We start from the raw sequence: 222,754 nt of genomic DNA, 5'->3' as shown, positions 1-222,754 counted from the left end.
GGCCCAGCAGCATGCGGCTGTGGCGGAGACATCGGTCGCCAAGCGGCTGGAGGAAATCGCCGAGGCCACGCGCAAGACCGAGACCGCACTGGCGACATTCCACACCAGCCGCCGCGCCAACCCGCTGCGCCCGGCCATTCCGGCAGAGGCGGCGGAGATGACGGCCGCCGATCAGGGCTCGCTGGCTCTTGGCACCCAGGCTGCGGACACTGCACCGCCCTTGGCTGCCGAGCAGTTCATCCGGGCGCTGAACTTCCCGGAAACTGCCGAGGATGCGGAAGGCTTTGCGGCGTTGCGTGCAGCGCTGCGCGACCGCAAGGCAGCGCAGGTGATCCAGGCGGCGCAGGACGTGCTAACGCTGCTGAGCCAGGACGGCATTTATATGGATGACCTGCGCCCCGACATGGCCCGGCCCGAGATCTGGCGCCAGTTCGCACAAGGCGCACGCGGGCGCGCGGTGGCAGCGCTTGGCGGCGTGCGCGACCGCACCTCCCTGGCGCTGACCGCGGCCCGGATGAAGCAGGATCCGATTTTCCGCGATGCAGCGCACCATTTCCTGCGCCGGTTCGACCAGATGTTTGCCGATTTCGAAGCCGAGGCGACCGACAGCGAGATTTCCGCGCTTGGAAATACCCGCACTGCCCGCGCCTTCATGCTGCTGGGCCGGGTGGCCGGGACCTTCGACTGATCCGGCAGCCCCTCGCGGGCCGCTGCCTGGCCGTTCGCCAGCGCGGCGCCGGGCCCAACGGAAGGCAAGCATCATTGATGCGCCGGGCCGCGGGCGGGAGCTCTGTGCCTACATCGAAAAACTGCCGAAGGGGATGAAGCGGACCGGATCGCCCGGTTTGATGACCGCCGCGTCGTCGCCGAGTTCCACCAGACCTTCGGCCCAGCTGAGGCCGCTGATACGGCCAGAGCCTTCGGACTTGAACACTTCCGCCTTGCCATCCCGCACCCGCGCCCGCAGGTATTCCCGGCGCCCCGGTTTCTTGCGCTTTTCAAAACCTGCCGGAACCTCAAAACCCTGCGGTGCCTGCCAGCCGGCACCTGCCATGAGACCCATTGCGGGACGGGCAAAAATCAGCGTGCAGACCAGCGCCGCCACCGGGTTCCCGGGCAGGCCGAAAACTGGCGTCCCCTGCCACATCCCAAGCGCCAGCGGGCGCCCCGGTTTCAGCGCGATGCGCCATTCCTGCATCGCGCCCGCCTCGCGCAGAAGCGCCGACATGTGGTCCTCATCCCCGGCAGAAGCGCCGCCGGAGGTCAGGATCAAATCCGTCTTCGCCGCTGCGTCGTCCAGATGCACGCGCAGAGCCTCCCGGTCATCCGTTGCCTTGCCCAGATCAACCGGCACAAAGCCCAGCTGGCGGATCAGCGCCAGCAGCATCGGGCGGTTGGCGTCGAAAATCTGCCCCTTGCCTGCAGTCTCCCCGGCTTCGACCAGCTCATCCCCGGTGGAGAGCACACCCACCCGCAGCGGCAGCCGCACGGTGAGTCCGGCCAAACCGGTAGCGGAAGCGAGAGCAAGATCAGCAGGGGTGATGACCTGGCCTGCGGGCAGGATGACCTCGCCCTCGCAGACATCCTCGCCTGCCTTGCGGGTGTTGGCGCCCTGTTTCAAAGGGCCGTTGAAGGCGATCCCGGTGCCGTCGGTGTTGACGTCTTCCTCCAGGATCACTGTATCCACGCCTTCGGGCAGCGCGGCACCGGTCAGAATCCGGATGGCGCGGCCTTCGGGGACGGTTCCGTCAAAGGGAACGCCGGCAGCGGCACGCCCCTGCACCAGCGGCAGCACATGCGGTCCCGTTTCCCGGCCGCCGGCAAACCCGTAGCCATCCACCGCTGTGTTCGGCAGCGGCGGGTTGGAGCGTTTTGCCACCGCCTCCGCTGCCAGAACCCGGCCAAGCGCATCAGCCAGCGGCACCGTTTCCGCGCCGGTGACCGGACCCAGCCGGTCCCTGAGCAACGCCAGCGCATCGTCTACCGGGGTCCAATCGACGCCCGCAGGCAGAGCAAAGCAGTCATTGCTGAGCGGCGGCGGCACCAGCCCGCCCGCCTCATCCGTGGCCAGCACGTTCAAGCGGTCCTCATTCCCTGTGCCCAATATCCAGGCCTCCTCTTGTGCTTCCTCAGGTGCTGCGGCCAGCATAGCGCCAAGCTCCTCTGCCGGCAGGCGGCTGAGCGCCTGCGACAACAGCCGCATTTGCACCCGGTCACGTATTTCGCCCTCACCCGCAACAGCCATTGCAGCCTTGACAGCCGGTTCGATCAACCCTGGCCAAATTTCCGCAAACACAATTTGCGCGCCCGCAATGTTTTCGAAAGGCCAGACTGCGGCCTGGTGCCGGAACCGCAACCGCTGCAGGACCGGCAGCCCCATCAGCACCTGGCTACCAACCGTCGGGTTGAAAAACAGCTGAAAACAGGAGGAGGCCGCCTTGGCCGCCAAGTCCGCGCTGCGCCGTTCTGCCACGTCCGTATAGGTGATCCCGGACTTGCGGTAGGGGATGTCCGGCCAGCTTGCCTCATCGGGCTTACCCCAGAACGGTCCGGCACCGGCAAACAGCCGGTTCATTTCAGAGGCGACGCCGAACCGGTTGTTGCTGCCGTCCTCCGCGTCTTCGATCCGTTCTTCCAGCCATGCCCATAATGCAAATGGGTCATCCGATCCGGTGATCCGGCGCGCAAATCCGCGCGGGTATCCGAAAGGGAAATCAAAGGCTGCCAGCACCCGCCGCCCGGCAGCTTGCTCCGCAGCAAGAAAGCGGCTGATCCAAGCCTCTGCCTCCTGCCGACTGCGGCAGTAAACCGGCTGCTCTGCGGTCCTGCCTCGCGCGACACCAAGCCAGATCGCGTCCTTGCTGGGCCGCTTGGGTTTGCGCTTGGCAGCGGACCAGTCAACAGTCAGAACGGCATCAAAGGGGGTCACAGCCCCAATTCCGACTGGATGAAATCCGCAATTGCTGCGGTGCCATTCAGATCGAACACCGGGCGGTCCAGTTCCAGCGGGGTGTCGCTGGCGACGGCCCGGATGCTGGTGTCCCCCGGCGCAATCAGCTCAGTGCTTGCATCTTGCCGGTAAGCCTCGATCTTGGGGTGCGGTTCGCGCTTGTAGCCCTCCACCAGCACCAGATCGACGGGGTTGAGGCGAGCCAGCAGCTCCGTCAGCGGCGGCTCTGCCGCACCGCGCAGTTCCTGCATGATTGCAATACGGCCAGCGGAGGCCAGCACCACCTCGGAGGCGCCGGCCTGCCGGTGGCGGTGGCTGTCGGTGCCGGGCTGGTCCACGTCCGTCGCATGATGGGCGTGCTTGATGGTAGAAACAGAAAACCCGCGGGCGCAGAACTCTGCCACCAACCGTTCCATCAGCCCGGTCTTGCCGTTGTTCTTCCAGCCGGTGACGCCGTAGATCTTCATTTCAGCAGCGCCTCGGCCTTGGCCAGATCCTCTGGCGTGTTGATGTTGAAGAAGGGGTCGAAGGGGCCTGCCTCAAACAGCGCCTCGCGGCCGTTGTGCTGGTCGGTCCAGAGGACCACCTTGCGCAAGCCGTCATGCAACGCGGCACGCAGGTCATCGCGCAGGGCCACGGGCCAGAGACCAAAGGCCGGGTGCCGGTTGACGCGCTTTCCGCCGCCGGATTTTAGTGCCTCGTCACCGGTGCGCGGGGTGGTGGCGAGAACCAGCGGTTGTTCCATGTCGTCGGACGCTGCGGTCAGCCGGGCGACCAGATCCTGCGGAAAGAAAGGCGTGTCGGCCGCGGCGGTCACGATGGTGTCCGCCCCCTGCTCTGCCGCCCAGTCAAGGCCAGCCAGAACGCCTGCCAGCGGCCCGGCAAAGCCTTCAATCGAGTCGGCAATAACCGGCAGGCCCAAGTCGGCAAACCGTTCCGGATCAGCATTGGCGTTGAGCGCCAGGCCTGCAACCTGTGGCGACAAGCGGTCGACAACGCGGGACAGCAGGCTTTGACCGCCAACTTGCAGCCGCCCCTTGTCGCCGCCGCCCATCCGGGTGGCGAGGCCGCCAGCGAGGATTACACCGAGGGGTTTGGTCATGTCGCACGCACTCCGTTCTCGATTGACTTACCTGGCCGAGAGGCCAGGCAGCGCCCGCCCCCCAACGGGGCGGGCGCTGCCTTCTATGCTCACAAGCAAGCTTCTCACCCCGCACTCTTCCGCCGGTGCTTCTTTTCTTCCACCGGCGCGTCCCTGGGGTCCATGTCCCGCAACAGCCGTTCCTCGCCGGACAGGCAAATGAACCGCTGGCCGCGCATACGGCCGATCAGGGTGAGGCCAACCTCGCGGGCGATCTCCACGCCCCAGGCGGTGAAGCCCGACCGGGACGCCAGCACCGGGATGCCCATCATCGCCGTTTTGATCACCATTTCGGAGGTCAGCCTGCCGGTGGTGTAGAGGATCTTATCCGCCGCTTCCGCCTGCTCTGACAGCATCCAGCCCGCAATCTTGTCCACCGCGTTGTGGCGGCCGACGTCCTCCATATAGACCAGCGGGCGGTCCTGCTGGCAGAGCACGGTGCCGTGTATGGCGCCGGCCTCCAAGTACAGCGAGGGCGTGCGGTTGATCTTGTGGGCCAGCGCATAGAGCCAGGAGGTGCGGACCTCGGCCTCGGGCAGGCGCACGTCCTCCAGTCCCTCCATCATGTCGCCAAAAACGGTGCCGACGGCGCAGCCGGAGGTGCGGGTCTTCTTCTTCAGCTTTTCCTCGTGGCTGGTTTCCACCGCGGTACGCACCACCACGGTTTCCAGGTCCTCGTCATAGTCGACGCGGGTGACCTCATCTTCGTCGCGCAGCATCCGCTGATTGCGCAGGAAGCCGAGCGCCAGGTATTCCGGGTAGTCGCCGATGGTCATCGCGGTGACAATTTCCTGCGAGTTCAGAAAGATGGTCAGCGGGCGCTCCTCCACCACAGCAATCTCGCTTTGCTCGCCATTCTGGTCGACGCCGGTGACCGCGCGTGTCAGCCGCTGGTCGGAGACACCGGGGGCGATCAGATATTCTGACGTGATATCCATACTCACCAATTGCATTCCTTCTGCGTCCGCCGTAGGGCGGTTCAACGCAATCTAGGACGCGCAGATGGCAATCACCACCACCAAATCGGCCTTCTGGAAGGGGTTTCGCGACAGCGCACCGTTTCTGTTCATGGCCTCGCCCTTTGGCTTTCTGTTCGGGGTGCTGGCGGCGGAGGCCGGGCTGGTCGTGCCGGAGGCCTTTGCCTTTTCGCTGACGGTCTTTGCCGGAGCGGCCCAGTTCACCGCGCTGCAGCTGATGCAGGAGAATGCGCCGCTGATCATCATCCTGATCTCTGCGCTGGCGGTGAACCTGAGGATGGCGATGTATTCGGCGTCGCTGACGCCCTACCTGGGTGATGCGCCGATGTGGCAGCGCGCGATTGCTGCCTATTTCATCGTCGATCAGTCCTACGCGCTGTCGGTTGTGCAATTCGAACAGGAGCCGGAGATGCCGCTGGCACAGCGGGTTGCCTATTTCTTTGGCACCAACGGGCTGATCACCCCGGCCTGGGTGATTGCCACCGCATTGGGGGCACTGGTCAGCACCCGGATCCCGGAGAGCTGGGGTGTGGATTTCGTGCTGCCCCTGGCGTTTCTGGCGATGATCGGCCCGATGCTGCGCACGCCGGCGCATGTGGCGGCCTGTTTTGTGGCGGTGGCGGCCTCGCTGCCTGCCTCTGCCCTGCCCTATAACCTCGGCCTGATCGTGGCAGGCATTGCCGGCATGGTTGCGGGCGCGCAGGCGGAATTGTGGCTGGACCGGCAGAAGGCAAAAGCGGAGGGCGCAAAATGAGCAGTATCCCCACACCCATCTTGTGGACCGTGATCATCGGGCTGGCGCTTGGCAGCTATGGGTTGCGGTTTGCCTTCATCGGTTTCATGGGCGGAAAGCCAATCCCCGAGTGGCTGATGCGGCATCTGCGCTATACCGCCGTGGCGATCATCCCGGCGCTGGTGGCGCCGCTGGTGGTGTGGCCTGCGCCCACGGGTGGCGCGCCCAGCCTGATGCATTTTTCCGCCGCTGCGGCGACCTTCGCCGCGGGCTATCTTACGCGCAACGTGCTGATCGGCCTTGGAACCGGCGGGCTATGCCTGCTGCTCTTGTATCTCGCCGCCTGAGCGCTCTGCGCCCCGGCGGAAGAATTACTCTGCCGCGTTCAGCGCGGCGTCGCTTTTGGTAATGCCTGCCTGCAGATCGGCGCTGTCGTTCTCATAGTAGCGTTCCGTCACCACACCGGGCAGCTGGCCGAACTGGGCGGACAGTTTCTCCGGATAGAAGGTGCGGTCGAGGCTTTCGAAGCCCGGGATCTGCTGCAGGATGCCGATGGTGGCCTGGGCGCAATAGGCGCCGGGCACGCGTCCGTTGGTGACTGCCAGCTGATAGGCCTTCTGGGCCTGCTCCGGCGTCACCTCAACCCGCTGCACCACCACATGGAAGGTGCTGCGCGCATGGGCGCCGCGGTAGGCCTTCTCGACTGCCGGAGTAATACCGTAAAGGACATCGTTCCGCTCTGGTACTACTGAGGCGTAGAACGAGCCTGCCGGATCGAAAATCACCCGTTCCGAAGCGTTGATCATCAGCGACGCATGGCCGCCCCGCCCGGTGCGGTTGTTGATCATCGTATAGAGGGTGAGCGTTGCAGGGCCAGGGTGGCGGTAGGCCACCTTGGCCAGGGTTTCGGCATCCGCGTTAGGCTGCTGCGGCGCCGCGCAACCCGCAAGCGCCAGCATCACCGCGCCGAGGCAGAGCAGATTGCGCATCAATATTGTCCCGGGATCAGGTGGCGAACATAGCCAGGAACAGCGCGAGGAACACCATCGCGATGCAGAAACGGGTCACGAAGGTCATGAAGCTCGAGAACATCTTCTCCTGAACGGTGATGTCCATGGTGCCGTGCTGGTGATCAGCCATGTGAGTTATCCCTCAAAATTCACGTGCGTTTTCCCGGTGATTACCGGATTTGCCGCCCCCTGTCACCACGTCATTCGGGCGCATCCCGGGGAAATGCCGCCCGGGAACCACAGAAAACCGCTGCGAATCCCGCGGCTGCGGCCCAGGCGGCGAATCGTGCGGCTCACTCTTGCTGCAGATCCGAGGCGAGGCGGAAACCGATACGGTTGGCGGGCTCTTCCTCGCGTGCCTTGGGCACTGCGCGCAGCATTACATTGAGCTGACTGACATGCTGCACCAGCTGGGTCCGGGAGCCGTCGGGCTCACTGCCGTAGTAGGTGATGATGTCCGGGTCGAAATAGCCCATGCCCTCGATCCTGAGCACACCGGCATTGCCGCCGGTGAAGCCCATTGCGACCTCGTGTTCAGCGTCCAGCTGCTGTTCGAAGTTCTGGATATAAAGGATCAGCCGCTCATAGGCCCAGCGGGCCGGGCTTTTGGCGGCATCCGGTTTCTGCAGCTTCTCCGGCACTTTGGTGAGGCCGGCGCAGGCCTCCGGATCTGCATGGACTTCATGCACGCAGGGCAGCACCGCCGCCTCTGCCGCCTCGGCGCTGGTGGAAATCTCGTCGCTCATGGTGCCTCCCCTTTCCGGGGTGCGGATCACCCCTTGCTTTGATAGAGCCAGGCACCGTCTTCGCGTTTCCAGCGCGCCACCTGGCCGGTGTGGTACAGGTGATTTACATGGGCTACCGCCTCGACCAGTGCAAGCCCGTACTCACCTTCGCCGATTGTGCGCTTGAACAGCGGCGCAAAGCAATCAGCAGCTGTCCGCGGCACGGAAAGGTGATCCATCAGCCGCTCCAGCGCGCCGTGGTGGTTGCCAATGAGCTGCTGCATCCGAAGCGGCAAACGTGAGAACGGCAGCTTGTGGCCGCCAAGCGCCAGGTGATCGGGACGCGCCAGTTTCGCCAGCCGCTCGCAGGCCTCCAGCCATTCGCCCAGCGGATCGGCCATCGGTTCGGTCGCATAAACACCGATGTTGGGGCTGATAGTCGACAGGATCTGATCGCCGGTAATCACCAGGTTGTCGTCGCGGCTCCAGAAGGTCGCGTGCTCCGGGGCGTGGCCGTTGCCGGTGTGCACATCCCAGTCGCGCCCGCCCATGCGGATTACATCTCCCTGCTTGATGCGGGTGAAGCCCAGCGGCATCGGATGCACGGTGTCGGCAAAGTTGAAGGGCCGGTCATTGACGCGCTTCTCATAGACCTCAGGCGCCATGCCGGCGCTGCGGTAATAGGCCAGCGTCTCTTCCGGCCACGTCTCTTGCACATCCAGCGTCAGCATCCGTGCGAACAGCCAGGCGGTGCGGGTGGTGACCAGTTCGGCGCCGTGGACGCTCTGGAACCAGCCCGCCAGCCCGATGTGATCCGGGTGGTGATGGGTGACGACGACGCGCGTCACCGGCTTGCCCTTCAAGGGGCCTGCCATCAGGCTTTCCCAGATGCCGCGGCTTTTGCGGGAGTTGAAACCGGTGTCGATCACCGTCCAGCCGTCGCCCTCATCCAGCGCGTAGATGTTGACGTGATCCAGCTTCATCGGCAGCGGCTGGCGCATCCAGAGGACGCCCTCGGCCACTTCGATCGCCTCGCCCGGGGCGGGCGGTTCTTCCCAGGGAGTGCGGGGGGAGACGTCAGGGAGATCGGTCACGGCTGTCAGCCCGCCAGTTCATCAAGGCTGAGGGCGAAGGTGCCTTCTGCCCCGGCCTGCGCATGGGCCAAGAGCGCGCTGTGCTCCGGCAGCATCCGGGTGATATAGAAACGGGCCAGCTTCTCGCGCGGGCCGCCCTGATCCGCCATCGCGGCCGCCAGGTGAAAATGGCCGCCCAGCACCCGGGCAAAGGCGCGCAGGTAAGGAACCGAGCCCGCAAATCGGTCCTGCATGTCCTGCTGGGACACCAGCCATTCGGTGGCCTCGCGCAGGGATTCACACGCCTGCCAGACGGATTCGGCCATGTTCGGATGGGTGGCGCGGGCGCGTTCAGCCTGTTCCTCGATCTCGTCGATCAGGGCAAAACCCATTTCGCCGCCGTCCATCATCTTGCGCGCCACCAAGTCCATCGACTGAATGCCATTGGTGCCTTCGTAGATCGCTGTAACCCGCACGTCGCGGTAATACTGCGCGGCGCCGCTTTCTTCGATGAAACCCATGCCGCCATAGACCTGCACCCCGGTTTCCGAAACGCGCATGCCGGTGTCAGTGCCGAAAGCCTTGGCAATCGGCGTTAAGAAGGCCGCGCGGGCCGCCCAGTCGCTGCCCCCAGTGGCGGTGTGCATATCGATGGCACGGGCGCAGGCCATCAGGATTGCGCGGGAGGCAAAAAGATCCGCCTTCATTTCCATCAGCATCCGGCGCACATCGGCGTGGTCGGCGATGAAGCCGCTGGCAGTCTTGCCCTGCTTGCGCTCCAGCGCATAGGCCAGTGCATGCTGATAAGCGCCCTCGCCCGCACCAACGCCCTGGCCGCCGACACCAAGGCGCGCGTTGTTCATCATCGTGAACATCGCCGCCATGCCGCCGTGCTCCGGCCCGACCAGCCAGCCGGTGGCACCGTCGAACTGCATCACACATGTGGGGGAGCCGTGCAGGCCCATCTTGTGCTCCAGGCTCACCACCTTCAAATCATTGGCCTTGCCCGGGTTGCCGTCCGCATCCGGCAGAAATTTCGGCACCAGAAACAGCGAGATCCCCTTGGTTCCCGGCACCCCGTCGGGCAGCCGCGCCAGCACCAGGTGGCAGACGTTGCCGCAGAAATCTGTGTCACCCCAGGAGATAAAGATCTTCTGCCCCGAGATGGCGTAGGTGCCGTCGCCGTTCGGTTCCGCCTTTGAACTGAGCGCACCGACATCGGACCCGGCCTGCGGCTCGGTCAGGTTCATGGTGCCGGACCACTCCCCGGAAATCAGCTTGGGCAGATACAGCTCCTTGATGGCGTCTGACGCATGGTGTTCGAGCGCTTCGATCTGGCCTTGGCTCAGCAGCGGTGCCAGCTGCAGCGACAGACAGGCGCCGGCCATCATTTCATAGACCGCGACAGCGACCGTCTGCGGCAGCCCCATGCCGCCGAATTCCTCCGCCGCACTTATGCCGACCCAGCCACCATCGCAAATGGCCTGATAGCCATCGGCGAACCCGGGCGAAGTCCGCAGCACACCGTTTTCCAGACGCGCAGGATGCAGGTCGCCATTGCGCTGCAGGGGCGCCATCACCTCGTCGCACAGCTTGCCTGCTTCTGTCAGGATCGCGCTTACGGTGTCGGTTGTTGCTTCGGCAAAACGGTCTGTGGCAGGGATGCTGTCATAGCCCACAACGTGGTTCAGCAAAAATTCATACTCGGAAACGGGGGCGCGGAATGTCATGGGCGTCCTCTGGCGGGGGTTTCTGGGGCCTGCGGCGCGGGCAGTCTTGGCTTCCCGGCGCTGGCCCATTATGGTCTGTGGCTTGTCCGATTACCTAACCGGGCGCTTATTTCAATCAACCAAAACGCCGCGTCACCCGGAATGCCCCAGCAGAGCACTGAAATCCTTGCCGCAACGGCAAGCGGCATCGCCCGCGCCGCCCGGCTTTTGCAGGCCGGGCAACTGGTCTCCTTCCCGACCGAAACGGTTTATGGCCTTGGCGCTGATGCCCGGCAGGGCAAAGCGGTTGCGGCCATTTACGAGGCCAAGGGGCGGCCGTCATTCAATCCGCTGATTGCCCATGTCCATTCGGCAGAGGCCGCGCGGCGGTATGTGCAATGGAATGACGTTGCGGAACAGCTGGCCGCGGCCTTCTGGCCAGGGCCGATGACTTTGGTGCTGCCGCTGCGTGCGGGGCACGGGATCTCGCTGCTGGTTACGGCGGGGCTGGAGACGCTTGGCGTGCGGGTGCCCGCTCATCCGGCGGCGCAGGCGCTGCTGCGGGAGCTGGACGGGCCGGTGGCCGCACCTTCCGCCAACCCTTCGGGCAAGATCAGCCCGACCACGGCTGCGCATGTGAAGGCCGGGCTGGACCGCCGCATTGCCGCAATCCTGGATGACGGCGCCTGCGGTGTGGGGCTGGAATCCACCATCATCGGCCTGGCCGGACCGGACCCGCTGCTGCTGCGCCCCGGCGGGCTGGCGGCGGAAGAAATCGAAGCCGTGCTGGGCCGCAAATTGGCAGAACGCGATGTGCACGACCCGCTGACTGCGCCCGGTCAGCTGCTGTCGCACTACGCCCCCGGCGCGCCGGTGCGGCTCAACGCGGAGGCACCGCGCAGCGGCGAGCTTTATCTTGGCTTTGGGCCCGGACCTTGCGATCTGAACCTGTCTGAAAGCGGTGACCTGGCAGAGGCCGCGGCCAATCTCTTTGGGCATCTCCACCAACTGGATGCCCTTGGCAAGCCGATCGCTGTTGCGCCGGTGCCGATGCGTGGGCTGGGCGAAGCCATCAATGACCGCCTGCGCCGCGCCGCTGCGCCGCGGGATTGAGAGCCGCAGCGGTGCCATCCCGGCCGCGCCCATCGCAGATGGGCACCCGGCCCAAGGGTTTTGGGATTATCTTTGAAAATCAGAAAATGCGCGGGAGCCTTCCGCTTGCGCCGCCCGGATTTTAGTTTTCAGGCGTGGCCCGCACTGGACGACAACGTGAGCGGATCAACTCCCAAGGTCTTCAGCGCGGCCCCCCATTTGCTGTCATCCGCAAGCCCGAATACCAGGTCCGGACTGGCCTCGGCTGTCAGCCAGCCGTTCATGGTGATCTCCGATTCCAACTGCCCCGGCCCCCAGCCCGCATAGCCCAGCAGCACCAGCAGCTGTTCCGGCCCCTGACCCTCGGCGATGTCCTCCAGAATATCCAGCGTCGCGGTCATCGAAAAGCCGCCCGGAACCTTCAGGGAACTCACATCCGATTCGTAATCCGGTGTGTGCAGCACAAAACCGCGCTGGGTCTCCACCGGACCGCCAAAGCGCACCGGCAGCGCCGCTGCCGCGTTGCTGTCGCCGCCCAGGTCCAGCTGCTCCAGCAGATCGCCCAGCGCCACGCCGTCGGCGGGCTTGTTGACGATCAGCCCCATAGCGCCCTCCTCGCCGTGAGAACACAGGAAGATCACCGAATGCTCGAACCTCGGGTCGCCAATTCCAGGCATTGCAATCAAGAGCTTGCCAGTCAGATCCATGAATTTCCGTCTTTCTGCTGCCTCCCCCCACCATGACGCGCACCCGCTTGCCGCGCAAGGGGCGCATCGGCGCAACTCCGCGCAGGCTCCGGCAAATTTGCCGCAAACACAGAGGGATGCGGGCGGCATGACCGGATCGTGACTTGGCAAACGGGGCTGGCGGGCGCATGTATTCGGGTATGAAACGGACAATGCTCAAAACCGCTGCTGCCGCGGCAGCTTTGCTGGCTGCTGCAAGCGGGTCGTCTGCATTTGCCGGCGCTGCGGACAGCGATATCGTGCAGGTCGAGGTGCTGGATGGCGGGATGACGTCCCGCGGCACCCATATGGGGGCGCTGCGGATCACCCTGCAGCCGGGATGGAAGACCTATTGGCGTGCGCCCGGCGATGCCGGCATCCCGCCCAGTTTTTCCTGGCGCGGGGCACGCAATGTCGGCCGTCTATCGATCACCTGGCCTTCGCCCGAAGTTTTCCTGACCTCCGGCTACCGAACCATTGGTTATCATGACCAGCTGGTGCTGCCGCTGGAGATCACGCCTGCGTCCCCAGGCAAGCCGGTGCGCCTCAAAGGGCGGATGCAGCTGGGGGTGTGCAAGGATGTCTGCGTGCCGGCCGAGCTGAAGTTCGACCAGGAGCTGGACGGCAGTGCAGGCCGCCACCCGGCAATTGCTGCAGCCATGGCGAGCCGCCCCTGGTCAGCCAAGGAAGCGGGCGTGCGCAAGGCCACCTGCAGCCTGCGCCCGTCGCAGTACGGCATGACGGTCACCGCCCGCATCTCGATGCCCTCTGCCGGCGGCGAGGAGGTTGCGGTTATCGAACCGGGCAACCCCAAGCTATATGCCGGTGAAACCACCACCCGCCGCGAAGGCGGGCAGCTGGTAGCGGAAACCGAGTTCCTGCCTGCAGACGGCAACGCCTATGCCATCGACCGCTCGCAGCTGCGGATTACGGTACTGGGGAAAAATCACGCGGTTGATATTCAGGGCTGCAGCGCCGGATGAGCGCAGCCAGCAGCCCTGCCCGCCCGGTTCTGGGTACCATTGCCGTGGTCTGCCGCCATTTCAGCGGGCAGGACCATGTCATTCTGGTGCAGCGCGGCAAGGAACCGAACGCAGGCTGGTGGGGCTTTCCCGGCGGCCATGTGGAGATGGGCGAGACCGCCCTGCAGGCCGCGGCGCGCGAGCTGATGGAAGAAACCGGCGTGACCGCCCGGCCGCTGGAGTATCTCACCAATGTGGATGTGATCTCGCACCATGCGTCCGGTGTAGCGCAGCGGCAGTATCTGCTGACCGTGGTGCTGTGCGAGCACCTGAGCGGCGAACCGGTGCCGGACGATGACGCAGAACAGGCCGAATGGATTCCGATTGCGGAAATCGAGACCCGCGGGCTGCAGCTTCTGGATCAGGTCGGCGGCGTGGCGCGGCTGGCTCAAGCCCGCTGGCGAGCGTTGAGCCGATAGGCAATTCCACCCGCGGCATAGGCCAGCAGTGCCAATGCGAAGGCCCCCAGAAGGAACGCCAGCAATCCGGCCCGCACCGGCTCCATTGCCGCCAGTGCCGGGATCATTCGCAGCACCGGATGCAGCGCTCCTGATGCCATGGCCCAGCCCAGCGTCAGCACCAGCCAGCCCAGTTGCGCCAGCGCGGTGCCCAGAACCAGCCAGCGCAGGCGCCCAGCCCCCTGCCCCAGCGCGCGGCGCAGGGATGTCAGCGGCCGCGACAGGTCGCGCTGCATGGCAACCAGCGCAGGCACCACCAGCAGGACAAGGAACATCCCGAACCCCAGGCCATAGACAAGCGTGATTACCGTGGGTTTTAGGAACTGCGCCTGCTGTGAGCGTTCGAACAGCAAGGGCGCCAGGCCCAGCACTGTGGTCATTGTGGTCAGCATCACCGGCCGCAGCCGGTCTGCTGCCGCGTCGATGATCGACGGGATCAGGCCGCGGTCCCGCGCATACTGGTCGATGGTTGTCACCAGAACGATGGAATCGTTGATGATGATCCCGGTCATCCCCAGAAGGCCAACCACGGTGAACATGGACAGCGGCACCTCCCACACGTAGTGGCCCCAGATCGTGCCGACGAGACCGAAGGGGATAATCGCCATCACCACCAGCGGCCGGGTCCAGCTGGCAAAGATCCAGGCCAGCACCAGGTAGATGCCGGTGAGGCAGAGGATCAGCCCGGTGCCTGCCTCCTGCAGGAAGGTCTGTTCCTGCTCCGCCAGCCCTGACAGGCGCCATTCCACCTGCCGTTCACTGGCAATCGTTGGCAGGATCTCGTTCTGCAGCGCTTGCGTCACCGCTTCGGCGCGGGCCGGTTCGTCCTCGGAGATGTCGCCAGTCACACTGATCACCCGGATGCCGTTTTCGCGGCGCACGGTGGAGAACCCGGTGCGCTGGGTGACCGAGACGATATCGGCAAGCGGCACGTAGATGCCGCTGGGGGCCCGCATTAGGGTGCGCTCCAGGAAATCAGCGGTCAGTTCGTTCTCTGGCAGCTCCACCCGGATGGTGGCGCTGCGCGGGCCGTCGGGATAGGTCGCGGCCTCAATCCCGTTGAGCCGCGCCCGAAGCGCCTGCCCCAGGCTGCCAATGGTGAAGTTCAGCGCCTGGCCCTGCGGGGTCAGATCGAGGATCACCTCCTCCTTGTCGTAGGCGAGATTGTCCTCAACCGCTGAAACCTCCGGAAAACGCAGCAACGCGGTTTTCAGGTCTTCGGAGGCATCTTTCAGCACCTGCACGCTGGGGCCGGAGAACTGCACGTCCAGCGCGTCGCCGCCAGGCCCCGACCGCCAGCTGCGGAAGGAAATCGTCTCGACCATCGGGTGGCGCACCACCCGTTCCTGCAGCTCTGCCACAAAGGCAAAGCTGGAATAGGGGCGCAAGTCCGCATCGATCAGTTCGATCGAGATACCGCCCAGCAGGTCGGTATCCTTGGCCTCCACCCCGCTGAGACCGCGGCCGGCATTGCCGCCGGTTTCGGCCATCACGAAATCCAGCGGGTTGCGGCCGTAACGCTCCGCATATTCGGCGCCCAGTGCTTCTGTCGCGCGCTGCATTTCCTGCATCATCGCCATTGTGTCGGTGCGGCTGGCGCCCTCCACCATGGCGAAATTACCTGTGACCGAGCCGCGCTCCGGCGCGTTGAAGAAGCGCCACTGCACGTCACCGTTGATGAACAGCGCCGCCTGGCTGGCCAGGATTGCCAGCGCACCTGCCAGCACAGCGTAACGGGCAGTCACGATGCAGCCCATCAACGGACGGAAGGCGTGGTCCCGCAGCCAGCGGAAGCCGCGGTTCACCATCCGGTTCGGCCAGTCGTACCAATGGCGCGCCTGGGCATGGGTCAGCGCATGTGCCAAGTGGTTGGGCAGGATCAGGAAGCATTCCACCAGCGACGCCGCTAGCACCGCGATCACAGTGAAGGGAATGTCGCGGATCAGTTCACCGAACCGCCCGCCCACCAAGGTCAGGCCAAAGAATGCGATGATGGTGGTGAGCGTTGCAGCAAAGACGGGCATCGCCATGCGGCGGGCCGCATTTTCAGCGGCTTGCATCGGGCTTTCACCCAGCCGCCGGACCCGGAAATCGGCGTGTTCACCCACCACGATGGCGTCGTCCACCACGATGCCCAAAGTGATGATCAGACCAAACAGGCTGACCATGTTGATGGTGATCCCCGCCGCATACATCAGCGCCACCGCAGCAAACATCGACGCCGGGATGCCCATTGCCACCCAAAAAGCGATGCGGGTGTTCAGGAACAGGAACAAGAGGCACAACACCAGGCCAAGCCCCATCAGGCCATTGTCGACCAGGATATCCAGGCGGTCAGTTATGGACTGGGCACGGGTCCGGATCAGTTCCGCCGTCACCCCCTGCGGCAGGCTGGCCTGCATCTCATCCACGACCTCCTGCACCTGTGCCTGCAGGCGGATGGCATTGCCCTGATCGGAGCGGTCCACCCGGATCGACATCGCTGGGTTGTCATTGACGAAGTAGGAGCGGTTGCGGTCGACGCCCTCAACCCGGATCTGCGCCACATCGGCGATGGTCAGCACGGAGCCATCGGCATTTGTGCGCAGCACGATGGCCGCCAACTCATCCGGCTTTCGCTTTTCGCTGCCGGTGCGGACGCGGGCGTTGGCGCCGCTGACATCGCCTGCAGGGTCGGCATCAACCTCTGCGGCAATCGCCTCCGCGATCTCGCGCATGGTGATGTTGTGGGTGATCAGTTTGGCAGTAGGCACCTCTACAATCGTTTCCGGCGCAGCCACGCCGCGGATCGTGGTGCGGGTGACACCGGCCTCAAAGAGGCGCACAACCAGCTCATCAGCGAACAAACCCAGCTGCCCTGCCCCGACCGGGCCGGTGATGACTACATCTGTCACCCGGTCCCGCCAGGCGCCGCGGCGCACCTCTGGCTCCTCCGCCTCCTCCGGCAGGGTGGTGATGCCGTCGACCGCGGTCTGCACATCGTCTGTGGCCTGCCCCATGTCGGAGCCGGGCTCGAACTCCAAGGTCAGGGTCGCCAGTCCTTCGCGCGAAATCGAGGACGTCTCCTCAACCCCGTCGACGGCAAGCAGCGCGGGCTCCAGCACCTGCACGATGGCGCTGTCCACGTCCTCGGGGCCGGCGCCCTCCCATTCGACGGTAACGGTGACGCGCTCGACGATCACATCCGGAAAGAACTGCGCCCGCATGTTGGGCATCGCCGCCGCGCCCAGCACCAGCATGATCACCAGCAAAAGGTTGGCCGCGGTGCGGTGGCGGGTGAAATAGCTGAACAGCCCGCGGGCCTGCCGGGGAAGCCTGCGCGCCATCGGGGTCAGCCTCCCATCCGGGATTCAATCCGGCTGATCAGCTGCGCGGGCACCTTGGCCTCTGCCAGCTGCTGAAGCATCTTTGCCTTCATTTCAGAGGGCATCCGGCTGTTACCCTCAACCAGAGCCACCAGCCGTGCGCGGCGTTCGTCCGTAAGTTCGATCAGCTCCGGCAGAACCTGCACTTCTGCGCCCTGCCGCAAGGGTCGCACCTTGATGCCAGCCCCCAGCAAGGGTGTGCGCCCGGTGACAACTTCGCGGCCTTCCAGCCCTGAGCCGCGGATCAGCACGTCATCGCCTTGGCGGCGCACCAGCTCAACCGGCAGCGCCTCCAGCCGGTCCTCTTCGCCCAACAGCAGGACGGTCCCGTCTGCGCCCAGTGCGGATGCAGGCACCCGCGCGACGGCACGAACCTCAGGCTCTGTCACATGGACGGTCACGAAGTCCTCCGGCTTGAAACCGGGAGCGGCGTCCAGGCTGGCATAGACCAGCCGCCCAGTCTGTCCGTCGCCCGCGGCACCGCTGGCGCGCGAAATCCGCCCGGTTGCACTGAGGCCGGCACCAGCTGCGTCCAGCGCCACCCGCACCGGCGCCTCCAGTAGACGCCCCTCGCCGTCCAGCAGCCGGGCGTATTGCGCGGTAGAGACGCGGAAGGCCACCTCCAGCAGGTCCGGGTCAACCAGATCCGCGAGTTTCTCGTTGGCAGACACAAGCCGGCCCTGCACCAGGCTGACCGACTGCAGCGTGCCATCAAAGCCTGCCTTGATGGTGGTGTCATCTAAATCCCGCCGCGCTTCATCCAGCGCAATCTGCGCCCGGGCCACCCGGGTGGCGGCCTGATCTGCGCGCGCCTCTGCCTGGCTTACGGCCTGACGGCGCGAGATCACGGTCTGGCGGGCCTGAACCGCGGCAAGCTCTGCGGTTTCCACCGTGGCCGCAGTGCCGACCCCGCGCTCCTGCAGATCCACCTGCCGCTGGAAGGCGCGTTCGCGCAGCTGCGCCTGATCCTGCGTCGCCTGAAGCTCGTCCTGCGCCAGGATCAGCGCGCGGCCGGCATCCCGCTCCTCGGCCCGGGCGTCCATCATGTCTGCCTCAGCCCGGTCCAGCGCCGCCTGTGCATCGGCCGGGTCGATCTGCACCAGAACCTCGCCAGCCCGGACTGCGCCACCTTCCTCAAAGTCCTCAGACAGCTGCACCACGCGGCCGCCGGCGGCCGTGCGCAATTCCAGTGTGCGGCGGCTTTCGACGCCGCCAAAAGCCGTGAGTTCAGGTGCCACCGTCTGCAGATCCGCGGTCACAACATTGACTGCAAAGACCCGCTCACGCACCGGCGGCGGCTTGCGTTCCGCGCTGAGCTGCGCCTCGATAGCACCGAAAATCAGCTGCCCGGCGTAAAGCAGCAGGGCCGCCGTCAGCGACGCCAGGAAAAGCCCCATCAAACTCTGACGCAAAAAGCGCATGTCTCTCCCTTCCGGTGGCGGCTGCTGCCGGGGCCGCGCATGGGCCGGTAAAGTGCAAAAGCCTTGTGCCCGCTTGGAAATATAGGATTTTCCGCGCAGGTTTGCGAGATTACACGCCGCGAAGGGTTACTTCCGGCGCAGATGTTCCTCCAATCTGGGCATGATTTCCACGAAATTGCAGGGCCGGTGCCGGTAATCGAGCTGCTTTGACAGGATTTCATCCCAGCCATCCTTGCAGGCGCCTGGGCTGCCCGGCAGCGCAAACAAGTATGTGCCGCCCGCAACACCGCCGGTGGCCCGCGACTGCACTGCGCTGGTGCCGATCTTCTGCATCGAGACCCAGGTAAAGACGGTGCCGAAGGCCTCGATCTCCTTCTCGTAGACGTCTCGGTGCGCCTCCACCGTCACGTCGCGGCCCGTCAGACCGGTGCCGCCGGTTGAGATCACCACGTCGACCTTTGGATCAGCGATCCAGGCGCGCAGCTGGGCGGCGATCTCTGCCCGCTCATCGGGGATGATCTTGCGGTCGGCTAGGGTGTGGCCAGCCTCGCGCAGCCGGTCGGCCAGCACCTGGCCAGAGCGGTCGTCCTCCATCTTGCGGCTGTCCGAGACCGTCAGCACCGCAATGCGGACCGGGATGAATTCCATGCTTTCGTCGATACGGGACATCTATGCCCTCTCCATAATCGCCAGCCGCACGGCCAGCCCTGTGAAAATTCCGGCCGAGATCCGGCCGAGCCAGCGCGCAAACAACGGTGAGCCGGTCAGCTGCCGCCCAGCCTGACCTGCAAAAATGCCTACGAGGCCGTTGATGACAAACCCGCCCACCGCGAGAATCAGGCCAAACACCAGGAACTGCGCCAACACCGGCCCGGCCTCGGGCCGCACGAACTGCGGCACAAAAGCCAGCACAAACAGAATGACCTTGGGATTGGTGAGATTGACGAGGAAGCCGGAGCGGAACGCCCGCCGGACAGGCACCGCCGGCGTATTTGCCCGGACAGGGCCTGTACGCAAAGCGCCCCAGGCAAGGTAGAGAAGATACGCCACACCGACCCAGCGGATCACATCAAACATCCCGGGCATGGCAGAGACCACGGCACCCAAGCCTAGCCCGACCAGCGTCACATGCACCATACTGCCAGCTGAAATACCCGCACTGGCCGCCACCGCTGCCGCACGTCCGGAGCGCAGTCCCTGACCGAGACAGAACATCATGTCCGCACCCGGCGTAAGGTTCAGCGCCAGCGCGGCCGGGACAAAGGCCAGCAGGGTCACGGCATCAATCACGGCTCGACCTCGAACCAGCTCACCCCGGGTCCGAGATTGGCCACCTGTGTCTTACCCAGATTGCCGCGGAAGCCCCAGCAATCATGCACATGGCCGCAAAGCAGCAGCTGCGGCTGGATCCGCTCAGCGGCAGCTCTTACTGCAGAGGAGCCTACGGACAGCCCGCCGGAGGTCACATCCCCGAACCCTTTGGGGGGTGAATGAGAGATCAGAACATCCGCATGATCGCAGGCGGCCAGCATAGCGCCCGCCTGTACCTCGCTCAGATCGCAGGACCAGCCGCCAAAGGGTGTCTCGGGCACACCATAGCCCAGACCGAACAGGCGCAGGCCTTCGATATCCGTGCCTTCGCCATGCAGGACCGTGGTGTTCGCAAATCCTGCCGCGCGCAACTCATCGGCGCTTTCGCCATTACCGGGCACGGCCACCATCGGAGCCTTCAGTCCCGACAGCATGGCAACGGCACTGTCCATCCCCATCCGCATGTTGCAGAAATCGCCAGCGCCGATGACCAGATCCGCACCCGCACTGGCAGCGACGATATCTGCGGCATGAGAGGCAGAAAGATGCAGATCGGAGAACGCCAGAATTTTCATGGAACTACCTCAGGTCAAGCTCCCAAGCCGTGCCTTCAATTCCAAAAGATCGGCCCAGGCCAGCCGTTTCTGCGCGGGCTGACGCAGCAGATAGGCAGGGTGGAACATCGGTATTACCGGCTTGCCCCAGGCCTGATCCCACTGCCCGCGCAGCCGGGTGATGCCGCGTTTACCCAATACTGCCTGACAGCTGATATTGCCCATCAGCACCAAGATCTCAGGCTCAGCCAATGCAACATGCCTTTCCAGAAAGGGTGTCAGCATGGAGATCTCTGCTGGCAGCGGGTCGCGGTTCTGCGGCGGCCGCCAGGGCAGGACATTGGTGATATAGACGTTCTCAGAACGGCTGAGGCCGATTGCCTCCAGCATCTTGTCCAGAAGCTGCCCGGCGCGTCCGACAAACGGCTTGCCCTGCAGATCCTCGTCACGGCCCGGGGCCTCGCCGATGATCATTACCCGCGCACCCGCTTGGCCATCGGAGAACACCAAATTGCGGGCGCCGCGTTTCAGGTCGCAGTGGCTGAACCCGCCCATCGCGTCACGCAAGGCAGGCAAGGAAGCAGCTCCCTTGGCGGCCTTCTGGGCCACTTCGACCGGATCAACTTCCTTGGGCTTGGGCGGCGGCGCGGGGGCAGCACCCGGTTTCGGCTTCGGCGCGGTCTGCTCCAGCGCATAGCGGTCGACCGGTTCGTCGCACAGCGCCTCGGTGGCGCCAAGCTCCGCCTGCCACTCCAACAGCGCACGCGCGCTCCAGTAATCCAATGCCGATTCCATGCGCCCAAGCTACTCCGCCCGCCGGACAAGCGGAACACCTCCCGGTCATCTTGCTGCAAATACTCAAATTCTCTGGCCGCACCCCGCACGCAGCCGTTGCCCGTTCCGCCCCCCCCGCCTATAAGAACCGGCAAATCACGCGGAGCTGCCACCTATGTCCTTCGAACACCGCCACTTGCTTGGCATCGAACCGCTGAAGCCGCATGAGATCACCGCGATCCTTGACCTGGCCGACGACTATGTGGCGCTGAACCGCCGCCCGGAAAAGCACTCTGACGTGCTGGCGGGGCTTACCCAGATCAACATGTTCTTTGAGAACTCCACCCGCACCCAGGCCTCTTTCGAGCTGGCGGGCAAGCGGCTGGGCGCCGATGTGATGAACATGGCGATGCAGGCCTCGTCGATCAAAAAGGGCGAGACCCTGATCGACACCGCGATGACGCTGAATGCAATGCACCCGGACCTGCTGGTTGTCCGCCACCCGCACTCCGGCGCGGTGGACCTGCTGGCCCAGAAGGTGAACTGTGCAGTGTTGAACGCGGGCGACGGAAAGCATGAGCACCCGACCCAGGCGCTGCTGGATGCGCTGACCATCCGCCGCTCCAAGGGCCGCCTGCACCGGCTGAACATCGCGATCTGCGGCGACATTGCCCACAGCCGCGTCGCGCGCTCCAACCTGATCCTGCTTGGTAAGATGGAAAACCGCATCCGTCTGATCGGCCCGCCAACGCTGGTGCCCGGCCAGTTCGCCGAGTTTGGCGCCGAGATTTACGACGACATGCGCGAGGGGCTGAAGGACGTGGACGTCGTCATGATGCTGCGCCTGCAGAAGGAACGCATGGACGGCGGTTTCATCCCGTCGGAGCGCGAGTATTACCACCGCTATGGCCTCGACGCCGAGAAACTGGCGCTGGCCAAGCCTGACGCCATTGTCATGCACCCCGGCCCGATGAACCGCGGAGTCGAGATCGACGGCACTCTGGCGGACGACATCAACCGGTCTGTTATTCAGGAGCAGGTCGAGATGGGCGTCGCGGTGCGCATGGCGGCGATGGACCTCTTGGCCCGCAACCTGCGCGCCGAGCGTCAAGCGTCCAATCAAAGCCGGGCGGGCTGAGCGGCTTGGAGGGCGTGATTTATATCCCGGCAGGTGAACGCGGTGTAATCCGGCTCTTTGCGCTCGGCATGCGACCGGAACAGGCGGCGTTCCTGAAAGAGCCCGGCGCACTGGCGCAAGTGCTGGGGATCGAAGCGCTGGACATGGAACAGGTGGAGATCTTTCCGGTCTCGGACCTGGAGGATATCGGCCTGACCGGTTACCTGACCGAGGGCTGCGGCGTGCCGCGGACGCAGATCGAAGAAGACCGGGAAATGCTGCAGGCCCTGGAAGGCCATGTGCTTCTGATCCGCTCCCGTGCTTTTGGCGGTGAAGAGACGCGGCTCACCCCGGCAGACCAGATCGTGCTGAAGGGCACCTATGGTGAACGGCGGACCAATTGGAATGCTGCTCCTGAGACCGCCGAGAGCGCCAAGCCCTATTCCGCACCCAAGCTGTCCCCCCGCGAGGCGCGCAGCCAGGCCCGCCGGATTGGCGCCACGCTGTTTGCCATTGTGATGGCGCTGATCGCCCTGGCGGTCTGGGCTTTGGTGTTCTGATGGCCGGAATAGAATTCAAACCCGACCGCAGCGCCTATGTCCGCGCACATGCCTGGATGGCGGCGATAGGCATGAGCGGAGCAATGGCCGTGTTGTGGTTCATGGACAGCCCCCACATCTGGACGGGTGCCGTAGGCGGGCTGGCAGCCATCGCCCTGCGCGGCTGGTACATGGCCAGCGAGGAGCTTGGTGTGGTCTGGACCTTGACCGGTGAGACCCTCTCTGGCCCTGCAGGGCGCTCAGTGCAGGTTTCCCAAATCGAGGCCGTCAAAACCATGGGCAGCTATGTGCAGGTCATCACCAAGGGCGGCGACAAGCACCTGATCAAATACCAGGCCGACCCGGCCGCGACCCTCAACGCAATTGAAAGAGCCAAGGCATGAGCACTCTCTTCATCAACGCCCGCCTGATCGACCCTGAGGCAGGCACCGACTCGCCGGGGGCAGTTCTGGTGCGGAACGGACGGATCGCGGCGGTTGAAAAGGATGCCGCCAACCCTGCGCAGATGCTGCAGGCGCTTGGCATCGCGCCGGAAGACGTGACAAAGGTGGACTGCGGTGGCAAATGCCTGGCGCCGGGGATCGTGGACATCGGCGTCAAAGTTTGCGAGCCGGGTGAGCGCCACAAGGAAAGCTATAAATCAGCAGGTTTAGCGGCTGCGGCGGGCGGCGTGACCACCATCGTCACCCGGCCGGATACCACCCCCGCGATTGACAGCCCGGAGAGTCTGGAATTCGTCACCCGCCGCGCCCAGTCTGATGCGCCGGTAAACGTGCTGCCGATGGCTGCGCTGACCAAGGGGCGTGACGGACGGGAGATGACCGAGATCGGTTTCCTGATGGACGCCGGCGCGGTGGCTTTTTCGGACTGCGACCATGTGGTCAGCAACACCAAGGTGTTCCAGCGGGCACTGACCTATGCACGGTCCTGCGGCGCGCTGGTCATCGCCCACCCGCAGGAACCGGTCCTGAGCAAGGGCGCGGCTGCAACCAGCGGCAAGTTTGCCGCGCTTTACGGCCTGCCCGCGGTGTCACCGATGGCGGAACGGATGGGGCTGGACCGCGATATTGCCCTCTTGGAAATGACCGGCGCGAAATACCACGCCGATCAGATTACGACAGCACGCGCCCTGCCCGCGCTGGAGCGCGCCAAGGCCAACGGCCTGGATATCACCGCGGGCACCTCCATCCACCACCTGACACTCAATGAGCTGGACGTGGCGGGCTACCGCAGCTTCTTCAAGGTAAAGCCGCCGCTGCGTTCCGAAGACGACCGGCTGGCAGTGGTTGAGGCGGTGCGGACCGGGCTGATTGACACCATCTCCTCCATGCACACCCCGCAGGATGAGGAAAGCAAGCGTCTGCCGTTCGAGGAAGCTGCGGCCGGCGCGGTTGCGCTGGAAACGTTGCTGCCCGCTGCGCTGAGGCTTTACCACGCCGAGCTCCTGGACCTGCCAACCCTTTTCCGCGCCATGTCGCTGAACCCGGCCAGGCGTCTAGGGCTGGAAAGCGGCCGACTGGCCGCGGGCACGCCCGCGGACTTGGTGCTGTTCGACGCAGATGTGCCGTTTGTGCTGGACCGTTTCAAACTGCGCTCAAAATCACAGAACACGCCCTATGACGGCCAGCGGATGCAGGGCCGGGTCGAGGCGACATATGTGGCGGGCGAGCCCGTCTACCGGAGGGACTGATGCCTGTACTCGAAAGCTCTGCCATTGTGCTGGTCCTTTGGGCGGCGATTGGCTACGGCCTCGGTTCCGTACCGTTCGGACTGGTGGTTACCAAGGCGTTTGGCCTCGGCAACCTGCGGGAAATCGGGTCAGGCAACATTGGCACCACAAACGTGCTGCGCACCGGCAGCAAACCCGCCGCGGCACTGACGCTGCTTCTGGACGGCGGCAAGGGCGCGGCGGCGGTGCTTCTGGCCCGCTTTCTGGCCGGCGAGGATGCGTCGCAGATGGCAGGGCTGATGGCCTTCCTCGGCCATTGCTTTCCGGTCTGGCTGGGCTTCAAGGGCGGCAAGGGGGTGGCAACCTTCCTCGGCCTGATGCTGGCACTGGCCTGGCCGGTGGGCATCGCCTGCTGCCTGACCTGGCTGGCGGCAGCGGCAATGACCCGGATTTCCTCGATGGGCGCGCTGGTTTCGGCCGCGTCGGGCGCGGTCTGGGCCTTGCTGCTGGGTTACCTTCCGGTTGCCCTGCTGGCCGCGCTGCTGGCGGCAGTGGTGTTCATCAGGCACTCGGCCAATATCGCCCGCCTGCGGGCGGGCACTGAGCCGCGGATAGGCCAGAAGTGACGCCGGAGGAGCTGCAGGCCTTTCTTGCAGCATTCGACGCCCTGCCGCTGGGCGCCTTCACCGGGACTGCGGAAGGGTGCAAGTACATGGTGTCCCGCGAAGACCTGGCCGGCGGCAAATCGCAGAAGCTGGTGGCGCGGGAACTGGGCGGCACGGATTACATCAGCCTCAACCTTTACCGGCTCACGTCCGGCGCCCGCCTCAAACCCTGTGAGATGCCTGCGGAGAAGGTGGTCCGCTTCGTGCTGGCACTGCAGGTTATGGAATGAGCCGCTCCAAAGCGCGGCCGTTGGACCAGGTGCCGTGCAGCTCACCGCTGGGCATCCGCACGTAGACCACCGGGTAGGTATCGCCCCAGTCGACCCAGACCACATCGCCGTTGCGGGTGCCGGTCCCGGCATAGGCCTGGGCACCGACCTGCCAGCTCATCTCGATCGCACCGCCATAGTCCTGGATTTGCACCGTGCCGGTATAGGTGGTGCCATCGGGGTTGCGGCCTTCGGCGCGGTAGCTGCCGCTGATGTCCTGGGCCGCGGCCGCCCCTGCAAAGGCTGCTGCTGCCAACAGGCCGACCAGCGCGGCGCGGCGGGTAGTGAATGAGCGTGTCATCCTGTCCTCCGTTCTTTGTGCCCAGTCTGCCTGCGTCCGGGCGGCCTGTCATCCGTTCTGCGCACCACTGCACAGGCGGCAGCCAACCTGCGCACAGTCAAATTGAGTTGTTTTGAATGTGATCGCCCGGCTCTCCACATCGGTTCCGTGACCCGCAGCATACCGCGGCACACATGGTGAAACGCCGGCCGGGCAAGCATTTGGGAACGCCACGGCCGGGATTTGAAAGGACGGGACCATGAACAAAGTAAAAGCACTGATCAGCGGTGTGGCTCTGTCGGTTGCAATGGCAACCTCGGCACTGGCGGCGGGCGTTGAGATCAACGCATCCTCCACTGGCCTGGCCATGCAGGGCTATGACCCGGTCGCATATTTCACGGACGGTGCCCCTACCAAGGGCAGCTACAAAATCACTTCCATTTACAATGACGCAACTTACCGTTTTGCCTCGGAAGAGCACAAAGCGGCCTTTGAGAAGAATCCCGAAGCCTATGTTCCGGCCTACGGCGGCTACTGCGCCTTTGGCACCGCGATGGGCTTCAAGTTCGACGGTGATCCGAACCACTGGAAAATCGTCGACAACACCCTGTACCTGAACCTGTCGCAGGACATTCAGGAACGCTGGGAGGGCGACATCCCGGGCTTCATCGAGAAGGCCAGCGTCAACTGGACCGATATTGCTGAAAAGACCCCGGAGGAGCTGCAGGCCCAGTAACGCCTGAAGCCACCACTCGCAAAAAACAGCCGGCGGCAGGATATCCTGCCGCCGGCTTCTTTCAATGAGAAAGGCCGCGCCCGAAGCGCGGCCTGTTCTATTCCTGTTATCAGTAAGCGAACTCGCCGTAGATCCGGCTGAGGTCGCCCTCCCAGGCGCCATTGTAGCGCTCCAGCAGCTCATCCGCGGGCACCTTGCCGGTCTCCAGGCTGTCCTTCAGCGCATTCAGGAAGTGGGTTTCATCTGGCACCAGACCGCCAGCGCCAGGGCGCGCACGCGCCTTGAGGCCGCTTTCGGAAATTGCCACCGCCTCGCGGGCCAGTTCGTGCATGCTGATGCCATTCACCTTGGCCTGCAGGCCCTGTTCAGAGGCGGCAACGCGCAGGGCGTCGCGTGTTTCCGCGTCCCAGCCCTTGACTAGGTCCCAAGCTGCATCCAGCGCACTTTGGTCATAGGTGAGGCCAACCCAGAAGGCCGGCAGCGCACACAGGCGGCGCCAGGGGCCGCCGTCAGCGCCGCGCATCTCGATGAATTTCTTGATGCGGGCCTCGGGGAAGATGGTCGTCAGGTGATCAGCCCAGTCGCTCAGCGTCGGGGTTTCGCCCGGCAGCGCCGGAAGTTCACCCTTGAGAAAGTCGCGGAAAGACATACCCAGCGCGTTGATGTACTCACCGTTGCGGTAGACAAAATACATCGGCACATCGAGCGCATACTGCACCCAGGCCTCGAAGCCGAAGCCCTCCTCGAACACAAACGGCAGCATGCCGGTGCGGTCGGCATCGAGCGAGCGCCAGACGCGGGCACGCCAGGATTTATGGCCGTTGGGTTGTCCGTCCAGGAACGGAGAATTGGCAAACAGCGCGGTTGCGACCGGCTGCAGTGCCAGTGCCACGCGCAGTTTCTGCACCATGTCGGCCTCGGACGAGAAGTCGAGGTTCACCTGCACGGTGCAAGTGCGGCGCATCATGGTGGTGCCCATGGTGCCGACTTCCTGCATGTAGCCGTCCATCAGCTTGTATCGGCCCTTGGGCATCAGCGGCATATCTTCATGGTGCCACACAGGGGCAGCGCCCAGACCAATGAAGCCGACGCCGATCTTGTCGGCGATGTCCTTGACGTCGCGCAGGTGCGCGTTCACCTCGTCGCAAGTTTCGTGGATGGTTTCCAGCGGCGCGCCTGACAATTCCAGCTGGCCACCCGGCTCCAGGCTGATGTTGGCACCGTCTTTGGTCAGGCCGATGAGGTTATCGCCTTCGATCAGCGGCGCCCAGCCGTGGCCGTCGCGCAGCCCCTCCAGCACCGCCAGAATGGAGCGTTCACCGGCATAGGGCAGCGGCTTCAGCGTATCCTTGCAGAAACCAAACTTCTCATGCTCGGTGCCGATGCGCCAGTCTTCCTTGGGCTTGCAGCCATCGGCAAGGTATTGGGCAAGCTGCTCATGGCGTTCGATCGGCCCGCCGCCGGACTGGGGAATGGACATGCCTGGCACTCCGTCCTGTTAGATCTGTCTTGAAGGGTCAGTCGTGGGCGGAATCGCCGCCAGTGTCAATGCAGGCGCTGATGTTCCGGACGGCTGTCAGCACGCTCCCAGATCACGACCTGGTGAGGGCCGCGGCGTTGCAGCTCTGCCAGCATCCGCTCAGTCTTGAGGCCCGGAAGGGCCGCAAAGACATCAAACAGCGCCTCATAGCCTTCGGCGTTGACAGGGATTGCCAGCGTCGGCTGGCCAGGCTGCTCCAGCAGCCAGTGCGGCGGTTTGGAAGTGTGATCCAGCGCCAGCCGCTCCAGTTCCGAGGTTGCAACAGCACCGCCGTTAAGCGGCCCGAAATAAGCAATCTGCCCCTCGTCGACCTGCACCACGCCAGGGCCGCCACTGCCGCGCCGAAATCGCATTCGCTGAACGCCGATGACGGCGGCGATCAGACCGGTTGCAACCAGCGCCCAGCCGGTGATTGCGGTAAAGCCGGCCGCGGAATACGCCCATTTCAGCCCCAGCAGGAACATCAGCGCTGCGGCCAGAACCTCGCGCCATTGCCACAGTGTTTCGCGGGCTTCAGGGCGGATGAAACTCATTTGTTTCGCCTCATTAAAACGTTTAGCAAACGGTGCAGCCTGCCTTGCCATCCTTATTTGTTCAGCCAGGACGGCGGATACAATGGCCGCGGACGCCGCAGCACAATTAAAGGTTAACCGGAAATGGTTTCCAGTCTGTGACCAACGTCACCCAGCTTTCCCTTGCCAGTCCCCCAGCGCCTGCTGCCACAGGGTCATCGCCGCCACCGCAGCGGTATCGGCGCGCAGGATGCGGGGGCCGAGGCTGACGACATGGGATTGCGGCAGCGTGTGCAGCCGCTTGCGTTCTGCCTCGGAAAATCCGCCTTCGGGGCCGATCAGAATGGCCCAAGGGGCGTCCTTCTGCGTCTCAGCGGCCAATTGCAGCGCATTGCCCACCTCCGCCTCGTCGCAGAACATCAGCTGCCGCTCAATTGGCCAATGGTCCAGCAGGCGGGAGAGCTTCTGCAGGTCTGCCACCTCCGGCACATAGGTGCCGCCGCATTGCTCTGCCGCCTCTACAGCATGGGCCTGCAGCCGGTCCTGGCGGATACGTTCGGAATTGGTGAACTCCGTCTGCACCGGAAGGATGCGCGCCGCGCCCATTTCCGCCGCTTTCTCGACGATGAAATCGGTGCGCGCCTTTTTGATCGGCGCAAACATCAGCCAAAGGTCCGGCGGCATCTGCAACGGTTTGGTCTGCTCCTGGCACACGAGCGTGCCGCCGCGCTTTCCAGTCTCCGCAACCTCAGCCAGCCACTCGCCATCCTTGCCGTTGAACAGCGCCACATGGGCACCCGCTGCCAGCCGCATCACCCCGAACAGGTAATGCGCCTGATCACGATCCAAGGGAAGTGATTGCCCTGCCCCCAAAGGGTGCTCTACATACAGTCTGATTTTCGCACTCATGGGGTCCTACATATGCAAGGCGAGACACCAGCACCAGAGGGTCAGGTCGCGGATGCGGTCAAGGGAAACTGGGTCGACACATATGCCCCTGAGTGGACACGCCCCTACTTGCGCCTCAGCCGCGCTGACCGGCCGATCGGCACATGGTTATTGCTGATCCCCTGCTGGTGGGGGCTTGCCCTGGCGATCCTCGCGGATCAAAGCCCGCGCTGGAGCGACCTTTGGATTGCCGTCGGCTGCGCCGCCGGCGCCTGGCTGATGCGCGGGGCCGGCTGCACCTGGAATGACATCACCGACCGCAACTTCGACGGCCAGGTTGAGCGTACCCGCTCGCGTCCCATCCCCTCAGGCCAGGTGACGGTCAAGGGCGCGCTGGCCTGGATGGGGCTGCAGTGCCTTTTGGGCCTGATGATCCTGCTGACCTTCAACCAGGCAGCCATTGCCATGGGCATCCTGTCGCTGTTGCCGGTGGCGGTCTACCCTTTTGCCAAACGCTTCACCTGGTGGCCCCAGGTGTTTCTGGGCCTTGCTTTTAACTGGGGGGCCATGCTGACCTGGGTTGCGCACACCGGCTCCATGAGCTGGCCGCCGGTACTGCTGTACCTGGCCGGCATCGCCTGGACGCTGTTCTATGACACCATTTATGCCCACCAGGACACCGAGGACGACGCGCTGATCGGCGTCAAATCCACCGCCCGGCTGTTCGGCACGCAAACCCCTATGTGGCTGCGCCGTTTCATCGTGGGTTTTGTCTGCCTGATGGCGATGGCGGTCATTGGCGCGATGCTGGAAAGCGCTTCGATTCTGGCGCTGGTGCTGGCACTCGCAGCCCCTTGGGCAATGGGCTGGCACATGACCTGGCAGCTGCGCGCCTTTGACGCGGACAACAATGCCCGGCTTCTGCAATTGTTCCGGCTGAACCGCGATACCGGCCTGATCCCGCTGATCTTCTTCGCCTTGGCAATGTTCGCATGATTGAACCCCAGCGCCGCGCGCGGTAAGAGCCACTAACTGACCAAGGGAAACTGCCGCCGTATGCGCTTGTCCTCTCTGCTGATCCCAGGCCTGGCCTTTACCGCCGCTGCAGGGCTGAGCCTTGTGGCCGCCGGATTTTCCGTTACCGCGGTGGAACGCAGCACCGAAACCGGGGTGCGGCAGGCGTTGGACCGCGCGGGCTTCACCTGGGCCGAGGTAACGGCAGACGGGCTTCAAGTGCTGCTGGAAGGCACAGCCCCTGACGAAGCAACCCGGTTTTCGGTGATTTCCCTGATCGGCGGCGTGGTAGATGCGGCGCGGATCATCGACGGGATGGAGGTTCCTCCGGCCAAGGGGCTGGCACCGCCGCGGTTTTCCGCCGAAATCCTGCGAAACGACAGCGGCATCTCCATCATCGGGCTGATACCAGCAGGCTCCGGCCGCGCGGCGATGGTCAAGCAGCTGAACGCGCTCGCTGGCGAAGGCAATGTGGCGGACCTCTTGGAAACCGCCAAATATGCCAAGCCCGATGGCTGGCAGCGCGCCCTGGATTTCGCCATCGAGGCGCTGAAGCTGCTGCCGCGTGCCAAGATTTCGGTTGAAGCGGGCGAGGTATCCATCACCGCGATTTCCGGCAGTGAAGAGGCCAAGCACCAGCTGGAGGAGCAGCTTGGCCGGCTGGCCCCGCCGGGGTTGCGGCTGGCAATGGATATTGCTGCGCCGCGTCCGGTGATCACGCCCTTCACCCTGCGGTTCCTGCTCAACAAGGATGGCGCCCAGTTTGATGCCTGCTCTGCCGAGAGCGAGGAAAGCCGCAAGCGCATTCTTGATGCCGCCCGCAAGGCGGGGTTGAAAGGCGAAGCCGATTGCGTGATCGGCATGGGAGTGCCCTCGCCTAATTGGGCCCGCGCGTCGGAGCTGAGCATCGCCAGCCTTGCCGAGCTGGGCGGCGGTTCCGTGACCATTGCCAATGCCGACATCACCCTGGTTGCGGCAGGAGGCACCGCAAGCGGCACCTTCGATCATGTCGTAGGTGAGCTGGAAAACGCCCTGCCCCGGGTTTTTGCCCTGCACGCCGTACTGCCAGTGCCTGAAGCCAGCGCCACCGCCGGTCCACCTGAATTTACCGCGACACTCAGCCCAGAGGGCCAAGTGCAACTGCGCGGTCGTCTCAGCGACGCGGCCCTGCGCACGGTGGCCGACAGCTATGCCAAGGCACGTTTTGGCTCTGAGAATGTGCACACAGCCACCCGGATTGTCGCCGACCTGCCCGCCGACTGGCCGGTGCGCGTGCTGGCCGGGCTGGAGGCGCTATCTTATCTGCAGCGCGGATCAGTTACAGTAACGCCGGAAAACCTGGAACTGCGCGGGATGAGCTATCGAGAGGATGCGCTCTCCGAGATCGCGCGTTTTCTTTCGGCCAAGCTTGGCGAAGCAGAGACCTACGGGCTCGACATCACATACGAGGATCCGCCGGTGCCCGAGGATCAGCCGATCCCGCCGGAACTCTGCGAGGCGCAGCTGGCCGACGCCCAGGCCGAGGCTAAAATAGCCTTTGAACCCGGATCTGCCACCATTGCAGCCGAAAGCGCTGGCACCATGGACCGGATCGCAGAGGTGCTGAGCCGCTGCGGACCCGTGCGGCTGGAAATCCAGGGCCATACCGACAGTCAGGGCCGCGAGGTGATGAACCAGAACCTGAGCCAGGCCCGGGCGCAATCGGTGCTGAACGAGCTGCGCGCGCGCCGGGTGGTGACCTCTACCTTCGCCGCCAAGGGCTATGGCGAAAGCGAACCTATTGCCGACAACGGCACCGAAGAGGGCCGCGAGGCCAACCGCCGCATCGAGTTCAAGCTGGTCCGCCCGGCGGAGCAGGCAGAAACAAATGACGGCGAGACCGCCGAAAGCGCAGACGGCGCACAGGAGACACCAGAGGAATGAACAGGACAGAGTTCATCATCACCACCGCGATCATCCTGTTTGCGGCCTTTGCCATGGGCTGGTTTGCCAATTGGCTGGTGCACCGTTTCACCCGGGTGCGTCAAAGCGATGTGGCGGATCTGGACCGGATGAGCCAGGAACTGCATGAGGCAGAGGAAACCCGCGATCAGGCCATCACCTATCTGCAGCAGCGCGAGGCGGAACTGACCAACCAGTTGACCCAGACCGAGGCGGAACTGCGGGCGGCGATGGAAGGCCTGCGCGAAGCCCGCCGCGAGGCTGAGGAACTGCGCAGCCAGATCCCGCACTGAGCAGCTTGGTGCAGCGGGACACTCCCGCGCCTGCAGAATGCGCTGGCTATGCCCGCGCGCCCGGCCCAATAGGCGGAAATCATATTTTTGATGATTGAACGCTTGGCGGGAGCCCCCTGCCTGCTTGATCTCGCCGGGCCTCACCAGCGCTTGAGCGCGTCCTCGTCGACGTCCTTGGCCGCAACCCAGTCCGCGCGTCCGCCCGCAAGGATTTCTTTCTTCCAGAACGGCGCGCGGGATTTCAGGTAATCCATCAGGTACTCAGCTGCCTCAAAGGCATCCTTGCGGTGGCGCGCAGCGGTGGCGACCATCATGATGCGCTCGCCAGGTGCCAGGCGGCCATGCCGGTGGATCACCAGCGCATCAGCCAGCGACCAGCGGCTCATGGCTTCCTCCGCAATCGCGGTCAGCGCCTTTTCGGTCATGCCCGGGTAATGCTCGATCTCCATCGCCTGAAGCCCTCCCTGGTCGGCGTCCCGCACCACACCGGTGAAGGTCACCACGGCGCCTGCGTTTTCAACCCCAGCTGCAAAGGCATCGCTCTCTGCCCCAAGTTTAAACGGCGCTTCCTGAACGGAAATCCGCATGACCTCAGCCCCCGGTCATCGGCGGGAAGAAGGCGACCTCGCGCACGCCGTCCAGAGGCGCGTCAAACTCTGACAGCTCCTGGTCCAGTGCCACCCGCAAGGCCGACAAATCGGCAAAGGCGGCAGCATAGCGGTCTTCACGCCCGCGCAGTTCTTCGACCAGATCCGCCACCGTGGCAGCAGTTGTTTCCACCCGCTCACGCGGCAGGCCGATACGCTCGCGCACCCAGGCGAAATACAGGATATCCATCAATGCGCCTCCTTCAGATGCGGCATCGCCTTGCGCAAATAGTCGATCCCGGTGATGGCAGTCAGCGCCGCCGCGACCCATAGGAGCCAAAGACCGGCACGGCCGGTCCAGACCATACCATCGAACTTCCAGCGCAGGCCCATTTCGTCGGAAACCTGCCCCGTCATGATCTGTTCGATCAGCGCCTGGTCCATGCCAAACGAGGACATCACCAGATAGTGCTCAAAGATGCCCTGCGAGAACAGCGTGGCAATAGCGATCATCTGGGCCGTGGTTTTCCATTTGGCCAGTTTGGTCACCTTCAGCGTTCCAGCGGTGTCTCCCAAGTATTCGCGCAGGCCCGATACAAACACCTCGCGGAACAGAATCACCGTAGCTGGAAGCACCAGCCAGGGGGTCCAGTGCTCAGCGGAATAACCCACTAAGATCATCAGCGCGATCACCACCATCGCCTTGTCGGCAATCGGGTCCAGCATCGCGCCCATCTTGGTTTCCTGCTTCCAGGCCCGCGCCAGATAGCCGTCGAACCAGTCAGTGACCGCCGCTGTCACAAACAGCAGCAAGGCAAACCAGTCCGCGTACGGCCGGGTGAAATACAGGAACATCACGGCTAGGCCGGGTGCTGCGACGAGCCGCAGCAAGGTGAGGATATTTGGCAGAGTCCACTTCATGCCGCGCACATTATCCGGCTGTTTCGAAAGTGGAAAGCGGCGTTGATCAAAATTCGGCAATGGCTGGCACCACGAAACAGCGGTGGCCGGCGGCAATCAGGCCCGTGTGCACGCGGGGCGTGTTGGCCTCATCCTACGGAAGTATCCAGCAGCGCCCCCTTCTTTTCGCCGTGATGGCTGGAGCGGTCGAATTTCCTGTGCATCTCGTTCAGACGGTTGCGGTCGTCGAAAATGTGAATGTTGATCACCCGCATCAGGTCTTCCTGGGCCATCTTCAGCGCAGCGGCCTCAGTATCCGCAAGCCCGGTGCCCTTGAGCTTGTTAAGCTCCTTGGCAATCTTCTCGCATTCCTTCTTGGCCTTACTCACATGCTCCGCCTCATGCACCAGACAGCAAGCATAGAAACGGTACCATTCGATCAGCGCCCGCGGCGACAGCCCGCTGACAGAGCGTTTGGGGCATTTGACCGTCGTATGCAGGATCAGTTTGAGCGCCGAGACTTTGGCCGTCACCTCAAACCAGCCGGTTTTTTTGTCGATCTTGGGTTTGCCGTCAGCAACATATTTGCCCTTGGCCGTCAGGCAATCCAGCTCCGTGGTGGTTAGAAAGGCCACCTTTTTGTTGTCGTTAGGGTCTTTCGGGCCGCTTTTCTTGATGCTCTTGGCGATGTCCGGCAGCGTTTTTCCGGAAACCGAATAGGTGTCATAGTCAACGTTTTTCACGGTCAGGGAGACGGGCATAATTCCTCCGGGCAGTTAAAGGCTGCCCTTCAGAAATAGCACGATTTGCCCCTAGTCCAAAATCAGCGGCCTAACCCTGCGCGTGGAAGTGGTCGTAGATCCGTTCGGCCAGCGCTTCGGATATTCCATCCACGGCCTTGAGGTCGGCCAGATTGGCGCGGCTCACAGCCTTGGCGCTGCCGAAATGCGCCAGCAATGCCCGTTTGCGCGAAGCGCCGACGCCTGGCACCTCGTCCAGCGGCGTCGCGCTGAAGGCTTTGGCGCGCTTAGCCCGGTGGGTGCCAATCGCAAACCTGTGTGCCTCGTCCCGCATACGCTGGATGAAATAGAGCACCGGGTCGTTGCGTTGCAGCGCAAAGACGCTTTCGCCCGGGCGGTAGAACTCCTCCTTGCCGTGGTCGCGGTCGACGCCCTTGGCGACACCGACCATGGGGATGTCCTGCACCCCGTGTGCCTCCATGATCTCCGCCACCGCAGAGACCTGCCCCGCGCCGCCGTCGATCAGCAAGAGGTCAGGCCACAGGCCCTTTTCCCGGTCCGGGTCCTCCTTCAGCAGGCGCGAAAAGCGGCGGTTCAGCACTTCCTTCATCATGCCGAAGTCATCACCTGGCACCAGGTCTTCGCCCCTGATGTTGAACTTGCGATAGGCGTTTTTCATGAAGCCCTCCGGCCCCATCACGATCATACCGCCAACCGCATTGGTGCCCTGAATGTGTGAGTTGTCGTAAACCTCGATCCGCTGCGGCGGGCCATCCAGTCCAAAGGCTTCCGCCAGCCCGCGCAGGAGCTTTGCCTGGGTGGCGCTTTCGGCCATGCGGCGGGCCAGGCTCTCGCGCGCGTTGCGCACGGCAAAGGCCACCAGCTCAGTCTTCTCACCGCGCTGAGGCACCATCAGTTCGACCTTTCGCTCAGCCTTCTCGCTGAGTGCAGCCTCCATCAGGTCGGCATTTTCGATGCCGTCGGACAGGATCAGCTGCCGCGGCGGCTCCTTATTGCCATAGAACTGGCCCAAGAAGGCCTCCATGACCTCTGCAGGGCTGTTGTCGGCATCCACCCGGGGATAGAAATCCTGGTTGCCCCAGTTCTGGTTGGCACGGATGAAGAAAACCTGCACGCAGGCCTGGCCGCCATCCATATGCAGACCGACCACATCCGCCTCTGCTACCCCGCGCGGGTTGATGCCTTGCGAGGTTTGCACCTGGGTCAGTGCCTTGATCCGGTCGCGCAAGGCGGCGGCGCGTTCAAACGCCATCGCCTCAGACGCGGCCATCATCTGCTCCGCCAGCTCCTCCTGGATCTTGGTGGAGCGGCCCGACAGGAAACGTTCTGCGTCTCGCACGCTGGCGGCATAATCCTCTTCGCTGATCAGACCGGTGCAGGGCGCGGTGCAGCGTTTGATCTGATGCTGCAGGCAGGGTCGCGTTCGCGTCTCGAACATCGAATCCGAGCAATTGCGCAGCAGGAATGCCTTTTGCAACTGGTTCAGGGTCCGGTTTACCGCACCAGCGCTGGCGAAAGGGCCGAAGTAGCTTCCCTTTTGCTTGCGGGCGCCCCGGTGTTTCTTGATCTGCGGAAAGGCGTGATCCTTGGCGACCAGGATATTCGGGAAACTTTTGTCGTCGCGCAGCAGAACGTTGTACTTGGGCTTCAGCTGCTTGATCAGGTTCTGCTCCAAGAGCAGCGCCTCTGTTTCCGTCCGGGTGGTCAGAAACATCATCGAGGCGGTGAGCGCAATCATCCGCTCGATCCGCGGGCTGTTGCCAGGCCGGGTATAGTTCGACACCCGCGCCTTGAGATTGCGCGCCTTGCCCACGTAGAGAACCCGGCTGTCCGCATCCAGCATCCGGTAGACGCCGGGCGATGCGTCCAGCGTTTTCACATAATCTTGGATTACCGCATAACCGGTGCGGACAGGCGAATCCGGCGCTGTTTCGGAAGGCTGGTCAGTCATGCGCCCAGACATATGATTCCCTGCGCGTGGCTGCAATGTTTGCCTGTCAGGATCAAGAGCGGGAAAATCCACGGAAGCTGTGGATAACTACGGAGATATCTTTGGGCTATCCCGCCTTTTCTCTTATTTCTGAGCGGTTTTGGACGGATGCTTAATTTTTAGGCACTCTAATAAGGCGCTGATTTAAAGCAAAACTTTTCATACCGGCTGTCAAGGTTTTGAAAAGAAAGGCACTTTTGTAACGCTTCCATGACGGCAAGTGAGACGGTGTAAAACTTGCAGCGAAAGGGTCGGTTTTTCCCTGTTTGCGTCACTCAAGACCATCGTTGTCAGGAGTCTGCCAGCCCAGGTGCTGACCGCCATCCACGCAGATCATCTGGCCCGTCACAGCCTTAGCCTGCAGCAAATAGCTGAGAGCCGCGGTGACATCCTCCGCATCCGCGCCGCGCTGCAAAATTGTAGCCTTCCGCTGGCGGGCGAATTGCTCCGCGCTCTGCCGCGGCCCCTGCAAGGTCGGGCCCGGGCCGATGGCATTCACGCGGATCCGCGGAGCCAGCGCCTGCGCCGCCGTCTGCGTAAACGTCCACAGCGCAGATTTGGCCAGTGTGTAGCTCATGAAGTCAGGTGTCAGCTTGCGCACCCGCTGGTCGATCATGTTGACCGCCAGCCCCCATGCCCGCGGCTCGCCACCTGTATCCAGCTCTACCGGGAGCTCCTGCGCGGCCATGGCCTGCAATAGGACGAACGGCGCCCGCAGATTGCTGTCCAAATGCCGGTCCCAGCTGCTCCGGGTGGCTGTGGATAGCGTATCATGCTCAAACACGGACGCATTGTTGACTAGGCAATTAATGGCGCCGCCCAGGCTTTCAGCTGCGCGCGGAAGCAGTGCTTGGGCCTGATCCTCCTGCAGAAGGTCTGCCTGCAGTGCTGCGGCCTGCCGGCCCATGCCGCGGATCTGCTCTGCTGTGGCCTCAGCCTCATCTGCCGAAGACGCATAGTGGACAGCGACGTCATACCCTTGCGCTGCAAGCTCCAAAGCCATGGAGCGCCCGAGCCGCCTGCCCGCCCCGGTCACCAATGCCCGCATCTGTGCCTCCCTGCTGCTACCCTGGAAACAGAGTTAAAACAGGACGAAGAGATAGGCCAGATAGAGCGCCGTCAGAATGACACCCCAGATGCGGGTGATGTCCTGCTTGAAGAAGACAAAGGGGATCAGCAGCAAAGAGGCGGCCAGCATCACCCACAGGTCGAACTGCAGGAACTCCGGATCCACGCTGATCGGGCCGATGAAGGTGGCAATACCGATGATCGCCAGTAAGTTGAACATGTTGGAGCCGATCACATTGCCCAGCGCCACATCCGCCTGACGCCGCAGCGCTGCCATCACAGTGGTGGCCAGTTCCGGCAGCGAAGTTCCAATTGCAACGAGCGTCAGACCGATAACAGGCTCGCTGACACCATAAAGGCGTGCAATGATGGTTGCATTGTCCACCAGCAGATCGGCACCCAGCGGCAGGCCGATCAGGCCCAGCAGCAGATAGATGCCTACGCGCCAGTACGGCATATCCGGGTCGGCTTCCTCAATGTCTTCCAGATCCGCATCAGCAGCACAGCCATTACCGTTGCGCCGGTGATTGCGGGCCTCACGGAAGGCTATGCCGAGCACCAAGGACAGCGCGGCCAGCAAAATCAATCCGGACCAGATTGTGAATGTGCCGCAGAAAGCCAGAGCGATGAACAGCACCGAGGCTCCCAGCATGAAGTTATAATTCTTGCGGGTGCTGCATTCACTGGTGTGCAAGGCCCGCATCAGAGCCGGTATGCCCAGCACCAGCAGGATATTGGCCGTGTTCGAACCCACAACGTTGCCCATTGCGATACCATCAGCGCCCTCATGCACGGCGCTGATCGCGATCAGCAGCTCCGGTGCCGAGGTGCCAAATGCGACGATGGTCAAGCTGACGATCAGCGCAGGCACCCCCAGCCGCAGGCTGAGATTCACAGCACCACGCACCAGCGCGTCCCCCGCCAGCAGCAAGATGACCAGACCAAGCGCCGAATACAGCCATGGCATCATTTGCCACGATCTCCTTTTATGCAGGCGCACGGCCCCTTGCCGATCTTGAAGCGGCCGCAGGACGTGCAGCGCCTGGAATTGATTTGCTTCTGGCCGGGAAGACGCAGCTTGCCGAACATCGCCAGCACAGCCATCACCGCCAGAAAGATTGCAACGATCTTGAACAGCACGTCAGAGACCGAAACGCGCATATTCGGCGCGCTCCTCGATCCCGGCCAACGCATCCTGCGCGACCTGCATGCCAAAGCGGCTCAGCAACGGTTTTTTCAATCCATAGCGGCGGAAGCGGACCTTCTCTCCGAAGCGTTCCTGCATCTTGGGCTTCAGATGGCCTATACCGTCGATCAGCCCCAGTTCCTCGGCCCTGCGCGCCAGCCAGACCTCACCGGTGAACAGGTTTTCGTCGCTGTGCAGCTTGGAGCCGCGGCGTTCGGTGACATGGTCAATGAAATTGGCATGGATGTCGTTCAGGATCACCTTGAGGCGCTTCACGTCCTCCGGGTTTTCCGGACGGAATGGGTCCAGCATGGATTTGCTCTCGCCCGCGGTATAAACTCGCCGCTCCACCCCCTGGCGGGCCAGCAGTACATGCGCGCCAAAGCCGGCGGAGATTACTCCGACCGAGCCCAGAACAGAACTGGCATCGGCCCAAATCTCATCGGCAGCCGCCGCCAGCCAGTAGCCGCCCGAAGCTGCCACATCCTCGACAAAGGCAAAAACCGGCACTTCCAGCTCTTCTGACAGCCGCCGGATGCGGGCGCCAATAAGCGAGCTTTGCACCGGTGAGCCGCCGGGCGAGTTGATCTCCAGCGCCACGGCGGCGGGTTTCCCTTTACGGAAAGCTCGCTCCAGCACTGGCGCCAGTGCGGCGTCGCTCAGGGAGCCGCGCCCGGGCATGCCGATGGCGCCATTGAGGCGCACTACCGCTACCAGCGGCTGTCTTTTCAGGAAAGGCAGGTGAAATCTCATGGCGCCGATGTAGAGGGCCACCCGGGGTGAAACAAGGTGCGTGGTCTTGGGAATTGGTATGAAATGCAAAAACCGCACAGCCGCGGGCATAATTGCAACGCCGGTTAGCACCCTCATTTACAGCCCCGGCCCGCCAGCCAAAAAAGGCAGCAGCTTGCGGCTGCCGCCTTGAAGGAGGGCTAGGCACGGGTCTCAGGCGCGGATGCGCCAGCCAGTTTTAAAGATCCACCAGATGACGCCCACACAAGCGAGTGTGAAACCGCCAATTGCGCAGAGGCTTAGCAGAACCGGCACATCAGCCTGTCCGAAGAAGGCCCAGCGGAAGCCCGACACCAGATAGACCACCGGGTTGAACAGAGTAATCGTCTGCCAGACCGGTGGCAGCATTGAGATCGAATAGAAAGACCCGCCCAGGAAGACTAGCGGCGTCACCACCAGCAACGGCACCAGTTGAAGCTGTTCAAAATTCCCGGCCCAGATGCCGATGATGAAGCCCATCAAGGAAAAGCTGAGGCAAGTCAGTACCAGAAACGCCACCATCGCCAGCGGGTGCTGAACGGACAGATCCACGAACAGCGAGGCGGTGCACAGGATAACCGTGCCGATGAAAAGCGATTTGGTTGCCGCCGCACCGACGAACCCGGCGACCACCTCCAGGAAATTGATCGGCGCTGACAGGATCTCGTAGATGTTGCCGATAAATTTCGGAAAGTAGATCCCGAAGGACGCATTGGAGATGCTCTGGGTGATCACGGACAGCATCACCAGCCCCGGCACGATGAAGGCGCCGTATTCGACCCCATCGACCTCCTGGATGCGGCTGCCGATGGCGCTGCCGAACACCACGAAATACAGCGAAGTGGACAGGACCGGCGAGATGAAGCTTTGCAGGAAAGTGCGCCAGAACCGCGCCATTTCCGCCTTGTAGATGGTGGCTACCGCTGTCCAGTTCATGCTGCATCCTCCGACGCCGCGCCAGCCGAAACCAGGCCGACAAAGATATCTTCCAGGCTGGATTCGCGGGTCTGCACATCCGCCAGCACCAGCCCGGCCTCTGCTACATCGTTCAAGAGCGTGGTGATGCCGGTGCGTTCCGCCCGGGTGTCATAGGTATAAAGCAAGGCATCGCCGCCGTTGACGATCTGCAGGTTGTGCTGCGCCAGCGATGCCGGGATTGCTTCGACCGGTGCAGTCAGCTGCACCTCCAGCTGCTTCTGCCCCATCCGGGCCATCAGCTGTTCCTTTTTCTCAACTAGCAGCAGCTCGCCGCCGGTGATGACCCCGACACGGTCAGCAATCGCTTCGGCTTCCTCAATGTAGTGGGTGGTCAGGATGATGGTGACGCCGTCCGCCTTCATCTCACGGACGATCTCCCACATGTCCTTGCGCAACTCGACATCCACGCCGGCCGTAGGTTCATCCAGGAACAGGATCCGCGGCTCATGCGCCAGCGCCTTGGCAATCAGCACCCGCCGCTTCATACCGCCCGACAGGTCCATGATCCGGCTGTCCCGCTTGTCCCACAGCGACAGCTTGCGCAAGATGTCCTCCACCAGCGCAGGCCTGGCAGGCTTGCCGAACAGGCCGCGCGAGAAGGTGACCGTGTCCAGAACCTTGGTGAAGGGCTCCAGCGTGATCTCCTGCGGCACCAGCCCGATCAGCGCCCGCGCCTGGCGGAATTGGCTGACGTTGTCGAACCCGCCAACGCTGACACTTCCGGAGGTTGCGGTGGTTATGCCGCAAATGGTTGAAATCAGGGTGGTCTTGCCCGCGCCATTGGGGCCGAGCAGGGCAAGAATTTCCCCCTCTTCAATGTCAAGCGAGACGCCCTTCAGCGCCTGAAAGCCGCCATCATATGTTTTGCGCAGATCGCGGATCGTCAGGATCGCCGCCATGGTGCCTCCGGGATGGTCTCAAATCCCGGCCACCCTAGCGGCGGTTCGCTGCATCTGCCAGCCCTGCTCCGCGGGCCGGTCCGCAGAAGGGCCTGTGCGCCAGTGCAGGGGTCAACCGCGGCCGGTGACCTTGCTGAACCAGCCCTTCTTTTCCTCACCCGTTTCAGGCGCCTCGCCATCCTGGCTTTCCTCCTCCGGCGCCAGATGCGCCTGCAGGTTAGCAAAGAACTGATCCGCCATCTTTTTAGCAAAGCCGTCAATGATCCGGCTGCCCAGCTGCGCCAGCTTGCCGCCGACCTTGGCCTCCACATCATAGGACAGCAGCGTGCCGGTCTCCGACGGCGCCAAAGTCACGACAGCACCGCCCTTGGCAAAACCAGCCGCACCGCCCTTGCCCTCACCGGAAATGGTCAGCTTTTCTTTTTCAATCAGATCCGACAGCGTGACCTGCCCTTTGAAGGTGGCTTTGACCGGCCCGACCTTCTGGGTAACCGTGGCCTCAAACCCGTCCTCCGGCGTGCCTGCCACCTCCTGCGCACCGGGCACACAGGCCTGCAGCACCTCCGGCGTCAGCAGCGCGGCATAGACAGTTGCCGGATCGGCGGCGATCTCTTTCTGGTCACTCATCTGCATGGGCTGGCCTCCCTGGCGCTCGCTTGCGGTTCCTTTCAGACCTAGCCGCCCCGCCTTGCTCTGCCAAGCCCGCGGAGACATTCCCGGCATCTTATGGCATTCGGTCGGGTATTTTACCTTGACGTCGAGATTTAAACGCATATATCTCGACCTCAAGATAAATAGGAGAACGTCATGAAGATCATTCTTTTCGGTGCCACTGGCGACGTTGGCAGCGCAGCATTGAAAGCGGCAGTATCCCGCGGCCACCACGTCACCGCGGTGGCGCGCCACCCGCAGGCGCTGGCAGCCATCAGCCCGAAGGTCACACCGCTTGCATTGGATCTGCTGAAAGACCCTGATGCCGTGGCAGCAGCAGCCAAGGGGCATGACCTGGTGATCAGCGCCCTGCGCCCGCCTGCCGGACATGAAGCGGATTTGGTACCGCTGACCCGCACCGCACTGGCTGCTGCACGGCAAGCAGGCATTCCCGTGCTGGTGACCGGCGGTGCTGCAACGCTGAAACTGGCAGACGGCAGCGGCCACACGGTGCTGACCGCACCCGGTTTCCTGCCAGACGGCGTCCGCCCGATTGCCGAGGCCTGCGCGGCACAGGACGCACTGCTGGACGCGGAGATTGAGTCACAATGGACCTGCCTGCGCCCGCCCGCGATGCTGTCAGAAGGGCCCCAAACCGGCAGCTACTGCTTTGGAACTGACACGCTGGTTACCGACGCAGAGGGCAACTCGCAGATTTCCTTTGCAGATTTCGGTGCAGCCCTGCTGGATCTCGCCGAAGCCCCGAACGGCAGCCACCGGAAACTGACCGTTGCCTGGGGCGTTCCCGCCCCTGCCATGGCAGCCGGCTGATACGGAGCCTCGGGCCACGTTGGGCGGCGTTGGGCCAGGCAGCGCGCCGCGCCCGGCCCAAGGCTTTTCAGGGCATCTCTGATGCACGGCAAAGGCGCGGGAGCCGCAGGTTTCCGGATGCCAAGTGCAGTCGGCAGATACCACAGTCAGTACGGCAGCCCCACGTAATTTTCAGCCAGTGAAACCTGGGCCGCCTCTGAGGAGAACAGGTAATCCAATTCTGCCCGCTGCAGCCGCAGGTCTGTTTCCGAGCCCTCCGGCGCCCGGTGCAGCAGGTTGGTCATCCACCAGCTGAACCGCTCCGCCTTCCAAACCCGCGCCAGCGCCTTTTCCGAATAGGCGTCCAGCCCGGCACTGTCGCCCTTCAGGTAGTGATCCATGAACCCATGGTAGAGGTAATGGATATCCGAAGCTGCCAGGTTCAGACCTTTGGCACCGGTGGGCGGCACGATATGGGCGGCGTCACCGGCTAGGAACATGTTGCCATAGCGCATCGGCTCCGCAACGAAACTGCGCAACGGGGCGATGGATTTCTCGATCGACGGGCCGGTCTGCAGGCCAGCCGAGACCTTTTCCGGCAGGCGGCGCTTCAGCTCTTGCCAGAACGCCGCATCACTCCAATCCTCCACGCGGTCGGTCAGCGGCACCTGGATGTAATACCGGCTCAGCACCCGGCTGCGCAGCGAGCACAGGGCAAAGCCGCGCTCATGCCGCGCATAGATCAGCTCCTCCGCCACCGGCGGCGTTTCCGACAAAACCCCAAGCCAGCCAAAGGGATAGACTTTCTCATATTCTTTCAGTACATCCGCCGGGATCGACTTGCGGCTGACCCCGTGAAAACCATCGGCACCGACGATAAAGTCGCACTCGGCCCGCTGCGCCTCTCCATTCTGCTCCCAGGTCACGAAGGGACGCGCGTCGGTCAGCGCATGCGGCTGCACATTCTGCGCCTCGTGGATCACCGCTCCGCCCATCGCATCGCGCGCTTCATACAGATCGCGGGTCACTTCGGTCTGGCCGTAAACCATCACCGTCTCGCCGCTGGTGTGCTTTGCCAAGTCGATCCGGTCCAGTTGCCCCTGATGCGCGATGTGGAAGCCCTCGTGGATCTCGCCCTCCCGGTCCATGCGCTCGCCGCAGCCCGCTTCGCGCATCAGATTGACGAAACCATGCTCCAGCACGCCGGCCCGGATCCGGCCCAGCACGTGCTCCCGCGTGTGTTTCTCCAGCACGATGGAGCTGATCCCCTTGCGGTGCAAAAGCTGCGACAACAGCAAGCCGGAAGGCCCGCCGCCAATGATGACAACCTGCGTCTGATGCGTGGACATGCGCGTTCCCCTGACCGCTCGAATTGTTCGTGCAAGAGGAATTTTGCGCCGGCGGCGCAAGTTTGCGAATGGACCAAGCGCGCAATTTCTTGTATTTTTTGCACATGAACTCCCCAACCCGCATCGATAGCTACAACTTGTTCGGCGAAACCGCCGAACTGGCTGATGTTCTGCATATTGAGACAATTCGCGCCCGATCTGAGCTGCATGATTGGGAATTGCGGCCGCACCGGCACGCAAGACTGCACCAGCTGCTGGTGCTGATCAACGGGGCGGGAGTGGCAGAACTTGACGAAAACAGACATAACCTCACCCCGCCCTGCCTGATCAATGTTCCGCGCGGCGCGGTGCATGGCTTTCGTTTTGGCAGCGGCACTGGCGGCTGGGTGATCACTCTGACATCCGACCTTTTGGACCAGAATCTGGCCCCGGGAGAAGGGATCAGTGCACCGCTGCACCAGCCTGCGGTTCTGCCCTTGCCGCAAGGGATGCAGGAGCTGGCCGAAAGACTGTTCAGCGAATACCAGGCCAAGGCGTTCGGCCGGGCACAGATGCTGCGCGGGCTGGCGCTCAGCCTTACAGCCCTGGCCGCGCGCGCGATTGCGGCAGAAGGGAACGATGCCACGCAGTCACAGGCAAGCCCTGTGTTTGCACGCTTTGAAGCGCTGGTGGAGCGGGATTTCCGCCTGCGCCGGCCGCTGGCGGATTACGCCGGCGAACTGGCGGTTTCCGCCACCCATCTCAATCGCATCACCCATCAAGCCACAGGGCAGCCTGCCTCTGCCCTGGTCAATGCCCGCGTTCTCCGCGAAGCGCGGCGGCTGCTGATCTATACCAACCTGACCGCCGCACAGATCGCCTATGAACTCGGCTTCAACGATCCCGCGCATTTCAGCCGGGTCTTTGCCAAGGGGACCGGAATGCCGCCACGGAAATTCCGCCAGCAGCTTGCCGGAACCGCCTGAGCCGCCGCAAACTGGTCCGGAGCAAACACGGCAACAAGGGGCGCCATATGCTGCAGGGGATCCGCATTCTGGAAGTCGAAGGCCTGGGCCCAGGCCCCTTTGCCGCGATGACGCTGGCGGACCTCGGGGCGGAGGTGATCTGCGTGCACCGGCCGTACACCCCCCGTACACCGGCCCGTGCACCGGGGATGCCGGAACACTCTTTGCTGGACCGCGGCAAACGGTCGGTCACACTGGACCTGAAGGAGCCTGGCGACGCCGAAACCTTCCTGAAACTTGCACAAACCGCACATGGGCTGATCGAAGGTTTCCGCCCCGGTGTGATGGAGCGGCTGGGCCTGGGGCCGGAGCAGTGCCATGCGATGAACCCAGGCCTGGTCTATGGCCGCATGACCGGCTGGGGCCAGGACAGCCCGCTGGCCCATGCGGCGGGCCATGACCTCAATTACATCTCGCTGTCGGGTGCGTTGTGGTACGCCTCCAGCCCCGGTGACGCACCGCTCACGCCGGCTACGCTGGTCGGCGACATCGGCGGCGGGGCGATGTATCTGGTGGCGGGGATGCTGGCGGGCATTCTGAAGGCCAAGGCCACCGGCGAGGGCTGCGTGGTGGATGCCGCGATCTATGACGGATCGGCCCATATGATGAACCTCCTGATGAGCATCCGGCAGGCCGGGAACTTTGGCGTCACACGTGGAGCAAACCTGCTCGACGGGCCGCATTGGAGCCGTACCTATGCCTGCGCCGGTGGCGGCTATGTCTCTGTCCAATGCCTGGAGCCGAAGTTTTATGCGCAGTTTCTGGAGAAACTTGGGCTGTCAGAGGATCCGGAGTTTCAGCGGCAGTTCGACAAGGCGCTTTGGCCTGCACTCACTGGCCGCCTTGCCGGGATCTTTGCCGGCCAGCCGCGCGATCATTGGGCGGCGCTGTTCGGGGGATCAGATGCCTGCGTGGCGCCGGTGCTGAACCCGGAGGAGGCAATGGCGCATCCAATGAATGCGCGCCGTGCCTGGATAGAGGCAGAAGGCGTCTTACAAGCCGCCCCTGCCCCGCGGTTTTCAGGGCAGCCGGAGTGGACGCCGCCGGAGATCCCCCGGCGCGGCCAGCACACGGAGGAAATCCTGGCAGAACTGAACCAGAAGTAGGATCAGTCCTCTTTCTTGGTTTTTTCCGCCGCGGCCTTCATCCGCTTGAGCAGTTCGGTCTTATCCGCCTGCTTGCCAAAAGGGTTCTTCTTGGTGCCCTTGGCATTATGTTCCGCGTGGCGGGGCTTGTTGCTGCCCATGCGGGCGCCGCCCATTCTGCTGTAGTCCATCGTAAGACCTCTGGATGTATCCGAAGATGCGGCTATTGCCGCATCTTTATGAATAACACAAGATCAGCCGCCCCGGACGGTGTCGATCATCAGCTGCACATTGTCCGGGTCTGCATCCGGAGTGATGCCGTGGCCAAGATTGAAAATATGCGGGCCGTTTTTGAACGCCTCGACAATGCGGCGGGTCTCGTCCACCAGTTCCTGCCCGCCGGTCACCATGTGGCGGGAGGCAAGGTTGCCCTGCACGCAGCCGTCAACCTGCACATTGGCCGCGGCCCAAGCCGGATCAACAGAGTTGTCCAGCGCCACGCAGTCAACGCCGGTTGCCTTGGCAAAACCCACGTATTTCTCACCCGCCTCGCGCGGGAAGCCGATGACGGGGATGCCCGGGTGGCGTTCCTTCAGCGCTGCGGTGATCTGGCGGCAGGGTTCCAGCGCGTATTTCTGGAACGCTTCGCCCTTCAGCGAGCCGGCCCAGCTGTCGAAGATCTTGACGACTTCGGCGCCAGCCTCGATCTGCTTGGAGAGATAGTCGATGGTTGCCTCGGTGATCCGCGCCAGCAGCGCCTCGAACAGGGCGGTGTTTTCTTCTCGCAGGGCATGGGCAGGCCCCTGATCCGGGGTGCCGCGGCCTGCAATCATATAGGTGGCCACCGTCCAGGGCGCGCCGGCGAAACCGATCAGCGTGGTCTCAGGCGGCAGCTCGCGCGACAGGATGCGGACGGTTTGGTAGATCGGGTTCAGCGTCTCGTGGATATCGGATGCCGGGCCCAGCTTGGCGAAGTCGGCCTCGGTGGTGATGGTCGACAGCCGCGGGCCTTCGCCGGTCACAAACCACAGGTCAGCGCCCAGCGCCTGCGGGATCAGCAGGATATCGGCAAACAGGATCGCAGCGTCAAAGCCATAGCGGCGGATCGGCTGCAGGGTGACCTCGGCGGCCAGCTCGGAGTTGTAGCAAAGGGACAGGAAATCCCCGGCCTCGGCCCGGGTGGCGCGGTATTCCGGCAGGTAGCGGCCCGCCTGGCGCATCATCCAGATCGGCGGCACATCCTGTTTTTCACCCGCCAATGCGCGCAGCAGCTTTTTTTGTCCGGCCATGGTCATCCTCTTTGTCAGCTGGCTCCTGAGGTCACGCCTGAAGGGCGGAATGTCAAGAGCAGGGGCGATGTGCCGCGCCCCGCGCGGTTGCGCCTTGTCCTATGTCAAAGCCCGCGCACGGTCCCCGTGGGAGATGCGCAAAAACCGGTTTCCACCGGGGCGCAAACTGATTTAAGGCTTCTTTCTATGACACTGACCCTGCCCTCCCCCGCTTCGCCCCTGAAAATCGGCACCCGCGGATCGCCGCTGGCGCTGGCCCAGGCGTATGAAACCCGCGCGCGTCTGGCCGCTGCTTTTGAACTGCCGCTGGAGGCGTTTGAGATCGTGGTGATCAAGACCACCGGCGACAATCAGGCGCTGATCGCCGCGGACAAACCGCTGAAGGAATTGGGCGGCAAGGGGCTGTTCACCAAGGAGATCGAGGAGGACTTGCTTTCGGGTACCATCGACATCGCGGTGCATTCGATGAAGGACATGCCGGTTCTGCAGCCGGAGGGGCTGGCGCTGGATACCTATCTGCCGCGCGAGGACGTGCGGGATGCGTTTATTTCACCGTCGCTGACATCGCTGCATGATCTGGCCGAGGGCGCAGTGGTCGGCACCTCGTCTCTGCGCCGCCGGGCGCAGCTGCTCAATCGCCGCCCGGATCTGAACGTGGTGGAGTTCCGCGGCAACGTTCAGACCCGCCTGCGCAAACTCTCCGAGGGCGTGGCGGAATGCACCTTCCTGGCAATGGCCGGCCTCAACCGTCTGGCAATGGACGATGTGCCCGCCACTGCAATTGAGACCAGCGACATGCTGCCTGCCGTTGCGCAGGGTGCCATCGGCATCGAACGGCGCGCGGATGACAGCCGCGCAGGCGACATGCTGGCGGCGATCCATGACCATGAGACCGGCAAGCGGCTGGCGGCGGAGCGCGCCTTTCTGGCCGCGCTCGACGGCTCCTGCGAGACGCCGATTGCGGGGCTTGCTGAACTGGACGGCACCACCCTGCGCCTGCGCGGTGAGGTGCTGCGCCCGGATGGCTCGGAAGCGATCAGCGATGACCAGACCTGCCCGGTCGAAGACGGCGCGCAGCTGGGCCGGGAGATGGCGGCCAAGCTGCTGGAGAAGGCCGGTAAAGGCTTTTTCGACTGGAGAGCCTGAGCGAGGCTCTCGCCTCGCGCTCCGGGATAATTAAGGCCAGATGAAATAAGGATCCATTCTTCATCTGGCCGAAAATATCCTGGGGGTGAGCGCCGATGGCGCGAGGGGCAATGCCCCCTGCTTGGCTTTAGATCTGCCCGGACCACCTCAGCCAGCTTTCCGGGCTGCCGCGGAAGGTGTTGAGGTCCACGTCGCCTGCAATTCCCGGCACCTCGCCGGTGCCGGAGTATTGCCAGAAACTCCAGGCCTTGCCCGGGTAGACCTTTTGCGGATGGCCCGCGACGGAGCGCAGCCAGAATTCGGTGCCGCCTAGGCGTCCGATGCCGGTGTCGCGGTAGAAATCCACCGTTGTGTAAACCACCGGGCGCTTGCCGTAGTGGCGTTCAAGGATGTTCAGGAACTTGCGTGCCTCGGCCCGCACCGTTGGGCCGTCCGGCCGAGTGCGGCAGGTGCGGGAGCGGTGGTTCCATTCCATGTCCAGCACCGGCGGCAGCGCGTTTGTGTCCCTTGGCACGTTGCGGATGAACCAGCGCGCCTGCTCTGCTGCGGGGCGGCAGAAGTAGTAGTAGTGATAGGCGCCGCGTTTCATGCCAGCCGCGCGGGCGCCACGCCAGTTGTCGCGGAACTTGGCATCAATGTGGTCGCCGCCTTCGGTCGCCTTGATATAGGCGAAGGACACGCCGGAGCGGCGCACCGTGCGCCAGTCGATGTCGCCCTGATAGCGCGAGACGTCGATGCCGTGCACCGGGTAGGACCAGGGTTTGCGCCCCTCCCAGTCATGCGGGTCGCGGTCGCCGAAGCGGGGATAGGTCGAAAGCCCGGCCAGCCGCGCATTGGCGGGTTCGGTGCGGGTGACCGCCGTCGCGCCGGCATCCCTTTCCGACGGCCCGCCGCATCCTGCTGCCAACGCCAGTGCCAATGCCCCAAGAACCAGTCTGCGCATGTGATGTGCTCCCTGCCTCGCTTCGTTACAACTGCTCTTTTCTTTGCCTGTTGAGTTTCATCTTAGCGCAGGGCAGCGCAAAGTCGCGCCCCAAAGGGCGCAGATCAGCGTAAATCCGCCGCAAGAAAAAACGCGCCGCTTTGGGGCGGCGCGCTGCTGTTTCAGAAAGGGCGGGTCAGACCCATTTGGCCAGGGGCGGCAGGCTCATCAGCACCGCATTTGCATCATGGCCGGTTTCTAGCCCGAACTTAGTGCCGCGGTCGTAGACCAGATTGTATTCCGCATAGAGGCCGCGGTGGATCAGTTGGGCGTCCTTGTCGGCCTCGGAGTAGTCCTGCACCCGGCGCTTTTCGACGAGCGGCACGAAGGCCGGCAGGAAAGCGCGGCCGATGTCCCGGGTCAGGGCAAAATCCGCGGCCCAATCGCCGGAGTTCTGGTCATCCATGAAGATGCCCCCTACTCCGCGGGCGCGCTTGCGGTGGGGGATGTAGAAATACTCATCCGCCCATTCCTTGAGCCGCGGATAATGCTCTGCCCCATGGGGATCCAGATGCAGTTTCTGCGTTTCATGAAAATGCGCGGTGTCTTCTGCGTATTCGATGCAGGGATTGAGATCCGAGCCGCCACCGAACCACCAAGCGTGCGGGGTCCAGAACATCCGGGTGTTCATGTGCACGGCGGGCACATGCGGGTTGCGCATATGGGCAACCAGCGAAATGCCGGAGGCCCAAAAGCGCGGATCATCCTTCATCCCGGGAATGCCCTTGCGCGCCGCCATCGCGGCCTGCGCGCGTTCGCCCAGGGTGCCGTAGACCTCTGAAATGTTGACGCCAACCTTCTCGAAAACCCGGCCGCCGCGCATCACGCTCATCAGCCCGCCGCCAGCGTCGGAACCGTCATCCGAAGTGCGTTTGGTTTCGGTCACGTCGAACCGCCCCGGGTCCATTTCCGCAAACGGACCCTCGGCATGGCTGTCCTCCAGCGCCTCAAAGGCAGCAACGATCTGGTCGCGCAATTCCCGGAACCAGGCAGCCGCCCGGGTTTTTTCTTCTTTCATTTCAGCAGTCAATGGTCAGTCCAATCAGTGCATCGGTGCGGAGACCGGATCCAGCAGGGTGCGGCCGCCATCCAGCGTGAGCACCTGCCCGGTCATGAACCCTGAGGCGTCAGAAGCCAAATACTGGGCCGTCTCTGTCAGTTCCGTCGGAGAGGCCACCCGGCCCAGCGGCGTATGCGCCTCGATGTCCTGGCGGAAGCTGCGGTTTTCCTTGAGGGTTTCCTGCATCGAAGCGCTCATCACCGATCCGAAGGCAATCGAATTGACCCGGATCCGGTGCGGCGCCAGCGCCACCGCCAAGGATCGCGTGACCTGGTCCAGCGCGGCAGAGGCCACCGAATAGGCCATTAGTTCCGGGTGGGTGCGGCGGGCCGCAATCGATGACAGGTTGATAATGGTGCCGAGCGGGCCGTCGCCGTCCTCACGCTCTTCGCCCCGCCTGATCATCCGCTTGGCAACCTGCTGGGACAAGCGCACCGACGGCAGCAGGCTTTGGTTCAGGAGCTGATCCAGTGTCTCGTCCTGAGGGTCCAATGCGTCGGTCGCCACCACCTGCCGCGCGCCGTTGACCAGAATGTCGATTTCGTCAAAGGCGTCGATGGTGGCCGACAGCAGGTTGGCAATGGTCAGCCGCTCGCGCAGGTCGCCGGCAAAATAGCGGATATTGCTTTCGTCGGCCTGCTCTCCCAGCTCATCAACCAGCTGGGCTTCGTGCATGTCGGCAAACATCACATTGGCGCCGGCATCGGCGAACTGCTTGCCGATCGCCAGTCCGATGCCGCTGGCGGCGCCGGTCACGATGGCAGTCTTTCCGGAAATGGAAAAGGACATGAAAGGGTGCTCCCCTATGGCATTTGGCCCGCACGTTAGACCGCGCCTGCCGGTTTGGAAACCGCCATTGCGCCGCGCGCGCGGTTACTTGCGCCCGCGCTTCGGCCTGGCCGCATGCAGGATCTTGAAGCGGTTGTCTCCGCCCTCCTCGCGCACCTGGGCGAACTTTTCCGCCAGCGCGGCCTCATACGGCAGGTGCCGGTTGGCGACCATCCACAGGCTGCCGCTGGCGGCAAGCATGGAGGCCGCCGAAGCGATGAAAGCCTGCCCGAGCGCGGGTTCGGCTGCGCGGCCGCTGTGGAACGGCGGATTCATCACCACCGTGTTCACTACCCCCGGCGCCTTCCATGTCCGGGCATCCGCCCAGTGGAAATGCGACCGCGGATCCGCTGCATTCAGGCGGGCGCAGGCCAGTGCGGCATGGTCGGCCTCAACCAGATGCAGGTCTTCGACGCCCTCATGTTTCAGCACCTGCGCCGAGAGATAGCCCCAGCCGGCGCCAAGGTCTGCCACACAGCGGCCCAGTTTTTGCGGCAGTGCCGCCGCCAGCATCCGGGAGGCCGGGTCGATGCCATCCGCCGAAAACACGCCCGGGGCAGTGATGAACCCCTCAACCTGTTGCGGGCCATCGGGCAGCCAATCGGACAGACCGGTGCTGCCCTCGATCCAGAACACCTTGCCGTGCGCCTTGGACACCGGTGCAGAGGGCGTGCAGCGCTTGCGCAGGTCCTTCAGCACCGAATCAATGCCTTCGGTCTTGGCCCCGTCGATCAGCACCTGCCCCGCGGTGACCGCAGCGGCCTGTGCCACCAGCATCCGGGCCAGCGCCTTGGCCCGCGGCAGGAAGACGACGGCGGCGGCATATTCTGCGCCGGCTTCCAGCGCGGGAGCGCAGGCGTAGCCTTGCCTTGCGAAATGATCATGGTCCGGGCGGAGCGGCTGGATGACCAGAACCTGCTCCTTGGGCAGCACCGACAGATCGTGTTCGCTGCGCGGGTGGAACACGGCAATGCGGCCCCCGGCAGGCACAGCAAAGCCGCCCGATTGGGCGGCCAGGGACAAGCGTACGGACATCTAAAGGCCTCTTTATTCTTCTTTTTCCATGGTGCACTGCAGCGGGTGCTGGTGGCGGCGGGCGAAATCCATCACCTGGCCCACCTTGGTTTCCGCCACCTCATGGCTGAATACCCCGACCACGGCAACGCCCTTCTTGTGCACAGTCAGCATGATCTCAAACGCCTGCGCGTGAGTCATGCCAAAGAAGCGTTCCAGCACCATTACCACGAATTCCATCGGGGTGTAGTCGTCATTCAGCAGCAGCACCTTGTAGCGCGGCGGGCGCTTGGTCTTGGGCCGCGTCTTGGTCAGAACGCCGGATTCCGTGTCGTCGTCAGAATGATCGGTCATCATTGTCGGCAGCAGCGGCATAGGCAATTTGATCCAGTGATACGTGGAATTAACTGTGACGCTTATATAGCGTCTATAGCGTAGAGGAAAAGAGACTGAGACCGGCAGATTGACACCTAATTTGACAACAATCGGTTTTGATGCCGATGATACCCTCTGGCACAACGAACGGTTCTTCCGCGTGACGCAGGAACGGTTTACTGAACTTTTGCAGGATCACACCCCCGCGGACGTCGGTCCGGAGCAGCTGGAACGGCAGCTGCTGGACGCCGAGAAGCGCAATCTGGGGCGCTATGGTTACGGGGTGAAAGGGTTCACCTTGTCGATGATTGAAACCGCGATCGAAGTGACCGGCGAGCGGGTGCCTGCAGTTGTCATCAAGGAACTGATCACCGCGGGACAGATGATGCTGTCCTACCCGATCGAACTGCTGCCCTATGCGCGGGAGGCGGTGGAGTCCGTTGCAGGCCGGTACAAGGTGGTGCTGATCACCAAGGGCGACCTGCTGGATCAGGAGCGCAAGCTGGCGCAGTCCGGTCTGGGGGAGTTGTTTGACGGGGTCGAGGTGGTCTCGGAAAAGACACCAAACGTCTATGTGGACATCTTCAACCGCCATGGCGATGGCCCGGACCGCGCGATGATGGTCGGCAATTCGATGCGGTCCGATGTGGTGCCGGTGATCGAGGCGGGTGGCTGGGGCACCTATGTGCCGCACGGGCTGGTGTGGGAGGTCGAGCACGCCGAGGCGCCGGAACACAGCCCGCGGTACACGGAGATCGCCGATCTGGGCGGGCTGGCGGATCTGGTGGACAGCCTGGGCTGAGCGGCGTTATCCCTTTGGCAAATGCCAAAGGAGCCCCGGATACATGCCGCATGCAGAATTGAAGTACTCCAGCGATCTGGATGTCGATGCAGAGGCCATTCTTGCCGAAATCGAAACGGTGATACTGGAGCACGACAGCGGCGCGGGCGCCTGCAAAGGCCGCGCCTATCCTGCCGGTCAGTTCCGCCACACGCATATCACTGTCAGCGTGGCCCTGCTGACCAAGCCGCATCGGGATGAGGCCTTTTCCAGGGCACTGCTGGCGGACCTCGAATCCCGGATCAAGGCGCGGCTGCATCAGCCCTGCGAATTCTCCCTCGGTCTCAGCTATTCAACCCCGCTCTATGTGACCAATTTTCACGGTGGATGACCGGAAAGACTGGCCAAAGGCCCTCCCGGCGGGCGCCTCCGGCCGCTGTTTCCGGCCGCAAAGGCAACTTTTTTTGATAACATTTCGTTAGGACTTGCCGCATCTAGCGGCTGGCAACCTTCCGCACACAAGATGTCGGCATTGCTTGGCCGAAGCGCCCAACCGCGCGCTTTCGCACCTGTTTATTCCTCGTAAACCCTGTGTTACGCTTTCAGCACAGGCAAAAACGTCAGCCGGAAAACCGGCGGCACGAGGCAAACATGGCAGTGATCACGCAGGTAAGTCCGGCGTCCAGCCGGTATTCCCGTACCCGGTTCCTATGGGCAGCCGCGGTCTTTCTTTTGGCAGTTTTTTCGGTGGCATTTCAGCCGCAGCGGGCCGCAGCTGCGCCCTATGCAGCGATGGTCATCGACGCCCGCACCGGCGAAGTATTGCATTCACGCAATGCCGACACCCGGCTGCACCCGGCGTCGCTAACCAAAATGATGACGCTCTACATCGCGTTCGAGGCGGTACGGAACGGCGAGATCACGCTGGACACCAAGGTCCGGATCAGCCGCAATGCCGCCGCCGAGCCGCCGTCGAAACTGGGACTGAAGTCCGGCCAGAAAATTGCCTTCCGCTATCTGATCCGCGCCGCGGCGGTGAAATCCGCAAATGACGCCGCCACCGCTATCGGCGAGACCCTGTCCGGTTCCGAGGCTGCCTTTGCCCGCCGGATGAACCGCACCGCCAAGGCGCTGGGGATGAGCCGCACGACCTTCAAGAACGCTCATGGCCTGACAGCCAGCGGGCATCTGTCGACCGCCAGCGACATGACCACGCTGGGGCGGCACCTGCTGTATGACTATCCGGAGTATTACAACCTGTTCTCCCGCCGCTCGACCCATGCCGGCATCCGCGAGGTTCCCAATACCAACCGCCGCCTGCTAGCCGCCTACCGCGGCGCCGACGGGATCAAGACCGGCTATACCCGCGCCGCCGGCTTCAACCTGGTGGCCTCGGCCAAGCGCGGCAGCGAACGGATCATCGCCACAGTGTTTGGCGGCAAGTCAACCGCCTCGCGTAATGCCAAGGTGGCGGAACTGCTGGACCTCGGCTTCCGCCGGGCGCCTTCGCGCGCGGCGCTGCGCAAGCCGCGGCGGCCGGCCTATCAGGGGGCGGGCAATGTGGTTGTTGCCGACGCAGATGACGGTCCCTCGCATGGGGTGGCAGGCAAGACCCTCCGTGTGAGCGGCCAGGTGAACACGAGCCTGCGCCCCAAATCGCGCCCGGGCGCCAGCGAATCGCCGGTACTGGTTGCCGCACTTGAGGAAGCGCTCCAGACACCGGTCAGCGAACCAGAAGAGGATACCGCTCCGGCTGCAACAGCTGCCTCCGGCGAGTCAGATGAGGGCACAGCTTTCGAAACGGCAGGAAGACCGGCGGAAGACAGCCAGCAGGAACAGATTGAGAATGTTCAGACCGTCAGTGCTGATAGCATAGTTCAGGGGGATGCAGTGCGGGAGAGCATTGCTGTGGCCCTCGCCGAAGCGGAAGCCGAACCGCAGCCTGCAGAAGAGACAGCGGAGCCGGTCATCATCGCTGCCGTGCAGAAGGTGCCCTTCACCGGCTTGCGCCCTGTGGCCCGCCCGGCAAGCCTGACCGGAGCAGCACCTGAGCCGGAGCCTGTCGTCGTGACCCGCCTGTCCACCTCCGGCGGGCGCTACTGGGGGGTCAATGTTGGTCTCTATACAAGCCGCTACCAAGCCGAAAAGGTGCTGCTGCGCACCGCGCTGGCCGAGCTGGAAACACTGGACGGCACCCTGCGCAAGGTGGCCAAGACCCGCCGCGGGTTCGAGGCCAATTTCCTGGGCATGAGCCAGGAGCAGGCGGAACTGGCCTGCCGCCGCCTGAACGCGCGCAACGTGACGTGCGAGCCGATCGGTCCATCCTGATCGCCGCAACACCCGAAAACAGCAAAGGCGCCTGCGGAGGCGCCTTTTTTGTGTCCAGCTGTTTCCTTCCGGCAGGCACCTGCGGACGCGGGAGCCTTTGGCTGCTGGCCGCCGGTCAGGGCTTGGGCTTGTCGTCCCACTCATCATTGAGAATGCGGCGCGAGTCGCCTTCGGGATCGTCATACTGGTTGCTGCGCACCGTATAGAAAAAGGCTGCAAGCCCAACCGTACCAAGGATCAGCGAAATCGGGATCAGATAGGCAAGGACGCTCATAATTCGGCACCAGTGTTGCGGGCTCAGCGCAGCCGCAGCGCGTTGAGGGAAACGGTTATGGAGGACGTAGACATTGCCAGCGCTGCAATCAAGGGCGTTGCCAGTCCGGCGATCGCCAGCGGCACTGCAATCACGTTGTAGAGTGTGGCAATGCGGAAGTTCTCGCGAATGCGGCGGGTGGCCTTCTGCGCCACGCCGCAGGCCTCGGCAATCGGCTCAAGATCCTGCCCCAGCAGCACGATGTCAGAGGCGACACGCGCCGCGTCCAGGGCAGAAGCCGGGGAGATGGAGACATGCGCCGCTGCCAGCGCTGCGGTGTCGTTGAGGCCATCGCCCACCATCAGCACTTTCTTACCCTGATCGGCCAGCAACTGCACCCGGGCGGATTTGTCCGCAGGCAGCGCCTCTGCCACCCATTTGGAAATGCCGAGCCGACCGGCCAGATCCTCAACCGCGCCGGTGGTGTCACCAGAGATCAGCAAGACATTCGTGCCTGCCGCTTTCAACGCTGCCACCGCCTCTGCTGCGCCGGGGCGCAGAGCATCGGTATAAAGAAATGGCTTGGCCTCCCCTGCTCCGCTATCCAGCCAGGCTGCCGTCTGGCTGCCCTGCGCGGCCCCGACCCAGGCCGCACGGCCCAGACGGACGCGGGCGCCGCGGAAAATGCCTTCAGCGCCATAACCCGGCACCTCGGTAATGGCCTGCACACTGGCGGGTTTGATACCGGCTTCGCGCGCCGCGCGGGACAGGGCCGCTGACAGCGGGTGCGAGGAGCCTTCGGCCAGTGCCAGGGCAATCTCGAGATCTGCGCGGGCATGGTCGCCCAGGTTGATGACTTCCGGGGTGCCGGCGGTCAGCGTGCCGGTCTTGTCAAAGACCACGGTATCCACTTCTGCCAGCCGCTCCAGCGCGGTGGCGTGCTTGATCAGCATGCCTTTCTTAAACAGCCGACCCGAGGCAGCAGTTGTCACTGCTGGCACTGCAAGACCCAGCGCGCAGGGGCAGGTGATGATCAGCACCGCGGCGGCAATGTTCAGCGCCGTGCGGATGTCGAAGGTGTAGAAATACCAGCCCGCAAAGGCGAGCGCCGACAGGATGTGCACACCGGGCGCATAGAGTTTTGCTGCACTGTCGGCCAGCGACGTGTAGCGGGATCGGCCGGATTCCGCGATGGCCACCAGATCAGTCATGCGGTGCAGCGAGGTGTCTTCACCCACTGCAGTTGCGCGGATGGTCAGCGGGCCGGTCAGGTTCACTTCACCTGCAGAGACTGCCAGCCCCGGTTCTGCAAAGACCGGCAGGGTTTCCCCCGTCAGCAGCGAGCGGTCGAGTTCAGACTGGCCGGAAACGATCTCGCCATCCACCGGCATCCGCCCGCCGGGGCGCACCAGGATCAGGTCGCCGATGGCCAGATCCGCAACCGGCACCTCGTATTCGTCACCGTCCAGCAGCCGGATGGCACGGGGCACTTCCAAAGCCGCCAGTTCCTCTGCCGCCGAGCGTGCCACCGCACGGGTGCGGTAATCCAGATATCGGCCCGCCAGCAGGAAAAAGGTCAGTGTCAGCGCCGCATCGAAATAGGCGTGCTCGCCTGACAGGAAGGTCTCCCATAGCGATGTGACCAGGGCCAGCACCAGCGCTAGGACAATCGGCACATCCATATTCAGCCGCCCGACCCGCAGCGCTGTCCAGGCATTGGCAAAGAAGGGCTGGGCCGAGAAGATGATGGCAGGGAATGTGATTGCAGCCGAAATCCAGTGGAACATGTCCCGCGTCGCGTCAGACGCCCCGGACCAGACCGAGATCGACAGAAGCATTACGTTCATCGAGGCGAAGAAGGCCACCGCCAGCCGCATCAGCAGATCCCGCCCGGCCTTGTCGTTCTGGGTGGCCGCCAGCGCAGCCAGATCCAGTTCATGCGCCTCGAAACCGGCCTGCTCCAGCACCGGGATCAGATCGGCGGCGCGCACGTCCGGATCCGCCTCGATCAGCGCCCTTTTCAGGGTCAGATTCACCCGTGCTGAATGGATGCCCGGATGGGCGTTGAGCTCCCTTTCCACCGTGGATATGCAGGCCTGACAGTGGATACCTGGCAGGGACAGCGCCAGCCGTGCCTCGGTAGGCGCCTGTTCTGCCCCGCCATGCGGAGCGGCAACACAAGCGGGACAAGCGGCCAGCGAGGGGCGGAGCTGCGCGGTCATCGCGTTCAGCCTTTCACATGCAGGATCACCCGCTGGGTGAATTCGGTGCCATCCTTGGCCCGGGCCACCATACGGATGTTCCAGTTGCCCGGGCCCAGATCAGCCGACGCCACATAGGCCTGGCCGTCAAAGGTGAACTCCGGCTTCTGGTCGTCCTGCACATGGGTTGCGCGGCCGAGCGTTGCTGTCAGTTTGGCGACCTTGACCGGGACACCCTCGGCGTCGGTGATCTCCAGCTTGACCTGATCGCCCTGAGAGGATGCATAGACCGACCAGCCCAGCGCCTCCTGTGCGGAGCGGCGCTGATCAAACTCCTGGCTGGCGACATAGGAATTCTTCACCTCCAGCCCAGGAAAGGTCTTCACTGCATTGACCGCCAGGATGATGTTCACCCCGATGATCACCGCAAAGGCGCCGCCAAACAGCATCAGGGCGTGTTTGCCGGTAAATTCGCGTTCGCGCTTGGCCATGGCTCAGTTCCCCTTGCCGTTAAAGCTGGTGTCCTTGTGGGCCCGTTCCCCGTTTATCAGATCCTCGACCCAGATGCGAACCGGAGTGCTGGAAGCCTGCGACGGTGCAGAGCCCTTGGCAGAGACAATATAGACCCGCTGCAGCAGCGCTGTATCCGTCGGCACGTTCACCGAATGATAAACGGTGCCTTCCAATTGCAAGCGCATCGCCGGGTCGCCCTTGATCGACAGTTTGAACACGCGGTCCTCGCCGTGCTTGTTGCGAAGGCGCACGTCATAGGTGTTGCGGATCGAGCCATCCGACAGTGTAACAAAGGTCGGATTGCGTTCCGGTGCGACGGTCAGTTCGATATCGGAGCGGATGAAGAGGGCAAACAGTAGCCCCACCCCCACCAGCGACCACAGGCTGGTATACATGATGGTGCGCGGGCGCAGGATGTGCTTCCAGATATTCTTGGGCGGCTTGCCATCGCGCTCCAGCGTTTCGTCCGACAGCGCCATATAGTCGATCAGGCCGCGCGGTTTGCCGATCTTGGCCATCACGTCGTCGCAGGCGTCGATACACAGCGCGCAAGTGATACATTCCATCTGCTGGCCGTCGCGGATATCGATCCCCACGGGGCAGACGTTTACACAGGCCATACAGTCGATGCAGTCGCCCTGCCCTTCGGCCACCTGGCCCTTCTTCAGCTTGCCGCGTGGCTCGCCCCGCCATTCACGGTAGCCGACGGTCAGCGTGTCTTCATCCATCATTGCCGCCTGGATACGCGGCCAGGGGCAAGCGTAGATGCAGATCTGCTCGCGCGCGAAGCCGCCAAACAGGAAGGTGGTCGCGGTCAGGATCAGCATCGTGGAATAGGCAATGGGATGCGCGTTCAGCGTCACCAGATCATAGGCCAGCGTCGGCGCATCAGCGAAATAGAAGACCCAGGCGCCGCCGGTGGCGAGTCCGATCAGGAACCAGGCGATCCATTTGGTCACACGCAGGCGTGCCTTGCGGAAATCCATCTTCTTCTGCCGGTGCAGGCGCAGGCGGGCGTTGCGGTCGCCCTCAATCCATCGCTCCACCAGGATGAACAGGTCGGTCCAGACCGTCTGCGGGCAGGCGTAACCGCACCAGACCCGGCCCAGCGCCGAGGTGAACAGGAACAGCCCAAGCCCGGCCATAATCAAAAGGCCCGCCACAAAGTAGAATTCATGCGGCCAGATTTCGATCCAGAAGAAATAAAACCGGCGGTTGGCCAGGTCCAGAAGCACCGCCTGGTCCGGCAGCGAGGGACCCCGGTCCCAGCGGATCCAGGGGGTCAGATAGTAGATCCCCAGCGTCACCGCCATGATGTACCATTTCAGGTTGCGGAACTTGCCTGACACGCGCCGCGGGAAGATCGGCTCTCTGGCGGCATAGAGGCTGGGGGCCGGGTTGGAATCGCTCACGGACTCTCTCCGTTTTGTGGCAGTGCTGCCGCCCTTGTCACAGAAGCAAAGTGCCAGAACTTTGACGTGGATCAAAAAGCGTATCACACAATCATGTTTTCCGGCCCGATTTTGCACCCGGGAGCGGCACTCCGCCACCTATGCCGGTGCCTGCTGCGCTGCCAGAGGCAAGTTGCCGCAGAGACCGCAGATACAACGGTGGAGCGGTTTCCTCCGCAGTTCATACCTGCGGTTTTTCTGGAAAATCCCGGGTTTCCGGGAACCTTTCCGGTTGGCGCGGGTTGGGAGGCTGTATTGCACGCGCTGAAGTGCGGAACACCCAGGAGATCAACTTATGAAATACCTTATGCTTTCGGCTTCACTGATCACCGCTGCTGCGGTTCCCGGTTTTGCCGGCACCGGCGGCGGCGTTTCCGGCAATGCAGGGGGTTGTGCCCAGGTTGAGACGCCGACAGCCGGCGCCACCGCCGGAGGCGGCGCAATGGGCGAAGCCAAGGCTGAGTTTGCGCCGCTGCAGACAGGTACTGAAGCCGCAATCAGCCCGCTCAGCGGCGACACTGCTTCGGAGGGCGGCCTTTCGGCGCTGATCCCTGACGCAGACGGGCCTGCGATGGAGCCATTGGGCATGAATGAGGTCACTGCGTCAGAGCTGACCGGAGCCCCGGCCTATGACGCCAAGGACAAGCATATTGGCGAGCTCTCGCAGGTTGTGGTGAACACCAACGGTGGCGTCGAAGCGGTGATCATCGATGTGGGCGGGTTTCTGGGTATCGGCGAAAAGCCGGTTGAACTTTCGATGGGGGATATCGAGATCGTGCAAACCGCAAGCGATGTGCGTGTCATTACCCATCTGACACGCGAGCAACTGGAATCCCTGCCGGACTACCAGCCGGGATAAGATCTGGGATTCGTGGCAGCCTGCTGGCCGCCATGATCACCGCCGTTTGTTTGTCTTCCCTGGTTCCGGTTTCCTGCCTCGTACCGGCGCCCCGGGGAATGTCATTGCCAAGCGGCCTGCAAGACCGGGTTCCCGATGGAGCCCGGTCTTTTGGCGTCTGGCTGCAGCGCATGGCAGTCAAATAAGTCCCGCCGCGAACGCAGCGGCTGCGGCAAAGAGCGCAGAAAGCGTGAGCAATGCAATCAGCCCGTCGCGGGTCAGCATGGCCACTGCCAGGAGGCTGACAATGCTGCCCAGCACCGACGACGAAAACGGGACAATTTCCAACAGGGGCATCAGGGCACCGCAGATCAGGCATACAGCCTGGATGACCGTAAGAAAGGGCTGGCGGGTCAGCAATACCAGCCGCTTGCCCGAATGACGGTCCAGCCAGCGCACGCTTCCGCGTAAGGCTGCCGCCCCTTTGCGCACGGCATCAGCCTTGATCCTGCGGCGGCCCAACCAGCCGGGGATCCACAGGTGCTGCCGCCCCATCAGCATTTGGGCCGAGATCAGGCAGATCAGCGCACCGCAGGCGGAGGAGAACAGCGGCACCCCGCTGAGCGGCGTAACCACAGCCATGGCCGGGACGGCTAGCACCGCCGGAAGCGAACTCTGCCCCAGTTCCTCAGCAAACCGGCTGACGGTGATACCGCCGCGGTTTCTGCGCGCAAGGTTGCTGGTTTCCTTCAGCACATGTTCAACAGGCTGTTTCGCTGATGTCATTTTGTCCCTTTCACTGGCGCTCCGGTTTACAGGGGCAACGCGGCTGCCCGTCTGGAGTTCCAAGCGCCTGATTTTCGCGGAAATCCGCCTATCCAAGGGTAGCCGGACCGCTTGCCGGAATTTTGCAGGAACCTTTCGTCTGCTCGGTGCGTTCTGTCGGTGCATCCCCAAGAGGGACACAACAGGAAAGGAACATCGACGATGAAACATCTGATCCGCACCACTGCTCTTGTTACCGCCATGGCCACCGCCGCCACCGCTGGTTCCATGGTTTCCGAAATCGACGTGACCGCTGACCTGAGCGCGGTTGAGAACTATCCGGCTGCAAAAGTCTGGACCAGCCTCGAAACCGACCTGGAAACCGCGCTGGCAGAGAAGCTGGTGGGCCAGATCGCGGAAGCCGGTGCTGAGGACACGGCAGAAATCCATGTGGAGATCGACTCGGTGGCCCTGGCCAGCAATTTCGAGCAGGCACTGGGTGTCGGCGAATGGGTGCTGAAGGGCGATGTGGACATCGATATGGCCGACGCCTCCAAGGATATGCGCTATGACCTGACCGTGTCCGCGGACCAGCTGAACGCCTACTATCCTGAAGGCACCGATCCCGCAGCCGTGACCGTTGACAGCGACTTGTTCTACAATGCCGTCATTGATGCATTTGCCGGCAATGTGGCCTCGAAACTGCAATAAGGAGGCCAACATGCGTATCCTGATAGCTATGCTTGCAATGGCGGGCCTGGCGGCCTGCGAGACTGCAGAAGGTTTCGGCAGGGATGTGTCGAACCTTGGCAACGAAATCACCGAGGAATCGCAGGAAGCTCTATAAGGCTTACGGAATTTCCTCCCGTCCTGAAGGCCCGGTGCATTGCTGCACCGGGCCTTTTTCATGCGCATGAACTCTTATTTGCAAAGCTCTTGGGCACCCGTGGCAGAAGACAGTGCCAGTCAGACAATGTCTTCCGTAGCACCCGGCAGGGGCTGCTGCAGTTCTGCCATCCTGTCCGGCTGGTGCGGGACCAGCAGCCCGCGCCTGGCCTCGGGGCGGCGCACCTGGTTGCGGCGGATTTCCTGCTGCCACCAGGCGGCAGCGCTGGCCGGATCCAATGCCTCCTCCGGCAAGTCCTCCTGCCACCAGTGCCGGGCCAGCACCTGCCAGAGCTGCCCGATCCGGTCCCTGCCAGTGATGCGCAAAGCTGCCTCGGTATCCCAGCGCATAGAGCGCCCGTTGAGATTGGCTGACCCCACCAGGGCAAAATCCCGGTCGGTGATGAGCGCCTTGCTGTGCACGTAAATCAGCGGAGAGCCTGCCAGGGTCGACGGCGCATCCCGCGCAGCCATCCGGCGCTGCACCGGGCTGGCGATACATGCGCGGGACCCGAAGGCTGAACTCACGGTCTCAAGCGCCTCCGCCTGCAGAGCCATGCCATAGCGGGCATCAAGTTCCTGATTGCCGTCGAAGGCAACATCTTCCGGCAGACCGGGAAGAATGAGGATCAGCGACAATTCGGGATTGCGGCGGGCAGCATCTGCCAGCCCGCGGGCAATGACACTGGAACGCAAAAACTGGGTTTCCAGATAGATCAGGCGGCGGGCAGCGGCAAAAGCGGCCAGGTGATCTTCCTCGATTTCGCGCAGAACCGTCTTTGGCGACAGCGTCCAGAAGCCTGCACGGCGCGGAACCGACAAGGTGCGGCGGATGTGCTTGCGTGCAGGCGGCAGTCTGCGACCGGCAATGTCCTCCAGAAAGCTGTCGAGATGTTCAGCGGCTTCCTCAGCCTCGGGGCCGCGCAACAGCAATTGCACATCCGCCCATGTTTTGAACGCAGGCTGGTCGTGGGCGGTGGTGTCCCAACGGCGGTGGTTCTGATCCAGCCCGCCAATGTAGAGAACCTGACGGTCGATCACCGCAACCTTCTGATGATGAGAGACAGGAAAGAGCTGCGGCAGACTGCGGCTCGCGGCGGAAGGCCTGAGACGCCGCGGAAGTTTGCGAAGCTTGCGGATCACGAAAGGCGAAAAAGCCAGCCGCGGCAGCAGGCCAGCCTGCGCCGGATGCAGAGCCGCGGTCACCGACAGGCGCGCGGCTGCCTCCGGCGCAAGTCCGCTGGCAATCTCCCTGGCCTGGGCAAGCGTGTTTTGCGCAGCCGCATGCAGCGGGGCCGCCATCACCGGGTCAAAGTCGCTGACCACCAGGCGGACGCGCACGCCGCGGCGCAGAGCGTCCGCGATCAGTTCTGCCCAGGTTTCGCCTGTCTTCCTGGCGTCCGGGCTTAGCAGCTTGGTAGTGAAATCGAACAGCCGGAAGCTCGCGCTGATTTCATTCTTGGCTTCCAGCACCGCCCCCTCAAAAGCCGGCCAGGCCTGTTCGGCCGTGACCAGAACTGAAAATTCCGGGCAGCTGGCGTCATCATGCTGCGGGTTCTTCTGCGTCATGATCCTGTTCTTTGTCTTTTGCGGCTGGCGGCTCGGCTCCGACGGCAACTGGAAAGCCCAGCCGGTAAGTATAGGCCGTCTCTGTCTCGCCGGTACTTGCAATGCCGTCAAGCTGTGCCGCAAAAGCCATCATCAGCCGCGCGCCAATGCCGGTGCCCTGAAGGACTTCATCCTCCGCGGCCAGCGGCTGCCCCTTGGTGTTGGTGATTTCAAGCTCTAGCCAATCCGGCGCTGTTTCTCGCAGACAGACATCAATCCGAGGGCGTCCGCCATCAGGCACGCCCAGATACTTGACTGCGTTGGTCATCGCCTCCGACACCAGCATTGAAAGCGTGACACCTTGATCCTGGCTCAGCGGGACGGGCGCGAGGTTGGTTTCAATCACAATCTCCTGCCCCGTTCCAGCGTTCATCGATCCGATTTCCGAGATCAGCTCCTGGATCAGGTCGCGGCTGTCAACGGTTGTGATATCCGGGTTGGTGTTCAGGCTGCGGTGTATGGTGGCCAGCCCCCGGACCCGGCGCTGCAACTGCGACAGCATCCGGCGGGCCTCTGGCGTCTGTGCGGTGCGGCCCTGCATGTTCATGATCGAGGCGACCAGCTGAAGGTTGTTCTTGACCCGGTGGTGCACCTCGCGCAGCAGGATCGTCTTTTCTTCCAGGTCCAGCTCGCGCCGCCGTTCTGCCTCGCTCAGGATGGCGACCATCCTGTTGAAGGATTGTTCCGCTTCCTCAAACTCCCGCGGCGGATTGTAGAGTTCCAGCCTGGGGTCTTCACGCTCCCCCAGAGCATAGCGGCGCATGGCGCGGCGCAGCGCGCTGAGATGGCGGATAACCATTTGCTGCAGGCCAAGGATGGCCACGGAAATGCCCGCAAGCCACATCAAGACCGGAAAAGCAATCGTCATCAGGGAGGCCGGGTTCCTGGCCGCGGTCATGGCGTTTTCCACCGGCCAGCTTCCGACCACCGAAACCTGGCCGGGAAGAATTTCACTGACAGCAAAGAACCTTTCGTTACCCGAACGGTCATCCTCAAAAAAGGTCTCCCCGGTGAACGTCAGCAGGTCCCGCCGCGGTACCGAAACGGGCAGCACTTGCGCCGCCTCCTGTTCCGGCACGCTGGATGAAAGAATTTCGCCCTGCCCGTCGACCGTCACATACTGGATACCCCGGTCGGACCAGTTATTGCCGGAACCGGCTGCGGAGACCTTGTGCGGGATGGCTATGGATACATAGCCCAGCAAAATGCCGTCGCGCTGCACCGGGCTGGTGGCCAGCAGAAACGAGCCGCCCTCTCCCAACAAGTCGCGGCCCAAAGCAAAGGACAATTGCGCTGTCTGGCGGGCTTTCAGATACATCCACCGTTCAGACACGTCCCGAGCCTTACCATCAGATGCGCAAATCATCCGGCCATCCGGCGTGATGAATGCCGCGAAGGTGAACGGGTTCGGGCCCTCCGTGAAAGCTTGCAGAAGACTGCTGCAGGCGCGGCGGTCGTCCAGAACCGGAAGTATAGCCGCCGCGACCCCTTCTGTAGCGCCGCCAGCACGCTGCAGCAGTTCGCGTTCCCTGGATGCCGCCCGTTCGGTCTGGTCGAGCAGCGACGCATGCGACAGCCGGGTGGCCTCATCAACAACAGCATTGGTCTGATAGAGAGCGATCAAACCCAGCGGCAGTAGCGCAAAAGTCATCAGCGCTGCGAGCCGGACCAGAAGCCCCCCTGCCTGCAACCGCGGCATTGAAATCATGCGGCGCTCTGCTGCGCGACAATTCCGGCTGTCACGGTGTCGGTCAGCTCAATCTGACCGTCTTCGTCCAGATCCATCAGCTCAGCCAGACGGGCACGGGCACGGTTCACCCGGCTTTTTATGGTGCCGGTTTTGACACCGCACATTTCGGCGGCCTCATCATAGGAAAACCCACCTGCGCCGACCAGCACCAGGGCCTCGCGCTGCTCATCGTTCAGTTGGGCGAATGCAGCCTGAAAATCGCGCATGTGAAGCCGGCCGTCGTGATCGGGTTTTTGCGCCAGACCGCCGGACAGTGCCCCGTCGGCATCCTCGACCTCACGCTTGCGCTTGCGGCGCAGCGAATAAAAGGTGTTGCGCAGGATCGTAAAGAGCCAGGCGCGCATATTGGAACCTGCTTCGAATTTCTCGATGTTGGTCCAGGCCTTGACCAGCGTGTCCTGCACCAGGTCATCGGCAGTGGCGCTGTTGCGGGTCAGGCTGATGGCAAAGGCGCGCAGGGCGCCCAGATGGTTGACCAGGTCGTCCCTGGGATCAGGCTGTGTCTCAGTCATTCGAGGTGCTCTCCTCTGACTGCTTCACCTTTTCCAGTGTCTCTTTTTCCTTCAGTTGTTTCAACAGGTCAGTGAAGCGGTCCGGCACCGGTTCACTGGCGACCTGTTCGAACGCCCGCTTGAGGTTTTCGTCGATTTCGCGGTCGGCCTGCTCATTCCGGGGCCGGGCACGTTGTGGCTGTGTCATGCGATCCATCAATTTTTTGCGCAGTTTCTGGAACCAAACGCGCGACGGTGCGTATAGTTCCATATATATTGTAAAAAAAGGAACGTCGCACAATGACCGCTCAATCGGGAGAACTGATCGCCAGCCAGATTGGCGCCAACCTGCCCTATCTGCGCCGCTATGCGCGTGCGCTGACCGGCAGCCAGAGCAGCGGCGATAAATATGCCATGGCGGCGCTGGAAGCGATCCTGGCAGGGGAAACCGAATATGACAGCAGCCTGTCACCCAAGGCAGCCTTATTCCGGGTCTTTCACGCAATCTGGTCTTCCACCGGGGCACCGGCAGGCGAAGATGAGACCGATACCGGGCTTGCCGCCAAAGCGCAAAGGCATCTGCGCCAGTTGACACCGAACACCCGTGAGGCGCTGCTGCTGCACACCATCGAGGAATTCAGTGCTGCCAGCACCGGTGTTATTATGGGGGTCAGTGAAGATGAGGCCTCTGATCTGATTTCAATCGCTTACGAGGAAATGTCGCGCGCCACTGCAGGCCGGGTGATGATCATCGAGGACGAGGCCGTTATTGCCATGGACCTGGAAGCGATTGTTACGGGTATGGGCCATAGTGTCACCGGCATCGCCCGTACCGAGGCTCAGGCAATGGAGCTGGCATCCGGCGCCCCCTCCGATCTTGTGCTTTCTGATATCCAGCTGGCCGACAATTCCAGCGGCATTGACGCCGTGAACGGCATTCTGGAAAAACACGGCGACCGCCCGGTTATTTTCATCACCGCCTACCCCGAGCGCCTGCTGACCGGGGAAGGCCCCGAACCGGCCTTCCTGATTTCCAAACCCTACACCGAAGAGCAAGTCCGTTCTGCCGTCAGCCAGGCGATGTTCTTTTCTTCCACAGAAACATTGAAAGTCTGAAGGCCGCTCACCAGTCGTCCAAGTCCTGGCCGGACCGCCCAGCGGTCCGGTTTTCTTCTGTTCTTTGCCAAAAGCCCCCGGCCGCGATTGCAGCCGGGGGCTTTGTTAAGCCGTGCACGCACAGCCGCAGAAGAATTCAAGACTATGACTTGGCGATTGCGCGCAGCATCCAGGCGGCCTGTTCATGAAAGGCAGAGCGTGCCGTTGCCAGATCCTCTGTCACGATGTCGCGGCGGCGGCCTGCCAGTTCTGCTAGGGCATGCATGCGCTGTGCAATCCGCTCATGGCTTGCGGCCAGATCCTGCGCCATTTCACCGGCGCTCAGCTCTCCGCTGGGATCCGCGATCTTGGAGCGGTTCAGCACTTCGTCCATGCGGGATGGCGCCAGATGCCCCAGGGCACGAATGCGTTCTGCCAAGTCATCGGCCGCGGAGAACATGTTTTCATATTGCTCTTCGGTCAGCTTGTGCATCGAGAAGAAGGCTGGGCCTTCCACATTCCAGTGGCAAGCGTGGGTCTTGAAAACCAGACGGTACGTATCTGCGAGCACGTCCGCCAGGCCGTCAGCAATCGGGCCGGTGTCCCTGACACCGGTTTCAACCTTGTCGGGGCTTGGTACGGCGGTCAGTGCGCCAGTCATGGGATACTCCTTTTCTATTGCAGGTCGCTTAAATTGGATGAACGCAGGCGAGGCGGGATTGTTCCGCCCGGCGGGAATGAGAATGCAGGAATTCTGCATTTGGCCGCGCACCGCCGTCAGCGGGAAGCGCCGCGAAACAGCCGGACGATCAACGCTGCCGCGAAGAGCAGCAGGAAGATGTAGAACAAGATCTGTGCGATCCCTGCGGAGGCCGTGGCAATGCCGCTGAATCCGAAGATGCCGGCGATGATTGCAACGGCCAGGAAGACAATTGCCCAGTAAAGCATGCCATCTCCTTTCTGTTGCTGGTATCACCTACCCAACCCGCGGCCACTGGAATTGTTCCAATCCACTGGGAGCACATTTTCCGAAAATCGTTGCGGCCTCCCTGCAAGACGTCGAGCTTTGCACTTGCTCCATTGCAAACACGAGAAGGCAGGCGGCTTGAAGCCCCGTCAGATAAGCGGCCGCACATCAGGGGCGGATTCCTCGATCAGCGCCATTTCGGCGAGCGCCGGGATATTTCTGATCTTCAGCATCCCGTTCTGCCATTCCGCCAGCTTGGTATCACGCAGGGCCTTCAGCATCTTGTTTGTGTGCACCAGGGACAGCCCCAGCGCATCCGCCAAGTCCTGCTGGCGGTAGGGCAGCGGCACTGCGTTCTTGACCTCCATCCCGACAGCCTTAAGCCGTTCATAGATCAGAACAAGCGCCCAGGCGATGCGCTGCCGGGCATCGCGCTGGCCGAGCGAGGCAATGGTCTCGCCAAGGAAATGCTCCTCTACCGCCGCAATCCACGTCAGGTCGTACGCGCGCTCCGGATGATGCTGAAACAGTTCAAACATTGCCGACCGGCGGAACACGCAGAGGGTCATGCTGGTCGTGGCTTCGACGGAATGCTTCATCTCGCCCATCAGCCCCGCCTGCAAACCGGCAAAATCGCCCGGGAACAGAAAATTGATTACCTGCCGACGGCCGTTTTCCAAGGTTTTGTAGCGCGTGCCCATGCCCTTGAGGACAGTAAAGAGCTGCGGGCTGTTTGATCCTTCCAGCAGGATAGTCGTGCCTGCATCCACCACCATTTCACCGGTTTTAAAGGATTGAGTGAAGGCGACCTCCTCGCGCGACATTGGCGTGAAAATGGCACGTTTGCGCAGCGGGCAGTTCTGGCAGGCGGTCGCAGACATCGTCTTTCCCCTTCGGCTCTATGTCACAGTTTAATGCGCGCGAGGCCAAAAAGTTCCAAAATCTCAGGCCTTAGGGGGAGCGAAGCTATGGAGCGGCAGAACCGCGAAGGCGCGCATGTCTACCTGATTGCGTCCGGAAACTATCTGGTCACCTGCGATATCTGCGACGCCATATTGGACTTTGATCCTGCTGCGGAGATCAGCGTGCACAGGGGCCAGGAAGCGGCGCTGCCGGTCCTGTCGCGCTACCGCAGGATCGCAGTGGCTTTCATGGAGTGCGGCTCCGAAATTGTAGCCCGCTTGAAGATTGACCAGACCGTTCGCAGCCGCGGTGGAAGGCTGGTACTGATGGGCAGTACAGCCGAGGGGGAAATGGAAAGGCAATCCCAGATGCTGCGGTGGCCGGTGCTCTCCAGGCCCGTATCGACGCGAATGATCATGGGGCATCTGATGCCCCCGGACGAGCGGTCTGGGAACAAAACCGGTGTCTGCGGGTTGATGTTCTAACCGCTGCTTCCGGCAGCCCCGTTGAAAAGGAGAAACGACATGCTTGGTTGGGCACTTACATTTCTGGTGATCGCATTGGTCGCAGCGCTGCTCGGGTTCGGCGGCATCGCGGGCGCCTCTGCCGGCATCGCAAAGATCCTGTTCGTCATTTTCCTGATCCTCTTCGTTGTCGCGATGGTTGCGCGCGCGATGAAGGGAAAACCGCCCGTTTAACATCATACTGACACTGCGTGCCGGGGTTTTTTTCAGCCTCGGAGAACGCGGGGCCGGATGACAGTTTTTCCGGGGGGTAAGCTGTCGTCCGGCCTGTTTAGCCTGAGGGGTGCCGCGTGTAACCCACTCGCGCGCTCGGACCACCGCTATTATTTCGGCCAGGACACACGATTTGCTCACGCGGCGTTACCAGTCAGGCACTTGCCTCCCGGGCCGAGGCCATTAAGGTTGTTCCGGCACGCACAAATCGGAGACAGCCCTATGCAAGATCTCACCCCCGCTCCGGACCTCAGTCCGGCCTCTGCGCAGCCGGACCTGCCAGAGAATCCGCCAGGGCTGCATGAGCGGGCATTGCATTTTCTGGCCCGGTTCCTGCCCCTGGCCTATTTCCGGCGCCCGCCCAAGATCATCATCATTGACGCCACCAACAGCTGCAACCTGCGCTGCCCTGTCTGCCCCGTGACGTTTGCGATGAAGCGCAAGCGCGGCATGATGAAACCGCATGTGTTCCGCAAGATCATCGACGATTTCAAGGATCAGCGCGAAAAGCCTGCTATTTATTTCAGTTTTTCGGGCGAGCCGACCCTGCACAAGGATCTGCCGGATTTTATCGCCTATGCCCATGAAAACGGCCATGATACTTACCTGTCGACCAACGCCACCCGCTTGACATCGGAGATGAGCGAGCGGCTGATCCGTTCCGGCCTCGCCCGGGTGAACCTCTGCATGGACGGGTTTTCCAAAGAAGCGCAGGAGACCTACCGGGTCAATTCCGACTTTGATGACGTCAAGGCCAGCATTGAGGAATTCCTGAACATTAAAAAACAGATCGGCTCCAAGTCTCCGGTGACCGTGCTGCAGACATTGCTGACCAGCTATTCCGAACCGCAGATGGACGAAATGGAGGCCTGGGCCAAGGAGGCCGGTTTTGACCGGGTCCGGTTCAAAACTTTCTCGATCGGCTCTTACACTTCTGCCGACCAGAAACGCGAGTTTGCCCATTTCCTGCCGCGTCAGAAGGAGTTGCGCCGCCACCCGCGCCACACCAGCCATGCCATGTGCACGGTGCCGCTGTTCCAGTCGGTGGTGTTCTGGAACGGCGATCTGGGACTGTGCTGCATCGATTACGATCAGGTGATTCAGCTGCCCAATGTGGAAAAGGATGGCTTTCTTGCCGCTTACCGCTCTGACGAGGCCGCGCGCGCACGCAAGCGAGGCTTCCTCAAGCAGTTCGGCATCTGCAAGACTTGTTCGTTTTCAAACGCCGAAAACATGGGCATCCGCCGCGACCTGAAGACATAACCCCGGCGGATTTTCATCTTTTTCAAATACTCTGGGGGGGGTGAAGGCCTTCAGGCCTGAAGCCCCCCTCCCCTTTACCGCTGCAGCAGGATCGGGAACCAGTCCTGGCGCAGGCGCTGACCGGGCTGCATATCGTGACCCGGAAACGGCGGCGAGGTGCGGCCCGGGCGCTCCACATAGCGGGCATCGTCGCCCACCAGCCGCAGCGAGAACGCGCGGCGGCGCGACGTGGAGGTATTGCCGCGGGCGCCGTGCAGGATCTTATAGTTGAAGGCCACCGCATCGCCGGGCTGCATCGGGTACTCCAGCACGGTCATGCCTTCGGCATCCGGATCCGGGACCGGCATGTACTGGCCCTCGTCCGGAAAGAAATCCTCCTCCGACACCCAGCGGGTCGGCAGCACTTCTTTCTCCCATTTGTGGGACCCGGCCACACAGCGCAGGGTCGCGTCCTTCACCTCGTCCAGCGGCGACCAGAAGCTTATGGTCTGTTTGCCCTCAACGAAGTAGTAAGGGCCATCCTGGTGCCAAGGGGTCGGCATGGAGGTGCCCGGCTCCTTGACCAGCACATGGTCATGGAACATCTGCACCGAAGTGGATTTCATCAGGTCGGCAGCGACTTCGGCCACGGGCGACTGCTCGATGGCTTCCTGGAACTCAGGAATGCGGGTCCAGTTGCAGTAGTCGTCAAAGAACCGTCCGGTCTGACCCGCCTTTTCGTTGTTCGAGGCATAAGGCCCGGGGTTTTCCATGTTTGCGGCGACACCTGCACGCAGTAGGTCAACCTGGTTTGCGAACAGTCCGCGGATCAGCACAACGCCATCACGCTGAAATTGTTCGATATGCTCCGGGGTGATGAGGGGATGGACCATTGCTGCCTCCGCTGCTGAATGATGCAATTCTGATGCGCCATTCCTGCCGCGGCACGGGCATAGTTTCAAATCATATCTTACTAATATACCCTTCGACCCATGTTATATCTTACCTTGCGCCACTACGAATACATCTGCGCCGTGGCCCAGCACGGCAGCTTGTCGGCGGCGGCGGATGCCGTGCATGTCAGTCAGCCTGCGCTTTCCGCAGCGCTGAGCCGGATCGAGGACCACCTGGGCCTTTCCCTGTTCCTGCGCCGCCGCGGGGCGGCGCTGGCGATGACGCCGCAGGGCAGACTGTTTGCCGAGAAAGCCCAGGCGCTGCTGGAACAGGCTGCCCTTCTGGAGGATCCCAAAGCTGCGGGCGCCGGGCAAAAGAAGCTGATGCTGCTCTGTTTTTCCGACCTTGCCCCTTTCCTGCTGGCGCCCGCCCTGAAGGCCCTGCGTCTTGCCATGCCAGAGGTGGAGATCAGCCACTGGGCATGCGGTTTTGAGCCGCTGATAAATGCCCTGTCCAATGGAGAAGCGGATCTGGCGATCACCTATGACTTGGGGCTGGACGCAGGCTTCAGCCGGGCAGAGCTGGACCGGTTGTCACCGCATGCACTGGTGCCGCCGGACCATCCGCTGGCCGGCTGCGGCGGCATTTCTCTAGCAGAGCTAGCGGAGCACCCGCTGGTGCTGTCGCAGGAGGGTCTGTCAGTGCACCATATGCTGGGGCTTTTCAAAACGCACGGACTGGTGCCGCGGATTGCGCACCGGGCGGATTCGCTGGAGCTGCTGCGCAGTCTCGCGGCAAATGGCGAAGGAGTGGGCATCAGCTACAGCTTGCCGCCTGGCAGGATGAGCTATGACGGCAAAACCCTATGCGAAATACGGGTCACCGATGCAAGAGCTGAAGAGCCGGTGATTCTGGCTGCACATGCTGACCTGCCAGAGACCTCCGCCGCATATCAGGCGCATGGCGTTCTGAAAGAGGCGCTGAGCGCGCCCCGCTCAGACCTTGCGCAGGCGGATCACCACATCGACTGAGGCGATCTCCATCCCTTCCGGTGCTTCCGGCAGCTTGTGGATCACCAGTTCCTGCGCGGGGGCATCGCTGACGCGGCCCTCATCCTCCCAGAAGAAATGGGGGTGGTCGTGGGTATTGGTGTCGAAATAGCTTTTGGAGCCGTCCAGCGGGATTTCCTGTAGCACGCCGGCATCGCAGAAGGCGCGCAGCGTGTTGTAGACGGTGGCCAAAGACACCGCGGCACCGTTTTTCTTGGCCGACTCGAACAGGCTTTCCGCAGTGATATGGCGGTGCTTTCCGTCGCCTACCAGCAATTCGGCAAGCGCGACCCGCTGCCGGGTCGGTCTCAGCCCGGCATCTGTCAGCCAGCGTGTGGCCACTTCTTCGGTGTTTGGCGTCATGAGCAGGTCCTGCGTCGCGTTGCTGACCGTATATATAGGAGCAACACCCGGGGTTTTTCAAATGAAATTCATTCGCAGCTGGCAAGCCTTTTCCGGGGCTTCTGTGGCACAATCACTGCAGGAAGTGACGCGTGGTACCCTTGCAGGACCCTTTCGCCGGGTGTTACAGGGATCCAGATATATATACACGAACCTCAGGCAGGAGATGCGCCCGAATGGCCGATTACCCCAGCAGCTTTGACAAGGACGATTTGCTGAAATGCGCGCGGGGCGAGTTGTTCGGACCCGGCAACGCCCAGCTGCCGGCACCGCCGATGCTGATGATGGACCGCATCACCGAGATTTCCGGCGATGGCGGCGAGCACGGAAAGGGCCATGTGATTGCCGAATTCGACATCACCCCGGACCTTTGGTTCTTTGACTGCCACTTCCCCGGCAACCCGATCATGCCCGGCTGTCTAGGCCTGGACGGCCTTTGGCAGCTGACCGGCTTCAATCTGGGCTGGCGCGGCTGGCAGGGCCGCGGATACGCGCTGGGTGTGGGTGAAGTGAAGCTCACCGGCATGGTGCGTCCGGACCGCAAGATGCTGACCTACAGAGTGAACTTCACGAAGGCCGTGCAAACCCGCCGCCTGACCATGGGCGTCGCCGACGGCATCGTCGAAGCGGACGGCGAGGTGATCTACCAAGTCAAAGATATGAAAGTGGCCCTGTCTGAAAGCTGATACGCTTTCCGGTAGGACATAAGTCACAGAAACAGGAGTACGCACATGCGCCGTGTCGTCGTCACCGGTTTGGGGATTGTCTCCTCCATCGGGAACAATGCTGAAGAGGTCACCGCTTCCTTGAAGGCCGGAAAATCCGGCATCGTTGCCAGCCCGGAAATGGCTGAGCATGGCTTCCGCAGCCAAGTGGCCGGCACGCTGAAGATCGACGTCGCCGAGCACGTAGACAAGCGCACCCTGCGTTTCATGGGCCCCGGTGCTGCCTATGCCCATATCGCGATGAGCCAGGCGATTGCCGATGCGGGCCTGTCTGAAGACCAGGTAGTGAACGAGCGCACCGGTCTGGTGGCGGGTTCCGGCGGGCCGTCGACTTCTGCCATGCTGACGGCGCATCAAACCGTTCTGAAGTCCGGCGCGACCAAGCGGATCGGTCCGTTTGCTGTGCCGAAATGCATGTCCTCGACGATTTCCGCCAACCTGGCGACGGCCTTCAAAATCAAGGGCATCAACTACTCCATAACCTCGGCCTGCTCGACCTCCCTGCACTGCATCGGCAATGCGGCGGAGCAGATCATGATGGGCAAGCAGGACGTGATGTTTGCAGGCGGCGGCGAGGAACTGGACTGGACCCTCAGCTGCCTGTTCGACGCCATGGGCGCGATGTCCTCCAAAAAGAACGACGAGCCGGAGAAAGCCTCCCGCGCCTTTGATCAGGATCGCGACGGTTTTGTAATCTCCGGCGGTGGCGGCATTGTGGTGCTGGAAGACCTGGAGCACGCGCTGGCCCGCGGTGCCAAGATCTATGCCGAAGTAACCGGCTTTGCCGCGACTTCCGACGGGCATGATATGGTCGCCCCGTCCGGCGAAGGCGGCGAGCGGGCGATGCGCCTGGCGCTGTCCACTCTGCCCGAAGGCCGCAAGGTGGATTACATCAACGCGCACGGCACCTCGACCCCGGTTGGCGATGTCGGCGAAGTCGAAGCTGCCCGCCGTGTCTTTGGCGAGGGCAATGTGCCGCCGATTTCTTCGACAAAATCAATGACTGGCCACGCGCAGGGTGCGGCCGGTGCGCTGGAGGCAATCTTCTGTCTCCTGATGCTGGACAACGATTTCATTACGCCGTCGATCAATGTCGACACCCTCGCCGAAGGCATCCTGCCGGGTGAGATTGCCACCAGCCTGGTGGAAAACGCTGGCCTCGACTCGGTGATGACCAACAGCTTCGGCTTTGGCGGCACCAACGGTTCGATGGTTTTGAGCAAGTACAAGGGATAGAAGACGATGGCGGGACTGCTGACAGGCAAACGCGGCCTGATTATGGGCGTGGCCAATGACCGATCCATCGCCTGGGGCATTGCCAAGGCCATGGCGGAGGCCGGAGCTGAGCTGGCGTTCACTTACCAGGGTGAGGCCTTTGGCAAGCGGCTGGAACCTTTGGCGCAGAGCGTCGGCTCGGATTTCATGGTCGATGTGGATGTGACTGATGATGCCTCGCTGGACGCGGCGTTTGAGCAGCTGGCGGGCCGCTGGCCCGCGATCGACTTCGTGGTCCATGCAATTGCCTATTCAGACAAGAACGAGCTGACCGGCCGTTTCCTGGATACGAGCCGGGCGAACTTCAAGAATTCGCTGGATATCTCAGCCTATTCCTTCATCGAGGTGGCACGCCGTGCCTATCCGTTGATGAAAGACAACGGCGGCACCCTGCTGACCCTGACCTACCAGGGTTCGAACCAGGTGGTTCCAAACTATAACGTGATGGGTGTGGCAAAGGCGGCGCTGGAATCGGCGACCCGCTACCTTGCCAACGATCTGGGCCCGGAAGGCATCCGCGTGAATGCGATCTCCCCCGGCCCGATGAAAACCCTGGCTGGGGCCGCAATCGGCGGTGCCCGCAAAACCTTCAAGCACACTGCCCAGAACGCGCCGCTGCGCGACAACGCGACGCTGGAAGCGGTCGGCGGCACAGCAGTTTACCTGGCATCGGATGCCGGCGCCTGCACCACCGGTGAGATCATCCGGGTCGATGGCGGGTTCCACATCCTGGGAATGCCGCAGCCGGATCACCTCTGATAATCCGAGACGATTGATCAATAGAAAAGGCGCCCTCAGGGGCGCCTTTGTATTTTCAGTGGGTCAGCTGGTTTTTTATTGCCACCGGCCGCTCTTCGGCCATCCGGCAACCCGCCGCTGGGTACAAGAACGCTGCCTCAACGCAAGACCCAGGTTCAGTTCACCGAAACCAGCTCAATATCGAACACCAGATCTTTGCCTGCCAGGAAGTGGTTGGCGTCCAGAGTCACGGTCTCATCGCTGACTTCCACGACGGTCACCGGCAGCACCTGGCCGTCGGGGCTTTGCATCTGCAATTGAGTACCAAGGTCCAGCGGGATATCCGCCGGGATGCCTTCACGCGGGATTTCCTGCCGGGCGGCAGGGTTGATCGGGCCGTAAGCGTCAGTGCAGGGAATTTCCAGGGTTTTCTTTTCACCCGCGCTCATGCCTTCGAGCCCTGCATCCATGCCTGCGATCACCTGGCCGGTGCCGACCGTGAACTCCAGTGGGTCGCGCCCTTCGGAACTGTCGAAAACGGTGCCATCCGTCAGCTTGCCTGTGTAGTGAATGCGCACGGTGTCGCCGTTCTTTACCCCGGTCATGAGACCTCCAATCGGTTGCGGGTTGATAAAGGGGGGCAGCCTAGCGGCCGCAGACGCGATGTAAACCCGTATGGGTACAATTTCCCGCTTTGCCTTGCCAGGGCCTTCATGCAAGGCTCGCCGCAGGGGAGAGAACCATGCCGATCACCACCTGTATATTCGACGCCTACGGGACCCTTTTTGATGTCGCCGCTGCTGCCCGGCAGGCTGCCGGCGAGCCGGAATTTCCACACCTGCAGGACAGCTGGGCGGAGCTAGCCAATCACTGGCGCCTGAAGCAGCTGCAGTACACATGGCTGCGCGCCATTACCAATGCGCACGCAGATTTCTGGGATGTCACTCAGGACGGGCTGGACTGGGCGATGGAGGCAGTCGGGTTGAGCGGCGACGTAGCGCTGCGGCAGCGGCTGCTGGACCTGTACTGGGAATTGCAGGCCTATCCGGAAGTGCCTGCAATGCTGCAAGAACTGAAGGATGCGGGTTTGAAAACCGCGATCCTGTCAAACGGTTCTCCTGCGATGCTGGATGGCGCCGTGCAGTCGGCGGGCCTGAGGGGCGTGCTGGATGATGTGCTGTCAGTGGAAAGCGTGGGCATCTTCAAGCCGGACGCCCGGGTTTACGACCTGGTCGGGCAGAGATTTGGCTGCACCAGAAACGAGGTGCTGTTTGTCTCTTCCAATGGCTGGGACGCGGCCGGGGCATCAGGCTATGGTTTCGTGACTGCCTGGGTAAACAGGGCGGGAGAACCCGTGGACCGCCTGCCCTGGAATCCTGCGCATATCATGGCAGATTTAACCAAGATCCCTGACCTCGCAAAGGGCTGAATTCCTTCATGCCTTTCTTCGAAACAACCGATGGGCTGCGTCTGTACTTCACCGACACCGGTGAGGGCCCGCCTCTGCTCTGTTTAGCGGGTCTTACCCGCGACAGCCGGGACTTTCGTTATTTTGCGCCGCATGCTGCGCAATACCGAATGATCACCTTGGACGCGCGCGGGCGCGGGCAATCGGACCAAGATCCTGACTATATGAACTACAACGTTCTGCGTGAGACGCAGGATGTGCTGGAGCTGTTGGATCACCTGGAACTGCCTCAGGTTGCCATCCTCGGCACCTCGCGCGGCGGGCTTGTGGCAATGATGCTGGCGGCAATGGCCAAGGACAGGCTGTCGGCGGTTATTCTGAATGACGTCGGCCCGGAAATTCCGCCCGGAGGCATTGCCCGGATCATGGAGCATGTGGGACGGCGCCCGGCAGCCAAGACGTGGGACCAGGCTGCCGAAACGCTGGAAGCATCAATGGCACCAGCTTTTAAGGACGTCCCGGCCAGCAGATGGCGCGAAGAGGTTGAAACGTTCTACGATCAAACCCCGGACGGTCTTTCCCTGCGCTATGACCCGCGCCTACGCGACTCTTTACTGGCGCAGGCCAAGGCAGGTCCTCCGCCGGACCTGTGGCCGCTTTTCCTGGCACTGGACGGCCTGCCCTGCGGCGTAATCCGGGGCGCAAATTCCGACATTCTTAGCGCAGAGACATACGTGGAGATGCAGCGCCGGCTGACGGCCCTGCAAGCAGTCGAAGTTGCCAACCGCGGCCATGTCCCCTTTCTGGACGAGCCGGAGGCGCTCGCCCTAACTCAATCAGTTCTGGATCAAATCGAATGACCTCAATTGCCATGATCGAAGCTGCGGCTGAACGGCTCAAGAGCCATGCACGCGTGACTCCGCTGCTATCCTCACCGTTCCTCGACGAGATCGCCGGGCGGCGCCTGCTGGTGAAGGCGGAATGCCTGCAGCATACCGGGTCCTTCAAGTTCCGCGGCGGCTGGTCGGCGGTTTCGGCGCTGCCGGAACAAGACCGCAAGCGCGGGGTGATTGCATTTTCCAGCGGCAACCACGCGCAGGGCGTGGCGGTTGCGGCCAAGGCGCATGGCGCGCCTGCGGTGATCGTGATGCCGGCAGATGCGCCGCAACTTAAAATCCAAAACACCCGTGATCTGGGAGCCGAAGTGGTGCTGTATGACCGTGCGGGAGGTGAAAGCCGCGAGACAGTGGGTGCCAAATTCGCCGAGGAGCGCGGGCTGACGCTGATCAAGCCCTATGACGAACCGCTTGTGATCGCCGGCCAGGGCACTTGCGGGCTGGAAATTGCAGAGCAAGCAGCAACTGCTGACATCGCCAAAGCGGATGTGCTGGTCAACTGCGGTGGCGGCGGGCTGTCTTCCGGCATCGCCCTGGCCTTGGAAGCCCGCGCACCAGGACTGCGTGTGCGCCCGGTAGAGCCGGAGGGGTTCGACGATGTGACCCGTTCGCTGGCGGCAGGTGAAATCCGGCAGAACCCCAGCTTGTCCGGCTCAATTTGCGACGCGATCCTTACGCCGCAACCAGGCGAGATCACTTTCCCCATCCTCAGCCGCCTGTGCGGGCCGGGAATTGTGGTCACTGAGGACGAAGCGCTGCAGGCCATGGCGCTTGCTTTCCTACGTCTGAAGATCGTGCTGGAACCCGGAGGCGCGGCTTCTTTGGCGGCGGCCCTGTTCCACGCGGATCAGATCGAAGGCAATACTGTGATTGCAGTTGCCACCGGTGGCAACGTCGATGCGGCGCTGTTCCGGGAGGCGCTGTCGCGTTATGCTTGAGATCTGACCGTGCGATTGTCCGCCCGGCAGCCAAGGGGACACGTCATGACACGTTTCACCATTGCTTCGTTCAACGTCAAAAACCTGATCGGCCCGGAGCGGGAATACTACCGCTTTCAAAGCTACACGCCGGAGGAGTACGCGTGGAAGGCGGATTGGATGGCCGATCAGCTGCTTACGCTGAATGCCGACATTGTCGGGTTTCAGGAAATCTTCGAGGAAGCGCCCTTGCGGCAGGTGATCGCCGAGGCTGACCGCCGCGGTGCGGAAGCCAATGCGGCCAGCATCCCGGATCCAGCGAAACGCTATCACCGCAAGGCTATTTTCCAGAAACTGGCCTACGGCTCCTATGCCGAGGCGGAACTGGCCTTCGCCCCCAACCTGAATGATACGGGCGAGCCGGGCAAACGGCGGCCCGGGCTGGCGGTGCTATCCCGGTTTGGCTTCGCGGGTGAGCCTGAGGTCATTCAGGACCTGGTACAGCCATTGAATATTCCGATGGCCTGCCTGGGCGAGGAAGAAGACGCAGGATTTTATACATTGCGGCGGCTTTCGCGCCCTATCCTTAAGGTGCAGGTGCCGGTTGGGGATCAGGTGATCAGCGTGTTCAACTGCCATCTGAAATCGAAACTGGGCGAGTACATCAAACCGCAGGGTGCCCCCTACCCGCCTGAAACTGTGCTGACGGCTTATGACGCGGCAGGCCGCGCGATGGGGGCCTTGCGCGCAGCACTGCGGCGCATGGGCGAAGCCTGGGTGCTGCGCCGCGCTGTGCTGGATGAACTGGAACAAGGCCGCCCGGTTATGGTTCTGGGAGATTTCAACGACGGCGAACACGCGGTCAGCAGCGAAATCATCTCCGGAGAGGTGCCGTTCAAAAATTATACTTGGATGCTGCGCCATGATGCTGAACACGCGGGCGACCGCTACGGCGAGGCTGAGGACGCGCAAATCCAGGAAGCCGTTGATCGTGTGCGTCTGCGCTCCGCCGAGAAGATTTTCCTGAGAAAATCCTTGCGTGATGTGGTCTACACCACTGCTTTTGGCGGCGTGCATGAGAGCATCGATCAAATCTACATGTCCCGCCATTTCGACCCGGACTGGCACGGAGCGGTCGGCAAGATGCACTATTACAGCGTCTTCAACGACCATCTGACCGATGGCAGCCACCCTGAAGCTCCGTATAATAAGCTTGCCTCGGACCATGGCCAGATCATGGCCCATATGGAGCTGCACGGCTGAGTTCAGCCGGTAGCTTTACCTCCCCGTCCCACCACAGGTAGACTGCCGCTGAGCAGAAACGAGGTACCCATGCAGATTGCAGATCTGGGCGATGTCCAGCTTCACTACCGCGTTGACGGTGACCCAGGCGGCGCCCCCATTGTCTTTGCAAATTCGCTCGGCACCGACCTGAGGGTTTGGGATGCCGTTGCGGAGAGGCTTCCCGCAGGACTGCGCATCATCCGCTATGACAAACGCGGTCATGGGCTGTCCTCTTGCCCGTCTGCCCCCTATTCGATGGGCGCACTGGTGCGGGATGCGGAGCGGCTGCTGGACTATTTGGAGGTGCGCGACTGCATGTTCGTGGGCCTGTCGATCGGCGGCATGATCGCGCAGGGGCTGGCAGTCAAGCGGCTGGACCAGATCCGTGCGCTGGTGCTGTCGAATACCGCCGCCAAGATCGGCACCACCGAGATGTGGAAAGAGCGGGTCAGGACCGTTCAAGGCGACGGCATCGAGGCACTGGCCGATGCGGTGATGGAGCGCTGGTTTGCCCGCGGGTTCCGGCCGGCGCCGGAGCTGCAGCTGTGGCGCAACATGCTGGTTCAGCAATCCCGCGATGGTTACGCAGGATGCTGCGCAGCTATTGCGGGCACCGATTTCTACACTCCGACCAGCGGGCTGAGGCTGCCCTGTCTGGGCATCGCAGGATCAGAGGATGGCTCCACCCCGCCCGATCTGGTGCGCGAGACGGTAAACCTGATCCCAGGCAGCCAGTTTCACCTGATCCGGCGTGCGGGCCACATTCCCTGTGTCGAACAGCCGGATGAATACGCTGAACGCCTGTCGGCCTTCCTGAAGGAGACCGGGCACATTGGCTGAGTTTCTTCTTGTTCACGGTTCCTGCCACGGCCCTTGGTGCTGGCGCGATGCGGTCCCGGCGCTGGAGGCCCGCGGCCACACTGCTCGCAGCATCACCCTGCCCGGCCATGCCGACGGGCGTGATCCGGCGACGGTCACACTGGCGGAAACGGCGGAGGCAGTTGCCGCGGCTTCAACCCCGGACACCCTGATCATCGGGCATTCCTGGGGCGGTTTTCCCATTTCTGCAGCCGCAGAGGCGCATCCAGAGCGATTGCGCGGTCTGATCTACCTTTGCGCCTATCTGCCGGTCAGCGGTATTTCCCTTATCGGCATGCGCAAGGCAGGGCCACGGCAGACCCTGGAAGGCGCAACCCGGATGAACGAGGCAGGCACCGCGTACAGTCTGGTGCCTGAGACCACGCCAGACCTGTTCTATCACGACTGCCCGGCCGAAGCGGTGCGCTATGCCATGGAAAACCTCTGTGCACAGCCAATCCTGCCGCAGGACACGCCGGTCCACCTGAGCGAACGGTTCGAGGGCGTTCCCAAGGCCTACATCCGCTGCACCGAAGACCGGGTCATTCCGCCTGAATACCAGGCTCAGATGGCGGGCCGCCTGCCGCTGGGGCGGGCACATGATATGAACACATCCCATTCACCATTCTTCGCTGACCCTGAAGGTCTGGCAGAACTGATGGGGCAGATTGCAAAGGACTTCTGATGGCAGGTTCTGTCTTTGACAGCCAGATCTATGGCGGCCTATTCAGCAGCGGCGAGGCCAGCCGTCTGTTCTCGGACAGTGCCGAAGTGCGCGCCATGCTGCTGGTGGAGGGCGCGCTGGCCAAGGCGCAGGGCGAGGCAGGTGTGATCCCGCAGGAAAGTGCCGCCGCGATCGGGCGTGCTGTGGTCGAGATTGCCGTCGACCCGGGTGTTCTGAAACAGCCCGCGGGGCAGAACGGTGTGCCGGTTCCGGGGCTGGTGGCCGCGTTCCGCGAAGAAATGAAGGCCCCCGAACATGCGCAGTATGTGCATTGGGGGGCCACCTCGCAGGACATCATGGACAGCGCGCTGATGCTGCGGCTGCGCCAGGCGCTGGCGCTGGTCGAGGCGGACGTAAAGGCCGTGGTGCTATCGCTTGGCGAACTGGCCAGGGCGCATGCGGAGCTGCCGATGGCCGCCCGCACCTACGGGCAGCATGCAACCCCTACCAGCTTCGGCGCGGTGGCGGCGGCTTGGGGCACCCCGCTGCTGAACCTGCTGGAAGAGCTGCCCGGATTGCGGCAATCCTGCCTGATGGTGTCCCTGTCCGGCGCGGCGGGCACGTCCAGCGCGCTGGGAATGAAGGCGGCAGAGGTACGCGCCGCCATGGCAAGGGGGCTGGCCTTGCAGGATCCGGGGCGCAGCTGGCACACCGACCGCACACCAGTGCTGCGCATCGCGGACTGGATGCTCCGCGTGAACCTCGCCTTTGGCAAAATCGGCGAAGACTGCATTGCGCTGGCGCAAAGCGGGGTCCAGGAGATTTCGCTCGGCGGAGCCGGCGCCTCTTCCACCATGCCGCAGAAGCAAAACCCGGTTGCCCCCTCGATGCTGGCGGCGCTGGCCCGGCAGAGCAGCGGCTTGTTCTCTGTCCTTCAGGGCGCCTCAATGCAGCAGCATCAGCGCGACGGTGCGGCCTGGTTCACCGAATGGATGTGCCTGCCGCAGATCGTTCTGGGCGCGGCAGCTGGTGCAAAAACCGGCAAAGATCTGTGCGCGGGCATTGCACCACGCGCTGAGGCCATGGCGGCTGCGCTGTCGTCCGGGCTGGGCCTGATCCACGCCGAAGCGCTGAGCTTTTCCCTGGCGGCACAGATGCCGCGGCCCGATGCCCAGGCGGCGGTCAAAGCCTTGTGTCAGGAGGCTCAGGACTCGCAAACCCCGTTGCGGGATCTAGTGGCGCGGGACTATCCGGACCTGGATACGGATGCCTTGTTTGACCCCGCCAGGCAGATGGGCCATGCACCCTGGGAGGCCCTTCAGTTCAGCAAGAAAACGGAAAGCCTGCGTAAGCCCTGACAGAGTCGCGTCTGGCAGCGTGCAGGGCGACTTCCGTGACGTTACAACGCGTCCCGCCCTGCGCATTCCCGCTTGATGCAACCACCCCGGCGCGTCACCCTGACTGCAAACGGGGAGGATAATCATGCAAACCATCAAAGCTGCTGTCTGCCATGAATTCGGCGCCCCGCTGGTCATCGAGGACGTGCAACTGGCGCCGCCCGGCACGGGTGAAGTCGAGGTCACGCTGGACGCGGTTGCAATCTGCCACAGCGACATTTCCTTTGCCGAAGGTGCCTGGGGCGGGCATCTGCCTGCGGTTTACGGCCACGAGGCCGCCGGGGTGATCACTAGGATCGGCACAGGCGTGCAAGGTTTCAGCGCTGGCGATTCCGTGGTGGTCACATTGATCCGCAGCTGCGGCAACTGCCCGTCATGCGCGGGCGGAAGGCCGGTGATTTGCGAAATGCCCCATGACACAGTCAACGGTCCTTTGAAGACAGCCAGCGGCGGACCGCTGGACCAGGCGATGGCTTGCGGCGCCTTTGCCGAGAAAGTGGTGGTGGACCAGCGTCAGATCGTGAAGATCCCGGCAGAAATCGGCAAGGACGCGGCGGCGCTGATCTCCTGCGGAGTGATCACAGGTGTGGGGGCGGCAGTCAACGCGGCCCGGCTGCGTGCAGGCCAGGACGTGGTGGTCATCGGCGCGGGCGGCGTAGGCCTCAACGCCATTCAGGGCGCCCGTATTGCTGGCGCCCGCCGCATCGTCGCCGTCGACATGAATCCTGACAAACTGGAAACCGCCAAGGAATTCGGCGCCACCCACGGGGTTCTCGCAACTGAAGCGAAACCCTGGAAAGCCGCCAAGGAAGCACTTGGCGGACGCGGCGCAGATGCTGTCCTGGTTACAGTTGGCGCCATCCCCGCCTATGATCAGGCGCTGCGTTATTTGGCGCGCGGAGGCAAGACTGTCCTGATCGGCATGCCGCATTCGGGTGCAAAGGCTGCTTACGAACCAGTTGCTCTGGCAGCCCTAGGCCAGGGTTTGACCGGCTCAAAAATGGGCGATGCCGTGATCCAGCGGGACATTCCCTGGATCGTGGATTTATATCAGCAGGGGCGCCTGAAGCTGGATGAGCTGATCTCCGGGCGCTGGTCTCTGGAGCAGATCAACGAGGCTATCGCTGACACTAAGACAGGAAGCGCCAAGCGGAACGTCATCGTTTTCGACCGGAGCAGCACAACACACTGAGTTGGTGCGATGAAGGTCTTGGAAATCCTCGACCGCACTGTTTGATTATTCACCGCCTGCCAATGGCCGCTTTGCCGTTCTCTTTGGATTTGGCTTTTGCAGGCGCGACTACGCTCATGGCCGGCCCTTCACCGGTGGCTCTCCGCCGATACCGGAGTGAAACTCAACTGCTGGATGACCCCGTCGCCATTAGAGGGCAAGTTGTGAGAAAACAGCAGGAAATGAAGCAGTGCCACCGTCAAAGAGTGACGGCAAACCGCCGGAAGCCACCATGCAGGAAAGTGCTGCAGCCGCAACAGCTTTCCTGAAAACTCTCGCGCATGAAGGCAGGCTTATGATCCTTTGCCATCTGAGCGCCGGGGAGAAATCAGTCAGCGAACTGGAAAAGCTTTTGGAGTTGCGCCAAGCAGCGGTGAGCCAAATGCTGGCCCGGCTGCGGGAGGATGGGTTCGTGGAAGCCCGGCGCGATGGCAAAGCCGTGTTCTATTCTCTGAACAACGGCAACACGGAAGAGATAATTGCCCTATTGTACAAACAGTTCTGCGATGGCGGGTGAGAGCCACCAGCCCCTGTCTCACTGACGCCCTGCAGGACAGCGGATTGAAGAACAGTTTTCATCATGAGGGCTTGGTTTGCACCACACTGTTACCACCGGCTGAGACTGTCCGCCTTCGACACTTCAACTGCAAGGAAGCGGACGGGAATAGCCGCTCAATTGACTATACGTCTTCTACACTTTCTGCCCTGACATTCTGAGTCTGCACACCAAGTCCTTCGATCTCCAGGCGCATCACATCGCCGGTTTTTAGATAAACCGGTTCAGGCTTGGCCCCCATTCCGACTCCCGGCGGGGTTCCAGTTGCAATCACGTCACCAGGGTGCAGCGTCATCAGTTCGCTTAGATGCGATATGATCTGCGCTACGGTAAATACCATTCTAGCGGTATTGCCCGTCTGCCGCCGAGTGCCATTCACATCACAGGTCAGCCAAAGGTTTTGCGGATCTGGCACTTCGTCCCTAGTCACAAGCCAAGGCCCGGCCGGCCCGAAAGTGTCGCAGCTTTTACCCTTGGTCCATTGCCCTGTCAGTTTGGTCTGAAAGTCTCTTTCCGACACGTCGTTGATCACGCAATAGCCTGCGACATAGTCGAGCGCTTCAGCCTCGGTCACGTACTTCGCCTTGGTGCCGACTACCACGCCCAGCTCGACCTCCCAGTCAGAGGCGACTGAGCCGCGGGGAAGGATAACGTCGTCATCTGGCCCGCAAATCGACGATGTCGCTTTGAGGAACAGTATCGGGTGTTCTGGAAGTGCCATCCCCATTTCTTCGGCATGATCAGTGTAGTTCAAGCCGATGCCGAGAAACTTTCCAGGCTGTCCAACACAAGGGGCGAGGCCTGGATTCCCCTCCACTAGTGGCAGTGTAACGGGATCTAGCGCGGCTAACCGGGCCAGCGCGCTATCGCTTAGAGCCTCTCCTGCAATATCTGGCACATGAGCGGACAAGTCCCGGATCGCACCTGAACTGTCCAACAGTCCCGGGAGCACCTCTGAGCCCAAGCGATATCTAAGCAGTTTCATTTCACTTTCTCCCGTGCGGTCACCGGATCAGTTGGATACATAACCAGCCACCACTTGCAGAAGCTTGAAGGCCGTCGAAGCGTCGTTTTCGACAACTGCTAAGAATTCCTCTTCACCGATCCGCAAGCACCGCAAATCGCTGGCAGCAACCATACTAAGTGCACGCGATTCCTGGCGGATCAGTCCCAGTTCTCCAACCAGCCGGCCTGGTCCAACTTGCGCAATCAGCCGATCCTCGCGCCCCTCTTGCGGCAGCAGAAGGTCCGCCTCACCCGACAGGATCATGTAAGCACCGTCTGAAGCCTCATCATCCTTGAGGAAAACCACCTCGCCCGCCTTGGCATCATACCAGCGTGCTCCAAAAGCCAAGAGGCGCAGCTGCCGCCGGTTCAGGCCAGAGAAAAGTTCTGTCTGTTCCAATGCACGAAGCTTGCGCGCTAGGTCCTGGCTAGCCGCGCCGTCTTCAGCAGCCTCGGCCTGAGCCTCATCACTAACCAGCCTGCCTTGGCGCAACTCAAAATAGACATCAAAGACGTCCGGGCTCTGAAACGCAGGCGCCAGATAGATCAGCGTCGTGCCCGGCAAAAGCTTGCGCAGGTTCTTGTGCACTGCAACGCGGGTTTCCAGATCATAGCTCGCCATCGCAGAGTCGAGGATCAGGATATCCGGGCGCTTGATTGTAGCCCGGCAGAAGGCAAGCGGCTCCGCAAAACTGGCTGCCAACCCCTGCCCGCCGACGGCAATAGGCATGTCGAAGATCAACTCCACAACCTGATCACGCAATCCGTCGCGAACCATCAGATCTGAAACCAGTTTGCGCACTTCGTCGCCCTTAGCGCCCGCTGCATCGGAGATTTTACCGAATAAGGCATTCTCCAGAACTGTTAGACTGGGAGTAATTGCGTCTTGCTGAAAAGGCACAAAACCTGCGCCTAAGGACTTCAGCAAGCCATCACCGTGACTGCGGCGAAAACCGAGGATACGATCTTTCATATCATCTTCAAAGGCAGGCCCGATCTGCTCAGCTGAGATGGTGAAAGGCACAATCAGCAGCTGCGCCAATTCTTCCCGGCTGAGCGACGATGCTTCAGCACTTCCAGACCGGTCGACCAGCGCCAGCGCGGTTTCATATGCAGTAACATCCAGGCCGAGCTTACGGAAAAGCGGATGGCCAGTTCCATCCACGCCGAAGATCTGCCGCAGCATTTCTACTACATCGCGGGTCAGTGCGACCAGGCTTTCATCAAGACCCAGCTGCTTTAGCTGATCCAGAAAGTCTCTTTGCTGGTGCAGCATTTCACCGGTCAGTGGCTCGTGAGAGGCCGCAAACAGCAGGTTTTCAGCAACAGGCAAGGCCGGATTGTAGCTCTCTGGGTCCAGGAAATGCACATGCACATCCAGACCGGCGTTTTCGATCGCCTCACGAACCGATGGGCGCAACCTGACCAGCTGCTGTGCCAGTTCCATGTGTGCAGCTTCTTCAAACCGTTGCTCAATGCCGCGCCGGAACAGGGCTGTATCCGAGCCGATGCCCTCCACTACTTTCAGCCACCAGCCTCTCAGCTCCGCCTCGCTGGAAAAACCGGCCAGTTTGGGATCCAGCCATGGCGCGTCGAATGGATCCGGACTGTTCCCCGCCTGAATGGCAATCTCCAGTTCTTGCTGATTTCGCGGCTCGCCCTGAGGGCGCATCCGCATCGGCATCATCACGTTGTCGCCAAAGGACCCCTGAAACAGAACCGGCCGCGATGTGGCATAGCCGATGCGAGCCGCCACCACAGCCTGATGCAGCCCGCTCAAATCCTGCTCTGCCACGGTCACAGTTCCCGAGGTCGGCAGAATTTCCCGCGTCAGAAGTTCTGCCAGCGCTCTGCGGTCTTCTTCGGAAGGCGCCGCGATCCCAACAACCTGACCGACCGGGAAAGTTGCACTCAATTCCTCGAGCACCAGGTTGCCATCGGTGTCGCGCACGGTGACAGAATCAAGCACCACATCTCCGGAAAGGTGCTGCAGCTCGTCTGGCTCTCCGGTGAGCAGCTCTTCGTTCACCATGCCCTGCGGGGCAAAACGTTCCAGGATCACTTCCCAGCGCAAGCTCATGTCCTGGGTCTGGTTGTAATAGGCCAGAAGCTCCTTCCACGGGGAAGCAAGATCTTTGTACGCTGCCAGCGCAGCAACCAGCGCCCCGAGCGAAACCTTGCCCTGCAGAACCAGGTAACCGCCAACCGCGTAGAAGAAGAACGGGGTCAGCTGGGTAATGAAGTTGTTGAGAAACTTCATAAAGAACTTTTTCTGGTAGATCTGGAAGCGGATATCGTAAAGCCGCCCGAGCCGGGCCGTGATGATCGCCATCCGGTATCGCCAGCCGCCATTTATCCTGAGCGTAGAAGCACCGGCCGCGCTTTCACCGATTTCGGTAGCCAGCGACCGCACCTGCTTGATGCGTTTCTTGTTCAGGAGATTGATCTGCCTCTGCAGCATCGGAATCAGCCAGCCCTGCAGCGGAATCAAGGCAATCGCCGCCATTCCAAACCAGAAGTTCTGCAAGAACAGGAAGAACAGGATGGTCAGCATCTGCCCGGCTTGCAACACCGGCTGACTGACGGCGTCCCCCATCAGGCCGCCCATCGGCTCAGACTCTGATGTGACCATCGACACCAGTTCACCCTGGCTTACCCGTTCAAAATAAGGCTGCGGGAAGCGCAAGACACGAGCGATCAGCTGATACCTGAAGCGGCGCAGCATCCGTTCCGCCAGCACCCCCTTCATGGTATTGATCCGCATCTTTAGCAGACCGTGGCACAGCACCGATACCAGAAAGGCACCGCAGAGAACCCAGAGGAACGTCAGCTGATCAAAACTCTGGCCCAGCACAGTAATGGTCGAGCTTTCGGCACCAATCGCGTCGTTGATGATCCGTTTCGGCAGCTCAAGCGTCAGGTAGAGCAGCGGAAACAGGCAAGCGGTCACGACAAGCAGCACCAGCTGGTCGCGTTTCGAGTATTTCCAGATGAAGCGGAACAGAGAGCGCTCGATGGGAAAGCTCCGTAATTAGCGGCATCAGGCAAGGCTGCTCTATGGGTAGCGCGGTTTTACTGGCGCAGGCAATGGGCAGAAAGCGGCCTAATCCCGTTGCGGCACCCTGCAGTTGCAACATTTGCCAGACGGCAAAAAATCCGTAAGGTGCCAGCCAAGTGTACTTTCAGGAGACTTATTGGTTTGCCGGAATATGTCGGATCCGTGCTGCTGCTTCTCTGCGCCTTGCAGGTCAAACACCTGTTTGCCGACTTTTTCCTGCAGACGCCGAAGATGCTGTCTGGCCGCTGCGCTTATATGCACATGGGGCGTGCGCAGCATGCAGGTGTCCATATCGCCGGTTCAGCAGTAACTTTTCAGCTGTTTGGTGCTCCGCTGAGCTTTATCTTCGTGCTCGCGGTTTTGGAGTGGGTGGTGCATTTCCATATCGATTTCGGCAAAGCCCGCTTTTCCGAACGCAACAAACTTAATCCTCAGCAGCCAATGTTCTGGCAGGCAATGGGATCGGATCAGGCACTGCACCAGCTGACCTATATCGCCATGGCTTGGGCCTGGGTGAAGTACGCAGCAACTTGAGCTGCGAGTCCTAAAACAGAAGCCGCCCTCCCCCGGAACGCTGCCGGGAAAGAAATCCCTAAGGAACCACAGGTAAGTACATTGGCTCTGTAGCAAGAAGGGCCGTGTTAAAGACGACCCGGTCAGGGCAACACAGGCATATCCCGTTTGATTGTGCGCAGAACTACGTTGGTTTGCGCACTGGCGACCGCAGGCAGCCGGAACAGGAAAGTTTCAAGAAAGCGGTTGTAGACATCCAAGTCCGGAGCCAGCACCCGCAAATGGTAATCCGCCTGACCTGTTGTGGCATAGCACTCCTGCACCAATGGGTTTGTTTCAACAGCGCGGATGAACTCCACCAGTTTGTCCGGATCATGGCGGGTCAGATGGACATGCACGATTGCCTGAAAGCCGAGGCCCATTGCTGGTGCATTAACCACTGCACCATAGCGTTCAATAACGCCCGCATCCTCTAGAGCCTTGACCCGGCGCCAAAGGGCAGACGGCGACATCCCTACGGCCTCTGCTAGATCAGCATTGGACAGGCGGGAATCCTCCTGAAGCAGCGTCAAAATACGGCGGTCGCGATCGCTGAGATCCATTTTCTGGTCACTTCCCCCGCTTCAGAGCTGATTAATGGATCACTTAACCACATTTCGCCAAAAAACCAGCAAATCGGGCAAATCTTTTCAGTCTTTGTGGATTACTTTTCCGCAAACCATTTTTCCGCGCAAGGATTCCGCCGCGATGACCAAGCTGAGCCACGACTTTCGCAGCTATAAACTGGACGACCGATACGACATGACCATGGGCCGGGTCTTCCTGACCGGGACACAGGCTCTGGCCCGGGTGATGTTGGACCAGGCCCGCCGAGACCAAGCAGCAGGCCTCAATACCGCTGGCTTTGTCTCCGGCTACCGTGGCTCGCCGCTGGGCGGGGTCGATTTAGAATTTTGGCGCGCCAAGGAGCGGATGCAAGAAAACCGCATCAAGTTCATGTCCGCCGTGAATGAAGACTTGGGTGCAACCGCTGTTCTGGGCGCACAGCAGGCCATTCTGGACCCGCACTGTGAGGTCGAGGGCGTGTTCTCCATGTGGTACGGCAAGGGGCCCGGGGTTGATCGCTCTGGTGATGCGCTGAAGCATGGTAACGCCTACGGATCGTCGGCAAAGGGCGGTGTGCTGGTCGTCGCCGGTGATGACCACGGCTGTGTCAGCTCGTCGATGCCGCACCAATCGGATGTGGCCTTCATGTCCTGGTTCATGCCGGTTCTGAACCCGGCGGATGTGTCCGAATACCTGACCTTCGGCGAATACGGCTTTGCCCTGTCGCGCTACTCGGGCACCTGGGTCGGTTTCAAGGCGGTGTCGGAAACCGTGGAGAGCGCGCGTTCGGTCGAGCTGCAGCCGGATCGCCAGTTCACTTACCCTGAGCTGCCGGACTATCCTGGCGGGCTGCATATCCGCCGCGCCGACCTGCCCTCACCCGAGATCGAAACCCGCATCCACGCCAAGCTGGACGCGGTGCGCGCCTTTGCCGAGGCAAACCCGATCGACAAGCGAATCTATGACATCAAAGACGCCCGCTTCGGCTTCGTCTCCACCGGCAAGGGGCATCTGGACCTGATGGAGGCCCTGCGGCTGCTAGGACTCGACGAGGCCGCCTGCCGCCGCCTGGGCATCGACATCTACAAGGTCGGCATGGTCTGGCCGCTGGACCGCACCGATGCGCTGAAGTTCGTGAAGGGCAAGCAGGAAGTTCTGGTTGTCGAAGAAAAGCGCGGCATCATCGAAAGCCAGTTCAAAGAAAACTTCTATGACTGGCCCGGCAGCAAGCCGGAGAAGATGGTCGGCAAATACGACAGCCAGGGCGAGCCGCTGATCCCATGGACCGGTGAGCTGAGCCCGCTGCTGCTGGCGCCCATCGTGGCGGCGCGGCTGGACAAGTTTTTCCCGGAAGAAAACCTTCCGGCCAAGGCCGCTGCGCTGACGGCTGAGCCGCCGAAAGTGCTGAACGTGCCCGGCGCCACCCGCACGCCCTTTTTCTGCTCCGGCTGCCCGCACAACACGTCTACCAAGCTGCCGGAAGGCTCCAAGGCGTTTTCCGGCATCGGCTGCCATGTGATGGCCAGCTGGATGGACCGCGAAACCGCAGGCTATGCCCAGATGGGCGGTGAAGGCGTGCCGTGGACCGTTGCCTCGCAGTTCAATGGAAACAAGCATGTGTTTCAGAACCTCGGCGAAGGCACCTGGTATCACTCCGGTTCGCTGGCGATCCGGCAGGCTGTCGCGGCAGGCACCAATATCACCTACAAGATCCTGTATAACGACGCGGTGGCGATGACCGGCGGCCAGCCGGTGGACGGGCCGGTCTCAGTCCATGGCATCGCCCAGACTTGCCGTGCCGAAGGTGTGCAGCGGATTGCACTGATCTCAGATGACATCGGCAAGTTCAGCCATGGGGATTTCCCAAGCGGCACCACCTTCCACGACCGCGCGGAACTGGACACTGTCCAGCGTGAATTGCGCGAGATCCCCGGCGTCACCGTGCTGATCTACGAACAGACCTGCGCCACCGAAAAGCGCCGCCGCCGCAAGCGCGGCAAGATGGAGGACCCCAAGCGGTTTGCCTTCATCAACGATCTGGTCTGCGAGGGCTGCGGCGATTGCTCGGTTGAATCCAACTGCCTGAGCGTGGAGCCGAAGGAAACGCCGTTCGGTCGCAAACGCAAGATCAACCTCTCCACCTGCAACAAGGACTTCTCCTGCCTTAACGGCTTCTGCCCCAGCTTCGTCACCGTCGAGGGCGCAACCCGGCGCAAGAAGAAGCCCGCCGGGCTGGACGCCGCCAAACTGGCAGCCCAGCTGCCCGCCCCGGACCTTCCCTCCCTGGCAGAGCCGTTTGACCTCCTCGTCACCGGGGTGGGCGGCACCGGCGTTGTCACCGTTGGGGCACTGATCACCATGGCCGCGCATCTGGAGGGCAAGGGATCGAGCGTGCTGGATTTCACCGGCTTTGCCCAGAAGTTCGGCACAGTGCTGAGCTACATCAGGCTGTCTAAGTCTCCGGAGACACTGAACCAGGTGCGGATCGACCAGGGCGGCGCTGATGCGGTCATCGGCTGCGATGTCGTCGTAAGCTCAGCGCCCAAGGCCTCGATTCATTACCGTGCGGGCACACGGGTAGTACTGAACCGTGCCGAGATGCCCACCGGCGATCTGGTTCTGCGGCGCGATGCCGACCTGATGGCAGGGGTGCGAGAACGGACCATCGCCGACGCTGTAGGTCCGGGCAACCTTTCCGGCTTCGATGCCAACGAGGCCGCGGAAACGATGCTGGGCGACGCGGTCCTTGCCAATGTCATGATGCTGGGCTTTGCCTGGCAAAAGGGACTGGTGCCGGTCAGCGCCGGCGCATTGGATCAAGCGATCGAGCTCAACGGCGTTGCGATTGAAAAGAACCGGCTCGCCTTTGCCATCGGCCGCGCCATGGCAGCAGACCGGAAGCTGGTCGAGGACATCTACAAGGAAACTCCCGACGAGGGCGAAACGCTGCAAGAGCTGGTTCAGCGGCGAGCAACCTTCCTGACCGGATACCAGGATACCGAATATGCATCGCGGTATCAGGAAACGCTAGCACGGTTCCGCGACGCCTTGCCTGCTGAGGCACAGGTGCAGCTGACCGCTGCGGCGGCCCGGTCGCTGTTCAAGCTGATGGCCTACAAGGACGAATTCGAGGTTGCCCGGCTGCTGACCAGTGAAAAATTCCGCCATCAGATCGAGGACGAATTCGAGGGTGATTTCACGGTCAAATACCACCTCGCTCCGCCGCTGCTGAGCCGCAAAAAGGATAGCCGCGGTCGGCCGCTGAAACGCTCATTTGGCCCTTGGCTGCGCCCGGCTCTGAACCTGCTGGTCAAGGCACGCCGCCTGCGCGGCACCGCCTTCAACATTTTTGGCTACCACGAGGAAGCCCGCCTGCACCGCGATCTGCTGACGTGGTACGAGGCCGCGCTCAGCAAGATTGCCCGGCGCTACACGCCTGGCACCCATGACGCCTGCATGGAAATCCTGCAAGCGCCGATGGAAATCCGCGGTTACGGCCCGGTGCGCCTGGAAGCCGCCGGGAAGGTCCGAAATGCAGCGGATGAGGCGCTGCTCGGCATGTAAAACCAGCCATCACAAGCCAGCACTGGGGTATCAGATGTCCCAGTGCTGGCGCGTAAACTCGGTGAAGGCCTCGATCTCCTCAGCCAGCGGCTCGCATCCGGTGAACACCTTGAGGTACTCGGGCGTCACTTCCAGGCGGTGGGCGTGGCTTTCGTTCGGGTCCGCCATGTCATAGCCCAGCTGCATATAGTAGAGTACCTTGGCACGGGTCATTGCCTCCCGTTCCGGATAGCCATAGCGGGCAAACATTGCCGTCAAAGCTTCCACCCGGCGCCGGTCGGAGCGGTCCAGCAGGCTGCGCACCTTGCCAGAGCGGCGCGACCAGTCCCGCACCGCAAAATCCAGGGCGGTATTGAACAGGTTGGGGTTGGTGATGCAGTGAAAGACGTTCAGAACCGCCCCGGTAATGGTTTCGGCCGGCGCCTCGGCCTGACGCACCATGCCCGTGGTGTTGGTCTGCTCCCAGGTTTTCAGAAGCGCGTCCAAAAGGTCCTGGCGCGACTTGAAGTACCAGTAGAACGAGGATCTCGAAACCTGCATCCGCTCTGCCAACGCCAGCACCTTGACCTGTTCCACCCCGTCAGAGATCAGCACGTCCATCGCCACGTTCAGCCAGTCGTTGCGGGTGACTTTGATATTACCGACTAGCGGCTCTGCCTCTGGATCATCCCGGTGCAGAACAGGTTTTTGCGCCATTTGCGGCCTTTCGGAGCGGTCTCGTTCCGGGCCATCCTATTCCGCTACCACCGCGCGCGCCAACCTGTCAGTCATGTCCGCCATGATTTGCGGTTGAAACTGAGTGGCAACAGCGACACACCGCAAATGCGGCTCCGAAGATCCATCTCCTCAGGCGGCAAGAGCCCTCCCTGACGTCATTGTGATCTCTTGTTTCCGATTGCTAGCGCACCCGGCTGGACGTCCTCGCCAATCTTATGAAGGCTGGCTGCAATGCATTTCCCACCCCAGACCGCATTCAGCAGCCTGGGCGATTACCCCTTGCAAAGCCGGCATCTAGCCAAATGGGGTTTGACTAAACGGCCTTCGGCGCGCGAAGGTGTTGAAAAAAACAGGGGAAAACACAATCTCATGAGCGCCTTGAACCAGCTGGGCGGGCAATTTTGAATGCGTCCGCTGCTGTCCGTCGAAAACCTCAGCATCGGGTTTGGCAAGGGAGACTCCGTTGTCAAGGACGTCAGCTTTGCCGTCCAGCCCGGCGAAACACTTGCCTTGGTTGGGGAAAGCGGCTCAGGCAAGACGATTTCCTGCCGAGCGGTTCTGCGCATTCTGCCAAAGGTGGCGCAGCTTCGTTCTGGACGGATAATTCTGGAGACCCGGGGCAAAAAGCTGGACCTTGCCACGCTTGACGAACGTTTGATGCGTGACGTACGCGGCAATACGGTCTCTATGATATTTCAGGAGCCGATGCGGTCCCTGTCACCGCTGCACCGGATCGGAAATCAAGTATCCGAAGTCCTGTGGCTGCACGGGCGCAAATCTGAACGTGAAGCACGCAATGTGGTCTTGGAGTGTTTTGAACGGGTCGGGTTTCCTGAACCAGAACGCACCTACCGCTCCTACCCGTTCGAGCTGTCTGGGGGAATGCGCCAGCGGGCGATGATTGCCATGGCAATGGTTGCGAAGCCTGACCTGCTGATTGCTGACGAGCCGACCACGGCACTGGATGTCACCACGCAGGCGCAGGTGCTGGGGCTGATGAAGGACCTGCAGCGCGAAACCGGCATGGCGATGATCCTGGTCACCCATGATCTTGGTGTGGTTGCCAATATGGCCGAGCAAGTGGTGGTGATGCACAAAGGCAGGGTCATGGAAGCAGGGCCTGCCGAACCGATGCTGCGATCGCCGGCGCACCCATACACCAAGGCATTGTTCGACGCCGCACCGGAGATTCCGGATGCGGAAGTTGTCGCGATCCCACCTTCGCGCGATGATTTGATCCTGGAGATAAAAAATGTCTCCAAAACTTACACCCTGCGGGCAGGCAAAGGCTGGAAGGCCCCGACACTGATCCATGCCTGCCGGGAAATCGACTTGCGGGTGACCCGCGGCGAGACGCTGGCAATTGTGGGAGAGAGCGGCTCAGGCAAGACAACAGCCGCCCGGATTGCCCTAGGGGCAGAGCCTCCCGATCCCGGTGGCGAGGTTCTGTTCCGGCCAGACCCCAGCCGCCGCCCCGTCGCAGTGCATAACATGGACCGGGAAACCCGAACAGCTTTTCAGAAACAAGCTCAGATGGTGTTTCAGGATCCGTACTCGTCACTGTCGCCAAGGATGCGCATTCAAGACACGCTGATGGAGCCGCTGGACATCCATCGCATAGGCACCCGTTCCGAGCGGCGCGACAAGGCTGCGGAAATGCTGCGCCTGGTAGGTCTGTCGCCTGATATGCTGAAACGCTATCCCCACGCCTTTTCCGGCGGCCAGCGCCAGCGCCTGTCAATTGCGCGCGCGCTGATGCTCGACCCTGCTCTGATAGTATGCGATGAACCGACTTCAGCACTGGACGTATCAGTTCAGGAACAAATCCTGCGGCTGCTGGAGGAAATCCGCGACCAGCACAATTTGTCCTATCTTTTCATCAGCCATGACCTGGCCGTGGTGGCACGGATTGCAGATGAAGTTGCCGTTATGCGGCGTGGGCTGATCGTCGAGCAGGCACCGCCGGAAACACTGTTCTACAATCCGCAACATCCCTATACCAAGGCTCTGATCGCTGCCCAGCCGGAGCCTGACATAGACCGGCCAATCGACCTGAAATTGGTGGCGCAGGGTGCAGGTGCCCCTGAGGACTGGCCAGAGGAGTTCAGATTTAACGGTGCTGAAGCTCCACCTCTGGTAGGAAAGAAACACCTGGAACCTGGCCACAAGGTGCGCTGCCATGCTTGATGCCCTGAAACCTTTGCTGGCCGCCGCCTTTTGCTTTGCGCCTTTTAGTACTCTTGCAGACATCACAGTGCAAGAAAGCAGCTTCTGGAAGTCGGAGGTTCAGGCGGGATACCTCCCCCCTGCGGCAAAGCGCTTGCCCGAGGTGCCGCTGGTGGTCGATCTGGCTGCCAAAGGCCGGGATTTTGGCCTTCAGGGAGGCACCCTCAATACGATGGTCACCCGTTCCAAGGACATCCGGCAGATGGTTGTTTACGGATACGCACGGCTGGCAGGCTATGATGAGAAGTACCAGTTAAAGCCGGATATCCTTCTGGGATATGAAAACGAGGGGAATCGCCGCTACACGCTGAAACTGCGGCCCGGGCACCGCTGGTCCAACGGCGACGCCTTCACATCGGACGATTTCCGCTACTGGTGGGACGACGTTGCCAACAACGAACTCCTGAGTCCCGCCGGCCCGCCGGATTTCCTGCGGGTGATGGGTAAGCTCCCGCGGGTCAGCTTCCCTGACGAAACCACAGTAATTTATGAATGGGACGATCCCAACCCAAGCTTCTTGCACATGCTGGCCCAGGCGCGCCCACCCTTTATCTACCGCCCGGCCAAGTACCTGAAACAGTTTCATGCGGACTACGCCGACCCTGAAATTCTGGAGGAAGAAGTCGACTATGCTCGCGTGAAAAGCTGGGCTGCGCTGCACAACAAGTACGACAATATGTACAAGTTCGACAATCACGAGCTTCCGACGCTGCAGCCGTGGATCAACGCCTCGCCTGGCAAGAAGATCCGCCACCAATTTGTGCGCAACCCTTACTATCACCGGATCGACAGCCGGGGTGTCCAGCTGCCTTATATTGATACCGTCGAGATGGAGATCGTGACTGCAGGTCTGGTGGCCGCCAAATCAAATGCCGGGGAAGCCGATTTGCAGGCCCGCGGGCTGGACTTCCGCGACATTCCTATCCTACGCAAGGGGGAAAAGGACAACTCCGGCTACAAAACCTATCTTTGGGGCAACGGTGCGGCCTCGCAAATCGCCATCTACCCGAACTTGAACACTCAGGACCCGGTGTGGCGGAACATTCTGCGCGATGCGCGGGTGCGGCGTGCTCTATCGCTTGCAATCAACCGGCGCGCAATCAACAGGGCGCTTTACTTCAATCTTGCCAAACCCGGCGCGATGACCGTTTTGGAGCAAAGCGAGCTCTTTGATCCCGCCTTTAGGGATGCATGGGCACAGTTTGACCCAGAGCACGCCAACCAATTGCTGGACGAAGCCGGGCTAACGGACAAGGACGGCTATGGCATCCGCTATTTACCTGATGGCCGCCTGATGGAACTGATCGTGGAAACCGCCGGTGAACGGCAGGAAGTGGAAAACGCCCTGCAGATCATCGCCGATGACTGGCGCGATGTCGGCGTTAAGTTGATTATGCGGCCTCTGGACCGCGATATTCTCAGGAACCGCGTGTTCTCAGGAAGTTCTATGGCTTCTGCCTGGTTTGGCTGGGACAACGGCCTGCCACAGTCCTATACATCCCCCGTTTACTTGGCGCCGACTGATCAGGTCTTTCTGTCCTGGCCGAAATGGGGTCAGTTCTATCAGACCGGTGGCAATTCAGGCGAACCACCAGACATGGCGCCGGCCCAGCAGCTGCTCTCCTTTTTGCAGGACTGGGACATGGCCACGACCAAGGCCGAACGCATGGCTGCATGGCACGCCATGCTGAAAATCCACGCCGAACAGGTCTACGCCATCGGTGTGATAGCAGCTGCACCGCAACCCGTGGTCGTCAGCAACCGACTGCGCAATGTGCCGGAGAAAGCAATCTGGGCCTGGGATCCGGGCGCGCATTTCGGCGTCTACCGGCCGGATGAATTCTTTTTCGAGGATGGCCTGGACTGATGGAGATACTGCGATACGCCATCTACCGTTTTGGCACCATGCTGATGACACTTTTGGTGGTTTCGGTTCTGATCTTTGTGATTATTAACCTCCCGCCCGGAGATTACCTGTCGAACCAAATTGCCGAACTGCAGGCAACCGGACAGTCCGCGGGGGTGGCCAAGGCTGAATTCCTGCGAAAAGAATATGCTCTCGATAAGCCACTGTGGCAGCAGTACATGATCTGGATGGGATTCATGCCAGGGCCGCATGGGTTTTCCGGTATGGTCCAGGGCAACTTTGGCTGGTCTTTCGAATTTGACAGCCCTGTGGCCGATATCGTCGGTGACAGTCTTTGGCTGACGGTGCTGGTGAACCTGGCTGCAGTGATCTTTGTCTATGCTGTTGCCCTGCCCCTTGGGGTGCTGGCGGCTGCCCGCGCCCGTTCCTGGGTCGACTACACGACGGCTTTTGTGGGCTACCTCGGCCTTGCCACCCCGAACTTTCTGCTGGCTCTGATCCTGTTCTATTACGGACACCGGTGGTTTGACCTGCCGATTGGCGGGCTTATGGCCCCTGAATTCGAGGGGATGCCAATGAACTGGGACAAGGTGAAATCTATTCTGGTTCACCTTATTGTTCCAACCTTTGTGATCGGCACAGCTGGCGCCTCGGCTATGATGCAGCGCCTGCGCGCCAACATGCTGGACGAACTGGGCAAACCCTATGTGGAGACCGCCATTGCTAAGGGTATGGCCCCCTCCCGCATGTTGGCAAAATATCCGTTGCGGGTGGCCTTCAACCCTTTTGTTGCAGATATCGGAAACCTGCTGCCCTCGATGATCTCAGGCTCGGTGCTGGTGTCGGTGGTGCTAGGTCTGCAAACAATAGGCCCGACCCTGCTGACAGCGCTCAAGACTCAGGACATGTTCCTATCGGGGTTCGTGCTGATGTTCGTAGCCCTGCTCACCCTGATCGGCACCATGATCTCAGATGTGCTGCTGGTGCTTCTTGACCCCAGAATCCGCTATGAGGGGCGCGACGCATGACTCATCTGCCCGACGGACGTTTTGTCGATGACGAACCCTTCGACCCACAGGCCTCTCTGCTGGAGCTTGAGCGCAAGGACCTCGACGCCCCGAATTGGCTGCTGGTATGGCGCAAGTTCAAGACCCATAAGCTGGGATTGATTTCCGGCATTTTCCTTTTCATTGCCTACTTTCTGATCCCGTTCGCCGGCTTCATCGCCCCTTACGGTCCCAACCAGCGGTTTTCGGAACATCTCTACTCACCACCGCAATCCATCAAACTGTTCCACGAGGGTGAGTTTGTCGGCCCCTTCGTCTATCCGATGACGTCAGAGGCCAACCTGGAAACCTTTCAGTGGGAGTTCAAACCGGATACCTCGCGGCCGCTCAAGCTCAAGTTTTTCTGCGAAGGCAGCACCTACAACCTGGCTGGCTTCATCGAAAGCAACCGACACCTATTCTGCGCCAGCGAGGAAGCGACGATCTTCATCATGGGGTCCGACCGCCTGGGCCGGGACATCTTCAGCCGCGTGTCCTACGGCGCGCAGCTGTCGCTGACAGTTGGCCTGATCGGGATCACGGTCTCTTTTGTGCTTGGTATCTTTTTCGGCAGCGTCGCTGGCTATTTCGGCGGCCGCGTCGATTGGACGGTAAACCGGGTGATTGAGATCTTGCGTTCACTGCCGGAGCTGCCCTTGTGGCTCGCCCTGTCTGCTGCGGTGCCGTCAAACTGGTCGCCTGTTGCGGTGTTCTTCATCATCTCAATCATTCTTGGAATTCTCGACTGGCCAGGCCTTGCCCGCTCAGTCCGCGCCAAATTTCTGTCCTTGCGGGAAGAAGAATATGTCCGTGCCGCGGAAATGATGGGGGCCTCCTCCGGGCGGGTGATCCGCAAGCATCTGCTGCCGAACTTCATGTCGCACCTGATCGCATCAGCCACCCTTTCGATCCCGGCAATGATCCTTGGTGAAACTGCGTTGTCATTTCTCGGCCTTGGCCTGCGTGCACCGGCTGTCAGCTGGGGGGTGATGCTGAACGACGCGCAAAACCTCACCTCTGTGGAAATTTACCCGTGGCTGGCCATACCGATGTTGCCAATTGTCATCGTTGTGCTTGCCTTCAATTTCCTTGGAGACGGGCTGCGCGACAGTCTCGACCCCTACCAGCAATGACCCTTCTCACCGCCCTGCCGGATACTGATCGATACCATTTGACCAGCAACGGCCATTTACACAGCGCCTTCGCTGTCACAGATCTGGCCAATGCTTCGATTGGCGCCGTGGGTCAGGAATTGGCAAGTCTGATCGAAGCGATGAACCTGGCTAATTCTGCGCCAGAAATTACTGTGGATCAGCGGCTTGCCTCACTCTGGTTCGGTTATAGCTTCCGGCCCGAGGGCTGGGAGCTCCCGCACCTGTGGGATGACATAGCAGGTGTCTACAAAGCCCAGGACGGCTGGATCCGCCTGCACACCAACCTTCCGCATCACCGTAAGGCTGCGCTGCGTGTTATCGGTTGTCCTGGAACTAGGGAAGCGGTAGCTGATGCGGTAAAACACTGGCAGGCGGACGGGCTCGAAAGCGAAATTGTGGCGGCTGGCGGAGTAGCTGCCGCCATGCGTAGCCGTGTTGACTGGAAGATGCACCCACAGGGCCGTTCAGTGGCAACAGAACCCTTGATCCACTGGACAGGCCCCGCTCCGGTCAAGCTGCGGGACAGGCCGGAAGCAACGGCAGCACGGCCTCTGGCGGGATTGCGCGTGCTGGATCTGACCCGTGTTCTTGCAGGGCCAGTCTCGACCCGAACGCTTGCTGGTTTCGGAGCTGATGTACTGCGCATCGACCCGCCTGGCTGGGATGAACCCGGTGTGATTACTGACATCTCTCTGGGAAAGAGCATGGCCGCACTCAATCTGACCAAGGGTAGCGACAGGCAGGTATTTGAAGCCTTGCTCAACCAGGCCGATGTACTGGTGCACGGCTATCGGCCCGGAGCCTTGGATGGGCTGGGGTACGGCGCTGAGACCCGCAGGCAACTTGCGCCAAACACCGTCGAGGTGCAGTTGAACGCCTATGGCTGGACAGGCCCCTGGGCCACACGGCGCGGATTCGACAGCTTGGTGCAAATGAGCGCGGGAGTTGCCGATGCGGGCCGGAACTGGGCTGGAACGGAAAAGCCGCACCCATTGCCAGTGCAAGCGCTCGATCATGCAACGGGATACCTAATGGCCGCCGCAGTCCTTTCGGCACTGACCGCAGCAGCACAAGGTGAGGCAGTTCCACAGGCCCGCCTATCGCTAGCGCGCACGGCGGAACTGCTGGCCGGGATGGAAAAATCTGCCGAAGGTCCGGAAATCACCGGACCCGTTGACAGCGACTACGCACCGGAAATCGAAGCAAGCAGCTGGGGGCCTGGCCGCCGGCTTGCAGCACCGCTCCGCATGAGCGGTATTGCTATGCGCTGGGAGACGGCTGCAACCAGCTGCGGCAGTGCTCCACCTGCCTGGGCTTAAGAAATCACGCCAAAGAAGCTGAACTTAGCTATGAGTCGCGCGCTGCAGAGGGATTCTCCAAAAAGGGAGCGCAATCAGGCTTCACAAGCCCGTCCACCCAATCCTTTTCCACGGCATCACACACGCCAGCGCAACGCTGCACCTGCTCTCAAGCTGAACGTGCCATCTGTCCAGCAGGCGAGCATGCAGCCGCCAGCTGGAGGAGAGTATCAACGGTCATCGCCGCCGGGGCCGCCCATGTCCTCAAGCAAGTCTTCGTCAATAGCGGCCTGAACGGCCCCCAGAGCAGCCTCTTTTTGTTTCGGTGTCACCTCATCCGCCTGATCCGGCGCGAGGCGTACCGTCACTTCACGATGCGCAAACTTGACGCCTTCAATTGCAAACAATTCACGGATCTCCTGGTATACCCGCTTGCGTACAATCCACTGGTCCCCCGGCTTGGTCATGAACTTCACCCGGATGATCATTGCCGAGTCCTGCATCTCGATCACCCCCTGCGACTTCAGAGGCTGAATGAAGGTATGACCAACAACCGGGTCGTCCATCAGTTTTTGCCCAAGTTTCTTGATCAGTTTCCTAACCTTTTCCACATCGGTGTCGTAGGTCACTCGCAGGGGCAGCTTCATCATCACCCAATCCCGGGAGTAATTGGTCAGAACCTTGATCTCCCCAAACGGAATGGTGTGAAGCGCGCCCAAATGATGGCGCAGCTGAAAGGAGCGGACAGATATCTTTTCGACTGTGCCCTTCACGTCCCCGATGTCGATATACTCACCCTTTCGGAAAGCGTCGTCGATCAAGAAGAATGCGCCGGAAAAGATATCCCGTACAAGTGTCTGAGAGCCAAAGCCCACAGCCAGGCCTACTACACCTGCGCCAGCGAACAGCGGGCTGACATTGATCCCCAGCTCCAGGAGCAAGATCAGAACAATCGACACCAGAACCACTGCCAGTATTGCGCCGCGGAACAGAGGCAGCAGGGTCGCCAGCCGGCTGGCGCCGCCAGCTCCGCCTTCATCGCCCAGCTCAGCCTCCGGAACATCACCCACTTCCTCGTCGATCTTGCTGTCGATCCAGATCCGGAAAAGATGATAGACGATGTAACCGATAAACAGGATGACAGTCACATCCACCACCCGCTCTGCAGCAGTGGTCGTGAGCCAGCTGGCGTCCGGGTTCCAGACAATTACCAGCGAATAAGCCCCAACGACAAAGGCGAGAATGCCTGCAACTCTGCGAGCGAGATCTTCGTAAGTGGCGATTGGATGCCTTGGCTTCAGGGGGGCTTCCGCTTCGTCTTCCAACTCCACAGCCACATCGCTCGCCTGTGCGTTTCCGTTCTTGGACGAATCTCCGCCTGCGTCCGGCGCGACACTTTCCTCGGCTGATGGCGCTACTGCGGATTGAAAGGCAACGTTGCGGCGGAAGTACCTTTCGATGACATAGTTGATCGCCCCATAAACCACTAGGATCGTAGTCAGAACAAAATAGCTGCCAGCCATCAGTGGTATAGAGACTTCATGCTCAAGAACGAGGTCAAACGCCAGCTTTAGCCAGCCAAAGACCATGTAGGTCATCAGTACAGGAGCCCAGGCCAATGCCAGAATTCGCACCAGCCATGAGCACTCCTCCGGCAAGCGGCCAGCGCGGATGGCATTAGAAATGGCACTGCCATTGACCAGCACCATCAGCAAATTACCCAGCATCGCCACCAATGCCAGAACGCCGTAAACCAGTGCGTAAACGTTGTAATTGAGACCGAAATCACCAACCCAGGTTGCAAACAGTGTTGACGAAATGTCGTAAGTCGCCAGCAAAGAGGCCCAAATGTAAAGCCGCTTGGCATCCCGGTCGGAAAACACCGGGATACGGTACTGCGCCAAAAATGGCGACAAAACCATTCGCCACAAGTCCGACACCGTGCGTGCGAGGAAATAGGCTGTGAAAATCGCCGTGACAGTAAACTCGATGGACGGATCACCTGAAGCGCCGAAAATCAGATACGAGGTCAGCGCTGCAAAGATCATTGCAAATACCGTGGCCCCAAATCCCATGAGGAAACGGAACACCAGAAACGGCATTTTTTCCTGATACCCTTCCGGTGTTTCACGGATCCGTGAGACCACGAACTTCTTGGCAAACCGCTTGCCGTATATCTCCACTGACAGCCAACGTCCGATCAGAAGGAACAGCACACTCCAGCCCAGCACTTCCACATAAGTCATAATGCGCCCGTCAGGGCTGGTCTGGCGCAGGATATATTGCATTTCGAAGACTGAATAAGGCAGTGCTTCCAGCCGGCTGTTCAATTCTGCCCGGAACGCCGCAACTTTGGACTGCGCCTTCATCAGTGCCGACGGCTGCTCCATCGCTCCCGATGCAGAGTGATCAATCGGCTGCCCGCCTTCAGGCGGCGCATTCAGCAACCTCCCGCTGCTGTCAACAACCAGCACGTTGACACCGCTTTCGGCCGCTTGCTCAATTGCTCGGGACAGTGCCTCTGCACTCCCAGCGTCACTTTCTTGCGCGCTGGTGTGAGCTGTCAGCCCGACCCCCAGCAGCAGACAGAGCAAAAACCGAAAGAAAAAAAGCTGCATGGCCGCCTATCCTTATGGAAACTCGAGTCAAATTAACCATCTGCCGGAGCGTTGCGCAAATGGCGCGCGCGCAAATTACCGTGCGCCTTGCAACAATGCCGCATGATTGCATGCACCCTGGCTCCGGGCTATACAAATTCAGATATCTGCCCATCGGGCTTAGCACCACAATGCCGCGGTCCCGGCTGGCAATCAGCAAGGACCTCAGGCGGCTGAAGCAAATACTGACCGCGCCCTGCCGCAAATGGATATAGGACGCGCAAACTGAGGCGAAAGATGGCCGAGCATGGAAGCACGCGCCCGGAGACGACCGGCAGTAAAAGCTGGCGCGCCTCCTCAGCCGCAGAGGCATACCCATTGATGGAAGCCGCCCAGAACCCCCTTAAGGTAGTCAAATGACAGACGCGGGCTTCACCCAACCCAATTCGGACGCCGGAAAGCGTGGTCCCCGGATTATGTTCTACAGCCACGACACTTTCGGGCTGGGTCATCTGCGGCGTTCACGAGCGCTGGCGGGAGCAATTACAGCGGCAAACCCCGAAGCTTCGGCGCTGATCCTTACCGGGTCGCCGGTAGCAGGCAGGTTCTCATTTCCGACACGCGTCGACCATGTGCGCCTGCCGGGCGTAATCAAGCGCTCGGACGGATCCTACGCCTCGCGCACCATGGGCATGAGCATCGAGGAAACCGCGGAGCTGCGCGCGGCTCTGATCCGCTCTACTGTCGAGCAATACGATCCTGACGTGCTCGTCGCTGACAAGGAACCTACCGGATTTCGCGGCGAACTGATGCCAGCACTGGACCTTCTGAAATCCCGCGGCCGTTGTAAGATGGTGCTAGGCCTGCGGGACGTGCTGGATGAGCCAGAGGTGCTGGCCGCCGAATGGGAACGCAAACACGCAGTCGAAGCGACCCGTGATTTCTACGATGAAATCTGGGTGTATGGTCCCCGGTCTGTGTATGACCCGACCGCCGGGCTGCCCTTCACTGCAGAGATGCAAGACCGAATGCATTGGACCGGCTACCTGCGCCGCGATCTTGGTGAAGTCGGAGAACCGCCCGAGCAGCCATACTTGCTGGTTACGCCCGGCGGTGGTGGCGATGGTGAAATGATGGTGGACCTGGTGCTGTCGGCATATGAAGCCGACCCGAGCCTCTCTCCGCGCGCGGTACTGGTCTATGGCCCCTTTCTGTCCGGCGAAACCCGTCAGGATTTTGAGGAGCGGGTTGCACGGCTGGATGGCCGCGTCACCGCCGTCGGATTCGAATCTCAGATCGAGACTTTGTTTGCCGGCGCTCAGGGCGTGGTCTGTATGGGTGGTTACAACACGTTTTGCGAGGTTCTTTCTTTTGACAAGCCGGCAGTCATCGTGCCTCGCACCACGCCTCGACTGGAGCAATGGATACGCGCCAGCCGGGCTGAAGAGATCGGTCTAACGACCATGCTGGATGAGTTCCGGGACGGCTGGACCGCGCCAGCACTAGCCAGGGCAATCCGTGCACTAGCAACCCAGCCCCCGCCCTCCGCCGCTGGTTCCGAGGGGCTGCTGGACGGTCTCGACTATGTGACCCGGCGCGTCACCGCGCTGCTTCAGGACACACGCAAAGAGGCCGCTGAATGAACACTGCCCGCCCGCCTCTTGCAGTGGTGGTAAAGGGCTGGCCACGCCTGTCCGAAACCTTCATCGCCCAGGAACTGGTTGCACTGGAAGCCGCGGGCCATGCTTTGGAGATTTGGTCGCTGCGCCACCCTACGGACATCAAGCGCCATCCGTTGCACGCACAGCTTAAGGCGCATGTAAATTACCTGCCTGAATACCTGCATGAAGAACCGGTACGGGTCTGGCGCGCGCGCGAAATTGCTCAGCAATTGCCTGGATACCGCGCGGCCTACCGCATTTGGCGGGCCGACTTGCGCCGTGACGCGACGCCTAACCGTATCCGCCGTTTCGGCCAGGCTTGTGTTCTGGCGGCGGAAATGCCCGATGGGGTCCTGGGCATCTACGCGCATTTCCTGCACACTCCCTCCTCTGTTGCTCGCTATGCGGCAATCATGCGGGGACTGCCGTGGAGCTTTTCAGCCCACGCCAAGGATATCTGGACTTCACCAGGATGGGAAATCCAGGAAAAGCTCTCCGCAGCCCATTACGGCGCTGCCTTCGGTGCCACGTGCACCGGCTTTGGTGCTAAGCATCTGCAGGAAGTGGCGGATACACCTGAACGTGTTGATTTGGTCTATCACGGGCTGGACTTGACCCGTTTTCCTGCGCCGCCGGAACGCCGGCCGCGCCAGCATCAAGACCCCATACGCTTCATGTCTGTAGGCCGCTTGGTTGAAAAAAAGGGGTTCGACCGCCTGATTGCCGCACTGGCTTTACTGCCTGCAAGTCTTGACTGGCACTGGACTCATATCGGTGGCGGCGGGCTGGGTGACCTTTTGCAAGATATGGCAGAAGATGCAGGCATTGCCGATCGCATCACTTGGCGCGGTGCCTGCGACCAGCCGGAGGTGATTGAGGCAATGCGCTCATCAGACCTGTTTGTACTGCCCAGCCGAGTGGCAGCCGATGGTGATCGAGACGGACTGCCGAACGTGCTGATGGAGGCGGCCTCGCAGGCTTTGCCGATTCTGTCGACCCCTGTCTCAGCGATCCCGGAGTTCATAGACCACGGGATCCATGGACTTTTGAGCGACGACAGCCCTGAGGCGCTGGCAGAAAGTCTGCTCTATGCTGCCCGGCACCCCCTGAAACTGGCAGAAATGGCGCAGTCCGCTTTGGTCCGTTTGCGCAGCGATTTCGGGATGGATCCTGGAATTGCCCAGCTTTCGAAACGGCTGAATTCCATGCTGAAGAGCGGCTGAACGCCATGCAGCCGGGAGCCGGAAAACGGGTTGTCTTCTACGCGCCGATGAAACCGCCGCACCACCCTGTACCTTCCGGCGACCGCGAGATAGCACGCAACCTTATTGCGCTATTCAAGTCCAGCCGCGCAGAGGTGCAGCTTGCTTCGGACCTTAGGATCTATGACAAGCAAGGCGACAGAGAGCGGCAAGCTGACCTGCGCGCAAGTGCGGAAGGCGAAATCCGCCGTCTGATTGCCGAAATGCCTAAAGCGGATCTCTGGGTCACGTATCACAACTACTACAAGGCCCCGGACCTGATTGGCCCCGCCGTGGCACGAGCCCGCGGCATCCCGTATGTGCAGATAGAATCCACCCGCGCCCAAAAACGCTTGACCGGCCCCTGGGCCAAATTCGCCAAGGCGGCCCATGCGGCCGCTGATGCTGCAGATGCAATTTTCTATTTCACGGAACAAGACCGGTTTGCGTTGGATCGTGACCGGCATGGCAGCCAGATCATCACATGCTTGCCGCCTTTCCTTCCGCGTGAGGGACTGCCTGTTCTCTCTTCTCTGGACGGCCCTATCCTGGCAGTCGGCATGATGCGCCCTGGAGACAAACTAGCCTCTTATGGCATCATAGCAGAAACGCTTGCCCACCTGCCCGGGAAGTGGCGCCTGGATATCGCAGGAGATGGTCCGGCTCGGCCTGAGGTCAAGGCACTTATGGCCCCCTTTGCGGATAGGGTCCGCTTCCTGGGCCAACTCACTCGCGCGGAACTGTCTGCAGCCTATGCAAAGGCCAGCTTGTTTCTGTGGCCTGGAGTGAACGAAGCCTTTGGCATGGTTTATCTGGAGGCTCAGGCCCATGGACTTCCAGTTGCCGCTCAGGACCGTCCAGGAGTGCGGGATGTACTGCTGCCCAAGGCCTACCCTGCGCCGGAATCAGGGGCACAGGCTCTCGCATCCTTTACCGCCCAGCTGCTTGCAAACTCTGAGCTGCGTGCAGAAACTGCCAAGGATGCCCGCGACTATGTTTCAAACAAGCACCTTGCTCCCGCTGCCGCTCAGGCTTTTTGGGGAACAGTTATGCCTCTGATGGACCCCGCCGCATGATCCGCCTTGCTCTACTACGCCACGGGCATACTGCCTGGAACCGCGCCGGCCGCATCCAAGGCCGCAGTGACATACCGCTTGACCGCGCTGCCCGCGCAGAACTCATCGGCTACACCCTGCCAGAGGACTGGCAGCAGGCAGAGCTTTGGTCCAGTCCACTGACACGGGCAGCGGAAACCGCCCTGCTCGTCACCGGACACAACCCTCGAACTGCATCTGAACTCATCGAAATGAACTGGGGAGATTGGGAAGGGTTCCACGGTTTGGATCTGAAAGCTGCCCCGGACAGCGGATTTCGCGACATCGAAGAATGGGGCTGGAACTACCGTCCACCCGGGGGAGAGAGCCCGGCGGAAGTCTGGTCGCGTATCGAGCCTTGGCTTCATGCGCTGAAACAGGATGCTATTGCCGTTTGCCATATCGGTATCATACGAATGATTCTTGCGCGGGCGCACGGCTGGGATTTCGACGGCCCCGCCCCATTCCGCATAAAGCGGAACCGCCTGTTCGTAATCGAGATTGATGGTCGAGACCTTCGTCCCTGGCCGGACCCGATTCGGCTGCTCCGCAAGGATGCTTCATGAAAGTTCTGATTGCCGTCACGCATCTGCTGGGTACTGGCCACTTGTCCAGGGCCCTCACATTGGCCCGGGCCTTCATCGCAGCAGGCCACAGGGTTCAGGCCGTCTCCGGCGGCTTCCCGGCACCGCAGCTCAACACGGATGGAATTGATTTGCTTCAGCTGCCTCCTTTGCGCTCTGACGGGGTCGACTTCACCCGCCTCCTGACAGAAAACAGTACGCTAGCTGATGAAGCGTATTTTGCACGACGCCAGACAGCCATTTGCGCTGCACTGCGTAATTTGCAACCTGACGTGTTGATTACTGAGCTTTACCCTTTTGGCCGCCGTTCCCTACGGAAGGAATTTCTGGCGCTGCTTGAAACTGCCAGAACACTGCCTCTGCGGCCTGTGATCCTGTCCTCCATCCGCGACATCCTCGCCCCTCCTTCCAAGCCGGAGAAAGCGGAAAAGGCCGATGCGGTGATCGCTAAGCACTTTGACGCCGTGCTGGTACACTCCGATCCCGCAGCCACCCGCCTCAACGCCAGCTGGCCGGTCTCTGATTTACTGGCAGCCAAGCTGCGTTACACCGGGTATGTGGCCCCAACCGCTGCTGGCCCTCACCCGGATCAGGCAGGCGCAGGCGAAGTGCTTGTTAGCGCTGGCGGCGGTAGCGTGGGAACACCGCTCTATCGCTGCGCCCTAGAGGCCGCCAAGCTGATGCCCGGCACGCCCTGGCGATTGCTCGTTGGCGGCTCAGATGCCAATGTTCGCATTGCAGATTTTTCCAAGGCCAGGTCCCCTGCCCTGCTGGAGCCAGCCCGTCAGGACTTCCGACAGATGCTTTCACACGCCGCAGCCTCGGTCAGCATGTGCGGCTACAATACTGCACTGGATATTTTGCAGGCTGGCACGCCTGCTGTTTTTGTGCCCTTCGACGCGGGAAACGAGACGGAACAAGGCTTGCGCGCGGCCAGTCTCGCACCATTGAAGGGCATAGAGATCCTTGAAACTGCGCTCCTTTCCCCTGAATCGCTATGCGCTGCGGTCAAGACAGCAATGCAAGCATCGCCGCGGCTTGCAGGCGGTTTCAGGTTTGACGGGGCGGTCCGAAGCGTGGAGATTGCCGCAGAACTTGCGGGAGGGCGCTAATGACACCGGATTGGAGCGAGCTGGACCAGGAACTGGACCACTGGCAGCAGGCAGGGTTAAGGCTGCCCCTGTGGTGGCGAGACGATGATGCAATGTCCCATTCTTCTGAACTGGAACGGCTGGCAGCGCTTTCGGCAGACCTAGATCTTCCGGTACATTTGGCCGTGATCCCGCAAGGCGCGACACCTGATCTGGCCCGTTTCATCGCGGAGCATCCAACACTCGTCCCGGTCGTCCACGGCTGGTCCCATCAGAACCACGCACCGGCAGGTGAAAAGAAGGCCGAATTCGGTGCGCACCGACCGCTGGAAGAACTGCTGGATGACGCCGAGCGCGGCCTGACTGCGATGCAGAACTTGTTTGGCGGTTGCCTGCGTCCAATGTTTGTACCGCCGTGGAACCGGATTTCACCGGAAATGCTGACCTGGCTGGCAGGTACCGGCTACACTGCTGTGTCAACTTTCACACCCCGCAAGGCTGCCAAACCCGCTTCCGGCCTGTTGCGTGTAAACACGCATCTGGATCCGATAGACTGGAAAGGCGGCCGCGGCCTACTACCGCTGGACAAGCTGATAATGCAGGTGGCACGTCAGTTGCGCGACCGCCGAATGGGCGATGCGGACAACACGGAACCCTATGGGCTCCTCACTCACCATCTTGTCCATGATGAGGCAACTTGGTCTTTCACCGGCGCGCTCGCAAAGCGCCTGCTTGACGGCCCGGGCGAGGCTTGGATCTATGACGAAAGGATGTCTTGAATGAGCCGTCTAGATTCCATGCTGCGCCGTCTGACTGCCCAGCGAGACGGATTGAACTGGGCCGCGGAACAGATCAATCAAGTCAAAGGTGATGTTCTGGACATGGGGCTCGGCAACGGTCGCACCTATGACCACTTGCGCGAAATCGTGAGCGCCCGCCGGATCTGGGTCATTGATCGGATTCTGCAATGCCATCCGTCATGCGTCCCGCCGGAAAAGGACTTTCTTCAGGGTGAAGCCAGACCGATGCTGGAGCAGCTTGCGGCAAGCGGTCACAAGGTTGCCCTCGCACACTATGACTTCGGTTTCGGGGTCAAAGAAAAAGACGTTGCAGAAGCGGCCGCACTCTCGCCGGTGATTGCTCGAGTCATGGTCTCTGGCGGGCTTATCGTTTCCGGCCAGCCGCTGACCGGCTTTGAAGAGTTGAGTGGCCCCGACGGCATACCGGCCGGGCGCTATATGTTTTATCGCGCCGGCTGAATGCGGCCGGCACCGAACTCTGGCTTAACTCATCTAAGCTACCCGCATACCGCGCGCCCAGACACCTCGCAAAGCAGGTGCTCCCGCCAGCATGCTGAACCGGATCAGGTCAGCACGTTTACCTACTTCCAGCCGCCCGCGGTCAACTAGCCCGACCGCAGCAGCGGGTGCATGGGTAACAGTGCCCAATCCTCGCGCCAAATCCCCCCATAGCTCTCCCAATTTTACTGCAGACATTAACAGCGCGGCAGGCACATAGTCAGACGAAAGAATGTCCAGCAGTTCCAGGTCCGCCAATTCATGCGCGGCAACGTTGCCTGAATGCGATTCGCCGCGTATCAGGTTTGGTGCTCCCATCATGACTTTGATGCCTTGCAAACGGCATGCCTGCGCGGCCTCGACCGTCGTTGGAAATTCAGCTAAGCGGATCCCATGGCCTGCGGACACCGCCACCTGAGCTGCGGTTGTGTCGTCGTGGCTCGCCAGCACAGCACCAAATCGTTTGGCCGCGGCAACAGCCGCCGCTTCATGCAACGCGCCATAAGTTTCCTGCAGCTCCCTCAGATGCGCAACATGCGACTGAAAAGCGGCATCATCAAACCCGTGTTTGCCTTTTAGATACTGCTCCAGCTTGGAGAGGTCGCGAAACTGGCGCTGGCCCGGCGTGTGATCCATGAGAGAGACCAGCCCGACCCGATCGTCTTCTCCGAAGGCATTCAGTTCCTCCACCAGCGTATCAGTGCAGACCTCCGCCCGAAGGTGCAGGAAATGCGAGATTTTCAGAGCGTTTGCAGTACGCAGTTCCAGAAGCTCAGATGCCAGTTGCCTTGCATACGCGCCATAGCGGCTTTCCCGGCGGCTGATCGATCCCACGCGCATAGCGTCAAACACTGTCGTGATGCCGGTGCCCGCGAGCTCCGTGTCATGAGCAATAATGGCGCTGGCATGCGGCCAGTCCACCTTAGGACGCGGCTGAATATGGCGTTCAAGGTTATCCGTATGCAGTTCCACCAGGCCAGGGCTAACGAAATCCCCTTGGCAATCTATTGCGCCCGCGGGAACCGATGCTCCACCGGAAATGTCGGCTATCACACCGCGTGTAACTTTCACGCTACCGGTCCGGATCTCGCCCGGAAGAACCAAAGCAGCATTGGCAAGGATCATCTCTTCTGTCATCTGAGCTTCACATCTTTCGAGCTATGGAAGGCCACGTTTAGGAGGCCAATGTGACATTCACGCGATACGCTATCTATTACGCCCCGCCCGCCGATGCGGAATGGAGCCGGTTTGCGGCCAGCTGGCTAGGCTGGGACATGGAGACGGGCACTTACCTGCCCCATCCCGACATTGCAGGGCTGGGCATTGGCGCATTCACTGAAGCGCCGCGAAAGTATGGGCTGCACGCAACGATGAAACCGCCAATGCACCTGGCCGAAGGGCGCACACAAGCAGCGCTTGAAGCCGCCTGCAAAACCTTTGCATCTTCGCAGAAGCCTGTTTGGCTGGAAGGCCTTCACTTGGCCCGCCTTGGCCGTCTTCTCGCTTTGCGCCCAACCGGAGACGAGGCTGCATTGAACAGCCTTGCGGAAAATTGCGTGACTGAATTCGACATGTTTCGAGCGCCGCTGCCCGCGGCAGATCTGGACCGCCGCCGCGCTGCTGGCCTGACGCCGGAGCAGGATGAGAACCTCACTCGCTGGGGCTACCCGTATGTTCTCAGTCAGTTCCGCTTTCACATTACCCTGACGGGAAAGCTGCCCAAACCAGAACTGCCCGCCGTGGAGGCCGCACTGAATGAGCACCTGATCCCATTGTTGCCTGCGCCCTTTGTGATCCGCGACCTGGCGCTGGTGGGCGAAGCGACGGATGGCAGGTTTCACCTCATCCATCGCTATGCACTCTCCGGCTGAAGAACAGCCAGCGCAGCGTTCACCGCAGCACTCAACGGTCCGCTGTTGTCGACCTGATGGACCCGGCGCAAGCCTGCAGGCAGCGGCTTCATCGCGCGGGCCAGACGCCGCTGCACTTCATCTTCGCTCTCCCTGCCGCGGGCAGCAAGGCGCTCGGCCAGCACCTGCGGGCGCGCAGTCACCGAAAGCACAATGAAGTGGCCGAACTTTTCCTGAGCCTCCAGCAACACCGCACGGGACAAGTTTACCAGCACACCACCAGCTCCTTCACGCAGGGTCTCGATGTCCCGCGGGATTCCATAGTGGAGCCCATGCGCATGCCAATGCAGCGAAAAGACTCCGGCTTCGGCAAGGGCGGAGAACTCGTCTTTAGATACGGCCTGGTAGTCTTCGCCACCGGCTTCGGGCGCTCTAGTAATCACCCTGCGCATCAGCCGCAGTTGCGGGCCTGAAACAGCTAGAGCGGACATGAGGCTGTCCTTTCCAACACCAGACGGCCCAACCACTGCAATAACCGGACCTTTTTGGGCCTCCCTGCTCATGCCATGGCCTTTGGTGAAAAATCCGAGACATCCACGAAACAGTCGCATACTGTTTCTCGGGCGGCCTCATCATGGAAAATGCCGATAATGGCCGCCCCCCGTGCCTTGGCGGTATCGATCAGGCCCAGAACAGTAGTGCGGTTTTGCGCATCAAGGCTGGCCGTTGGCTCATCCAGCAGCATCGCAGGATAATCGTAGGCAAAGCCTCGGGCTATATTCACCCGCTGCTGTTCTCCGCCGGAAAAAGTCGTTGGGCTAAGGCCCCAAAGCGGTTCCGGGATGTTGAGCTGTGCCAGCAAAGAGGCCGCCTTGTCACGAGCTTGACCCACTGGAGTTCCAACCGCCAGCAAGGGTTCAGCTACGACATCCAAAGTCGGCACCCGCGGAACGACACGCAAGAACTGGCTGACATATCCCAGGGTTTCGCGGCGCAGCGCTAGGATTTCGCGCGGCTCCGCCTTGGCCACATCGACACCGCCAACCACCACACTGCCAGAGGCAGCCAGATAGTTGCCGTAGATCACCCGCATCAGCGTGGATTTACCCGCACCGGATACTCCGGTCAGCCCGACACATTCTCCGGGTTTCACGCAAAGTGTTGCGTTTTGCATCACCGGGATCACTGCGCTACCCTGGTTATGCAAGATGAAGCTCTTGCTCACATTGTTCAGTTCAATCATGGCCTTAACCTCAGACTTGCAGGACGCTGGAAACCAGCAGCTGGGTATAGCTGTGCTGGGGATCGTCCAGCACCTGGTCGGTAAGCCCGGTTTCCACCACACGGCCATCTTTCATAACCATCAGCCGGTCGGCCAGCAGCCGCACCACGGCCAGATCATGGGTGACGATAATGGCGCTCAGCCCCATTTCCCGCACCAGCCCGCGCAAGAGGTCAAGAAGGCGCGCCTGGACAGAGACATCCAGCCCGCCGGTCGGTTCGTCCATGAAGACCAGCCGCGGGCCTGTGACCAGGTTGCGGGCAATCTGCAGACGCTGCTGCATGCCGCCAGAGAACGCGGATGGGCGATCGTCAATCCGGTTCTCGCTGATCTCAACCCGCCCTAGCCAGTCAGCCGCCCGTTCCCGGATCGATCCATAATGGCGGTCTCCCACAGCCATCAGCCGTTCGCCGATGTTGCCGCCAGCAGAAACCGACATCCGCAAACCGTCGCGGGCGTGCTGGTGGACAAAGGCCCAGTCTGTACGCGACAGCATACGCCGTTCTGCTTCGGACATGGTTACTGTGTCCACCGGCCCGTCCGCGCGTGTGTCAAAGACGACCTCACCACAATCCGGTGCCAGGTGGCCCGCTAGGCTGTTCAGCAGTGTCGATTTCCCCGAGCCGCTTTCACCGACAATCCCCATGACTTCGCCAGGGTACAAATCAAACGTCACATCCGTGCAGCCGATCCGTGAGCCGTAAAATTTCTTGATGTTTTTCACTTGCAGCAATGGTGTCATCACGCGGCCTCCTCACCCAGACGGCCAGAATGGCCCGCTTCGCACCGCGACCGGCAGTAATCAGTATCCGAGCAAACAAACATCCGACTGCCAGCATCATCCAGAATTACCTCGTCCAAGTAGCTGTCCTCTGCCCCGCAGAGATCACAGGGATGATCAGCCTTGCTGGCCTCAAACGGATAATCCTCAAAGTCCAGCGAGACGACCTGAGTATAGGGCGGCAGCGCATAAATACGCTGTTCCCGGCCCGCGCCGAACAGCTGGATTGCCGCCATTTCCATCTTGGGGTTGTCGAATTTGGGAATCGGCGAAGGGTCCATTACATAGCGCCCCTCAACCTTGACCGGATAGGCATAAGCCGTGGCAATGGCGCCGTGCTGGCTGATATCCTCATACAGCTTCACATGCATCAGCCCGTACTCCTCAAGCGCATGCATCTTGCGGGTCTCGGTCTCGCGCGGCTCCAAAAAGCGCAGCGGCTCCGGGATCGGCACCTGATAGACAAGGATCTGATCCTCGGTCAGTTCTGCTTCGGGGATCCTATGACGGGTCTGAATGACGCTGGCTTCCGCCGTCTCTTCTGTAGTGTCAACACCGGCAGTCTTTTCAAAAAACTTTCGGATCGAGACCGCGTTAGTGGTGTCATCGGCACCCTGGTCGATCACTTTCAGCGTGTCGTCCGGGGTCAGCGTGGCGGCCGAGACTTGAACGCCGCCGGTGCCCCAGCCATAGGGCATCGGCATCTCGCGGCTGGCAAAGGGCACTTGATAGCCCGGCACCGCCAACCCCTTCAGGATTGACCGGCGGATCATCCGCTTGGTCTGCTCGTCCAGATATGCGAAGTTGTAATCGCTCATGGCTTTTCCTTTGCCGCCCAACTGAAAGAGCATCGGCTTTGCAAGACATTCCTGTCATCGCCATTCTGCTTTTCGCCTTTGCGGTTTTCGTAGTCGTTCAAATCATTCGCACGCCAACGCGCAAAACCACCCCTCGCAGAACAAGCAGTTCCGATGCTGGCGGGGCATTGGGTTTCGTTGGACATGACAGTTGCGATGGTGGCGGCGACGGAGGCGGAGGTTGCGACTGAACTCATTCCGCAGCCTCCCTTGACGCCAGCGTTTCAGCCAGTTCCGCGGCTTCACGGCGCAGCTTGCGGACCAGTTCCAGCTCAGACTGAAAATCCACGTAATGCGGCAGCTTGATGTGCTCCAGAAATCCAGTAGCTTGGATATTGTCTGAGTGGCTCAGGACGAACTCCTCATCCTGCGCAGGTGCCCCCAGGTTGTCCTCTCCCAGTTCTTCCCAGCGCAGCGCCCTGTCTACCAACGCCATGGCGATCGATTTGCGCTCGGACTGGCCAAAAACCAGGCCATAGCCGCGGGTGAACTGCGGCGGCACTGTTTTGGACCCCTTGAACTGGTTCACCGTCTCGCATTCGGTCAGCTCCACCTCGCCAATCTCGATGCAAAAGCCGAGTTCCGGAATTTCCATCTCCACTGGCACAGTGCCGATACGCAGCTCTCCGACAAAGGCATGATTACGCGCATATCCGCGTTGGGTGGAGTAAGCCATGCCGAGGATAAACCCCTCGTCGCCACGGGTCAGCGATTGCAGACGCACTGCCCTGCTTGCGGGAAACACCATCGGCTCGCGTGTCAGATCGCCCGGCACATCGTCCGAAAATGGCTCACGCTCGATGATGTCCTCCCCCTGCAGAAAGGACGTGATGTGCGGCGTGGTTTGCATGCGCGGATCGGCAGCCGGTACTTCGGGAACGTCTCCTTCGGCGGCAAGTTTGAAATCCAGCAAACGGTGAGTGTAGTCGAATGTTGGCCCTAGCACCTGGCCGCCCGGCGCATCCTTAAAAGTCGCCGAAATCCGCCGGTCACAGGCCATCTCCCTGGTTTCCACCGGCCTTGAGGAGCCGAACCGCGGCAGAGTAGTGCGGTAGGCGCGAACCAGGAAAATGGCCTCAATCAGATCACCTCGCGCCTGTTTGATTGCCAGAGCGGCAAGATCGGGATCATACAAGGATCCTTCAGCCATCACCCGGTTTACTGCAAGGCTCAGCTGCTCGCGGATCTGAACAAGAGAAAGCTCCGCGACACCAGTGTCACCCCGGCGTTCTTCGGCCAGCCAGGCATGGGCATTTTCAATGGCGCGCTCGCCACCCTTAACTGCAACATACATCGCCTAGGCCTCCGCAATGACTTGAGTGGACCGCGGCAAACCCGCAACCTGCGATCCTGAAGTGAAGAAGAAGTCCCTCCCAAGCGGATACAAGGCTGCGTTAGCTTGAAGCGCTGCAAGTTCGGGCACCTGCATGCGAGCCGTGTCTTTGACCCCCGGACCGCTCAGCATCGCATTCGGCACATCCAGGCGGTGCATCTCGACAATCAGCGTGGCCGAGCGGTCAGGATACTCCGCGGTTCCGATGCGAAAGCGGTTGAGCGGCTGCAACTGCTGCCATCCCCCTAAGGCAAAATCCGCCAACTCAGCGGCAACAATCGGCGCGCCTGTGTGGAAAGCCAGCCAGCCGCGCAAGGCCTCGCTGTCCACATCAGGCGCCAGAAATACGCCGGTTTCCGGGTCGCACAAGGTCAGTAACAGGCTTCCTGCAGCCACCGAAATCCCTTCCGGTGGTGTTGCGCCTGCGATTTTCTGCACTTGTCCGGGGCGGGCCATCGCGTTCATCGCCGCTCGGAAAGCATGCGCGGAAGCAACTGGCGGGTTGCTGAAACCGCCTGCGAAAACAGTGTTCCGGGATTGCTGATCCATCAATCCTCCCCCCGCACCATCGTAAAGAACTCAACCTTTGTTGCCGCAGCCTTGGACGCGCGGGCCGTTTTCTGCGCCTGCCGCGCTTGCGCGAGAGGCACCAGCACAGCCTCATTCAAGGCTTCAGCAGCACCTGTCTGCATCAGCGCATCAATCTTGGCTGCAATCTCCGCCTTCGCCTTGCAGCGGCCCTGCACATAGCCATGGCCGACAGTGCCGTCCGCAAGTGACAGTGCGCATCGGGTGACGGTCATTTCACCCGCATTGAAAGGGGCACCAGTACTGCCCATTCGGCCGCGGACCATGATTCCGCCAACTTCGGGAGCGCGGAGGAACTCAAAATCCGGGTCCAACCCATAATCTTGCCACAGCTCAGTCAGCCGGGCTTCTTCAGCAGAGGCCAGAAGGCTCATCCAGCCCTTGCGGTCTTCTGCAGAAAAATTGGTGTTCATTTGTCTAAGCCTCTTGGCAAAGTTGTCGGCAATATATATACAACTATACAAATACTACCCGAGTCACCTTCTCCGGTGCAATCCCAGATTTGTGAAAGTTCCGTGACATGGCCCGTACTCCCGTTTGGAAGTCCATCGCTATCGCCCTGACCGACGACATCGCGCAAGGCCGGTATGAAACCGGCGGTAAGCTTCCCGCCGAAGCGCAGCTGTCAGCGCGCTTCGGGGTGAACCGGCACACGGTTCGCCGGGCGTTGTCGGAAATGGCGGAACAGGGATTGGTCTATTCGCGCCGCGGCGCCGGAGTTTTTGTGGCCGCCAAACCAACGGATTATCCGATCGGAAAGCGGGTGCGGTTCCACCAGAACCTGACCCGCGAAGGGCGCAGCCCGGCCAAACGGATACTGACACTGGAAACACGGGCAGCTTCTCCGCGCGAGGCCAATGCGCTGCAGCTTGATCCGGGCAGCCTCGTACATGTCTATGACGGCCTGTCACTTGCGGACAGCCAGCCGGTTGCACTGTTCCAGAGCATCTTCCCGGCTTACCGCTTCCCCACCATCCTAGAGGCATTGCAGGAACAATCGTCGGTCACAGCCGCGCTCAGGCATTGCGGCGTGGAGGATTACACAAGGATAGAAACCCGGATCACCGCCAAGCTGGCAACAGCGACCCAAGCTTTGCATCTCAAGATCGCAGAAGGCAGCCCGATCCTACGCACCACAGGCATCAACGCAGATCCGCAGGGGCACCCTGTAGAGTTCGGCCGAACTTGGTTTGCCGGAGACAGGGTGACACTTACCGTAGGCGGCGAAAGCTGAGGACGCTTTCCAGCAGCTCCCCCCCCCAAAGCCCCCGCCGAAGGCAGGGGCTGTGTTTAACCAGTTCAGGTCAAGTCACTGCCGGGCGTTAAAGACAAACAGAGTTTCGCCGTTGATCTGGTAGCCGTTGATAAGTTCCTTGGCTTTGTCCGAGACCAGCCATTCCTCCAGTTGCAATGCCTGGCGGTTCCTCACATGGGCATGTTTATCCGGGTTCACCGGGATATAGGCATATTGGTTGAACAGCACGGGGTCACCTGCGAACAGCAGCTTAAGACCACCCTTGTTACCGAAATTCAGCCAACTGGCTCGGTCGGACATGATATACGCGTCCATGCCCGCAGCGGTATTGAGCGCGGCCCCCATGCCAGCACCAACTGCGCGGTACCACTCACCAAAGCCCTCAGCATCCAGCCCCGCAGCCTTCCAAAGGCTCAGCTCCTTCTTGTGCGTGCCACTGTCGTCGCCGCGGCTGACAAAAACTGCCTCAGCTCCGGCAATCATCTGCAACGCACGGTCGGCATTTTCAGCGCTGGTAACCCCTGCCGTATCATTTTCAGGTCCAATGAGAACAAAATCATTATACATGATCTCGCGGCGGTGAGTGCCATTGCCGCCCTCCAAGAATTGCTCCTCAGCCCTTTTTGAATGCACCAGGATCGCATCAACGTCGCCCGCCTCCCCCAGGCGGATCGCCTGCCCAGTGCCGACAACCAGCAACTGCACATCCAGGCCAAGGTCCTCCTTGATCTCCGGCAAAAGGATCTCAGCCAGTCCGGAATTATGGAAAGAGGTGGTCACCGCCACCTTCATCTCTTCGGCCAGCGCAGCCGCTGTCCAAGCCATTGAAGCGACGGCGCCCAAAATCAGACGTTTCATTCGACAATATCTCCATTCAAAAATGCGCGCGCTTGCGCGGTTTCAGGCCCGGCAAAAAACTCTGCTGCCGGGCGAAATTCGTGGATGCGGCCCTGCAGGACGAAAATCACTTCATCCGCCAGCCGCCTAGCTTGGCCCATGTTGTGAGTGGACATGATCAGCCGGGTGCCGCTGCCAGCGGCCTGAGCGAGAATTTCCTCAATCTCGCGTGTGGCTCTGCCGTCCAGCGCCGCGCAGGGTTCATCCAGGAACAAAACCTGCGGATCACGCACCAGCGCACGGGCCAAAGCCAGTTTCTGCCGTTCACCTCCTGAAAGCATAGTGGCCTGTCGCTCCAAAATTTCACCCAAGCCGACACGGGAAGCCCAGTCCGCAGCCCGCGAGCGAGCCTGGCGGCGGCTCGAACCTGTCAGCCGTAGCGGATAAGCGATGTTGTCGATCACCGAACGCCGCATCATCACCGGAGTCTGAAACACAAAGGCCTGATGCTTCTGCGCCTCCTCCAGCGGACAGGCCCAGTCCAGACGACCGCCATTCATCCGCACGATGCCATGCAGCATCTTCAGCAACGTGGTCTTGCCCGCGCCGTTCGGCCCAATGATGATTGAGGTGCCCTGCCCGCCAAGCGTCAGGTCCACCGGACCGACCAGCACTTTTCCGCGGCGGCGCACCTGGGCGCCTGTGGCCTTCAGCGGGAACAGTTGCATCACCAGCGCCCCTCGCTTTCCGTGCGGCCCAGCCAGTGGATCGCCAAGTTGACCGCAATCGCCAGCGCAATAAGCACGAAGCCCAGACCCAGTGCCATTGCAAACTCGCCCTTGCCGGTTTCCAGTGCAATCGCCGTGGTCAGCACCCGCGTTGCATGGTCGATATTGCCGCCGACCACCATGATCGCGCCCACTTCGCCGATCGCGCGGCCAAAGCCTGCCAGGGCTGCGGTCAGCAGCGCCCGCCGCCCATCCCACAACAGCGCCTGGATGCGCTGGAACTGGGTAGCATTCATTGAGATCAGCAAGTCGTGGTAATCGCTCCAAAGCTCCCGCAGCGACTGATGCGCGACCGAGGCCACCAGTGGCACCACGATGATTACCTGTGCAATGATCATCGCCGTCGGGGTGAACAGCAGGCCGAATACGCCGAAAGGGCCGGCGCGGGACAGAAACACGTAGACCACCAACCCGACCACAACAGGCGGCAAGCCCATTAACGCGTTCAGCACCGCAATCGTGGCGCGCCGCATCCGGAACCGGCGCACCGCCAGAAAGGCTGCCAGCGGCAGCGCAATGGCGCAGGCTACCACCAGCGCTGTCAATGTGACCCGCAAGGAACGCAGGGTGATCTCCACCAGATCCGCGTCCAGCGTCACCAGCAGCCAAAAGGCCTGGCTCAGTCCTGCCCACAGATCATTCATCGCGTCTGGTCACTCTCCCAAGAGTTAAATATCAGCCCGGTCTAACACGGCTTCGCGCGGCTCCAAATCACAGGAGGGGACGCCGGGACAGCCAAAAACGGCATTCCGGCTGGAAAATCATGCCTATGATCCCCATCTGAGAAACAACGGCCTACCTGTCTATGCCGCCTGTTAGCGCCAAATCACCGCTTTTGGCTCCGTTTCCGCTCACACGTGCTTGCGCGGATGATATGAACATGAAACAACCCCCGCCCAAAGTGTCACCCCAGACGCAACCTTGAGGATACGCCATGTTCGACCTGCAATCCATGCGGGATCAGCTCGCCAACCACTATGATCTGGCTCCCAATCCGGCCCTGGCCGAGCAGATGGCAGAGGTTTACGCCCGCATGAACCGGGTAGTGAACCCCATCGAATGGGCCACTCATGCGCCTTATGTTGCAGCGATTCTGGAGTTGAAAAAGCAGCGCAACGCAGTAATTCTGGCACATAATTACATGACGCCCGAAATCTATCACGGTATTTCGGACGTGGTCGGCGACAGTCTCCAGCTGGCGATTGAGGCTACCCGGGTCGAAGCTGACGTGATCGTGCAATGCGGTGTGCATTTTATGGCCGAAACCTCCAAGATCCTGAGCCCGGAGAAGACCGTTCTGATCCCGGATATGGAGGCAGGCTGTTCGCTTGCAGAGAGTATCACAGCCGAAGGTGTCGCGGAAATGCGCCGCCGTTACCCCGGTGCGCCGGTGGTCACCTATGTGAACACCACCGCTGAGGTCAAAGCCGCGTCAGATATCTGCTGCACCTCCTCCAACGCCGCACAGATCGTTGCCGCGATGGAAGAAGACACCATCATCATGACACCGGACCAGTACCTGGCCCAGAACATTGCCCAGCAGGTTCCGGAAAAGAACATCGTCTGGTGGGAAGGCTCCTGCATCGTGCATGAGCAGTACACCGCCAAGGACTTGCGCGACTTCCGCGAATGGAACCCTGGCACCCGGCTGATCGCTCACCCGGAGTGCCCGCCGGATGTGGTGGCCGAGGCCGATTTCTCCGGCTCGACCAGCGGTATTGTGAAGTACGTGACCGACGAAAAGCCGGAAAAGGCGCTTCTGATCACCGAATGCTCGATGGCTTCGAACATCGCCGACCAGCTGCCGGAAGTGGAGTTCGTCGGCCCCTGCAACATGTGTCCCTACATGAAGAAGATCACGCTGGAGAAAGTCCTGTGGTCGCTGCACACCATGACCGAGCCGGTTGAGGTGGACCCCGAAGTGGCCGAAAAAGCCCGCGTGACGGTGCGGCGTATGATCGACCTTTCGCAAAAGCTGGGCATCTGATCCGTGATCGAAACCGGCCGTATCGTCATTGCCGGCGCAGGTCTTGGCGCACTATACGCTGCGCTTGAGCTGGCACCGCGGCCGGTTCTGGTGATCTCTCCCGAACGGCTGGGCGAGGGTGCAAGTTCAGCTTGGGCTCAGGGCGGTGTAGCAGCTGCCATGGCCAACCATGACACGCCCGAGGCTCATGCCGCCGACACCCTGCAGGCAGGGGCCGGCACAGTCGACCCCGAAGTGGCCGCCATGGTCACCAGCGTGGCGCGCGAGCACATCATCGACCTGACCGAACTCGGCACTCCTTTCGATCGCGACACGGACGGCAACTACGTGATGAGCCGAGAAGCCGCCCATTCCGCCGCCCGCGTTGTGCGGGTCAAGGGAGACCAGGCTGGCGATCAGATCATGCGGACGCTGATTGCCGCCGTCCGCGCGGCCCCCTCCGTGCAGGTTCTGGAAAACACCCAGGCCGTGCGGCTGGAAACCGCGGGCAGCACCGTCACCGGAATCTGGATCACTCGCGCAGATGAACCCTCTGCCCCGGTGCTGGTCAAGGCGCCAGGTGTGCTGCTAGCGGGCGGTGGCTCCGGCGGACTTTATGCCCACACCACCAACCCGCCGCGTATCCGCGGCCAGGTGATCGGCTTCGCCGCCCGCGCGGGGGCTCGCATAGCTGACCCGGAATTCGTTCAATTCCACCCGACAGCCTTTGATATCGGTGAAGACCCCGCACCGCTTGCCACCGAAGCCTTGCGCGGCGACGGCGCGGTGCTGATCAACGTGGACGGTGAACGCTTTATGCAGTTCGCGCACCCAGACGCAGAGCTTGCCCCCCGCGACATCGTTGCACGCGCAATTTTTGCAGAAACGCAGGCCGGCCGCCGCCCGATGCTCGACACCCGAAATGCACTGGGCGCGGAAGTTCTAACCCGCTTCCCAACAGTCGCCGAAACCTGTGCCCGCGCTGGCATCGACCCGGTGGCGCAGCCGATCCCCGTTGCCGTCGCCGCTCACTATCACATGGGCGGTGTTGAGGCCGACCTTCAGGGCCGCACCAGCCTGGCCAATCTCTGGGTCTGCGGTGAAGCCTCCTCCACCGGGCTGCATGGCGCCAACAGGCTTGCTTCCAACGGTCTTCTAGAAGCGCTTGTCTACGCCCGTAATGCCGCCCGGGACATTGCCGCCCTGAACCTTGAGGCAGATGCTGCGGAAGTCCTCCCGGTGTTTTCGGCAGGCGGACAGGAACTTGCTCCGGTAGCAGTAAATTCCCTGCGCGAAGTGATGACCGCCCACGCTGGAGTCCGCCGCACTGCGGTTGGCCTGAAAAAGGCGCTCGCCACCATCGCCCGGCTTGAAGATGAACAGGCCGAAGACGAAAACTTCCTCAACATGTGCGCCACTGCGACACTGATCGCTGCGGCGGCGCTCAAACGCGAGGAAAGCCGCGGAGGACACTTCCGCGACGACTTCCCAGAGGCCGACCCGACACAGGCACACCGCACCCGCATCACCCTGAACGAAGCCATGGGCATCCGCGCCAAGGTTCAAGAGGAGCTGACATGAGCACCCACTTCGCTACCCTGCCTGATCTGATCCTCGAACCGATGGTGCGCGCCGCGCTGATGGAGGACCTGGGCCAGAACGGCGACATCACCACCCGCGCGGTGATTCCGGCCTCTGCCACCTACTCCGCCCGGCTGAACGCACGCGAGGATGGTGTCGTATCTGGAATGCAGATCGCCAGCATCGCCTTCCGTCTGGTGGATGCCGGACTGAAGGTGGACACGCTCCTGCCCGACGGCACCCCTTGTAAAAAGGGCGACACGCTGATGACCATCGAAGGCTCAGCCGCGTCGATTCTATCCGGAGAACGCGTGGCGCTGAACTTTGCCGGGCGCCTGACCGGCATTGCCACACTGACAGCGGCCTTTGCCGCGGAAACCAAAGGCACCAGTGCGCGCATAACATGCACCCGAAAAACGACTCCGGGCCTGCGTATTGCCGAAAAACAGGCGATTTTGCACGGCGGCGGCTACAACCATCGCTTCGGCCTGTCAGACGCCATCTTGATCAAGGACAACCACATTGCGGCCGCTGGAGGCGTCAAAGCCGTACTGGAAGCCGCCAAGACCTCCGTCAGCCATATGATGAAGGTGGAAATCGAGGTCGATACCCTGGATCAGCTGGCTGAGGTCATTGCCACAGGCGGCGCTGACGTGGTCCTACTGGACAATATGGACACCCCTACCCTGATCAAGGCAGTAGGAATAGCCAAAGGTCACGTCCTGACCGAAGCGTCCGGCAATATGCGGCTGGAGCGCATTGCGGAGGTTGCCGCCACGGGTGTCGACTATATCTCCTCTGGTGCCTTGACCCATTCTGCCCGCACCTTGGATCTCGGACTGGATTTTTGAACGTCAGGCTTGCGATGGCTTTGCCAACACCGCAAGCCTGAATTCTGCGCCATTATCAGGCGTGGCTTACAAAACACCGCGGGGGATGGTTTCCTGCCATTCCTTGCTCACCACCAGATCCTTTTTTTCCCCTTCATAGGCCGTGACCTTGCGCCATAGGAAGAAGTTCTCCCTGTCGCATGTCATTCTGTTCTCCGTGTCGATTGAAACCTGCCAATCACCGCGTTCGAATTCGAAATTCCAATCGCTGGCAAAGGCGGCCGTGGCCGGATCATCGGGATGCACTTCGTAGTGCATGGTAACATGGCTTCCAATGCACATGCCGTGATACGGGTCCACCGCCTTGCCGTAATCGTCGAAGGTGTCCAGAACAAGCGTGCCATCCGCGCGGATCCAGGTTTTTGATGTGCCGCGAGCCTCACGAAGTTGCTCGCTCTGCAGCGCAGGGTAGTCCCGCGGAACACCAGGATTTTGCGGAGATATCTCTTGGGAAACACGGCGCTCCGGCAACACCAGCGAACAGCCTTCCAAGTACAGCGTCACCTCCGCTGCCTCCGGTGCAGGCCAGACAATCGGCCAGTAAGACGTCGACAACGCCAGCCGCAGAACATGACCCGCCCTCAATCGGTGGGCGCATTCATTCAACTCGATCTCGGCCTCATAGCGCTTGCCGGGAACCAGTTTCTCAGGTGCTGAGAAACCGTTCTTGCAGGCGAGGTTCAATGCTCGGAATGTAATCCGTTGCGAAATACCTTCAGGTGACACATCACACAGCCGCGCAACAAGCTGCGCTACCGGTTTGTCCACGCTGAAGGCCACCTTCACCCGCGGGCGGCCCAAGAGTTCAAGCGGGTTTTCCAGCGGAACGGTGTCGAAACAGGCCGACAAACTGTCATCCTCCGCTTGGTCGCCCGCCAGTTCATTGTCAAAACGCATCCCAGGACAAAAATAGCCAGAAGCCTGCCCAACAGTAGCAGGATTGCGGACGGCCTTCACACTGCTGGCAGGCTTTTCCGCCAATACACCATTGCCCATGTGCAAGACCCGATCATGCACATTGGGCGAAGGCCAATCAGCCTCTGCCACCCAACGGCCCTGTCGCGGCTTGTTCTGCATTGTGGGGCTGAAATGTTCCTGAATATAGACGCGGTAGTCCGGCAACTCCTCGGCCCCTGTCTCCTCGCCTTTCAGCCACTTGCCAAACCAAGCCAGCACTTCCCCATGAAAATCCGCTGGATCCAGCTTGGCGATATGGGCGTAGCGGTGTTCCCAAGGGCCTATCATTGCCTTGGCAGGCACCGTCAAATTCGCAGCCAGCGCCGGAGGTGCGTTCACATAGGCATCTGCCCAGCCGGTAATCGCCAGCACTGGTGCCTGAATAGCAGACCAGTCCTCACAGACCGAACCATGCCTCCAGAAATCGCTCCGTGTCTGCTGCTGCAGCCATTCCGCGGCCATGAAAGGCATCCCTTCGATCCGCCTGATCCAATCCTCCCGCCAATCCGCACGAAACTCTGGATCTGAAGGGCGCGACTGATAGGCAAACATTTGGCTGCCCCAGTTCGCATTGTCGCTCAGCAGGCAGCCCCCCATGTAGTGAATGTCATCCGAGTAGCGATCCACAGTCGAAGCGACAGAAACCACAGCCTTCAATGCAGCCGGGCGGCGGAATGCCAGTTGCAACCCGTTAAAGCCGCCCCAACTGATGCCGATCATGCCAATATTGGCGTCGCACCAATCTTGCGCAGCTATCCATTCCAGCACAGCTTCGCCGTCGCTCAACTCCTGGCTTGAGTACTCGTCATCAAACACCCCCTCGCTGTCACCGGTGCCTGCAATGTCCACCCGGATGCAGGCGTAGCCTTCTGCGGCAAAGACCGAATGCGTGGTCTCATCCCGTGGCGCAGTACCGTCACGTTTGCGGTAGGGAAGGTATTCCAGGATTGCTGGAAACGGCCCCTCGCCTTCAGGCAGCCACATGCGTGCGGCCAGCCTGCGACCGTCGGGCAGGGAAATCCAAGTGTTTTCAATGAGATTGTATGCACCGGGCATGGATTATTCCTTCGGCTGTAGTTTGCGTCCGCCATTGCCCGCACCTTCGCCAAATACGTCTCCGCTGCAAAGTGAGCGTTTCCGCGCGAATGTAAGCGAGTTTACGCGCTTTCAGTTATTGTTCGCGCAAATCAGTGCAGTTATTTTGGCAGTTTAGGTGCAGACTTCTCCAGTGAAAGCTCTGCGTCTGAAAATTTCCACGGACCACGCACACCCGGCACGCCCTCCGGCGCAATTTGCATGCCCCTGTGCCTGATTTGCGGATCTTCGAAAGCCTGCCCTATGGTATTGATCGGTCCGGCTGGCACAATTGCCGCCTCGAGAGACGCCAGAAGTTCCGCTTGCGACCAATCAGCCAGCACCGTTTCAAGGACAGCGGTCAGACCCTTGCGGTTTGCCACCCGCAGCTGATTTGTTTGAAACCGTGCATCGGATTTCGTTTCAGACAATCCAAGGACGTCACACAACCTCTCAAACTGGCCATCATTCCCAACCGCCAGGATGACGTGGCCGTCATTGACTGCCATCACCTGGTAAGGCGCGATATTGGGGTGGTCATTGCCCAGCCGCAAAGGGCTTTCCCCGGTCGCCAAATAGTTCATTGCCTGGTTCGCCAGCAGGGCCGTTGCGCAATCCATTAAGGACATATCCAGATGCTGGCCTCGCCCCGTTGTGTGCCGCTGCTCCACCGCAGCCAGAATACCGATGGTGCCATAGAGCCCTGTTACGATGTCAGTGATTGCAACGCCAACTTTCTGCGGCTGCCCATCCTGTGCGCCGGTGATCGACATAAGGCCGGACATTCCCTGCAGCAGGAAATCGTAGCCAGCGCGCGACGCATAAGGCCCGTCCTGGCCAAAACCTGTAACCGAACAATAAATCAGCCTAGGGTTAACCTCGGAGAGTGTCTCGTAATCAAGACCGTATTTTTTCAGCCCTCCGACCTTGAAGTTTTCAATCAGGATATCGGCATCCTGGATCTGCCTGACTACTGTCTGCCTGCCTTCTGGTGTCCGGAAGTCGGCGGTTACGCAGTCTTTCCCACGGTTGGCAGCATAGTAATAAGCAGCTGACTTGTCGCCGTCCCGCTCGATGAAAGGCGGCCCCCACTTGCGGGTATCATCCCCGTCGGGGCTTTCCACCTTTATGACCTCGGCACCCAGATCCGCCAACGACTGACCAATCCACGGCCCAGCCAGGATGCGGGCAAGTTCGACCACTTTCAGGCCTGCAAGCGGCTTCATGGGCATTCCTTCCAATCGGAAACTGTTTTCTTCCCGACATGCTTAGCCCCTGCCGCTTCCTTGGGCAACATTTGATCAAATTTCACTTTCGAGACGCAGAGCTCCCAGTTCTGTAAAATTCTTGTAGCTATGCTGCCGCCGACAAAATTTTCTGTAGCCCTTAGGCAGCCAGCATGTTAGCGATAACGAAACTTAAACTGCCCCTAGGCCAGCAGAGGGAATTGAATTGCAGCGCCCTTGGCGGCACAATGCTCTGGCCTTTCGGCCCCAATGGAACAGCGATGTAATATCAATGGTTTCCCGCGTCATTCCAGTTGATCCTTTTGACCTCGTGCTGTTTGGCGCGACCGGTGACTTGGCCCGCCGTAAAATCCTGCCCGCCTTGTTTCATCGGTTTCAAATCGGCCAGTTCAGCAGTGACTGCCGGATCCTTGGCACTTCGCGCAGCGAACTGACTGCAGAAGAGTTCCGCAATCAGACTGCGGATGCGATCCGCGAATTCGGCCAGGAAGTAGAGACCTCCCCCAAGGAGATCGCTTCTTTCACCGCGCTGCTGGACTATGCCGCCGTTGATGCCCGCGGCGATGCCGGGTGGGATGAGATTCGCGGAAAACTGCGTGACGACGCAGTGCGCGCCTTCTACTTGTCAGTTGGCCCGTCGCTATTCACCGACATCGCCAGCCGGCTCAGCGAGACCGGCATCGCTACTTCCGAAAGCCGCATTGTTCTGGAAAAACCCTTTGGCCACGACCTTGCCTCAGCTCAGGCGCTGAACGCCGCTCTCCGAGAGCATTTCGAAGAGCAGCAGATCTACAGGATCGACCATTACCTGGGGAAGGAGACAGTGCAGAACCTTATGGCTCTGCGTTTCGCAAACTCGCTGTTCGAGCCGCTTTGGAATTCTTCCCACATCGACCATGTGCAAATAACCGTGGCCGAAAGCATCGGCGTTGAAGGGCGCGGCGAGTACTATGACAAATCCGGCGCCATGCGGGACATGGTTCAAAACCACCTGATGCAGCTTCTTTGCCTCACTGCAATGGAGCCGCCCGCGCAGTTCACTCCCAACTCGGTGCGGGACGAGAAAGTCAAAGTAATCGAGGCGCTGCGCCCCGTACCGCAGGCAAGCATTGCCCGCGGTCAGTACCGCAGCAGAAACAGCGCCCGACACGGCGATGGCTACCGCGATCATGCAGGCAATTCCGCCAGCCGTACTGAAAGCTACATTGCTCTCAAGGTTGAGGTGGCAAACTGGCGTTGGGCGGGCACACCCTTTTACCTGCGCACTGGCAAACGCCTGCGAGAGCGGGTCAGCGAAATTGCCGTCTACTTCCGCGACCCACCCCACAACATTTTCGAAGGCTCAGGAACTGTGCATGGCAACGTGCTGGTAATCCGTCTGCAGCCGGATGAAGGCATTACGCTGAAAACCACCATCAAGGATCCAGGGCCTGGCGGCATGCGGCTGACCGGCGCCAACCTGGACATGACTTTTGCCGATGAACTTGCCGAATCCGGGCGCCCTCAGGACGCTTATGAGCGGCTGATCATGGATGTGATACGCGGCAACCAGACCCTGTTCATGCGCGGGGACGAAGTCGAAGCCGCCTGGGCTTGGGCCGATCCGATCATTGCCGGCTGGCAGGACACGGGGGACACGCCGCAGCCCTATGACAGCGGCAGTGCCGGCCCTGACGACTCCCTGCTGCTGATCCACCGCGACGGCCGCCGTTGGCGCAGCATCGGAGACTGAGATGGCACCCCTTAATTTCGCCCTCGCGAATGGCAGCAAAGGCAAGACATGACCCTGAATTCCACATTGGCAGCCGTCACTGAGCGCATCGTCTTACGCAGCGAAGCGACCCGCACCGCCTACCTGGAGCGGATGCGCTCTGCAAAGGGCAAAGGCCCGGCCCGGGCGCATCTCAGCTGCTCCGGCCAGGCCCATGCTTATGCGGCATCCGGTCCAGATCAGCAAACGCTAGCGGAAGGAAGCAAAGGGCATCTGGGGATTGTGACGGCTTACAACGACATGCTGTCGGCGCATCAGCCGTTTGAAACCTATCCTGCGCTAATCCGCGATGCAGTGCGCAAGGCAGGCGGCACAGCGCAGGTGGCAGGCGGAGTGCCTGCGATGTGCGACGGTGTCACCCAGGGCGAAGCCGGCATGGAACTGAGCCTGTTTTCCCGCGACACCATCGCCATGGCAGCAGGCGTCGCACTCAGCCACAACGTGTTCGACGCTGCGGTGTTCCTAGGCGTCTGCGACAAGATTGTGCCGGGCCTGATTATCGGCGCTCAGGCCTTTGGCCACATCCCGGCAGTTTTCCTGCCTGCGGGACCGATGACCAGTGGCCTCGCCAATGATGAAAAGGCGCAGATACGCCAGAAATTCGCGGCGGGTGAGATTTCCCGGGAAGAGCTGCTGAAGGCGGAAATGGCCGCCTACCATGGCCCCGGCACATGCACCTTCTACGGCACTGCAAACACCAACCAAATGCTGATGGAGTTTATGGGGCTCCATCTCCCCGGGTCGTCCTTTGTAAACCCCGGCACACCTCTTCGCGAGGCACTTACGGTTGAGGGCGCCAAGCGGGCACTGTCGCTCAGCGCCCTAGGCAACAACCACACCCCGGTCTGCGAGGTTTTGGACGAGAAAGCCTTTGCCAACGGCATAGTAGGGCTGATGTCTACCGGCGGCTCCACCAACTTGCTAATCCACCTCATCGCCATGGCGAGGGCGGGCGGAATCATCCTGGATTGGCAAGACTTTGCGGAACTGTCTGAGGCAGTGCCATTGCTGGCCAAGGTCTATCCTAATGGCCTGGCAGACGTGAACCATTTTCATGCCGCAGGCGGGTTGGGCTACATGATTGGCGAGCTGCTGAAGGCGGGGCTTCTGCACCCGGACACAAGGACTGTCGCAGGCGAAGGGCTGGAACACTATACGCAAGAGCCGTTCCTTTCCGAGGACGGTCTAACCTTCCGACCTGGGCCCGGACAAAGCCTGAATGACGCAGTCCTGCGCCCCACGGATGCGCCGTTCCAGAAGACCGGCGGGCTCAAGCGGCTGACCGGCAATTTGGGCACCTCGGTCATCAAAGTCTCCGCAGTCGCTAAAGAACACCAGGTGATTGAAGCCCCGGCTCGGGTCTTTCACGACCAGGAAGAGGCCAAGGCCGCCTTCAAGGCGGGCGAATTGACCGGCGACGTAATTATAGTGGTCCGCTTTCAAGGGCCAAAAGCCAACGGCATGCCTGAACTGCACAGCCTGACGCCATTCCTCGGCATCCTGCAAGGCCGCGGCCAAAAGGTGGCTCTGGTCACCGACGGGCGGATGTCCGGCGCTTCCGGCAAAATCCCGTCGGCAATCCATGTGGTGCCGGAAGCCTTGGATGGTGGCCCGATTTCCCGGATCCGGGACGGCGATCTCCTGCGGCTCGATGCGGTTAAGGGCACCCTCGAAGTCCTAACTGAGACAGCACTGAACCGCTCCCCTGCTACTGCCGACCTCAGCGCATATCAGCACGGCACCGGCCGCGAGCTGTTTTCCCTGTTCCGCCGCTCGGTTGCCTCAGCCGACGAAGGCGCAAGCGTATTTGGAGTTTGAATGATGCGGATCACCCCTAAGGAAGCCAGTCTGCGCACCTGCGAGATCTGCGCCCTGGCGCCGGTGATGCCGGTTCTGGTGGTGGAGGACGCGGCCCATGCCCGTCCCCTTGCCGAAGCACTGGTGGCAGGCGGGCTGCCCGCCTTGGAAGTCACCCTGCGCACCGGTGCGGCGCTGGATGTGATCCGCGAGATGGCGCAGGTGAAGGGCGGTGTTGTCGGAGCCGGCACGCTGATCACCCCCAAAGACGCCGAAGCCGCCAAAGAGGCCGGGGCCCAGTTTGGTGTTTCCCCCGGTGCCACGGACTATCTTCTGGATGCCTGCGAATCCATCGGCCTTCCGCTCTTACCAGGCGCAGCGACCGCCACTGAGGCAATGCGGCTGCTGGCCCGCGGCTACGGCATGCTGAAATTTTTTCCGGCAGAAGCTTCCGGTGGTGCGCCGGCGCTCAAGGCCATCGGCGCGCCCTTGCCGCAGATCTCATTCTGCCCCACTGGAGGCATCACACCCGCCAATGCGGGGAGCTACCTGAACTTGGGTAATGTGGTCTGCGCTGGTGGCAGCTGGGTCGCGCCCAAAGATCTAGTTCAATCTGGCAGTTGGAGTGCTATCAAGGAGTTGGCTCGCGAAGCGAGTGCTTTGAGTAAGGGCTGATTGCAGAAAACTGGCTTTAGTGTTGAATGCCATATGGCACCACGCCAGCGCTTGTTTTGCCTGTCCGCTGCGCCCATGTTTCCTGCAAGAAACGGAAACTACAGGAACAGCCCATGACAGAAGTCCAGACTCCCCGCACCGCTCTTCGGGTTGACATTGTCTCAGACGTCGTCTGCCCCTGGTGCGCCGTGGGCTATAGCCAGCTTGCCCTTGCCGCCCGCCACGCAGGGCTCGCCCTGGACATCCACTGGCAACCTTTTGAGCTGAACCCCGGCATGCCCCCCCAAGGCGAGAACCTGCGGGAACACCTCGCAGCGAAATACGGCAGTACTGACGAGCAATCGGCGCAGGTGCGGGCTCAATTGACGGACCTTGGCGCAGCCTTGGGCTTCACCTTCCGCTTTTTTGACGGAATGCGGATCTACAATACCTTTCAGGCACACCAGTTAATCGAGTGGGCGGATGAGAGCGGCAAAGGCCACGAAATGAAGCAGGCGCTGCTCCACTCCTACTTCACAGATGGCAAGGATATCTCGGACCCGGATATTCTGGTGGAGACCGCCGAAACTATCGGCTTGGCTGGTACCGAGGCCCGAACCGCGCTCGAATGCGGGTCCCACGCAGACAGTGTCCGCCAGCGCCAAGCGTTCTGGACAGGCCAGGGGATTCGGGGCGTTCCTGCGATGATTTTCGACGGGCGCCACCTGGTTACCGGCGCGCAAGGTGTCGAAAATTGTACCAGCATCCTTGAACAGCTGGGATTTGCCTGAACAGCTCTCATCTGAGAAAGACGCCCGGCCTGAGTCCGGGCGTGCTTTGCACGCCTAGAATTCACCCATCTGGCAAACACTGAAAGATCGCTGTTTCCAGCTTGTCCACTACTTCAACAATCTGTTCCTCAGAGATAATAAACGGCGGCGCCAGCAGAATATGGTCACCGTTCCGGCCATCGCGAGTGCCGGACATCGGATAGCAGATCAGCCCGGCCTGAAATGCTGCCTTCTTGATTTTCCCCGCCAGGCCCAGCGCCGGATCAAATGGAGTTTTGGTGTCGCGGTCTGCGACCAGCTCTACCCCGCGAAACAGCCCCCGGCCACGGATGTCGCCAATGTTAGGGTGCTGGCCGAAACGGTCCTCCAGCGCGGCCTGCAGCTTCTCTCCCATCTCGGCACAGCGCTGCACCAATCCGCGCTCCAACATCGCCTTAACCACTGCCAGCCCTGCCGCAGTTGCCACAGGATGGCCAATATAGGTGTGACCATGCTGAAAGAAGCCAGAACCGCCCTCGATCGCCTCATAAATCTGCCTGGTACAGAGCATCGCTCCAATTGGCTGATAACCAGCCCCCAAGCCTTTGGCGATGCACAGAATATCCGGCGCCACATCGTCAGCCTCGCAGGCAAAAAGATGGCCGGTACGGCCCATGCCGCACATCACCTCATCCAGGATCAGCAGCACGCCGAATTTGTCGCAGATCTCGCGGATGCGTTTGAAATAGCCCTCAACCGAAGGCACCGCGCCGGAGGTGGCGCCAACCACCGGCTCCGCCATGAAAGCCATAACAGTGTCGGGCCCGAGGCGGAGGATTTCCTCCTCCAGTTCATTGGCGGCCCGCTGGCCATAGTCATAGCTGCTCTCTCCCTCAGCCCGACCTACGTATTCATAGCAAGGCGAGATGTGGGAGATGTCGATCAGCAGCGGCGCAAACTGGGTCCGGCGCCATTCATTGCCGCCCGCCGCCAGCGCGCCGAGGGTGTTGCCGTGATAGCTTTGCTTGCGGGCAATGATGCGGTGCCGCTGTGTTTCCCCTCGCTCCAGGTAGTACTGACGGGCCAGTTTGATCGCGGCCTCGGTGGCCTCAGAGCCGCCGGAGACAAAATAGACCCGGTCGATATCCCCCGGCGCGTTGGCCACCAGGAGACGTGCCAATTCTTCCGCGGGATCAGAAGTCATGAAACCGGTATGGGCAAATGCCAGCTTAGCCACTTGGTCCTGCACCGCCTTGATCACATCGGCGTCGGAATGGCCCAGGCAGGAGACCGCAGCGCCCCCGGAGCCGTCGAAATAGCGCTTGCCGTCCGCATCGATCAGATAACAGCCGTCGCCGGAAACCGCTGTGGGCAGGCTGGCTTTAGTGTGGCGGGGAAAAACATGACTCATAATCAGCACTCCTTGAGGCTAAGGCCCTGGGCCTTTGCGGCCTGAACGAAGGCGGCAACCGAGGCTGCGTTGTCGGCCAGCAGCCCGCCCTCCGGTGTTTCGATGTTATTCTCAAATCCGATTCGCGCATCCCCCCCGGCGGCAACCGCCGCTAACAAGCAGGCTTGCTCCTGCCGCCCGAAAGCACAGGCAGCCCAGGTGAGACCTAGATCCGCCGCGGCGTCCTGAAAGATGGCAAGCCCTTCGGGCCGGGCCAGAACCGGCGGATTGTATTTACCCAGAACAAAGATCGCATCGCGCATGGCACTTGGAACGATGCCGTCCTCATACCAAGCGCTCAGCTGGGCGACGCAGTCCGGACCGTACAGGATATGCTGCACCTGGGTGCCCGCTTCGGCGCACAGGGCATAGGCACGCGCGGCCAATCCTGGGTCCCGCGCCATTTCGCGCACAGAGACAGAGGCAGCCGCCGGGCGCAACGCCTCCAGGCAAACATACTGGGCCGTTACGTCATAAATCCCGGCGCTTTCGGTGGTAATCTGCACCGCCATCGCCGGCACGCGCTCCCGCACCGCTGCCAGGGCCTCTCTGTAGCGTCCGGCATCCAGTGAATGGCGCCCCTCGTTGTCACGCACATGCAGATGCAACGCATGAACCCCGGCCGCAAAACAAGCTGCCGCAGTTTCCGCTGTCTGCTGCGGCGTAACAGGCAGCGCCGGGTGATCGCCGCGTCCGCGCCGGGCACCATTGGGCGCCACCATTAGCCTGTATTTTGCCACCTATGCTCTCCTATGCAGGTATTTCTGACCCGGCTTTCACCCGGGTTGCAGGTGCAGTCTGCATGCACGGCACATCCGCTCTCAATCCTTAAAGTTAAGAACATTTGTTTTACCCTGAGCAGGCTGAGCAGCTTTGTGCCTCCGGGACAGGCCAACCGCGTCTGGACTTAGGTCAGCAGCCGTTTTGGCCCTAACGAATTCCCCGAAACTGACGTTTCTGGTACATAATACGCCTCAGAAGCCCTGTAGGGTTCCGGGCAGCCTGATTCACTTCTAACGCCGAAAGGACATGTCATGGACGGCACGTTCAACGAAAACGATCTCTCCCGCGTTGTCGAGGCCGACAAGGCCCACATGTGGCACCACCTGTTCCAGCACAAGGCGCTGGAAAGCTCCGACCCGCGCATCATTGTCGAGGGCAAGGGCATGCGTGTCTGGGATCAGAACGGCAAGGAATTCCTGGACGCTGTGTCCGGCGGGGTCTGGACCGTCAACGTCGGCTACGGCCGCGAAAACATCTGCAAGGCGGTGTATGATCAGCTGATGAAGGTCTGCTACTTCGCAAACTCCGCGGGCTCCATTCCTGGCGCGCTGTTTGCCGAAAAGCTGATCTCCAAAATGCCGGGCATGACCCGCGTTTATTACACCAACTCCGGTTCTGAGGCCAACGAGAAGGCCTTCAAGATGGTCCGTCAGATTGCCCACAAGAAATACGGCGGCAAGAAGACCAAGATCCTGTACCGCGACCGCGACTACCACGGCTCCACTTTGGCGACCATGTCGGCAGGCGGCCAGGACGAGCGCAACGCGCAGTACGGACCTTTCGCCCCTGACTTTGTTCGCGTGCCCCACTGCATGGAGTACCGCAAGCATGAGCTGGGCCTCGAGCATCTCTCGGGCCGCGAGTTCGGCATTGCCGCAGCTGACGCCATTGAAGAAGTTATCCTGCGCGAAGGCCCGGAAACCGTTGGCGCCCTGTGCTTGGAGCCGGTGACCGCAGGCGGCGGCGTGATCGAAGCGCCCGAAGGCTATTGGGAGCGTGTGCAGGAAATCTGCAAGAAGTACGACGTACTCCTTCACATCGACGAGGTGGTCTGCGGCGTCGGCCGTACCGGCAAATGGTTCGGCTATCAGCAGTACGGCATCAAACCCGATTTCGTGACAATGGCCAAAGGAGTCGCCTCCGGCTACGCGGCGATTGCTTGCATGGTCACCACAGAGGAAGTCTTTGAAATGTTCAAGGACGATACTTCCGATCCGATGAACTACTTCCGCGACATCTCTACCTTCGGCGGCTGCACCGCAGGCCCCGCGGCGGCGCTGGTCAATATGCAAATCATCGAGGATGAGAACCTTCTGGACAACTGCGCAGCCATGGGCGAGCGGATGCTGGGCAACCTCCGCAAGCTGCAGGAAAAGCACGCCGTGATTGGCGACGTGCGCGGCAAGGGCCTCTTCCTGGGTGCCGAGCTGGTGCAAGACCGCGAAACCAAGGAGCCGGTGGACGAGAAACTGGCCCAACAGGTTGTCGCAGAATGCGGCGCGCAGGGCGTGATTATTGGTGTCACCAACCGCTCTCTGCCCGGCCGCAACAACACCCTGTGCTTCAGCCCGGCACTGATCGCCACAGCAGACGACATCGACGCAATCTGCGATGCGGTCGACAAAGCACTGACCAAAGTATTCGGCTGACAACTTCTCCCTGTTGGACGAAAAACTGCGCCCCGGAATTCCGGGGCGTTTTCTTTTGCGAAACGCGAGGCAATGCTGCCAATGGTAGATTGCCGGTCAGCTGGCCCATGCGCAGCTAATTCAAACAATCCCAGAGCAGACCAGAAAAGAGGCTCATATAACCGGGACTTCTTTGGGAAAGGGAACGGCACCGCGCGTTAGCGCCGCGCCGACCTAAGGCATTTTATATTAGCTGGAAAAGTATCCCCGCCAGAATCGCGCCGCTTACTCCCAAACTTGATAGGCTGCGAATAGCTTTGGCTTTACCAGTGACCAGACCGCGGCCATGGCGGGAACTGAGCTGACCGCGCCCGCAACCATAAAGGTCATGGCGGTGCCTGCGCTCATTCCCTGCTCCATCAACCCAGCCAGGAGCGGTGGCGCTACATAGGAATTGAGGTAGGCTGGCATCCCGACCAGAGCCGCAACGGCAATTGGCAGCACACCGTCCCCGCCGACAAGACCGGCAATCACTCCGGCCGACACGTAGTGGACTAAAACAGACTCCAGCACATAAGCCAGCGCCAGCCATTTCAACAGAAACAGACCGTTTGAAACAAACTCCCTGCGAAAGTTCGCCCGTCGCTCTGCCTCGGTCCAGAAACTCCAGTTTGGCCTGGCATCCGTCCTCGTGCTGCCACAACCGCAGCAACTTTTGGGCTTCTGATGCCGTAGAGGGCTGGCAAAGACACCCTGCCCACGCAACAGCTTGATGGCAAAACCGCCAAACAGCCCCAAAGCCACTGCAGCCACTGCCTTACCGATGGCGAATGGCCAGCCCAAAGCGCCCGCCGTGATTAACAGCGTCGGCGGGTCAATCAGCGGTGAGGACAGCCAGAACGCCATCACCGCTGACAACGGCGCACCGAGCGACAGAAGCCCTGCTATGAACGGAATCACCTCGCAAGAGCAGAAGGGTGCCAAGCCGCCAAACAATGCGGCTAGGAAGATCATCCCGGTTTCACGGCCTTCAAAAGCGCGTGCAACCATCGTCTCGGCCCCTGTTGCCTTGAGATAGGCCAACAACAGCGCTGCAAACAGGATATATCGTGCAGTGCTGCCCAGTGCCGCAAGGGTGAACTCCAGAACAGATCGGAAGTTGCCCGGATCAAAGATTGCCGCAGCTGCCAGCAATGCGACGCTTAGCGTCCAAGGTGTTTTCAGCCAGCTGCGCAGCATCTTCACAGGGTGGGGTTGCTGTGTCAGTTCAGTCATCGCTTGCAGCCCTCTTGCCTGCATCCGCGCAGCACTCCTGCAAGATGAAGCCCGCAAGCGCCTCTAGCCGCCCATAATCGGCCCGGCAGACGGTGCTGCGCCCGTCGCGCGCCTGCCCGATCACGCCCGCCGCGGTCAGAAATCTCAGATGGTGAGCCAGGGTCGAAGGCGCGATACCGGTGCGGCTCTGAACTTCTCCGACAGTCAGCCCGCTGTCTCCAGCCCGGATCAGGCATCGCAGAACCTGCAAGCGTACTTCGGACCCCATGGCTGCGAAGCCTTGCGCAGCTTCTTCCCACTCCATAATCTCAGCTCCAATTGATTCGATAAAACTAGTTTTATAGCTCTAACGCCAAGTTTCAAGAGGAGACAGGTTCCTGCCAAGCTAGAGCTGCAGGTGGATATGATCATCGTGCCGCGCAGCACGGCACCCCTGAAAGCGCAGTTTGCCGGAACTCACCCCAAACCGGCTTTGCAGATGCGGCTCAAGAAAGACTTTTCTGACCCTGCCGTCTGCAGCCAGAACCCGCAGCAGATGGCGGGTGCGGTCCGCATCGACCTCCAAATCCCGCCACAATACCTGCAGCGCCTGAAGGTCCCAGCGCAGTGACAGCCAGGCAGCCGGGCATTCCGACACTCCTTGTTCAAAGGCAAAATAGCCGATCGGAGACCGGACCGCCTTGGGCCTATAGCCTGATGCGTCGGAATAGTAAAAAGCGATATCCGCTTTGCGCCCGTCATTATGTGACAAGTGCGGAAGCAGTGGAAAGCCGGCCAGAAAAGGGAAATTTGCATCTAGCACCAGCGTAACAGTACCGGGATAAGCTGTATCAACCGCTGTCGCAGTTTCCTGCAGCACCTCGGCCAGCTGCGGTGTCACAAAGTTCCGGTTTAACAGGCAAAAATACCAAGACTGCATCTGCAGAGGGCCCTGCTGCCAGCAGCTGAGAGCAACCCGTCCGAAGTGCGGGGCGGCCCAGCCGGCCGCCAGGCTGAGGCCCAAGTACAGAATAAGGAATGCTGCAAGCCTGCGCCGGAACATAAGCGCCACTAACCAAGCAATGCCGCCCAGTTGTGTGAGAAGGGTTAATAGAAGGGCAAATGCTAAGTGGCCAATGATTTTCAACATGCGGCAAACTGGCACTGCCCGCCCGGCCAGCACAAGGCGCAGATTCCACTAAACTGGCCCTAAGTCCAGATTGCACCCCACTTAAGTCCACTCTAAGGTGCCTGCATGGCCATTTCCGTTGACACCTTCTTTCTGAACCCGGACGCCCAGGGAACACTGCAGGCGCAGATTCAGGAAATGATTGCCGAGGGCATCTTGTCCGGCCGCTTCCGGGTTGGCGAGAAGCTGCCGTCCTCGCGCAAGCTGGCCGCGCATCTGGGCATCAGCCGGATCACCGTAACGCTGGCCTACACAGAACTTCTGGCGAATGACTATCTCACCTCGCGCGGACGTTCAGGGTATTTTGTCTCCGACAATGCGCCAGTGCCGCCCTCCTACACACCGCAACAGAAATCCGGCGATACAGTTGACTGGGGAAAGGTGATGGCACGCAGCTTCACTGGCGGCGACACTCCCCGCAAACCGCAGGATTGGCGCGACTACCGGTATCCATTCATTTACGGTCAGGCCGATGCTTCGCTGTTTGATCACGCCAACTGGCGGCTTTGTGCGCTGCGCGCTCTGGGGCAAAAGGACTTCTCCGCACTTGCTAATGATTACTTCGACCAGGACGACCCGCTGCTGATCGAATACATTGCCCGCCATACGCTGCCACGGCGCGGGATCACGGCACGGCCGGAAGAAATCCTGATCACCCTGGGCGCCCAGAACGCGCTGTGGATCACTTGCCAGTTGCTGCTGAACCGCGGGCGCCGCGCAGCTGTGGAGGATCCGGCGTACTATACACTGCGTGACCAGGTGGTACAGACCCGGTGCCAAGTGGACTGCATTCCCGTGGACGAGCGTGGTCTGCCGCCTGACACCATTCCCAACGACACCAATGTTATTTTCTGCACTCCCAGCCACCAGAGTCCCACGACTTTCACCATGCCAATGGAACGCCGCAAGGAGCTGCTCCGGCGCGCCAGCGAAATTGATGCCGTGATTGTCGAAGACGACTACGAGTTCGAGATGTCCTTCCTTGGCGCACCTTCACCGTCGCTCAAGTCGCTCGACACCGAAGGCCGGGTCATTTACGCGGGCAGTTTCTCCAAGTCGCTGTTCCCAGGCCTCAGGCTTGGTTACCTGGTTGGGTCAGAACCTTTCATCCGCCAAGCCCGTGCATTGCGCGCCAGCGTGTTGCGTCACCCGCCCGGCCATGTGCAACGTACCGTGGCTTACTTTCTGTCCCTCGGCCACTACGACGCTCAGATCCGCCGCATCGCCAAGGTTCTGCACGACCGGCGCGCGGTCATCGAAGATGCGATCCGCAAACACGGCCTGACCATCGCCGGCGTCGGCAGCTTTGGCGGTTCCGCCCTTTGGATGCAGGCACCCGAGGATGTCGATGCCACAGCGGTAGCTGAGCGGCTGCGGGAAAAAAGCGTGATCATTGAACCTGGCGCACCCTTCTTCGCGGCAGAGCACCGCAAGCAGAATTATTACCGTCTCGGCTATTCCTCGATACCGGCAACCAGAATCGAGCCCGGGTTGGCCTTGCTTGCTCAGGCGCTGAAGCAACGCTGAGCAGCTTTTGCTGGTCCATGACTCTCACACCACCCGAGAAATGATACGATTTGTATCAACAGGCGATACGCAACTTTTTGCGCTCACTGGGCATGACCGGCTGAACCTTATGTGAAAAAACCTCCCGGCTATTTTCACAAGCCCAGTTTTGGACCTATTCCAGCGCGAGAACTGGCCCTAACCCGGCACCCCACTGCCCCCTAAACCAGAGTCAATTCCCGGCATTCCTGCCCGGGCGGATCATGCGTCTCACTCAGGAGCAAAACCCATGAAAATGACCACCGAAGAAGCCTTCGTCAAAGTGCTTCAGATGCACGGCATCGAGCATGCCTTTGGTATTATCGGCTCGGCCATGATGCCAATCTCCGACATCTTCGAGCCGGCGGGCATCACCTTCTGGGACTGCGCGCACGAAGGCTCCGGCGGCATGATGGCCGACGGCTACACCCGCGCCACCGGCAAGATGTCGATGATGATCGCCCAGAACGGCCCCGGTATCACCAACTTCGTGACCGCGGTGAAGACCGCCTACTGGAATCACACCCCGCTGCTGCTGGTTACCCCGCAAGCCGCAAACAAGACCATGGGTCAGGGCGGTTTCCAGGAAATGGAACAGATGCGCATGTTTGCGGACTGCGTCTGCTACCAGGAAGAAGTGCGCGACCCGTCCCGCATGGCAGAGGTCCTGAACCGCGTGATCATGCAAGCCAAGCGTAACTCCGCTCCAGCCCAGATCAACGTGCCGCGCGACTACTTCACCCAGGTCGTCGATATCGACCTGCCGGCAGTGGTTGATTTTGAGCGCCCCGCAGGCGGCACCGAGGCGGTGAACGAAGCGGCCGAGCTGCTGTCGAACGCAAAATTCCCGGTCATCCTGAACGGTGCCGGCGTTGTTATCGGCGGCGCGATCCCGTCCTCGATGGCCCTGGCCGAGCGTCTGGACGCCCCGGTTTGCGTTGGCTACCAGCACAACGACGCCTTCCCCGGCTCGCACCCGCTGTTCGCTGGCCCGCTGGGCTACAACGGCTCCAAGGCCGGCATGGAGCTGATCTCCAAGGCTGACGTTGTTCTGGCCCTGGGCACCCGCCTGAACCCGTTCTCGACCCTGCCCGGCTACGGCATCGACTACTGGCCGACCGACGCGAAAATCATCCAGGTTGACATCAACCCGGACCGCATCGGCCTGACCAAGAAAGTCACCGTCGGTATCGTTGGCGACGCCAAGCAGGTTGCGGACACCATCCTGGGCAAACTGTCCGGCACGGCAGGCGACGAGGGCCGCGACGAACGCAAGGCGCTGATCGCGCACACAAAATCCTCCTGGGCGCAGGAACTGTCCTCGATGGACAGCGAGCAGGACGATCCCGGCACCACCTGGAACGAGCGTGCCCGTGCTGCCAAGCCTGACTGGCTGTCGCCGCGCCGTGCATGGCGTGCGATCCAGGCCGGTCTGCCGAAAGATGCGATCATCTCTTCCGACATCGGCAACAACTGCGCCATTGGCAACGCCTACCCGTCGTTTGAAGAAGGCCGCAAGTACCTGGCCCCCGGCCTGTTCGGCCCCTGCGGCTACGGTCTGCCGGCGGTTGTCGGCGCGAAAATCGGTTGCCCGGACGTTCCGGTTGTCGGCTTCTCCGGCGACGGCGCCTTCGGCATTGCAGTGACCGAGCTGACCGCAATCGGCCGCGAAGAATGGCCCGCCGTGACCCAGGTTGTCTTCCGCAACTACCAGTGGGGCGCAGAAAAGCGTAACTCCACCCTGTGGTTCGACGACAACTTTGTCGGCACCGAGCTGGACACCCAGGTGTCTTATGCCGGTATCGCCAACGCTTGCGGCCTGAAAGGTGTGGTTGCCCGCACTCAGGAAGAGCTGACTGACGCCCTGCGCCAGGCCTGCGAAGACCAGAAGAAAGGCATCACCACCCTGATCGAAGCGATGATCAATCAGGAACTGGGTGAGCCCTTCCGCCGTGACGCGATGAAGAAACCGGTACAGGTTGCCGGCATCAGCAAGGACGATATGCGTCCGCAGAAAGTCTGAACCTGATGCCCCTGCCCTTTGACCTCTCTATGGGCCAGGGGCTCTATCTGGCCGCCGCGTTGTTCGCGGCGGCCGTGATCCGCGGCTTTTCCGGCTTCGGATTTTCCGCGATCTTTATCATTCTGGCTGCACTCACCACCAATCCGCTGCCTTTGATCCCGGTGGTGTTTTCCTGCGAAATCGCCATGACCGCCTTTCAGGCCCGCGACATTCGCCCGCATATCGACTGGCAAAGGGCCATTGCCCTGCTGGCAGGAGCTGCCGTCGCCACTGTTCCCGCCATCGCCATCATGTCACGGCTGGGCGAACAGGAGGCACGTCTGGCGATCTCAATCCTGATCCTGGTGCTGAGCCTGGTTCTGCTTAGCGGCTGGCAACTGGAGCGCCCAGTGGGACGCAATGGAAATGTGGGCGTGGGTGCCATTGCAGGCATTGCCAACAGCGCTGGCGTCGGTGGCCTGCCCGTGGCGGCCTTTCTAACCGCGCAGCCAGTTCCTCCTGCGGTGTTCCGCGCGACGATGATCGTTTTCCTGACCGGCATCGACGTGATGGCACTGCCGGTTATGGCTGCAAACGGGCTGGTCGGGCCGGAAACCCTGACCGGTATCTTGCTGGCCTTTCCCATTCTGGGCCTCGGCATCTGGGCCGGGTCTCATAGTTTCAAGGCGGTCTCGCAAAAGCTGTTCCGCCGCGCGGTGGTTCTGATGCTGACCGCACTGTCGCTGATCAATATTGCACGGCTGGCGTTCTGACTGCCGCGCCCTGCCCCGAAAACACTGTTACAGGACGCACGCCCGTGACCCAAACCTTGTCCCCACTCGAACTGCTGAAGGCCGAAGCCCCGGCGACCCGTCCCGTTGTTTCGCTGAGCGAGGGCGCCGATCCCCGTGTGGTTGCAGGCGCCCTGGCCGCACATCGGGCCGGTATTGCCGACGTCATTCTTGTCGGCCCGCGGGCTGAGGTTGAGGCCGCCCTGCAAGCCGAGGGCGCCGAAGCCAGCAAAGGTGTGGCGATCCACGATCCGTCCACTTCGGATCTGACTGCAAGCTTTGCTGCCGAGTATTTTGAACTGCGCAAACACAAGGGCGTGGATGAGGCCAAGGCCCGCACCGCGGCTGAAACCCCGTTGGTCTATGCCGCCATGCTGGTCCGCTTGGGCCATGCAACCGGCACCGTCGGCGGCGCTGTGCATACCACCGGCGATGTGGTGCGCAGCGCCATCCAGGTGATCGGCATGGCGCCGGATGCCGGCATGGTCTCCTCTTTCTTCCTGATGTACCCGCCAGCAGAGGCGCCCGATGGCGCCCGTGCGATGCTGTACTCCGACTGCGGGCTGGTGATTGACCCCAAGCCTGCCGAAATGGTGTCCATCGCCGCAGCCTCGGCCCAATCAGCCAGCGCGCTGTTGCGGGTGGATCCGAAACTGGCCTTCCTCAGCTTCTCGACCAAGGGCAGCGCCAAGCACCCGGCGGTGGACAAGGTGACTGAGGCTCTGGACCTGTTTCAAGACACCCATCCTGAGCTTCCCGCCGATGGAGAATTGCAATTCGACGCGGCCTTTGTGCCCTCAGTCGGTGAACGCAAATCTCCGGGCTCTGCCGTTGCAGGCCAGGCCAACGTGATGATCTTCCCGAATCTGGACGCAGGCAACATCGGCTACAAGATCACCCAGCGGCTGGGCGGGTACTCAGCCATCGGTCCGGTCCTTCAGGGACTTGCCAAACCCGCCAACGACCTGTCGCGCGGCTGCAGTGCCGAGGATGTGACCCAGATCATCGCCGTCACCATCCTGCAGGCTGCAGGCGCCAAGCGTCCGGGAATTTGAACAAATGTTCCAAAAGCCTGAGCCATTGCAGAACACTATTCCCAAATTGAGGCATTCCGTCATACGGTCGCCCGAAACACCCAACAGGACCCGCCCATGACCCATCAGCAGCCAATCCTGAACACCTCACCCAAGGTCTCGGATGAAATCCGCAAGACCACCTGCTACATGTGTGCCTGCCGCTGCGGCATCAATGTGCACATGAAGGACGGCAAGGTTGCCTATATCGAGGGCAACCGTGATCACCCGGTGAACAAGGGTGTTCTTTGCGCCAAAGGCTCTGCCGGCATCATGCAGGTCAATGCGCCGTCGCGTCTGAAGGCGCCGATGATGCGGACCGGGCCGCGGGGGTCGGGGCAATTCAAGGAAATTACCTGGGACGAGGCGCTGGCCATTGCCGTGGGCTGGCTGGAACCAATCCGCCATGAGGCACCGGAACAGCTGGCGTTTTTCACCGGGCGCGACCAGTCGCAAAGCTTCACCAGCTTCTGGGCGCAAAGCTATGGCACGCCGAACTATGCCGCGCACGGCGGCTTCTGCTCGGTCAATATGGCAACCGCGGGCATCTACACCATGGGCGGCGCCTTCTGGGAGTTCGGCCAGCCCGATTGGGACCACACCAAGCTGTTTCTGCTATTCGGTGTCGCGGAGGACCACGATTCCAACCCGATCAAGATGGGCATCGGCAAGATCAAGAAGCGCGGCGCGCGGGTGATCGGCGTCAATCCGATCCGCTCCGGCTACAACGCTGTTGCGGACGATTGGGTCGGCATCACCCCCGGCACTGACGGTCTTTTCATCCTGTCGATGATCCACGTGCTGATGAAGGCAGGCAAAATCGACCTCGACTACCTCAGCCGCTTCACCAACGCACCGGTTCTGGTGAACGCCTCGGAAGGGCCTGAAAAGGGCCTGCTGATGCGTGACGCAGACGGCAAGATGCTGGTCATCGACCGCAACACCGGCAAACTGACCCCCTTCGACCAGCCCGGCGTGCGCCCGGACCTGTCGGCGGTATACGAAAAGGACGGCGTCACCCACCGCCCGGTCTTTCACCTGATGGCCGAGCGTTATCTGGCCGATGAATACGCGCCCGAAGCGGTTGCGGACAAATGCGGCATCCCGGCCAAGCGCATCCGCGCCATCGCCGGCGAGCTGGCCCGTGTCGCCTTTGACGAGGCCTTTGAGCTGGACCACGAGTGGACCGACTTCCGCGGCGAGAAGCATACCAAGATGACCGGCCGCCCGGTTGCCATGCACTCGATGCGCGGTGTCTCGGCCCATGCCAATGGCTTCCAGACTTGCCGCGCGCTGCATGTGTTGCAAATCCTTCTGGGCACTGTAGAGGTTCCCGGCGGCTTCCGCTTCAAACCGCCCTACCCCAAGCCGGTCGAGGCGCACCCCACCCCGCACTGCAAAGCCACGCCGGACACCCCGCTGGACGGCCCGCACCTGGGCTTTGTGCGCGGACCAGAGCATCTGGCGCTGAAAGAAGACGGCAGCCCGGCGCGGATCGACAAGGCGTTTACCTGGGAAAACCCGATGTCGGCGCATGGACTGATGCACATGGTGATCTCCAACGCCCATGCAGGAGATCCCTACAAGATCGACACGCTGTTCATGTATATGGCCAATATGTCGTGGAACTCCTCCATGAACACCAAAGGTGTGATGGAGATGCTGACCGACAAGGATGAGAACGGCGATTACAAGATCCCGCATATCATCTACTCGGACGCCTACAGTTCCGAAATGGTAGCCTTTGCCGACCTGATCCTGCCCGACACCACCTATCTGGAGCGCCACGACTGCATCTCGCTGCTGGACCGCCCGATCTGCGAGGCCGACGCGGCAGCGGATGCCATCCGCTGGCCGGTGATCGAGCCGGACCGCGATGTGCGCGGTTTCCAGACAGTGCTGATCCAGCTAGCCAACCGGATGAAGCTGCCCGGCTTCACCAACGAAGACCGCACGGCCAAGTGGAAAGACTACGCCGACTATATCGTCAACCACGAACGCAAGCCGGGAATTGGCCCATTGTCCGGTTTCCGCGGTGAAGACGGCAGCAAAACCGGCCGCGGTGAAGTGAACCCGGAGCAACTGAATCAGTATATAGAAAACGGCGGCTTCCATGTGGCCCACATCCCCGAAGGCGCGGATTACTACAAACCCTGGAACACCTCCTATCAAGACTGGGCCGTGGACATGGGCATCTACGACAGCCCCCAGCCTTATCTGTTCCAGCTCTATGTTGAACCGATGCGCAAGTTCCAGCTGGCCGCCGAAGGCCACGGCGAGCGCCAGCCGCCCGAGCATCTGCGCCAGCGGGTGAAAGACGTGATGGATCCTCTTCCGATCTGGTATGAAACTGACCAGCAAGGGAACGAGGGCTTCACCGTCAACGCGCTGACCCAGCGCCCGATGGCAATGTACCACTCCTGGGGTACCCAGAATGCCTGGCTGCGCCAGCTGCACGGCCGCAACCCGCTCTATGTTCCATCTAAGCTGATGCGCGAGCACGGGCTGCAGGACGGCGACTGGGCCAAGGTCACCTCGCCGCACGGAGAAATCACCGTTCCGGTGATGGAGATGGCCGCGCTCAATGACAACACCGTCTGGACCTGGAACGCCATCGGCAAGCGCAAAGGCGCCTGGGCGCTGGAGGAGAACGCACCGGAGGCCACCAAGGGCTTCCTGCTCAATCACCTGATCCACGAGCTGCTGCCCGCCAAGGGCGACGGCATGCGTTGGGCCAACTCGGATCCGATCACTGGCCAGGCGGCCTGGTTCGACCTGAAAGTCAAAATCGAAAAGGCCGCCGCGCCGTCTGACATGCAGGAAAGCCAGCCGGCCTTCCCGGCGCAAGAATCCCCGGTCGGCACCGGCCCGAAAGAACTGAAGTGGAAAGTAGGCAAATGACTGAGCTCCCCGACTCCACAGAACGCAAGATGGGCCTGGTCATCGACCTGGACACCTGCGTCGGCTGCCATGCCTGTGTGATCTCCTGCAAAGGCTGGAACACCGAAAACTACGGCGCACCGCTGTCTGACCAGAACCCCTATGGTGGCGACCCGTCGGGCACCTTCCTGAACCGGGTGCATTCCTATGAGGTGCAGCCGGAACAGGGCCACGCCCAGCTGATCCATTTCCCCAAGTCCTGCCTGCACTGCGAGGACGCGCCCTGCGTCACCGTCTGCCCTACCGGCGCCAGCTACAAACGCGTCGAAGACGGTATTGTTCTGGTGAACGAGGACCATTGCATCGGCTGCGGGTTGTGCGCCTGGTCCTGCCCTTACGGCGCACGGGAGCTGGACTTGGCCGAAGGGGTGATGAAGAAATGCACCCTCTGCGTTGACCGGATCTACAACGAAAACCTGCCGGAGGTGGACCGCATCCCATCCTGCGTGCGGACCTGCCCTGCAGGCGCGCGCCATTTCGGCGATCTGGGCGACCCGGAAAGCGATGTCTCCAAACTGGTGGCAGAGCGCGGCGGCATGGATCTGATGCCCGAGATGGGCACCAAACCGGTGAACAAGTATCTGCCGCCTCGTCCCAAGGACCAGATCGAGGATCAGATCGATATCCTCGCACCGCTGCTGGCGCCGGTCGCTGAAGAGCCGCAGGGCTTCATGGGCTGGCTGGACAAAGCTCTCGACAAACTTCCGGGAGGAGCGAACTGATGCATCCCGCACCCTCAGTCATCATCTTCACCACCCTATCGGGCCTGGGCTTTGGCCTGCTGTTCTTCCTCGGCCTCGGCCAGCCCGCCGTGACCGGCTCGGTGGCCTTCGTGTTCTATGCCATCGCCTTTGGCCTGGCTTGTGGCGGCCTGCTGGCCTCCACCTTCCACCTGGGCCACCCGGAGCGCGCCTGGCGTGCCTTCACCCAATGGAAAACCAGCTGGCTCAGCCGCGAAGGCGTCTGCGCCGTTGGCGCCTTGGCCGTCATGGGCCTCTATGCCCTTGGCGCCATCTTCATGGACAGCCATTGGACGCTGCTGGGCTGGATCGGCGCGGCACTCAGCCTGGCTACCGTTTTCACCACCTCGATGATCTATACCCAGCTCAAAGCCATCCCGCGCTGGAATATGGAGCTGACGCCTGTGATGTTCCTTTCCTTCAGCCTGGCGGGCGGTGCGCTGCTGGCCGGAGCTGAGGCCGTGGCACCCTGGCTGCTGGCCATCGCAGGCGCGGTGCAGCTGGCCTATTGGGCCAAGGGTGACAAGGCGCTGGTGGCCTCCGGTACCAACCTAGGAACTGCCACCGGTCTTGGCGATCGCGGTTCCGTGCGCGCATTTGAGCCGCCGCACACCGGCTCCAACTACCTGCTGCGAGAGTTCGTGCATCTGGTGGGCCGCAAGCACGCACAGAAGCTGCGGATGATTGCCTTTGTTCTCGGATTTGCTCTGCCGCTTTTGCTGATTCTGACCCCGGTTCAGGGTATCGTGATCAAGCATGTGTTTGCCGCCCTTGCGGTTCTGTCGCATCTTGCAGGCGTAGCCACGTCGCGCTGGCTATTCTTTGCCCAGGCCGAACATGTGGTTGGCCTCTACTACGGCAAACGCTGAAATCTTCCGGGGCGCCCATAGGGCGCCCCAAATTTCTTGAAGCATTTTTAACAGTAGGTGTCACAAACGCTCTGGCTGCCTCGTCCTGTTCCTGAAGTCATCAGAAAGGAACAGACCTATGACCCAACGCCTCGACTATTTTGCCATTGCCCCAGAGCTATTCCAGCCGATGTTGGAGCAGGAAAAGCTGTTCAAGGACAGCACCCTGGAGCACAGCCTGGTGGAACTGGTGAAGCTGCGAGCCTCGCAGATCAACGGCTGTGCCTTCTGCATTCACATGCACAGCCACGACCTTCGCGCCCATGGTGAAAGCGAGGACCGTATGCAACTGCTGAATGCCTGGCGGGAGTCCTCTCTCTACTCGAAACGCGAACGTGCTGCGCTAGCCTGGTGTGAGGCGCTGACGCGGGTGGAGGCAACCGGTGCTCCGGATGCGGACTATGAGCAAGTCACCCGGCTTTTCTCCCCGCGCGAGCAAGTGGTGCTGACGCTTCTGATCAGCGCCATTAACGCCTGGAACCGCATTGCAATCGGCTTCCGCACTCCTCATCCTGCCGCTGAGGAGGCAAACGCCGCGTGAAAGCTCAGGAAAAGAACGAAGGAACCGATGCGTTCCTGATTGCGCGGCCGCGATTGTTTGCGGCCGCCTACCGGATGCTGGGCACGGTCAGCGACACCGAGGACATTCTTCAGGATGCGTTCCTGCGCTGGCAGGCAGCGGACAAGGCTAATGTGCAGGACCCCACTGGCTATCTGATGCGGATCACCACCCGGCTGTGCCTGGACCAGCTGAAATCCGCCCGAGTCCGGCGCGAAACCTATCCCGGCGAATGGCTGCCGGAGCCGCTGCTGACCGAGGATGCAACCGAACAGCTGGACCATGACGTCTCAGTTGCACTGCTGCTGGCACTGGAAACCCTGTCGCCGCTGGAACGCGCTGCTTTCCTGCTGCATGATATTTTCGACAGCTCTTATGACGACATTTCCACCGCACTGAACCGTTCTCCCGAGGCTTGCCGCCAGTTGACTGCCCGCGCCAGACGCAAGGTGCGGGAACTGCGGCCAGAGCGCCCCTCCGATCCGGAACAGGGCCGGGAAATAACCGAGGCTTTCTTTCGCGCGTCCAGAACCGGTGACACAGAGGCCCTCACACAACTTCTGGCGAAAGATGTACGGCTGATCTCCGACGGCGGCGGCAAGGCGATGGCTGCCCTCAATCCGATTAACGGCCGGGACAAGGTGCTGCGGCTGATGGAAGGCATCGCACGCAAGTTCGCCAACACGCTTCCGAAACGCTGGCGTTTTTGCAGCCTGAACGGCCTACCGGCAGTTCTGAACCAGGCGGAGGACGGCATCTTGCAAGCGACATCGCTGGAAATCACGAATGGCAAAATCACACAGATCTACGTGACCCGTAATCCAGACAAAACCCGGCATCTGGCCGGTGCTCTAAACTGAAGACGCCAGCCCTCTTGCCTTATAGCGGCAATTCATACCGGAGTATTTCAAACCAGAAAGAAGCAAAAAGGGCGGCACTCCGATGGAGGCCGCCCTGACAAGTTAGATTATTGGCAGAAGTTTACAGCAAGCCCGCGTGCAGCATCGCTGCATCAATCGCTGCCTTGGTGCTGTCTTCCAGTGTGGTCAGTGGCGAGCGCACTTCTTCACTGCACATGCCAAGCTTGGACAGGCCGTATTTCGCCCCTGCCAGTCCGGGCTCGATGAAGATTGCCTCATGCAGCGGCATCAGCCTGTCCTGATATTCCAGAGCCTTGGCATAGTCTCCTGCCAGAGTGGCGGCTTGGAATTCGGCACAGAGCTTTGGTGCCACGTTCGCGGTCACAGAAATGCAGCCAACTCCGCCGTGTGCGTTGAAGCCCAGCGCGGTCGCGTCCTCGCCGGACAGCTGCACGAATTCCTTGCCGCAAGCCGCACGCTGCTGACTGACACGGGCCAGATCGCCGGTGGCGTCTTTCACGCCAATGATCCGCGGCAGCTTGGCCAGCTCCCCCATGGTCGCAGGCGTCATGTCGACAACCGAACGGCCTGGAATGTTGTAGATGATGATCGGCAGATCCGCGCAATCATGGGCAGCCTGGAAATGCTGCACCATGCCGCGCTGGGTCGGCTTATTGTAATACGGGGTCACAACCAGCGCCGCATCGGCACCGACCTTCTTGGCAAATTCGACAAAGCGAATCATCTCGACGGTGTTGTTGGAGCCTGCACCCGCGATCACCGGTACCCGCCCGGCCGCGGCCTTGACCGTCTCCGCGATCACCAACTCGTGCTCCTCATGGGTCAAGGTCGGGCTTTCACCGGTGGTCCCGACAGGAACCAGACCGGTCGATCCTTCGGCAATCTGCCACTCCACCAGACGTTTGAGCGCATCCAGATCCAGCTCGCCGTTCGAAAACGGGGTAACGAGTGCTGGCATAGAGCCTTTGAACATGGGCACGCTCCCTTCGCTGCAGGTGCAGGCGGCAATCCGCCGCCGTCAAGATACGGAATGCCGGTGATTTGAGTTGATACCGGCACGCCAATGAGTAACGTTCATGCCTCTATCCCCGGACCACTGGAAAATGCAAGAGATGACACGCATCCTGGCCCTTATTCTGCTGATAGCTGCGGCCCTGCCCGGCACCCCGGCACAGGCCCGTGACTTAGGCACGGCGCTTGATCTGATGCGTGCAGAGAAGTGGGACCAAGCTGCGCGCGAAGCCGGCAAGCGCCATAGCGTGGCGCGTGACATCATCGAATGGCATCGGCTGCGGGCCGGGCTGGGATCTGCTGGTGACGTAGTGGCCTTTTTGCAGCGGCGTCCGGACTGGCCCGGTCTAGACTACCTACGACGCCAGAACGAGGACGCCATAGCCGCCGCCAGTCGTGAAACCGTTTTGGCCTTCTATGCCAAGGAACGCCCGCAAACAGCCGAAGGCGCGCTGAGCCTGGGTAAGGCGCTCATTGCCGCCGGTCGGCGGGGAGATGGCGAGGCGGAGATCGTGCTGGCCTGGCGCACCATGGCGATGGGCAGCGCCATCCAGACGCTCTATCTGCGGGACTTCGGCAAGCTGCTGAAGCCCCACCACACCGCGCGGCTGGACCGGCTCTTGTGGGAGGATCATCTGGTCAGCTCCAAACGCATGCTGCCGCTGGTGCCGGAGAGCGAACGCAAGCTGGCAGAAGCCCGCATCGCTTTGCAAAAACGCGCACCTGGCGTGGACGCTAAGATCGAAGCGGTTCCGGACCGCCTGCAAGGCGCGGCCGGCCTTGCCTATGACCGCTTTGCCTGGCGCGACCGAAAACGCCTGCAGAACAGCGCCATCGAAATGCTTATGGAGCGCAGCACCAGCGCGGAGAAGCTGGGTGAACCAGGAAAATGGCTGCGCCGCCGCCGTGACTTGTCACGCCAGCTGATGCGGGATGGCGATCATGAGCGCGCCTACCAGCTCTCGGCCTATCATTTCTCTTCGCCAGAGGATGGCTACGGGTATTCCGATTGCGAATGGCTTGCTGGCTACATCGCCCTGCAGAAACTAGGCGATCCTGAACTAGCCGCCGTGCATTTCCAGCGCTTCCTCTCCTCGGTCGAGACCCCGATCTCCATCGGCCGCGGCGGCTACTGGCTGGGCCGGGCCTATGCCGCGATGGGAGAGGCAGACAAGGCACATGAAGCATACGCCAAAGGCGCGGAGTATCAGACCTCCTTCTACGGCCTTCTGGCCGCTGAGAAACTGGGACGTCCCTTTGACCCGGCTTTGGTGAAACCGGCGCCAATGCCTGACTGGCGCAAAGCGGCTTTCATGCAGTCCTCTGTAACGGAGGCCGGGCTGATGCTGCTGAAGGCCGGCGATCTGGCGCTGGCCGAGCGCTTCTTCACTCACCTGGTGGAAACCCTACCGCCGGTGCAAGCCCGGCAGCTGGGACAGATGGCGGTGGATATGGACCAGCCGCATTTGGCTGTAATGATCTCCAAGCGTGCTGCCCGCGGCGGCGTAGAGCTTGAAGGTGCCTATTACCCCTTGCATCCGGTCGCCAAACACGAGCTGCCGATGGCAGAAGAAATGGTCCTGGCCATCGCCCGCCGCGAAAGCGAGTTTGACCCGGCGGTGATCAGCCACGCCGGTGCACGCGGGCTGATGCAGGTAATGCCTGCAACAGCCAAGCTGGTGGCAACTGAACTGGGCATCCTGGCTAATCACAAAACTTCCCGCCTGACGGCGGAGTGGGATTACAACGCCAAGCTGGGCGCCAATTACCTGGCCGGGCTTGCGGGCAGGTTCCGCGGCAACGTGGTGATGATGGCGGCCGGCTACAACGCCGGCCCGCACCGTCCCATTGCCTGGATGGAACGCTATGGCGATCCGCGCGACGGCAATCCGGACATAGTCGATTGGATCGAGCACATCCCCTTCAACGAGACCCGCAACTACGTGATGCGGGTCACTGAAAGCTTGCCAGTCTACAGGGCGCGGCTGGGCAAAGTACCGCTGCCGGTGCCGTTCTCCAAAGAGCTGAAGGGCTCAACGCTTCACGCGTTCGCGCCATAAAGTGAACAGGCCCGCGGCAATGATGATGCCCGCACCGATGGCGACATTGGTGCGGATCACCTCGCCGAACACCGCCATGCCCAGCATCGCCGCCCAGATCAGGTGGAAGTAGGCGAAAGGCTGCACCGCGCTGGCCTCGGCCATCTCGTAGCACTTGATCAGCAGCCAGTGGCCGGTCACGCCCGAAACGCAAAGCAGCGCCATCCAGAACCAGTCACCCTGGCTCATCGGCTCCCAAAACCAGATACCTATGGCGGTCATGAAGACCATGCCGGCAATGCCGGTCCAAAAGAAGCTGGTGGCGGTGCTGTCCTTGCGCGCAGCGTAGCGCGTCACCAGCCCGTAAACGGCAAACATCAGCGCCGAAATGAAAGGGATCACCGCCGCCGGATTGAACACGCCCATGCCTGGCTGCAGGATAACCAGAACCCCGATCAGGCCAACTCCAATCGCCGCCCAGCGCCGCCAGCCGACGCTTTCGCCCAAAACGGGACCGCTCAGCGCTGCAACCAGCAGCGGATAGCAGATGAACACAGCCTGGCTTTCAATGAGACCCAGAATGGTGAAGCCATAGACCGCCACGCAGATTTCCGCGACCAGCAGAACGCCGCGGAAAATTTGCAGCCACAGCTGATCGGTACGGGCAGCTTTCTCAATTCCTCCCGGTGCCCGCGCAGCCAGGAACACCACAAAAGCGGCAAAGAACCAGTAGCGCACCATGACGACCATGTAAGTGTTATAGGTGCCCGCCAGATGGCGCGAGATACCGTCCTGCAGGGCAAAGACAATGGTGGCTCCAATCATCAGCAGAATACCCAGCGGCACGTTGTTATGCTGCACCCGGGGCTGAGGCAGGCTTTTGGGCTGTGGAACCATGCTCATCTCAGTACTGCCTTTGTCATATGCCGCTTGCGCCCGTAGCCGGGGATGCGGGTCACTTCAAATCCTGCCGCTTCCAGCCCGCGGCGCACAAAGCCTGCCGCCGTGTAGGTCGCCGCTGACCCGCCGGGCGCGGTATGCGCCGCAACTTCCGTCATCAGCGCCTCCTCCCACAACTCGGGGTTTTTGGCCGGAGAGAACCCGTCCAGAAACCAGGCATCAGCCTGCCCTGTCCACTCAGGCAGCGACACCCGCGCGTCGCCGGCAATCACTTCCAGTTGCAGACTGCCCAGATCGCAGCCGCCAATGCCCTGCCACTTTGCAAGGAACCGCTCTGCCCAGGGGGTAACTGCCGGGAACGCTTCCAGCGCCTTGGCCATGTCGGCGGGCGCCATCGGGAAGGCCTCGAAACTGGTGAAACACAGCGGCCCTGCCTGCCCTGTTTCCTCCCAGGCACGCCAGGCCGCCAGCATATTGAGCCCAGTGCCGAAACCCAATTCGGCAATATGAAAGCCAGACGAAAACCGTTCTGGCAGGCCATTGCCCATCAGGAACACATGCTTCGTCTCCGCCAGCCCGTCCTGGATCGAGAAATAGGGATCATCGAACTGATCCGACACCGGAACGGTGCCATCACGCCAGCTGAGGCGGGCCTGCTGGTCTGCCATGCTATAATCCCCTAAGTGGTTGTCCGGAACGGCGCGACACTGGCGAAAGGAATACCAAATGGCAATGGCAGATGTAACGGTGCGCGGGGCGGGCATCTTCGGCCTGTCAATCGCCTGGCTCTGCGCCCGGCATGGTGCGCAAGTTCAGGTAGTGGATCCATATGGCGCAGGCGCCGGCTCCAGCGGCGGGCTGGTCGGCGCGCTGGCGCCGCATGTGCCGGAGAACTGGAATGCCAAGAAGCAATTCCAGCTTGAAAGCCTGCTGATGGCCGAAAGCTTCTGGGAGGAGGTCGAGGCGACCGGCGGCGTCTCCCCCGGCTACGGCCGCACCGGACGGCTGCAACCGATCAACGACGACCGCACGCTGGAGCTTGCCTGCCAGCGCGAACAGACCGCACGCGAGTTCTGGAAGGACGAGGCCGAATGGCGCGTCTGCGAGGCCGCGTCCTTGGGGCCCTGGGTGCCGCCCAGCGCCACCGGCTATGTCATCCACGACACCCTCAGCGCCCGCATGCACCCCCGCCGCGCCTGTGCAGCGCTGGTCTCTGCCCTCGCGGTGATGGGAGTCGAGGTGCAGCCGGAGGCGCCCGATCAGGGCAAGGTGGTGCACGCCAAGGGCTATGCAGGTCTGCTGGAACTGAACGAGCGTTTCGGCAAGACCATCGGCGGCGGCGTCAAGGGCCAGGCCGCGCTGCTGCGCTTCCATGAGGGTGAGGTGCCGCAGCTTTATGCCGACGGCCTGCACATCATCCCGCACGCGGACGGCACCCTCGCTATTGGCTCCACCAGCGAGCGGGAGTTTGACGACGGCAATTCCACCGACGGACAGCTTGATGACGTGATCGAACGCGCCCGCGCGGCGGTGCCAGTGCTGCACGGGGCCGAGGTGATTGAACGCTGGGCCGGTGTTCGCCCCCGAGCCAAGTCCCGGGCCCCGATGCTTGGCGCTTGGCCCGGACGCCAGGACCACTTCATCGCCAATGGCGGCTTCAAAATCGGCTTTGGCATGGCCCCTAAAGTGGCTCACGTGTTAGCGGACCTGTTACTTGAGGACCGGGACTGCATCCCGCAGGGCTTCCGGGTCGAAGACAATCTGTAACCGGATAGCTTTTTTCTGGCCTCAATTACTCTGGGGGTAACGGCTGTTAGGTGTAGGGGTAAAAGCCCCCTGCCCGCCGTACTGCTCGAAGGATCTGCTTTGCAGTGCCTACGCCACCAACTCGGCCCGCAGCTTCTGCATCAGTTTGGTCAATGTGGCCTCGTAGTGCTCGCTCGTCAGTCGTCCGCTTTCGTCAAATTCCTTGCTGGAACCAGCGAGATGCACTTCCGGCCCAGTAATCAGCCGCGGTTGAAACGGCACTAAGAAGCCGCGCAGGACCATCTGCGCGCGCTCGCCCCCGGCGCGGCCCGCAGCTGCCGACATCACTGCTACAGGTTTGTCCGCCCATGGGTTTCCCTCGGTCCTGCTCACCCAGTCCAGCGCGTTCTTCAGTACACCCGACGGCCCCTTGTTGTATTCTGGCGTCGCGATCACGATGGCATCCGCCGCCGCGATCTGATCTGCCAGCACTTGAACCGAAGGCGGAATACCCTCTTCTGCTTCTAAGTCGCCATCGTAGAGCGGCATATTCAGATCGGCCTCCAAGACCGACGCAAGCCCAAATACCCGCGCAGCCTCGGCCAGCAGCTTACGGTTGGTGGCCTCACGGCGCAGCGAGCCGGAAATTGTGAGCAGGACGAGGTCAGCCATGGAGAGTTCCTTCTGTTCGCATCAGTGGTGCCCCCATCATGTATGAGGCTGACGTCAACTTGAAACAGCCATACCCGCGCAGTCCATGTGCAGCGTTGCGTAACCCTGCCGTTGTTTGAATGAAAACAGCCCGCCCCATGCGGGACGGGCTGAAATACTTCTCATCCGGCTCCGGCTTAGGCCGCCTGCGGGATTACCACCACTTCGACGCGGCGGTTCTGCGCCTTGCCTTCCGGCGTCAGGTTAGACGCCACCGGCTGGTTCTCGCCCCGGCCAATGATGCGCAGGCGGTTATAGGGAACCCCGCCTGCCTGGATCTGGTCCGCCACCGCATTGGCGCGGCGCTCGGAAAGGCCCTGGTTATACCCTGCATCGCCATCGCTGTCGGTATGGCCGATCACCTGCACAATGCTGTTAGGATATCGCACCAGGCTGTCGGCAACCCGGCGCAAGTCGCCCTGCACGGCCGGAGAAACCGACGCACTGTCAGTTGCAAAGGTCAGATCATTCGGGAACGACAGGATCAGCCGGTCACCGGTGTTGACGATAGTGATGTCGTCGTTGGCCAGCGTCTGACGAAGCTCGCGCTCCTGCGCGTCGAGCTGATTGCCGATCACACTGCCCGCGGTCGCACCAACCAGCGCGCCGGTCACGGCACCCAGGCCACGATCAGAGTCATTTGCTATGGCCCCGACACCCGCACCGATGATACCGCCCAGAACCGCCCCTTTTTGCGTGTTGCTGCCCTGAGTGCCGATAGTTGCAGGATCGGTACAGGCGCCAAGAGCCAGGGTTGCGGCGACAATACCAGCCGTGGAGAGTTTCATCTGCATCTCAAAATTGCCTTCTGGTTTCTAAGGTCCGGGCAACACCCGGCGTCCGCTGGAATATCGGGGCGCAAGACCGTGTTCTCAAGCCAAAGAGTCTCAACTTCGGCGGATTACCGCGCAAAACCCGCGGAACCGGGGGTGTTCAGGGCGCAAAAGCGAAGTTCCAGCCTTCCTGCTCCATCCAAAGTTTACGCAAGGAACCAGCCTCCGCAGCAAAATCCGCCTCTTGAAGGTCCGCCGCAAGCATACGGTCAGTGCGGAAATGCCGGAACCCGCCGCGCAGCTCGCACCAGGCAGCCAGCATAGTGCATTCGATGTGATAGATCAGCGCCAGAGGCCGCAGCGTGCGGCAGCTTTCTCCACTCTCCGGGCTGAAATAGGTCAGATGCAGCTTGCGGCTTTCCCGCACTGCTTGGCGCAGCAGTGCTTTGGACACGCAACCTTGCTCCGGATCATCCAGCGGCGCCCCCCAAGGGGCGACCTGCAGCCAGTCGGCAGTGGCATGCACATCCTTGATCTTGTGGCTCACCCGCTCCGCTGCCTTCTGCAGGGCACCATCCCCGGTGCGCATCAGCATCGCCAGCCCTACGTGCAGCGCCTCCAATTCTTCTTCGTCGAAATTGAGCGGAGGCAAATCATAGCCTTTGCGCAGCATATAGCCGATACCTGCTTCGCCTTCCACCGGTGTGCGCATCGCCTGCAGGGCCGCGATGTCCCGGTAAATGGTGCGCTTGGACACCTCCAGCTTCCCGGCAAGGTCCTCTGCCCGCACCGGAGCGGAGGCAGACCGCAGGATCTGGATGATTTCGAACAAGCGGCCGGTACGAGGCATAGGCGGGGCTCCAGTGACATTCTGCTGACACTCTAGCACATACCACTGACAAAGGCCTGTCAGCAGAGTTTTGGTTTGAATGCCCTAAAGAGGAGAGAGGCAATGCTGAGCTACGATTGGATGGTGATGATCACGCTGGGCCTGGACCGCTGGGACAGCCAGCGGACTACGCCTGCCCCTTATGAGATTGATCGCGAGGAAGCGCGCAAACGCTATGAGGAACGATTGGCCGCAAGACCGCGAGAACCAAGTCTGTTGGAGCGCCTTTTTAACCGGCGGCCTGTAGTGCGCCTGCCGCAGCCTCCTCGTCCCGAGCGGCCTCATAGGCCAGCATCGCGCGCTTGACCGGCAGTCCCCAGTGATAGCCGCCCAGCGCACCGGATTTGCGCAACGCACGGTGACAGGGGATCAGCCAGCTGACCGGGTTGCGGCCCACCGCGGTGCCAACAGCACGCACCGCCTTAGGGGAGCCGATAGCACTAGCCAGCTCAGAATAGGTCGTGACATGGCCCGAAGGAATGCGCAGCAATGCTTCCCAGACCTTGATCTGCAACGGTGCACCAATCATATGCAGCGCAGTCTCGCCTTTCTGAGCGAAGGCCGCCTCTGCCAATGGTCTCAGGACCATGGGTTCCTCAATATACTCAGCCTGCGGCCAGCGAGCACGCATGTCAGCCATTGCCGGTTCAGCGCCGGTTTCGGATGCAAACGCCAGACCGCAAATGCCCTTCTCGGTGCCCATCACCAGCGCCAGACCAAAGGGGCTGTCAAACCAGCCCCAGAAAATCCGCAAGCCTTCTCCATTGCGGGCATATTCGCCTGGGCTCATCGCCTCCCAGCGCAAGAACAGGTCGTGCAGCCGGCCTGATCCGGACAAGCCGACCGCGTGTGACGCCTCCAGCGTAGTGAAGCGGTCCCGCAGCAGGGCCTTGGCATGGCCCAGTCGCAGATACTGCTGGTAGCGCTTTGGCGACACCCCGACCCAGGCCGAGAACAGCCGCTGAAAATGCGCCGGGCTCATATCCATGCGGGCGGCCAGCTGCTCCAGGGTCAGATCCTCACCGCCCTCGTCGATCAACTCAATCGCCCGCCGCATGACGCCATAATGGTAGGTGTTTTCCCGCGTTTCGATATTCATTGGCCTAGCCTGTTTTGAACGTGTGGCTTCAAAGTAGACCGGCCAGCCCATTCAATCGACCCGGAACTTGCGGGTTTTCCTAACGGCAAGGGCCGGGATCAGGAAAGGCGCAATTTCAATTGCTCTTTGGCACCCGCTCTGTACATATGGCGCGCGATGGCAAAGCAACTCGATTATCACACTCTGCGCGAGATCTTCACGCGGTTCCAAGCAGCAGAGCCCGAACCCAAGGGCGAACTGGAGCATGTCAACGCCTATACGCTGGTGGTTGCTGTGGCGCTCTCAGCGCAGGCAACAGACGCCGGCGTCAACAAGGCCACCCGCGAGCTGTTCAAAATCGCCGACACTCCGCAAAAGATGCTGGACCTGGGCGAAGAACGGCTGATTGAGCATATTAAAACAATCGGCCTCTACCGCAACAAGGCAAAGAACGTGATCAAGCTGTCGCAGATCCTGGTCGATGAGTACGGCGGCGAAGTTCCGAACTCACGCGCTGCATTGCAGTCGTTGCCGGGTGTGGGCCGCAAGACCGCCAATGTGGTTCTGAACATGTGGTGGAAGCAGCCTGCACAGGCGGTGGACACGCACATCTTCCGCGTTGGCAACCGCTCCGGCATTGCACCGGGCAAGGATGTGGATGCCGTGGAACGTGCAGTGGAAGACAATATCCCGGCGGACTTCCAGCAGCACGCGCATCACTGGCTGATCCTGCACGGCCGATACCACTGCAAGGCGCGAAAGCCGATGTGCGGAACCTGCATCATCCGCGACCTCTGCATGTTCGAAGACAAGAATCTATAAACTTTTTGAGCGGCATAGTCGCTTCAACTGACACCGCTTTGGAAATCCCCGGGGAGGGACCATGACCAAAACCTACCAGCTCGTCGGCATCGGCAATGCCGTGGTGGATGTGATTGCACAGTGCGAGGACAATTTCCTGGCTGAACAAGGCATCGAAAAAGGCATCATGCAACTGATTGAGCGCGACCGCTGCGAAGATTTGTATGCGGCAATGGGAAACCGGGTGCTGACCCCGGGCGGTTCGGTCGCCAATACCATCGCAGGCGCCGGCGCGCTGGGGCTTGAGGCCGCCTTCATCGGCCGGGTCCGGGACGACGCGCTTGGTAAATTCTATGCCGATGCAATGAACAACGAGGGCGTCGGCTTTGTGAATGCACCTGTTTCAGGGGATGTGCTGCCGACCTCGCGGTCAATGATCTTTGTCTCGCCGGACGGAGAACGGTCGATGAACACCTATCTGGGCATTTCTTCCGAGTTGAGCTCTGAAGACGTGCCGCAGGACGTAGCGGGCCAAGCGCAGATCATGTTCCTGGAAGGTTACTTGTTCGACAAGGACAGGGGCAAAACAGCGTTTCTGGAAGCGGCACGCAGTTGCCGTGAAGGCGGTGGCAAGGTTGGCATCTCGATCTCTGACCCGTTCTGTGTCGAACGCCACCGCGCGGACTTCCTCACCTTGATCGGCGAGGAGCTGGATTTTGTTATCGGCAACCAGGATGAAATCCGCGCCCTGTTCGAGACCGATGACCTGGAGAAGGCAATGGCAAAAACCGCCGCGATCTGTCCGCTGGTGGTTTGCACCCGGTCCGGAGATGGCGTGACCGTGCTGAACGAAGGAGTGCGCATCGATATACCGGTGGAGATGATCACACCGGTAGATGCCACCGGTGCCGGCGACCAGTTCGCCGCCGGTTTTCTGTTTGGCATGGCAACCGGCCGCAGCATGGAAATTTGCGCCCGCATGGGCTGCATCTGCGCAGGCGAGGTGATCCGGCACATCGGCCCGCGCCCGGAAAGAAACGTGCGTCACCTGCTGGAAGAAGCCGGTCTGGTCTAAGCCAGCGGCGCTCTCCCGCCTAACGGAGACCAACTGATGGCACGTCGCCACCAGTTGAGCACAGCGCGGAGCGGCCTTACCGCCCCGCGCAGACTGCCTACGGCAGGCACTCCAAAAATCTGCGGCCTCAGCCTTCAGCTGCTGCCAGAGCTTGTCCCAAGAGCGCCGTAAACGCCTCTACCTCTTTCGCGCTCATACCTCCCAGCAACCGTGCCTGGGTTTGCACATGCGCGGTGACAGCCCGGTCGATCAGGGCAAATCCCTCTTCTGTCAGCCCAACAAGGAAACTGCGGCTGTCCTCCGGGTTTACCTCGCGCTTTACCAGACCGTCCGCCTCCAGCCGGTCAATACGGTTGGTCATCGTGCCCGACGCAACCATCGTCGCCTTCAGCAGATCGCCCGGTGATAGCGTGTAGGGCACCCCGGACCGGCGCAGCGTTGCCAGAACATCGAACTTGGCCGCATTCAACCCGAACTCCGCGAAGGTCTTATGCATCTCGCGCTGATACGCCAGATACAGCCGCGCGACCCGGCCGATCACGCCCATAGCCGTCACATCCAGATCCGGCCGCTCCTTCCCCCACTGCAGGGTAATAAAATCCACATGATCCATGCTGCTGGTTTAGGCTGTTAAATCTTGACGTCAAGACAAAATGCACATATCTCGACATCAAGATAAGGAGACACCTATGCCAATCCGGACCCTCTTGCTGACTGCGCTGGCCCCTGCCATCTGGGGCAGCAGCTACATCGTGACGACAACTTTCCTTCCCGGCCACTCACCGCTGGTTGTGGCACTGCTCAGGGCGCTGCCTGCTGGGCTGCTGTTGCTGCTGGTGGTGCGCCAGCTGCCGCCGCTCAACTGGCTTCCGCGACTGTTGGTGCTTGGAGCGCTGAATTTCTCGCTGTTCTGGGTGCTCTTGTTCCTGTCCGCCTACCGCCTGCCCGGCGGGGTCGCAGCGACGCTTGGCGCCGTGCAGCCGCTGATCGTGGTGTTCCTGTCCGCCTTGCTGCTGCAGACGCAGATCCGCGCTGCTGCCGTTGCGGCCGCGCTTCTGAGCATGGCAGGCGTTGCCTTGCTGGTGCTGACCCCGGCCGCCAAGCTGGACACCCTGGGCGTCCTTGCGGGCCTTGGCGGCGCCTTATCGATGGCTACAGGCGTGGTTCTGACCCGGAAATGGCAGCCGCCGGTGCCGCCGCTCACCTTCACCGCGTGGCAGCTGACCGCAGGCGGGCTGCTGCTGGTGCCTGTTGCGCTGTGGATGGTGCCGGAGATGCCGGCCTTCACGGCTGCAAGTATCCTGGGCCTTGCCTACATGAGCCTCATTGGCGGCGCGCTGACCTATATCCTGTGGTTCCGCGGCCTCGCCCGGATCGACCCGGCGCAAGTGTCGCTGCTCGGCGTTCTGAGCCCTTTGTCTGCCGTGATCCTGGGCTGGCTGCTGCTGGGGGAAACCCTGACGCCCAACCAGATGCTGGGCGCCACACTGGCCTTGTTCAGCCTTTGGCTCGGCCAAGCCAGGCTGCCGCGGCAGACAGAGCGCGCTGCAGCGCCTGCAAAATGAAAACTGCTACCGCGGCTGGGCCGGTTCACAGGCCTTGCCGCGGTGGCAATCCAGCACCTGCCGCCGCACTTCGGGCGTGTCATTAAATGCAAACCCGCCACAGGCGTTTGCCCGAACCACCAGCTCCTGCCCGCGCTGCTCCGCAAAGACCACATAGTCTGCACCGGACTTGATCCCGCCGCACCAGGGGCCCATGCATTCCACTTCCAGAACCGCAGGCACATTCACCCGGCCGGAGAAATACTTTCCCTCCAGCAGCTTGCCTGAGAGCTGTGCCGGAATGCGGGTCAACGGCGGCGTGTCGTTGGGATTGTCCGAATGAGACTGCGGCAGCAGGCTTTCGTTAAACTTCAATTCGCCCGCAATGACGTTGTAAACGCTGTCCGAATTCGCGGCATGCAAATAGGCGTCCGCAGGACCCCAGGGCAGGCAGCTGAGGGCAGCAGCGGGGCCGGCGGCAACAGCCAGAATACACGCGGTCAGGGCAGCACCGGTTCCGGCAGGTCGAAAACAGGCCCGCAAATCCATTTCAAAGATACTCCCGGAACTCTGCCACCACCCGCGCATAAACCTCACGCTTGAACGGCACGATTTTCTCCACAAGGCTCTCCACGGGCTGCCAGCACCAGGCTGAGAACTCGGGATCATCCGTCTCGATATTGACCTGATCATCCGTGCCGAGAAACCGCATCAGATACCATTTCTGCTCCTGCCCGCGGTATTTGCCGCCCCAGAAGCTGGGCACCACGTCATGCGGCAGGTCATACGGCAGCCAGCCTTCGCTTTCGGCGATGATCTCGACCAGACCGGGCGCCACACCGGTTTCTTCCTCCAGCTCCCTCAGCGCTGCAATCCGCGGGTCCTCGCCCACGTCGATCCCCCCCTGCGGCATCTGCCAGGCATCCTTGTAGCGGTCCTTGCGCTGGCCGACGAAGACCGCGCCCTCGGCATTGATAAGCATCACGCCGACATTGGGGCGGTAGGGCAGCTTGGCAATTTCTTCCGGCGTCATCAGCCTCTCCTCGGCATGGGTTTTCACAACCTTAGACCGCTTGCCGCCGGGGCACGCAAGGGGGTGACGCGGCGTTTGCCCGTGACAAGGCGGCCCGCGCCCTTGATCCTAGGGGCAACTGCCAGGGAGAGTTTCAAGATGACTGCGTACCCCAATCTGCTTGCCCCGCTGGATCTGGGCTTTACCACGCTGAAGAACCGGGTGCTGATGGGCTCGATGCACACCGGGCTGGAGGAAACCGGCGACTGGAACCGGGTTGCCGAGTTCTATGCGGCCCGCGCCCGCGGCGGCGTGGCGCTGATGGTAACCGGCGGGATCGGCCCGAACCTGGAGGGCTCGGTGCTGCCCGGCGCCTCGATGATGACCACACCCAAGGACGTAGAAAACCACCGGGTGATCACTAGCCGCGTGCATGAAGCGGGCGGCAAGATCGCCATGCAGATCCTGCACGCCGGCCGCTATGCCTATGGTCCCAAATGTGTCGGCCCCAGCCCCGTGAAATCGCCGATCTCCCCTTTCCCGCCGCATGAGCTGGACGAGGATGGTATCGAAAAGCAGATTGCCGACATCGTGAACGCCGCCCGGCTGGCGCAAGAAGCAGGATATGACGGCGTCGAGATCATGGGGAGCGAGGGGTATTTCCTCAACCAGTTCCTGGTTACCCACACCAACAAGCGCACCGACCGCTGGGGCGGCTCCTATGAGAACCGGATGCGGCTGCCGATCGAGGTCGTGCGCCGCACGCGCGAGGCCGTGGGCCGAGATTTCATCATCATCTACCGCCTGTCGATGATCGACCTGGTGCCCAATGGCTCCACCCACGAGGAGGTGGTGCAACTGGCGCAGGAAATCGAGAAGGCCGGTGCTACGATCCTGAACACCGGCATCGGCTGGCATGAGGCGCGCATCCCGACCATCGCCACCTCGGTTCCCCGCGCGGCCTTTGCATGGGTAACCAAGAAATTGATGGGCAAGGTCGGCATCCCGGTGATCACCTCCAACCGCATCAACACGCCGGAAGTTGCGGAAGAGGTGCTGTCGGATGGCTGCGCCGACATGGTGTCGATGGCCCGCCCGATGCTGGCAGATGCGGATTTCGTGGCCAAGGCAGAGGCCGGACAGGCGGACCAGATCGCCCCCTGCATCGCCTGCAACCAGGCCTGCCTCGACCATACCTTCAGCGGCAAGCTCACCTCATGCCTCGTGAATCCGCGCGCCTGCCACGAGACCGAGCTGGTGATCGAGCCTGCTGAGACTTCCAAGACCGTTGCCATCGTCGGCGCCGGACCCGCGGGCCTCGCCGCTGCTCTAACGGCTGCCCAGCGCGGCCATGACGTGACCCTGTTCGACCGCGCCGACGAAATTGGCGGCCAGCTCAACATGGCCAAGCAGGTGCCGGGCAAAGAGGAATTCTGGGGGCTGGTCGACTGGTACCGTACCATGGTGGCAGACGTCGGCATTACTCTGGAGCTGGGCCGCGAGGTTGCGGCAGAGAACCTGGCCGGCTTCGACGAGGTGGTGATCGCCACCGGCGTCTCCCCGCGCGATCCTGCCATTCCCGGCCAGGACCGGGACAGTGTGCTCAGCTACATCGACGTGCTGCGCCACAAGAAGCCTGTGGGACAGCGGGTCGCCGTGATCGGCGCCGGCGGCATCGGCTTTGACGTCTCGGAGTTCCTGCTGGAAGAGGGCCACAGCCCCGCCACTGACCTGCCGGCCTGGATGAAGGAATGGGGCGTGGTCGACCCGGCGGAGCACCGCGCAGGCCTAGCACCCGAGGGCCCTCAGCCCGCGGCCCCAGCCCGCCAGGTGACCCTGCTGCAGCGCAAGGCCGAACGCCACGGCAAACGGCTGGGCAAGACCACCGGCTGGATTCACCGGGCTACGCTCAAGATGAAAGAGGTAGAATTCGTCGGCGGCGTCAACTACGAGCGGATCGACGCTGAGGGCCTGCATGTAAGCTTTGGCGAAGCCCGCGAAAACCCGACGGTGATTCCGGCGGACACCATTGTGCTCTGCGCGGGCCAGGTTTCCGAACGGTCGCTGGCTGATGATTTGGCAGAGTGCGGGATCTCTGCCCATGTGATCGGCGGCGCCGATGTGGCCGCGGAACTGGACGCCAAACGCGCGATCAACCAGGGCACCCGCCTGGCCGCCAGCCTATAAGGCGACAGACGTCCTCCCGCCTGCGGCAGCCGCCCCTTTCAGGCCCGGCCCTCAGCTGGGCCGGGCACCGCGCTCCCCGCTGGGCTGCGCCCAACGGGCGCGGCGCATTTTCAATGCGCCCAAGCCGGACGGGAGCGGCCCGCAGCAGCTTTTCAGCAGCGAGGCCCGCGCGGCGCTCAGTCGTGTACCGCGATGCTGTCCGCCGGAGCCTCCTCCCGTGCTTCCATCCCGTAATCGCGGACCACCCCCGCAACACGCAGCCGGTAGTCCGCAAAGATGCCCGCCCGGCCACGGCCTTGCGCCGAACGGTGCTCCTCCAGCTGGCGCCAGCGCTGCACCGCGGCCTCATCCCGCCAGAACGACAGCGACAGCAACTTCTCCGGCGCGCTCAGGCTCTGAAATCGCTCGGCCGAAATGAAGCCCTCCACCTGCTCCAGCAGGGGCCGCAGTTCCTGCGCGGTCTTCAGATAGGCCTCCTTCCGCCCCGCGGCGATCTCCACTTCGAAATCACGGCAATCATGCGGGTCTACTCCTATCCGTCGCCATGCGGGGCTGAGGCCAGCTTCAGCCAGGTCCGGTCCTCACGCAGCAAAAACCGTTCCTTCTGGGCAAACTCATAGTTCTCGCGCCCCAGCGGATCGGCCGCCAGCCGCGCGCGGTAGGCCTCATACTCCGCCAGGCTGTCCACGTTATAAATACCATAGGCCAGGGTCGAAGATCCTTCATGCGGTGCGAAATAACCGACCAGATCAGCCCCGCAACGCGGAATCGCTTGGCCCCAGCTGCGGGCGTATTGTTCGAACTGCGTCTTCTTGGCAGGGTCGATGTGGTAGCGGATGATGCAAGTCAGCATGTCAGGTCCTTTGGCTTTTCAGGACCTCCTGCCTAACCTGCGCCTCCCCGCAAATGCTTCGCTGCAAAGCGAAGTGTCATTCCACATTGATCGTGATCACCTCGGACACCACGGGCGAGTCATGCGGCACATGGCTGGCATCGCCAAGCACCAGCTGCAGTGTGTGGCGGCCCGGAGCCAAGTCAATGACGGCCTCAGTCTGCCCGCCGCCGAAATGCACGTGGTGCTCATCTGCAGGCAATCCGTACAGCAGCTCATCCGCGCCATCTTCGCCCTGACCAATAGCTGGCCGGTCGATCAGCAGGTGATGGTGGCCAGTATGCTCTTTTTCCGTTCCCGCGGGGGCGACACCCATGCCGGAAAGACCGAAAACCACGGACACCGGTGAGGTAACGGTATCGCCATCCTTCAGATTGACAAAATAGACCTTGGCATCCGGGTGCGACGGAGTACGTTCCTGAGCCCCAAGCGGTGCAGCCAGGCAAAAGGCGGCGGCGGCGGCAAGTAAAACTTTCATAGCGGGTTCTCCAGCAATTTGTTCAACAAACAAAGTATAGCTAGGCGTCTTGCAAACAGCAGCAAACCCTTCGGCGGCCGCAGATGCACAATTTTGCGTCATCCTCACAGAAGCTCCCCCTGCAGGCCCCCATACCTCTTGCCTGCAAAATCCCGCAGCGGCAATGTCACAGCTGAACCGCAAGGCGAGGGCAACCGTGGTATTCGCAGTCATCCTGATGGGCCTGACCCCCAGCTTCCTGATGGTGGCACTTGGCGGGTTGGTACGCAGGCGGTTGTCACCGCAGTCGTGGCAAGGCCTGGATAAACTGAACTTCGAAGTGCTGTTTCCCGCGCTGCTATTTTTTGCCGCCAGCGGCCGCCCCATTGCCATTGCAGAGCTCGGCCGCATCGGACCCGCCGTCTGGAGCATCCTGGCCCTGGCGCTTGCCCTGGGCTTTCTGGCGCGCCGGGCCGGACCGGACAAGTTCCTTGATTTCGCAGGAGCCTGGCAGGCTGCCTGGCGTTTCAACACAGCTATTGCCTTTGTCGCGCTGCCATCAATCGGAAAGGAGCTGACTGGCCAGATGGCGGTTGCCATCGGGATGGCCGTCCCGGTGGCCAATGTCATGGCCGTCACCGCCCTATCGCGCGGCGGCAGCCTTTCGCTGCGGGAGACCGCGGCAAAAATCGCGCTCAATCCGTTTCTTATCGCATCTGTCGCAGGCGTCGCTGTGGGGCTTTCCGGCTACAAGATTCCCGCGCCAATCCTGGCGCCGGCCGAAATGCTGGCCCATGCCGCGATCCCGATTGCACTGCTGTCGATCGGTGCCACCATGAACTGGCGCGCGCTCGCGCGGCTTGATTTATTCAACGGCTACCTCTGCCTGGTGCGTCTGGTACTGGTGCCTGCGATTGTTCTGGTTGCCTGCCTGCTGCTGGGAAGTGATCCCGGCTTCGCCGCAGTGCTGGTGCTGTTTGCAGCCTTGCCGACAGCCTCCGCCGCCCATGTGCTCGCATCCGCCTTTGGCGCCGACCGCACGCTGGCTGCCACACTTATTGCGCAATCCACCCTGCTAAGTGCGGTGACCCTGCCGCTGTGGATACTGACAATCAGGCTAGTGATTTAAGGTTTCATTTACCTTCTCAAGATGTTCACCCCCGTCCCGCCGCGGCCGTTTCCACAACGCAAACGATAGCCGCGAAACCTCGCAATTATCCCACCTCTGCCCCGTTCTTGCCCGAATTCACCGTCAGTTTCGAGGCAACACGGCTTTACGAGGATGGGTTAATATGGACCGATTGATGGAAATGGAGGCCTTCGCCAATGTGGTGGATCAGGGCGGCTTCACTGATGCCGCCCGGAAAATGGGGATTTCCAAGTCGGCCGTCTCCAAGCATGTCTCCAGTCTTGAGGCCCGCCTCGGCGCGCGGCTGCTGAACCGCACCACCCGCAGGGTATCGCCGACCGAGATCGGTCTTGCCTATTACGACCGCGCCCGCCGGGTGCTGAACGATGCGGGCGAAGCGGACGCGCTGGTCACCTCGATGCAATCAGCGCCCTCGGGCCTGCTGAGGATTTCTGTCGCCACCGACTTCGGTGTTAACCACCTGTCGCCGGTGCTGTCGGACTTCCTGCGCGACTTCCCGGATATCACCGTCAACATGGTGCTGAACAACCGCTATGTGGAGCTGATTTCAGAGGGGTTCGACATGGCGGTGCGGATCGGCGAGCTGGAAGACAGTTCTCTGCGCGCCCGCAAGCTGACCGAGACCACCAAGCGCATGATCGCCTCTCCGGAATATCTGGAGAAATTCGGCCGCCCGCAGAAGATCGACGAGCTGAACGCCCACAAGCTGCTGCACTACTCCAGCCAGTCCAGCGGCAACGTCTGGAAGATCACCGCGCCCTCGGGCGAAAAGCGCCAGGTTCGCACCTCCGGCTGGCTATCCGTCAATGACGGGCAGTCGCTCCTGAACGCCGCGATTTCCGGCCTTGGCATCGCCTATCTGCCCAGCTACCTCTACTCCGCAGCGATGGAGGAGGGGCTAGTCGAGGACGTGATGCCCAGCCTGCCGGTGGAAACCCAAGGCATTTATGCCGTCTACCCACCCGGCAAGTTCACCCAACCCAAGGTGCGGGCCTTCATCGACTTCCTGGTTGCCGCCTTTGCGGATCGCGACCCGTCCGAATGGAAAACCTGAACCGGTTCAACGGAAAACCGGAACAAGACCTCCCTCGTAGACCTGCCCCCGCGCCTCTCGCGGGGGCTTTTTTGCAGAAGAAAGCTACGGGGCAACCGCAAGGCTCCCGCCCGTCCCGTGCCAATCACAGACTGACCAGATCTCGTCGGGCCAAGTGCCGCTTCGGGGCGCAGCCATGCCCAAGGCCTTCTGCGGCACCTGCGAAGCGGCGGCCGAGGCCTGGGAGCATTGTGCCGATGAAATGGCGGCCTAGTCAGCTCTTGTAGTGCGGCGCCTCTGCATCCAGGCGGCGGCGGATGGCATGCCACTCCAGTTCGCCCTCGTAGCCGTACCAGTCGCTGGCGGCCATATCGCGCAGATGGCGCTTCTGCTCCGCCTCTGGGATGGTGCGGATTTCCACCCCTGGGCAGGCTGCGGCCTTCTGCACCTCCAGCTGCACCGCACAGGCCTGATCCAGGTAGAAGGAGCGGAAGAACGCCTCGCCCGCGGTCGCCCCGAATACAAAAGCACCGTGCCAGGCTTCCACCACCGCCTTTCTGCCGCGGCCTGCGTCCAGTAATCCGTTCAGGAAATCTTCGGTGCATTCGAACTCATAGTCCGTATACCCCAGCACATCTCCACCGCCGATCATCAGGTAGGCCTGGCTGTAGGGGCCCACCCCGCCGGTCTGGGCCGACACCCCCATGATGGCCTTGGTATGGATATGCATGATGCAATTCTTCTCCGGTTCCGCTTCAAAGAACAATTTGCCGATTTCGGTGGCCGAAGGGTTCGGCTCTCCGTTTTCCGGATTGTGGTTCACACGGTTGAAACCGACCTTGATCAGGTTGGAGGCGGTCACCTCCTCATGCATCCAGCCATAGTGATGGGTAATCAGCGCATCCTCGCCCGGCACCCGGATCGCGTGCCACTGGTTGGTCTGATCGGTCAGCCGGTATTTCACCAACGCATTATATATCGCAGCCAGCTCGCAGCGGGCCTTCCATTCGGCGTCCGAACAATTGGCCGGGCGGCCTTGCAGCGGGGTCGGGGTCATGACGGTCATTGGCGTTTCCTTTCCTGTGACTGGAGGAACCCTAGTTGCCTGGAACCCGCATTATTTGCATAGAAACGCCCGAAACTTGCATATAACTTCCTGACATGCCGAAGGTGAGCTTCATCCTGTTTCCTGAGTTCCAGATGCTGGCCTACGTGCTGGCCTCTGAAACCCTTCGCATCGCCAATAAGAATGTCAGCTGCCCGCTGTATACGTGGGAGACACTCAGCGTCACCCAGGCGCCGGTGCCTGCCTCCAGCGGACGGCTGGCCGCGCCAGACCGCAGCGGCTGGGACCTCGGCGGACCGCCCGACCTGGTGCTGCTTTGCGCCGGCTATGATCCTTTGCACCACCTGCCGCAGGGGCTGCGTGCCTACCTGGTAAAAGCCGCGCGCGCAGGCGCCACGCTGGGCGGCATCGACACCGGCACCGTGGTGCTGGCCCAGCTGGGTTACCTGGACGGGCATGAGGCAGTACTGCACCACGAAGCGGAGGCAGGGTTCCGCGAACGCTGGCCCGGCATCGCAGTCAGCGACAAGATCTATTGTTTCGGCCACCGCCGGCTGACCGCCGTGGGAGGCACTGCCACCGGCGACGCGATGCTGGCCTGGATCGCGGCCACCGGCCCGGACGGGCTGGCGGCGGCCACCTCCGAAGACATGGCGCATGGATCGATCCGGCCGCCGGAAGTACGCCAGCGCCTGCGACCTTCAGCCGATCCGGTTCTGGGCCAAATGCAGCAGCTGATGCTGGACAACCTGCAGGAGCCCCTGGCGCTCAAAGACATTGCCGGGCGGCTCGGCCTCAGCCTCAAAGCGCTGCGCCTGCGCTGCAAACACGGATTGGGCATAACACCGCAGGCGGCCTATCTTCAGACACGCCTGCAGCGGGCGCGCGAGCTGCTTCAAAACACTGCCATGCCGGTTACCGAAGTGGCCCTGGCAACGGGATTTGCCTCGCTGTCGGGGTTTTCCCGCCAGTTCAAAGCCATGTACCAGCGCAGCCCGCGCGGCATGCGGCGCCGCTGACGGCCCACCGGGCCAAGTATTGCCTTCCGTCATTTTCCAAGCAGCACAGCCTCCACCCGCCGGTTGACCTCGCGGCCCTCAGGGATCTGGTTACTGGCAATCGGCGCCAGATAGCCTGCCCCGACCACGTCGATACGGGTCTCCTCGACGCCATAGGCCTCGGCCAGCCGCTCCTTTACCGATTGCGCACGGCGTTCGGAGATCGAGGCATTCTGCTCCTGGGAGCCAACCGTGTCGGTGTGGCCGACCAGCAGCAGCCTGTATTGCGGGTTTGCGTCCAGGAAAGCGGCCAGCTCGCGCAGGCTGGAGTAGCTGCCGTCCTGAAGCCGCGTGGAGCCGCTGTCAAACACCAGATCGGTCAGCACCGCATGGCCGCGCACCTCCAGCACCTTAGCCAGTTCCACCGGCTGCTCCGGGTCTGCTGGCTGCTGCACTGCAGGCTTCACTACCGCCGGCACTGCTTCCGGCGGCTGCACGCTGATCACCTGCACATAGGCTGCTCCGCCCGCCCGCGACACCAGGACAGATACCGCCGCCTCGTCCTTGGCAGCCGACAGGAAGTGATAGCGGGAAATATCAACCATCATATCCGGTGCAGGCACTACCTCGACCCCGAACCGGAAACTAAAGCCGCCGCAATCACGCGCCGCGCAGTCCAGCCTCACTTCAAAGCCCTGTTCCGCCAGCTGCTTCCTCAGTGGTGCCAGAATCTGCAGAACCGTGCCGCTGCCGTCAACGCGCCAGGTGCGGCGGGTGATCTGCCCCTCGAACCGCTCTGACGGCACCCTGTCCGCGTCTTCGGGGCCAATTGGCAGCTGATAGACGCCAAGCGCCGTGGCCCGTTCGGAAATGGCAGCCGCACCGGCCGGCAGAGTGAGCTCCGCTGAATTCAGCATTCCGGGCAGGAATGCCGCCGCCACCGCAATCAAACGTCTCAACGGCACTGGTTGTGATATTCCGGATTGGGCATCATTGCGGTGGCGCTGGCCACCCGGTTCGACATGTTGAAGAAGCCCGCGACATTGGCGATGTCCCAGATATCCCGGTCGCTGAAGCCCGCATCACGCAAGCACTGGCGGTCCGCTTCCTCAATCTCCGCGCTGGCAGTGGTCATCCTGGCCGCAAAATCCAGCATCGTCCGCTGACGCGTGTCCAGAGGCGCCACCCGGTAATTCATTACCAGCATCTCGCCCAGTTGCGGGTCCCCCGATAGCTGCCTCACGGCCGCGCCGTGGGCCACAAGGCAATAGAAACAGCGGTTGATCGAGGAGACCACAACCGCAATCATCTCCCGCTCCAACTTGCTCAGGCCGCTGTCCGCTAGCATCAGGTCGTTGTACATGGCCGTAAAGGCATTGAGCTTATCGATGTCAAAGGCGTTTGCCTTCAGCACATTCGGCACAAAGCCCAGTTTCTCGACACAGATGTCAAAATACTTCTGCGTTTCCGGCGGCAGCGGGTCCACCATTGGCAGGTTCAGGGCTGTCGGCTGGGTCTGGTCACTCATCGCGTTCAATCGCCTTGTTGCAAAATCCGGTAGTGGTACTGTCCAACACAGTCCATGCCGAGGGAAGCATAAAGCCCATTGGCGCCCTCGTTACGTTTCGTGCAGAGAACCGCCAATTCGCTGGCACCGTTTTCCAATGCCCAGAACGCCGCCTGGCGCATCATCCAGGCGCCCATGCCGGCCCGGCGCTGATGCGGCAGGATTTCCAGCGCGTGAACCATTGCCACACCATCGTGGATGGCCACAAACCCCGCACCGGCGGGTTTGTCCCTGTGGCGGCCCAGCAGCCCAGTCTTCACGCCCTGCACCCGTTGCATTACCGCCAGCCGCTCCGGCCCGATGCCGCCCTGCGCCCAGATCTCGCGCTGAATTGCCAGCGGCTCCCAGACGCAAAAGGCGGTGACACGCGGCACAGGGATGTCCGTCAGGCGCTCCGCTGGGCAGGTCCACAGGTTAACCGGATCCTTCACCGCATAACCGCGCGCCTCCAGCAGCGCGTCCAACTCTGCCTCGCCGTCCCGGATCATGAACAGGCAATCCTGGCCCATTGCACGCATCGCGTCCTCTGCCGCAGCGATGTCCATGTCTGTGGCAGTGCCACTCACCGTCGCCGCCGACACCCGGCTGCCGCCGCCCTGCCCCTCTCGCAGGGTGACTGGACCCAAGCCGCGCACTGAAGCAGACGGCCAGGTCGCTTCGGTCACAGCATAGTAACGGGGATCGGTGGTCACTGCTCCAGCTCCTTTGCCAGTTCGGTCATTGCCGCATCGATTCGGGCACCATCTGTGCCGCGGATCACGACATTGGCGCCGAACGCGCCGTCTTTCTGAAACGGGTAGCAGCCCACCGACAGATCGCCATAGGCCTCCGCTAGCGCCCTGAGCGGGGCCGCGATTTCCCCCTCACCTCGCAGCACCCGCAAGGTCTGCGACAGCATCGGGCTGCCACCTGTGAGGGTCGGAGTCACACTGGCGACCATTGCCTGAAAGATCATTGGGACCCCCGCCATCACATGCACATTGGCGATGGTGAATCCCGGCGCCGCCGAAACCGGGTTGTCGATCAGCGCCGCACCATCCGGAATGCGGGCCATCCGCAGCCGTGCCTCATTCATTTCCAGCCCTTGGGTATCATAGTGCGTCTGCAGGATGGCCCTGGCATCGTCGCGCACATCCAAATGGGCGTCAAACGCCTTAGCAATGCAATCGGCAGTGATATCGTCATGGGTCGGCCCGATGCCGCCGCTGGTGAACACATGATCATAAGCGCCAGACAGCGACTGTACCGCGGCAATAATCGCGGGTTCGTCGTCGCTCACCACCCGTACTTCCTTCAGGTCGATACCGTGTTTGGTCAGCTCCCCCGCCAGAAAGTGCATATTGGCATCGCGTGTGCGACCAGACAGGATCTCATCGCCGATAACCAGCATGGCGGCAGTAGGGTTCGGTGTGGCGGACATCAGGCATCTCCCTTGGCTGTGCGTGAAGATACCCCGCAGCCCAGCCGGCACAAGGGCCAAAGCGACTAGGAAAGCCCGGCAACCGCAGCGTCGAACAGCGCGGCATTTCCCATTGCACGAGCCAGAATCATCGCCCCTTCCAGGGCTGCGATCATATGCGCCGCGGCTTGTTCCGCAGCATCCGGCGTCAGCCCCTGCCGGCTGTGAACCTGCTGCAGCCATTCCAGGTTACGCTCAAAAAAAGCCCGCGTGGCGCTGGCCACTGGCGGCGGCAGATCAGCAATCTCGGCCCCGAAAACGCCGCACAGGCACATCAGCCCGTCCTGTTTCAAAGCCGCGCCATACGCTGCAACATAGCGCTTGAGCAACTCCGCAGGCTCCGCCCCTTGGGGATCACCCAAGACACTGAAAAAATGGTCAGAATACCGTTTCGCCAGAGCCTCCCCTAAGGCTTTCTTGGTCGGAAAATGGTAGTGGACAGAGGCCGATTTGATACCGATTTCCGCAGCAATTTCACGGAAGCTGAAGGCGTTGTAGCCACCTGTCCGCGCGGCCTTCTCCGCGATGTCCAGGATGCGTTCCGCTGTGTCCGGCTTTGCCATGCTCACCCCCGCCAATCTACCTACCTACAGATAGGCCTTGACGGCGAGCAGCGCAATTCACATCTATCTACCTACTGATAGATAGGAGAATCACTATGACGACTGAAACCGCACTGATCATCGGCGGATCCTCGGGAATGGGTCTGGAAACTGCGCGCCAGCTAGTGAAAGCGGGACAACATGTCACCCTGCTGGGCTCCTCAGCATCCAAGCTGGAGGCCGCTAAGGCTGAGCTCGGGGCCCACGCCGAGACCCGGCAAATAGACCTGATGGATTTCGCTGCTGTCCAGACACTGGCGGCAGAACTGAAGGCAGACAGCCGCCACCTCAGCAAGCTGGTAAATGCTGCCGGCGTTTTTGTTCCCAAGCCCTTCCTTGAACACGGGCTCGAAGACTACGACCGCTATATGGGCCTGAACCGCGCCGCCTTCTTCCTGACCCAAGCAGTGGCTGCCAATATGGCAGGCTACGGCGGCGGGTCCATCGTCAATATCGGCTCCATGTGGGCAAAACAGGCGATCAAGGCGACACCAAGCTCAGCCTATTCCATGGCCAAGGCAGGCCTGCACGCTCTGACCCAGCACCTGGCGATGGAGCTGGCGGACCACGGCATCCGGGTGAACGCGGTGGCCCCTGCAGTGGTGGTCACCCCGATTTACGGTGCCTTTATCGATCCGGCGCAGATCGAAGATACGCTTTCAGCCGGCTTCGACAGCTTCCATCCAATTGGGCGCGTCGGCCGCCCGGCCGACATTGCGGCCACCGTTGTGCATCTGCTGTCCGATCAGGCTGCCTGGGTCACCGGCGCCATCTGGGATGTTGACGGCGGCGTCATGGCCGGCCGCAACTAAGGCTTTGCCGTCGGGCGGGGCTGGGGTAGTCATCCAGGTATGAAGTTTTCCCAGCCCCTGATCCCCGCCACTCTGATCCGCCGTTACAAACGTTTCCTTGCCGATTGCCGGTTAGAGGACGGGCAGGAGATTACCGCCCATTGCGCCAACCCGGGCAGCATGATGAGGCTGGCGGATCCGGGCATGAAGATCTGGCTGGAACCCAACGACGACCCGAAGAAGAAACTGAAATACGGCTGGCGGCTGGTGGAGCACTCAGACGGCCATTTTACCGGTGTCGACACCTCGGTGCCGAACCGCGCCCTGCGGGCCTCACTGGAGGCGGGAGAGGTTGCAGAACTCTCTTCCTACAGAACGATATGCCCCGAGGTGAAATACGGCGAAAATAGCCGCATAGACTTCCTGCTGCAGCAGGACGGCCTGCCCGATTGTTATGTGGAGGTGAAAAGCGTGACTTTGTCGCGCCAGCCCGGTCTCGCTGAGTTTCCCGACAGCGTCACAGCCCGTGGCACCAAGCATCTTGGGGAGCTGGCAAACATGGTGGAGCAGGGTAAACGCGCCGTCATGCTGTACCTTGTGCAACGCACCGATTGCACCCGCTTCAGACTGGCCGCCGATATTGACCCGGCCTACACAGATGCCTTTGCCTGCGCTCAGGCCGCGGGGGTGGAGAAGCTGGTAATTGGCACGCGGATTACTCCACGGGGTGTTGAGGTCGCCGGGCCGCTCTCATCAGAGTAACAGCCCGGCCCGGGCGGCAGCTCAGGCCGCCTGTCCTACTTGCTTTTCAGAACCCTCCCCCTCACGCTCCGGCTGGGCCCTGATCAGCGTACGGGTCGGGAACGGAATATCCACTCCAGCGACGTCCAGCGCCTCTTTCACCTTGCGCTTCATGTCGGCCTGGTACTGGAAGTACTCCTCTGCATCGACCCAGACGCGCACCAGGAAATCAACCGAGCTGCTGTTCAGCTCATTGACCTGAATGAACGGCTCCGGGTCGCTGTACGAACGGCTATCGCCCATGATGGTTTCCCGGATCACCTGCTCTGCAGTTGCCAGATTGGCACCGTAACCGACACCAAATGTCCACTCAGCACGGCGGGTGTCGAAAGACGAGTAATTGGTGATGGTATTACCCCAGACTTCGGAATTCGGGACAATTACCTTGAGATTGGACAGGCTAGCAATGACGGTATTGTTCAAGGTGATTTCGTGCACCGTGCCCATCTCGCCGTTAACTGCGATAAAATCGCCCAGCTTGAACGGGCGGAACAGGATGATCATAACCCCTGCCGCCACATTCGACAGTGCCCCCTGCATGGCCAGGCCAATGGCCAATCCGGCAGCACCAATTGCCGCCACGATGGAAGTTGTCTTAACGCCAAAGGTGTTGAGCACAAACAAGGCAGCAAAGGCCAAAATAACGTATCGGGCGAGATTGCCCAGAAAGTGGAACAGGGTCACATCCAGCTTTGCGTTGCTATCGCCCAGCTGCACGATCCGCCGCTTGACCCATCCGGCAACGATGAAGCCGGCCAGCAGAATAATTACTGCAGCCAGAACGCTGCCCAGCGCCTGCGCCAGGAATTCCAGCGTCACCAGATCCGCAAGCGTCCTGCCATCGTAGATTTTGGTTTGCATTAGGCTGTTGAAGCTGTCCATTCCGCTGCGTTCCCCTTGTTGCCAAATCGAGTATTCAAATGGTCAAACGCACCGCAGCGGTAAAAGTTCCCGCAACCCCGGTCTGGCCCTTTCGGCGGGAACCCCTTACATAGCTACGCAAAGAACGTGATGGAGCTCTGCGTGATGAGATCGAAAGACGGCCGCACAACCAAGGACGGCATCCGCATTCATGAAGCCGGCGACTATGCCGGCATGCACAAGGCGGGTGCGCTTGCCGCGCGCATTCTGGATGATATCGCAGCGCATGTTTTCCCGGGCCAGTCCACCGGCGAGATCGACCGCATCATCACCCAAATGGTAGAGGACGCGGGCGCCAAATCGGCCACCATCGGCTACAAGGGTTATCAGCACGCCAGCTGCATCTCGGTGAACCATGTGGTCTGCCACGGCATTCCCGGCGACAAGAAGCTGAAGGATGGCGATATCCTGAACATCGACGTAACCGTGATCGTCGACGGCTGGTTCGGCGACACCTCCCGGATGTTCGTCGCAGGCAAGCTCAGCCGCAAGGCGGAGCGGTTGATCCAAGTCACCCATGATTCGCTGATGATGGGGATCGAGGCGGTGAAGCCGGGCAACACCTTCGGTGACATCGGCCATGCGATCCAGACCTATGCCGAAGCGCAGCGGATGAGCGTGGTGCGGGATTTCTGCGGCCACGGACTAGGCACAGTATTCCACGCGCCGCCCAACGTGCTGCACTACGGCCGCCCCGGCACCGGCCCGGTGCTGGAAGAAGGCATGTTCTTCACCATCGAGCCGATGATCAACTTGGGCCGTCCTGAAACCAAGATTCTGGCAGACGAATGGACCGCCGTTACCCGTGACAAGTCGCTGTCGGCGCAGTTCGAGCATTCGATCGGGGTAACCTCAGACGGGGCGGAGATTTTCACCCTGTCGCCTGCGGGCAAGTTCCACCCGACCTACGGCTGAGCCGCAAGAACGGCAGCGGGGGCCATCCCCCGCACCTCAGGTTTTTTTCAGCCAGATGAAAGATTGATCCGGTCAGGACTTTGCGTCGTCCTGACCCTCAGCTTCCTGAAACCGCCAGAGCGCCAGCAACAGCGTCCCATCACCAAACGGTGTCACCACATCCTGAATGAACAGCGGCGCCCGCAGCCTTTCCGGCTTAGGCCGGCTCTGCGTTTCTGCGTCTTTTGAGTACCGAAGGATTTGTGCGCGCATGGTCTGTTCCATGCGCGGGATCATACCATAACAGACTCAGATCGACAAAAGCGCCGGCACCTCTGACATGTTGGTGAAAACTTCAGCTCCCAGCGCAGCAAGCTTCTTGCCGCCGCCCTGCGGCGCAAAACCAAGGCAACGCATACCCGCGCGCACAGCTGCGGTCACGCCGCTGCCGCTATCCTCGATCACCAGGCAGTCGCGGGCCTGCACCCCGAAATGACTGGCCGCCGCCAGAAACAAGCCTGGTTCAGGCTTGGCAACCCCAAGCGAATGCGCCGAGAACATCGCCTGCGGGTGGAACCGCTCCCACAACCCATTCTGGCCCAGGGTGGTGCGCATCTTCTCTTCGCTGCCATTGGAGGCAACGCAGACAGGGATGCCCTGTGCATCCAGCCGCGCCAGCAAATCGGGTATGCCCTGGACCAGCGGCACCCCCTGCCTCAGCAACGCATAGGTTTCGTCGTAGATTTCCTCGATCCAATTGTCCGGCAGATTGGCGCCCAAGCTGCGGGCCGTCTGCATCACCCCGGTCATGGTGCCGCCAACAAAATGCGCCATCGATTGTTCCACCGTCAGCGGAAGCCCATGGCGGGACAGGTTGTCTGCCAGCGCCTGGTTCGAAGCCGGTTCACTGTCAACAAGCACGCCTTCGCAGTCAAAGATTACCAGCTTCGGGGTTGGAAAGGTCTTGGGCATGCAACGGCACCTCATCGCAGACTTGGCCCTGCACGCGCGGCGTGCAAACTTACATCCAGTTTTGTATTAGAGTAGCGTAAAGGCTGCAGCAAACCAGCCGTGAGCAATCTCCCGCCCGGCCTGTTTCAACCCGAAACATCCCGCCACATCAGAGTGATGTAGGTATCACCGTATTTGCGGCTGTCGTGCAGCTCGAACCCCTTAAGCACGGCCGTCGGAGTGTTTTCCTCCCAGACCACCAGTGCGTCATCCGCGACCCAGCCGCCAGCGACAGCTGCCGCAAGCGCCTTCTCGCCCATTGCTTTACCGTAAGGCGGATCGAGAAAGATCAAGTCAAACGGATCGTCCGGGTTTTGCCCCAGCTTCAACGCATCCCGGCGCGCAAGGGTGCAGCGGTCTTCGGCCTTGCAAATTGCGATGTTCTTTTTGATCAATCCGCCGGACACACGGCCATCATCGACAAACAGAACTTCCGCTGCACCACGAGACAGCGCCTCCAGCCCCAGTGCTCCGGTGCCAGCGAACAGGTCCAGCACCCGGGCACCGGGAATGGCGCCCGTGTGCATCAGCACATTGAACAGGCTTTCGCGCACCCGGTCCGTGGTGGGGCGCAAATGGGCGCCCGCATCCCCTTTACCCACCGCGGCCAATGCCCGGCCGCGGAAGTCTCCTGCGATAATCCTCACGCCTTCAAGAGCGGCTTCAGATCCGCGGCGGGATCACCGGCAACCGCCTTGTCGGCGGTCTTGCCCGCGTCAATCAGCCGTTTTGCCACCATGTAGGCGCGCGGGTCGTTCATTGCGTCCACTGCCACCAACTGATCTCCCTTGTAGTACCAGAAGGAGACCTGGCTGCCCTCACCCTGACGGGTGACCACATTGTCATAGCCGGTGTTCAGGCCCGCGATCTGTAGCTTGACGTCGTATTGATCCGACCAGAACCAGGGTGTCGCAATATAATTCTTGTCCGCGCCCAGCATGTTCTGCGCCACGACCTCAGCCTGGTCGATGGCATTGGGCACGCTTTCCAACCGGATCCGGCTACCCTGGAACGGGAAGGACGCGCAATCGCCCGCAGACCAGATCGAGGCATCCGAGGTGCGGCCCTTGGCGTCCACCTTGATGCCGTTGTCCAGCTCCAGCCCGGCCATTTCCGCCAGTTGCGACGACGGCGTGATGCCGACTCCCACGACAACAAAATCCACGTCCAGCTCCTCACCGCCGCTGAGAACCGCACGGGTGACCTTGCCGTCTTCGCCTTCCAGCCGCTCGAGCCCGACACCTTCGCGGATGTCCACGCCGCGGGACGTGTGCAGGCTACGGAAGAAATCGGAGGTCTCAGGTGCTGCAACGCGCTGCAGGATACGGTCGGCCATCTCGACCAGGGTCACCTTGACGCCGCGCTTGGCACAAACCGCAGCTGCCTCCAGCCCAATATAGCCGCCGCCGACGATCAGCGCCCGCTTGCCTTCGGTCACATGGGGCGCCATTGCATCAACATCCGTCAGCCCGCGCACCACGTAAACGCCGTCTAGGTCACCGCCAATGGCGGCCGGCAGGCGGCGCGGGTCAGACCCTGTGGTCAGCGCCAGCTGGTCGTAGGAAATCACCTCATCGCCCAAGCTGACAGTCTTGGCCGCAGGATCAATTCCGGTGACAAGCTGGCCCAGCTTCAGGGTGATGTTATTGTCGGTGTAAAAACTTTCCGGCCGCAGGAACAGCCGCTCCAGCTCCATTTCACCCAGAAGATAGGCCTTCGACAGCGGCGGCCGCTGATAGGGCAGCGCCTCCTCTGCGCCGATCAGGGTGATTTCCCCGTCAAACCCGTCCTTGCGCAGCTTTGCCACCAGCGAGGACCCCGCCTGCCCCGCTCCAATAACGACGATGTGGGACATATCCCCTTGCCTCCCGCAATAGTTCCCGTCACGCTTTCACCGGACCCTATATACCCGGGGCCCCAAAACGCAATCAGGAGAAAGAGGAACGTGCAATGATTTCTGTTGGAGACCAGCTGCCGGACGCGACACTGACACGGATTGGGGAGAACGGCCCTGAGCAGGTTCAGCTCGCAGAAAAGCTGAAGGGGCGCAAAGTGGTGCTTTTTGCGGTTCCAGGCGCCTTTACCAGCACCTGCCATTCTGCACATGTGCCCAGCTTCATCCGCACCAAGGACCAATTTGCCGCCAAGGGTGTTGACGAAATCATCTGCTTGGCCGGCAATGATCCCTTCGTTATGTCGATCTGGGGCGACAACACTGGCGCCACCGAAGCCGGCATCACCATGCTGTCGGATGCCGAATGCACCTTTACCGAAGCAATCGGGATGCGCCTGGACGCGCCTGCCGCGGGCCTCATCGGCCGCTCGCTGCGCTATGCGATGCTGGTGGAAGACGGCGAGGTGAAAGTGCTCAACAAGGAAGAAAACCCCGGTCAGTGCGAACTGTCCGCAGGTGAAGGCCTGCTGGACACCATGGGCTGAAGCCTGACTTCCAGGTGGCCGCCGGAGCAGGCGGCTGCCACACCAACCCCTTAATATTCGCAAAAACAAGGTCAGACAATTTGTCCGAATGTTTCGCACGCGGAACATTCGGACAGTAATGCTGACTTACCTTTCAACCGGCCTGGATCACTCCTGCGGTTCTCCGAACAGCCCGTCCATCTTGCGGGCCAGCTTCGCGTCCTGAGCGCTGATCCCGTCGACATCATGGGTTGTCAGAACCACCGTCACCCGGTTGTAGACGTTGCTCCATTCAGGGTGATGGTTCCACTTCTCAGCCCAGATCGCGGCGCGGGTCATCCAGCCGAAAGCATCAGCGAAGTTGCTGAACTTGAATGTTTTTGTGATGGCATCACGGCCTTCCACCATTTCCCAGCCGGTGGCGAACAGCGGCTCCAGCAGGGGACCGCGGGTGGCGTCAGACAGTTTTTCCGTCATTCTTGCTCCTCCACATGGGCTTTGCGGAACGGACCGTAGTCGGTCAGGATTTCGATCTCTTCCTCGGTGGCGGCCCGCTCAGCCTCAAGATAGCGTGCAACGGCCCCGGCAAACCCGGGATCGCCGATCCAGTGCAAGCTGTGTGTCTGGCACGGCATGTAACCGCGCGCGAGCTTGTGTTCACCCTGCGCGCCTGCTTCTGCCCGGTCAAGACCCAAGGCAATCGCCAGCTCTATGGCCTGATAATAGCACAGCTCGAAATGCAGGCAGGGGTGTTGTTCGACGCAGCCCCAATAACGGCCGTAAAGCGTTTTGCGGCCAAGGAAATTAAGCGCACCGGCGACGTAACGCCCGCTGCGTTCCGCCAGAATCAGAGCCATGTCGTCCGCCATCGTCCGGTGGGCGATGTCAAAGAACTGCCGGGTCAGATAGGGTGAACCCCATTTGCGCGCACCGGTGTCCTGGTAGAACTCCCAGAAGGCATCCCAATGCTCCGGGCGCAGATCATCGCCCCGATAGACGCGAATGTCACCGCCAAAGCACTGCGCCTGCATCCGTTCCTTTCGGATGTTCTTGCGCTTGCGCGAGGACAGCGCCCGCATGAACGCCTCAAAATCGGCGTAACCTTCGTTCTGCCAGTGGAACTGCTGCGTAGTGCGCAGCATCAGTCCCATCTCCTCACCCAGCCGCGCCTCGTCCTGGGTGCAGAAGGTCACATGCAGCGACGACAGGTTATTGTCCACCGCCAGTTGCACTGCACCTTGCAGCAGCGCTGAATGGCCGATGCCGTCAAATCCCGGGCGCACCAGAAACCTGCGCCCTGTGGCCGGAGTAAAGGGCACTGCGATCTGCAGCTTGGGGTAATAGTGGCCGCCCGCTTGCTCATAGGCATGCGCCCAGTTGTGGTCGAAGATGTACTCCCCCTGGCTGTGCCCCTTGGCATAAAGAGGTGCGCAAGCGATCAGGCGGCCTTCCTGATAGGCGGTCAGATACTGCGGCTGCCAGCCGGTGCCCGGCCCGACTGAGCCGCTGTCCTCCAGTGCGCTCAGGAACCGGTGGGTCGTGAAAGGATCCAGCGGACGCCCGCCGTCCGCGGTTTCGGGACAAGCGCAGGTATCCCAGTCCTCAGCCGTGATCTGAGACAGCGAGGCCAGCACCCGGATGTCGATTTGCGCCTGAGCCATTCAATTCCTCCGCACCGCTTCAAGATGTGGGGTGCGGGCCAGCGCGATCAAGGTGTTAGCGGCGAAAGGTACCGTTCAAATGTCACATTGTCGGCAAAGGCCCGCGCCGCGGTTTCCTCGGCCGCCGATCTGACAGTCCAGCACAGAACCGGCACTCCAGCGCTGCGCAGCGCTTGCACCCGCGGCCGCGCCAGATCACCGGCCTCGTGGCTGATAAAGCTGGACCCGCTGCGGTCAAAATCCGGAATGGCGCGCAGGGCATCGCACACAGCCTTGGGCAGCTCAGGCCACTCCGCCGGGTCATAGGCACTGGTGGTGATACCGCGGGCGATGTCCGGCGCCAGCCGCGCCAGTTCCGTTACCGAGTTGGGGTTGAAAGACATCAGCGCCACCGGGCCCGCATAGCCTTGGAGCGCCTCCACCGTGGCACGCTCCAGCACCCCATCAGTGATCCCCATTTCCCCCTGCGGATCCTTCAGTTCGATCAGCAGCGGCACCCGGCCTGCCACGAGGTCAAGCACCTCCGCGAGCTCAGGGATACCTTCACCATCGCCGCTCTTGAGCGGAACCGATCCTAGCGCTGCGCGCGTCAGCGCGCGGACCGGGCCGGTGCCTGCAGCCAGCCGGTCCAGATCATAGTCATGGAAAACCATGGCGCAGCCGTCCTTGGACTGCTGCAGGTCGATCTCGATCCCGTAGCCTGCCGCCATTGCCGCGCGGATGGCCGCCCGGCTGTTCTCCGGACGCCCGTCCGCAACATCATGCAAGGCACGGTGGGCAAGCGGGACGGTCAGGAATGTGGCAGGCAGGGACGGGGTCATTTGATCTGGAACACGCCGTCGATTTCGACTGCAACGCCTAACGGCAGCGAGGGCGAGCTGACGGCAGAACGCGCGTGGCGCCCAATGTCGCCCAGTGCTTCGACCAAGAAATCGGAGGCGCCGTTCACCACCTGCGGCTGCTGGGTAAACTCCGCGGTTGAATTCACAAAAGCGCCAAGCTTCACGACGCGGACCAGACGGTCCAGATCGCCGCCGCAGGCAGCCTTCAGCTGTGCCAGCAGCGCAATCGCGCAGCGCTTAGCCGCGGCCTGGCCTGCATCGACGTCCATGTCGGCCCCCAGGGTGCCGGTGATCAGCCCGTTTTCATCCGCGGAAATCTGACCGGAGATATAGACCATGTCGCCAGCCACCACATAAGGCACATAGTTGGCCGCCGGTGCCGGCGCGTCAGGCAGGGTCACACCCAGCTCTTTCAGTTTTGCTTCGATGCTCATGGCGCATTCCTCCGAGTCTTCAATTGCCGGGACGCTACCCGGCCAGGCAGGTTTCGGAAAGGGAAAATGCGAAGCCCCGGCGCAGCTTTCTGCACCTGCAGGCACGGCAGCTGCCACAAGCCGGTTTCAAGCGATGAAAACGGCCGTGAGAATAGGTTTTTCATGGCTAGATTCCGCGGCGAATTGCAGCGGCAAATTCAACTTTCGCGGAAGGCCTTGTTGAAATAATCGGCCAGCGGCTTGACCAGATAGGCCAGCGGCGAGCGGTCAGCGGTGCGGATGTAGCTTTCCACCGGCATCCCCGGGATCAGCACCGTACCCGCAGGCAGGCGGCCCTGCTCCCCCGGATTGAGCTCAATCTCTGCCCGGTAATAGGAAATGCCGCTGCCCTGATCCTCAAACGCATCTGCCGAGACCTGGGTCACTTGTCCAAACAGCTCCGGTGTCGAGCGCTGATCCAGGGCCGAGAAGCGCACGGTCACCTCCTGTCCCGTGTATAGCTGATCGATATCCGTGGGCGCCACCTGCGCTGCAATCACCAGCGGCCGGTCCTGCGGCACCAGATACAGCACCGGGTCGGCCGGGCGGATCACCGAGCGCGGGGTCTGCACCTGCAGCCCGTACACCACGCCGGAGACTGGCGCAGTGATGTCGAGCCGTGCCAGGCGCTGCTGCAGGGAACGGCGTGTCTCAGCCAGCTCCAGTTCCTGGTAACGCAGGTCGCGCAGGCGGGTGATCGCTTCCTCACGCTGACCAGTGCCCAGTTTCAGGATCTCAATGTCGATCTCGGTGATCCGCCCCTCTGCCTGCGCCTCTGAGGCAACCAGCTCGCCCAGCTGCCCGTCCAGGCTGGCCTGGGTGCGGCGCAGGTTCAGCACCGTCGCCGCCTGCGCCAGGCCGCGGTCCAGCAACGATTGCTGGTTTCCCAGCTCCTCGCCGATCAGATCCAGCTGCACTTTCAGCGAGGTCTGCTGCGCCTGAATACCGCGGATCTGCTCTTCGATCTGCACCCGGCGCTTCTCAAGCTGTTCAATTTCGCGCGCAGTGGTATCTCTTCGGGCCTGGAACAGGCGCTGCTGGCCTTCCACCAGATCCGCAACTTCCGGCTGGATCCCCGCGATTTCCAGCAGCTCCGGATCGAAGCGGATCTCAGCGTCCTCGTCCCGCTCCGCTTCCAGTCGGCCGCGCCGGGCCATCAGCTCAAACAGCTGCCCCTCGGTGATCACCAGCTGCGAAGTCAGCTCGTTGGCATCCAGCCGTATCAGCGTATCCCCTTCGGAAACCGTATCGCCCTCATCGACCAAAATTTCGTCAACAATACCGCCATCCAGATGCTGCACCACCTGCCGGTTGCGGTCGACCTCGATACGCCCTGTTGCCACCACAGCACCGGAGATTGATGACAGCACCGACCAGGAGCCAAAGCCGCCCACCAGCACCAAGAGAGAAATCAGGCCAATTATCAGCGGCCGCCGTGCAGGCCAGTTGGTTTCCACGCTCACCGCACACCTCCCGCGCCAGTGGCCTGGCGGATGTTCTGATGGTTGGCCACCATTTCCTGCAGCACCTTGTCCTTGGGGCCAAAGGCCGTCTGGGTGCCCTTGTCAATCACCAGCAGCATGTCGCATTCCTGAATCGCCGCCGGCCGGTGCGCCATAATCAGCACTGACCGCCCTTCCGCTTTGATCTGCTTGATCGCCTTGTTCAGCGCGATCGACCCCTCGTTATCTAGGTTGGAGTTCGGCTCATCCAGGATCAAGATCACCGGGTCATCGAACAGCGCCCGCGCCAGCCCGACCCGCTGCATCTGCCCGCCAGACAGCCGTCCGCCAGTGGCGTTGACGCGGGTGTCATAACCCTCAGGCAGCTTCAGGATCATCTCATGCGCGGCGGCCTTGCGGGCGGCCTCCACCACTTTCTCGGCGTCTGGGCGCTGGTTGAGGCGGGCGATGTTCTGAGCAATTGTGCCGTCAAACACCTGCACCCGTTGAGGCAAATAGCCGATGTGGCCACCCAGCACATCCGGTTCGTACTGATCCAGTGAAGCTCCGTCCAGCCGGACGGAGCCAGCGGCGGGCCGCCATACACCGGTCAAGGCACGGGCCAGAGTCGACTTGCCCGACCCTGACGGCCCGATGACACCAATTGCCTGGCCCGGTTGCACCCGGAAATTCACGTTGCGCAACAACGGTGTGCTGCTGCCCGGCGGTACAATGGCCAGCCCCTGCACTTCCAGAAGCGCCTTTGGCTTGGGCAGTGCGGTGCGCGTATCCTCCTCTGGCACCTTGTCCAGCAGCTCCGCCAGATTGTGCCAGCCCTTCAGCGCCCGCTGCACCAGTCCCCACTGCCCCAGTCCCAGCTCAATCGGGGCAAGCGCCCGGCCCATCAGAATGGAGCCCGCGATCATCGCCCCCGGCGTCACTTCGTTCTGCAACACCAGATAGGCGCCCAGCCCCAACATCGCAGATTGCAGGAACAGCCGCAGCGTCTTGGTCAGTGTGGTGAAACCGCCGCCAGTATCATTCGCCGTCACGCTGTCGGTCAGGGCCTCATCGCGAGCCCGTTTCCATCTTGTAAACGAAGCCCCGCGCATCCCCATCGACTGGATCATCTCTGCCTCATTGCGGATTTCCTCGGACATCAGATTGGCTTTGTGTCCGGTCATATTAGCCTTCTGCTGCGGCACCCGAGTGAACAGCTGGTTCAGCAGCGCAATCACCACAAGCACCGCCCCGCCCGCCAGCGCCAGCAGTCCCAGCCAAGGGTGGAACAACGCAATCCCAGCCAGGAACACCGGCGTCCAAGGCAGGTCGAAGGCCGCAGTCAGCACCGGCGAGGCTATCAGCCGCTGCAGAGCCTCCAGATCGGACAGGCCAGTCTGCGCCACCGGATCCTGCGCCACCGACGAACGGCGGATCATCGCGTCGAACACCCGTTTGTCCAGCGCAGCCTGGAAGCGCGCGCCGACCCGCGCCATGATCCGCCCACGGGCATAATCCAGCAGCCCCATCATCCCGTAGAGGAAGACAACCAAGAGCGACAGCGCCAGCAGCGTCGCCTCAGACCGGCTGCCCAGCACCCGGTCATAAACCTGCATCATGTAGAGCGGACCGGTCAGCATCAGCAAGTTCACGAAGAAACTGAAGACCCCCGTGAACCAGTACAGGCCGCGGCTTTGCCGCCGCACCTGGCGCAGTTCTTCATATCCGTTTTTGTAAAGGGTTTTATTCATGCTCAGACTGCAATAGTGGTTCGATGGCTTCAGGTCAGGGCTGGAATTGTACCAGTTGTGGCATAGCCAGGCAAAAAAATGTAATCAGACTGGAAATCGGCTCAGGACCCCTTATTTGCACCTCGACGTGCCCGTTCCAGTTCCAATTGGACACTTATCCGAATGCCCTTGATGTTGCGACCGCTTAAATTTGTACCTGCGCTGATTTTGGCCGCTTTTGCCGCTGGCTGCGCCACCCAGGATCCGGTTGCGCGCGCCTCCGGCGAGGTGTTCGACCCTTATGAGCGGACGAACCGTTCTATTCATGCCTTCAACCGCGGTGTCGACCGGATCGCTTTCCGCCCTGCGTCCAAAGGGTATGTGGCGATTGTACCTGCGCCGATGGTCACCAGCTTCTCATACTTCGCGGAAAACCTGTCGATGCCCGGCCAGATGGTCAACGCGCTGCTGCAGGGTGACCTGAAAACGGCGGGCAACGCATTTTCGCGTTTCGTGATCAATTCGACAGTGGGGTTTGCGGGCCTGGCTGACCCTGCCACCGAATTCAAGGTGCCTGCGGTCGATACCGATTTCGGTGAAACCCTGCACAAATGGGGCGTCGGCGAAGGCGCCTACGTCGAACTGCCTCTGCTCGGCCCGTCCACCAGTCGCGATGCCGTGGGGGTCGCGGTGGACTTCTTCACCAACCCTCTGGGCCATGTCGAGCAGAATACTGCCGACAATATCACCATCTACGCCGAGATCGTGCGCCGCATGGGCGATCGTGGCAACTATTCCGACACAATCGACTCGATTCTGTATGAGAGCGCCGACAGCTACGCTCAGTCCCGCCTGATCTACCTGCAGAACCGCCGGTTCCAGCTGGGGGATGGCGAGGAGATCCAGGAAATCGACCCGTTCGAGCTGAACACTGAAGGATTTTGAAAATGGACCGCCGCAATTTCCTAACCGGCCTGTGTGCCGGAGTTGCCGCACTGACAGCCGCACCGCAGGCCCTGTGGGCGCTGACCGAAAGCAGTGCCAGCACTTTGATCAACCGCCTGGTAGCCGACATCAACCGGGTGATCGAGTCCGGCAAGGGTGAAAGCGCCATGTTCCGCGACTTTGAGCGGATCTTCCAGCAATACAGCGACACATCATATATCGCAGCCTATGCACTGGGAGCCGACGGGCGCCGCGCATCCCCCGCTCAGAAGAAGGCCTTCTCCAAGGCCTTCCAGGGCTACATTTCCCGCAAATACGGCAAACGCTTCCGCGAGTTCATCGGCGGCAAGCTGGAAGTGAAGAGCGTCAAGAAAGTGAAGAAATGGTATGAGGTAAGCACCATTGCCTACCTCAAAGGCCAGTCGCCGTTCGAGGTGACCTTCCTTGTCTCGGACCGCTCCGGCCGCGACCTGTTCTTCAACATGTTCATCGAGGGCGTGAACCTGCTGCTGACCGAGCGAACAGAGATTGGCGCGATCCTGGACGGCAAGAAAGGCGACATCGACGCACTGATCGCCGAGCTGAAGCGGCTCAGCTAAGCCGGCAGCATACAGATTGCAAGACAGGCTCCCTCCGGGGGGCCTTTTACTTTGCGCTAAAGGGGGCAGGTCAAGCGGCCTGCCAGCTGAAAGCACAATACCCTCCTGCACGTGGCAGCAGCATCCAGGATGCCGGAGGCGGGCGGGAGCCCCCCCTGTCCGTAGTATTAGTTGCCCAGAATATCGCGCAGGATGTTATCGACCGCGCGGCCCAGTTCCTGGCCCAAGTTCGGCCCCTGGCGGCGGCGGCGCTCGCGGCGGGGCTGCTGCGGCGGCGGAGCAATCGGTTCTGGTTCCAGCATCGGCAGCGGCTTCGGCTCCAGCCCCTCATGCACTCGCACCATAGTCTCGCGCCAGATTTCGGCGGGAAGGCCGCCGCCGGTCACGCCGGACAGGGGGGTGTTGTCGTCGTAACCCATCCAGACACCGGCAACGTAGTCTGCCGTGAAACCGATGAACCAGGCGTCCTTAGCGGCAGACGTGGTGCCGGACTTGCCCGCTGCCTGCCAGCCCGGGATCTGCGCCCGCTGACCGGTACCGCCGGCAATCACCTTTTCCATCATCCAGACCAGCTGCTGCGCGGCCTCCGGGCGGATCACACGCTCGCCAATGCCGCCGCTGGCGCCCATCAGCGCCTCACTGTCCTCGACCAGCTTCAGCTCTGTCACCCCGTATGGCGTCACGGAGGAACCGCCGTTCAAAATCCCAGCATAAGCGCCGGTCATTTCCAGAAGCGTGCTCTCAGAGGCCCCAAGCGCCAGCGCCGGGCCTGCAGCCAGATCGCTGTCGATGCCAAAGTCCTTGGCCACAAGGCTCACCTTGTCGCGGCCCACAGCCTCGGACACTTTCACAGCCGGCACATTCAGCGAGTCCCGCAGCGCCCGCGCCAAAGTCACCTCGCCATAGAACTTGCGGGTATAGTTGTCCGGGCACCACTGGCCGGAGCCAGGAATGTTCAGACAGTATTTTGCATCCAGCACCCTGTCATAAGGCGAATAGCCAAGCTCAAGCGCAGTGGCATAGACAAAGGGTTTGAACGCAGAACCGGTCTGCCGTTTGGCCTGGGTTGCGCGGTTGAACACACCCGAGACGCGGGTCTTGCGACCGCCCACCATCGCTCGCACGGCACCATCCGCGCTCATCACCACGATGGCGGCCTGCGCCTTGGAGCCCTGACGGACCTTGTTCTCGAACACATATTTCAGCGCTTCCTCAGCCGCACTTTGCAGGCGCTGGTCCATGGTGGAGCGGATAACCACGTCCTCGGTGGTCTGATCGCCCAGGAAATCCGGGATGCTGTCCATCACCCAATCGGCAAAATAGCCGCCGGCCCGCGCCGCTGCCGCCTCGCTCAGCTCTGCCGGGCTGTCCTGAAACTTCTGCATCTCCGCCGTCGTCAGGTAGCCTTGCTCCTGCATCAGCCGCAACACGGTGGCGGCCCGGTCCTGCGAGCGCTGCAGGTTGTTGGTGGGGGCCAGCGTCGAGGGCGCCGTCAATAGCCCTGCCAGCATCGCGCCCTCTGCCGGGTTCAGCTGGTTCGCCGACTTACCAAAGTACCGCTGCGCCGCAGCCTCCGCCCCATAGGCGCCGCCGCCCATGTAAGCCCGGTTCATGTAGATCGAGAGGATCTCATCCTTGGTGTATTTGGCCTCCATCGCCAGGGCAAAGATCGCCTCGGTGCCTTTGCGCCACAGCGAGCCCTTGCGGCAGTCCGCCTCATAGGCGCTTTCGCTCTTCCACTCGTCCGGGTCATAGACCCTGCCCAAGCACAGGAGTTTCGCTGCCTGCTGGGTGATGGTGGAACCGCCATGGCCTGACAGTGGCCCTCGGCCTTCGCTCAGGTTGATGCGCACAGCGCTTGCGATGCCTCGCGGCGACAGGCCGAGATGGCGATAGAACCGCTTGTCCTCGGTCGCCACAATCGCGTTCTTCAGATGCGGCGACACCGTGTCCGCCGTCACCACACCGCCAAACTGGTCGCCGCGCCAGGCAAAAACCTCACCCTCGCGGTCCAGAATGGTGACGGATCCGCGGGCGCGGCCATCCAGGTAGGCCGAAACATCCGGCAGGCGCGCGTATTGAAAGGCAACAGCCAGGCCCACCAGCCCGCAGGCAACCATCCCAATGCGCCATGTAAACCCCCAGACCAGCCGGAAAACAAAGGCAAACGGTGCCAGTAGCCAGCCAATGGGTCCGCGTTTTTTAGGTGCAGGCCTGGCGCGGGACTTCTTACGGACGAAAAGCCGCCCCAGCAGACCCGGCTTCTTCGCCTTGGCTGCCGGTTTCCTGCGCGCAGGTTTTTTGGCGGCCGGTTTCCCCTTGCCGCCCGCGGAATAGCGTTTCTCTGCCACCAGAGGCTTGCGCCCGGATCCTTGTGCCATCGTCTGTTCCTGCCCGGTTTGCCCGTTGTCCGGCGACAATACCCTGCCTGTGCCGGATTGTAGAGGGGGCAGAATCCGGACCTTTCCCCTTTGCCAGATGGCCGGTTTTTAAGCGAACCGGTCAAAAGGCGCAAAATTATTGTGCGCCCGCAGAAAGACGCGCGGAAATTTGCTGGCGTTCGCTTTGCACGACTCGGGACGGCGGTTTTGCTGCAGGTGCACAATGCATCGGCAAGGGGCCGGGGCAGCGCGAAACCTAAGGGATGCAGAGATGAAAATGATCATAGCCGCCATCAAGCCCTTCAAGCTGGACGAGGTCCGCGAGGCGCTGACCGGTCTTGGCGTGAGCGGGCTGATGGTCACCGAAATCAAGGGCTTCGGCGCCCAGGCGGGCCATACCGAGATTTACCGCGGCGCCGAATACGAAGTGAATTTCGTGCCGAAGCTGAAACTGGAACTGGTGGTGCCTGCAGACCAGGCCGAACAGGCCGTCAGCGCGATATCCGAGACCGCGCGCACCGGCAAGATCGGCGACGGCAAGATCTTCGTTCTGGACGTGGAACAGGCCCTGCGGGTGCGCACCGGCGAAACCAATCTCGAGGCGCTGTAAGCGCGCCCGGCATGGAGGAAAGACTAATGAAGACCCTGAAACTCCCCCTTGCGGCGCTGGCACTGGCGGCACTGCCAAGCCTGGCGCTGGCCCAGGACGGCCCGGCCCCGGGCGTGAATCCCTCCACGGACACCGTGTTCATCCTGAACTCGCTGCTGTTCCTGATCGGCGGCTGCCTGGTGTTCTGGATGGCAGCAGGCTTTGCCATGCTAGAGGCCGGCCTGGTGCGCTCCAAGAACGTCACCATGCAGCTGACCAAGAATATGGCGCTGTTCTCTCTGGCCGCCGTGTTCTACTGGCTGATCGGCTATAACCTGATGTATCCGCTGGGCAATTGGGCCATTGACGGCGTGCTGTCCGGTGTCTTTGGCCCCGGGGTGCTGGAGGCGGTCGGGATCACCGCGGAAGGTGCGGATGATTACTCCTATGCCTCCACCGGCTCCGACTTCTTCTTTCAGCTGATGTTCTGTGCCGCCACCGCCTCGATCGTGTCGGGCACCCTGGCAGAGCGCATCAAGCTGTGGCCGTTCCTGATCTTCACCATCATACTGACCGCCGTGATCTATCCGTTCCAGGCCAGCTGGAAATGGGGCGGTGGCTTCCTGGAGCAGATGGGTTTCCTGGATTTCGCAGGTTCTACCGTGGTGCATTCGGTGGGCGGCTGGGCCGCGCTGACCGGCGCGCTGATCCTCGGCCCGCGCATCGGCAAGTACAAGGACGGCAAGACCATCCCGATGCCCGGCTCCAATCTGGCGCTAGCAACCCTTGGCACCTTCATCCTTTGGATGGGCTGGTTCGGCTTCAACGGCGGCTCGCAGCTGGCGATGGGCTCGATCGGCGACGTGGCTGACATCAGCCGCATCTTCTCCAACACCAATGCCGCCGCGGCAGGCGGTGCAGTGGCCGCGCTGATCCTGACCCAACTCCTGTTCAAGAAGCCTGACCTGACCATGATCCTGAACGGCGCGCTGGCCGGCCTGGTGGCGATCACCGCTGAGCCGCTGACCCCGGGCCTGGGCCTGGCCACCTTGATCGGTGCCATAGGCGGCGTGATCGTGGTCTTCACCGTGCCGCTGCTGGACAAGCTGCAGATCGACGACGTGGTCGGCGCCATCCCGGTGCACCTGCTCTGCGGCATCTGGGGTACTGTGGCAGTGGTTCTGTCGAATCCCGAAGCCAGCCTGCTGACCCAGCTGACCGGCATCGCCGTGGTAGGTGTGTTCACGGTTTCCGCCTCTGCAGTGGTCTGGATCATCCTGCGTGCAACCACCGGCATCCGGGTGGAGGAAGAAGATGAGGTCAACGGGCTCGACATGGCGGAACTGGGCATGGAGGCTTATCCGGAGTTTTCGCCGAGCTGAATGCGAACCCAGATGACAAAAAGCGCGGCGCCTGTTTCAGGCGCCGCGCTTGCGTTTCGGCGGCGGGCTCCCGCCAGGTGCAGGATCATCAAGAGATGCCCCCTCCCTGTTGGGCCGGGCGCCGCTGGTGCGGCGCGGGACGGGCTCAGCCCTGAGGGACAACAATCACCTTGGGCGCCTTCTGGTCGCGGTAATCGCGGCGGTCTTCGGCGCGGTCCAGATGATCCTCAACCACGTCCCAAACACCGGTGTCGACGGCTTCATCCCGGCGGTTCTCGCGGCGGTCAGCGCGGTTTTCAACCCGGTCGATAACCTCGCCGTTTGCAGCAAAAGCCGGGGCAGTCATTGGCAAGGCAACCGCGGCGGACAGGATCACGGCAAGGGCAGATTTCACGAGGGTCATTTCAGGTCTCCTAGGCTGTGTTGCTATGTGAATTCCGCAAGCACAAACGCATGCCTTCAGCGTTTCCGTCGCCCAATCGCGCCTGACCTAGCGTCAAGCGGTCTTCCGCACCGCGTCAGCGGTGCCACGCCCAAGCCTGAAAGGGCCTTGGCGCAGCCAAGTCACGCAGCCAGGCGCGGGAGCACTGGCTTCGCAAAGCCGCCATTCGCCGCTCTTGCCCGCACAGTTTTCTGAAAAGTCTTAGGCACCGTCCCAAGAAAAAACGCGCCCTTGAAAGAGCGCGTTCCCAAATTTCAAAGTGCCTGAGGCTCAAACGCCGGCGTCGACAATCGCCTTGGCCAGCACCGGCACGGTCTGCGCGTTGAGGCCTGCAATGTTCAGGCGGCTGTCGCCGACCATGTAGATGCCATTGTCCACGCGCATCTTCTCGACCAGCTCCGGCGTGGTTCCCAAGAGCGAGAACATGCCGCGGTGCTGGGCGATGAAGCTGAACCGGTCGGAGCCGGTCAGGCGCTGCAGTTCATCCGCGAGGCTTTGGCGCAGGCCCAGCATGCCAAGACGCACCTCTTCCAGCTCAGCCGCCCAGTCGGCGCGCAGAGCATCGTCGTTGAGGATCATGGTCACCAGACGCGCGCCGTGATCCGGCGGGAAGGAGTAGTTCTGCCGGTTCAAAAACGCCAGGGTGCCCTGGTTCAGCGCTTGTGCGCCCGCGTCGTTGGAGACAGCCATCAGCAGGCCGGTGCGCTCGCGGTATATGCCGAAGTTCTTGGAGCAGCTGGCGGCAATCAGTGTCTCGGGGCAGCTGGAGGCCACAAGGCGCACGCCCAGCGCGTCTTCTTCCAGGCCGTCGCCAAAGCCCTGATAGGCAATGTCGATCATCGGGATCAGGCCGCGCTCGTTCAGCAGCGCAATGATTTCTTTCCACTGCACCTCGTTGAGGTTGGCGCCGGTCGGGTTGTGGCAGCAGCCGTGCAGCAACACCACGTCGCCCTTCTGCGCGCCTTTCAGGTCTTCCATCATGCCGTCGAAGTTCACTCCGCGGGTGTCACGGTCGAAGTAGCGGTAGACGACGGTTTCGATGCCAACATAGTTCAGGATCGACACGTGGTTCGGCCAAGTCGGATCCGACACAAAGACGCGCGCCTTGGCGTTGGCCATCTTGATCAGTTCAAACGCCTGCCGCACAGCACCGGTGCCGCCGGGGGTTGCCGCCGCTGCGATGTTCTCACGCGCAACCGCATCACCCAGGATCAGCTTGATCATCGCGTCTGAGTAGGCCGGATCGCCGGCCAGTCCGACATAGGACTTGCTGGTCTGCTCTTCCCACAGCTTGTGCTCAGCAGCCTTGATCGCACGCATCACCGGAGTGACGCCCTCGGCGTTCTTGTAGACGCCGACGCCAAGGTCGATCTTGTCCGCGCGCGGGTCGTCGCGATACATCTGCATCAGCGCCAGGATCTTGTCAGCGGGCTGGGGTTTCAGGGTCTCGAACATTGCTCAGTTCTCTCCGGTAGCAACGGGAAGGGTCGGGAAGGCACCCCACTCCACCCAGGACCCGTCATAGAGTGAATGATCGGTCTTACCGATGCGCTCCAGGGCGAGGCTGAGGATGGCGGCGGTAACGCCCGATCCGCAGGAAGTAATCGCAGGTTTGCTCAGGTCGGCGCCAGCGGCCTCAAAGGCAGCGCGGATGCCATCAGCGTCTTTCATGGTGCCATCGGCGTTCAGCACCTGGCCAAAGGGCACGTTGCGCGAACCGGGAATGTGGCCTACGCGCAGGCCCTCGCGCGGCTCCGGCGCGTCGCCGCGGAAACGCTCGGCCGAACGGGCATCGATGATTTCATGATCACCCAGCTTGGCGGCGGCAGAGACCTGGGTCACGTCACGCACCATGTGGTTCTGCACCCGCACGGTCATGTGGCGGTCGCGGATCACCGGCGGCAGATCCTCGACCGGTTGGCCCTCGGCCTGCCATTTCGGGAAGCCGCCGTCCAGCACCGCAACATTGGTCTGTCCCATCAGCCGGAACAGCCACCAGACGCGGGCCGCTGAGAACAGGCCGGCGCCGTCGTAGACCACCACCTGGTGGCCGTCGCCGACGCCCATGGCGCGCAGCTTGGACATGAATTTTTCAACCGGCGGCACCATATGCGGCAGGTCAGAGCGGTTGTCGGAAATCTCATCAATATCAAAGAACCGCGCGCCGGGAATGTGGGCGGCCTCATACTCCGCCCTAGCGTCCCGCCCCTGCTGCGGCAGATACCAGGACGCGTCCAGAACCCGCAGATCCGGGTCCTTCAGATGGGCGGCAAGCCAGTCCGTGGAAACCAGCGTCTTCGGATCGTCCTGCATCAAAGCGTCTCCCTATCTGCGTATAGCGCCATGGGTACATCCCGCAGCTAAGCGGTGCAAGCTATCCTGTCCCCTCACTAGCTTATGCACACATCTTGCGCGTGTTTTACGGAGCAGCAACAAGTTGCCCGCATACTTGCCGCACATTTTGAAAAGGTAATCGAATGCCCCGTCTGCGCAGTTTACTCGCATTTATCTTGATGTCCGCCTGTTTTTCCGCACCGTCCTCTGCGCTGGCCGAATGCATCAAATTTGGAAATACATGCATATTTGGCAATGACTTAAAGGCGAGTTTCCGGATAGGCGGCACCACATCAGACTTACAGGAACTGACACAGTTTCAGCATTTGACCGAGCTGTCACTGGTCGCAGAACCGGGATTTGAAAACCCGTTGGATCTTTCACCACTGGCTCAGCTTCCCGGCCTGGAGAAGCTGGCATTGGTGGGGCTTACCGTTTCCAGCCTGACGCCACTGACCAGTCTGCCGGAGTTGCGGCGGCTTAGCCTTGATTCTGTGCAGTCGCCCGACTTTTCCCCGCTGACGCAAATGACCGGGCTTGAGCACTTGTCCGTTTGGGGTATCCGGGAGGTAACAGATCTTTCTTTCCTGCACGGTTACACCCGTTTGCGAAGCCTGAATATTGCCGGCACCGGCGTTACGGATCTGACCCCCCTGGAAGGGGTCGCAACGCTCGAAAACCTGCTGGCATTCAACACCGGCATTTCCGAGCTGGCACCGCTTGCTGCCGCGAACCTGCGTGTGGTCTGGATATCCGGATGCCCGGTCCAAAGCCTGGCACCGCTGGCGGCCTCCAGCAACCTGCAAATGCTGCGCGCTGACGGAAGCCGCCTGCAAAGCCTGGAGGGGCTGCAGAACAAACCCGCCCTTCATACTCTGGTCCTGACAGGCAGCCACGTCGCCGACCTTTCGCCCTTGGCAAGCGCAGGCAGGCTGGCGGAACTGGAACTTGCGAACACGCAAGTCCAAGACCTCGCGCCCCTGTCAAACCTGTCCGCGCTTCACACTGTGGTTTTGGACGGCACAGCTGTCAGCAGTCTTGAGCCGCTTGCGGGGAGCAGCCTTCAAAAACTCTCGGCAATTGGCACTGCGGTGACCAGCCTGGCGCCGGCCCGGCACATGCCAGATCTGAAGGAACTTGGCATTTCCGGCACAGGTATCCGGGACCTGCAACCGCTCGAAGGCCTGAAAAACCTGACTATCTTGCGGGCCATTGGCTTGCCTCGAGATGTTCTCCTGCCGCTGCTCAGGACCGAAAACCTCAGGATCCTGTACGCCGGACCTGAAGGCGGACCGCACAGGCGGCTGCTTGGGAGAAAGCAGATTGCCAAATACGTTACCGGCGCAGGGCAGCAAGACTGACAGAACTGATGCCTACCGTGCGTCCTTCAGCAGCCGCTGCTTCTGGCGGCCCCAGTCGCGCTTGGCCTGGGTCTCGCGCTTGTCGTGCAGCTTCTTACCCTTGGCAATGCCCAGTTTGATCTTGGCGCGGCCCTTGTGGTTGAAATAGATCACCAGCGGCACCAGAGTCATGCCCTTGCGCTGGGTCAGGTTCCACAGGTCCGACAGTTCCTTGCGCGAGACCAGCAGCTTGCGGCGGCGGCGTTCCTCATGCTTGAACACCTTGGCCTGCGCGTATGGTGGAATGTAGGAGTTCACCAGCCACAACTCGCCCTCTTCCACCGCAGCATAGCTGTCCGCGATGTTGGTGCCGTTGCCGCGCAGCGCCTTGACCTCGGACCCCTCCAGCACGATGCCGCATTCGATATCGTCCTCGATTGCGTAATCAAAGCGCGCCCGCCGGTTCTCGGCGATCACCTTATAGTTCGGGTCTGATGTCTGCTTCTTCTTGGCCATGGGCGGCAGATGTAAGGCCGCACACCGGCGGGCGCAAGACGAGGTTCACGCTTTACGGCTGCGCAGCAGCGTGAAAACACCACTGCCGACAATCACAGCACTGCCAATCAGCGTCAGGGTGTCGGGACGTTCGCCGAATACCAGCACCCCCAGCACCATGGCAAAGACCAGCCTTGTGTAGCGGAACGGTGCAATGACAGAGATCTCCCCCGCCCGCATAGCGCCCGAGAGCGCGTTATAGGCAATCACCCCGATCAACGTGGCAGCGGCGATATCCAGCCAGTTGCTCGGCGCTGGCCAAACCGCACCGCCGGTCCAGCCCAAGGCAATGATCCCGGCAACCACCAGCATGGCGAACCCCAGAAATCCCAGCTGGTTGTTGCTCATGTCTTTGGGCGCCGCGCGGGTCGCCAGATCGCGGCCCGCAAAGCCCAAAGTACCCGCGACCGCAAACAGCGAGGCCGGCTCAAACCCGCTGAGCCCCGGCCGAAGTATCAAAAGCACCCCGGCAAACCCCAACCCAATCGCCAGCCAGCGTCGCCAACCCACCTTCTCGCCAAAAAACACCACCGCGCCGGCCGCCACCACCAGCGGCGTCGCCTGAAGGATGGCCGAGGCCGAGGACAAGGGCGTCAGCGCAATTGCCAAAGTGAAGCACAGGCGACCGACGACCTCCGCCAAAGAACGCCACAGCATCGGGCGCGTGCCAAAGCCCGGGTGCCAAGGAGCATGCCCTTGCGCACGCGCCATCGCTCCAAAGATTGCCATGCCGCCCAGCCCGAACAGGATCAGGATCTGCCCCACCGGCAACGCAAGGGCCGCGGATTTGATGAACATGTCCTCCAGCGCAAAGGCGGCCATGGCCAGCACCATCAGAAGGCTTCCGCGCAGCGTATCCATTCCCGGCTCCAAATCCTGAAAACTCAATCACTTGCGCAATTGGTAGGCAGCTTGAGAAAGATACACAAGTAAAGCAGATCAATCCCGCTGCGTCAGAACCGCCTGCAGGTAGTGATGCATGTTGAGGAACGCCGCGCCGGTCCCAAGGCTCCGGTAGCCATGCGGCTGGTCGGCGGCAAAGCGCAGCCCCTGCCCCGGCTCCAGCGCCACCCATTGGCCATCGCGCAGCACCTCCATGGACCCGTGCAGCACATAGACTTCCTCGGTCACACCGGTGTCATGCGGCTGCGACTGATGGCTCTGACCGGGTTTCAGCGTCACCTGAAAGGTCTCCGCACCCAGCAGCGGATCAAAGGGAAAGACGATCTTGACGCCGATGCTGCCTGGAAACTGGACCGTCTCATAGACGCCGGTGGCTGCGCTCACCGGTCGCGCGGCCTCACCTAGAAGGGCCGTTAGCGGCAGGTGGAACCCTTTGGCAATCTTCCACAGCGTGGCAATCGTCGGGCTTGATTCGCCGCGTTCGATCTGCCCCAGCATGGCCTTGCTGACACCTGTGGCCTCTGCCGCCTTGCTGAGGCTAAGCCCCGCCGCCGCGCGGATTTCCCGCAGGTTCAGGGTGATGCCGTCATCGCTCATATCCGCCGCCCTAAAAAAGCCCCTTGTGCGCTATAACGCACAGACTGTAGTGTGCGCTATAACGCACAGCACTCCTATCCCATCCGGCACCACAGGAAAACCCGCATGCTCAAGGATCTGAAGCTATCGCATCTCGTCTCTGGCGCGGTTGCCGTGCTGGTCGGCTATACCGGATCGGTCGCCATCATCTTCCAGGCGATCGAGGCCGTGGGCGCCACCCAGGCCCAGGCCAACAGCTGGATGCTGGTGCTTGGGCTCGGCATGGGGATCACCTGCCTGATCCTGTCGCTGATCTACCGGATGCCGATCCTGACCGCCTGGTCGACGCCCGGCGCGGCGCTGCTGGCGGTCAGCCTCAACGGCGTGCCGCTGGCAGAGGCGGTAGGCGCATTCCTCCTCTGCGCAGTGCTCCTGACCCTCACTGGCATCACCGGCTGGTTCGCCGCCCTCTCCCGCCTGATACCGGACAGCCTGGCCAGCGCCATGCTGGCAGGCATCCTGTTCCAGTTCGGTCTCTCCGCCTTCACCTCGCTGCAGACCGACACCGCAATGGTGGCGGTGATGGGGCTCACCTTCCTAGCCGGACGCAAGCTTTTCCCGCGCTATACCATCCCCGCAGTGCTGGCTGCAGGCGTCGCTTGGTGTGCCGCCACCGGCGCCTTCGGCAGCCTGGAGGCACTGGACCTGACGCTCGCTCGCCCCGAATTCGTCATGCCCGCCTTCTCATTGCCGGTGCTCATCGGTATCGGCCTGCCGCTCTACATCGTCACCATGTCCTCGCAGAACATGCCCGGCGTGGTGGCGCTGAAAGCCTGCGGATATGAACCGCCGGTTTCCGCCAGCCTCACCGTAACCGGCCTGGCGTCGCTGCTGCTTGCCCCCTTCGGCGGCTTTGCCTTCAACCTCGCTGCCATCACCGCCGCCATCTGCGCAGGCCCGGAGGCGGATGAGAACCCGGACACCCGCTATCTGGCGGGCGTGATGACGGGCCTTGTATACATCCTGGTGGGGCTTGGCGGCGCCACCGTCATCAGCCTGTTCCTGATCGCACCCAAGGCGCTTGTTGCCACCGTTGCAGGTCTTGCGCTGCTGGCAACCATCGGCAACAGCCTCTCCGCCGCGCTGGCCCCGCCGCAGGGGCGCGAGGCCGCGCTCATCACCTTCATGACCACGGTCTCCGGCATCAGTTTCTATGGAATCGGCGCGCCGTTCTGGGCGCTGGTGCTGGGCCTTCTGGTGAATCACTGGCTGCGCAGCCCCGCCCCCGCCCCGGCCCGCGTCTGACAGTGCCGCCGCAAAACAGAAACCGCCAACAAATTCCGGCGCAATCTGCGCCAAAATTACCGAACCACGCCCCGGCAGGTTGCCTTTATTGCGCAAATCGTGTGTTTGGGGTCAAATTCAAAGGGAAGCGCTCAGATGCCGATGTACCGATCCAGAACCTCCACCCATGGCCGCAATATGGCGGGCGCGCGCGGACTGTGGCGCGCAACCGGCATGAAAGATGATGACTTCGGCAAGCCGATCATCGCCATCGTCAACTCCTTCACCCAGTTCGTGCCCGGCCATGTGCACCTCAAGGACCTGGGCCAGATGGTCGCCCGCGAGGTCGAGGCAGCAGGCGGCGTCGCCAAGGAATTCAACACCATCGCGGTGGATGACGGTATCGCCATGGGCCATGACGGCATGCTGTATTCGCTGCCTTCGCGCGAAGTGATCGCCGACAGCGTCGAATACATGGTCAACGCACACTGTGCGGACGCCATGGTCTGCATTTCCAACTGCGACAAGATCACTCCGGGCATGCTGATGGCCGCCATGCGCCTCAACATCCCGGCGATCTTCGTGTCCGGCGGCCCGATGGAAGCGGGCAAGATCGACATTGCCGATCTGGACATGAAAAAGATCGACCTGGTGGATGCTATGGTCGCGGCGGCGGATGACAAGTTCACCGACGATCAGGTGAAGCATATCGAGGAAAACGCCTGCCCCACCTGCGGGTCGTGCTCGGGCATGTTCACCGCAAACTCGATGAACTGCCTGGCCGAGGCCCTTGGCCTGGCACTGCCGGGCAACGGCTCGACGCTGGCCACCCATGCCGACCGCAAGGGCCTGTTCCTTGAAGCGGGGCGCAAGATCGTCGAGATCACCAAGCGCCACTACCAGGACGAGGAAAAGGGCTTCCTGCCGCGCGAGATCGCCACGTTTGAGGCCTTCGAGAACGCAATGAGCCTGGATATCGCCATGGGCGGTTCCACCAACACCGTGTTGCACCTCCTGGCCATCGCCAACGAGGGCGAGGTGGATTTCAACATGTCCCACATGGACGCCCTCAGCCGCAAGGTGCCCTGCCTGTGCAAGGTGGCGCCGAACACAGCGAACGTGCACATGGAAGACGTCCACCGTGCCGGCGGCATCTTCTCAATCCTGGGCGAGCTGTCTCGTGCCGGCCTGCTGCACAACCACTGCAGCACCGTGCACTCCTCGACCATGGGCGAAGCCATCGCCAAATGGGACATCAAGGTTGCCAACAACCCCGAAGCTGAAGAGCTGTTCAAAGCGGCACCCGGCGGCGTGCGCACCACGCAGGCGTTCAGCCAGTCAAACCGCTACAAAGAGCTGGACAACGACCGTGAAAACGGTGTGATCCGCTCCAAGGAGCACGCCTTCAGCCAGGACGGTGGCCTTGCGGTTCTGTTCGGCAACATCGCGCTGGACGGCTGCATTGTGAAAACCGCAGGCGTGGACGCCAGCAACCTGACCTTCACCGGTACCGCCTATGTTTGCGAAAGCCAGGATCAGGCAGTGAATGACATCCTGACCGGCAAAGTGACCGAAGGCGACGTGGTGGTGATCCGCTATGAAGGCCCGCGCGGCGGTCCGGGCATGCAGGAAATGCTGTATCCGACCTCCTATCTGAAATCGAAGGGCCTCGGAAAAAAATGCGCCCTCCTGACCGACGGGCGTTTCTCCGGCGGCACCTCCGGTCTGTCGATCGGCCATGTCTCGCCCGAGGCGGCCGAAGGCGGCACTATCGGCCTGGTGCGTCAGGGCGACAAGATCGAGATCGATATCCCCAACCGCTCGATCCATCTGGCGGTCTCCGACGAAGAGCTGGCCGCGCGCCGCGAAGAGCAGGACGCCAAGGGCTGGAAACCCGCGGAGCCGCGCAAGCGCAAGGTCTCCAAGGCGCTGAAGGCCTACGCGCTGCTGGCCACCTCGGCGGCCAAAGGCGCGGTACGCGCGCTGCCCGACGAAGACTGATACTGCTCAGACCTGGAGCACACAGAACCCGCCGCCCTAATCGCGGCGGGTTTTCTTTTGGCCTCCGCTCCTGAGGCCGGGTCAAGGGCCGCGCAAAGCGCGGCGGCGCAGCCGCTTGCCCTTGAGGCGGCATCAGGGGCTTCACAATGGACAAGGCGCGTTCAGGGCGCACCTGCCCCTGAACCGCTTCTCAGCAAATTTCCTTCAACACCTTAGATCTCCCGCCCCCGCTGCAGCCTGCTGGCTGACGCCAGCACGCCACGCGGCGTTGGGCGCGGCGCCGTTCTGACGCACGGCGTGCCTCCGGCGGGAGTATTTAGCCAAAGGTGAAGCCAAACGGCCGATTGCGGCACACGCCTGCGCCGCGCCCGCGGCGCCGGGCCCAAGGCTTGGCGCTGCATCTGTGATGCTGCGGCTGGGCGCGGGAGCCCCTATTCCCCCAGCTTGGCATGCACCTCATCGAGGTCGATCTCGCCCATCGGCATTTTGTTGCCCGGGTTCTCGAAGTCGTATTTGAATAGCTCGAAGTCGCGCTTGTAGATCTCGTAGACCAGATGCATCGACAGGTCGTCGAAGTACGCCTCCACCGGATGCGCGCGCTTGGGGCCGTGGCCTTCGCTTTCGTTGAAGCGCGGGATTGCGGCCAGGTCGACGGCATGCGGCGTCTCAATCGCGTCCAGCACGCCCTGCATCCCGTCATTGAACGCCTCGGTCCAGAAGATCCGGTTGTAGCGCCCGCCGTTCAGGATGAAGGTCGACACATGCCCCGACATAGCCGACCAGTGAATGTCCGGGTCCATCGGGCGGCGCCAGCGGATGGTGTCGCGCGCAAACAGCAAAAACCGGCGGAAGCTGGCGATCTGGTCGAACTCCTGCTTGCCATCCTCGCCGCCGACCTCAATGCCGTATTCGTAAGCCAGCTTGGGCACCAGGTTGCCGCGGTAGCGCTTGCCGTTGCGCTGAATGCCGCAGATCTTGTCGAAGAAAGACGACAGGATGCGGGTATAGGGGTTGCGCACGCAGGTAAAAGCATAGGACTGCCGCCCCTGCACATTACGGGTGATCGGCTCCTGGCTGTGCTCCAGCGCCCATTTGTGCAGCCCGTCCTTGGCGTCATGAATGTCGCCGTCAAAGAACCGTCCATGGTCCGAATAATAGAGGATCTGCCCGATAGTCGAGCAGGCGCATTTTGGCACCACCCGGTAGACCACACTTTCACTTTCCGTCATCCAGGTGCCGGGAAACCCCATCTGCCGCCCTCTTGTCTGTCTTTGCCTGTTCCCAGCAGTAATCGCATATGTTTACCGAAACGGGAACTATCTGGTTTATTCGTGCGTGCAGCACGCTTATCAAGGTAAACAATCAGGCAGAACAAGGCAGTCCGTCCCCCCAATGGCAAAAATCGCATATATTCTGCTGTGCCATAAAAACCCCGACGCGATCATCCAGCAGGCTGAGCGCCTGACCGCGGTCGGCGACTGCATGGCGATTCACTTCGACGGGCGGGCGGCACCGGAAGATTACCAGCGGATCCGGTCGGAGCTGGCGGACAACCCCAACGTCACTTTTGCCAGGCAGCGGATCAAATGCGGCTGGGGGGAATGGTCGCTGGTCGAAGCCACTCTGCACGCCCTGCGCAGCGCCGTTGAGGAATTTCCGCGCGCCACCCACTTCTACATGCTGTCAGGTGACTGCATGGCGGTGAAAACGGCGGAATACGCCCACCGCTTCCTGGACGAGCACGACAAGGACTTCATCGAGAGCTTCGACTTCTTCGAAAGCGACTGGATCAAGACCGGCATGAAAGAGGAGCGGCTGATCTACCGCCACTTCTTCAACGAGCGCAAGCACAAGCAGCTGTTTTACTGGAGCCACGAACTGCAGAAACGGCTCGGGCTGCAGCGGGAGATCCCCGCCGACATCCAGGTTCAGATCGGCAGCCAGTGGTGGTGCCTGCGCCGCCGCACTGTCGAGTGGATCCTGGGGTTTATCCGCAAGCGCCGCGATGTAATCCGCTTCTTCCGGACCACCTGGATTCCGGATGAAACCTTCTTTCAAACCCTGGTGCGCCACCTCATCCCGGAAGCGGAAATCGAGGCCCGAACCCTCACCTTTCTGATGTTCACCGACTACGGAATGCCGGTGAACTTCTACAACGACCACTATGACCTGCTGCTAAGCCAGGACTTTCTGTTCGCCCGCAAGATCAGCCCCGAAGCCAAGGAGCTGAAGTCACGGCTCGGACGGCTTTATGCGGCGCAGGGCGTGGACTTCCAGATTTCCAATGAGGGGCGCAGCCTCTACAAATTCCTGGCCCAGCGCGGCCGCGACGGACGCCGCTTTGCGCCGCGGTTCTGGGAGACAGAAAGCACCCTCGGCCGGGAACGCGAACTGCTGATCGTGGTCTGCAAGAAATGGCATGTCGCCAAGCGGCTGCTGGAACAGATCCGCCAGGTCACCAACATTCCGGCGATCGAATACCTGTTCGACGAGGAGGACACTCCCCTTCCCGACCTCGGCGGCATTCAGGCGGCGCTGATGAAACGCACCCGCCACCGCCGGGCGCTGATGCGGATGCTGTTTGAATATTATGAATCCGACCAAATGATCATCTGCCTTGACCCTGGCGCCATCGACCTGATGAATGATTTTCATTCGGACCGGTCATCGACGCGCTTTCTGCACATCGAGTGCGACTTCAGCGACGATTATCTGATCGGTCATGCCCACCGTGTTGGGCTGGCAGGCGAACGCACTCCACAGCAAACGCTGGAGCGGCTGCTGCCGACAATCCGCAATGACATCCTGCATGAAAGCGACCGCATCCGTGATGCAGGCTTCAACAAGCTCTACAAGATACGAGAGAGCAGCAGTCCAGAGGCAAACGCGGGCGAACTCAGCGGCTTCCTGAACCTGACCGAAGACAAGGCCCGGCAGATTGCCGGGACTGACTATCTGTTTGCCGACTGACACGGGGCAATGCCGCCCCGCATCAAAACCAGTGACGGAATTTAGTCTTCCAGCGCCTTGATCATGTCGACGCGGGTGCCGTGGCGGCCGCCCTCGAACTCAGTGCCCAGAAAGGCATCGACGATTTCCAGCGCCAGCCCTTCGCCGACCACACGGGCGCCGATCGAAAGCATGTTGGCGTCGTTGTGGGCGCGGATCATCTTGGCCGAGAACGTGTCGGAGCAAACACCGCAGCGGATGCCCTTCACCTTGTTGGCTGCCATCATGATGCCCTGGCCGGTGCCGCACAGGACAATGCCCAGCGCGCAGTCGCCAGAGGCGACCAGCTCTGCCGCGGCCGCGCCATGCTTGGGGTAATGGGTGCTTTCCGGGGTTTGCGGGCCGATGTCCTCGACCTCCCAGCCCTGGGCTTCGATATGGGCGGCAACGGCCTTGCGCAGCTCGATGGCGGCGTGGTCGCTGGAAAGTGCAATGCGCTTGCTGGCAGTCATGGTCTGATGGTCCTGTGTCGCAACGGGGGTATGAGGCTTGGCCCCGTGTTGACCAAGGGACGGGCGCGGCGTCAATCCCTTTATCGCCGCAGGCCCGGACCAGAAGGGAGCGGAGGGCCAGCGGGAGGCCCTCCGTCAGATCAGATGTCCACTTCGACCCGGCCAATCGGGTTGGAGCAGCAGGCCAGGATGTACCCGGCCTCCACGTCTTCCTCTGAGATGCCGCCGTTGTGGACCATATGCACATCGCCCGCGGTCTTCTTGACCTTGCAGGTGCCGCAGATGCCGAAGGTGCAGCCCGACGGGATGTTGAGGCCCGACGCCTTGGCAACTGCCAGCACTGTATCGGTTTCGGTGCAAGTGGCAGTGACGCCCGACGCGGCAAAGCTGATCTCTGCGGCGGCGGTTTCCTCGGGAACCACATCGTCCAGCTCCGGCGCATCTGCCTCGGTCTCGACCGGCGCGCCAAAGCTTTCCTGGTTGTAGTTCTCCATGTCAAAGCCGAGGCCGTTCAGCATGTCGCGCACCGCCTGCATGAACGGCTCCGGCCCGCAGCAGTAGATCTCGCGCTCTAGGTAATCGCCGGCAATCAGACCCAGCATGATCTGGTTCAGCTGCCCGCGGTAGCCGGTCCAAACCTGATAGGGGTCGTCCTCTTCCACCACGAAATGCAGCTTGATCCCCGGCACCCGCGCCGCCATGCCCTCCAGCTGGCGCCGCGCGATGATCTCGCTGGGCCGCTTGGCGCAGTTAATGAAACAAACGTCCGGCGACTGGCCGCGATCAAACAGATACTGCGTCATCGACAGGCTCGGCGTGATGCCGGAACCTGCGGAGATGAACAGGAACTTGCCGTTCGGCCGTTTCGGCAGGGTGAACACGCCTGCCGGGCCAGAGGCCCTGAGGAACATGCCCGGTTTCAGATTGTCCAGCATCCAGCGGGTACCGATGCTGTCGGCCTGCGCCTTCACCGTCACCGAGATCGACAAGGGCCGCGAAGGCGACGAGCTGATCGTGTAGGTGCGCCAGACGGTGCCGCCCGGCACCGGCAGCTCCAGCGTCAGGAACTGGCCCGGCTGGTACTTGAACCACGCGCCCGAAGGTGCGCGGAAGCTGAAGGTGGCGGTGTTCGGCGCTTCCGGCACGACAGAGACGCATTCCAGCATCTCGTCGTCCTTCCACGCCAGAGTTTCATCCAGCGTCTCGAAATTGGCCTGCAGTCCCATGCGCTTACTCCGCCGCGATCAGGTGGCGGCCGGTCAGCGCGCGGGTCAGATGCTCGGCGTACCAGTTGGAGAACTGGATAACGCCGCTTTCCTGCACTTCCGAATAGGGACCGGGCTCATAAGCGGGTGAGTTGATGCCGCGCTGATTGTCCTCGACCACGATGCGGTCCTCGTCGTTGGTGGCAACCCAGACCTCGGTCAGCCGCTTTAGGTCATAATCCTGGCCTTCAACCGCGTCCTTGTGCACCAGCCATTTGGTGGTGACTTCGGTCTCGGTCGGGCTGATCGGGGTCACCCGGAACACGATGGAATGATCCGGCAGGAAGTGGTTCCAGGTGGTCGGGTAATGGAACTTCAACAGCGTGCCCGCATCGGCAAACGGCACCCGGCCCAGCTTCTTGGCGACAGCTGCCTTGCCGTCCATGGTATAGCTCTCGGCGCCCTCGTTCAGTGGCATCCGCGCCACCCGGTACTGGCCACGCGCATCAATCTGGAACTGCGCCGGCACGCCTGCCGCTTCGATCCGGTCGAAATGCTTCTGCAGGTGCGGCGGGGTCTCGCCGCCCTCGACGCCGGTTACGGACGGGTCTTCCGGGAAGGTCCGGCACAGCGACGGGTGGTTGCCGCCGCAGTGATAGCACTCGCGGTTGTTCTCCCAGACCAGCTTCCAGTTGCCGTTCTCGATGATCGAGCTTTCAAAGGCCACCTTGGCGTTGCCCAGATCATGCGGCTCCAGATAAGGCCGCGCCACGGCTGCGAAGGCATCGAAATCCGGCGCCTCATCGGCCAGGCAGATGTAGATCAGCCCAGCCAGATCACGGCAATGCACCGGCTTCAGCCCGTGTTTGGAGGCATCGAAATCCGGCCCCATGTCGCGCGCCCACAAGAGCGAGCCGTCCAGCTCATAGGTCCACTGGTGGTAAGGGCAGACCAGCTTGGGCGCATTGCCCTTCTTCGCCTTGCACACGACCGAACCGCGGTGACGGCAAGCGTTGTGGAAAGCACGCACTTCGCCATCGGTGCCGCGCACGATGATGACGTTGTAGGCGCCGACCTGATGGGTCACGAAGTTGCCCGCCTTCGGGATCTCGCAGGCGGGAATGGCAAACAGCCACTCGCGGTAGAAGATCTGGCGCATGTCCAGATCCAGCACGCCCGGATCGGTATAAAACGCCCGCTCCAGGGAATAGTTTTTCTGACGGGCCACCAGTTTGGCCAGAATTTCGCTGTCGTGAAGCATTTGCTTCTCTCCTTTGCCGCATCCCCGCGGCAGGTTGGCTTGGCTGCGGGCATGGAGGGAGAGATCGCAGGCCACGCGCCTGCAACCGCCCCGCCGCCGCCCGCGGTTGACGTTTTCATGGCAAGGCTGGTTTCCGGACTGTCCCGGGGCCTTTTGGCGGCGGGCCTGGCACCTTCCCGAAGCCGCTGCTTCAGTGGTTTTTGCCATGCCTTGCCCGGGGTCACCGTTGCGGGGGCAGTGCCGGAGTTTCACCAGCTTCCCAATTCTCCGCCCCGAAAGGCGGCACCTTGCTGAGGCGGAAATTGCCCTAATCCTGCCCCGCAGGCGGAGACAAATCCGACCCGCCAAAACCGGAAAAAGACATGTATGTTTCCCGGTTTCGGCGGGACAGGAATGTCCAGAATCTCAAACCGGCATCCGCCAGCCTGTTTGCGGCAAGCGCTTATCTTTCATGCATTTAGACGCCATCCGGAGTTACGAATCGATTCGCCCGCCGCAAATCTTGCGCTGCCCCCTTGGAACGCGAATTTGATTTAACTATATGCCGTACAGTTAAATGGTGCACAGGAGGATCCGATGACCACCGGCCACGTCTTCATCGCCACCAGCCTCGACGGCTTTGTGGCCCGCCAGGACCATTCGCTGGACTGGCTGCTCAAACAGCCCTATGCAGAAGATGACGATGGCGGTTTCGCGGCCTTCATGGACAGTGTCGACGGGCTGGTCATGGGGTCGGGCTCATTCCGGACTGTGCTGGGGTTCGGCCAATGGCCCTACACCAAGCCGGTTGTTGTCCTCAGCAGCAGCCTGACCGGACAGGACATTCCCGAGGAGCTGAAGGACAAGGTACGCCTCAGCAGCGCTGATCCCGCAGATCTTATGCAGGAGCTTCAAGAAGAGGGCTGGACCCGCGCCTATGTCGACGGCGGCCGGATGGTGCAGTCCTTCCTGCGCGAGGGGCTGATCGCCGATCTGACCATCACAACGGTCCCGATCCTGATCGGCAGCGGCATTCCCCTGTTCGGCAGCCTGGACCAGGACATCGACCTCCAGGTGGACAGCTCCCGCATCCTGCCCACCGGCATGGTCCAGACCACGTTCAGGGTGGCCTGACCATTGCCTCCGCGCATGGGGCGCCCTCCCAAGGGCAGCCGGATCCTCAGCAAGGATGATGTCCTGAAAAAGGCCCTGCAGCTGCTCGACGAGGGCGGCAGTAAGGCCTTGACGTACAAGGCACTGGCAGCGGCGCTTGGCGTCACCCCAATGGCCGTTGCCCATCACGCCGGCACAAGGGATGAGATGTTCGCCAGCCTCGTGGCCATTGCGTTTGAAGGATCAGACACCCCGTCAAAGGCAGCAACACCAAAGCTGCGGCTGCGCGAGCTGCTGACCTGCTACTGCGCCCAGGTGACCCGGCACCCGGAGCTGGCGAAATGCATCCTGGAGAACCCGGCCCTGATCGGCCCCTCCCTGACAAGACTGACGCAGCTCATCGAGGCGGAAATTGCAGCCGCAGGCGTAACCGGCACAGAGGCCCGCACCCTTCTCTGCCTGCTGGTGGATTACACACACGGCTTCGCCTTTGCCGCCGCCGCGGCGCCAGGCGGAGCACTGTCACCTGACGACTTCATCCCGGCGCTGGACTGGGTGCTGGACCGCATTGAATAAAGAAGCGCGGGCCCGTTCAGGCCCGCGCATCCGCGTGTGTCTTGCAGAGCCGCCGATCCAGCGGCCCCTCCTCACTTTGACTTCCAGGTATCCAGCCAGCGGCGGAACCGGCCCTTGCGCTCGGCAATCGCATCCCCCGCCGCATAGAGGCTGTCCTCGGCGCTTTCGATCATCGGGTCGATCCGCGCCCGGCGGAACCGGCGCCAGCGCACATAGATTGCCCACAACAGTGCCGCCAGCAGCACCAGGAAGATGATCGAGAACCAGTTCACCGGCTTGTCCTCCGGCCCCGCCACCGGCTTGATCGTCACCGCGTTGGGGAAGATCGACAGAAACTCGTTGCGCCAGCCGTAATGCATCACCGCCACCCACTCCGGGTTCGCCTTTGTCGAGATGCTGTCATTGGCGTCCGTATAGAGGTTTGCGGTGTCGAACTTGAAATAAGGCGGCCAGCTCCAGCCGGTATCCTCGTTCCGGTAAACCATGTTGCGGCCGTTGGCGCGCACTGCCTGGATGAACTGCACATCGCGGTTGATCAGCTGTGCCGACTGGTCGTCAGGCTTGGACCAGAAAACCCGCGTCCAGTCGTTCAGCTCCTGCCGTTCCTCGTAGGTATTGACGATGCGCACCACGTCGTACTGCGGCAGCGTGTAGTGCAGGAAGGCGCCGAACAGCACCCAGAAGGTAATCAGGAATGCCCATTTGATGAAACGCATGGGGGTGGACCTCACATGAAGTTAATGACGTAGATCAGGAGCGCCAGCGCCCCCAGCGGGATGATATAGACCAGAAGGATCAGCTTGCGCCGGAACGAGTTGTCGTATTGCTTCAGCCCCCGCTGGATGAAGGCCGCGCGGTCGCCGGTCAACCCCTTCTCTTTCCAGCGCCGCTTGAGCTTCAGCCGCCGCATCTCACGCGAATAAAGCGACACCGCGGCGTAGACCACGGTCAACACCACCAGGAGGATCAGGACAAGGCGGATAAAACCGAACATCTTAGCTGCCTCCTGATCACTTGTTTCCAGAATATTTTGTTGGGCATCAAACAAAGGTTTGCGCCCGTCCCGAGGGTGGGCGTTTCACGCCCGCCCTGGGGGGCGGGACGGGCGTGAACCGAGCCGCAAGCGGCTCGGGAAGTAAGATGGTTCTTAAAGTTCTCCATCCTATCGCCCCCTCACCCGGTTCACCGCGCCCCAGGGGCCGACCCGCTCAACCACTCCCTTGCGCCGGTTTCGCGGCAGCTTGGGAATCCGCCCCTCCATATCCGGCTCATGCCCGAAAAGTGCGGCGCGCGCGCCCGCCTTGTCCACCGCATATTCGCGCGCCAGAAACTCCGCTGCATAGGCCTTTTTGGTCTCCGGCCAGCCGCGGTACCGGCGGTAGAACTCCTCCTTGTGGCAGATGAACATCTGTCGGAAGTCATGCGGGCACAGCTCTGCCAGCAGCATGTTGACCAGATCGCGGCACGGCGTGTCCGATGCCCGCAGGGAATAGAAATAGGCCGGATGGTCCGAGGTGATCCGCGGCCACTTGCCGCCGCCCTCGGCCCAGCGCACCAGCGCTGCCAGCCCCTCGAACTCCTCCGGCAGTTCCTCCGCATGCCGCGCCGCCAGCCGCCGCAGGTCCGACCGCGACAGGCCGGTCAGATCCCGTCCCTTTTCCGTCAGTACCGAGACAGCAAGGAACCCCATCTTCTGCCGCAGGATCGCCGCGCCATCGACGCCGCGCGCCCGGATCACCGGCTCTGCCAGCCCGTTCAGCTCCAGGAATTTGGCAATTGCATTGCGCTGGCTCAGGTCAAACACATGGGTAAGCGGCACGCCCTCGGGCTTTGCCCCGCTGGCAATCACCGCCGGATGCTCCACGTCCTGAAACAGGTACAGCCCGCCGAAATGCGCGGTCCAGAAATTGCCCTGCTCAAAGACCTCATGCTCCAGATGCACCGGATTGCGGGTCACATCGCCGGTCTGCTCCGCCGTCGTGATCATCTCAGCAATCAGCCCATCATCAAACCAGGCGTCCTCCCCCGTCTTGAACCGCTCAACCAGCTCCGCCAGGTGGTCCGCATGGCGCAACGTGCCCTTGGTGGTATCCGCCTCGATCCGCACCTGCCGGATGTCGAACAGTTTCGCGGGCGAGGACACCTCAAACACCGAATTCACCAGTTCCCCCGCCACCGCATCGGTCGCGGTCAGCGCAAACAGCTGGCGTTCGTTGACCTCGATGAACCGGCGCAGGATGTCCCGGCTGGTGGAGAATTTCACGTGAAGCAGCGGGCAGCGCTTCTGCTCGGTACTGAGCAGAATGAACTGCCGGTTCACGCCTGCATGGTTCAGATAGTGATCATCCCCCAGCTCATCGCCTATTTCGGGCGAAAAGCCCGAGATATCGACGTGAAAATCCGTCAGAGCCGTGGTCTTGCCGGTCAGATGCTTCAGCGCGCGATTGTACCGCTCCACCAGCGCGGGCGAGGCCACATGGAAGAGATTGCCGAACATCAGGCCATGCTGGATGAGGCGTTTCATTGGGCGGACCTCAAGAAGACGGGGGCAAAGGCGCTATCGCTTTCCGCAACCATCCCTGGTTTCACGTAGTAGTGCGTTTTACGTATTTTAGTGTCCAACCGATCCAGAACGATATCAAACACATCAGCTAGTAGCTTCTTTACTAGCCTAACAATATCCAGTGACCAGCTGAGCCATTCCTCCGCAAGAAGTTCTGGGTTTTCAAACTTTTTGTCAGCCTTAGAAAACCTTCTCAGCCTTTCGAAAAACATCATACTCTCACCAAGTACAAAGTATGTATTGCCATCCAACTCGTTCAAATAGATTGACGCATCGGCGTCTTCAGGAAGGCTCTTGGCGTTCTTTAGCGCATCCCTGTACTTGTAGTGGAAACTTGTTTCATTTCGGATGTTGCGATTTATCGAACGGCTGTTGGAGGCACCTAGCTTCTCAATTTCAGTAGCACTGCGCTGGAACAATGAAAAAATATCTGAGTTTATTCCCTGAGCTTTTTTGCCGACTTCTGAAATGAACTCATAGGCTTCAAACAGCCTAGACGAGAGCGTTCGGAGCACCACGTGATGCTGTAGATCTCTGGCGAATCTTACCGGTGCTCCATCATTTTCTTTTTCACCTGATAACGTCAGCAAACGTGAGAAAACGTTGAGTTCGTTGCAGATATAAGAAAGCATACCGAAAACGGCAGTTTCCTCGTCGGAAAGATGTGACAGATCCGACTTTTTGATCCTCATTTCATGAAAATGAACTATCGAAGCGCTCACCCCTTCCCCTCCAGATACCGCCGCTTGGCCTCTTCCTGCCGCCCGAAATCGCGCACCATGTTTTCAATCGCCACCTCATCCGACTTGTCGGCATAGCGGAACTCGCTGTCGGCGTAGCGGTTGATCTCCTGCACCACCATGTCGACCGTGACCGGCACCCGCAGCTCCGCAATCATCGCGGATTTGGTATCGTAATCCTTGAACAGGAACAGCTCCGGGTTCTCCATCCATTCATCCGGCAGCTCGAAATCCATTGCCCGGACCTTGACCGCATCGGTGATGTTCTTGATGGCACGGCCGGTGAACCGCTCATCCGCCTGCTGGATCGCCTTCAGGTACGTCCCCAGCTTGGCCAGATCATCCAGTTCCCCGATCTGGTCGTGCACCCGGCCAAAGACCTCTACCAGCCCCGGCTCCTGCGGCCGGTTGTGCGCCTCAAACGACCGCGCGACGGCCTTCTTGATCTCCTGTGCTCCGTACAGATCATGCTCGCCCAGCGGGATCGCATGGTTCTTGCCCATCAGCAGCGTCAGGATGTCGATGTAATCCTCCCGCGTCTGCGGCCCGTCGACCAGGAACCGCGCGCCGGCCCGCTGGCGCAGCGCATCGTCCACATTCTCCGGGTAGTTGGAGAACATGCCGAAGGTGCAGTTGCCGCGCACCACGGTATTGGCGCCGGCAAAGGCCTCCATGAACACCGCCGTCACCTCCTGCTGACCCGCGCTGGACTGCCGGTCGCCGCGCTTGCCCGCGATCTGGTCGATGTCGTCGATGGTGCCAAAGCCGATCACGCCCGGGTCGATCACGTTCTGGATGAAGGATTTGGCGTTCTGCCCCGACTTGCCCTGATAGCTGTCGATATTGTCGATGCCGAAGTTCTGGTAGCGGAAGGCATAGCCTGCATTCTGGCAATAGTCGTGGATCAGCCCCGCCATCATCTGGATCAGGGTGGTCTTGCCGGTCCCCGGCTTACCGTCCCCCATGAAGGTAAAGATAAAGCCACCCATCTCGGCAAAGGGGTTCAGGCGGCGGTCGAAATCATAGGCCATCAGCATCTTGGCCAGCCGCATCGCTTGGTACTTGGCGATATGGTTGCCAACCACCTCATGAGGTTTCTTGAACGCCATCGTCAGGGTGGTGGATTTCGCCTTGGCCGCCGGCTCAAAGCCGTTGATGGTCAGATCATCCGCCTCCACCCGCCAGGCAGCAGCAGTGAACGCCTCCAGCCGCGGCGCGTTCTGCGCGCGCAAGGCCGCCTTCTCCATCAGCTGCTCGGCATAACCCGCCGTGGCCGCAATCAGATGCGCATCATCCGGCGCATGCAGCGCCAATTTCTGGTCCAGCTCCCACAGCGCCCCGTGCAGGGCCAGCGGCGCGTTATCCGTCAGCAGCTCCTCCGCCTCGCCCACCTCGGCCTGCGCCTCGCTGCCGTGAGGTGCCAGCATATAGGCCGTGGCGTTTGCAAACACATGCGCCGCAATCAGCGCCTCGGCGGCCAGCAGCTCGGTGAACTCCCCCTTGCGCGCCGCGTCCAAAGACCCGGCCAGATTGGCCCGTTTCAGATCCGCCAGGCCGGACACATCCGCATAAGCCTCCCCCATTGCCAAGGAGACCGCCAGCGCCCGCCGCAACGCGTGCTGCAACGTCGCCTGCAAGGGCGAGGTCAGCGGATCATCCTCATCCGCCGCCTCGATCCGGGCAATCAGATGCACCCCATCGGGGCGCGCGGTGGGGCGGGTGACCAGCCCCGGAGTCGTCGAACGGAAGCGCCGCGTGCGGGCAATCCCTGGCGAACGCTCCGGCGCCTTGCCCTCCACAGCAGGCTTGGCAATGCGCGGGGTGTGGTCGAACCCCTCCAGCATCGCCGCCGCAGCCGCGTAATGCTTGCGGATATCCTCTTCCCGCAGCTCCATCTGATTGCCTGAAATGCTCATCTCACCCTCTCAATCCGTCGCTTGCGGACGCAATTCCGATCCGCTCTTCATCTGGCTAAAAAATATCCCCGCCGGAGGCTCCTGCGGTCTCGGCAGGCTCGCCGCTCAATACCGCAGCACCTGCCCGGCGTCGCTCACCACAAACTTCTGCACATCGCCGAACCCCGGCGGATCCAGCTCTGCCAGCACCTGAAACGGGCGCTGCGGCAGGATGATGGCGCGCTGGGTCCGGGTCGCGCCGGTATCCGCGCCGCGCCCGCCAAAGGGGTCGAGCGCAAAGATCTCCCGCTCCACGGTGCCGAACCAGCCCGCGCGTTCCTCGCGCACGTCTTCGCTTTCCAGCTCCTCCAGCGTCCAGGCCAGCGCCCAGTCCTGGCTCGCGGGCGCTTCCGCCTCCTCCAGCACCCGGTGCAGCGGCCCGGACTGCTCGGTATAGGCAGAGGAATACATCGGCCCCACATGAAAACGGCGCAGGTGCTTGGGGTGGAGATCGTCGAAATCCTCGTCAAACCCCTTGGCAATCGTGACCAGCTTCAGCCCCGCCAGGGCCTGCGCCATCAGATGCGCCTGCACCTCCGGCCAGCGCCGTTCGTCCTTGGGCAGCGCCACCTTGCCGCTGTCCTCCAGTTCCATCAGGTAGATCACCGGCAGGTTCACCTGGCTGTCATAGGCCGCCCAATGGAGCAGAAAGCGCCGCCGCCGCTCGCTGATGTTCTCCAGCCATTCGCAAACCGGATCGTTCTGGCCCCAGAACAGCTGCCCCTTCAGCAGCTCCTGATAGTAAAGGCGCTGCGACAGCGCGAACTGCAGCTTCGCGGGCACCGCCCGGTCCGAGATGATGGTGCGCACCATATCATCCTTCAGCTGGGTTTCACTCGCCATATTGGCCAAGTGCCGCTCCGCCTGCTGGGCGTCGTTGGCCATGGTCATCAGCTCCGCCGCCACCGGAAAGCCGCTGTCGCGCTTGTCCATCGCCAGGCTGCCAAAGAAGCGGCCCGTATCGCGCCCCGCCATCAGGTATTTCATGCTGAGCGCCCGGAAGGTGAAGTTGAGCCGCATCAGGTAGGCGGTCAGCACCTTCACATCGGATTTGCTCAGCCGCCCCTCCGCCTGCATCGCCGCCGCCACCCGGGTCAGGTGCCGGATTATGGTCTCGAACTTCTTGAAATACTGGCGCGAGGCGAAGGTATCGCTGAGGCCCGCGTGGTCGTGGGAGGGATCGGTCATGCATGTCCCCTTTCCGGACGTGCCGCTTGCGGCGCGGACAGCGCCCGGCCGCCCCCCCGGGCGGGCGCTACGCTCCCACCCGCGGCCGGGCACTGCCCTCTGTTTTGCACGAGCTCAATCTTAGCAGCTTCCATCGAACGGTTCTTTCTAGGACCAAAAGACAACATCTGTAGGGAGGCCCCGCTAACAAAGCCGGTTTTTGCGCGTTCCAGCACTATTGAGAACAAATATCAGCCCAATCCAAGCAATGGCCCAAGCAGCAAGCACGACGGCCCAGCCCAGCAAAAAGAGCGCCGCGCCAAGGGGAACTACAGTCAGAACCAGATTAAGACTGTGACCCCAGTTCAATGGCAGCAGCAGGAGAAACCGGGCCATCAGGGGAAGCGCAATCGAAAGACCCGCCAAAAACACGGCTGATTTCAGCAACGCTGCTGCAGGCCGATATGTAACCTCACCCCCCATACAGGTTCTTGTCGTGCTTCTCGACAATCGCCGCAAACCGCCGGGCAAAGCGTTCATCCGCCTTGGCCTTCTTCTCCAGCACGTCGCGGGCGAACACCATGTTGTCCTCATGCGCTTCCAGCATGTCGGCCATCTTCTGGTTGGTCGCGGTGCCGATCGCCGCCATTGCGGTCTGGGCTTCCTTGTCGGTCTGCACGCCGATCTCGTTGATCCGGTGCGCCACATCCTGCTGCTGCGCGGTCTTCAGCGATTTGGTCAGCGCATCATACAGCACCACCCGCTGCTGGGTGTCCGTCTGCAGCTTGTTGATCAGCACCATCTGCGTCGCCGCCTGGTTCTGCAAACTGTCGACCCAGGTTTTGCCCTTCTCGATATAACGCTCCAGCGTCTGGGACTTGGCAAGCTTCACCTGCTCCTCCTGCACCAGCGCGTTGTATTTGGCGTTGATGTCGGCCAGCTCGGTCTCCAGCTTGGTGCGCGCTGCGGCGTCCTGCTCGACCGATATCTTGCTCTCCAGTTCGATGATCTGCGGGTCCAGCGCCACGATCTCAGCCCGCACGCCCTCCAGCTCCTGCACTGTGAACTCGCGGTCGTCCAGGGTCGCGGAGAGGTTGGTCTGCACTTTCTCGCGCTGCTCTTCCAGGGTGGCCAGCTGGCCCTCCAGCAGCTTCACGATCACATCGGACTTGGCGATCAGATCCTGCAGCTTGTCGTCAATACTGGCGGTGCGCATCCGCTCCTGGCGCATCGAGTCCGACTTGCCCTTGGAGAAAAACCCGACAAAGCTCTCCCAGCCGGTTTTCGAGCGCATCTCATCGAAATCCTTGGAGAACGCCGCCGTCACATCGTCCAGCCCCATGATCAGCTCGGCGATGTTGGCGTTCATCACCTCGGTATGCGCGTGCACATCTTCCAGCGTGGCGTTTTCGATATCGACGCTGGCGTCCTCGCCCGCTTCGATCTTGCTGCGCGCGGCCTCAATACGCGAGGTCAGCGCTTCGATCCTGGATTGCGACTCGCGCACCTTTTCCTGGCTGTCCGCCACCATCTTCTCAAATTGGGACACACTCATCGCATCCGTTCCTTCCCTGTCAAATATCTGATCCCGATATGGGGATGTAAAAGTGATTTACATCCCCTAGGGCGGTGCAATTCCGCCCGTTTCAAATGCACTGTTGCAGACAGGCCGCACAAAGAAAAGCCCCGGAGGATCCCCCCGGGGCTGCATCGCGGAAACAGGATGTTTCACATGGTCTGCTGCTTGCCCAGCACCAGGAATGTCATCATCCCGAAGGGCGGAATGCTCTCCTGCTGCTCGACCTGCAGGCGGTCCTCCTGCAGCACCGTTTTTAACTCGAAGTCCGAATGCCAGCCGATCACATTGGCCAGGGGTGCCGAAAGCTTCTCCAGCGAGGCCCGAACCCCCTTGCCGCTTTTGAAATGGTTGGTGATCACCACCTTGCCGCCGGGCTTCAGAACCCGCGCGATTTCATGCATCACCTTGTCCGGGTCCGGCACAACTGACAGCACATGCATCGCCGCGACAGTGTCAAAGGAATTGTCCGGGAAATCCAGCTGCCGGGCATCCATCTGCCGCAGCGTTTCTACCTGTTTCAGCCCCAGCTCCTGCACCTTTCCTTGGGCCTTCTTCAGCATGTCATGGCTGAAATCGATCCCCGTCACCTGCAAATGCGGCGCATAATGCTGCAGGGACAGGCCGGTACCGACCCCAACCTCCAGCACACTGCCCTCGCGGGAATTGATGTAGCGGGTCGCCCTGCGGCGGCCAGAGCGCGTCACCGCGCCAAATGTCTTGTCATACACCGGCGCCCAGCGCGCGTATGATTCCTCAACTGCTTTGATATCCAATTCGTCCCTCCCCGGACGTCTTGGGCTAGCCCTTTGGCTTGGAAACCAGCCCCCAAATCACCATAGCAACGTAAGCA

227 protein-coding genes, 4 pseudogenes and 1 riboswitch (2 of these 232 only partly in view) are annotated in these 222,754 nt (G+C 61.6%); of the genes and pseudogenes, 101 read left to right on the top strand and 130 right to left on the bottom strand.

What is annotated here, in order from left to right:
* Positions 1–688: the 3' portion of a hypothetical protein gene (locus RA26_RS06845; RefSeq protein WP_039181714.1), read on the top strand. It extends 350 nt beyond the left edge of the window; 688 of the gene's 1,038 nt are visible here — the last part of the coding sequence; the start codon falls outside the window, past its left edge; it ends in the stop codon at positions 686–688.
* 108 nt (positions 689–796) lie between these two features.
* Here RA26_RS06845 and RA26_RS06840 read toward each other — a convergent pair whose 3' ends face one another.
* The 4 genes from RA26_RS06840 to RA26_RS06825 form a co-directional block, all read right to left on the bottom strand.
* A complete protein-coding gene (locus RA26_RS06840) occupies positions 797–2,929 on the bottom strand; it encodes a molybdopterin-binding protein (RefSeq protein WP_039181712.1) in 2,133 nt (710 codons plus the stop codon).
* A complete protein-coding gene (gene mobB / locus RA26_RS06835; protein WP_039181709.1) occupies positions 2,926–3,417 on the bottom strand; it encodes a molybdopterin-guanine dinucleotide biosynthesis protein B in 492 nt (163 codons plus the stop codon). Before mobB ends, RA26_RS06840 begins: the two co-directional genes overlap by 4 nt.
* Positions 3,414–4,052 carry a molybdenum cofactor guanylyltransferase MobA gene (gene mobA, locus RA26_RS06830; RefSeq protein WP_039181706.1) on the bottom strand — a complete coding sequence of 213 codons (639 nt, stop codon included), beginning with the start codon at positions 4,050–4,052 and terminating at the stop codon, positions 3,414–3,416. Before mobA ends, mobB begins: the two co-directional genes overlap by 4 nt.
* A gap of 104 nt (positions 4,053–4,156) precedes the next feature.
* Positions 4,157–5,029, bottom strand: coding sequence for a formate dehydrogenase accessory sulfurtransferase FdhD (locus RA26_RS06825; protein ID WP_241482605.1), 873 nt, complete (start codon positions 5,027–5,029; stop codon positions 4,157–4,159).
* 64 nt (positions 5,030–5,093) lie between these two features.
* Here RA26_RS06825 and RA26_RS06820 point away from each other — a divergent pair, with 64 nt between their 5' ends.
* Both RA26_RS06820 and RA26_RS06815 read left to right on the top strand, forming a co-directional pair.
* A complete protein-coding gene (locus RA26_RS06820) occupies positions 5,094–5,822 on the top strand; it encodes an AzlC family ABC transporter permease (RefSeq protein WP_039181701.1) in 729 nt (242 codons plus the stop codon).
* Complete coding sequence (locus tag RA26_RS06815; protein ID WP_039181697.1) at positions 5,819–6,148, top strand: AzlD domain-containing protein; 330 nt, start codon at positions 5,819–5,821, stop codon at positions 6,146–6,148. The genes RA26_RS06820 and RA26_RS06815 overlap by 4 nt, the downstream gene beginning before the upstream one ends.
* 24 nt (positions 6,149–6,172) lie before the next feature.
* Here the strand turns inward: RA26_RS06815 and RA26_RS06810 are convergent, their stop codons facing one another.
* From RA26_RS06810 to RA26_RS23415, 6 genes and pseudogenes are all read right to left on the bottom strand, one after another.
* Complete coding sequence (locus RA26_RS06810; RefSeq protein WP_039181695.1) at positions 6,173–6,790, bottom strand: hypothetical protein; 618 nt, start codon at positions 6,788–6,790, stop codon at positions 6,173–6,175.
* A gap of 16 nt (positions 6,791–6,806) precedes the next feature.
* On the bottom strand, positions 6,807–6,941 hold the full coding sequence (locus RA26_RS06805; RefSeq protein ID WP_039181692.1) for an aa3-type cytochrome c oxidase subunit IV: 135 nt from the start codon (positions 6,939–6,941) through the stop codon (positions 6,807–6,809).
* Positions 6,942–7,104: 163 nt separating this feature from the next.
* Positions 7,105–7,557, bottom strand: coding sequence for a DUF6173 family protein (locus RA26_RS06800; RefSeq protein WP_039149668.1), 453 nt, complete (start codon positions 7,555–7,557; stop codon positions 7,105–7,107).
* A gap of 26 nt (positions 7,558–7,583) precedes the next feature.
* On the bottom strand, positions 7,584–8,630 hold the full coding sequence (locus RA26_RS06795; RefSeq protein WP_039181689.1) for an MBL fold metallo-hydrolase: 1,047 nt from the start codon (positions 8,628–8,630) through the stop codon (positions 7,584–7,586).
* A gap of 5 nt (positions 8,631–8,635) precedes the next feature.
* Complete coding sequence (locus tag RA26_RS06790) at positions 8,636–10,339, bottom strand: acyl-CoA dehydrogenase (protein ID WP_039181687.1); 1,704 nt, start codon at positions 10,337–10,339, stop codon at positions 8,636–8,638.
* Between the two features lie 115 nt (positions 10,340–10,454).
* A pseudogene (locus RA26_RS23415) lies at positions 10,455–10,556 on the bottom strand (hypothetical protein); the annotation flags it as partial.
* On the opposite strand from RA26_RS23415, the pseudogene RA26_RS23410 reads away from it, so the two are divergent.
* Together RA26_RS23410 and RA26_RS23405 are read left to right on the top strand one after the other, a co-directional pair.
* Positions 10,523–11,095: pseudogene (locus tag RA26_RS23410) on the top strand (L-threonylcarbamoyladenylate synthase); the annotation flags it as partial. The pseudogenes RA26_RS23415 and RA26_RS23410 sit on opposite strands and share 34 nt — an antisense overlap.
* The gene (locus RA26_RS23405) at positions 11,078–11,431 is read left to right on the top strand and encodes a Sua5 family C-terminal domain-containing protein (RefSeq protein ID WP_446720172.1); all 354 of its coding nucleotides are present in this window, start codon (positions 11,078–11,080) and stop codon (positions 11,429–11,431) included. The pseudogene RA26_RS23410 and the gene RA26_RS23405, both read left to right, overlap by 18 nt.
* A gap of 128 nt (positions 11,432–11,559) precedes the next feature.
* On the opposite strand, the gene RA26_RS06780 is transcribed toward RA26_RS23405, so the two are convergent.
* Positions 11,560–12,117, bottom strand: coding sequence for a YqgE/AlgH family protein (locus tag RA26_RS06780; protein ID WP_039181681.1), 558 nt, complete (start codon positions 12,115–12,117; stop codon positions 11,560–11,562).
* Positions 12,118–12,296: 179 nt separating this feature from the next.
* On the opposite strand from RA26_RS06780, the gene RA26_RS06775 reads away from it, so the two are divergent.
* Together RA26_RS06775 and RA26_RS06770 are read left to right on the top strand one after the other, a co-directional pair.
* Complete coding sequence (locus RA26_RS06775) at positions 12,297–13,118, top strand: protein-disulfide reductase DsbD domain-containing protein (RefSeq protein WP_039182085.1); 822 nt, start codon at positions 12,297–12,299, stop codon at positions 13,116–13,118.
* Positions 13,115–13,576 (top strand): NUDIX hydrolase, encoded by a 462-nt coding sequence (locus tag RA26_RS06770; protein ID WP_039181678.1) that lies wholly within the window; start codon positions 13,115–13,117, stop codon positions 13,574–13,576. Before RA26_RS06775 ends, RA26_RS06770 begins: the two co-directional genes overlap by 4 nt.
* Here RA26_RS06770 and RA26_RS06765 read toward each other — a convergent pair.
* The 6 genes from RA26_RS06765 to RA26_RS06740 form a co-directional block, all read right to left on the bottom strand.
* Positions 13,546–16,941, bottom strand: coding sequence for an efflux RND transporter permease subunit (locus tag RA26_RS06765; RefSeq protein WP_039181675.1), 3,396 nt, complete (start codon positions 16,939–16,941; stop codon positions 13,546–13,548). The genes RA26_RS06770 and RA26_RS06765 overlap by 31 nt on opposite strands.
* A 5-nt stretch (positions 16,942–16,946) precedes the next feature.
* Positions 16,947–18,401, bottom strand: a complete 1,455-nt coding sequence (locus RA26_RS06760) for an efflux RND transporter periplasmic adaptor subunit (protein WP_039181672.1) — start codon at positions 18,399–18,401, stop codon at positions 16,947–16,949.
* Positions 18,402–18,527: 126 nt separating this feature from the next.
* A complete protein-coding gene (gene moaB / locus RA26_RS06755) occupies positions 18,528–19,070 on the bottom strand; it encodes a molybdenum cofactor biosynthesis protein B (protein ID WP_039181669.1) in 543 nt (180 codons plus the stop codon).
* Positions 19,071–19,691, bottom strand: coding sequence for a LysE family translocator (locus RA26_RS06750; protein WP_039181666.1), 621 nt, complete (start codon positions 19,689–19,691; stop codon positions 19,071–19,073).
* Positions 19,688–20,287 (bottom strand): metallophosphoesterase family protein, encoded by a 600-nt coding sequence (locus RA26_RS06745; RefSeq protein ID WP_039181663.1) that lies wholly within the window; start codon positions 20,285–20,287, stop codon positions 19,688–19,690. Before RA26_RS06745 ends, RA26_RS06750 begins: the two co-directional genes overlap by 4 nt.
* Positions 20,288–20,296: 9 nt before the next feature.
* Complete coding sequence (locus tag RA26_RS06740) at positions 20,297–21,061, bottom strand: uracil-DNA glycosylase (RefSeq protein WP_039181660.1); 765 nt, start codon at positions 21,059–21,061, stop codon at positions 20,297–20,299.
* 154 nt (positions 21,062–21,215) lie between these two features.
* On the opposite strand from RA26_RS06740, the gene RA26_RS06735 reads away from it, so the two are divergent.
* From RA26_RS06735 to RA26_RS06710, 6 genes are read left to right on the top strand one after another with little or no spacing between them, the layout of a single operon-like run.
* Complete coding sequence (locus RA26_RS06735) at positions 21,216–22,178, top strand: aspartate carbamoyltransferase catalytic subunit (protein ID WP_193747591.1); 963 nt, start codon at positions 21,216–21,218, stop codon at positions 22,176–22,178.
* A 5-nt stretch (positions 22,179–22,183) separates the two neighbouring features.
* Entirely contained in the window at positions 22,184–22,717 is a 534-nt protein-coding gene (locus RA26_RS06730) for a hypothetical protein (RefSeq protein ID WP_039181654.1), read from the top strand.
* A complete protein-coding gene (locus tag RA26_RS06725; RefSeq protein ID WP_039181651.1) occupies positions 22,717–23,100 on the top strand; it encodes a hypothetical protein in 384 nt (127 codons plus the stop codon). The genes RA26_RS06730 and RA26_RS06725 overlap by 1 nt, the downstream gene beginning before the upstream one ends.
* Positions 23,097–24,407, top strand: a complete 1,311-nt coding sequence (gene pyrC, locus RA26_RS06720; RefSeq protein ID WP_039181647.1) for a dihydroorotase — start codon at positions 23,097–23,099, stop codon at positions 24,405–24,407. Before RA26_RS06725 ends, pyrC begins: the two co-directional genes overlap by 4 nt.
* Positions 24,407–25,012 (top strand): glycerol-3-phosphate 1-O-acyltransferase PlsY, encoded by a 606-nt coding sequence (plsY, locus tag RA26_RS06715; RefSeq protein WP_039181645.1) that lies wholly within the window; start codon positions 24,407–24,409, stop codon positions 25,010–25,012. Before pyrC ends, plsY begins: the two co-directional genes overlap by 1 nt.
* Entirely contained in the window at positions 25,009–25,281 is a 273-nt protein-coding gene (locus RA26_RS06710) for a hypothetical protein (protein WP_082015772.1), read from the top strand. Before plsY ends, RA26_RS06710 begins: the two co-directional genes overlap by 4 nt.
* Here RA26_RS06710 and lfb1 read toward each other — a convergent pair.
* Entirely contained in the window at positions 25,271–25,621 is a 351-nt protein-coding gene (gene lfb1, locus RA26_RS06705; RefSeq protein WP_039181643.1) for an LIC10280 family protein, read from the bottom strand. The two genes, RA26_RS06710 and lfb1, sit on opposite strands and share 11 nt — an antisense overlap.
* Before the next feature lie 238 nt (positions 25,622–25,859).
* Between lfb1 and RA26_RS06700 the strand changes: the two genes are divergently transcribed.
* A complete protein-coding gene (locus RA26_RS06700) occupies positions 25,860–26,336 on the top strand; it encodes a YHS domain-containing (seleno)protein (protein WP_039149391.1) in 477 nt (158 codons plus the stop codon).
* 109 nt (positions 26,337–26,445) lie between these two features.
* On the opposite strand, the gene RA26_RS06695 is transcribed toward RA26_RS06700, so the two are convergent.
* From RA26_RS06695 to RA26_RS06685, 3 genes are all read right to left on the bottom strand, one after another.
* Positions 26,446–27,816 carry a glutamate--cysteine ligase gene (locus RA26_RS06695; RefSeq protein ID WP_039181640.1) on the bottom strand — a complete coding sequence of 457 codons (1,371 nt, stop codon included), beginning with the start codon at positions 27,814–27,816 and terminating at the stop codon, positions 26,446–26,448.
* A gap of 65 nt (positions 27,817–27,881) precedes the next feature.
* Complete coding sequence (locus tag RA26_RS06690; protein ID WP_039181637.1) at positions 27,882–28,409, bottom strand: hypothetical protein; 528 nt, start codon at positions 28,407–28,409, stop codon at positions 27,882–27,884.
* A 147-nt stretch (positions 28,410–28,556) separates the two neighbouring features.
* Positions 28,557–29,297, bottom strand: coding sequence for a 16S rRNA (uracil(1498)-N(3))-methyltransferase (locus RA26_RS06685; protein ID WP_039181634.1), 741 nt, complete (start codon positions 29,295–29,297; stop codon positions 28,557–28,559).
* 12 nt (positions 29,298–29,309) lie between these two features.
* Here RA26_RS06685 and ubiA point away from each other — a divergent pair, with 12 nt between their 5' ends.
* Genes ubiA through RA26_RS06670 form a run of 3 tightly spaced genes read left to right on the top strand, consistent with a single transcriptional unit; the run spans position 29,310 to position 32,524 of the window.
* On the top strand, positions 29,310–30,272 hold the full coding sequence (gene ubiA, locus RA26_RS06680; protein ID WP_039181631.1) for a 4-hydroxybenzoate octaprenyltransferase: 963 nt from the start codon (positions 29,310–29,312) through the stop codon (positions 30,270–30,272).
* Between the two features lie 60 nt (positions 30,273–30,332).
* The gene (locus tag RA26_RS06675; RefSeq protein ID WP_039181627.1) at positions 30,333–32,213 is read left to right on the top strand and encodes an OmpA family protein; all 1,881 of its coding nucleotides are present in this window, start codon (positions 30,333–30,335) and stop codon (positions 32,211–32,213) included.
* Positions 32,210–32,524: a hypothetical protein gene (locus RA26_RS06670; RefSeq protein ID WP_039131391.1), complete on the top strand. Its 315-nt coding sequence runs from the start codon at positions 32,210–32,212 to the stop codon at positions 32,522–32,524. The genes RA26_RS06675 and RA26_RS06670 overlap by 4 nt, the downstream gene beginning before the upstream one ends.
* Before the next feature lie 140 nt (positions 32,525–32,664).
* On the opposite strand, the gene RA26_RS06665 is transcribed toward RA26_RS06670, so the two are convergent.
* From RA26_RS06665 to RA26_RS06610, 12 genes and pseudogenes are all read right to left on the bottom strand, one after another.
* Positions 32,665–33,111 (bottom strand): molybdenum cofactor biosynthesis protein MoaE, encoded by a 447-nt coding sequence (locus tag RA26_RS06665; protein WP_039181624.1) that lies wholly within the window; start codon positions 33,109–33,111, stop codon positions 32,665–32,667.
* A 4-nt stretch (positions 33,112–33,115) separates the two neighbouring features.
* A complete protein-coding gene (gene moaD, locus RA26_RS06660; protein WP_039181622.1) occupies positions 33,116–33,361 on the bottom strand; it encodes a molybdopterin converting factor subunit 1 in 246 nt (81 codons plus the stop codon).
* Positions 33,361–34,032, bottom strand: a complete 672-nt coding sequence (pgsA, locus tag RA26_RS06655) for a CDP-diacylglycerol--glycerol-3-phosphate 3-phosphatidyltransferase (protein WP_039181620.1) — start codon at positions 34,030–34,032, stop codon at positions 33,361–33,363. The genes moaD and pgsA overlap by 1 nt, the downstream gene beginning before the upstream one ends.
* A gap of 128 nt (positions 34,033–34,160) precedes the next feature.
* Positions 34,161–34,772, bottom strand: coding sequence for a DUF922 domain-containing protein (locus tag RA26_RS06650; RefSeq protein WP_039181617.1), 612 nt, complete (start codon positions 34,770–34,772; stop codon positions 34,161–34,163).
* Between the two features lie 70 nt (positions 34,773–34,842).
* Positions 34,843–36,735: an excinuclease ABC subunit UvrC gene (gene uvrC, locus RA26_RS06645; RefSeq protein ID WP_193747590.1), complete on the bottom strand. Its 1,893-nt coding sequence runs from the start codon at positions 36,733–36,735 to the stop codon at positions 34,843–34,845.
* A gap of 298 nt (positions 36,736–37,033) precedes the next feature.
* Positions 37,034–37,813, bottom strand: a pseudogene (locus RA26_RS06640) (SDR family oxidoreductase); the annotation flags it as partial.
* 30 nt (positions 37,814–37,843) lie between these two features.
* On the bottom strand, positions 37,844–38,800 hold the full coding sequence (locus tag RA26_RS06635) for a calcium/sodium antiporter (RefSeq protein WP_039181611.1): 957 nt from the start codon (positions 38,798–38,800) through the stop codon (positions 37,844–37,846).
* Entirely contained in the window at positions 38,797–38,970 is a 174-nt protein-coding gene (locus RA26_RS22915; protein WP_193747589.1) for a hypothetical protein, read from the bottom strand. Before RA26_RS22915 ends, RA26_RS06635 begins: the two co-directional genes overlap by 4 nt.
* Position 38,971: 1 nt before the next feature.
* Positions 38,972–39,769 carry a S49 family peptidase gene (locus RA26_RS06625; RefSeq protein WP_039182075.1) on the bottom strand — a complete coding sequence of 266 codons (798 nt, stop codon included), beginning with the start codon at positions 39,767–39,769 and terminating at the stop codon, positions 38,972–38,974.
* 192 nt (positions 39,770–39,961) lie between these two features.
* Entirely contained in the window at positions 39,962–40,723 is a 762-nt protein-coding gene (locus RA26_RS06620; RefSeq protein WP_019297162.1) for an ABC transporter permease, read from the bottom strand.
* Positions 40,720–41,664, bottom strand: a complete 945-nt coding sequence (locus RA26_RS06615; RefSeq protein WP_039181604.1) for an ABC transporter ATP-binding protein — start codon at positions 41,662–41,664, stop codon at positions 40,720–40,722. The genes RA26_RS06620 and RA26_RS06615 overlap by 4 nt, the downstream gene beginning before the upstream one ends.
* 111 nt (positions 41,665–41,775) lie before the next feature.
* Complete coding sequence (locus tag RA26_RS06610; RefSeq protein WP_039181601.1) at positions 41,776–42,297, bottom strand: CoxG family protein; 522 nt, start codon at positions 42,295–42,297, stop codon at positions 41,776–41,778.
* Positions 42,298–42,471: 174 nt separating this feature from the next.
* Here RA26_RS06610 and RA26_RS06605 point away from each other — a divergent pair, with 174 nt between their 5' ends.
* Positions 42,472–43,146, top strand: coding sequence for an NAD(P)-dependent oxidoreductase (locus tag RA26_RS06605; RefSeq protein ID WP_039181598.1), 675 nt, complete (start codon positions 42,472–42,474; stop codon positions 43,144–43,146).
* 146 nt (positions 43,147–43,292) lie between these two features.
* Here RA26_RS06605 and pobA read toward each other — a convergent pair whose 3' ends face one another.
* Positions 43,293–44,474 carry a 4-hydroxybenzoate 3-monooxygenase gene (pobA, locus tag RA26_RS06600; protein WP_039181596.1) on the bottom strand — a complete coding sequence of 394 codons (1,182 nt, stop codon included), beginning with the start codon at positions 44,472–44,474 and terminating at the stop codon, positions 43,293–43,295.
* Positions 44,475–44,578: 104 nt separating this feature from the next.
* On the opposite strand from pobA, the gene RA26_RS06595 reads away from it, so the two are divergent.
* Both RA26_RS06595 and RA26_RS06590 read left to right on the top strand, forming a co-directional pair.
* Entirely contained in the window at positions 44,579–45,439 is an 861-nt protein-coding gene (locus RA26_RS06595) for a helix-turn-helix domain-containing protein (protein WP_039182072.1), read from the top strand.
* A gap of 47 nt (positions 45,440–45,486) precedes the next feature.
* Positions 45,487–46,584 (top strand): CaiB/BaiF CoA transferase family protein, encoded by a 1,098-nt coding sequence (locus tag RA26_RS06590; protein WP_039181593.1) that lies wholly within the window; start codon positions 45,487–45,489, stop codon positions 46,582–46,584.
* Between the two features lie 2 nt (positions 46,585–46,586).
* Here RA26_RS06590 and RA26_RS22910 read toward each other — a convergent pair whose 3' ends face one another.
* Together RA26_RS22910 and hemE are read right to left on the bottom strand one after the other, a co-directional pair.
* Entirely contained in the window at positions 46,587–46,754 is a 168-nt protein-coding gene (locus RA26_RS22910) for a hypothetical protein (protein WP_039181590.1), read from the bottom strand.
* Between the two features lie 63 nt (positions 46,755–46,817).
* A complete protein-coding gene (hemE, locus tag RA26_RS06580) occupies positions 46,818–47,852 on the bottom strand; it encodes a uroporphyrinogen decarboxylase (protein WP_039182069.1) in 1,035 nt (344 codons plus the stop codon).
* Positions 47,853–48,038: 186 nt separating this feature from the next.
* On the opposite strand from hemE, the gene hemC reads away from it, so the two are divergent.
* Entirely contained in the window at positions 48,039–48,998 is a 960-nt protein-coding gene (gene hemC / locus RA26_RS06575; protein ID WP_039181587.1) for a hydroxymethylbilane synthase, read from the top strand.
* A 127-nt stretch (positions 48,999–49,125) separates the two neighbouring features.
* Here hemC and RA26_RS06570 read toward each other — a convergent pair whose 3' ends face one another.
* The 5 genes from RA26_RS06570 to clpS form a co-directional block, all read right to left on the bottom strand.
* On the bottom strand, positions 49,126–49,941 hold the full coding sequence (locus tag RA26_RS06570; protein ID WP_039181584.1) for a glycoside hydrolase family 25 protein: 816 nt from the start codon (positions 49,939–49,941) through the stop codon (positions 49,126–49,128).
* Positions 49,942–50,116: 175 nt separating this feature from the next.
* Positions 50,117–50,998: an oxygen-dependent coproporphyrinogen oxidase gene (gene hemF, locus RA26_RS06565; protein ID WP_193747588.1), complete on the bottom strand. Its 882-nt coding sequence runs from the start codon at positions 50,996–50,998 to the stop codon at positions 50,117–50,119.
* A gap of 24 nt (positions 50,999–51,022) precedes the next feature.
* Entirely contained in the window at positions 51,023–51,829 is an 807-nt protein-coding gene (locus RA26_RS06560) for an SDR family NAD(P)-dependent oxidoreductase (protein ID WP_039181578.1), read from the bottom strand.
* 84 nt (positions 51,830–51,913) lie between these two features.
* On the bottom strand, positions 51,914–52,903 hold the full coding sequence (locus RA26_RS06555; RefSeq protein WP_039181576.1) for a methyltransferase: 990 nt from the start codon (positions 52,901–52,903) through the stop codon (positions 51,914–51,916).
* A gap of 12 nt (positions 52,904–52,915) precedes the next feature.
* A complete protein-coding gene (gene clpS / locus RA26_RS06550) occupies positions 52,916–53,239 on the bottom strand; it encodes an ATP-dependent Clp protease adapter ClpS (RefSeq protein ID WP_036762377.1) in 324 nt (107 codons plus the stop codon).
* A 106-nt stretch (positions 53,240–53,345) separates the two neighbouring features.
* Between clpS and RA26_RS06545 the strand changes: the two genes are divergently transcribed.
* The 3 genes from RA26_RS06545 (at position 53,346) to RA26_RS06535 (ending at position 56,366) form a co-directional block, all read left to right on the top strand.
* Complete coding sequence (locus RA26_RS06545; RefSeq protein WP_039181573.1) at positions 53,346–54,059, top strand: HAD family hydrolase; 714 nt, start codon at positions 53,346–53,348, stop codon at positions 54,057–54,059.
* 43 nt (positions 54,060–54,102) lie between these two features.
* The gene (locus tag RA26_RS06540) at positions 54,103–54,429 is read left to right on the top strand and encodes a hypothetical protein (protein ID WP_039181570.1); all 327 of its coding nucleotides are present in this window, start codon (positions 54,103–54,105) and stop codon (positions 54,427–54,429) included.
* A gap of 260 nt (positions 54,430–54,689) precedes the next feature.
* Positions 54,690–56,366 (top strand): D-alanyl-D-alanine carboxypeptidase family protein, encoded by a 1,677-nt coding sequence (locus RA26_RS06535; protein ID WP_039181566.1) that lies wholly within the window; start codon positions 54,690–54,692, stop codon positions 56,364–56,366.
* 115 nt (positions 56,367–56,481) lie between these two features.
* Here RA26_RS06535 and ccoS read toward each other — a convergent pair whose 3' ends face one another.
* The 4 genes from ccoS to ccoG are packed head-to-tail and all read right to left on the bottom strand — an operon-like array spanning position 56,482 to position 60,745.
* Positions 56,482–56,640 carry a cbb3-type cytochrome oxidase assembly protein CcoS gene (gene ccoS, locus RA26_RS06530; protein WP_039181565.1) on the bottom strand — a complete coding sequence of 53 codons (159 nt, stop codon included), beginning with the start codon at positions 56,638–56,640 and terminating at the stop codon, positions 56,482–56,484.
* Positions 56,641–56,663: 23 nt separating this feature from the next.
* The gene (locus RA26_RS06525) at positions 56,664–58,841 is read right to left on the bottom strand and encodes a heavy metal translocating P-type ATPase (protein ID WP_039181562.1); all 2,178 of its coding nucleotides are present in this window, start codon (positions 58,839–58,841) and stop codon (positions 56,664–56,666) included.
* Between the two features lie 5 nt (positions 58,842–58,846).
* A complete protein-coding gene (locus RA26_RS06520) occupies positions 58,847–59,311 on the bottom strand; it encodes a FixH family protein (protein WP_039181560.1) in 465 nt (154 codons plus the stop codon).
* 3 nt (positions 59,312–59,314) lie between these two features.
* Entirely contained in the window at positions 59,315–60,745 is a 1,431-nt protein-coding gene (ccoG, locus tag RA26_RS06515) for a cytochrome c oxidase accessory protein CcoG (protein ID WP_039181557.1), read from the bottom strand.
* 334 nt (positions 60,746–61,079) lie between these two features.
* Here ccoG and RA26_RS22055 point away from each other — a divergent pair, with 334 nt between their 5' ends.
* Positions 61,080–61,643 (top strand): PRC-barrel domain-containing protein, encoded by a 564-nt coding sequence (locus tag RA26_RS22055; RefSeq protein ID WP_052272331.1) that lies wholly within the window; start codon positions 61,080–61,082, stop codon positions 61,641–61,643.
* 177 nt (positions 61,644–61,820) lie between these two features.
* Here the strand turns inward: RA26_RS22055 and RA26_RS06505 are convergent, their stop codons facing one another.
* A complete protein-coding gene (locus tag RA26_RS06505; RefSeq protein ID WP_039181554.1) occupies positions 61,821–62,408 on the bottom strand; it encodes an exopolysaccharide biosynthesis protein in 588 nt (195 codons plus the stop codon).
* A gap of 201 nt (positions 62,409–62,609) precedes the next feature.
* On the opposite strand from RA26_RS06505, the gene RA26_RS06500 reads away from it, so the two are divergent.
* Both RA26_RS06500 and RA26_RS06495 read left to right on the top strand, forming a co-directional pair.
* Positions 62,610–63,098, top strand: a complete 489-nt coding sequence (locus tag RA26_RS06500; RefSeq protein WP_039181550.1) for a hypothetical protein — start codon at positions 62,610–62,612, stop codon at positions 63,096–63,098.
* A gap of 10 nt (positions 63,099–63,108) precedes the next feature.
* Positions 63,109–63,234, top strand: coding sequence for an entericidin A/B family lipoprotein (locus RA26_RS06495; protein WP_039181546.1), 126 nt, complete (start codon positions 63,109–63,111; stop codon positions 63,232–63,234).
* 119 nt (positions 63,235–63,353) lie between these two features.
* Here the strand turns inward: RA26_RS06495 and RA26_RS06490 are convergent, their stop codons facing one another.
* The 4 genes from RA26_RS06490 to RA26_RS06475 are packed head-to-tail and all read right to left on the bottom strand — an operon-like array spanning position 63,354 to position 67,392.
* A complete protein-coding gene (locus tag RA26_RS06490; protein ID WP_039181543.1) occupies positions 63,354–64,841 on the bottom strand; it encodes a phospholipase D-like domain-containing protein in 1,488 nt (495 codons plus the stop codon).
* Positions 64,816–66,531 carry a sensor histidine kinase gene (locus RA26_RS06485; RefSeq protein ID WP_082015782.1) on the bottom strand — a complete coding sequence of 572 codons (1,716 nt, stop codon included), beginning with the start codon at positions 66,529–66,531 and terminating at the stop codon, positions 64,816–64,818. The genes RA26_RS06490 and RA26_RS06485 overlap by 26 nt, the downstream gene beginning before the upstream one ends.
* A gap of 53 nt (positions 66,532–66,584) precedes the next feature.
* Positions 66,585–67,142, bottom strand: coding sequence for an RNA polymerase sigma factor (locus tag RA26_RS06480; protein ID WP_039181540.1), 558 nt, complete (start codon positions 67,140–67,142; stop codon positions 66,585–66,587).
* Positions 67,135–67,392 (bottom strand): NepR family anti-sigma factor, encoded by a 258-nt coding sequence (locus RA26_RS06475; RefSeq protein WP_241482598.1) that lies wholly within the window; start codon positions 67,390–67,392, stop codon positions 67,135–67,137. Before RA26_RS06475 ends, RA26_RS06480 begins: the two co-directional genes overlap by 8 nt.
* A gap of 29 nt (positions 67,393–67,421) precedes the next feature.
* On the opposite strand from RA26_RS06475, the gene RA26_RS06470 reads away from it, so the two are divergent.
* Positions 67,422–68,237 carry a response regulator gene (locus RA26_RS06470; RefSeq protein ID WP_039181537.1) on the top strand — a complete coding sequence of 272 codons (816 nt, stop codon included), beginning with the start codon at positions 67,422–67,424 and terminating at the stop codon, positions 68,235–68,237.
* A gap of 142 nt (positions 68,238–68,379) precedes the next feature.
* On the opposite strand, the gene RA26_RS06465 is transcribed toward RA26_RS06470, so the two are convergent.
* The 3 genes from RA26_RS06465 to RA26_RS06455 form a co-directional block, all read right to left on the bottom strand.
* The gene (locus RA26_RS06465) at positions 68,380–68,877 is read right to left on the bottom strand and encodes a Dps family protein (RefSeq protein ID WP_039181534.1); all 498 of its coding nucleotides are present in this window, start codon (positions 68,875–68,877) and stop codon (positions 68,380–68,382) included.
* A 116-nt stretch (positions 68,878–68,993) separates the two neighbouring features.
* Positions 68,994–69,164, bottom strand: a complete 171-nt coding sequence (locus RA26_RS22350) for a DUF1328 domain-containing protein (protein WP_039181530.1) — start codon at positions 69,162–69,164, stop codon at positions 68,994–68,996.
* Positions 69,165–69,332: 168 nt separating this feature from the next.
* On the bottom strand, positions 69,333–70,064 hold the full coding sequence (locus RA26_RS06455; protein WP_039181527.1) for a Crp/Fnr family transcriptional regulator: 732 nt from the start codon (positions 70,062–70,064) through the stop codon (positions 69,333–69,335).
* Between the two features lie 87 nt (positions 70,065–70,151).
* Between RA26_RS06455 and RA26_RS06450 the strand changes: the two genes are divergently transcribed.
* The 3 genes from RA26_RS06450 (at position 70,152) to RA26_RS06440 (ending at position 72,086) form a co-directional block, all read left to right on the top strand.
* On the top strand, positions 70,152–70,571 hold the full coding sequence (locus RA26_RS06450; protein WP_039181524.1) for a hypothetical protein: 420 nt from the start codon (positions 70,152–70,154) through the stop codon (positions 70,569–70,571).
* A 39-nt stretch (positions 70,572–70,610) separates the two neighbouring features.
* Positions 70,611–70,784 (top strand): DUF1328 domain-containing protein, encoded by a 174-nt coding sequence (locus RA26_RS22345; RefSeq protein WP_039181521.1) that lies wholly within the window; start codon positions 70,611–70,613, stop codon positions 70,782–70,784.
* 261 nt (positions 70,785–71,045) lie between these two features.
* On the top strand, positions 71,046–72,086 hold the full coding sequence (locus RA26_RS06440; protein WP_039181518.1) for a radical SAM/SPASM domain-containing protein: 1,041 nt from the start codon (positions 71,046–71,048) through the stop codon (positions 72,084–72,086).
* Between the two features lie 74 nt (positions 72,087–72,160).
* On the opposite strand, the gene RA26_RS06435 is transcribed toward RA26_RS06440, so the two are convergent.
* Entirely contained in the window at positions 72,161–72,958 is a 798-nt protein-coding gene (locus tag RA26_RS06435) for a phytanoyl-CoA dioxygenase family protein (RefSeq protein WP_039181515.1), read from the bottom strand.
* A gap of 99 nt (positions 72,959–73,057) precedes the next feature.
* On the opposite strand from RA26_RS06435, the gene RA26_RS06430 reads away from it, so the two are divergent.
* A complete protein-coding gene (locus RA26_RS06430; RefSeq protein WP_039181512.1) occupies positions 73,058–73,990 on the top strand; it encodes a LysR family transcriptional regulator in 933 nt (310 codons plus the stop codon).
* On the opposite strand, the gene irrA is transcribed toward RA26_RS06430, so the two are convergent.
* The gene (gene irrA, locus RA26_RS06425) at positions 73,955–74,371 is read right to left on the bottom strand and encodes an iron response transcriptional regulator IrrA (protein ID WP_019297188.1); all 417 of its coding nucleotides are present in this window, start codon (positions 74,369–74,371) and stop codon (positions 73,955–73,957) included. The two genes, RA26_RS06430 and irrA, sit on opposite strands and share 36 nt — an antisense overlap.
* 215 nt (positions 74,372–74,586) lie before the next feature.
* Here irrA and fabA point away from each other — a divergent pair, with 215 nt between their 5' ends.
* The 3 genes from fabA to RA26_RS06410 are packed head-to-tail and all read left to right on the top strand — an operon-like array spanning position 74,587 to position 77,169.
* Positions 74,587–75,096, top strand: a complete 510-nt coding sequence (gene fabA, locus RA26_RS06420) for a bifunctional 3-hydroxydecanoyl-ACP dehydratase/trans-2-decenoyl-ACP isomerase (protein WP_039158860.1) — start codon at positions 74,587–74,589, stop codon at positions 75,094–75,096.
* Between the two features lie 45 nt (positions 75,097–75,141).
* Positions 75,142–76,371: a beta-ketoacyl-ACP synthase I gene (gene fabB, locus RA26_RS06415; RefSeq protein ID WP_039181510.1), complete on the top strand. Its 1,230-nt coding sequence runs from the start codon at positions 75,142–75,144 to the stop codon at positions 76,369–76,371.
* A 6-nt stretch (positions 76,372–76,377) separates the two neighbouring features.
* Positions 76,378–77,169, top strand: coding sequence for an enoyl-ACP reductase FabI (locus tag RA26_RS06410; protein WP_019297191.1), 792 nt, complete (start codon positions 76,378–76,380; stop codon positions 77,167–77,169).
* Positions 77,170–77,324: 155 nt separating this feature from the next.
* On the opposite strand, the gene RA26_RS06405 is transcribed toward RA26_RS06410, so the two are convergent.
* On the bottom strand, positions 77,325–77,753 hold the full coding sequence (locus RA26_RS06405) for an FKBP-type peptidyl-prolyl cis-trans isomerase (protein ID WP_039181507.1): 429 nt from the start codon (positions 77,751–77,753) through the stop codon (positions 77,325–77,327).
* 137 nt (positions 77,754–77,890) lie between these two features.
* Between RA26_RS06405 and RA26_RS06400 the strand changes: the two genes are divergently transcribed.
* From RA26_RS06400 to RA26_RS06360, 9 genes are all read left to right on the top strand, one after another.
* Positions 77,891–78,577, top strand: coding sequence for a haloacid dehalogenase type II (locus tag RA26_RS06400; protein WP_039181505.1), 687 nt, complete (start codon positions 77,891–77,893; stop codon positions 78,575–78,577).
* A gap of 8 nt (positions 78,578–78,585) precedes the next feature.
* The gene (locus RA26_RS06395) at positions 78,586–79,416 is read left to right on the top strand and encodes an alpha/beta fold hydrolase (RefSeq protein ID WP_039181503.1); all 831 of its coding nucleotides are present in this window, start codon (positions 78,586–78,588) and stop codon (positions 79,414–79,416) included.
* A complete protein-coding gene (locus RA26_RS06390) occupies positions 79,413–80,390 on the top strand; it encodes a threonine ammonia-lyase (RefSeq protein WP_039181501.1) in 978 nt (325 codons plus the stop codon). Before RA26_RS06395 ends, RA26_RS06390 begins: the two co-directional genes overlap by 4 nt.
* 45 nt (positions 80,391–80,435) lie before the next feature.
* Positions 80,436–81,632 carry an endonuclease/exonuclease/phosphatase family protein gene (locus RA26_RS06385; RefSeq protein WP_039181499.1) on the top strand — a complete coding sequence of 399 codons (1,197 nt, stop codon included), beginning with the start codon at positions 80,436–80,438 and terminating at the stop codon, positions 81,630–81,632.
* A gap of 69 nt (positions 81,633–81,701) precedes the next feature.
* Complete coding sequence (pcaD, locus tag RA26_RS06380; RefSeq protein WP_039181495.1) at positions 81,702–82,493, top strand: 3-oxoadipate enol-lactonase; 792 nt, start codon at positions 81,702–81,704, stop codon at positions 82,491–82,493.
* Positions 82,486–83,196, top strand: a complete 711-nt coding sequence (locus tag RA26_RS06375; RefSeq protein WP_039181493.1) for an alpha/beta fold hydrolase — start codon at positions 82,486–82,488, stop codon at positions 83,194–83,196. Before pcaD ends, RA26_RS06375 begins: the two co-directional genes overlap by 8 nt.
* Entirely contained in the window at positions 83,196–84,533 is a 1,338-nt protein-coding gene (locus tag RA26_RS06370; RefSeq protein WP_039181489.1) for a lyase family protein, read from the top strand. Before RA26_RS06375 ends, RA26_RS06370 begins: the two co-directional genes overlap by 1 nt.
* Positions 84,534–84,657: 124 nt before the next feature.
* Positions 84,658–85,764 (top strand): Zn-dependent alcohol dehydrogenase, encoded by a 1,107-nt coding sequence (locus RA26_RS06365; RefSeq protein WP_039181486.1) that lies wholly within the window; start codon positions 84,658–84,660, stop codon positions 85,762–85,764.
* A 271-nt stretch (positions 85,765–86,035) separates the two neighbouring features.
* Entirely contained in the window at positions 86,036–86,320 is a 285-nt protein-coding gene (locus RA26_RS06360) for an ArsR/SmtB family transcription factor (RefSeq protein ID WP_039181484.1), read from the top strand.
* A 163-nt stretch (positions 86,321–86,483) separates the two neighbouring features.
* Here the strand turns inward: RA26_RS06360 and RA26_RS06355 are convergent, their stop codons facing one another.
* Positions 86,484–87,344, bottom strand: coding sequence for a fumarylacetoacetate hydrolase family protein (locus RA26_RS06355; RefSeq protein WP_039181481.1), 861 nt, complete (start codon positions 87,342–87,344; stop codon positions 86,484–86,486).
* Positions 87,345–87,371: 27 nt separating this feature from the next.
* Entirely contained in the window at positions 87,372–90,260 is a 2,889-nt protein-coding gene (locus tag RA26_RS06350) for an ABC transporter transmembrane domain-containing protein (protein ID WP_241482603.1), read from the bottom strand.
* On the opposite strand from RA26_RS06350, the gene RA26_RS23155 reads away from it, so the two are divergent.
* Complete coding sequence (locus tag RA26_RS23155) at positions 90,141–90,395, top strand: hypothetical protein (protein WP_241482606.1); 255 nt, start codon at positions 90,141–90,143, stop codon at positions 90,393–90,395. The genes RA26_RS06350 and RA26_RS23155 overlap by 120 nt on opposite strands.
* A gap of 168 nt (positions 90,396–90,563) precedes the next feature.
* Complete coding sequence (locus tag RA26_RS06345; RefSeq protein ID WP_039181477.1) at positions 90,564–90,956, top strand: DUF3307 domain-containing protein; 393 nt, start codon at positions 90,564–90,566, stop codon at positions 90,954–90,956.
* Positions 90,957–91,078: 122 nt separating this feature from the next.
* Here the strand turns inward: RA26_RS06345 and RA26_RS06340 are convergent, their stop codons facing one another.
* Positions 91,079–91,537: an Lrp/AsnC family transcriptional regulator gene (locus tag RA26_RS06340; RefSeq protein ID WP_039181474.1), complete on the bottom strand. Its 459-nt coding sequence runs from the start codon at positions 91,535–91,537 to the stop codon at positions 91,079–91,081.
* Between the two features lie 145 nt (positions 91,538–91,682).
* Here RA26_RS06340 and RA26_RS06335 point away from each other — a divergent pair, with 145 nt between their 5' ends.
* Positions 91,683–95,105: an indolepyruvate ferredoxin oxidoreductase family protein gene (locus RA26_RS06335; protein ID WP_039182059.1), complete on the top strand. Its 3,423-nt coding sequence runs from the start codon at positions 91,683–91,685 to the stop codon at positions 95,103–95,105.
* Positions 95,106–95,135: 30 nt separating this feature from the next.
* On the opposite strand, the gene RA26_RS06330 is transcribed toward RA26_RS06335, so the two are convergent.
* Positions 95,136–95,801, bottom strand: a complete 666-nt coding sequence (locus tag RA26_RS06330) for a TetR/AcrR family transcriptional regulator (protein WP_039181471.1) — start codon at positions 95,799–95,801, stop codon at positions 95,136–95,138.
* 426 nt (positions 95,802–96,227) lie between these two features.
* Here RA26_RS06330 and RA26_RS06325 point away from each other — a divergent pair, with 426 nt between their 5' ends.
* Genes RA26_RS06325 through RA26_RS06305 form a run of 5 tightly spaced genes read left to right on the top strand, consistent with a single transcriptional unit; the run spans position 96,228 to position 103,434 of the window.
* Entirely contained in the window at positions 96,228–98,009 is a 1,782-nt protein-coding gene (locus RA26_RS06325) for an ABC transporter ATP-binding protein (protein ID WP_039181470.1), read from the top strand.
* Positions 98,002–99,915 (top strand): ABC transporter substrate-binding protein, encoded by a 1,914-nt coding sequence (locus RA26_RS06320; protein ID WP_039181468.1) that lies wholly within the window; start codon positions 98,002–98,004, stop codon positions 99,913–99,915. Before RA26_RS06325 ends, RA26_RS06320 begins: the two co-directional genes overlap by 8 nt.
* Positions 99,915–100,943 (top strand): ABC transporter permease, encoded by a 1,029-nt coding sequence (locus RA26_RS06315; protein ID WP_039181466.1) that lies wholly within the window; start codon positions 99,915–99,917, stop codon positions 100,941–100,943. The genes RA26_RS06320 and RA26_RS06315 overlap by 1 nt, the downstream gene beginning before the upstream one ends.
* Positions 100,940–102,094 (top strand): ABC transporter permease, encoded by a 1,155-nt coding sequence (locus RA26_RS06310; protein WP_039181463.1) that lies wholly within the window; start codon positions 100,940–100,942, stop codon positions 102,092–102,094. The genes RA26_RS06315 and RA26_RS06310 overlap by 4 nt, the downstream gene beginning before the upstream one ends.
* Complete coding sequence (locus RA26_RS06305; RefSeq protein WP_039181460.1) at positions 102,091–103,434, top strand: CoA transferase; 1,344 nt, start codon at positions 102,091–102,093, stop codon at positions 103,432–103,434. Before RA26_RS06310 ends, RA26_RS06305 begins: the two co-directional genes overlap by 4 nt.
* A gap of 209 nt (positions 103,435–103,643) precedes the next feature.
* On the opposite strand, the gene RA26_RS06300 is transcribed toward RA26_RS06305, so the two are convergent.
* Positions 103,644–106,031 (bottom strand): mechanosensitive ion channel family protein, encoded by a 2,388-nt coding sequence (locus tag RA26_RS06300; protein WP_039181458.1) that lies wholly within the window; start codon positions 106,029–106,031, stop codon positions 103,644–103,646.
* A 395-nt stretch (positions 106,032–106,426) separates the two neighbouring features.
* Here RA26_RS06300 and RA26_RS06295 point away from each other — a divergent pair, with 395 nt between their 5' ends.
* From RA26_RS06295 to RA26_RS06265, 7 genes are read left to right on the top strand one after another with little or no spacing between them, the layout of a single operon-like run.
* The gene (locus RA26_RS06295) at positions 106,427–107,653 is read left to right on the top strand and encodes a glycosyltransferase family protein (RefSeq protein WP_241482597.1); all 1,227 of its coding nucleotides are present in this window, start codon (positions 106,427–106,429) and stop codon (positions 107,651–107,653) included.
* Complete coding sequence (locus RA26_RS06290) at positions 107,650–108,894, top strand: glycosyltransferase family 4 protein (protein ID WP_039181452.1); 1,245 nt, start codon at positions 107,650–107,652, stop codon at positions 108,892–108,894. The genes RA26_RS06295 and RA26_RS06290 overlap by 4 nt, the downstream gene beginning before the upstream one ends.
* A gap of 5 nt (positions 108,895–108,899) precedes the next feature.
* On the top strand, positions 108,900–109,988 hold the full coding sequence (locus RA26_RS06285) for a glycosyltransferase family 4 protein (protein ID WP_039181449.1): 1,089 nt from the start codon (positions 108,900–108,902) through the stop codon (positions 109,986–109,988).
* The gene (locus RA26_RS06280) at positions 109,985–110,572 is read left to right on the top strand and encodes a histidine phosphatase family protein (protein ID WP_039181446.1); all 588 of its coding nucleotides are present in this window, start codon (positions 109,985–109,987) and stop codon (positions 110,570–110,572) included. Before RA26_RS06285 ends, RA26_RS06280 begins: the two co-directional genes overlap by 4 nt.
* A complete protein-coding gene (locus RA26_RS06275; protein ID WP_039181444.1) occupies positions 110,569–111,702 on the top strand; it encodes a glycosyltransferase family protein in 1,134 nt (377 codons plus the stop codon). Before RA26_RS06280 ends, RA26_RS06275 begins: the two co-directional genes overlap by 4 nt.
* Complete coding sequence (locus RA26_RS06270) at positions 111,702–112,460, top strand: polysaccharide deacetylase family protein (RefSeq protein ID WP_039181441.1); 759 nt, start codon at positions 111,702–111,704, stop codon at positions 112,458–112,460. The genes RA26_RS06275 and RA26_RS06270 overlap by 1 nt, the downstream gene beginning before the upstream one ends.
* Positions 112,461–112,940: a class I SAM-dependent methyltransferase gene (locus RA26_RS06265; RefSeq protein ID WP_039181439.1), complete on the top strand. Its 480-nt coding sequence runs from the start codon at positions 112,461–112,463 to the stop codon at positions 112,938–112,940.
* 33 nt (positions 112,941–112,973) lie between these two features.
* On the opposite strand, the gene RA26_RS06260 is transcribed toward RA26_RS06265, so the two are convergent.
* On the bottom strand, positions 112,974–114,116 hold the full coding sequence (locus RA26_RS06260; RefSeq protein ID WP_039181436.1) for an alpha-D-ribose 1-methylphosphonate 5-triphosphate diphosphatase: 1,143 nt from the start codon (positions 114,114–114,116) through the stop codon (positions 112,974–112,976).
* Positions 114,117–114,166: 50 nt separating this feature from the next.
* Here RA26_RS06260 and RA26_RS06255 point away from each other — a divergent pair, with 50 nt between their 5' ends.
* The gene (locus tag RA26_RS06255) at positions 114,167–114,850 is read left to right on the top strand and encodes a DUF1045 domain-containing protein (RefSeq protein WP_039181433.1); all 684 of its coding nucleotides are present in this window, start codon (positions 114,167–114,169) and stop codon (positions 114,848–114,850) included.
* Here RA26_RS06255 and phnN read toward each other — a convergent pair.
* Genes phnN through phnG form a run of 8 tightly spaced genes read right to left on the bottom strand, consistent with a single transcriptional unit; the run spans position 114,832 to position 120,083 of the window.
* Positions 114,832–115,392: a phosphonate metabolism protein/1,5-bisphosphokinase (PRPP-forming) PhnN gene (phnN, locus tag RA26_RS06250; protein ID WP_039181431.1), complete on the bottom strand. Its 561-nt coding sequence runs from the start codon at positions 115,390–115,392 to the stop codon at positions 114,832–114,834. The genes RA26_RS06255 and phnN overlap by 19 nt on opposite strands.
* Positions 115,389–116,072, bottom strand: coding sequence for a phosphonate C-P lyase system protein PhnL (gene phnL / locus RA26_RS06245; protein WP_039181429.1), 684 nt, complete (start codon positions 116,070–116,072; stop codon positions 115,389–115,391). The genes phnN and phnL overlap by 4 nt, the downstream gene beginning before the upstream one ends.
* Before the next feature lie 10 nt (positions 116,073–116,082).
* Positions 116,083–116,853, bottom strand: a complete 771-nt coding sequence (phnK, locus tag RA26_RS06240) for a phosphonate C-P lyase system protein PhnK (protein ID WP_039181425.1) — start codon at positions 116,851–116,853, stop codon at positions 116,083–116,085.
* Positions 116,853–117,710, bottom strand: coding sequence for an alpha-D-ribose 1-methylphosphonate 5-phosphate C-P-lyase PhnJ (locus RA26_RS06235; RefSeq protein WP_039182056.1), 858 nt, complete (start codon positions 117,708–117,710; stop codon positions 116,853–116,855). The genes phnK and RA26_RS06235 overlap by 1 nt, the downstream gene beginning before the upstream one ends.
* A complete protein-coding gene (locus RA26_RS22610; protein ID WP_152612573.1) occupies positions 117,707–117,946 on the bottom strand; it encodes a hypothetical protein in 240 nt (79 codons plus the stop codon). The genes RA26_RS06235 and RA26_RS22610 overlap by 4 nt, the downstream gene beginning before the upstream one ends.
* Positions 117,943–119,043 carry a carbon-phosphorus lyase complex subunit PhnI gene (locus RA26_RS06230; protein WP_039181422.1) on the bottom strand — a complete coding sequence of 367 codons (1,101 nt, stop codon included), beginning with the start codon at positions 119,041–119,043 and terminating at the stop codon, positions 117,943–117,945. The genes RA26_RS22610 and RA26_RS06230 overlap by 4 nt, the downstream gene beginning before the upstream one ends.
* 3 nt (positions 119,044–119,046) lie before the next feature.
* Complete coding sequence (gene phnH / locus RA26_RS06225) at positions 119,047–119,631, bottom strand: phosphonate C-P lyase system protein PhnH (RefSeq protein ID WP_039181418.1); 585 nt, start codon at positions 119,629–119,631, stop codon at positions 119,047–119,049.
* Positions 119,631–120,083: a phosphonate C-P lyase system protein PhnG gene (phnG, locus tag RA26_RS06220; RefSeq protein ID WP_039181416.1), complete on the bottom strand. Its 453-nt coding sequence runs from the start codon at positions 120,081–120,083 to the stop codon at positions 119,631–119,633. The genes phnH and phnG overlap by 1 nt, the downstream gene beginning before the upstream one ends.
* Positions 120,084–120,190: 107 nt before the next feature.
* Here phnG and phnF point away from each other — a divergent pair, with 107 nt between their 5' ends.
* Positions 120,191–120,904: a phosphonate metabolism transcriptional regulator PhnF gene (gene phnF / locus RA26_RS06215; protein ID WP_039181413.1), complete on the top strand. Its 714-nt coding sequence runs from the start codon at positions 120,191–120,193 to the stop codon at positions 120,902–120,904.
* Positions 120,905–120,979: 75 nt separating this feature from the next.
* Here phnF and RA26_RS06210 read toward each other — a convergent pair whose 3' ends face one another.
* The 3 genes from RA26_RS06210 to RA26_RS06200 are packed head-to-tail and all read right to left on the bottom strand — an operon-like array spanning position 120,980 to position 123,194.
* On the bottom strand, positions 120,980–121,783 hold the full coding sequence (locus RA26_RS06210; protein ID WP_039181409.1) for a substrate-binding domain-containing protein: 804 nt from the start codon (positions 121,781–121,783) through the stop codon (positions 120,980–120,982).
* Entirely contained in the window at positions 121,780–122,490 is a 711-nt protein-coding gene (locus RA26_RS06205) for an ATP-binding cassette domain-containing protein (RefSeq protein WP_039181407.1), read from the bottom strand. Before RA26_RS06205 ends, RA26_RS06210 begins: the two co-directional genes overlap by 4 nt.
* A complete protein-coding gene (locus RA26_RS06200) occupies positions 122,490–123,194 on the bottom strand; it encodes an ABC transporter permease (RefSeq protein WP_039181403.1) in 705 nt (234 codons plus the stop codon). The genes RA26_RS06205 and RA26_RS06200 overlap by 1 nt, the downstream gene beginning before the upstream one ends.
* Positions 123,195–123,484: 290 nt before the next feature.
* On the opposite strand from RA26_RS06200, the gene nadA reads away from it, so the two are divergent.
* From nadA to nadC, 3 genes are read left to right on the top strand one after another with little or no spacing between them, the layout of a single operon-like run.
* Positions 123,485–124,537 (top strand): quinolinate synthase NadA, encoded by a 1,053-nt coding sequence (gene nadA, locus RA26_RS06195; RefSeq protein ID WP_039181400.1) that lies wholly within the window; start codon positions 123,485–123,487, stop codon positions 124,535–124,537.
* Between the two features lie 3 nt (positions 124,538–124,540).
* Positions 124,541–126,097 carry an L-aspartate oxidase gene (locus RA26_RS06190; protein WP_039181399.1) on the top strand — a complete coding sequence of 519 codons (1,557 nt, stop codon included), beginning with the start codon at positions 124,541–124,543 and terminating at the stop codon, positions 126,095–126,097.
* Positions 126,094–126,948 carry a carboxylating nicotinate-nucleotide diphosphorylase gene (gene nadC / locus RA26_RS06185; RefSeq protein WP_039181396.1) on the top strand — a complete coding sequence of 285 codons (855 nt, stop codon included), beginning with the start codon at positions 126,094–126,096 and terminating at the stop codon, positions 126,946–126,948. The genes RA26_RS06190 and nadC overlap by 4 nt, the downstream gene beginning before the upstream one ends.
* Positions 126,949–127,014: 66 nt before the next feature.
* On the opposite strand, the gene RA26_RS06180 is transcribed toward nadC, so the two are convergent.
* The gene (locus RA26_RS06180) at positions 127,015–129,000 is read right to left on the bottom strand and encodes a CocE/NonD family hydrolase (RefSeq protein WP_039181394.1); all 1,986 of its coding nucleotides are present in this window, start codon (positions 128,998–129,000) and stop codon (positions 127,015–127,017) included.
* A 140-nt stretch (positions 129,001–129,140) separates the two neighbouring features.
* Positions 129,141–130,244 carry a CaiB/BaiF CoA transferase family protein gene (locus tag RA26_RS06175; RefSeq protein WP_039181391.1) on the bottom strand — a complete coding sequence of 368 codons (1,104 nt, stop codon included), beginning with the start codon at positions 130,242–130,244 and terminating at the stop codon, positions 129,141–129,143.
* A gap of 292 nt (positions 130,245–130,536) precedes the next feature.
* Between RA26_RS06175 and zwf the strand changes: the two genes are divergently transcribed.
* From zwf to RA26_RS06155, 4 genes are read left to right on the top strand one after another with little or no spacing between them, the layout of a single operon-like run.
* Complete coding sequence (gene zwf / locus RA26_RS06170) at positions 130,537–131,997, top strand: glucose-6-phosphate dehydrogenase (protein ID WP_039181388.1); 1,461 nt, start codon at positions 130,537–130,539, stop codon at positions 131,995–131,997.
* Between the two features lie 48 nt (positions 131,998–132,045).
* Positions 132,046–133,854 carry a phosphogluconate dehydratase gene (gene edd, locus RA26_RS06165; protein ID WP_039181386.1) on the top strand — a complete coding sequence of 603 codons (1,809 nt, stop codon included), beginning with the start codon at positions 132,046–132,048 and terminating at the stop codon, positions 133,852–133,854.
* Positions 133,855–133,857: 3 nt separating this feature from the next.
* On the top strand, positions 133,858–134,508 hold the full coding sequence (gene eda, locus RA26_RS06160; RefSeq protein ID WP_039182053.1) for a bifunctional 4-hydroxy-2-oxoglutarate aldolase/2-dehydro-3-deoxy-phosphogluconate aldolase: 651 nt from the start codon (positions 133,858–133,860) through the stop codon (positions 134,506–134,508).
* 26 nt (positions 134,509–134,534) lie between these two features.
* Positions 134,535–135,278, top strand: coding sequence for a DsbA family oxidoreductase (locus RA26_RS06155; RefSeq protein ID WP_342586111.1), 744 nt, complete (start codon positions 134,535–134,537; stop codon positions 135,276–135,278).
* Between the two features lie 61 nt (positions 135,279–135,339).
* Here RA26_RS06155 and RA26_RS06150 read toward each other — a convergent pair whose 3' ends face one another.
* Entirely contained in the window at positions 135,340–136,668 is a 1,329-nt protein-coding gene (locus RA26_RS06150; protein WP_039181381.1) for an aspartate aminotransferase family protein, read from the bottom strand.
* 2 nt (positions 136,669–136,670) lie between these two features.
* On the bottom strand, positions 136,671–137,447 hold the full coding sequence (locus tag RA26_RS06145; protein ID WP_241482596.1) for a 3-keto-5-aminohexanoate cleavage protein: 777 nt from the start codon (positions 137,445–137,447) through the stop codon (positions 136,671–136,673).
* Positions 137,448–137,741: 294 nt separating this feature from the next.
* Here RA26_RS06145 and RA26_RS06140 point away from each other — a divergent pair, with 294 nt between their 5' ends.
* A complete protein-coding gene (locus tag RA26_RS06140; protein ID WP_039181375.1) occupies positions 137,742–139,139 on the top strand; it encodes an aminotransferase family protein in 1,398 nt (465 codons plus the stop codon).
* A gap of 223 nt (positions 139,140–139,362) precedes the next feature.
* Here the strand turns inward: RA26_RS06140 and RA26_RS06135 are convergent.
* From RA26_RS06135 to RA26_RS06125, 3 genes and pseudogenes are all read right to left on the bottom strand, one after another.
* Positions 139,363–140,393 (bottom strand): annotated as a pseudogene (locus RA26_RS06135) (permease).
* The gene (locus RA26_RS06130) at positions 140,386–140,697 is read right to left on the bottom strand and encodes an ArsR/SmtB family transcription factor (protein ID WP_039181372.1); all 312 of its coding nucleotides are present in this window, start codon (positions 140,695–140,697) and stop codon (positions 140,386–140,388) included. Before RA26_RS06130 ends, RA26_RS06135 begins: the two are co-directional and overlap by 8 nt.
* Before the next feature lie 81 nt (positions 140,698–140,778).
* Positions 140,779–141,522 (bottom strand): hypothetical protein, encoded by a 744-nt coding sequence (locus tag RA26_RS06125; protein WP_039181369.1) that lies wholly within the window; start codon positions 141,520–141,522, stop codon positions 140,779–140,781.
* A gap of 105 nt (positions 141,523–141,627) precedes the next feature.
* Here RA26_RS06125 and pdxR point away from each other — a divergent pair, with 105 nt between their 5' ends.
* The 9 genes from pdxR to RA26_RS06080 all read left to right on the top strand — a co-directional run bounded on the left by pdxR (position 141,628) and on the right by RA26_RS06080 (position 152,979).
* On the top strand, positions 141,628–143,088 hold the full coding sequence (gene pdxR / locus RA26_RS06120) for a MocR-like pyridoxine biosynthesis transcription factor PdxR (protein WP_039181367.1): 1,461 nt from the start codon (positions 141,628–141,630) through the stop codon (positions 143,086–143,088).
* Between the two features lie 268 nt (positions 143,089–143,356).
* Entirely contained in the window at positions 143,357–145,129 is a 1,773-nt protein-coding gene (gene xsc / locus RA26_RS06115) for a sulfoacetaldehyde acetyltransferase (RefSeq protein WP_039181364.1), read from the top strand.
* Positions 145,130–145,134: 5 nt separating this feature from the next.
* Positions 145,135–145,881 carry a sulfite exporter TauE/SafE family protein gene (locus RA26_RS06110; protein ID WP_039181361.1) on the top strand — a complete coding sequence of 249 codons (747 nt, stop codon included), beginning with the start codon at positions 145,135–145,137 and terminating at the stop codon, positions 145,879–145,881.
* Positions 145,882–145,925: 44 nt separating this feature from the next.
* Positions 145,926–146,954: a phosphate acetyltransferase gene (gene pta, locus RA26_RS06105; RefSeq protein WP_039181358.1), complete on the top strand. Its 1,029-nt coding sequence runs from the start codon at positions 145,926–145,928 to the stop codon at positions 146,952–146,954.
* A 96-nt stretch (positions 146,955–147,050) separates the two neighbouring features.
* Positions 147,051–149,873, top strand: coding sequence for a molybdopterin oxidoreductase family protein (locus RA26_RS06100; protein WP_039181355.1), 2,823 nt, complete (start codon positions 147,051–147,053; stop codon positions 149,871–149,873).
* Positions 149,870–150,634 carry a 4Fe-4S dicluster domain-containing protein gene (locus tag RA26_RS06095; protein ID WP_039181352.1) on the top strand — a complete coding sequence of 255 codons (765 nt, stop codon included), beginning with the start codon at positions 149,870–149,872 and terminating at the stop codon, positions 150,632–150,634. Before RA26_RS06100 ends, RA26_RS06095 begins: the two co-directional genes overlap by 4 nt.
* Entirely contained in the window at positions 150,634–151,521 is an 888-nt protein-coding gene (locus RA26_RS06090) for a dimethyl sulfoxide reductase anchor subunit family protein (RefSeq protein ID WP_039181349.1), read from the top strand. Before RA26_RS06095 ends, RA26_RS06090 begins: the two co-directional genes overlap by 1 nt.
* Positions 151,522–151,639: 118 nt before the next feature.
* A complete protein-coding gene (locus tag RA26_RS06085; protein WP_039181346.1) occupies positions 151,640–152,101 on the top strand; it encodes a carboxymuconolactone decarboxylase family protein in 462 nt (153 codons plus the stop codon).
* A complete protein-coding gene (locus RA26_RS06080; protein ID WP_039181344.1) occupies positions 152,098–152,979 on the top strand; it encodes a sigma-70 family RNA polymerase sigma factor in 882 nt (293 codons plus the stop codon). Before RA26_RS06085 ends, RA26_RS06080 begins: the two co-directional genes overlap by 4 nt.
* Before the next feature lie 121 nt (positions 152,980–153,100).
* Here RA26_RS06080 and dapA read toward each other — a convergent pair whose 3' ends face one another.
* On the bottom strand, positions 153,101–153,973 hold the full coding sequence (dapA, locus tag RA26_RS06075; protein WP_039181341.1) for a 4-hydroxy-tetrahydrodipicolinate synthase: 873 nt from the start codon (positions 153,971–153,973) through the stop codon (positions 153,101–153,103).
* 139 nt (positions 153,974–154,112) lie between these two features.
* Here dapA and RA26_RS06070 point away from each other — a divergent pair, with 139 nt between their 5' ends.
* Positions 154,113–156,071, top strand: a complete 1,959-nt coding sequence (locus RA26_RS06070; RefSeq protein WP_039181338.1) for a lytic transglycosylase domain-containing protein — start codon at positions 154,113–154,115, stop codon at positions 156,069–156,071.
* On the opposite strand, the gene RA26_RS06065 is transcribed toward RA26_RS06070, so the two are convergent.
* Together RA26_RS06065 and mnmD are read right to left on the bottom strand one after the other, a co-directional pair.
* Positions 156,045–156,953 (bottom strand): DMT family transporter, encoded by a 909-nt coding sequence (locus RA26_RS06065; RefSeq protein ID WP_039181334.1) that lies wholly within the window; start codon positions 156,951–156,953, stop codon positions 156,045–156,047. The genes RA26_RS06070 and RA26_RS06065 overlap by 27 nt on opposite strands.
* On the bottom strand, positions 156,950–157,618 hold the full coding sequence (mnmD, locus tag RA26_RS06060; protein ID WP_039181332.1) for a tRNA (5-methylaminomethyl-2-thiouridine)(34)-methyltransferase MnmD: 669 nt from the start codon (positions 157,616–157,618) through the stop codon (positions 156,950–156,952). The genes RA26_RS06065 and mnmD overlap by 4 nt, the downstream gene beginning before the upstream one ends.
* Before the next feature lie 58 nt (positions 157,619–157,676).
* Between mnmD and RA26_RS06055 the strand changes: the two genes are divergently transcribed.
* On the top strand, positions 157,677–158,717 hold the full coding sequence (locus RA26_RS06055) for an NAD(P)/FAD-dependent oxidoreductase (RefSeq protein WP_039181329.1): 1,041 nt from the start codon (positions 157,677–157,679) through the stop codon (positions 158,715–158,717).
* 108 nt (positions 158,718–158,825) lie between these two features.
* On the opposite strand, the gene RA26_RS06050 is transcribed toward RA26_RS06055, so the two are convergent.
* From RA26_RS06050 to RA26_RS06035, 4 genes are all read right to left on the bottom strand, one after another.
* Entirely contained in the window at positions 158,826–159,368 is a 543-nt protein-coding gene (locus RA26_RS06050; protein WP_039181326.1) for an NADPH-dependent FMN reductase, read from the bottom strand.
* 176 nt (positions 159,369–159,544) lie between these two features.
* The gene (locus tag RA26_RS06045) at positions 159,545–160,201 is read right to left on the bottom strand and encodes an OmpA family protein (RefSeq protein WP_082015771.1); all 657 of its coding nucleotides are present in this window, start codon (positions 160,199–160,201) and stop codon (positions 159,545–159,547) included.
* 139 nt (positions 160,202–160,340) lie between these two features.
* The gene (locus tag RA26_RS06040; protein WP_039181323.1) at positions 160,341–161,030 is read right to left on the bottom strand and encodes a helix-turn-helix transcriptional regulator; all 690 of its coding nucleotides are present in this window, start codon (positions 161,028–161,030) and stop codon (positions 160,341–160,343) included.
* Positions 161,031–161,298: 268 nt separating this feature from the next.
* A complete protein-coding gene (locus RA26_RS06035; RefSeq protein WP_039181320.1) occupies positions 161,299–162,168 on the bottom strand; it encodes a methylated-DNA--[protein]-cysteine S-methyltransferase in 870 nt (289 codons plus the stop codon).
* Positions 162,169–162,324: 156 nt separating this feature from the next.
* On the opposite strand from RA26_RS06035, the gene nth reads away from it, so the two are divergent.
* Entirely contained in the window at positions 162,325–162,969 is a 645-nt protein-coding gene (gene nth, locus RA26_RS06030; RefSeq protein WP_039181317.1) for an endonuclease III, read from the top strand.
* 61 nt (positions 162,970–163,030) lie between these two features.
* A complete protein-coding gene (locus tag RA26_RS06025) occupies positions 163,031–164,023 on the top strand; it encodes an adenosine kinase (protein WP_039181314.1) in 993 nt (330 codons plus the stop codon).
* 127 nt (positions 164,024–164,150) lie between these two features.
* Here RA26_RS06025 and RA26_RS06020 read toward each other — a convergent pair whose 3' ends face one another.
* Positions 164,151–164,636 carry a MarR family winged helix-turn-helix transcriptional regulator gene (locus RA26_RS06020; protein ID WP_039181311.1) on the bottom strand — a complete coding sequence of 162 codons (486 nt, stop codon included), beginning with the start codon at positions 164,634–164,636 and terminating at the stop codon, positions 164,151–164,153.
* A 76-nt stretch (positions 164,637–164,712) separates the two neighbouring features.
* On the opposite strand from RA26_RS06020, the gene RA26_RS06015 reads away from it, so the two are divergent.
* Entirely contained in the window at positions 164,713–165,588 is an 876-nt protein-coding gene (locus RA26_RS06015) for an EamA family transporter (protein WP_039181307.1), read from the top strand.
* 6 nt (positions 165,589–165,594) lie between these two features.
* Here the strand turns inward: RA26_RS06015 and RA26_RS06010 are convergent, their stop codons facing one another.
* Positions 165,595–165,990, bottom strand: a complete 396-nt coding sequence (locus tag RA26_RS06010; RefSeq protein WP_241482595.1) for a hypothetical protein — start codon at positions 165,988–165,990, stop codon at positions 165,595–165,597.
* Between the two features lie 127 nt (positions 165,991–166,117).
* Positions 166,118–166,600, bottom strand: coding sequence for an RNA pyrophosphohydrolase (locus RA26_RS06005; protein ID WP_039181304.1), 483 nt, complete (start codon positions 166,598–166,600; stop codon positions 166,118–166,120).
* A 138-nt stretch (positions 166,601–166,738) separates the two neighbouring features.
* On the opposite strand from RA26_RS06005, the gene RA26_RS06000 reads away from it, so the two are divergent.
* A complete protein-coding gene (locus RA26_RS06000; protein WP_039181303.1) occupies positions 166,739–168,766 on the top strand; it encodes an NADPH-dependent 2,4-dienoyl-CoA reductase in 2,028 nt (675 codons plus the stop codon).
* Positions 168,767–168,942: 176 nt separating this feature from the next.
* On the opposite strand, the gene RA26_RS05995 is transcribed toward RA26_RS06000, so the two are convergent.
* The 3 genes from RA26_RS05995 to RA26_RS05985 form a co-directional block, all read right to left on the bottom strand.
* Complete coding sequence (locus RA26_RS05995; protein ID WP_241482594.1) at positions 168,943–169,266, bottom strand: antibiotic biosynthesis monooxygenase family protein; 324 nt, start codon at positions 169,264–169,266, stop codon at positions 168,943–168,945.
* Positions 169,267–169,298: 32 nt separating this feature from the next.
* Positions 169,299–169,619: an NIPSNAP family protein gene (locus tag RA26_RS05990; protein WP_039181298.1), complete on the bottom strand. Its 321-nt coding sequence runs from the start codon at positions 169,617–169,619 to the stop codon at positions 169,299–169,301.
* A 76-nt stretch (positions 169,620–169,695) separates the two neighbouring features.
* Positions 169,696–170,136 (bottom strand): DUF4399 domain-containing protein, encoded by a 441-nt coding sequence (locus RA26_RS05985; protein ID WP_039181296.1) that lies wholly within the window; start codon positions 170,134–170,136, stop codon positions 169,696–169,698.
* Between the two features lie 163 nt (positions 170,137–170,299).
* On the opposite strand from RA26_RS05985, the gene RA26_RS05980 reads away from it, so the two are divergent.
* Together RA26_RS05980 and RA26_RS05975 are read left to right on the top strand one after the other, a co-directional pair.
* The gene (locus RA26_RS05980) at positions 170,300–171,244 is read left to right on the top strand and encodes an AEC family transporter (protein ID WP_052272328.1); all 945 of its coding nucleotides are present in this window, start codon (positions 170,300–170,302) and stop codon (positions 171,242–171,244) included.
* A gap of 163 nt (positions 171,245–171,407) precedes the next feature.
* On the top strand, positions 171,408–172,319 hold the full coding sequence (locus RA26_RS05975) for a LysR family transcriptional regulator (protein WP_039181294.1): 912 nt from the start codon (positions 171,408–171,410) through the stop codon (positions 172,317–172,319).
* 253 nt (positions 172,320–172,572) lie between these two features.
* Here the strand turns inward: RA26_RS05975 and RA26_RS05970 are convergent, their stop codons facing one another.
* Positions 172,573–173,364, bottom strand: coding sequence for a class II aldolase/adducin family protein (locus RA26_RS05970; protein WP_039181291.1), 792 nt, complete (start codon positions 173,362–173,364; stop codon positions 172,573–172,575).
* Positions 173,365–173,459: 95 nt separating this feature from the next.
* Between RA26_RS05970 and RA26_RS05965 the strand changes: the two genes are divergently transcribed.
* Positions 173,460–174,383: a GlxA family transcriptional regulator gene (locus tag RA26_RS05965; protein WP_039181289.1), complete on the top strand. Its 924-nt coding sequence runs from the start codon at positions 173,460–173,462 to the stop codon at positions 174,381–174,383.
* Between the two features lie 29 nt (positions 174,384–174,412).
* Here the strand turns inward: RA26_RS05965 and RA26_RS05960 are convergent, their stop codons facing one another.
* From RA26_RS05960 to RA26_RS05940, 5 genes are all read right to left on the bottom strand, one after another.
* Positions 174,413–175,279 (bottom strand): OmpA family protein, encoded by an 867-nt coding sequence (locus tag RA26_RS05960; protein WP_082015780.1) that lies wholly within the window; start codon positions 175,277–175,279, stop codon positions 174,413–174,415.
* Positions 175,280–175,317: 38 nt separating this feature from the next.
* Positions 175,318–175,890 (bottom strand): peroxidase-related enzyme, encoded by a 573-nt coding sequence (locus RA26_RS05955; RefSeq protein ID WP_039181286.1) that lies wholly within the window; start codon positions 175,888–175,890, stop codon positions 175,318–175,320.
* Between the two features lie 5 nt (positions 175,891–175,895).
* Positions 175,896–176,621, bottom strand: coding sequence for a GNAT family N-acetyltransferase (locus RA26_RS05950; protein ID WP_039181285.1), 726 nt, complete (start codon positions 176,619–176,621; stop codon positions 175,896–175,898).
* Entirely contained in the window at positions 176,618–177,349 is a 732-nt protein-coding gene (locus RA26_RS05945; protein ID WP_039181283.1) for a competence/damage-inducible protein A, read from the bottom strand. The genes RA26_RS05950 and RA26_RS05945 overlap by 4 nt, the downstream gene beginning before the upstream one ends.
* A gap of 65 nt (positions 177,350–177,414) precedes the next feature.
* Positions 177,415–177,951, bottom strand: a complete 537-nt coding sequence (locus RA26_RS05940) for a TetR/AcrR family transcriptional regulator (RefSeq protein WP_039181282.1) — start codon at positions 177,949–177,951, stop codon at positions 177,415–177,417.
* A 95-nt stretch (positions 177,952–178,046) separates the two neighbouring features.
* On the opposite strand from RA26_RS05940, the gene RA26_RS05935 reads away from it, so the two are divergent.
* Positions 178,047–178,802, top strand: a complete 756-nt coding sequence (locus RA26_RS05935; RefSeq protein ID WP_039181279.1) for an SDR family NAD(P)-dependent oxidoreductase — start codon at positions 178,047–178,049, stop codon at positions 178,800–178,802.
* A gap of 39 nt (positions 178,803–178,841) precedes the next feature.
* Positions 178,842–179,543: a DNA/RNA nuclease SfsA gene (sfsA, locus tag RA26_RS05930; RefSeq protein ID WP_039181276.1), complete on the top strand. Its 702-nt coding sequence runs from the start codon at positions 178,842–178,844 to the stop codon at positions 179,541–179,543.
* A 21-nt stretch (positions 179,544–179,564) separates the two neighbouring features.
* On the opposite strand, the gene RA26_RS05925 is transcribed toward sfsA, so the two are convergent.
* Positions 179,565–180,464 (bottom strand): mechanosensitive ion channel family protein, encoded by a 900-nt coding sequence (locus tag RA26_RS05925; protein ID WP_039181273.1) that lies wholly within the window; start codon positions 180,462–180,464, stop codon positions 179,565–179,567.
* Positions 180,465–180,608: 144 nt separating this feature from the next.
* Here RA26_RS05925 and map point away from each other — a divergent pair, with 144 nt between their 5' ends.
* Positions 180,609–181,418, top strand: a complete 810-nt coding sequence (gene map, locus RA26_RS05920) for a type I methionyl aminopeptidase (protein WP_039182041.1) — start codon at positions 180,609–180,611, stop codon at positions 181,416–181,418.
* A 72-nt stretch (positions 181,419–181,490) separates the two neighbouring features.
* On the opposite strand, the gene RA26_RS05915 is transcribed toward map, so the two are convergent.
* The 4 genes from RA26_RS05915 to RA26_RS05900 form a co-directional block, all read right to left on the bottom strand.
* Positions 181,491–181,682, bottom strand: a complete 192-nt coding sequence (locus RA26_RS05915) for a hypothetical protein (protein ID WP_039182038.1) — start codon at positions 181,680–181,682, stop codon at positions 181,491–181,493.
* 24 nt (positions 181,683–181,706) lie between these two features.
* Positions 181,707–182,369, bottom strand: a complete 663-nt coding sequence (locus RA26_RS05910) for an HAD family hydrolase (protein ID WP_039181270.1) — start codon at positions 182,367–182,369, stop codon at positions 181,707–181,709.
* Between the two features lie 125 nt (positions 182,370–182,494).
* Positions 182,495–183,055, bottom strand: a complete 561-nt coding sequence (gene rsmD, locus RA26_RS05905) for a 16S rRNA (guanine(966)-N(2))-methyltransferase RsmD (RefSeq protein WP_039181267.1) — start codon at positions 183,053–183,055, stop codon at positions 182,495–182,497.
* Positions 183,052–184,263: an NAD(P)/FAD-dependent oxidoreductase gene (locus tag RA26_RS05900; protein WP_039181263.1), complete on the bottom strand. Its 1,212-nt coding sequence runs from the start codon at positions 184,261–184,263 to the stop codon at positions 183,052–183,054. The genes rsmD and RA26_RS05900 overlap by 4 nt, the downstream gene beginning before the upstream one ends.
* A gap of 95 nt (positions 184,264–184,358) precedes the next feature.
* On the opposite strand from RA26_RS05900, the gene RA26_RS05895 reads away from it, so the two are divergent.
* Positions 184,359–184,847, top strand: a complete 489-nt coding sequence (locus RA26_RS05895) for a peroxiredoxin (protein ID WP_039181260.1) — start codon at positions 184,359–184,361, stop codon at positions 184,845–184,847.
* A 147-nt stretch (positions 184,848–184,994) separates the two neighbouring features.
* Here the strand turns inward: RA26_RS05895 and RA26_RS05890 are convergent, their stop codons facing one another.
* The 6 genes from RA26_RS05890 to RA26_RS05865 form a co-directional block, all read right to left on the bottom strand.
* On the bottom strand, positions 184,995–185,303 hold the full coding sequence (locus RA26_RS05890; protein ID WP_039181257.1) for a 4a-hydroxytetrahydrobiopterin dehydratase: 309 nt from the start codon (positions 185,301–185,303) through the stop codon (positions 184,995–184,997).
* The gene (locus tag RA26_RS05885; RefSeq protein ID WP_039181254.1) at positions 185,300–186,487 is read right to left on the bottom strand and encodes a GNAT family N-acetyltransferase; all 1,188 of its coding nucleotides are present in this window, start codon (positions 186,485–186,487) and stop codon (positions 185,300–185,302) included. The genes RA26_RS05890 and RA26_RS05885 overlap by 4 nt, the downstream gene beginning before the upstream one ends.
* A 47-nt stretch (positions 186,488–186,534) precedes the next feature.
* Entirely contained in the window at positions 186,535–187,308 is a 774-nt protein-coding gene (locus RA26_RS05880; protein WP_039181251.1) for a glycerophosphodiester phosphodiesterase family protein, read from the bottom strand.
* Positions 187,305–187,763, bottom strand: coding sequence for a RidA family protein (locus RA26_RS05875; protein WP_039181250.1), 459 nt, complete (start codon positions 187,761–187,763; stop codon positions 187,305–187,307). The genes RA26_RS05880 and RA26_RS05875 overlap by 4 nt, the downstream gene beginning before the upstream one ends.
* 197 nt (positions 187,764–187,960) lie before the next feature.
* Positions 187,961–189,265: an HlyD family type I secretion periplasmic adaptor subunit gene (locus RA26_RS05870; RefSeq protein WP_039181247.1), complete on the bottom strand. Its 1,305-nt coding sequence runs from the start codon at positions 189,263–189,265 to the stop codon at positions 187,961–187,963.
* Positions 189,262–190,995 (bottom strand): type I secretion system permease/ATPase, encoded by a 1,734-nt coding sequence (locus RA26_RS05865; protein ID WP_039181244.1) that lies wholly within the window; start codon positions 190,993–190,995, stop codon positions 189,262–189,264. Before RA26_RS05865 ends, RA26_RS05870 begins: the two co-directional genes overlap by 4 nt.
* 171 nt (positions 190,996–191,166) lie before the next feature.
* On the opposite strand from RA26_RS05865, the gene RA26_RS05860 reads away from it, so the two are divergent.
* Positions 191,167–191,919: an MlaA family lipoprotein gene (locus RA26_RS05860; protein WP_241482593.1), complete on the top strand. Its 753-nt coding sequence runs from the start codon at positions 191,167–191,169 to the stop codon at positions 191,917–191,919.
* Positions 191,920–191,921: 2 nt separating this feature from the next.
* Entirely contained in the window at positions 191,922–192,518 is a 597-nt protein-coding gene (locus RA26_RS05855) for an MlaC/ttg2D family ABC transporter substrate-binding protein (protein WP_039181240.1), read from the top strand.
* Positions 192,519–192,685: 167 nt separating this feature from the next.
* On the opposite strand, the gene RA26_RS05850 is transcribed toward RA26_RS05855, so the two are convergent.
* On the bottom strand, positions 192,686–194,899 hold the full coding sequence (locus tag RA26_RS05850) for a transglycosylase domain-containing protein (protein ID WP_039181237.1): 2,214 nt from the start codon (positions 194,897–194,899) through the stop codon (positions 192,686–192,688).
* Between the two features lie 271 nt (positions 194,900–195,170).
* Here RA26_RS05850 and RA26_RS05845 point away from each other — a divergent pair, with 271 nt between their 5' ends.
* Positions 195,171–195,509, top strand: coding sequence for a P-II family nitrogen regulator (locus tag RA26_RS05845; RefSeq protein ID WP_027257453.1), 339 nt, complete (start codon positions 195,171–195,173; stop codon positions 195,507–195,509).
* A 26-nt stretch (positions 195,510–195,535) separates the two neighbouring features.
* Positions 195,536–196,870: an ammonium transporter gene (locus tag RA26_RS05840; RefSeq protein ID WP_039181234.1), complete on the top strand. Its 1,335-nt coding sequence runs from the start codon at positions 195,536–195,538 to the stop codon at positions 196,868–196,870.
* 145 nt (positions 196,871–197,015) lie between these two features.
* Here RA26_RS05840 and RA26_RS05835 read toward each other — a convergent pair whose 3' ends face one another.
* The 3 genes from RA26_RS05835 to sseA all read right to left on the bottom strand — a co-directional run bounded on the left by RA26_RS05835 (position 197,016) and on the right by sseA (position 199,625).
* Entirely contained in the window at positions 197,016–197,273 is a 258-nt protein-coding gene (locus tag RA26_RS05835; protein WP_039181231.1) for a hypothetical protein, read from the bottom strand.
* A 309-nt stretch (positions 197,274–197,582) separates the two neighbouring features.
* Positions 197,583–198,767 carry an amino acid aminotransferase gene (locus tag RA26_RS05830; protein WP_039181228.1) on the bottom strand — a complete coding sequence of 395 codons (1,185 nt, stop codon included), beginning with the start codon at positions 198,765–198,767 and terminating at the stop codon, positions 197,583–197,585.
* 3 nt (positions 198,768–198,770) lie between these two features.
* Positions 198,771–199,625 (bottom strand): 3-mercaptopyruvate sulfurtransferase, encoded by an 855-nt coding sequence (gene sseA, locus RA26_RS05825; RefSeq protein WP_039181226.1) that lies wholly within the window; start codon positions 199,623–199,625, stop codon positions 198,771–198,773.
* 164 nt (positions 199,626–199,789) lie between these two features.
* Between sseA and RA26_RS05820 the strand changes: the two genes are divergently transcribed.
* Positions 199,790–201,007: a leucine-rich repeat domain-containing protein gene (locus RA26_RS05820; RefSeq protein ID WP_039181223.1), complete on the top strand. Its 1,218-nt coding sequence runs from the start codon at positions 199,790–199,792 to the stop codon at positions 201,005–201,007.
* Between the two features lie 12 nt (positions 201,008–201,019).
* Here the strand turns inward: RA26_RS05820 and smpB are convergent, their stop codons facing one another.
* From smpB to RA26_RS05805, 3 genes are all read right to left on the bottom strand, one after another.
* A complete protein-coding gene (gene smpB / locus RA26_RS05815) occupies positions 201,020–201,502 on the bottom strand; it encodes an SsrA-binding protein SmpB (protein WP_019297314.1) in 483 nt (160 codons plus the stop codon).
* A 45-nt stretch (positions 201,503–201,547) separates the two neighbouring features.
* Positions 201,548–202,402, bottom strand: a complete 855-nt coding sequence (locus tag RA26_RS05810; protein ID WP_039181220.1) for a DMT family transporter — start codon at positions 202,400–202,402, stop codon at positions 201,548–201,550.
* 78 nt (positions 202,403–202,480) lie between these two features.
* A complete protein-coding gene (locus RA26_RS05805; protein WP_039181217.1) occupies positions 202,481–203,041 on the bottom strand; it encodes a helix-turn-helix domain-containing protein in 561 nt (186 codons plus the stop codon).
* Between the two features lie 105 nt (positions 203,042–203,146).
* On the opposite strand from RA26_RS05805, the gene RA26_RS05800 reads away from it, so the two are divergent.
* Together RA26_RS05800 and ilvD are read left to right on the top strand one after the other, a co-directional pair.
* Complete coding sequence (locus RA26_RS05800) at positions 203,147–204,325, top strand: benzoate/H(+) symporter BenE family transporter (protein ID WP_039181214.1); 1,179 nt, start codon at positions 203,147–203,149, stop codon at positions 204,323–204,325.
* Between the two features lie 135 nt (positions 204,326–204,460).
* The gene (gene ilvD, locus RA26_RS05795; RefSeq protein ID WP_039181212.1) at positions 204,461–206,305 is read left to right on the top strand and encodes a dihydroxy-acid dehydratase; all 1,845 of its coding nucleotides are present in this window, start codon (positions 204,461–204,463) and stop codon (positions 206,303–206,305) included.
* Positions 206,306–206,736: 431 nt separating this feature from the next.
* Here the strand turns inward: ilvD and RA26_RS05790 are convergent, their stop codons facing one another.
* A complete protein-coding gene (locus RA26_RS05790) occupies positions 206,737–207,555 on the bottom strand; it encodes a sulfotransferase family protein (RefSeq protein WP_039181211.1) in 819 nt (272 codons plus the stop codon).
* Between the two features lie 142 nt (positions 207,556–207,697).
* Between RA26_RS05790 and RA26_RS05785 the strand changes: the two genes are divergently transcribed.
* Positions 207,698–209,275, top strand: coding sequence for a DUF5928 domain-containing protein (locus RA26_RS05785; RefSeq protein ID WP_039181210.1), 1,578 nt, complete (start codon positions 207,698–207,700; stop codon positions 209,273–209,275).
* A 41-nt stretch (positions 209,276–209,316) separates the two neighbouring features.
* Here the strand turns inward: RA26_RS05785 and rpiB are convergent, their stop codons facing one another.
* From rpiB to RA26_RS05770, 3 genes are all read right to left on the bottom strand, one after another.
* Positions 209,317–209,766, bottom strand: coding sequence for a ribose 5-phosphate isomerase B (gene rpiB, locus RA26_RS05780; protein ID WP_039181207.1), 450 nt, complete (start codon positions 209,764–209,766; stop codon positions 209,317–209,319).
* A 140-nt stretch (positions 209,767–209,906) separates the two neighbouring features.
* A complete protein-coding gene (locus RA26_RS05775; protein WP_039181206.1) occupies positions 209,907–210,992 on the bottom strand; it encodes a hybrid-cluster NAD(P)-dependent oxidoreductase in 1,086 nt (361 codons plus the stop codon).
* Between the two features lie 4 nt (positions 210,993–210,996).
* On the bottom strand, positions 210,997–212,232 hold the full coding sequence (locus tag RA26_RS05770) for an aromatic ring-hydroxylating oxygenase subunit alpha (RefSeq protein ID WP_039181204.1): 1,236 nt from the start codon (positions 212,230–212,232) through the stop codon (positions 210,997–210,999).
* Positions 212,233–212,339: 107 nt separating this feature from the next.
* Positions 212,340–212,537, bottom strand: a riboswitch (cobalamin riboswitch).
* 271 nt (positions 212,538–212,808) lie between these two features.
* Here RA26_RS05770 and RA26_RS05765 point away from each other — a divergent pair.
* Complete coding sequence (locus tag RA26_RS05765; RefSeq protein ID WP_039181202.1) at positions 212,809–213,345, top strand: dihydrofolate reductase family protein; 537 nt, start codon at positions 212,809–212,811, stop codon at positions 213,343–213,345.
* A 15-nt stretch (positions 213,346–213,360) separates the two neighbouring features.
* Entirely contained in the window at positions 213,361–213,900 is a 540-nt protein-coding gene (locus RA26_RS05760) for a TetR/AcrR family transcriptional regulator (RefSeq protein ID WP_052272327.1), read from the top strand.
* A gap of 71 nt (positions 213,901–213,971) precedes the next feature.
* On the opposite strand, the gene RA26_RS05755 is transcribed toward RA26_RS05760, so the two are convergent.
* The 9 genes from RA26_RS05755 to pssA all read right to left on the bottom strand — a co-directional run.
* Positions 213,972–214,616: a DUF1523 family protein gene (locus RA26_RS05755; protein ID WP_039181201.1), complete on the bottom strand. Its 645-nt coding sequence runs from the start codon at positions 214,614–214,616 to the stop codon at positions 213,972–213,974.
* A gap of 11 nt (positions 214,617–214,627) precedes the next feature.
* Positions 214,628–214,894 carry a hypothetical protein gene (locus tag RA26_RS05750; protein ID WP_039182033.1) on the bottom strand — a complete coding sequence of 89 codons (267 nt, stop codon included), beginning with the start codon at positions 214,892–214,894 and terminating at the stop codon, positions 214,628–214,630.
* 168 nt (positions 214,895–215,062) lie between these two features.
* On the bottom strand, positions 215,063–216,424 hold the full coding sequence (locus RA26_RS05745; RefSeq protein WP_039181200.1) for a DUF6638 family protein: 1,362 nt from the start codon (positions 216,422–216,424) through the stop codon (positions 215,063–215,065).
* Positions 216,421–217,185 (bottom strand): hypothetical protein, encoded by a 765-nt coding sequence (locus tag RA26_RS05740; protein ID WP_152612572.1) that lies wholly within the window; start codon positions 217,183–217,185, stop codon positions 216,421–216,423. The genes RA26_RS05745 and RA26_RS05740 overlap by 4 nt, the downstream gene beginning before the upstream one ends.
* Positions 217,182–219,119: an AAA family ATPase gene (locus RA26_RS05735; protein ID WP_039181196.1), complete on the bottom strand. Its 1,938-nt coding sequence runs from the start codon at positions 219,117–219,119 to the stop codon at positions 217,182–217,184. The genes RA26_RS05740 and RA26_RS05735 overlap by 4 nt, the downstream gene beginning before the upstream one ends.
* Before the next feature lie 105 nt (positions 219,120–219,224).
* The gene (locus tag RA26_RS05730; RefSeq protein ID WP_039181194.1) at positions 219,225–220,346 is read right to left on the bottom strand and encodes a hypothetical protein; all 1,122 of its coding nucleotides are present in this window, start codon (positions 220,344–220,346) and stop codon (positions 219,225–219,227) included.
* Positions 220,347–220,797: 451 nt separating this feature from the next.
* Entirely contained in the window at positions 220,798–221,880 is a 1,083-nt protein-coding gene (locus tag RA26_RS05725) for a hypothetical protein (protein ID WP_039181193.1), read from the bottom strand.
* A gap of 173 nt (positions 221,881–222,053) precedes the next feature.
* Positions 222,054–222,677 (bottom strand): class I SAM-dependent methyltransferase, encoded by a 624-nt coding sequence (locus tag RA26_RS05720; protein ID WP_039181192.1) that lies wholly within the window; start codon positions 222,675–222,677, stop codon positions 222,054–222,056.
* Between the two features lie 25 nt (positions 222,678–222,702).
* A protein-coding gene (gene pssA, locus RA26_RS05715) for a CDP-diacylglycerol--serine O-phosphatidyltransferase (RefSeq protein ID WP_039181190.1) crosses the window boundary here: on the bottom strand, positions 222,703–222,754 show its end. 695 nt of this gene lie beyond the right edge of the window; 52 of the gene's 747 nt are visible here — the last part of the coding sequence; its start codon lies beyond the right edge, outside the window; the stop codon is at positions 222,703–222,705.

It is taken from the genome of Leisingera sp. ANG-M7 (genome assembly GCF_000813965.1).
Classification (GTDB): Bacteria; Pseudomonadota; Alphaproteobacteria; order Rhodobacterales; family Rhodobacteraceae; genus Leisingera.
This window is presented reverse-complemented; position numbering and strand designations above follow the sequence as displayed.

Bases quoted from the DNA above. Each gene is read 5' to 3' on its own strand.
- RA26_RS06620 (WP_019297162.1), bottom strand. From the start codon at position 40,723: ATGAACTGGACAGCGGTAGCCACCATCTACAAGGCGGAAATGGCGCGG.
- RA26_RS05835 (WP_039181231.1), bottom strand. From the start codon at position 197,273: ATGACCCTCGTGAAATCTGCCCTTGCCGTGATCCTGTCCGCCGCGGTT.
- RA26_RS06090 (WP_039181349.1), top strand. From the start codon at position 150,634: ATGCATCCCGCACCCTCAGTCATCATCTTCACCACCCTATCGGGCCTG.
- RA26_RS06055 (WP_039181329.1), top strand. From the start codon at position 157,677: ATGGCAATGGCAGATGTAACGGTGCGCGGGGCGGGCATCTTCGGCCTG.
- RA26_RS05900 (WP_039181263.1), bottom strand. From the start codon at position 184,263: ATGTCCCACATCGTCGTTATTGGAGCGGGGCAGGCGGGGTCCTCGCTG.
- RA26_RS05875 (WP_039181250.1), bottom strand. From the start codon at position 187,763: ATGAGCATCGAAGCAAAACTGAAAGAGCTGGGTGTGACCCTGCCTGAC.
- RA26_RS06560 (WP_039181578.1), bottom strand. From the start codon at position 51,829: ATGTCCTTTTCCATTTCCGGAAAGACTGCCATCGTGACCGGCGCCGCC.
- RA26_RS06230 (WP_039181422.1), bottom strand. From the start codon at position 119,043: ATGTATGTTGCAGTTAAGGGTGGCGAGCGCGCCATTGAAAATGCCCAT.
- mobA (WP_039181706.1), bottom strand. From the start codon at position 4,052: ATGACCAAACCCCTCGGTGTAATCCTCGCTGGCGGCCTCGCCACCCGG.
- RA26_RS06450 (WP_039181524.1), top strand. From the start codon at position 70,152: ATGGAGCGGCAGAACCGCGAAGGCGCGCATGTCTACCTGATTGCGTCC.
- moaD (WP_039181622.1), bottom strand. From the start codon at position 33,361: ATGGATATCCTGTATTTCGCCTGGGTGCGCGAGCGTATCGGCCTGCCG.
- RA26_RS05935 (WP_039181279.1), top strand. From the start codon at position 178,047: ATGACGACTGAAACCGCACTGATCATCGGCGGATCCTCGGGAATGGGT.
- RA26_RS05850 (WP_039181237.1), bottom strand. From the start codon at position 194,899: ATGGCACAAGGATCCGGGCGCAAGCCTCTGGTGGCAGAGAAACGCTAT.
- RA26_RS05990 (WP_039181298.1), bottom strand. From the start codon at position 169,619: ATGCTGACTTGCATCATCCGCTACCACATCGACCCTGCCAAGAAGACG.
- phnH (WP_039181418.1), bottom strand. From the start codon at position 119,631: ATGGATCAGCAATCCCGGAACACTGTTTTCGCAGGCGGTTTCAGCAAC.
- RA26_RS06020 (WP_039181311.1), bottom strand. From the start codon at position 164,636: ATGGATCATGTGGATTTTATTACCCTGCAGTGGGGGAAGGAGCGGCCG.
- RA26_RS06140 (WP_039181375.1), top strand. From the start codon at position 137,742: ATGGACGGCACGTTCAACGAAAACGATCTCTCCCGCGTTGTCGAGGCC.
- RA26_RS22610 (WP_152612573.1), bottom strand. From the start codon at position 117,946: ATGAGTTCAGTCGCAACCTCCGCCTCCGTCGCCGCCACCATCGCAACT.
- smpB (WP_019297314.1), bottom strand. From the start codon at position 201,502: ATGGCCAAGAAGAAGCAGACATCAGACCCGAACTATAAGGTGATCGCC.
- RA26_RS05840 (WP_039181234.1), top strand. From the start codon at position 195,536: ATGAAGACCCTGAAACTCCCCCTTGCGGCGCTGGCACTGGCGGCACTG.
- pobA (WP_039181596.1), bottom strand. From the start codon at position 44,474: ATGTCCACGCATCAGACGCAGGTTGTCATCATTGGCGGCGGGCCTTCC.
- RA26_RS06280 (WP_039181446.1), top strand. From the start codon at position 109,985: ATGATCCGCCTTGCTCTACTACGCCACGGGCATACTGCCTGGAACCGC.
- RA26_RS06070 (WP_039181338.1), top strand. From the start codon at position 154,113: ATGACACGCATCCTGGCCCTTATTCTGCTGATAGCTGCGGCCCTGCCC.
- RA26_RS06315 (WP_039181466.1), top strand. From the start codon at position 99,915: ATGGAGATACTGCGATACGCCATCTACCGTTTTGGCACCATGCTGATG.
- RA26_RS06270 (WP_039181441.1), top strand. From the start codon at position 111,702: ATGACACCGGATTGGAGCGAGCTGGACCAGGAACTGGACCACTGGCAG.
- RA26_RS05790 (WP_039181211.1), bottom strand. From the start codon at position 207,555: ATGGGGTTTCCCGGCACCTGGATGACGGAAAGTGAAAGTGTGGTCTAC.
- RA26_RS06025 (WP_039181314.1), top strand. From the start codon at position 163,031: ATGACCAAAACCTACCAGCTCGTCGGCATCGGCAATGCCGTGGTGGAT.
- RA26_RS06175 (WP_039181391.1), bottom strand. From the start codon at position 130,244: ATGAAGCCGCTTGCAGGCCTGAAAGTGGTCGAACTTGCCCGCATCCTG.
- RA26_RS06485 (WP_082015782.1), bottom strand. From the start codon at position 66,531: ATGACTTTTGCGCTACTGCCGCTGGGTTTGATCGCTCTCTATCAGACC.
- dapA (WP_039181341.1), bottom strand. From the start codon at position 153,973: ATGTTCAAAGGCTCTATGCCAGCACTCGTTACCCCGTTTTCGAACGGC.
- RA26_RS22055 (WP_052272331.1), top strand. From the start codon at position 61,080: ATGAAATACCTTATGCTTTCGGCTTCACTGATCACCGCTGCTGCGGTT.
- ubiA (WP_039181631.1), top strand. From the start codon at position 29,310: ATGCAAGGCGAGACACCAGCACCAGAGGGTCAGGTCGCGGATGCGGTC.
- phnK (WP_039181425.1), bottom strand. From the start codon at position 116,853: ATGACACCATTGCTGCAAGTGAAAAACATCAAGAAATTTTACGGCTCA.
- RA26_RS06540 (WP_039181570.1), top strand. From the start codon at position 54,103: ATGCCGCATGCAGAATTGAAGTACTCCAGCGATCTGGATGTCGATGCA.
- edd (WP_039181386.1), top strand. From the start codon at position 132,046: ATGACCCTGAATTCCACATTGGCAGCCGTCACTGAGCGCATCGTCTTA.
- RA26_RS05860 (WP_241482593.1), top strand. From the start codon at position 191,167: ATGTTGCGACCGCTTAAATTTGTACCTGCGCTGATTTTGGCCGCTTTT.
- eda (WP_039182053.1), top strand. From the start codon at position 133,858: ATGCGGATCACCCCTAAGGAAGCCAGTCTGCGCACCTGCGAGATCTGC.
- pdxR (WP_039181367.1), top strand. From the start codon at position 141,628: ATGGCCATTTCCGTTGACACCTTCTTTCTGAACCCGGACGCCCAGGGA.
- irrA (WP_019297188.1), bottom strand. From the start codon at position 74,371: ATGACGCCAAACACCGAAGAAGTGGCCACACGCTGGCTGACAGATGCC.
- RA26_RS06665 (WP_039181624.1), bottom strand. From the start codon at position 33,111: ATGCGGATTTCCGTTCAGGAAGCGCCGTTTAAACTTGGGGCAGAGAGC.
- RA26_RS05785 (WP_039181210.1), top strand. From the start codon at position 207,698: ATGGCAAAAATCGCATATATTCTGCTGTGCCATAAAAACCCCGACGCG.
- RA26_RS06615 (WP_039181604.1), bottom strand. From the start codon at position 41,664: ATGGCGGCGATCCTGACGATCCGCGATCTGCGCAAAACATATGATGGC.
- RA26_RS06650 (WP_039181617.1), bottom strand. From the start codon at position 34,772: ATGCCCGTCTCCCTGACCGTGAAAAACGTTGACTATGACACCTATTCG.
- RA26_RS06365 (WP_039181486.1), top strand. From the start codon at position 84,658: ATGCAAACCATCAAAGCTGCTGTCTGCCATGAATTCGGCGCCCCGCTG.
- RA26_RS06000 (WP_039181303.1), top strand. From the start codon at position 166,739: ATGACTGCGTACCCCAATCTGCTTGCCCCGCTGGATCTGGGCTTTACC.
- RA26_RS06085 (WP_039181346.1), top strand. From the start codon at position 151,640: ATGACCCAACGCCTCGACTATTTTGCCATTGCCCCAGAGCTATTCCAG.
- RA26_RS05985 (WP_039181296.1), bottom strand. From the start codon at position 170,136: ATGAAAGTTTTACTTGCCGCCGCCGCCGCCTTTTGCCTGGCTGCACCG.
- RA26_RS05885 (WP_039181254.1), bottom strand. From the start codon at position 186,487: ATGGCTCAGGCGCAAATCGACATCCGGGTGCTGGCCTCGCTGTCTCAG.
- RA26_RS22910 (WP_039181590.1), bottom strand. From the start codon at position 46,754: ATGGACTACAGCAGAATGGGCGGCGCCCGCATGGGCAGCAACAAGCCC.
- RA26_RS06825 (WP_241482605.1), bottom strand. From the start codon at position 5,029: ATGGATATCACGTCAGAATATCTGATCGCCCCCGGTGTCTCCGACCAG.
- pgsA (WP_039181620.1), bottom strand. From the start codon at position 34,032: ATGAAGTGGACTCTGCCAAATATCCTCACCTTGCTGCGGCTCGTCGCA.
- RA26_RS05775 (WP_039181206.1), bottom strand. From the start codon at position 210,992: ATGGGACTGCAGGCCAATTTCGAGACGCTGGATGAAACTCTGGCGTGG.
- RA26_RS05830 (WP_039181228.1), bottom strand. From the start codon at position 198,767: ATGTTCGAGACCCTGAAACCCCAGCCCGCTGACAAGATCCTGGCGCTG.
- RA26_RS05915 (WP_039182038.1), bottom strand. From the start codon at position 181,682: ATGGAACAGACCATGCGCGCACAAATCCTTCGGTACTCAAAAGACGCA.
- RA26_RS05750 (WP_039182033.1), bottom strand. From the start codon at position 214,894: ATGTTCGGTTTTATCCGCCTTGTCCTGATCCTCCTGGTGGTGTTGACC.
- RA26_RS06320 (WP_039181468.1), top strand. From the start codon at position 98,002: ATGCTTGATGCCCTGAAACCTTTGCTGGCCGCCGCCTTTTGCTTTGCG.
- RA26_RS06635 (WP_039181611.1), bottom strand. From the start codon at position 38,800: ATGATGCCATGGCTGTATTCGGCGCTTGGTCTGGTCATCTTGCTGCTG.
- RA26_RS06035 (WP_039181320.1), bottom strand. From the start codon at position 162,168: ATGAATATCGAAACGCGGGAAAACACCTACCATTATGGCGTCATGCGG.
- hemC (WP_039181587.1), top strand. From the start codon at position 48,039: ATGACACTGACCCTGCCCTCCCCCGCTTCGCCCCTGAAAATCGGCACC.
- RA26_RS06790 (WP_039181687.1), bottom strand. From the start codon at position 10,339: ATGACATTCCGCGCCCCCGTTTCCGAGTATGAATTTTTGCTGAACCAC.
- RA26_RS05760 (WP_052272327.1), top strand. From the start codon at position 213,361: ATGGGGCGCCCTCCCAAGGGCAGCCGGATCCTCAGCAAGGATGATGTC.
- RA26_RS05820 (WP_039181223.1), top strand. From the start codon at position 199,790: ATGCCCCGTCTGCGCAGTTTACTCGCATTTATCTTGATGTCCGCCTGT.
- RA26_RS06610 (WP_039181601.1), bottom strand. From the start codon at position 42,297: ATGCAGATGAGTGACCAGAAAGAGATCGCCGCCGATCCGGCAACTGTC.
- RA26_RS06760 (WP_039181672.1), bottom strand. From the start codon at position 18,401: ATGCGCTTTTTGCGTCAGAGTTTGATGGGGCTTTTCCTGGCGTCGCTG.
- RA26_RS06735 (WP_193747591.1), top strand. From the start codon at position 21,216: ATGTCCTTCGAACACCGCCACTTGCTTGGCATCGAACCGCTGAAGCCG.
- RA26_RS06690 (WP_039181637.1), bottom strand. From the start codon at position 28,409: ATGAGTTTCATCCGCCCTGAAGCCCGCGAAACACTGTGGCAATGGCGC.
- RA26_RS05880 (WP_039181251.1), bottom strand. From the start codon at position 187,308: ATGACCCCGTCCCTGCCTGCCACATTCCTGACCGTCCCGCTTGCCCAC.
- RA26_RS06605 (WP_039181598.1), top strand. From the start codon at position 42,472: ATGAAGATCATTCTTTTCGGTGCCACTGGCGACGTTGGCAGCGCAGCA.
- RA26_RS06765 (WP_039181675.1), bottom strand. From the start codon at position 16,941: ATGGCGCGCAGGCTTCCCCGGCAGGCCCGCGGGCTGTTCAGCTATTTC.
- RA26_RS06305 (WP_039181460.1), top strand. From the start codon at position 102,091: ATGACCCTTCTCACCGCCCTGCCGGATACTGATCGATACCATTTGACC.
- RA26_RS06675 (WP_039181627.1), top strand. From the start codon at position 30,333: ATGCGCTTGTCCTCTCTGCTGATCCCAGGCCTGGCCTTTACCGCCGCT.
- RA26_RS06205 (WP_039181407.1), bottom strand. From the start codon at position 122,490: ATGCAACTGTTCCCGCTGAAGGCCACAGGCGCCCAGGTGCGCCGCCGC.
- RA26_RS06335 (WP_039182059.1), top strand. From the start codon at position 91,683: ATGACCAAGCTGAGCCACGACTTTCGCAGCTATAAACTGGACGACCGA.
- RA26_RS06810 (WP_039181695.1), bottom strand. From the start codon at position 6,790: ATGCGCAATCTGCTCTGCCTCGGCGCGGTGATGCTGGCGCTTGCGGGT.
- RA26_RS05925 (WP_039181273.1), bottom strand. From the start codon at position 180,464: ATGGACAGCTTCAACAGCCTAATGCAAACCAAAATCTACGATGGCAGG.
- RA26_RS05745 (WP_039181200.1), bottom strand. From the start codon at position 216,424: ATGAAACGCCTCATCCAGCATGGCCTGATGTTCGGCAATCTCTTCCAT.
- RA26_RS06300 (WP_039181458.1), bottom strand. From the start codon at position 106,031: ATGCAGCTTTTTTTCTTTCGGTTTTTGCTCTGTCTGCTGCTGGGGGTC.
- RA26_RS06210 (WP_039181409.1), bottom strand. From the start codon at position 121,783: ATGAAACGTCTGATTTTGGGCGCCGTCGCTTCAATGGCTTGGACAGCG.
- RA26_RS05735 (WP_039181196.1), bottom strand. From the start codon at position 219,119: ATGAGCATTTCAGGCAATCAGATGGAGCTGCGGGAAGAGGATATCCGC.
- hemF (WP_193747588.1), bottom strand. From the start codon at position 50,998: ATGAAAGAAGAAAAAACCCGGGCGGCTGCCTGGTTCCGGGAATTGCGC.
- RA26_RS05895 (WP_039181260.1), top strand. From the start codon at position 184,359: ATGATTTCTGTTGGAGACCAGCTGCCGGACGCGACACTGACACGGATT.
- RA26_RS05770 (WP_039181204.1), bottom strand. From the start codon at position 212,232: ATGCTTCACGACAGCGAAATTCTGGCCAAACTGGTGGCCCGTCAGAAA.
- fabB (WP_039181510.1), top strand. From the start codon at position 75,142: ATGCGCCGTGTCGTCGTCACCGGTTTGGGGATTGTCTCCTCCATCGGG.
- sseA (WP_039181226.1), bottom strand. From the start codon at position 199,625: ATGCAGGACGATCCGAAGACGCTGGTTTCCACGGACTGGCTTGCCGCC.
- RA26_RS06355 (WP_039181481.1), bottom strand. From the start codon at position 87,344: ATGAAACTGCTTAGATATCGCTTGGGCTCAGAGGTGCTCCCGGGACTG.
- phnN (WP_039181431.1), bottom strand. From the start codon at position 115,392: ATGAGCAGGGAGGCCCAAAAAGGTCCGGTTATTGCAGTGGTTGGGCCG.
- RA26_RS05940 (WP_039181282.1), bottom strand. From the start codon at position 177,951: ATGGCAAAGCCGGACACAGCGGAACGCATCCTGGACATCGCGGAGAAG.
- RA26_RS06805 (WP_039181692.1), bottom strand. From the start codon at position 6,941: ATGGCTGATCACCAGCACGGCACCATGGACATCACCGTTCAGGAGAAG.
- RA26_RS05800 (WP_039181214.1), top strand. From the start codon at position 203,147: ATGCTCAAGGATCTGAAGCTATCGCATCTCGTCTCTGGCGCGGTTGCC.
- RA26_RS06590 (WP_039181593.1), top strand. From the start codon at position 45,487: ATGCTGCAGGGGATCCGCATTCTGGAAGTCGAAGGCCTGGGCCCAGGC.
- RA26_RS06275 (WP_039181444.1), top strand. From the start codon at position 110,569: ATGAAAGTTCTGATTGCCGTCACGCATCTGCTGGGTACTGGCCACTTG.
- RA26_RS06440 (WP_039181518.1), top strand. From the start codon at position 71,046: ATGCAAGATCTCACCCCCGCTCCGGACCTCAGTCCGGCCTCTGCGCAG.
- RA26_RS05865 (WP_039181244.1), bottom strand. From the start codon at position 190,995: ATGAATAAAACCCTTTACAAAAACGGATATGAAGAACTGCGCCAGGTG.
- RA26_RS06480 (WP_039181540.1), bottom strand. From the start codon at position 67,142: ATGACTGAGACACAGCCTGATCCCAGGGACGACCTGGTCAACCATCTG.
- RA26_RS06290 (WP_039181452.1), top strand. From the start codon at position 107,650: ATGAACACTGCCCGCCCGCCTCTTGCAGTGGTGGTAAAGGGCTGGCCA.
- RA26_RS06500 (WP_039181550.1), top strand. From the start codon at position 62,610: ATGAAACATCTGATCCGCACCACTGCTCTTGTTACCGCCATGGCCACC.
- RA26_RS06015 (WP_039181307.1), top strand. From the start codon at position 164,713: ATGCCAATCCGGACCCTCTTGCTGACTGCGCTGGCCCCTGCCATCTGG.
- fabA (WP_039158860.1), top strand. From the start codon at position 74,587: ATGGCCGATTACCCCAGCAGCTTTGACAAGGACGATTTGCTGAAATGC.
- RA26_RS06570 (WP_039181584.1), bottom strand. From the start codon at position 49,941: ATGCGCAGACTGGTTCTTGGGGCATTGGCACTGGCGTTGGCAGCAGGA.
- hemE (WP_039182069.1), bottom strand. From the start codon at position 47,852: ATGGCCGGACAAAAAAAGCTGCTGCGCGCATTGGCGGGTGAAAAACAG.
- RA26_RS06465 (WP_039181534.1), bottom strand. From the start codon at position 68,877: ATGACTGGCGCACTGACCGCCGTACCAAGCCCCGACAAGGTTGAAACC.
- RA26_RS06505 (WP_039181554.1), bottom strand. From the start codon at position 62,408: ATGACATCAGCGAAACAGCCTGTTGAACATGTGCTGAAGGAAACCAGC.
- plsY (WP_039181645.1), top strand. From the start codon at position 24,407: ATGCCTGTACTCGAAAGCTCTGCCATTGTGCTGGTCCTTTGGGCGGCG.
- zwf (WP_039181388.1), top strand. From the start codon at position 130,537: ATGGTTTCCCGCGTCATTCCAGTTGATCCTTTTGACCTCGTGCTGTTT.
- RA26_RS06685 (WP_039181634.1), bottom strand. From the start codon at position 29,297: ATGAGTGCGAAAATCAGACTGTATGTAGAGCACCCTTTGGGGGCAGGG.
- RA26_RS06775 (WP_039182085.1), top strand. From the start codon at position 12,297: ATGAAACGGACAATGCTCAAAACCGCTGCTGCCGCGGCAGCTTTGCTG.
- uvrC (WP_193747590.1), bottom strand. From the start codon at position 36,735: ATGTCTGGGCGCATGACTGACCAGCCTTCCGAAACAGCGCCGGATTCG.
- RA26_RS05810 (WP_039181220.1), bottom strand. From the start codon at position 202,402: ATGGATACGCTGCGCGGAAGCCTTCTGATGGTGCTGGCCATGGCCGCC.
- RA26_RS06625 (WP_039182075.1), bottom strand. From the start codon at position 39,769: ATGAGATTTCACCTGCCTTTCCTGAAAAGACAGCCGCTGGTAGCGGTA.
- RA26_RS06475 (WP_241482598.1), bottom strand. From the start codon at position 67,392: ATGGAACTATACGCACCGTCGCGCGTTTGGTTCCAGAAACTGCGCAAA.
- RA26_RS06310 (WP_039181463.1), top strand. From the start codon at position 100,940: ATGACTCATCTGCCCGACGGACGTTTTGTCGATGACGAACCCTTCGAC.
- RA26_RS05945 (WP_039181283.1), bottom strand. From the start codon at position 177,349: ATGTCCGCCACACCGAACCCTACTGCCGCCATGCTGGTTATCGGCGAT.
- RA26_RS06065 (WP_039181334.1), bottom strand. From the start codon at position 156,953: ATGAGCATGGTTCCACAGCCCAAAAGCCTGCCTCAGCCCCGGGTGCAG.
- RA26_RS05955 (WP_039181286.1), bottom strand. From the start codon at position 175,890: ATGAGTGACCAGACCCAGCCGACAGCCCTGAACCTGCCAATGGTGGAC.
- pcaD (WP_039181495.1), top strand. From the start codon at position 81,702: ATGCAGATTGCAGATCTGGGCGATGTCCAGCTTCACTACCGCGTTGAC.
- RA26_RS06555 (WP_039181576.1), bottom strand. From the start codon at position 52,903: ATGTCCGTACGCTTGTCCCTGGCCGCCCAATCGGGCGGCTTTGCTGTG.
- RA26_RS06410 (WP_019297191.1), top strand. From the start codon at position 76,378: ATGGCGGGACTGCTGACAGGCAAACGCGGCCTGATTATGGGCGTGGCC.
- RA26_RS06470 (WP_039181537.1), top strand. From the start codon at position 67,422: ATGACCGCTCAATCGGGAGAACTGATCGCCAGCCAGATTGGCGCCAAC.
- RA26_RS06040 (WP_039181323.1), bottom strand. From the start codon at position 161,030: ATGCCTCGTACCGGCCGCTTGTTCGAAATCATCCAGATCCTGCGGTCT.
- RA26_RS05765 (WP_039181202.1), top strand. From the start codon at position 212,809: ATGACCACCGGCCACGTCTTCATCGCCACCAGCCTCGACGGCTTTGTG.
- ccoS (WP_039181565.1), bottom strand. From the start codon at position 56,640: ATGAGCGTCCTTGCCTATCTGATCCCGATTTCGCTGATCCTTGGTACG.
- RA26_RS06770 (WP_039181678.1), top strand. From the start codon at position 13,115: ATGAGCGCAGCCAGCAGCCCTGCCCGCCCGGTTCTGGGTACCATTGCC.
- RA26_RS06695 (WP_039181640.1), bottom strand. From the start codon at position 27,816: ATGTCCATTCCCCAGTCCGGCGGCGGGCCGATCGAACGCCATGAGCAG.
- RA26_RS06400 (WP_039181505.1), top strand. From the start codon at position 77,891: ATGCCGATCACCACCTGTATATTCGACGCCTACGGGACCCTTTTTGAT.
- RA26_RS05965 (WP_039181289.1), top strand. From the start codon at position 173,460: ATGCCGAAGGTGAGCTTCATCCTGTTTCCTGAGTTCCAGATGCTGGCC.
- RA26_RS05730 (WP_039181194.1), bottom strand. From the start codon at position 220,346: ATGACCGATCCCTCCCACGACCACGCGGGCCTCAGCGATACCTTCGCC.
- RA26_RS06130 (WP_039181372.1), bottom strand. From the start codon at position 140,697: ATGGAGTGGGAAGAAGCTGCGCAAGGCTTCGCAGCCATGGGGTCCGAA.
- RA26_RS06395 (WP_039181503.1), top strand. From the start codon at position 78,586: ATGCCTTTCTTCGAAACAACCGATGGGCTGCGTCTGTACTTCACCGAC.
- RA26_RS22345 (WP_039181521.1), top strand. From the start codon at position 70,611: ATGCTTGGTTGGGCACTTACATTTCTGGTGATCGCATTGGTCGCAGCG.
- RA26_RS06125 (WP_039181369.1), bottom strand. From the start codon at position 141,522: ATGTTGAAAATCATTGGCCACTTAGCATTTGCCCTTCTATTAACCCTT.
- RA26_RS06430 (WP_039181512.1), top strand. From the start codon at position 73,058: ATGTTATATCTTACCTTGCGCCACTACGAATACATCTGCGCCGTGGCC.
- mobB (WP_039181709.1), bottom strand. From the start codon at position 3,417: ATGAAGATCTACGGCGTCACCGGCTGGAAGAACAACGGCAAGACCGGG.
- RA26_RS06360 (WP_039181484.1), top strand. From the start codon at position 86,036: ATGCAGGAAAGTGCTGCAGCCGCAACAGCTTTCCTGAAAACTCTCGCG.
- phnF (WP_039181413.1), top strand. From the start codon at position 120,191: ATGGCCCGTACTCCCGTTTGGAAGTCCATCGCTATCGCCCTGACCGAC.
- RA26_RS05910 (WP_039181270.1), bottom strand. From the start codon at position 182,369: ATGCCCAAGACCTTTCCAACCCCGAAGCTGGTAATCTTTGACTGCGAA.
- RA26_RS06180 (WP_039181394.1), bottom strand. From the start codon at position 129,000: ATGCCCGGTGCATACAATCTCATTGAAAACACTTGGATTTCCCTGCCC.
- RA26_RS06340 (WP_039181474.1), bottom strand. From the start codon at position 91,537: ATGGATCTCAGCGATCGCGACCGCCGTATTTTGACGCTGCTTCAGGAG.
- RA26_RS06385 (WP_039181499.1), top strand. From the start codon at position 80,436: ATGACACGTTTCACCATTGCTTCGTTCAACGTCAAAAACCTGATCGGC.
- RA26_RS06005 (WP_039181304.1), bottom strand. From the start codon at position 166,600: ATGACGCCGGAAGAAATTGCCAAGCTGCCCTACCGCCCCAATGTCGGC.
- RA26_RS06670 (WP_039131391.1), top strand. From the start codon at position 32,210: ATGAACAGGACAGAGTTCATCATCACCACCGCGATCATCCTGTTTGCG.
- RA26_RS06100 (WP_039181355.1), top strand. From the start codon at position 147,051: ATGACCCATCAGCAGCCAATCCTGAACACCTCACCCAAGGTCTCGGAT.
- RA26_RS22350 (WP_039181530.1), bottom strand. From the start codon at position 69,164: ATGCTTTACTGGGCAATTGTCTTCCTGGCCGTTGCAATCATCGCCGGC.
- RA26_RS06265 (WP_039181439.1), top strand. From the start codon at position 112,461: ATGAGCCGTCTAGATTCCATGCTGCGCCGTCTGACTGCCCAGCGAGAC.
- nadC (WP_039181396.1), top strand. From the start codon at position 126,094: ATGAGCACCCACTTCGCTACCCTGCCTGATCTGATCCTCGAACCGATG.
- RA26_RS06405 (WP_039181507.1), bottom strand. From the start codon at position 77,753: ATGACCGGGGTAAAGAACGGCGACACCGTGCGCATTCACTACACAGGC.
- RA26_RS06535 (WP_039181566.1), top strand. From the start codon at position 54,690: ATGGCAGTGATCACGCAGGTAAGTCCGGCGTCCAGCCGGTATTCCCGT.
- RA26_RS06260 (WP_039181436.1), bottom strand. From the start codon at position 114,116: ATGACAGAAGAGATGATCCTTGCCAATGCTGCTTTGGTTCTTCCGGGC.
- RA26_RS06725 (WP_039181651.1), top strand. From the start codon at position 22,717: ATGGCCGGAATAGAATTCAAACCCGACCGCAGCGCCTATGTCCGCGCA.
- RA26_RS06525 (WP_039181562.1), bottom strand. From the start codon at position 58,841: ATGACCGCGCAGCTCCGCCCCTCGCTGGCCGCTTGTCCCGCTTGTGTT.
- RA26_RS06520 (WP_039181560.1), bottom strand. From the start codon at position 59,311: ATGGCCAAGCGCGAACGCGAATTTACCGGCAAACACGCCCTGATGCTG.
- RA26_RS06700 (WP_039149391.1), top strand. From the start codon at position 25,860: ATGAACAAAGTAAAAGCACTGATCAGCGGTGTGGCTCTGTCGGTTGCA.
- rpiB (WP_039181207.1), bottom strand. From the start codon at position 209,766: ATGACTGCCAGCAAGCGCATTGCACTTTCCAGCGACCACGCCGCCATC.
- RA26_RS06815 (WP_039181697.1), top strand. From the start codon at position 5,819: ATGAGCAGTATCCCCACACCCATCTTGTGGACCGTGATCATCGGGCTG.
- RA26_RS05845 (WP_027257453.1), top strand. From the start codon at position 195,171: ATGAAAATGATCATAGCCGCCATCAAGCCCTTCAAGCTGGACGAGGTC.
- RA26_RS06095 (WP_039181352.1), top strand. From the start codon at position 149,870: ATGACTGAGCTCCCCGACTCCACAGAACGCAAGATGGGCCTGGTCATC.
- RA26_RS06390 (WP_039181501.1), top strand. From the start codon at position 79,413: ATGACCTCAATTGCCATGATCGAAGCTGCGGCTGAACGGCTCAAGAGC.
- phnG (WP_039181416.1), bottom strand. From the start codon at position 120,083: ATGAACACCAATTTTTCTGCAGAAGACCGCAAGGGCTGGATGAGCCTT.
- RA26_RS06455 (WP_039181527.1), bottom strand. From the start codon at position 70,064: ATGTCTGCGACCGCCTGCCAGAACTGCCCGCTGCGCAAACGTGCCATT.
- map (WP_039182041.1), top strand. From the start codon at position 180,609: ATGAGATCGAAAGACGGCCGCACAACCAAGGACGGCATCCGCATTCAT.
- RA26_RS06740 (WP_039181660.1), bottom strand. From the start codon at position 21,061: ATGGAATCGGCATTGGATTACTGGAGCGCGCGTGCGCTGTTGGAGTGG.
- RA26_RS05805 (WP_039181217.1), bottom strand. From the start codon at position 203,041: ATGAGCGATGACGGCATCACCCTGAACCTGCGGGAAATCCGCGCGGCG.
- RA26_RS06285 (WP_039181449.1), top strand. From the start codon at position 108,900: ATGCAGCCGGGAGCCGGAAAACGGGTTGTCTTCTACGCGCCGATGAAA.
- moaB (WP_039181669.1), bottom strand. From the start codon at position 19,070: ATGTCCCGTATCGACGAAAGCATGGAATTCATCCCGGTCCGCATTGCG.
- RA26_RS06495 (WP_039181546.1), top strand. From the start codon at position 63,109: ATGCGTATCCTGATAGCTATGCTTGCAATGGCGGGCCTGGCGGCCTGC.
- RA26_RS06745 (WP_039181663.1), bottom strand. From the start codon at position 20,287: ATGAAAATTCTGGCGTTCTCCGATCTGCATCTTTCTGCCTCTCATGCC.
- phnL (WP_039181429.1), bottom strand. From the start codon at position 116,072: ATGATTGAACTGAACAATGTGAGCAAGAGCTTCATCTTGCATAACCAG.
- RA26_RS06820 (WP_039181701.1), top strand. From the start codon at position 5,094: ATGGCAATCACCACCACCAAATCGGCCTTCTGGAAGGGGTTTCGCGAC.
- RA26_RS05725 (WP_039181193.1), bottom strand. From the start codon at position 221,880: ATGAGTGTGTCCCAATTTGAGAAGATGGTGGCGGACAGCCAGGAAAAG.
- RA26_RS06050 (WP_039181326.1), bottom strand. From the start codon at position 159,368: ATGGCTGACCTCGTCCTGCTCACAATTTCCGGCTCGCTGCGCCGTGAG.
- ilvD (WP_039181212.1), top strand. From the start codon at position 204,461: ATGCCGATGTACCGATCCAGAACCTCCACCCATGGCCGCAATATGGCG.
- RA26_RS05960 (WP_082015780.1), bottom strand. From the start codon at position 175,279: ATGCTGAATTCAGCGGAGCTCACTCTGCCGGCCGGTGCGGCTGCCATT.
- RA26_RS06370 (WP_039181489.1), top strand. From the start codon at position 83,196: ATGGCAGGTTCTGTCTTTGACAGCCAGATCTATGGCGGCCTATTCAGC.
- lfb1 (WP_039181643.1), bottom strand. From the start codon at position 25,621: ATGACACGCTCATTCACTACCCGCCGCGCCGCGCTGGTCGGCCTGTTG.
- RA26_RS06595 (WP_039182072.1), top strand. From the start codon at position 44,579: ATGAACTCCCCAACCCGCATCGATAGCTACAACTTGTTCGGCGAAACC.
- RA26_RS06150 (WP_039181381.1), bottom strand. From the start codon at position 136,668: ATGAGTCATGTTTTTCCCCGCCACACTAAAGCCAGCCTGCCCACAGCG.
- RA26_RS05970 (WP_039181291.1), bottom strand. From the start codon at position 173,364: ATGACCGTCATGACCCCGACCCCGCTGCAAGGCCGCCCGGCCAATTGT.
- RA26_RS05890 (WP_039181257.1), bottom strand. From the start codon at position 185,303: ATGACGGAAAAACTGTCTGACGCCACCCGCGGTCCCCTGCTGGAGCCG.
- RA26_RS06330 (WP_039181471.1), bottom strand. From the start codon at position 95,801: ATGGCGCAAAAACCTGTTCTGCACCGGGATGATCCAGAGGCAGAGCCG.
- RA26_RS06800 (WP_039149668.1), bottom strand. From the start codon at position 7,557: ATGAGCGACGAGATTTCCACCAGCGCCGAGGCGGCAGAGGCGGCGGTG.
- RA26_RS06045 (WP_082015771.1), bottom strand. From the start codon at position 160,201: ATGCAGATGAAACTCTCCACGGCTGGTATTGTCGCCGCAACCCTGGCT.
- nadA (WP_039181400.1), top strand. From the start codon at position 123,485: ATGTTCGACCTGCAATCCATGCGGGATCAGCTCGCCAACCACTATGAT.
- xsc (WP_039181364.1), top strand. From the start codon at position 143,357: ATGAAAATGACCACCGAAGAAGCCTTCGTCAAAGTGCTTCAGATGCAC.
- RA26_RS06235 (WP_039182056.1), bottom strand. From the start codon at position 117,710: ATGAGCGATTACAACTTCGCATATCTGGACGAGCAGACCAAGCGGATG.
- RA26_RS06200 (WP_039181403.1), bottom strand. From the start codon at position 123,194: ATGAATGATCTGTGGGCAGGACTGAGCCAGGCCTTTTGGCTGCTGGTG.
- RA26_RS06435 (WP_039181515.1), bottom strand. From the start codon at position 72,958: ATGGTCCATCCCCTCATCACCCCGGAGCATATCGAACAATTTCAGCGT.
- RA26_RS05755 (WP_039181201.1), bottom strand. From the start codon at position 214,616: ATGCGTTTCATCAAATGGGCATTCCTGATTACCTTCTGGGTGCTGTTC.
- RA26_RS06110 (WP_039181361.1), top strand. From the start codon at position 145,135: ATGCCCCTGCCCTTTGACCTCTCTATGGGCCAGGGGCTCTATCTGGCC.
- RA26_RS06155 (WP_342586111.1), top strand. From the start codon at position 134,535: ATGCCATATGGCACCACGCCAGCGCTTGTTTTGCCTGTCCGCTGCGCC.
- RA26_RS05975 (WP_039181294.1), top strand. From the start codon at position 171,408: ATGGACCGATTGATGGAAATGGAGGCCTTCGCCAATGTGGTGGATCAG.
- RA26_RS06490 (WP_039181543.1), bottom strand. From the start codon at position 64,841: ATGACGCAGAAGAACCCGCAGCATGATGACGCCAGCTGCCCGGAATTT.
- RA26_RS06780 (WP_039181681.1), bottom strand. From the start codon at position 12,117: ATGGATCTGACTGGCAAGCTCTTGATTGCAATGCCTGGAATTGGCGAC.
- RA26_RS05855 (WP_039181240.1), top strand. From the start codon at position 191,922: ATGGACCGCCGCAATTTCCTAACCGGCCTGTGTGCCGGAGTTGCCGCA.
- clpS (WP_036762377.1), bottom strand. From the start codon at position 53,239: ATGATGACCGATCATTCTGACGACGACACGGAATCCGGCGTTCTGACC.
- nth (WP_039181317.1), top strand. From the start codon at position 162,325: ATGGCAAAGCAACTCGATTATCACACTCTGCGCGAGATCTTCACGCGG.
- mnmD (WP_039181332.1), bottom strand. From the start codon at position 157,618: ATGGCAGACCAGCAGGCCCGCCTCAGCTGGCGTGATGGCACCGTTCCG.
- sfsA (WP_039181276.1), top strand. From the start codon at position 178,842: ATGAAGTTTTCCCAGCCCCTGATCCCCGCCACTCTGATCCGCCGTTAC.
- RA26_RS06295 (WP_241482597.1), top strand. From the start codon at position 106,427: ATGACAGACGCGGGCTTCACCCAACCCAATTCGGACGCCGGAAAGCGT.
- pyrC (WP_039181647.1), top strand. From the start codon at position 23,097: ATGAGCACTCTCTTCATCAACGCCCGCCTGATCGACCCTGAGGCAGGC.
- RA26_RS06325 (WP_039181470.1), top strand. From the start codon at position 96,228: ATGCGTCCGCTGCTGTCCGTCGAAAACCTCAGCATCGGGTTTGGCAAG.
- RA26_RS05980 (WP_052272328.1), top strand. From the start codon at position 170,300: ATGTCACAGCTGAACCGCAAGGCGAGGGCAACCGTGGTATTCGCAGTC.